This window comes from Polaromonas sp. P5_D5, from assembly GCF_054049435.1.
Genome location: NZ_JBFUMJ010000001.1, coordinates 166,876 through 392,206, shown reverse-complemented (window position 1 = coordinate 392,206; position 225,331 = coordinate 166,876). Strand labels below are relative to the sequence as shown.

Here is a 225,331-nt window from a genome sequence, read left to right as displayed (position 1 = left end):
TGTCATGTCGCTTAGTACAGGACCACACCGCGGATGGACTCACCGGACTTCATCAAATCAAAACCTTTGTTGATGTCCTCCAGCGGCATGGTGTGCGTGATCAGGTCGTCGATATTGATCTTGCCTTCCATGTACCAGTCGACGATTTTGGGTACATCAGTGCGGCCGCGCGCGCCGCCGAAGGCCGAGCCTTCCCATTTGCGGCCGGTTACCAGCTGGAAGGGGCGGGTGCTGATCTCGGCGCCGGCTTCGGCCACGCCGATGATGATGCTGCGGCCCCAGCCCTTGTGTGTGCATTCCAGCGCCTGGCGCATCACCTTGGTGTTGCCTATGCATTCAAAGCTGTAGTCGGCGCCGCCGTCGGTGAGTTGCACGATGGCGTCGACGACGTTTTCGGTGTCCTTGGGGTTGATGAAATGCGTCATGCCGAACTTGCGCGCCATCTCCTGCCGCGCGGGGTTAATGTCCACACCGATGATCTTGTCGGCACCCACCATCTTCGCACCCTGGATCACATTGAGGCCAATGCCGCCCAGGCCGAACACGACGACGTTGGCGCCGGCTTCCACCTTGGCAGTAAAGAGCACTGCGCCTATGCCGGTGGTGACGCCGCAGCCGATGTAGCAGACCTTGTCAAAGGGAGCGTCTTCGCGGATTTTGGCCAGCGAAATTTCAGGGGCGACGGTGTAGTTGCTGAAGGTGCTGGTGCCCATGTAGTGAAAGATGGGTTTGCCGTCCAGGCTGAAGCGGCTTGTGGCGTCGGGCATCAGGCCCTTGCCCTGCGTGCCGCGAATCAGCTGGCACAGGTTGGTTTTGCGCGAAAGACAGAACTTGCATTGCCGGCACTCGGGCGTGTAGAGCGGGATGACGTGGTCGCCTTTTTTGAGCGTTGTCACGCCGGGGCCGACGTCAACCACAATGCCCGCGCCTTCGTGGCCGAGGATGGCTGGGAAGATGCCTTCCGGGTCGGCGCCCGAGAGCGTGTAGTAATCGGTATGGCAGATGCCGGTGGCCTTGATCTCGACGAGCACCTCTCCGAACTTCGGGCCTTGCAGGTCCACGGTTTCAATGGTCAGGGGCTGGCCTGATTTCCAGGCAACGGCGGCTTTGGTTTTCATGGTGTGTTGGCTTGCGCTTGAAGTGAGTGGGGATGAGGTTCCGTGCGTAGGTCACTATAAGCCAGTCACCGTCGCTGAGTCTCCCCTGAAGCCGTATCTTCATGGGCCCGATGTTTCATTTTGAGAAAAGCTGGGCCATGCACCCGGGCTGTGTCGCCGACCCTAAGGCTGGAATATGCCGCGCATCGTGGGAGCAGAGCCTTCATGGCCTTCTCTGTAAATGAAAAAGCTGCCTGGCCCATTAAACATGAGCGCAAGCAGCTATTAATTTCATAGCATTGAGGTCTGGCGAGTGATACCCGCCACGGCTTGCTCAGCGGCCGGCTTCTTTCAGATACTGCGTCCGGGCGGCGATGGCAGTGTCGGTGAAGTCGGTGAACACGCCGTCAACGCCTGTGCGGTAAAAGGCCAGGTACTCGGCCTTGGCATCGCCCTGGTAGTCGCTGGCCAGGCGGCGCGACTCGTTACGGAAGGTGAAGGGATGAACGAACAGGCCTGCTTTGTGCGCATCGGCGACGAAGCTGGTGGCTGGCTGCGAGGTGGAGTCCGCGTCGTTGAGCTTGCCGTCGCGGTTGATGTCGACCTGCTTGCCGTCGGCGCCGAAGGTGCCCTTGGTGCTGATGATGTAGCGCTTCCAGGGGCCGATGCCATCGGCGTAGGTCTTGATCTCGGCCAGGCCCGCTGGTGTGACCATGGCGCTGAAGAAACGCTTGTCGCCGGCCTTGGTCCAGTCGTAAGGGCGGTCGCTCGGCACGGCAAAGGTCACGCGGCCGGTTTTCGGGTCAATGCCGTCGCCGTCGACGAGCTGGATCAGTTTCGTATTGAGGCCCTTGCTCTTCATGTACTTCAGGCTGCCGGGTTCAAACGACTGCACATAGATGGGCGCGGTCTTGCTGTTCCATCCGGCGGCGTTGATGATGGCAATCAGCTTGTCTTCCATCGGCAGGCCGAGTTCCCGGAAGTAGGTCGGGTTCTTGGTTTCCGGGTAGATCGCAATCGTGCGGCCGGTTTTCGCGGACTGGGCTTTGGCCATGTCCACCACTTCCTGGAGGGTGGGGATTTTGTACTGGCCATTGAACTGCTGCGGGCGCTCGGCGTCGGTCGAGATCGCCCCCAGGGTGCGAATCTCGGCCAGTGTGAAGTCGTTGCTGAACCAGCCGGTCTGCGTTTCGCCGTCGACCTGGATGGTCTTCTTGCGTGAAGCGAACTCCGGATGTTTGGCCACGTCGGTGCTGATGGCCAGGTTGGGGTCGTGGCGGGTGATCAGCACGCCGTCCTTGGTCACGACCAGGTCCATCTCGATCACGTCGGCGCCGAGTTCGATCGCCCGCACATAGGCTTCCATCGTTTCTTCCGGCACATAACCGGAAGCGCCGCGGTGGGCGATGACCAGTGGCGCCTTGCCGTCAAGGGTGGGCAGGCCTGCTTGTGATGTTGTGCCTGAGGAGGAGCAAGCGGTGAGTAGTACGCTGCTGCAAATAAGGGCGAGCAGGCTACCTTGCTTCACGGCCTGGCGGGTCGATACGGTCATGGGTGTTTCCGGAGTTAAAGGGCTGATCGTATGTGTCTGATCACGACAGGCGTGTGACAGTGTGTAGCGCCCGGCCATAAAAAATGCCGGAGCAGGTCCGGCATTTTCTGGGGCGCGGGGATCAGGCGCTGAAGAAGCTCTTGAGCTTGTCGGCCCAGCCTTCTTCGCTGGGTGAATGCTTGGCTCCGCCTTTTTTCAGCGACTCGTCCAGCTCCTTGAGCAGCTTGCGCTGGTGCTCGGTCAGTTTGACCGGTGTCTCGACCGTGATGTGGCAATACAGGTCACCCGGGTAGCTGGAGCGCACGCCCTTGATGCCCTTGCCGCGCAGACGGAACTGTTTGCTCGCCTGGGTGCCTTCGGGAATGTCGATGGCCGCTTTGCCGGCGAGTGTCGGCACTTCAATTTCGCCGCCCAGTGCGGCAGTGGTGAAGCTGATGGGCACGGCGCAGTGCAGGTCGTCACCGTCGCGCTCGAAGATGTCGTGCTTCTTCAGGCGGATCTCGATGTAGAGGTCGCCGGGCGGGCCGCCGTTGGTACCCGGCTCGCCATTCCCAGTGGAACGGATGCGCATGCCGTCGTCGATGCCCGCGGGGATTTTGACTTCGAGTGTCTTGTTGTTCTTGGTCTTACCCACACCGTGGCAGGTCACGCAAGGTTCGGGAATCAGCTTGCCGGTGCCTTTGCACTGCGGACAGGTCTGCTGCACGCTGAAGAAACCCTGGCGCATCTGCACCACGCCGTGGCCATGGCAAGTGGTGCAGGTCACCACCTTGGTGCCGGGCTTGGCGCCGCTGCCGTGGCAGGTATTGCAGTCGTCCCAGCTCGGAATGCGAATCTGTGCGTCCTTGCCGTTAGCGGCTTCTTCGAGCGTGACTTCCATGGCGTAGCTCAAGTCGCCGCCACGGTAAACCTGCCGGCCACCGCCACGTTGTGCCCCGCCGCGCTGGCCGCCGAACACGTCGCCGAAGATATCGCCAAAGGCTTCGGCAAAGCCGCCAAAGCCTTCCGCACCCGGGCCACCGCGCATGTTGGGGTCTACACCGGCGTGGCCGTACTGGTCATAGGCCGCGCGCTTGTTCTCGTCGGAAAGCATCTCGTAGGCTTCTTTGGCCTCCTTGAATTTTTCTTCGGCAACCTTGGACGCATCCCCCTGGTTGCGGTCGGGGTGGTGCTTCATCGCGAGTTTGCGATATGCCTTCTTGATGTCTTCATCGCTGGCGTTTTTGGCAACGCCCAGCGTGTCGTAATAGTCTTTTTTGGTGGCCATGGCAGGTCAGTCAGGAATCGTTGTTGTGAGGGTCAGCGGGAAACGCAAAAGCGGAAATCCTGGATTGCTCCCGGTTTTCCGCCTTTGCTGGCTGCCTTTGCCGTCTGCTTTTGCATGCAGTTATCGCGCCAATGCAGGGGTGCTTTGTAAAAAAGCGCTTAGCCCTTTTTGACTTCCTTGACTTCAGCGTCCACGACATTGTCGTCGACCGGTTTGGCTTCAGCCTGGGCGGCGCCCGCTGCGCCTGCGTCACCACCGGCTGCCGCCTGCGATGCCTGCATGTCGGCGTACATTTTTTCGCCGAGCTTCTGGCTGGCTTCCATCAGGGCCGTGTTCTTGGCGTCGATGGCGGCCTTGTCGTCGCCAGTGAGCGCTTCTTCCATGTCCTTGATGGCGGCTTCAATCTTTTCCTTCTCGCCGGCTTCGAGCTTGTCGCCGTATTCACCCAGCGATTTCTTCACGCTGTGCACCATGGCTTCAGCGTTGTTCTTGGCGGTGACGAACTCGACTTTTTTCTTGTCTTCTTCGGCGTTCAGCTCGGCGTCTTTCACCATCTGCTGGATTTCAGCTTCAGACAAACCTGAGTTGGCCTTGATGGTGATCTTGTTTTCCTTGCCGGTGCCCTTGTCTTTGGCGCCGACGTGCAGGATGCCGTTGGCGTCGATGTCGAAGGACACTTCGATCTGCGGCGTGCCGCGTGCTGCGGGCGGAATCCCCTCGAGATTGAACTCGCCCAGGCCCTTGTTGCCCGAAGCGATTTCGCGCTCGCCCTGGAACACCTTGATCGTCACGGCCGGCTGGTTGTCTTCAGCGGTCGAGAAGGTCTGTGCGAACTTGGTCGGGATGGTCGTGTTCTTCTTGATCATCTTGGTCATCACGCCGCCCATGGTTTCGATACCGAGGGACAGCGGGGTGACGTCCAGCAGCAGCACGTCGGTGCGGTCGCCGGAGAGGACCTGGCCTTGAATCGCTGCGCCCACGGCAACGGCTTCATCGGGGTTCACGTCCTTGCGGGGTTCCTTGCCGAAGAGCTCCTTGACCTTTTCCTGCACCTTGGGCATGCGGGTTTGGCCGCCGACCAAAATCACGTCATGGATGTCGGCCGCGCTGACGCCGGCATCCTTCATGGCGATGCGGCAAGGCGCAATCGTGCGCTCGATCAGTTCGTCGACCAGGCTTTCAAGCTTGGCGCGGGTCAGCTTGACCAGCAAGTGCTTGGGGCCGGTAGCGGGGTCGTGCGCGATGTAGGGAATGTTGACTTCGGTGGCTGGGCTGTTGGACAGCTCGATCTTGGCCTTTTCAGCCGAGTCTTTCAGGCGCTGCAGGGCCACGACGTCCTTCGACAGGTCGATGCCGCTGTCTTTCTTGAACTCGGCCACGATGTAGTCGATCACGCGCTGGTCGAAGTCTTCGCCGCCCAGGAAGGTGTCGCCGTTGGTAGACAGCACTTCAAACTGCTTTTCACCGTCGACGTCGGCGATTTCGATGATGGAGATGTCGAAGGTGCCGCCGCCCAGGTCATACACGGCGATCTTGCGGTCGCCCTTTTCCTGCTTGTCCAGGCCAAAGGCGAGAGCCGCTGCGGTGGGTTCGTTGATGATGCGCTTGACTTCAAGGCCGGCAATGCGGCCAGCGTCTTTGGTGGCCTGGCGCTGTGCGTCATTGAAGTACGCAGGCACCGTGATCACGGCCTCGGTGACCGGCTCGCCGAGGTAGTCTTCGGCGGTTTTCTTCATTTTGCGCAGGATGTCGGCGCTGACTTGCTGGGCCGACAGCTTCTTGCCGCGCACTTCCACCCAGGCGTCGCCATTGTCGGCGGCCACGATGGAATAAGGCATCAGCGCGATGTCCTTCTGGACTTCTTTCTCGCTGAACTTGCGGCCGATCAAACGCTTGACGGCGTACAGGGTGTTCTTGGGGTTGGTCACGGCCTGGCGCTTGGCAGATGCGCCAACCAGCACTTCGCCGTCTTCCTGGTAGGCGACGATGGAAGGGGTGGTGCGCACGCCTTCCGAGTTCTCGATCACGCGGGGGGTGTTGCCCTCCATGACGGACACGCAGCTGTTGGTGGTGCCGAGGTCAATGCCGATGATTCTTCCCATGATGATTTACTCCTGCTTTTTTGATTCGTTAAAGATTGAAGGTGGGGTGGCCGGGGCGTTTGAGGCCGCAGCCGCTGTGTGGATTAACTATGTTGATAACTTGTGGGTAAGTTGTGCGGCTTCAAGGGCTTCAACAAAGTTTTCAAGGTTTTTAAAGGGGGTTTTACTTGGGGGCTGCCACCGTGACCAAAGCGGGGCGCAGCACGCGCTCGGCGATCAGGTAGCCTTTTTGCAGCACGTTGACCACGGTGTTGGCTTCCTGGTCCGCCGGGACCATGCTGATGGCCTGGTGCTGGGTCGGGTCGAATTTGGTGCGAGGAGCCGGGTCGATGGCGACCACCTTGTTGCGCTCGAGTGCACTTTTCAGCTGCTTGAGTGTGGCTTCGGCGCCTTCGCGGATCTGCTCCGGCGTGACGTCCTTGATGGCGAGCCCGGCTTCCAGGCTGTCTGCTACCGGCAGCAGGCTTTCGGCGAAGCTTTCCAGGGCGTATTTGCGCGCCTTGGCCACTTCTTCATCCGCGCGGCGGCGGGCGTTTTCGGTCTCGGCCTTGGCGCGCAGGTAGCTGTCGGCCAGCTCGGTGTTTTTGGCCTGCAGCGTGGCGACTTCGGCTTGTGCGACCGTCAGCGCGTCAAACTCGTTGGCGGCCTGTGCCGCTTCCAGTTCTTCAGGGCTGGGCTCACCGCTAAGTGGTTGATTTTGTTCGGGTTGTGTATTGTCAGACATGCTCGAAGACAGGGTTGAAGCTGGTAATGTTTCCAGCTGGGGATGGCAAAGCCCTTTTCAAGACAGGGGCTTCGTTTTTGGTCCAGATAGTTTGGCTGCGGGTGCGCGGCCTGGGGCCCAGCGCGGTTGGGGGCCCTGCCGTCCCTATGTGGACCGGTGTGCCCCAGCCGTAGGAACTGGTTCGTGGCCTGAATTGTAGTGGCTGGCCACCCATGTTCCCGGCTAGCGGGGCTGGTTCTGGCTGTCCATCGAATGGCGCCCGAATGCAGGCCTTATGCTATGTTATTGATAGCTGCTTGCGCACGCCCACATTGAGCTGGAGGCCAAATCGTCGAAAACTCTGGTGAGGCGGTAAAAAAGGCCTCAAGGCGCTGCCGGTTTCTGCATGCGCGTCATGAGTTCGCGCTTGTTGTCACGGCTGCGGTGGGCATGCTCGCGCATCAGGGCTTCGGCGCGCGCCCCTTCACCGGCCAGCAGTGCGGCCAGCACATCTTCGTGGTCGGTTTGTGCGCGCTGGATGAACCCGTATTCGAGCAGAGGCAGGGCGCCGTTCAGGCTGAGCGCACCGGCGCCGGCCATCGGGGTTTTGCTGACATGGGCCAGTGCGGAGGTCAATGTGCTGTTGCCTGCGGCGTGCGCCAGGGCGCCATGAAAACGGGCGTTCATCGGTACCCAGCGGGCCGCGTCAATCACGTGACAGGCGGCCTGTGCTTGCTCCAGTAGCAGCCTGCCTTCTTCGACGCAGGCCTGCAGGGCCTCCCGGGTTTCGGGCGTAATGCCGCGCTCGGCCGCCTGCCGGGCCGCCATGCCTTCCAGTACGCCCCGCACGTCGACTGCATTGGCAATTTCGTCAACGCTGAATTGCCTGACGCGAAAGCCGCGTGTCGGCAGGCGTTCCAGCAGGCCTTCCTTTTCCAGCTCGCCGAGCGCAATACGGATCGGTGTGCGCGAAACCGCCAATTGGGCGGACAGCTCAAGCTCCACCATTCGTTCGCCCGGGGCCGCCTGGCCGCTGAGGATTCTTTGTCTCAACGTCTGCGTGGTGTATTCAATCTGGGAAGACATAGGCCCTGGGGGTAAATGGACGAACGACGAAAGTGGTTGAATTATTGCATGCAGTATCTTGATTTATTAGGGTTTATGAGGGTGATACGCCCATTATTGCGTGCAATAAAATAAGGGTACTAAGTATTTTTCGCCTGCATGAACCATTCAATGCGCCGGTGACGGCGGCGAGCCTCAGGAGACACCCATGAAGAACCTGCCCCGCTTCAATCGCTTGCGTAAGTTTGCCCGCACGGCAGTCCAGCTGACTGCGGCTTGTGCGGCCTCACTTGTCTTCAACGGCTTGACAGTGGCATATGCCCAGCCGGCTGCAGCGTATCCCGGCAAGCCCGTCAAGCTCATCGTTCCTTTTCCGGCAGGCGGTGGTGGCGACACGTTGGCCCGACTGGTCATGCTGCGCGCGGCCAAAGAGCTCGGTCAGCCCATCGTGGTCGAAAACCTGGGCGGCGCCGGCGGAAACGTGGGCAGTGCAACAGCGGCCAAGGCGCCGGCCGATGGCTACACCTTGCTATACGGCACCAACGGCACACATGCCATCAACCATGCGATCTACAGGTCACCCGGCTTCAACCCGTCTCGCGACTTCGAGCCCGTGACCCAGCTCACCCGCATCGCCGCCATGGTGGTGGTGCGGCCCACGCTGCAGGTCAACTCCATGGCGGAACTCACCAAGCTGCTCAAGGCCAATCCGGGAAAATACACCTTTGGCTCCGCCGGCAATGGCACCACGTCCCACCTGGCCGGAGAAATCTACAAATCGCGCGCGGGCCTGGCGGTGGTGCACATACCTTACCGCGGCGGCGCACAGGCCATGACGGACCTGATGGGCGGGCAGGTCGACATGATGATCGAGGTCATGCCGAATGCCGCACCCCAGGTGAAAAGCGGACGTGTCAAACCATTGGCGGTGACGACAGCCACACGCGTGGCGGGCTGGCCGGATCTACCCACCATCGCGGAGTCGGGCTTGCCCGGATTTGATGTGAGCGCGTGGGACGCGATTTTTGTTCCGGCCGGAACGCCCAGGCCCATCATCAATCGTCTCAACGAAGCGATCCACAAAGCCCTGGCGGATCCGGAGTTGCGCGCACAGCTACAGTCGCGTGGTGCCGAGGTGGCGCCGGGCACCCCCGAGGAACTGGCCAGGCATATTGCTGGCAGCATGACCTTGTGGGGTGACGCGGTGAAGCGTTCCGGCGCTGCAGTGGATTAGGGCGCCGGGAAGTGCATGGATGAATACCTGATGAATGCCTGTTGATCGGTAAAACAGCGCAACAAAAAAGCGACCTTGAAGGTCGCTTTTTTTCGGGCCAGGCTGGCCAGGTAATTTACTTTTTCTTGGTCTGGCTGACGGCCCACTTGCCGGCAAATGCCTGCAGGTCGTTCAGGCGCTTGAGCAGGTCGGCGCCCAGCGTGGTGACCGTGTAGCCATCGCTGCCATGGCCAAGCAGGCCGGCTGCGCGCAATTCCTTGATGCGGGTATTGAGGGTGTTGGGTGTGATGCTGCCGATGCTGTCTTGCAGGAGGCGGAATGTCTGGGGATGGCCGTCTTTCAGGGCCCACAGCACGCGCAGTGCGTAGCGTGCTTCCAGCAGTTCAAGCAATTGGCCTACCGCTGCATTTTCTTTGGCACTCATCAGGTTATCTCCTCGGGTCACAGTTTGGTCACAGGGGGTTGTTAAGCAGAAAGCTTCGAAAGCTTGGGGCCAAATATAACGCAAATTGCTGACTGCTACGAGTTTTATAGCTGTCCACGCCCGCTGCAGTTGGACTGGGGCATGTTTGTGCCTTGGAAAACCCTGATGTGGCGAACACCGCAATGCGCTGGCAGGATCACCGGGTGGTGTCAAAGCACATTATTTTTACCTACATCACGGGGATCCGTGTTGCCGGATGAAGTGCTACAGCGCTGCCTGTTCTGGAGGACTCCATGATCGCTTCAATCACCTGTTGCACCCCAAGTGCGGAGCGCCCCGTCACGGCGGGTGCGCATCCATTCTGGACAGAGCGAATGAAATCCTGCAGCACGGCGCGATGAGCGGCATGGTCGAAGGCCATGGGGTTGGCGCCACCGCCGGAGGCCTGGCGTGCACCGGCGGTCAGCGTCTTTCCGCTGGAAAAAACCGCCTGCATTTCACCGCCTTCCAGCGTCACGGTGCCCTGGGTGAAGTTGAGTTCAACGCGCTCGGGAAAACCGGGGTAGGCCGCCGTAGTGGCCTGAACCACAGCGACCGCACCACTGCCGTAGTGCAGCAATGCGGCAGCCATGTCTTCGGCCTCCATGCTATGCACTGCGCTGGTGCTGGCAACTCCTGTGACGCGCTCCGGCATGCCGGTGAAGCTGAGCAGCAGGTCGAGCGTATGAATGGCCTGCGTGATCAACACGCCGCCGCCGTCCCGCGCCAGGGTGCCGCGGCCGGGTTCATCGTAATAACTTTGCGGCCGCCACCACCGGATCGACGCGGCGGCGCTGACCAGCGGGCCCATAACGTCGTCACGCAGCAGTGCCGCCACGGCAAGGGCCGCGTCGCGCATGCGGTGCTGCAGCATCACCGCCAGCATGACCCCCGCAGTTTCGCAAGCCTCAACCAATGCATTGGCCCGGTTCAAATCAATTTCGAGCGGCTTTTCGACCAGCACATGCTTGCCCGCGCGCGCTGCCTGCTGCACGAGGTCCAGATGGGTATTGGGCGGCGTAAGAACCAGCACGGCTTTCACGCTGGCATCTTCCAGAATATCTTCCAGGCGTGTGGTTCGGCGCGCCCCTTGAGGCACTTCTACAGCGGCCAGCCGTTCGGCGTTCCGCCCATAAACCCATGCGACGTCTGCTTCACTGGCCAGGTCTTCAAGACTTCGGAAGTGAGGTGCAGAGCCCAGCCCTGCACCAATGACGGCGAGGCGCAGCCGCGCAGGGCTGGGTACGAACGGCATGTTCAGTCAAGCTTGACGTTGGCCGCCTTGATGACTTGCGCCCATTTCTCGACCTCGGCCTTCTGGAAGGCGGAGACCTGCTCGATCGTCATGCTGGACGGTTGCATGCCCAGCCCTTTGAGGCGTTCCTGCATCTCGGGCTGCGCGGTGATTTTCATGATTTCATCGTGCAGCCTGTCAATGATGGGCTTGGGGGTGCCGGTGGGCACAAAAATGGCTTGCCACGAGGCAACCTCAAATCCGGGAACGGATTCGGCCACCGTTGGCACATTCGGCATGGACTCCAGGCGCTTGGCGGAGGTGACCGCCAGCGCACGCACCTTGCCGCTCTGGATATGCGGACCTGCTACGACCGTGGTGTCGAACATCATGTCCACCTGTCCGCCGATCACGTCCTGGATGGCGGGGCCGCTGCCTTTGTAGGGCACATGGATGAACTGGGTGCCCGACTTGAAGCCCAGCAGTTCCAGCGAGAGATGCTGCGACGTGCCGCTGCCGGCCGATGCGGACGAAATGGTTTTGGGTTTGGCCTTCGCGGCGGCCAGCACGTCCTGCAGCGTTTTGTAAGGGCTGTTGGCTCCCACCACCAGCACAACCGGGTTGGTGCCGATGAGCGCCACCGGAGAGAAAGACTTGATCGGGTCGTAGCCCAGTTTCGGGTAAAGGCTCACATTGATAGCGTGCGAGCTGACGGTGCCGCCCAGCATCGTGTAGCCATCTGCCGGTGCGCGGGACGCGACTTCCGAGCCGACGCTACCGCCAGCACCGCCCTTGTTGTCAATCACGATGGTGGTGCCGAGTACCGGCCCGAGTTTTTGGCCAATCAGCCGGCCCAGGATGTCGGTGGTCCCGCCCGCAGGAAAAGGCACGATGAAGGTGATGGGCTTGCTGGGCCACTTGTCTTGCGCCCACACGGGGAGCGCAAGCGCCGGCAGGATGGCGCCGGCAATGGCAGAGTGAAGAAGGGAACGGCGTTTCATGATGTCTCCTGTGTGTTGTCTGGTGGTGTTGGCTGGAACTTACTTGATGGCCTGAATGCGCTCGTACAGGCTCTTGGGCCAGGGGGCATCGGCTGCGGTCAGCGAGGGCAAGACCGCTGCGGCAAAAGGCGCACGGTCTACCTTGTTGACGGTTTTGCCTTTCTTCTCAAACTCGGCGACCAGGCGGTTTTCGGCATCGACGATGTCCTGGCTGGCGCGGCTTGATGCTTCCCAGAGCACCTGGTCAAAGATTTTCCTGTCGGCCTCATTGAGTTTGGTCCAGACCGAGCCCGACACGGCCGTGATCAGCGATTCGGTGATGTGGCCGGTCAGGGTGATGTATTTCTGGACTTCGTAAAACCTTTTGGCCTCGATCGTGGGAAGCGGGTTTTCCTGTGCATCGACCGTGCCGTTTTGCAGCGCCAGGTAGACCTCGGCAAAGGCGATGGGCGTCGGGTTCGCGCCCACGGCCCTTGGGAACATCACAAAAAGTGGTGCGTCGGGCACGCGCAGCTTGAGGCCCTTCATGTCGTCGGGTTTGTTGATGACCTTGTTGGAAGTCATGTGGCGCAGGCCGTAGTAGGTGTAGCCTGCAATATGCTGGCCACCGGTTTTGCTGGCATAACCCTGAGCCAGCTCCTGAAAGATCGGGCCGTTACGGAATGCCTGGAAGTGCGCGTAATCGCGAAACACAAAAGGCGCGGCGGCGATCGACAACGGCGGGTGTGCACGCCCGGCAAAGGCCGCGCCGGTGTAGATGATGTCGACGGTACCCAGTGTCAGGCCCTGGTTGATGTCGGTTTCCTTGCCCAGGGATGAGGCCGGAAAGACCTCCACCACATAGCGGCCGTTGGTCTTCTTCCTGATTTCGTCGGCGGCCCAGACGGCTTGCTTGTGAAAGGTCTCCGAGGTCTCGTAGACGTGAGCCCATTTGAGTTTGGTCTGGGCTGCGGCGGCGCCTGCGCCCAGCGTGCCGGCCAGTGCCAGCAGTGTCGCACCCGCAATGCTGCAAAGGGTTCTGCGTTTCATGTCTTGTCTCCTGATTGTTTTTGTGGCTCAGTGGGTATCGTTGGTGGGGAAAGGGCGCCGCGGTATACCGCCCCCGGCGCCTGGCGGGCAACAAATGTCCCGTGCAATGGGCATGACAGATTTCCGGAACCCTCTAAATTCCGGCGACCTGCTGGATTTATCGAACCATGCAGGGCATCTTGTTGTTGAATTTCCAGTCGGGGATCAGGTACTGCATGGCTACGGCATCGTCGCGCGCACCGAGGCCGTGCTTGAGATAAAGCTGGTGCGCTTTTTCCACTTCGGCCATGTCCAGTTCCACGCCGAGGCCCGGTGTTTGCGGCACCGCAACCTGGCCGCCCACAATTTGCAAGGGGGCCTTGGTCAGGCGCTGGCCATCCTGCCATATCCAGTGCGTGTCAATGGCGGTGACCTTGCCCGGCGCGGCCGCAGCCACATGGGTGAACATGGCCAGGGAAATGTCGAAGTGGTTGTTGGAGTGCGAGCCCCATGTGAGCCCCCAGGTCTGGCAGACCTGCGCGACGCGAACGGAGCCTTGCATGGTCCAGAAATGCGGGTCGGCCAGCGGGATGTCAACCGACTGCAGGTGAATGGTGTGCGACAGCTCGCGCCAGTCGGTGGCGATCATGTTGGTGGCGGTCGGCAGGCCGGTGGCCCGGCGAAACTCCGCCATCACTTCGCGGCCGGAGAACACGCCTTCGGCGCCGCAGGGGTCTTCTGCGTAGGCCAACACATCGCCGCGGCCCTGGCAGATGCGGATGGCATCCTTGAGCAGCCAGCCGCCGTTCGGGTCCAGCGTGATGCGTGCCTCGGGAAACCGCTCTGACAGGGCAATGATGGCCTCCATCTCTTCCTCGCCCCGCAGCACGCCGCCTTTGAGCTTGAAATCCTTGAAGCCGTAACGCTTGTAGGCCGCTTCGGCCAATGCCACGATGGCGTCGGCATCCATGGCGGCCTCGTGGCGCAGGCGCAGCCAGTCGTCCTCTGCATCCGGCGCACTGGAATAGGCCAGGTCCGTCTGCTTGCGATCGGCCACATAAAAAAGGTAGCCCAGCATGGCCACTGAATCCCGCTGCTGGCCTTCGCCCAACAGGGCGGCCACAGGTACACCCAGGAATTGACCCAGCAGGTCGAGCAGGGCGCTTTCCACGGCAGTGACGGCATGAATCGCCACGCGAAGGTCAAAGGTCTGGTTGCCGCGGCCGCCGCTGTCGCGGTCCGCAAAACGTGTGCGCAGGGTGTTGAGAATCTGGTTCCACGCGCCTACCGATTGCCCTTCGATCAGTTCACGGGCGTCTTCCAGGGTGTTGCGGATCTTCTCGCCGCCCGGTACTTCACCTACGCCGGTGCGGCCTGAACTATCGGTCAAGATCAGCAGGTTCCGGGTAAAAAATGGGCCGTGGGCACCGCTGAGGTTTAACAGCATGCTGTCCTGGCCGGCCACGGGAATCACCTGCACGCGAGTGATTCGGGGAGTTTGGGAAAGGGCGTGAGGGGCTGTTGCGGGAGCGTTTGAAGCGGGCATACCGGACTTGCTTGTAGGATGGTTGATAAAACAATTTATCAGTTATCGTACAACTCACCGATTATTTATGCAACCAGATTTGTACCCAGGGTGCGAGGTGCCTGAGGTTCGGAAGGCTCTTCGGGTGGCTGCATGGTATGCGCGTTATTGCCCCGGCGAAGCCGTTCACGGCTATTGGACAGGTGCGTCCGCATGGCGGCGCGTGCGGCCTCCGCATCCTGATTGCGGATGGCGTTGTAGATGCTCTCGTGCTCGCTGTTGACCCGCTGCAGGTAGTTGAAGCGGCCTTCGGGTGCACTGTGCGCCGTGTTGACGCGAGTGCGCGGAATGATCATGGTGCCCAGGTAGGTCATCAGGTCGGCGAAGTGCCGGTTGCCCGTGGCGCGGGCTACTTCCATATGGAACTGGAAGTCCGGTGGCACGGCGTCGGAGTCCAGGCTGATGGAGTCGTGAAAGGCGCGCAATGCATTTTCCAGGGCCTTGAGGTTTTCTGGCGTTCTCCTCTGGGCGGCAAGGCCGGCGGCTTCGGTTTCCAGGCTGATACGCAGCTCCAGCACCGAGATCACATCGGCCACGGTGGCAAAGTCCTCGGCGGTGATCTTGAAGTTGCCGGCGTCCTGCGGTTGCAGGACAAAGGTGCCGATGCCGTGCCGGGTTTCGACCAGCCCCGAGGCCTGGAGCTTGGACAGCGACTCACGCACCACGGTCCGGCTCACGTCAAAACGAGCCATGATTTCGGCTTCTGTGGGCAGTTTTTCGCCCGGCTGCAGGTGACCTGAACGGATGCTGGTGGCCAGATTTTCGACGATCTCACCCACCAGTCCGCGGGGGCGGCGCATGCGTAACGGCTCTTCGTGAAAGCCAACCGTAAGGCCTGCCTCGGAGCGACTAGGGGTTTTCCTTGAGTCCATTAAAAAACCATTGACAAGCTAGGGGGCGAACTGGAGAATTCCAAGTCATCAGACAACCTATGACTGCGATGTTCTTGGGTTGACTTTAACAAACTTCATAAAAAAGTCCAGTGTTTGCAATCGCACCGGGCACAGATGTAAAAAATGACCATCAAAGTTCACGAAAAGCTCTTGTTGACCGGCGCGGCTGGTGGCTTGGGCAAGGCCTTGCGCGAGCGCCTGAAAGCCAATTGCTCGGTACTCCGGCTGTCCGACGTGCAGCCTTTCGGTGCTGCCGCGGTCAACGAGGAGGTGATTCTGGCCGACCTGGCCGATTCCGCTGCCGTCCACACCATGGTTCAGGGTGTTGATGCGATTGTTCATCTGGGCGGTGTCTCGGTAGAAGGGCCCTTTGGCCCCATCCTGCAGGCCAATATCCTGGGCGCCTATAACTTGTATGAGGCCGCGCGCAAGAACGGCGTCAAACGCATCGTCTTTGCCAGCTCCAATCACGTCACCGGTTTTTACCGCCAGGACCAGACCATCAATGCCGACCATCCGCCGCGGCCCGACGGTTTGTACGGCCTGAGCAAAGCCTTCGGTGAAGATCTCTCGCGCCTGTACTTTGACCGCTACGGCATTGAAACCGCTTGCGTGCGCATCGGCTCTTCGTTTGCCGAGCCCAAAGACCGCCGCATGCTGGCGACCTGGCTGAGCTTTGACGACCTGCACCGCTTGATTACCGCCTGCCTGACCACGCCGGTGCTGGGCCACAGCATTGTGTTTGGCATGTCCGACAACGCCGTCACCTGGTGGGACAACAGCCGCGCACGCCACATCGGTTATGTGCCGAAAGACAGCTCGGACATCTTTCGCGAGGCCGTCTACGCCCGAACCGCTGCACCTGACCTGAAAGACCCGGTCGCCCAGTACCAGGGTGGTGGCTTTGTCGTGGCCGGCCCTTTCGGCGACTGAGTGGCCAGGATGAACACGAGTGAATCTCACGTTGAGCTGATTCTGGATGCGCGCAATGGCACGGGGGAAAGCCCTGTCTGGCAGGCCGCCGAACAAGCGCTCTATTGGGTTGATATTCCGGCGCGCAGGCTGTGCCGCTGGAGCGTGGCCGAAGGCGTTCTCACTGAATGGGCCGCTCCTGAAATGCTGGCCTGCGTTGCTTCGATAGGCGGCACGCAGGACTGGGTTGCAGGCGCTGAAAGCGGCGTGTTCCGCCTGAGTCCACGGGCGGATGGCCAGCTTGGGTTCAAGCAGCTTGCCGCCGTTACGCATGCCATGCCCGGCATGCGCTTCAACGATGGCCGTTGTGACCGTCAGGGGCGCTTTCTTGCCGGTACCATGTTGATGAATATGGCTGCCGGCGCACGTGTGGGTTGTATCTATAGCTATAAAAAAGATAGCGAACTGAAAAAACTCCTGGACGGTTTCATCACGCCGAACGGTATGGCCTTCAGCCCCGACGGCCGTACCATGTACCTGTCGGACTCGCATCCGTCGGTACAGGCCATCTGGGCCTTTGACTACGACACCGACACTGGCACGCCATCAAACCGGCGCGTCTTTGTCGACATGAACCCGCTGCCCGGCCGTCCGGATGGCGCGGCTGTCGATGCCGACGGCTGCTACTGGATTTGCGGCAACGATGCCGGCCTGATCCATCGTTTCACCCCCGCCGGCAAGCTGGACCGCTCGCTGGCCGTGCCGGTGAAAAAACCTGCCATGTGCGCCTTTGGCGGCGCCGGGCTTGACACCCTGTTCGTGACGTCGATACGCCCTGAAGGTGTCGACTTATCTGACCAGCCGCTGGCCGGCGGTGTGTTCGCGTTGCGCCCCGGCGTGCGCGGGCTGCCCGAGCCGCAGTTTTCCCGCTAGTTATTTATAAACCGGTCCTTCAAGGAGACAACCATGACCTTCCGCAGAAACTTTATCGCCGCAGCCGTTGCGGCAGTCGCATTGGCCACATCGTTTACTGCCTCGGCGCAGAACATCGTGCTCAAGGCATCTGACACGCACCCGGCGGGTTATCCGACGGTTGTCGCCGTCGAGAACATGGGCAAGAAGCTTGAAGCCCAGACCAATGGCCGCATCAAGATGCAGATGTTCCCCGGCGCCGTGCTGGGTCAGGAAAAGGAAACCGTCGAGCAGACCCAGCTCGGCGCCTTGCAAATCAACCGCATCTCGCTGGGCGTGATCGGCCCCATCGTGCCGGAAGTTGACGTGTTCAACATGCCTTTCGTTTTCCGCGACATCCCGCACATGCGCAAAGTGATCGACGGCCCGATCGGCGACGAACTGCTGGCCAAGGTCACTGCCAGCCCGGCGCGCCTGGTTGCCCTCGGCTGGATGGACGGCGGCGCACGCAGCCTGTACACCAAGAAGCTGGTCAAATCCCCCGCCGACCTCAAGGGCGTGAAGGTCCGCATGATGGGCAATCCGCTGTTTGTCGACACCATGAACGCCATGGGCGGCAACGGCATTTCCATGGCTTACGGCGAAGTGTTCAGCGCACTGCAGACCGGCGTGATCGACGGTGCGGAAAACAACCCGCCCAGCATGTTCACTTCCAACCATTACACCGCCGGTGCCAAGTACTACGCCCAAACCAATCACCTGATCATTCCAGAACTGCTGGTGATGTCCAAGGTGACATGGGACAAACTCACGCCAGCCGACCAGGCCTTGGTCAAGAAGCTGGGCCGTGAGGCACAGCTGGAACAGCGCGTACTGTGGGACAAGAGCGTCGAGGAATACTCGGCCAAACTGAAGGCCGCGGGTGTCGAGTTTGTGCCGGTGGACCAGAAGCTGTTCTTTGATGCCACGGCGCCCGTGCGCGCCAAGTACGGCGTGAAGTTTGCTGACCTGATGAAGCGTATCGACGCAACCAAATAAGCGTTGCTCCCGGGCCCAGGTGCGCTGCCGACGCGGCGCGCCCGGGCCGTCTTGCCGTATTGCGGAAATACCATGAAACACCATACCCTTCGCTTCAACGACTGGCTGTACCTTGCGTGCATCTGGATCTCGGGCCTGTCCATCTTTCTCATGTCGCTGATCATTCCATGGGGCATCTTCACACGTTACGTGCTGGGCACCGGTTCGCAGTGGCCGGAGCCCATTTCAATTTTGTTGATGGTGATCTTTACCTTCTTCGGCGCCGCTGCCGGCTACCGCGCCAACGCTCATATTTCTGTAGCCATGGTTACAGACCGTATGCCCGAACAAATGCGCAGCGTCGTTGCCTGGCTGATGGACATCTTGATGGCGGTGGTATCCGTCTTCATGGCCTATTACGGCGCCAAGCTCTGCATGCAGACCTGGGGCCAGTACATCGGCGAAATCCCCTGGATGCCGGTGGGTGCGACCTATCTCCCGCTGCCCCTGGGTGGCCTGATTACGCTTATCTTTGTACTTGAACGCATGGCGCTGGGCCATCAGGGTGACCGCGAAGTTGTCACCTACGACCACGAAAAAATTGAAGGCGAGGCCCTCTGATGGATGCATTTGTTCTGCTGGGGTCTTTTCTCCTGCTCATGGTTCTGGGCCTGCCGGTGGCTTATGCGCTGGGCTTGTCCGCGCTGATTGGCGCCTGGTGGATAGACATCCCGCTGGACGCGGTGATGATCGCGATCTCCAGCGGCGTCAACAAGTTTTCGCTTCTGGCGATTCCCTTTTTCGTACTGGCCGGCGCCATCATGGCCGAGGGCGGCATGTCCCGCCGATTGGTGGCGTTTGCCAGTGTGCTGGTCGGTTTTGTGCGCGGCGGCCTGTCGCTGGTCAATATCCTGGCCTCAACTTTCTTCGGCGCCATTTCCGGCTCGTCGATGGCAGACACGGCCTCCATCGGTTCGGTGTTGATTCCCGAGATGGAGAAAAAGGGCTACCCGCGCGACTTCGCTACGGCGGTCACCGTCAGCGGCTCGGTGCAGGCCATCCTGATCCCGCCCAGCCACAACGCAGTGATTTATTCGCTGGCCGCCGGCGGCGGCGTGTCGATCGCGGCGCTGTTTCTCGCGGGTGTGCTGCCTGGCTTGCTGCTGGGTCTGACCCTGGCTGTCATGTGTCTGTTCATCGCGAAGAAACGCGACTTTCCCAAGGGCCGCGTCATCCCCATGCGCGAGGCGCTGAAGATTTGCGCCGATGCGCTTTGGGGCCTGATGACCATGGTCATCATCCTGGGCGGCATTCTGTCGGGCATTTTCACGGCCACCGAATCGGCCGCCATTGCCGTGATCTGGGCCTTCTTTGTGACCATGTGCATTTACCGCGACTACAAGTGGCGCGACCTGCCCAAGCTGGTACACCGCACGGTCAAGACCCTGTCCATCGTCATGATCCTGATCGCGTTTGCCGCGAGCTTCGGCTACATCATGACGTTGATGCAGATTCCGCAGCAGATCACCGGCATGTTTACCAGCGTCTCGAACAACAAGTATGTGGTGCTGCTGATGATCAACGTGCTGCTGCTGATTCTGGGCACGCTGATGGACATGGCGCCGCTGATCCTGATCATGACGCCCATCCTGTTGCCCGTGGTTACCCAGCTCGGCGTGGACCCGGTGCATTTCGGCATGATCATGATGGTCAACCTCGGCATGGGCCTGATCACGCCACCCGTGGGCGGCGTGCTGTTTGTCGGCGCGGCGGTAGCCAAACTTCCCATCGAAAAAGTGGTGCGGGCGCTGTACCCCTTCTTTGGCGCGCTGTTGCTGGTGCTGTTCATGGTGACCTACGTGCCGGCGCTGTCGCTGTGGTTGCCCAACCTGCTGCTCAAGTAATTCATGTCCGTATTGAAGATCACCGCGGTTCGCATCACGCCCATTGCCTTTCGCGACCCGCCGCTCCTGAACGCGGCCGGTATTCACGAGCCCTGGGCGTTGCGGTCCATCATCGAGCTGGAAACCGACTCCGGCCTGGTCGGCATTAACGAAAGTTACGGTGACTTGCCGATGCTCGAGGCGCTGGCCAAGGTCGCGCCCACGCTCGTTGGCCTGTCGCCCTGGGCTCTCAGCGAGATGGAGTCGCGCGTTGCCGGTCAGGTCACGCCGCCGGTGCAGACCGCATCGGAGTTTCTCGGCCAGCAGGTGTCCCTGGCGCCGGGCACTCACGTCTCCAAGACGGTGGCTAAGGTCGTCAGCGCCTTTGAGGTCGCCATGCTGGACCTGCAGGGACAACTGGCTGGCGCACCGGTGGTGGACCTGCTGGGCGGTGCGGCGCGCGACCGCGTACCGTTTTCGGCCTACCTGTTCTACAAGTATGCGCAGCACATCGACAAGCCTGCTTCTTCCGGATATCCGGCCGACCCTTGGGGTGAAGCGCTCACACCACCCCAACTGGTGGCCCAGGCGCGCCGGATGATTGCAGAGTACGGCTTCAAGAGCATCAAGCTCAAGGCCGGTGCGCTTGCGCCGGATCAGGAAGCTGCGGGCCTGCTGGCGCTTGCCGAGGCTTTCCCCGGGGTGCCCCTGCGCATCGACCCCAATGCCAACTGGAGCGTGGCGACCAGCCTGAAGATTGTGGAAAAGCTGCGCGGCGTGCTCGAGTACTACGAAGACCCTGCCCCCGGCCTGGAGGGCATGGCGGCCGTGGCGCGCGACTGCGAGGTGCCGCTGGCCACCAACATGGTGGTGACTGATTTCGCCGAGTTCCGCCGCAACGCCGAGATGGGCTGCCCGGTCAAGATCGTGCTGAGCGACCACCACTACTGGGGCGGCCTGCGCGTCACGCAGCAGTTGTCGCGGCTGTGCAGCACCTTTGGCCTGGGCCTGTCGATGCACAGCAACTCGCACCTTGGCATCAGCCTGATGGCGATGACCCACCTGTGCGCCAGCGTGCCGCTGCTGACTTACGCCTGTGACACCCACTATCCCTGGCAGGACGAGGAAGTGGTGGAGGGCGGCCGCCTGCGCTTCGAGGACGGTAGCCTGCGCGTGACGACCACCCCCGGCCTGGGTGTGACGCTGGACCGCACGGCTTTGGCGCGCCTGCACGACAACTACCTGAACTGCGGCATCCGCAACCGCGACGACCTGGCGCAAATGCGCAAATACGACCCCGCATTCACCGGCGCGCAACCCCGCTATTGAACGGCGCCCATCCGCAGGACAACTTCAACCATGAAACAAGGACTTGCCATGATTCCAGCCTCGTTGCGCACTTCGTTTCTGCTGCTCGCCGGCGCGGGCCTGATCGCCGCCACCGGTGCCGCCAGCGCGGCCACCTGGGTGTACGTTGCCAATGCCGACAGCCAGGACATCTCGGTGATGCAGCTGGACCGCGCGGCAGGTGCCCTCAAGCCGGTGGCCAGCGTGCCCGTGGGCGGCACAGCCATGCCGATGGTGGTGAGCCGCGACAAAAAATTCCTCTACGTGGCACTGCGCTCGCAGCCGTTTCGTGTCGTGACTTTCGCCATCGACGGGGCCACGGGCGGCTTGAAGAAACTGGGCGAGTCCACGCTGGCTGACAGCATGGCCAACATCGACCTCGATGCGACCGGCAAGTGGCTGTTCGCCGCCTCGTACGGTGGCAACAAGATCACCGTGAACAGCATGGGCGCCGACGGCGTCGTGGGTGCGGTGCAGCAAATCGTCAGGACCGCGCCCAATGCGCATGCCATCCATGCCGACGCTTCGGGCAAGTACGTTTTCGCCACCAGCCTGGGCGGTGACAACCTCTCGAGCTGGAAATTCGACCCGGCAACCGGTGTGCTTTCGGCCAACGACCCCGCGCTCATCAACGTTGCCCCGGCCAAGACCGGCCCGCGCCATTTCCTGTGGGACAAACCGCAGAAATACGCCTACCTTCTCAACGAGCTGGACGGCGGCGTGGACGTGTTCAGTTACGACGCGGGTAGGGGCGCGATGAGCCATTTGCAGCGCAGCACCGTCGTGCCGCCCGGCTTCACCGGCAAGGTGTGGGCCGCCGATCTGCAGATTTCGCCGGACGGAAAGTTCCTGTACGGCTCCGAGCGCACCTCCAGCACGCTGACCACCTTCAAGGTCGACCCTGTCACGGGCCGGATCGCAGTGGTCGGCCAGACGCCGACCGAAAAGACACCGCGCGGCTTCGCGGTGGACTCGACCGGCCGCTTCCTGATCGCTACCGGCCAGGACTCGCACGGCGTGTCGCTGCATGCCATCGATCCCGTCACCGGCCTGCCGGGCGCGGGCAAGAGCCAGCCTGGCGGCAAGAACCCGAACTGGGTCGAGATCGTGGACTTCTGATGAACGCACTCGCCCCCCGTCCACCGCTGTACATCCGCATGCACGATGCGGACAACGTCGCCATCGTCTCCAACGACGGCGGACTGCCGGCTGGCGCAGTGTTTGCCGATGGGTTGACGCTGGTCGAGCGGGTCCCGCAAGGGCACAAGGTGGCGCTGATTGACTTGCCCAAGGGCACGGCAGTTCTGCGCTACAACGTGCCGATTGGCTACGCACTGAAAGATATTCCCGCCGGTAGCTGGGTGCACGAGCGCCTGCTCGCCATGCCCGACGCGCGCGGCCTGGACGGCCTGCCGATCGCCACCGTCAAGCCGCCGGCACAGGTCCCGCTGGAGGGCTACACCTTCGAGGGTTACCGCAATGCCGACGGCTCGGTCGGCACCCGCAACATCCTGGCCATCACCACCACGGTGCAGTGTGTGGCCGGCGTGGTCGACTTCGCTGTCAAACGCATCAAGGATGAATTGCTGCCGAAGTTTCCCAACGTCGACGACGTGGTCGGCCTGGAACACACCTACGGCTGCGGTGTAGCCATCGACGCCCCCGACGCCATCATCCCGATACGCACGCTGCGCAACATCAGCCTGAACCCCAACTTCGGCGGCGAGGTGATGGTGGTCAGCCTGGGCTGCGAAAAGCTCCAGCCCGAGCGCCTGATGCCGCCCGGCACCATCCAGATCGTCGACGAACGCAGCGTGGCCGACGTCGGCATCAGCGCCGAAGCGCCGCTTGATGTGGTGTGCCTGCAGTCCGAGAACCATGTCGGCTTCATGTCCATGATCGATTCCATCATGCAGGCGGCCGTGCTGCACCTGGAAAAGCTCGATGCGCGCCGCCGTGAAACCGTGCCCGCCAGCGAACTGGTGGTTGGTGTGCAGTGCGGCGGCAGCGATGCCTTCTCCGGCGTCACCGCCAACCCGGCGGTCGGTTTTTGCACCGACCTGCTGGTGCGCGCCGGTGCCAGCGTGATGTTTTCCGAGACCACCGAGGTCCGCGACGGCATCGACCAGCTCACCTCGCGCGCGGCCACGCCGGAAGTGGCACAGGCCATGATTCGCGAGATGGCCTGGTACGACGCCTACCTGCAAAAAGGCCTGGTCGACCGCAGCGCCAACACCACGCCCGGCAACAAGAAGGGCGGCCTGTCCAACATCGTCGAAAAAGCCATGGGCTCCATCGTCAAGTCCGGCAGCTCGCCCATCAGCGGCGTGTTGGCGCCCGGTGAAAAGCTCAAGCGCAAGGGACTGACCTACACCGCCACGCCGGCCAGCGACTTCATCTGCGGCACCTTGCAGCTCGCCGCCGGCATGAATTTGCATGTGTTCACCACCGGCCGCGGCACACCTTACGGCCTGGCCGAATGCCCGGTGATCAAGGTCGCCACCCGCAGCGATCTGGCGCGCCGCTGGCACGACCTGATGGACATCAACGCCGGCCGCATTGCCGACGGCGACGCCAGCATCGAAGACGTGGGCTGGGAGATGTTCCACCTCATGCTCGAAGTGGCCAGCGGCCGCAAGAAGACCTGGGCTGAACACTGGAAGCTGCATAACGCGCTGGTGCTGTTCAACCCCGCACCCGTGACCTGATTTTTCGTTCAAAAACACGCAAGGAGACATCATCATGCAACGCCGTACCCTGATCCACACTGCCATCGCCGCAGCTGCCGGCGGCCTGTCGGCCCTCTCTGCATTTGCGCAAGGCGCCTGGCCCACTGGCAAGACCATCATCTATGTTGTGCCGTTCCCGCCCGGCGGCAACACCGACACGCTGGCCCGCCTGATCGCGCAGCCGCTGTCCACCGCGCTCGGCACGCCCATCGTCATCGACAACAAGGGCGGCGCCGGTGGCAGCGTGGGTTCGGCCATCGCGTCGCGCGCACCGGCCGACGGCTACACGCTGCTGGGCGGCACCATCAGCTCGCACTCGATCAACGTCAGCCTCTACAGCACGCCCATCGGCTACGACCCGGTGAAATCCTTCGCGCCCGTCGCCATGCTGGGCGTGAGCCCGCTGCTGCTGGTGGTGCCGGCCAGCAGCCCGCTGCGCACCCTGGACGACGTGCTCAAGGCCGCCCGCGCCAAGAACGGCGGCCTGAGCTCGGGCTCGCCGGGCATCGGCACCTCGCCGCACATGGCGCTGGAGCTGTTGGCCAGCCAGTCGGGCGTCAAGTTCACCCATGCGCCGTACAAGGGCTCGGCGCCCGCGGTGCAGGACCTGATAGGGGGCCAGCTCGACATGATGTTCGACACCAGCCTGATCGTCGGCCCACACATCCAGAGCGGCAAGCTGCGCCCGATTGCCGTCACCGGCGGCCAGCGCGTGCCCAGCTACCCGAATGTGCCGACCATCGCCGAGAGCGGCCAGAAGGGCTTCGACATGGTGTCCTGGCAGGCCTTGTTTGTCCCCGCGAACACACCACAAGCCGTGGTCGACCGTCTGCACGCCGAAGTGATGAAGGTGCTGGCCCAGCCCGAGGTTCAGGCCAAGCTCAAGGTGTTCGGCATGGAGCCCTCCAGCATGACGCCCGCGCAGTTGCTCGAGTATCAGAAAACCGAGGTCGACAAGTGGGCCAAGGTCATCAAGGCCGCCAACATCAAGGCCGAATAAGCCCGTACCCCTTTCAGAGAGCAACAGCAAACCACCATGACACAACCCACGCCTTACCAATCCTTTCCCAACAGCTTCAAGCGCGACCTGCTGGCCGGCAAAAAACTGATCGGCTGCTGGTCCTCGCTGTCCAACGCCATCACCACCGAGGTGCTGGGCGTGGCCGGCTTCGACTGGATCCTGCTTGACGGTGAACATTCGCCCAACGACATGGCCACTTACATCCCGCAGCTGATGGCGCTGAAGGACAGTGTCAGCGCACCCGTGGTGCGCCCGACCAGCAATAACTCGGTTGAGCTCAAGCGCCTGCTCGACGCCGGCTTCTACAACTTCCTGATTCCCTTTGTCGAAAGCGCCGAGCAGGCTGTCAGCGCCGTTGCCGCCACGCGTTATCCGCCCCAGGGCATTCGAGGTGTCTCGGTATCCCAGCGCAGCAACAAGTACGGCACGGTGCCGGACTACCTCAAGTCCATCAACGACCACATCTGCGTGATGGTGCAGATCGAAAGCATCGCCGGCACGGCGGCTGCTGACGAGATCGCCGCCACCCCGGGTGTCGACTGCATGTTTGTCGGCCCGTCCGACCTGGCCGCCGGACTGGGCCACCTCGGCAATGCCGGGCACCCGGAGGTGCAGGCCGCCATGGTGAAAATTTTTGCCGCCGCCAAGGCGCACGGCAAGCCGGTCGGCATCCTGGCGCCGGTGGAAGCCGACGCACGCCGCTACATGGAGATGGGCGCAACTTTTGTCGGCGTCGGCAGCGATCTCGGCGTGTTCCGTGGCGCCACGCAGGCCCTGCGCGACAAATACCTCGCCTGATTTTTCTGTCATCCCGGACCGCGCGGCCGGGGCTACCGCTATTTTTTACGAACAAGGAACATTTTTATGAGCAAGCTTGGTTTTATCGGCCTGGGCATCATGGGCGCGCCGATGGCTGCGCACCTGATTGCGGCGGGACACGAGGTTTTCATGAACACGCGGAGCAAAGTGCCTGCGGCTCTCTTGACGGGCAAGGGCAAGGCCTGCGATTCCATCGCCGACGTAGTAAAGCAGGCGGACATCATTTTCCTGATGTTGCCCGACACCCCCGACGTGGAGAACGTGCTGTTTGGCGAGGGCGGAGTGGCCTCGGCGCTGACCAAAGGCAAGACAGTGGTCGACATGAGCTCCGTCTCGCCGATGGACACCAAAGAGTTCGCCAAAAGGATCAATGCCCTGGGTTGCGACTACCTGGACGCCCCGGTGTCGGGCGGTGAAGTCGGCGCCAAAGCTGCGAGCCTGACCATCATGGTGGGCGGTCCGCAGGCCGCGTTTGACCTCGTCAAGCCGTTGTTCGAGCTGATGGGCAAGAACATCACCCTGGTGGGCGGCAACGGCGACGGCCAGACCTGCAAGGTGGCGAACCAGATCATCGTGGCGCTGAACATTGCGGCCGTGGGCGAAGCCCTGCTGTTTGCCAGCAAGGCTGGCGCCGATCCAGCCAAAGTGCGCCAGGCGCTGATGGGCGGTTTTGCCTCGTCGCGCATTCTGGAAGTTCATGGCGAACGCATGATCAAGCGCACCTTTGCGCCGGGCTTCCGTATCGGCTTGCACCAGAAAGATTTGAACCTCGCGCTCAGCGGTGCACGTACGCTGGGTCTGGCTTTACCGCAAACGGCGGGCGCCGCCCAGCTGATGCAGGCCTGTGCCGCCAACGGCATGCAGGACCTGGACCATTCCGCTCTGGTGCGTGCGCTTGAACTTCTGGGCAACCACGAAGTCGCGTAACTCATCCGCATGAAGAGCCCACAGAGGCTCACGGCGCAGCTGGTGGAGGACACCGCTTTTTCATACATCCGGAGACGAACATGCCGATCAATCGACGAGAGCTTATGGCTGCTTCACTGGCTTTGGGGACTGGCGCTGCGAGCGCGCAGGCTTCATGGCCGTCCAAACCTATACGCCTGGTGGTGCCGTACCCACCCGGCGGTTCTTCAGACATCATCGCGCGCGCCATTGCGCAGCCTCTGTCCGAGGCGCTCAAGCAGTCGGTCATCGTGGACAACAAGGCCGGCGCCAACGGTAACCTGGGCGCCGACATCGTGGCCAAGTCAGCACCCGACGGCTACACGCTGCTGCTGTGCGACACCGGCGCTCTGGCCATCAGCCCTTCGGTCTATCCCAAGCTGGGTTTCGACCCGACCAAGGACTTGCGTGGCGTCACGATGCTGGCCTATTCGCCGCACCTGCTGGTGGTTCATCCCTCGGTGCCCGCCAGCAATCTCAAGGAGCTCGTAGCGCTCTCGCACAAGACCGACCTGAACTTTGCGGTAACGGCCATGGGCAGCGCGCCGCACCTGGCTGGTGTCGCGGTCGAGCGGGCGAGCAAGGCGAAGTGGCAGTACATCCCCTACAAGGGCGGTTCGCAGGCCGTCAGCGATACGATCGCCGGCCAGACCCAGGTGTTGATGAACGGCATGCTGGCCACCTTGCCGCATGTGCAAAGCGGGAAGCTGAAGATCCTGGGTGTTTCCAAGAGCACGCGCATGCCGCTGATTGGCAATGTGCCGACGCTGGCGGAGCAGGGTCTTGCCAACTTCGAGTCGGGCACCTGGCAGGGCTTGCTGGTGGCCAACGGTACGCCGGCAGCCGTCATCAATCGCCTCAACACCGAGCTCATCAAGATCATCCGCAGCCCGGACATCCGCGCCAAGCTGGCGGGGCAGGGCGCCGAGGTCGTGACCATGACACCGGCACAGCAGGATGTTTTTTTCAACCAGGAGCGCAGCCGATGGGCCAAAGTTGTTGCAGAAGCAAACATCAAACTGGACTGAAAAATCGTTGCGTGACTTAGTGGTGATATTGCCTGATATCTTTGGGTTGTGAGCGCGCATCCGTGGGAATATCGAGCAAGGGATTCAATTTTGAAAAGAAACGAGTCGGCCCATCAGAGGCTGGCCGTTATTAGCCACGCCAGGAGACAAAAACATGCGGACTTCATTCAAGGGGCTTTTGTGCCTCTCTTTTGCCCTATGCGCGAGCGCCACTGTGGCTCAGACCAAGCTGCGGGCATGGAACATTCATCCCGATGGCTATCCGGTATCGGAGGCCATGAAGAGTTTCGTGGAGCAGGTGGCCAAGAGCACCAGTGGCCGCTATAACATCGAGCTCTTCAACAGCGGCACACTTGGCGACCAGCCCAAGGCCGTGCAGATGCTCAAGAGCGGCGAGATTGACGTGGCTGAGTTCAGTTCCGGTCCGCTGTCGGACGCCGTGCCGGGCATCAAGGTGCTGAACCTGCCCTTCCTGTTCACTGATTCCGCGCACATGTTTCGCCATCTGGACGGCAAGCTGGGTGAGCGTTTTGCCGCCAACCTGAAGGCCGCCGGCTTCGTTGTGCTGGGCTGGTATGACGGCGGTGGCCGTTCTTTTTACTGCGTCAAGCCCGTCAACAATATCAGGGACCTGGCCGGCATGAATATTCGTGTCCAGCAGTCCGAAATTTACATCGAGATGGTGAAGCTGATGGACGCCAAGCCGGTGGCCTTGCCCTTCAAGGACGTATTGGCCGCCCTGGAGCAGGGCAAGGTGGATTGCGCCGAGAACAACTTGCCTTCGTATGAGTCCACCGGACACTTCAAGGTGGCCAAAAACGTTTACGTCACCAACCATGTGATCTCGCCCGAGGCCCTGGTCGTCTCGACCAAGCTGTGGGAAAAACTCAGCAAAGAAGACAAAGCCGCGTTCACCGAGGCCGGCGTCAAGTCCGCCATCCTGATGCGCGAGCTGTGGAACAAACGGGTGGCCGCGGCCCTGGAGACCACGACCAAGCAGGGTTCGCAGTTCGTCAAGGTCAGGGATGCATCGCCCATGGTCAGGCGCATGGGGCCTTTGTATGGAAAATACATGGCGGACCCGACCACACGCGAAGAGTTGCTGACGATTATTTCGAAGTGAGCGTCCCAGACACCGTGCATTGCCATGCTGCTTGACCCCACACGATTTGTACGAGAGCTCGGTGGCAAGCCCACCGCGTTGTTCACGTTGCGCAACGGTCAAGGCATGACTGTGTGCGTGACAAACTACGGCGCAAAGATCGAGCAAGTACTGGTGCCGGGCCGGGATGGCCGCTTTGACGACGTGGTGCTGGGCTACGACAGCATCGACGGCGTGATCGGCGGAGCGCCCTCGGTGGGGGCCTTCATCGGGCGCTATGCAGGCCGTATTGGCCATGCGCGCTTCACGCTGGGTGGCAAGGAGCATGTGCTGGCCGCCAACAACGGCCTGCACTGCTTGCACGGCGGCGTGAAAGGCTCGCGTTTTCGGGTATTCGATACGGTGCAGTGCAGCGATTCCAGCGTTGAAATGCGTTATGTGTTTGCCGACGGGGAAGAGGGCTTTCCGGGCGCGATGGCACTGCGCCTGACCTACAGCGTGACCGAGGCGAACGAGCTGGTGCTCGACTACGAGGCGCTCGCGCTGGATACACCCACGGTGGCCAATCTCACCACGCATGCTTTTTTCAATCTCGAAGGCGCGGGAAGTCGTAACGCGCTGGAGCATGAGGTCACGATTTGCGCCAGCCGCTATTTCGAGATGGCGCCTGACCTCATCGCGACAGGCAGGTTGCTGCCGGTGGAAGGAACGCCGTTTGATTTGCGCAAGCCGGTCGTGCTGAGCAAGCGGGTGCGCGGCTTGCAAGCCGAGGCTGGTATTGGCCTCGTCGCCGGGTATGACGACTGTTTTGAGATTGACCGCTCTGCCGCCAGTGATGAAGATCTGGCGCTATGCGCGCGCGTGAGTGCACCCATTAGCGGGCGGGTGATGGAAGTCTGGTCGACCGAGCCCACCATGCAGTTCTACACCGGTCTTGTGGCAGGCGAGCCGCTGGCCGGCGGGCCGGGCAAGGGCGGCAGGCAATACGCGCAGCAGCAAAGCCTGTGCTTTGAGCCGCAAGGGTACCCCAACGCACCCAATGTGCCGGCATTTCCTTCCGCCGTACATGAGCCGGGACAGCGCCGCCAGGGCCGCACGCTCTACCGCTTCAGCACTTCTTAGGCGAGTGCGTTCCGCATGTCAAAATGCTCCGGCGACAAGCAAGGAGCTGAGCATGCGATGGTGGAAACTGGCGTGGATGTTTGGGATGGTGTGGGCGGCGCAAACGACCGGCATGCCCGCATGGGCGCAGCAGCCCGAGCGCGTGCCGCCGCAGATCGTCAAACTGCCTCTGCTGATCGACGGTAAACAGTATGAGGTTGTCACCCATCTCTACAAGCCCGCGGGCGAAGGTCCGTTTCCGCTGGTGATCTTTTCCCACGGGCGAGCGCCGTCGCGCGTTGACAGGGCCAAGCTTGAGTATCCGGTGCTGGTCGGGCACGCCAACTACTGGCTTCGCAAGGGTGTTGCCGTGGTTGCCCCGGTACGGCCGGGATACGGGGATACCGGGGGCTCCGACAGGGAGGACTCCGGCATCCGGTGGAGCGGCAAGGTTTGCACCGGCGATGCCGACTTCATGCGTGTGGCTAGCCACGCGGGCCAGACAGTAGTCGCGTTGCACCAATGGGCGCTGCAGCAGCCCTGGGTGCGCAAGGACAGGGTGCTGCTCGAAGGGCAGTCGGTGGGCGGCATGACGACGGTGTCGGTCGCGGCGCTCAATCTGCCGGGCGTCGTCGGCGCCGTCAATTTCGCGGGCGGCTCGGGCGGTAATCCGGAAGACTCCCCGGCCAGGAGTTGCAAGCCCGAGAACATGGGTAAAACCTATGGTGAACTCGGCAAGCTGGTCAAGGTGCCCAACCTGTGGCTCTACGCCGAGAACGACCAGTTCTGGGGAGCCGAGGCGCCCCGCGGATGGCACGAGGCCTTCAGGGCAGGCGGCAGCGACACGCAGTTCGTCCAGACGGGCCCGGTGCCAGGGCATGATGGGCATTCGCTGCTGACCTACGGTGGCAATATGTGGTCGGTGCCGCTCGATGCGTTCGTGCGCAAGGTAGGGCTGACGGCACCTTGAATTTCAAACGGGCATAAAAAAGCCCGGCACCTTCCGGGGCCGGGCTCTCAAGAGGCTTTGAGGAAAAAGCAGCTTACAGCGTATCGATAAAGCTGCGCAGCTTGTCCGAACGCGAAGGGTGCTTGAGCTTGCGCAGTGCCTTGGCTTCGATCTGGCGGATGCGTTCGCGCGTCACGTCGAACTGCTTGCCGACTTCTTCGAGCGTGTGGTCGGTCGACATTTCGATACCGAAGCGCATGCGCAGCACCTTGGCTTCGCGCGGTGTCAGGCTGTCGAGAATGTCTTTGACCACATCGCGCAGGCCGGCCTGCATCGCGGCTTCCAGCGGTGCGGTGTTGGCGCTGTCTTCGATGAAGTCGCCCAGGTGCGAATCATCATCGTCACCGATCGGTGTTTCCATCGAGATCGGCTCTTTGGCGATCTTCATGATCTTGCGGATCTTGTCTTCAGGAATCTCCATCTTGGCGGCCAGGATGCTGGCGTCCGGCTCAAAGCCGAATTCCTGCAAGTGCTGGCGTGACAGGCGGTTCATCTTGTTGATGGTTTCGATCATGTGCACCGGGATGCGGATGGTGCGGGCCTGGTCGGCAATGGAGCGGGTGATCGCCTGGCGAATCCACCAGGTGGCGTAGGTCGAGAACTTGTAGCCGCGGCGGTATTCGAACTTGTCGACGGCTTTCATCAGGCCGATGTTGCCTTCCTGGATCAAGTCGAGGAACTGCAGGCCGCGGTTGGTGTACTTCTTCGCGATCGAAATCACCAAACGCAAGTTGGCCTCGATCATTTCTTTCTTGGCGTCGCGCGAGTTGGACTCGCCTTCGTTCATGCGCTTGTTGATGTCCTTGAGCTGGGCCAGCGGCACCACCACGCGGGCTTGCAACTCAGCTAGCTTGGTTTGCAGTTCCTGGATGGGCGGCACGTTACGCGCCATCACCACCGACCACGGCTTGCCGGAGGCAACCTGCTTTTCAACCCATTTCAGGTTGAGCAGGTTGGGCGGGAAGTCCTTGATGAAGACTTCCTGCGGCATGCCGCATTTCTCGACGATGATGCGGCGCAGCTCGCGCTCTTTCTTGCGCACGTCCAGCACCTGGCCGCGCAGCATGTCGCACAACTTTTCAATGGTCTTGGCGGTAAAGCGCACGGTCATCAGCTCGTCGCTCAGGGCTTTTTGCGACTTCACATAAGTAGGCGTGCCGTAGCCTTCCTTGTCGTAGGTCTTGTGAACCTTCTCGAACAGGGTGGCGATCTTGTCGAAGCGGCTGAGCGCTTCCTTCTTGAGCTCTTCGAGCTTTTTGGTCAGGGCCTTGGAACCGCCCTTGCCGTCGTCATCATCTTCTTCGTCGAATTCGTCGAAGTCTTCTTCGGCCACATAGTCGTCGGCCTCGTTGGGGTTGGAAAAGCCGTCGACCACGGTGGAGATGACGATCTTGCCTTCGCGGATTTCTTCGCCCAGACGCATGATTTCTGCGATGGTGGCGGGGCTTTCCGAGATGGCTTCCATCATCTTCATGAGGCCGCCCTCGATGCGCTTGGCGATTTCGATTTCGCCTTCGCGCGTCAAGAGCTCAACCGTGCCCATTTCACGCATGTACATGCGCACGGGGTCGGTGGTGCGGCCGAATTCGCTGTCGACGGTGGACAGCGCGGCTTCGGCTTCTTCTTCGGCTTCTTCTTCAGTGGCGACCGTAGGGCCGGTGTTGTTCAGCAGCAGGGTCTCGGCGTCGGGCGCCTGCTCGTACACGGCCACGCCCATGTCGTTGAGCATGTTGACCACGACTTCCAGCGTTTCAGCATCGACCAGCTTGTCGGGAAGGTGGTCGGAGATTTCGCCATGCGTGAGGTAGCCGCGCGTTTTACCCAGCTTGATCAGGGTTTTCAGGCGCAGGCGGCGCTTGAGCATGTCTTCTTCGGAGAGGACGGTTTCATCCAGGCCGAATTCCTTCATCAGGGCGCGTTCCTTCGCCTTGCTGATTTTCATGCGCAGCGGTTTGACCTTCTCGGTCGTTTCCGCGATGGGTTCCCCGACGAGATCGTCTTCAATGTCGGACATGTCGAGGTCTTCCCCTGTCTTGACCGGGCCGGCCGCACTCTTCGGCTTGCGGCCGCGCTTGGCGCCGGTGGTGGTGGCAGGCGCGCTGCCTTCGGCCGCCGGATTCTTGGGCGGGCGGCCGGGTTTCTTCTTCACGGGCACGTCGGCGGAGACGGCGAGGGGCTTGGCTTCAGGACTGGACTTGGTCGGCACGGCGGGGGCTTTCTTCAGGGGCAAATCGGAAATCGCGGATTTCGCGGTTTTCAGGGGGGCTTTGCTCACCAGAGCATTGGGTTTGCTGGGTTTAACAGATATGGCGTGTTTTCCCGGCTTTTCAACCTTGCCGCTTTTGGCGGCAGGCTTTGCAGCAGCTTTAGTTGCTGCTTTGACTGGAGGCTTGCCTGCGGGCCGGGCCGCAGCTTTGGGTGCTGCTTTGGCTTTGGGCTTTGCGGCAGCTTTGGACTGCGCACTTTGCGGCTTCTTGGACGTGCTCGGCTTCTTCGGCTTGGCAGTAGGCATGGGACCTCCAGTTGTCGGGAATTGTTTTAAATATCGATCAGCTACCAGTAAACAAAAATGCGCCTTGGCGCCTGCACAAAGCACAGGCACGGTGACAAAGATTCAGAGTCAAAACGAGAAGGCGGAAAAACAGGCCGGGCAGTGCCAAAGGCACATGGCGGTTTATTTTCCCGGGCAAGCTGTTTGGGCGAACATTTGGTGTGCAGTCCTTGCGGAAATTCCCTGGGGGAAGTGGCCGTCTCATCTGTGAGTTCCCCGAAGTTTCAGGGTGGCCGGGCCGGAGGTGCTGCTGTCGCGCTTGCCGTCGAAAATCGGATTATACCCTGTTGCCTGTTTTTTGGGCGATTTATATGACCCAGAAACAGGGATTTTCCCGGAGGCCGGGCCCGCTCAGCGGGCCGGGTCGGTGGCGGCGGTTTTGAGGCTGGCGGCCAGCTCCAGATAGCGCTGCCGGGCGGCCGGGTCGGTGGCGGCCCGGGCGGCCAACTCGCTCATCTCGCGCTGGCGGTGCAGGCGCAGGAGCTGGTCCAGGATGCTCCGAACCTCATCCCAGTCACTTTCGATGCCTTCAGGAATCTGTGCGATTTGCGCTGTGGCATGTCTTTCGTGGGGGTGGCCGCGCAGCCCTTCACGCAAGGCGGCCCACGGCTGGGGCCCATGCTCATGCAACTGGCTCTCCAGCCAGATGAAAAGCGGGCCGTGGGGCTCAGGCAACTCGACCAGCAAATGATGCTCTTCAGTGGTGAGCCGGTCCCAGGTCTGGGCCTCGGTCAGCAGCAACCTGAGCACACGGTCTTCACGGCTGGCCGGCAAGATACGGCCAGCCACGCGGCGTGGAGCCCGGGCGCCGAAGCTGCGTCCCGTCGTTGACGATGCCGGGAAGTAGCCGCCAGAGGGCTCGGACGAGGTGTAATCGGGCTCCTCGCGAAAATCCGGCAGATAGTCCGCAGGGCCAGACATGTCCTGGGAAGCGCCTGATGTTGAGGACGATTCCGGCTTCTGACCCTTATTGGACGTGCGCAAGCTGCTATTATTTTTATAGCTACCCTTGGAGGTCGCAGGTTGCCAAAGCTGCGTCAGTTCGCGGCTGTCAATCAGTACCCTGTCGGCAATTTCGGCCAACAGCTGGCGTTTCAATGCGCCATCAGGCATCAGGTTCCACAGCGGGCGGGCATTGCTGGCCATATGGGCGCGGCCCTCGGCGGTGTCAAGGTCACAGCCCTCGGCGGCGGCTTCCAGCAGAAAGCGGCTGAGCGGCACGGCCTTGCTGACATAGGCCGCGAAACCTTCCTGACCGTGCTCGCGGATGTAACTGTCGGGGTCGTGCTCGGCCGGCAGGAACAGGAACTTGACGGTGCGCACGTCGGTGGCAAAGGGCAGGGCGGCGTCCAGCGCTTTGCGGGCGGCGCGGCGGCCGGCGCTGTCGCCGTCAAAGCTGAAGACGACTGAGTCGGTGAAGCGGAACAGCTTTTGCACGTGATCAGCCGTGCAGGCGGTGCCCAGGGTGGCCACCGCATTGGCAAACCCCAGTTGCGCCAGAGCCACCACGTCCATATAGCCTTCTGTGACGAGGGCATAGCCGTGTTCGCGCAGGGCAGCGCGGGCCTCGAACAGGCCATAAAGCTCGCGCCCCTTGCTGAACACAGGGGTTTCCGGCGAATTGAGGTATTTGGGCTTTTCGTCGCTGAGCACGCGGCCGCCGAAGCCTATACATTCACCCTTGACGTTGCGGATGGGGAACATGACCCGGTCGCGAAAGCGGTCATAGCGCTTGGCTTCGCCTGCCTGGTTTTCCTCGCCGGGCTCGCCTGTGATGACCAAGCCGCTTTCGACCAGCAGCGGGTCGTTGTAATCGGGAAAGACACTGGCCAGGCTGCGCCAGCCTTCAGGTGCGTAGCCCAAGCCGAAGGTCCTGGCGACTTCGCCCGAGACACCGCGGCCCTTGAAGTAGTCGATGGCGCGCTCGGAGTTGCGCAGGGCCTGGATGTAGGCGACGCCGGCCTTTTCCAGCACGCTGGTAAGCGTGGCCTGCTGCTCTCGCATCTGGGCGGCCCGGGCCCGGTCTTGCGGCGAGACATCGTCTTCAGGCACCTGCAGGCCGTATTGCTGGGCAAGGTCCTTGACGGCTTCGACAAAGGTCATGCCGCCGTGGTCCATCAGAAAGCTGATGGCGTTGCCGTTTTTGCCGCAGCCGAAGCAGTGATAGAACTGCTTGGAAGGGCTGACACTGAAGGAAGGGGACTTTTCGCCGTGAAAGGGACACAGGCCCATGAAGTTGGCGCCGCCCTTTTTGAGCTGCACGTAGCGGCCCACTATGTCCACCACGTCGGCGCGCGCGAGCAGCTCCTGGATGAACGATTGGGGGATGGCCATAAAGCAATTATCGCCCCCACGGTCGCTCACTGCGTGTAGCTCCCTGCCCCCCGAGGGGGCCGCCCGCCTGCGGTCTGGCAAAGCCAGTCCCGCGGCTCATGCTGGCTTGAAGAGTCAGTGGCACAAGCAGTGGGGCATTTCACAAGCGGGCAGCCGCGGAAGCGGCTTTGCCGGGCCGCAGGCGCCGCCCCCTGCAAGGGGCTATACGCAGTGAGCCTGGACGGGGGTGTGCCGAGATCAGTCGCCCAGCACCAGGCCTTCCCGTCGCGGATCGGCGCCGCCGAAGAATCCGTCGGGTGTTCTCTGAATGGCTTGCAGGCCGCTGGTCATGGTTTGTTCGCGTACCTCGGCGCCGCGGCTTCTCAGCGCCTCGACGGTGGCCGGCGAGAAACGTTTTTCTTCCAGGATGCTCGGGCCGTTGAGCGAGGCGAAGTTGGGCAGGTCAATCGCCTGCTGGGCGTTGAGGCCCCAGTTCAGTGTGGCGTAGAGGGTTTTGGCGGTGAAATGGATGATGAGTGCGCCGCCGGGGCTGCCGCCGCTCATGACGAGCTGCCCCGAGGTTTTGTCAAACACCAGCGTGGGGGCCATCGACGAGCGCGGGCGTTTGCCGGCTTGCACGCGGTTGGCCACGGGCTTGCCTTCGGCGTCTGTCGGGGCGAAGCTGAAGTCGGTCAGTTCGTTGTTCAGCAAAAAGCCGCCAGCTTTTCCGGTGCCGCCGTCGGTCATCAGGCGCGAGCCGAATTGGTCTTCAATCGTCGTGGTCATGGCGATGGCATTGCCGTAGCCATCGATGATGCTGATGTGCGAGGTACCGTACTCGGGCTGGTCGGGCATGGGCGCGTAGGCGGTTGTGACGGCGCCCGGCACGCCAGGTTTTGCGGTTTTCATGCTCGGGCCTGTGGACTGAATCAGCCTGGCGCGCTCACTGAGATAAGCGGGGGCCAGCAGGCTCATCCAGTTGCCGCCCGGCGGCTGCACAAAGTCAGGGTCACCCAGGTATTGCGCACGGTCGGCAAAGGCCAGGCGCGAGGCCTCGGTGTAGAGGTGCAGCCAGTCGGCCGAAGGCGTGGGCGACACCGAGCCGGGAACACCGCCGGTGCCGGCGACCAGGCCCAGCGTGGCGGCCGGCGTGTTGTTCAGGATGCCGAGGATTTGGCCGACTGCAATCGCGCCCGAGCTGGGCGGCGGCATGCCGCAGAGGCGGTAGGCCTTGCCGGCCGCGCTGTAGTCCGAGCAGATCGGGTCGCGTTTTTTGGGCTGGTAGCCGGCCAGGTCGCCCAGGGTCAGCTTGCCGGGATTGGTGGCGTGGCCCTGCACTTTGGTGACGATGGCTTGCGCGACCTTGCCTTCGAGCAGCGCGTTGGAACCTCTCGCCGCGATTTGCCGCAGCACGTCGGCCAGCGCCGGGTTGCGCAAGACAGAACCCACATCGACGGGGGTACCGTCGGCTTTATAGAAATAGGCTGCGGCGGTGACATCCTTCTTCAGGTGCACTTCACCCTTGAGCAAGGTGTTGAGCCGCGGGCTGACCTTGAAGCCGCCTTCGGCGAGCTGGATGGCGGGCACGAAGAGCTGGGCCCAGGGCAGGCGGCCGTATTGCTTGTGGGCCATCTCCAGCATGCGCACCGTGCCGGGCGTACCGACGGAACGCCCGCCAACCACGCCGTCGTAAAACGGCATCGGTTTGCCGTCGGCGCCGATAAACAGTTTTTCGTCCGCCGCAGCGGGCGCGGTTTCGCGGCCGTCAAAGGCCTCGACCTTGCCGCCATTGGCGTGCAGCAGGAAGGCGCCGCCGCCTATGCCGCTGGACTGCGGCTCTACCAGCGTGAGCACCATTTGCACTGCAATTGCAGCGTCGATGGCCGAACCACCGGCTTTGAGTACCTGGTAACCCGCATCGGTGGCCAGCGGGTTGGCGGCGGCCACGGCGAAGGTCTTGGTGGCCCAGCCTGGCTTGGGGGTGAAGCCCGAAGAGCCTTCGGGCTGCATGTATTTGGTGCCGCGCGCGACTTCATCGGCGGGGACCTGGTAGGTAAATGCGGTGGGGCTGCTGGCGCAGGCGGCAAGCAGCGCGGTGGCTGCCAGCGCCGAGAAGGCGTGTCTCATGCGATATCCTTGAATGTAGTTGTAGCTTGTGGCAGGACCCTGTGCCTGCGCTGTTGAATATATCGAGCGGCCCCGCGCCTCACAATGGCGTTTCAGAGAAATCACTCTTCCATGGAATTTGACAATCTCGATGCCTTGCGCGTGCTGCTGGCTACGGCGGAAACTGGCAGCCTTACAGCAGCGGGCAAGCGCTGCCGGCTGTCTACAGCGGCCGTCAGTGCGGCGATCAAGCGGCTGGAAACCTCGCTGGGTGTACGTCTGTTTGAGCGAACCACACGCGCCGTGCGGCCCACGGCCGAGGGTGCTGTCATGGTCGACCATGCCCGCCGCGCGCTCGAGCTGGTGTCCGAAGGCCAGGCCAAAGTCCGTGCCGGCACCTTCGGCTTGACGGGCAGCATCCGCATCACCGCCACAGCCATGCTGGCCCGCGAGATGCTGGCCTACTGGCTGGCCGAATTTGCCAACACTCACCCGGGTATTGAAATCGACCTGCAGATCAGCGATGCGCGTGTGGACCTGGTGCGCGAGGGCATCGACATCGCCCTGCGCAACGGGCCGCTGATGGATTCGACCCATTCGGCGCGCCTGCTGGCGCCGGCCCGGCGCGTGGCTTGTGCGGCCCCGGACTATCTGGCGCGCCGCGGCACGCCGCTGGAGCCATGCGAGCTTGTGCAGCACGACTGCCTGGTTTGCCATGTGCGCGAGCGCCGGCAGGATCAGTGGCAGTTCGAATTGCAGGGAGAGGCCAGCGCGCCTTTTCAGGTGCGCGTGGCTGGGCCGCTGGCCTGTAACGACGCATCCATTGCGCTGCAGTGGGCGCTGGAGGGGCGGGGCATCGTCTACCAGTCCGAGATCGACCTCATGGCCTCTTTGGCCAGCGGCAAGCTGGTGCGCCTCTTTGCGGGTCACCTGGGTGAGCCGGCGCCGCTTTATGCGGTGGTGCCCAGCCGGCGCTATGTGCCGGCCCGCGTCAACGAGGTGATTGAACGGCTTTCAGCGCTGCTGACCGAACGGCTGGCAGCGCTGCACCCGCCTGCGGCCTAGGCTCAACGTGGTGCGAGGCGAATCGCGCCGTCCAGGCGAATCACTTCACCATTGAGCATGTCGTTTTCGATGATGTGTTTGGCCAGGCGCGCATAGTCTTGCGGTGTGCCCAAGCGCGAGGGGAAGGGCACGCCGGCAGCCAGCGAGTCCTGCACTTCCTGCGGCATGCCAAAAAGCATGGGCGTGCCGAAAATGCCGGGCGCGATGGTCATGTTGCGGATGCCGTTGCGGGCCAGGTCGCGGGCGATCGGGAGGGTCATGCCGACGATGCCGCCCTTGGAGGCGCTGTAGGCCGCCTGGCCGATCTGGCCGTCGTAGGCTGCCACAGAGGCGGTGGAGATCAGCACACCGCGTTCGCCGGTGGCTTCCGGGTCGTTCTTGCACATGGCGTCGGCCGCCAGGCGGATCATGTTGAAGCTGCCCACGAGGTTGACGGTGATGGTTTTGCTGAAGGCGCCCAGGCTGTGCGCGCCGTTCTTGCCCACGGTTTTTTCGGCGGGCGCAATGCCGGCGCAGTTCACCAGGCCCATCAGTTTGCCCATGGCAACCGCCTTGGCCACCACGGCCTGGCCGTCGGCTTCCTGGCTCACGTCGCATTTGACGAAAGTGGCTTTGCCTTCGCCCAACTCTTTGGCGATGGCCTCGCCTTTATCTGCCTGCATGTCGGCGATGACGACTTTGGCGCCGTTGGCCACCAGCATGCGTGCCGTGCCTTCACCCAGGCCCGATGCGCCGCCGGTGACGATAAATACTTTGCCTGCGATTTCCATGGTGGTTCCTTGATGAAGATGGAGAGATTTTGAAGAGCTTGCGTGAACGTTTTGGGTGACGTTAACGTAAACGTCAATTATGGCGCATGAAAAAAGCCCGGCGCCTTTCGGCGGCCGGGCTTTTCGCAAAAGTGGGGCGCTGGCTTATTTGTAGCCGACACGGTCCAGCATCTGCTGCACCTTGAGCTGGTTGTTGCCCACAGCGCTGATCGGGATGGTTTCAGACTTGAAGCTGCCATTGCCCGACGGTGTCATGGCCTTGAGCGCGGGATTGCTCACGCCCAGCCCCGGTACGGCGGCCCACTCGTTGTTGCCGTTGGCAAAGTACTCCTGTGCGCTCGGGCTGGCCAGATATTCCATGAACTTGACGGCGTTGGCCGTGTTCTTGGCGTTTTTGGCAACCGCCGCGCCGGCGATATTCACGTGCGTGCCCCAGCTGTCCTGGTTGGGGAAGACCACGCCCACGCGGTCGGCCACGACTTTGTCTTCAGGCGCGTTGGAACGCATGATGCGCGCCAGGTAGTAGGTGTTGGTCAGCGCAATGCCGCACTCGCCGCTGGCCACGGCCTTGATCTGGTCGCTGTCGCCGCCCTTGGGGTCACGCGCCATGTTCGCCACCAGGCCCTTGAGCCATTGCTCGGCCTTGGCTTCGCCCAGATGCTCGGTCACCGCGCCGAAGAGCGACAGGTTGTAGGGGTGCGCGCCCGAACGGGTGCACAGCAGGCCCTTGTTCTTCGGGTCAGCCAGCTCCTCATAGGTATCCACGTCGGCTTTTTTGACCTTGAGCTTGTCAAACACCACAACGCGGGCGCGCGTCGAAAAGCCGAACCAGGTCGTGCCTTCGGCAGTTTCCTTGGCGCGCAGCTTGGCCGGGATGGCAGCTTCGAGGGCGGTCGATTTGATGGGCTTGAAGAGACCGTCTATATCGCCCTTGTGCAGGCGCGCGGCATCGACCAGCAAAATCACGTCGGCAGGAGAGGCCGTGCCTTCCGCCTTCAGGCGCGCCAAAATGCCGGCGTCATCCGCGTCCACGCGGTTGACCTTGATCCCGGTGGCTTTAGTGAAGTCGCTGTAGAGCTTTTCGTCGGTCTGGTAATGGCGGGCAGAATACAAGTTGACCACCTGTTCCTGCGCCGAAGCCAAGCCTGCCAGCAGCATCAGCGACGAGAGAACCACTTTTTTGTACATAACTTTCCACTTCCTTACTGGTATTTTTAAAGCCCGGCCATGATAAAGCAAATAAGAATCATTCTTGGTAGTCCCCCTACGTTGCGCAAGCCTTCGCTAGGGCCAGACTGGCTGGCGGGCATCTGCCTGGCTGCGGGTTTATCGCTGTTTGCCGGCTGCACTACAGCGCCGCCCGGTCCGGGCGCACCCGTGGCACCACTGCCGGTAGAGGCCGCCAGAAAGCCGCCGCGCATCGGCCTGGCGCTGGGCGGGGGCGCCGCACGCGGCTTTGCCCACGTGGGCGTGATCGCCGTGCTGGAGGAGGCCGGGCTCAAGCCGCAGCTGGTGGTCGGCACGTCGGCCGGCAGCCTGGTGGCGGCGCTGTATGCCAGCGGCAAGACCAGCGCGCAGCTGCAGCAGACCGCGCTGAACATGGAGGAAGTTGCCATCACCGACTGGATGCTGCCGATCATCGGCCGCGGCATGTTCCGCGGTGACGCGTTGGCCCGCTATGTCAACGACCTGGTGGCCAACCGGCTGATGGAGAACATGGTCATTCCGCTGGGCATCGTCGCCACCGACCTCAACAGCGGTCAGGCCGTGTTGTTCCAGCGCGGCGATACCGGCACAGCAGTGCGCGCATCCAGTGCAGTGCCGGCCGTGTTCGTGCCCGTCAAGATCAACGGCCGCGAGTATGTCGACGGCGGCCTGGTCTCACCGGTGCCTGTGCGCTTTGCCAGGCAGATGGGCGCCGACGTCGTGATTGCCGTCGACATCTCCAGCCCGCCCGAAGCCAACCTTGCCGGCGACACGTTGCAAATCCTGCTGCAGACCTTTGCCATCATGGGCAAAAGCATCAACCAGTACGAGCTCAAGGATGCTGACATTGTGGTCCGTCCGTCGCTTACGGGCCTGAAAAGCGCCGACTTCTCTGCACGGCAGCGCGCCATCGACTCAGGCCGTGCCGCCATGCTGGCCGCGCTGCCCCAGCTGAAGGCCAAACTGGCCGCGGCGGGTGTGGCGGTGGCCAGGTAGTTGCTATTCTTTTGATAGCTGCTTGCGCTCGTCCCTATTGGGTAGAACGCTTAAATGGCCTAAATCTGGATACGCCAGGCAAAAAAAAGCCCAATCTTGCGATTGGGCTTAACTGGATCCGTGAAAATGAATTTCGAATGGATCCGAGGAGACAAGCGGTCTGGAATCGTGCTGTTACGCAAGGTTCCGGGATCAGGCTCCGGTCGTTCCCGCAGAAGGTGCGGGAACAATGAATAACAATTAACGCTTCTTGGAAGCGGTTTTCGTGGCGCTCACTGCGGACGCAGCCACGGTGTTGAAGTTGGCTTCAGCCATTTCGCTGGCTTGCTTGACAGCCTTTTGCATGGATTCGAATGCGTTGTTCGCGGCAGCAACAGCGCTCTTCATCACGGCAACGGCGGTTTCGGAACCGGCTGGCGCGTTTTTGGCAGCGTTGTCGACCAGGCCGACAAACTTCTTCTGTGCATCAGCGGTTTGGCCTTCCAGGGTCTTGCCCAGTTCAGCACCAGCAGCCGAAGCGATGTCATACAGGTGACGGCTGTAAGCGGCGGTCTTTTCAGCCAGGGGCTGGACCAGGCCGGCTTGCAGGGCCATCAGTTCTTGCGCGTCTTTCACGCCCATCACGGCTTGTGCGTGGTTGGCGGTTTCAGCAAGGGCAGCCTTGGTGGCTTGCACGTTCAGTTCGACCAGTTTTTCAACGCCTTCGAAGGCTTTGTGGGTCAGACCAAACAGGGTTTCGATGTTGGCTTTGTGGGAGGCCATGATTTGTTCAGCGGTCAGCATAATTAATCTCCAGATATAAGTTAATGAGTCGTCGGGTCAATAGTTGCTTTGCGCTGAATTGCTGCACTGCAACATGACCCCAAGTATAGGCATTGGCCGAGGCATTGCAAGCGGTTTTTGTTGCACTGCACCATTTTAGATGTCGAGCCCTATTTGTACTCCGAAAACAGAGTGCAAAAGTATCCAAAAGTCCATGCTTTCCCGCGCTCGGTACTACATGACGGTTGTTGCCCCTTCAGGCCACAATCGTTGAAACCCTTCCTCGCATCTCATCTTGCAAGCTTTTTACGCCGACAACTTCGTATTGCCGCTGCCGCTTGGGCACCGTTTTCCCATGGCCAAGTACCGGCTGTTGCGCGACCGCCTGGTCAACGAACTGTCGGCCGTTCGAATGGCACAGGCACCGGCCGCCACCGATGGTGAGCTCGCCCTTGTTCACACGCCCGCTTATATAGACGCCATCACCCACGGAACCTTGCCGGCGCCTGCCCAGCGCGAGATCGGCTTTCCCTGGAGCCTGGGCATGGCCGAGCGCGCGCGCCGCTCTGCCGGCGCCACCGTTGCAGCGGCCCGCATGGCGATGGGGCCTGGAGGCAAACAGGGCGAAGGCGTTGCAGCCAACCTGGCCGGAGGCACGCATCACTCGTATGCGCACAAAGGCGGCGGCTTCTGCGTTTTCAACGATGCGGCGGTGGCCGCCAGGCTCATGCAGGCAGAGTGGGCGCGGCTGCACCGCCACGAGCGCAAACCGCTGCAGGTCGCCATCGTCGATCTGGATGTGCACCAGGGTAACGGCACTGCCAGCATCTTTGCCGCGGACACCAGCGTGTTCACGCTGTCGTTGCATGGGCAAAAGAATTTCCCGTTTCGAAAAGAAGCCAGCGACCTCGATGTGGACTTGCCGGACGGCTGCGGCGATGCAGCCTATCTGCAGGCGCTGGAGCACGCGCTTGACGAACTGGAGCGGCGCTTTGAGCCGGGGCTGGTGCTGTTCCTGGCGGGCGCCGATCCGTACGTGGGCGACCGGCTGGGGCGGCTGGCCCTGAGTTTTGACGGTCTGGAGGCGCGCGACCGGCGCGTCTTCGACTGGGCCTGGCAGCGCCGCATCCCGCTCGCGTTTTCCATGGCGGGTGGCTATGGCATCAACATCGACGAAACCGTGCAGGTGCAGATGAACACCTACCGGGTGGCGCTTGAATACTGGAAGCGCTGGAATCCGTAGCGAGGCTGATCCAACGGGGATTGCTGCTACATTGCCAAGGCCATCCCAGGTGGCCACGAAATAAAACAAGCTAATAGCAACAAGAACATGCAGCCACACCCGAGGGATTCCCAGAAAGATAGCGCAGCCCATGCTGCCCACGCCCTCCGCGTACTCGTGTTGGGCGGCACCGGCTTTATCGGCCGCCATGCCGTCGCGGCGCTGCACACGTCGGGCGCGCAGGTTTCGATCGGCAGCCGCCATCCTTCGCGCCACGAAGAGGCCTATCCTTTTGCTGTCTTGCGCCCTGTGCGCTTTGAGCAGCTGTTGCAGCCCGATGCGTGGACAACCCTGCTGAAGGATGTGGATGTGGTCGTCAATTGCGTGGGCATCCTGCGCCAGCGGCCGAATGAGTCGTATGACCATGTGCATCACCGCGCACCGGCGGCGCTGGCCGTCGCTTGCGCCGGCGCCGGCATTCGACTGATTCATACCTCGGCCCTGGGCTTGCACGCAGGCGCCAAAAGCCGGTTTTTGTCGAGCAAGCTGCTGGGTGAGCACGCCATCGCGGCGTCGGGCAGCGACTACGCCATCGTGCGGCCTTCCTTGCTCGACGGCGAGGGCGGCTTTGGCGCCCGCTGGCTGCGCGGCTTGTCGCGCTCGCCGGTGCAATTTATTCCGCGCGGTGCGCGCGGCGGTATTGCGGCGATGGCTGCCACCGATCTTGGGAAAGCATTTGCTGCGCTTGCGGCTCTTTCTTCCCTGGCGGGCCACCGCGAGGTTGAACTCGGCGGAATTCGCCGTTACGGTTACGCGGAGTACCTGCGTGAACTTCGCGCCGACTATACGGCCACCCCTGCGCTGCAGATTCCAACGCCCAACTGGGCGGCACGCCTGGGCGCGCATGTGTGCGACGTCCTGCACTTTTCGCCTTTCTCGTATGGGCACTGGATTTTGCTACAGCGGGACAATGTGCCTTCACCCAATCGCTTGCCGGAACTGCTGGGGCGCGAGCCACTTCCGATCAGACCCGCCGTTAGCCCGGCCGTCCATCCAGAAGCCCGCCTTGAGCCTGGCCAGGTGCACGCTGGCAAAATAGGTTCTCATGACCTCCCCGACACGCCCGCAGGCTGAAGCCCGCAGCGCCTATAAAGCCTTTCGCGACATCGGCACCCGCTGGTCCGACAACGATGTTTACGGTCACGTCAACAACGTCGTCTATTACAGCTGGTTCGATACCGCCGTCAACGGCCTCCTGATTGAGCGCGGCGCCATCGACATCCACGCCGGCAGCGTGATCGGCCTGGTGATCGAAACCCAATGCAATTACTTCGCGCCGCTGGCCTTTCCGGATCCGGTGGTCGCAGGCATCCGTGTGGCACACGTCGGCTCGTCCAGCGTGCGCTACGAAGTGGCCCTGTTCCCCGGCGATGAGGGTGCGCTGTGCGCTGCCCGGGGCCATTTCATCCATGTGTATGTCGACCGCGCCACGCGCAGGCCTGCGTCGCTGCCCCCCGAACTGCTTTCTGTACTGGAGACCCTCCGATGACCCAGGCACCGCCCGTGCTTCCCTATATCACCCCGCGCCGCGCAGGCGACGCACGCAATGCGGTGGACGAAGCCATCGTCAGCCGCCAGTCAATACGCCAGTTTTTGCCCAGGCCGGTGCCACGCGAGACCATCGCCCATCTGCTGGAAGTTGCCAGCCGCGCGCCTTCTGGCACCAACACCCAGCCCTGGAAGGTCTATGTGCTGCAGGGCGCCAGCCGGGACATGCTGGTGGAAAAAGTCTGTCAGGCCCATGATGCGATATACGCCAACCCCGTGCTGGCCACCGAATACAAAGAAGAATACGACTACTACCCCGAGAAATGGGTGTCGCCCTACATCGACCGCCGCCGCGAAAACGGATGGGGCCTCTACGGCCTGCTGGGCATCACCAAGGGTGACAAGGACAAGATGCATGCACAGCATCACCGCAACTTCCAGCTGTTCGATGCACCCGTGGGCCTGATGTTCACGCTGGACCGCGTGATGGGTCGGGGCTCGCTGGTCGACTACGGCATGTTCATGCAAAACCTCATGGTGGCCGCGCGTGGCCTGGGTTTGCACACCTGCCCGCAAGCAGCCTGGAACGGTTTTTCCCGGATCATCCTCCCGCACATCGGCGCGGGTAGCGACGAAATGCTGGTGTGCGGCATGGCGTTGGGTTATGCCGATGAAACGGCGCGCGTCAACACCTTCCGTACACCGCGGGTCCCGGCTTCGGAATTCACCACCTGGCTCGACTAGAAGCCAGAAGCGGCGCTACTGCATCCCCGCACGCGCCGGCTGGTTTAGGTGTTGCGGGTAAAGTCAGGGATTCGCGAAAAGACGCGATTTCTTTTTGCCTGTTTGGGCTCTATTTTTTTGTTTTCACCTGTTTTAGAAGGACCGCACCATGAATCTCACCACCACACCTTCCGGCCTGCAATACGAAGACACCGTGCTGGGCACCGGTGCCATCGCCAAGGCGGGGCAACATGTCAAGGTTCACTACACCGGCTGGCTCTATAACAACGGCGTCCAGGGCGCCAAGTTCGACTCCAGCAAGGACCGCGGCCAGCCTTTCGAATTTTCCCTTGGCGCGGGGCAAGTGATCCGCGGCTGGGATGAAGGCGTGCAAGGCATGTCGGTGGGTGGTACGCGCCGCCTCGTCATTCCGGCGGAGCTGGGCTATGGTGCGCGCGGCGCCGGCGGTGTGATTCCACCGAACGCCACCTTGCTGTTTGAAGTGGATTTTCTCGGTACCTGAGCTGGCGCGAGTTGAAGAAGGCCCCGGTGCGGCATTGGCGCCGGGCCTGTTCACCTGATTAACCGCCAAGGCGCCCTGGCGCCGCGGCCCTCAAGCGATCCCCATGATCATCACCAGCCTGCTCGACACCGATCTGTACAAGTTCACCATGATGCAGGTGGTCTTGCACCAGTTTCCGGGCGCCGAGGTGGAATACCGCTTCAAGTGCCGCAACGCCGGCGCTCCGGGTATTGGTGATCTGGCGCCCTATGTGACCGAGATACGGGAAGAAATCCGTGGCCTGTGCAGCTTGCGTTTCCAGGACGCTGAGCTGGCTTACCTCAAGGCCATGCGCTTCATCAAGAGCGATTTTGTCGACTTCCTCGGCATCTTCCGGCTCAATGAAAAATACGTCAGCGTCACGGCCTTGCCTTCGGGCGAGATCGACGTGTCCATCAAGGGCCCCTGGCTGCACACCATCCTCTTTGAGATTCCGGTGCTGGCCATCATCAATGAGGTCTACTTTCGCAACACGCAAAAGAAGGCGGACCTGGCCGAGGGGCGCAAGCGCCTGGAGACCAAAATTGGCGAGCTGCAGACGCAAGGCCTGCGAACGCTCAAGATCGCCGATTACGGTACACGCCGCCGGTTTGGCAAAGCCTGGCACGAAGAAGTGCTGCGCACCCTGGTGACGCGGCTGGGCACGGGGGTGGGTGGCCAATTCGCCGGCACCAGCAATGTGCTGTTTGCCATGAAGCTCGGCCTGACGCCGCTAGGCACCATGGCGCATGAATACCTGCAGGCCTGCCAGGCGCTGGGGCCGCGTCTGCGTGACAGCCAGGTCTTTGGCTTCGAGTCATGGGCCAAGGAATACCGGGGCGACCTCGGGATCGCGTTGTCGGATGTTTACGGCATGAGTGCCTTCCTGCGCGATTTCGACATGTACTTCTGCAAGCTGTTTGACGGCGCCCGCCACGACAGCGGCGACCCGTTCCAGTGGGGCGAGCGCATGCTTGCGCACTACACCAAGAACCGGGTCGACCCGCAGACCAAGACGCTGATTTTCAGCGACGGCCTGACGGTGCCGCGCACCATCGAGCTGTACCAGCAGTTCAGGGGCCGCTGCCAGCTGGCCTTCGGCATCGGCACCAACCTCACCAATGACCTGGGCTACGAGCCGCTGCAGATCGTGATCAAGATGATCCGCTGCAACGGCCAACCCGTGGCCAAGCTGTCTGACACACCTTCCAAGAACATGTGCGACGACGAAAAATACCTGGCGTATTTGCGGCAGGTGTTTGAGATTGCATGACTTTCATCCGTCCGATTGGCATGTCTAGCATGGATGCGTAACGATAAAAAAGAACCGGAACATCATGAAACCTCCACAACAGCTGGTGGCGCTGGCGCTGCTTTTGTTATTGCCAAGCCTCTCGTTTGCCGCTGAACTTGACGGTAGCCGGCTGTCAGCCTTGTGGGCGGTGCCGTTCGCTGGAATTTTGCTGTCGATTGCAGTCATGCCGCTGCTGGCGCCTTCTTTCTGGCACCACCACTATGGCAAGGTTGCTGTAGCGTGGACGCTGGCCTTTTTTGTGCCGTTTGCCGCGCTGTACGGTGGCTCTGCTGCTTTTTCCGGCTTGGTGCACGCGCTGCTGGCCGAATACATCCCCTTTATTGTGCTGTTGGTTGCGCTGTTCACGGTGGCTGGCGGGATCCATATTCGCGGCAACCTGCACGGCAGTCCGGCCTTGAACGTTGCGATCCTGGCCATTGGCGCCGTGCTGGCGAGCTTTATGGGCACCACCGGTGCATCGATGCTGATGCTGAGGCCCCTTATCCGGGCCAATGACAATCGCGTGCACAGAGCCCATGTGATTGTGTTTTTTATTTTCATTGTGTCCAATGCAGGCGGTTCACTCACGCCATTGGGCGATCCACCCCTGTTCCTTGGCTTCTTGAAGGGCGTTGATTTTTTCTGGACGGTCAAACAGATATTTCCGGAGACGCTTTTTCTGGTGGGCAGCCTGCTGGCCATCTTCTACGCGCTGGATGGCTGGTTCTTTCGCCGTGAAGGTGTGCTGAAAGTAGACCCTACGCCGGACACCCGGCAGTTTGGGTTTGACGGTGCGGCCAACTTCGCGCTTCTGGCGGCGATCGTGGCCCTGGTGCTGCTCAGCGGCTTCTGGAAGTCACCCGCCTCCTTTCATCTCATGGGGACGGAAGTCGGCTTGCCGGGCCTCGTGCGCGATGTTGGCCTTGTGCTGGTGACGTTCCTGTCGCTCAAGATCACTGCGGAAAAAGTACATGCGGACAACCAGTTTTCCTGGGGGCCGATGGTGGAAGTCGCCAAATTATTTGCCGGCATTTTCCTCACCATCATCCCGGTGATCGCCATGCTCAAAGCAGGCGTCAATGGTCCTTTTGGTTCCGTGGTTTCGGCTGTGACGCGACCGGACGGCCAGCCCGATCCGGCGATGTATTTCTGGGCCGCTGGCTTTCTCAGCTCATTCCTGGACAACGCGCCCACCTACCTGGTGTTCTTCAACACCGCAGGGGGTGATCCGGCCACGCTGATGACCACACTGGCACCGACGCTGGCTGCGATCTCGGCAGGCGCGGTTTTTATGGGCGCGAACACCTATATCGGCAATGCGCCCAACCTCATGGTCAAGGCCATCGCGGAAGACCGCGGCATCAAGATGCCCGGTTTCTTCGGTTACATGGCCTGGTCCTGCTCTATCCTGGTGCCGCTCTTCGTCATCATGACCTTTATCTGGTTCAAGTAAGGAAGTAATTTTTCATGAGCAAGCCCAAAATCCTCGTTGCACGCGCTGTGTTCCCCGAAGTCATCGCCCGCCTGGAGCAGTATTTCGAGGTTGAATCCAACCAGGCCGACGAGACCTGGTCCAAGGCCCAGCTCACCGAGCGCCTCAAGGGAAAGGACGGCGCCTTCACCACCGGCGGCGACAAAATCGACGCGGAGGTGCTGGCCGCCTGCCCGGGGCTCAAAATTTGCGCCAACATGGCGGTGGGCTACAACAACTTCGACATCGACGCCATGACCGCTGCCGGCGTGCTGGCCACCAATGCCCCGGATGTCCTGACCGAAACCACCGCTGATTTCGGTTTTGCCCTGCTGATGGCCACGGCCCGTCGCGTGACCGAAAGCGAGCATTACCTGCGCGCCGGCAAATGGACCAAATGGAGCTACGACATGTTTGCGGGCTCCGACATCCACGGCGCGACGCTGGGCATCCTGGGCATGGGACGCATAGGGCAGGGCATTGCCAAACGCGGTGCCCATGGATTTGACATGAAGGTGATTTACCACAACCGCTCGCGCCTGGATGCAACGCTGGAGGCAGAATGCAAAGCCAGCTACGTCGGCAAGGAAGAACTGCTCAAGACCGCAGATCACCTGGTGCTGGTACTGCCGTATTCGCCTTCATCCCACCACACCATTGGCGCCGCAGAACTGGCATTGATGAAACCCACTGCCAACCTGATCAACATCGCGCGCGGCGGTATCGTCGACGATGCCGCACTCGCTGCGGCCTTGAAGAGCAAGCGCATCGCAGCGGCCGGGCTCGATGTGTTCGAGGGCGAGCCCAAGGTGCATCCTGATTTGTTGACCGTGCCCAATGTGGTGTTGACGCCGCATATCGCCAGCGCCACCATTCCCACGCGCCTTGCCATGGCCGGGCTGGCTGCCGACAACCTGATCGCATATTTCGGCGGCAAGAAGCCGCTGACCCCGCTCAACCCCGCGGTACTTGCCGGCAAATAAGCAAGAAGAAGGCAGCAAGCGGACAATGAACACATGATGGAATCCTGGCTGATGATTGCCTTGTTGGTGGCCAACCTGCTGTTGCTGGTCTGGCTGCTGGTGCGCAAGCCCGCCGAACCAGCGGATACGGGCCGCATCGAGCTGCTGGCGAACATCGCGGCAGGCCACGACAAGCTCGAGCGCGAATTGCGGCGCGAAATCGGTGACAACTCGCGCAGCAGCCGGCAGGAATTGGCGACTACCTTCGCCACCTTCCAGCAAACGCTGGTGCAGCAAAGCGCCGAAGCGATCCGCACGCAGAACACGCAGATCGACGCGTTTTCGCAGCAACTCACCCTGCTGCAAAAAACGCTGTCGGATACCCTGACCACTCAGCTGCAGTCCGTCAGCGAGTCCAACGCCAGGCGCATGGGTGAAGTGCGCGAGACCCTGGAAAAACAGCTGGCGCAACTGCAGCAAACCAATTCGGCCAAGCTCGATGAGATGCGCAAGACGGTCGACGAGAAACTGCAGACGACGCTGGAGACGCGCCTGGGCGAAAGTTTCAAGCAGGTGGCCGACCGGCTCGAGCAGGTGCACAAGGGCCTGGGTGAAATGCAGACGCTGGCGCAGGGCGTGGGCGACCTCAAGCATTTGCTCACCAATGTGAAAACACGCGGCATCTTCGGCGAAGCGCAACTGTCGGCCTTGCTGGAACAGGTGTTCACCGTCGACCAGTACGCGGCCCAGGTCATTACCCGCCGCGGCGGCAAGAATCCGGTCGACTTCGCCATCAAGCTGCCGGGCCGGTCTGATTCGGGTGAACCCCTGTGGCTGCCCATCGACGCGAAATTCCCCAACGAAGACTACGAGCGACTGCTGGATGCGCAGCAGCGCGCCGACGTGCTGGGTGCTGAAATCGCCGGCAAAGCGCTGGAGACGCGCATACGCCTGGAGGCCAAGTCGATCTCCGAGAAATACATAGACCCGCCTTACACCACCGATTTTGCGATTCTTTTTTTGCCGACTGAGGGCCTCTATGCCGAAGTGCTGCGCCGGCCCGGCCTGATGGAATTCCTGCAGCGCGACCACCGTGTCACGCTGGCCGGCCCGACAACGCTGCTGGCCATGCTCAATTCACTGCAGATGGGCTTTCGCACGCTGGCGCTGGAAAAGCGTTCCAGCGAAGTCTGGCAGGTGCTGGGTGCGGTGAAGACAGAGTTCGGCAAGTTCGGCGACGTGCTGGCCAAGGTCAAGTCGCAGACCGAAACCGTGCTCAACACACTGAGCAGTGCCGAGCAGCGCAGCCGTGTCATGGGCAAGGCCCTGCGCAATGTCGAAGCGCTCCCGGAAATCGATTCTGCCCGCCTGCTTCCATTGGACCCGCTTGACAAAGACCTGGACAACATCTGATGCGCACCGCATGAGCTGTGCGTCATGACGCCTGAACTCGCACGCCTGATCGTGGCGCAGATTTGCCTGCACGCCTGCATGGCCGGCACGCGCATGGCGGCGCCGCTGCTGGCGTTGCGCGAGGGCTACAGCCCCGCGGCGGTGGGAGTGCTGCTTGCATTGTTTGCCCTGACGCAAGTCTTCCTGGCGTTGCCGGCCGGCCGTTTCGCCGACCGGCATGGCCTCAGGCGCCCGATCCGGTATAGCGTCTTCGCTGCGGTGCTGGGAGCTGGGGCTGCGGTGGCCTTTCCGGTGTTCCCGGTGCTGTGTCTGGCGGCGCTGCTCACGGGCGGCGCCACCGGCGCAGCAGTGATTTCCCTGCAGCGCCACGTGGGCCGCGCGGCGGTCGGCGCACTGGAGTTGCGCCAGGTGTTCAGCTGGCTGGCCATTGGTCCGGCGGTATCCAATTTCATTGGACCGTTTTCCGCCGGCCTGCTGATCGACCATGTGGGTGCCGTGCCGGGAAGCACTTCCGGCTACCGCGCGGCGTTTTTGCTGATGGCGATCCTGCCGCTGGCCTGCTGGTTCCTGGTACGCAAGACGCGCGAGCTCCCGCCGGTGATTGCCGCCAGCGGCGGGGTGCAGCCCAAGGCCTGGGATTTGCTGCGCCAGGCCAACTTTCGCCGCCTCATGCTGGTGAACTGGTTTTTGTCGTCCTGCTGGGACGTCCACACCTTTGTGGTGCCGGTGCTGGGTTTTGAGCGCGGCATCAGTGCTTCGGTCATAGGCACCATCCTGGGATCGTTTGCGGTGGCCGCGGCTTTGATCCGCATGGTGATGCCGCTGGTGGCGGCCCATCTGCGCGAGTGGAAGGTGCTGGCGGTCTCCATGCTGGCGACAGCCGCACTGTTCGGCATCTACCCGTTGATGCATTCGGCGATCGGCATGGGCCTGTGCTCCATCCTGTTGGGCCTTGCGCTGGGCATGGTGCAACCCATGGTGATGAGCATGCTGCACCAGATCACACCGGAAGCACGCCACGGCGAAGCGCTGGGGCTGCGCCTGATGGCGATCAATGCGTCCAGCGTGGTGATGCCCATGTTGTTTGGCTCCGCCGGTGCGTTGATGGGAATTGGCGGGGTCTTCTGGGTCACCGGGGCCATGGTAGGCGCGGGTTCACGCGCGGCGTGGCTGCTCAAGGACAGCATGTCTGCCCATGGCGGGCACCATCCCGAAACCGGGTCTACAGACGGTAAAAATCCTTGATCAGGTCCCAGGCTACCTGTGCGTCGTCCACGTACTGAAAGAGCTTGAGGTCGTTGGGCGAGATCACGCCTTCTTCCACCAGCATGTCGGTGTTGAGCAGGCGCTTCCAGTAGCTGCTGCCAAAAAGGATGATGGGCACCGGCTTGGCCTTGCGGGTCTGCACCAGCGTGATGACTTCGAACAGTTCGTCGAGCGTGCCGAAACCACCCGGAAACACCACAAGCGCCTTGGCACGCATCATGAAGTGCATCTTGCGCAGCGCGAAGTAGTGAAACTTGAATGACAGCTCGGGCGGCACGTAAGGGTTGGCCGCTTCTTCCATGGGCAGGGCAATCGCCAGGCCCACACTCAACCCGCCGGCCTCGTGCGCGCCCCGGTTGGCTGCCTGCATGATGCCCGGGCCGCCGCCGGTGCAGATGAAGAGCTTGGTCTCGGGCGGTTTTGTCTCGCTGTACTGTGCCACCAGCTTGCCGAAGGCGCGGGCTTTTTCGTAATAGTGGGCATTGCGCGCCAGTTTTCGCGCGCGGTCTATGGTTTCGGCATCACCACCTGCCTCGGCTTCGGCCACCATGGTGACGGAATCTTCCTCGCTGCGAAACCTGGCGCTGCCGAAAACGACCACTGTGTTTTCAATGCCATGGGCCTGCTGTTCCAGGTCGGGTTTAAGCAGTTCCAGCTGGAAGCGGATCCCGCGTGTTTCACGCCGCAGCAAAAACTCCGGGTCGGCAAATGCCAGCCGCGAGGCGTCGGCTTCCAGCGGTGTGCCTTCCCGTGCGTGGGCCTGCAGTTCGGCCCAGGCGTTGGCCAGGCGGCTGACGGATAAGTCTTGTTTTTGTTCCATGAGCTTATTGTGAACGATCAGGCGGGGCGGCTGCTTTTCGGGAACTGGGGCCCGCACAAGCAAAAAAAGGCTCCGTGAGGAGCCTTTTTGCGGAGGGCAGAAGCGGGATTACACGCGCTTGCGGTATTCACCGGTGCGGGTGTCAATTTCAACCAGGTCGCCCTGGGCCACAAAAATCGGCACGCCGATTTCAAAGCCGGTAGCGAGCTTGGCGGGTTTCAGAACCTTGCCGGAGGTATCGCCCTTGACGGCGGGTTCAGTCCAGGTGATTTCGCGCTGAACGCTGGTGGGCAGTTCGACCGAGATCGCCTTGCCGTCGTAGAACACCACTTCCAGTTCCATACCGTCCTGCAGGTAGTTGAGCGAATCGCCCATGTTTTCCGCTTCGACTTCGTACTGGTTGTACTCGGAGTCCATGCAGACATACAGCGGATCGGCGAAGTAAGAGTAGGTGCAATCCTTTTTGTCCAGAATGACCTGATCAATCTTGTCGTCGGCCTTGAACACGACTTCGGTGTTGAAGTTGGCGACCAGGCTTTTGAGCTTCATCCGCACGGTGGCGGAATTGCGCCCGCCGCGGCTGTATTCGGTCTTGAGCACCACCATCGGGTCTTTGCCGTTCATGATGACGTTGCCGGCGCGGATTTCTTGAGCGATTTTCATAGCAGTTTCACTGAGTAGGCCGCTAAACGCATGCACCGGTGTGCAGGTTCCGCGGCGGGTTGTGCAGGACGCCAAAGTCTGGTCGACCTTCAGGCTGTTCTGCAAAGCCTATGATTTTAACGTTTTTTTGTCACGAAACCGAGCAGCCGGGTGCCCAGGTCGTCCTGGGCCATCAGGCGGGAGCGGGCCGTCTGGGCTGTTGCTTGCCAGGCCGGCAGGTCAATGGGGAAGGGCGCCGGGCCGCCGGCGGTGGGTGGCGGCGCTGTTTTGCCGTTCCAGGCGGCGTGAAAAGCCCGTAGGGAGGGCGGCGCCTGGAGCATGTCCAGGAAGGCCTGCAGTTTGGCCAGGTGGGCGTTGTCATGCTGCGGATAGATGTGCCAGACGAAAGGCTTGCCTGCCCAAAGCGCCCGCACCACCGAGTCCTCGCCGCGCACGAAGTTCAGGTCCGAGGCCCAGAGCAGGTGGTCAAACCCGGTTTGCGTCAGCAGGGGGAGGTATGAAATTGATAGCTGCTCGCGCCCGCCCTTATTGGGTTGCAGCCGATTCTTATCATCACACAGGGCACGAACGGCGTTGGCGGCACGCCCCGCGGCCACCAGCAGATGCACCGGTTTGCCTTGCAAGCCGTGTTCCGTAAATTGCGCCAGCAGGCCTTCGAGCGCGGGGGGCTCATAGCAAAACAGGGACACCAGGGTTTCGCCACCCCAGTGGATTCCGTGGGTTTTCAGCCAGCCGGCGCGGTCAAAGCCTGCCTGCCTGTCCTGCAGGCCTGACTCACGCAGCAGCCCGCCGGTATCAGCCGTGAAGCCCGGGTAGAAAAACCACTTGGTCCAGCCGGCAGCCGGTCCGCCTTGTACCGGCGAAGGCATGGCGTGGGAGCGCCCCACGTAGTCCTCGGCAGACAGGTATTCGAGATTGATCCAGACGGGTTTTTGGCCTCCAGCCCAATGCAGACGAGCGCAAGCAGCTATGAAATCAGGAGCAACTTCACAGCCGAAGGCCTCGATCAGCACATCGCAGGGTTGCCCGGCGAGCCCTGCGGCGTCCAGGTTCAGGGGCTGTTCACCGGATGGCCAGGGAAATACCTGTACGCCTTTACAGCCCCCGGGGGCCATCCATGTCAGCGCGGATGCGTCATCCACCCAGAGCCGCACCTTGTGCCCGCGCGAGGCCAGGTCGGCGGCCAGACGCCAGCACACACCAATGTCCCCGAAGTTGTCGATGACTTTGCAAAAAATGTCCCAAACGCGTGCTGCAGCCATGGCGGGTATTGTGATGCAGCCGCGATGCCGGCCCTCATGCTGCGGCGTGGCGTGCTCCCCCTGTCACAGCCATGTCACCCAGGCTGGGTACAAGCCGTCATCAATTTGAAATGGAGTTCATCGTGGTTTTATCTAAATCGGTGATGCGTGCGCGGGCCATGGCCGCTATTCTGGGGCTGGCCTTGTGCGCCGGCGGTAGCGCTTCATCGTGGGCGCAGGCAAGCCTGGAAAAGGCGGAAACGTCTGTCGTTGAGGGTGTGGTCCTGACCAGGCATGTGCTGCAGGTTGCGACCCGCTTTTACGTGCCTTACACCGGTGCGGACGTGGGCATCAGACAGCGTTTTCCTCAAGGTTTTCCCATAGCGCCCGGCTCGGGGCTGACATTGCGCAACAAGGATGCCGACGGCACTTTGTGGTTTTATGCGCTGACTGATCGCGGCCCCAACGGCGACTCGCCCGACCTTGACAGCAGCGGTGCGACTTCGGCCAACAAGACCAAGGCCTTTCCCGCACCCGATTACGCGCCCAAGTTTGGCCTGATCCGCGTCAGGAATGGGGTGGCTGAACTGGTGTCGGTGACTGACATCAAAACTGCAGAGGGTGTGAATGTGAGCGGCCGCCCGGTGCAGGGCGGTATTGGCTCTTCGGGTGAAACGCCCTTGACCGAAACGCTGCAAGCCAGCCTGGCCTTCGACGCCCATGGCATTGACCCGGAAGCCATCGCCATGGACCCGGATGGCAAACACGTCTGGATTTGTGATGAATACGGCCCGTATCTGATCAAGGTGGCGGTTGAGAGCGGCCGTATTGCGGCCAAATTCGCGCCGGCCAACGGCTTGCCTGCCGTGATTCAATTCCGCCAGCCGAATCGCGGCTGCGAAGGCCTGGCCATCACGCCCGGCGGCAAGCTGGTCATGGCCATTCAAAGCATTCTGGAAATGCCAGATATGGGGAGTGGTTTGTCGGCCCGGCATACCAGCAAGGCGCTCTTTACCCGTCTGGTGGAATTCAATCCCGCCAATGGGGCTACCCGCATGTTTGCCTATCCGCACGACGTGACCCGGTACGGTAAGAGCAAGGACGCCAAGATTGGCGACATCGTCGCCTTGAGTGACACGCGCTTTGTGCTGATCGAGCAAGGCAAATTCAAGGCCGATGGTGAGGTGCACAACCTGCTGGTGGCGGTGGATGTGGCCCAGGCCACGGATTTAAGCGGCAAGAAACTGGCGGGTGGATTGGAGCTGGAATATGCCGGCGCTTTGAGCGAACTGTCGGCCATCGGGGTTTCCCCTGCGAAGCGGCTGGAAATCCTCGATTTGCGCAAGAAGGATGCAAGCGGAAAGCTCCAGTTCGGCTGGCTTCCAGAGAAGGCCGAAGGCCTGGCCCTGGTGAACGACGATACGCTGGCGCTGATCAACGACAACGACTTTGGTGTGTCCGCGCGAATCGTCGATGCGGCCGGCAAGGCCGTCAAGATCGATGACTGCAGCGTGAATGCCGCCGGTGTCCTGGAGGGCAAAAAATGCAAAGGTGCAGCGCCGCTCAAGTATGAAATCGTCAATGGCAGTGATGACGAGAAGCCAACCCGCCTGTGGCTGATCAGGTTCCCGAAAAAGCTCCTGGACTATCGGCCGGACTGAATCCCTTTGTTGGGTCGGCTCCAAAAGGGTATCGGTCCTGTCAGGGTTTTCTTCTGAAGCGCCGGTACGCGGCAAAATAGGGGTATGCCTGAACGTTCCCCCGCTGAAAAGTTACCCGCCGGACATACGCCCGAGTTGCTGGCCGAAGTGGCTGCGCTGCCCGCCTTGCCGGGCGTCTACCGTTACTTCGATGCGGAAGGCGGCGTGCTGTATGTCGGCAAGGCGCGCAACCTGAAGAAGCGGGTCTCCAACTACTTCCAGAAGAACCACGGCGGCACGCGCATCGGCCACATGGTGACCAAGATCGCCCGCATGGAAACCACGGTGGTGCGCTCGGAAGCTGAAGCGCTGCTGCTCGAAAACAACCTGATCAAGACGCTCAACCCGAAATTCAACATCCTGTTTCGGGACGACAAGAGCTACCCCTACCTCAAGCTGACAGGCGCGCGTCCGGCCGAAGAAGGCGCTGCGCCCACGGCTGCCGTCTTTCCGCGCATTGCCTATTACCGCGGCGCGGTCGAGAAAAAGCACCGCTACTTCGGCCCGTACCCCAGCGCCTGGGCGGTGAAAGACACCATCTTGCTGTTGCAAAAGGTGTTCCGGCTGCGGACCTGCGAAGACACGGTGTTCAACAACCRCACCCGGCCCTGCCTGCTGTACCAGATCAAGCGCTGCTCCGCACCCTGTGTGGGCCATGTGTCACCCGAGCAGTACGCGCTGGACACTGCCAATGCCGAGCGCTTTTTGCAAGGCCAGGCCCAGGACATCCTGACCGAGCTCGAGAGAAAAATGCTGGTGCATGCCGAGAAGCTGGAGTTTGAGCAGGCCGCAGAGTTGCGCAACCAGATGTCGGCGCTGTCCAAGGTGCTGCACCAGCAGTCGATGGAAATCGGCGGCGACAAGGACGTCGACATCCTGGCGGTGAAAGTTCAGGGCGGCAAGGCCTGCGTCAACCTGGCCATGGTGCGCGGCGGCCGCCACCTGGGTGACAGGGCGTACTTCCCCAGCCATGTGGAGAACGCGACCGACGTCGCGGCGCTGGATGCCGAGATCGATGCGGACGCCAGGCAGGCTGCGCAAGCCGAGGCAGCCGGTGAAAGTGCTGCGCCTGTGCCTGCACCTGTGGGCAAGTCACTTGAGGCCCTGGTGCTGGAAGCCTTCATCGCGCAGCATTACATTGATGTGCCGGTTCCACCCACCCTGGTGTGCAGCGAGCCGGTGGACAAGGAACTGATGGAGGCACTAACAGCGCAGACCGGTACCAAGGTCACGGCCATCCACCAGCCGCGTGAGCAGCGCCGCATCTGGCTGGAAATGGCACAGAAGAACGCCGGCCTGCAGCTGGCCCGGTTGCTGGCCGAACAGGGCTCCCAGCAGGCGCGTACGCGCGCGCTGGCCGAGGCGCTTGATTTGCCGCTCGACAACCTCGATACGCTGCGCATCGAATGTTTTGACATCTCGCACACGGCCGGTGAGTCGACACAGGCCTCCTGTGTCGTGTTCCAGGAGCACAAGATGGTCAACAGCGAATACCGCCGCTACAACATCGAAGGCATCACGCCAGGCGACGACTACGCCGCCATGCGGCAGGTGCTGATGCGCCGCTATACCCGGCTGGCTGAAGCCGCACGCAATGGGGAGGCCAAACTGCCCGACCTGGTGCTGGTCGACGGCGGGAAGGGGCAGGTGTCGATGGCACGTGAGGTGTTCGGGGAACTGGGCCTGGACCTGGGCCTGATTGCCGGCGTTGAAAAAGGGGAGGGCCGCAAGGTTGGCCTCGAAGAGCTCGTGTTTGCGGACGGCCGCGACAAGGTCTATTTGGGGCGGGATTCAGCAGCGTTGATGCTGATCGCGCAGATCCGCGACGAAGCCCACCGTTTCGCCATCACGGGCATGCGGGCCAAGCGCGCCAAGGTGCGGGTGGGCGGCAGCAAGCTTGAGGACATTGCCGGCATTGGCCCCAAGCGGCGCGCCAGCTTGTTGCAGCGCTTCGGCGGCATTCGCGGCATCGCTTCGGCCAGCGCGGAAGACATTGCCACGGTGGATGGCATTTCGAAGGACCTGGCCGAGGAAATCTACCGCGCCCTGCATTGAGGCAGCATCGGTTGCGTGCCCTGTTTCGGGCAGCAGTTCCTTGAAATTTGCTCAGATGTATTTGTGCAACGGAACGCACTGTTTTGGCGTGCTTTGCACCGCTATCCGGCACCACCGCACGGCTCATGCCAAAATCGGGGCATGTTTCTGACCATCCCTACGTTGATGACCTGGACCCGCATCGTTGCGATTCCGTTGATCGTGGGGGTGTTCTACCTGAACCTGGCGCCCACGGAGCGCAACCTGATTGCCACCGTGATGTTCGTCGTGTTTGCCGCAACCGACTGGCTGGACGGCTTTCTGGCGCGCAAGCTGAACCAGACTTCTTCCTTCGGCGCCTTCCTTGATCCGGTGGCCGACAAGTTCCTGGTCTGCGCCTCTTTGCTGGTGCTGGTGCACCTGCAGCGTGCCGACGTGTTCGTGGCGCTCATTATCATCGGCCGCGAGATCGCCATCTCGGCGCTGCGCGAGTGGATGGCCCTGATTGGCGCGACCAAAAGCGTGGCCGTGCACATGCTCGGCAAGGTCAAGACCACGGTGCAGATGATTGCCATCCCTTTCCTGCTGTTCGACGGCGTGCTGTTCGGCGTGATCAACACGCACGTATGGGGCACCTGGTTGATCTGGATCTCCGCCATCCTGACGGTCTGGTCCATGATTTATTACCTGAAAAAAGCCATCCCGGAAATCCGCGCGCGCGCCAAGTAGTCCTGCCCTTGGTGTTGCCGTTCTAAGGCTTCTGTCCTTGAGTTCTTCCTCTTCTTCATCCTCTTCCGATGCGCTGATCCGGGCCATGCCCGCCGTGTTTGTGCTGATCTGGAGCACCGGCTTTATCGTCGCCAAATATGGCTTGCCGTATGCGCCGCCGCTGACTTTCCTGGCGATCCGTTATTTCCTGTCGATTGTTTGCTTCCTTGTCTGGATCGTGCTGGCCCGGGCCGCGTGGCCGCAAGGCCGGGCGCAATGGCTGCATCTGGCCATGGCCGGCGTGTTGATGCATGCCGGTTATCTGGGTGGCGTCTGGATTGCCGTGAAGTCGGGCATGGGTTCGGGCTTGACCGCACTCATTGTCGGACTTCAGCCGGTGTTGACGGCGCTCTGGGTTTCGTGGGTTGCCTCGCCCGAGACAAACGGCGGCGAGGCCAAGGTCACTTCACGCCAGTGGACCGGTCTGGCGCTTGGGCTAGGCGGGCTGTTACTGGTGGTTTCGCGCAAATTCGGCACGGGCCATGAAGTGACGGCGCTGACGCTGGCCTGCACGGTCTTTGCGTTGTTCAGCATCACTGCGGGAACGCTTTACCAGAAACGTTTTGTCAAACCTGCCGATGTGCGCAGTGCCAATGCCATTCAGCTGGCCGCTGCTTTCGTGGTGACCCTGCCGCTTGCGCTGTTTGAAACTGAAGCGATCACGTGGAACCACCAGGTTCTGGGCGCCATGGCGTGGTCGGTGCTGGTGCTCACGCTGGGAGGAAGCTCCCTGCTTTACCTTTTGATTCAGCGTGGCGCAGCTACAGCCGTGACCAGCCTGCTGTATCTGGTTCCGCCAACGACCGCCCTGATGGCATGGCTGTTGTTTGAGGAGCCCATTACGCTCAGCACGATTGCCGGCACTGCGCTCACGGCGTTGGGCGTGAGCCTCGTGGTGCGGGCCGCGAAGCCGGCGGCAGCGTAGTTTTCCAGGGCGCTTCCTGAAACTGTGCGACCAGGTGGTCAATCAGCAGGCGAATACGGCGTGGCTGGTCTGGGCGGTAGGGGGCCAGCCAGTGAATGTCGGCGTCTGGCATTGAATAGGCCGGTAAAACGCGTACGAGCCGGCCCGATGCGATATGCGGTGCAATATCCCAAAGGCTGCGCAGCATGATGCCGCGGCCTTCCATGCACCAGTCGCGTACCAGCTCCCCTGAATTGCTGGCCAGCGGGCCGTGCACGCGAACGCGCACCGCGGTCTTCTCGCGTTCCCTGTGCAGCGGCCAGACATCAAAACGCTGTCCCGGGGCATTGCCGTTTTCGCGCACGATCAGGCAGGCATGGTCCTGCAAGGCCTCCAGGCTGGCGGGTGAACCGTGTTGTTTTATGTAGCGGGGCGAGGCCACCATGATGCGCTGGTTGCGCGCAAGACGGCGTGACACCCACTGGGCCGCCTGCCGACCCTGTATCGACCAGAGCCAGATGGCGCCGTCGTAACCCTCCAGCGCGAGGTCGGGCAAATGCTCGGTGAGCTCCAGCTGTATCTCGACACGCGGATAACGCTCCTGGAATTCCGCCAGCGCAGGCCCCAGCCACCGGCGGCCGAACCCAAAAGTTGCAGCCAGCCGGATAAGCCCGGTGGGCTCCGCTTTTCGTTCCTGCAACTCTGCCTCAAGCGCATGGAAGCCCTGCAGGAGAATGATGGCCCGTTCGCAGACTGTTTCGCCTTCGGCGGTGGGGCTGACGCGCCGGGTCGTGCGCTGGAACAGGCGTTGGCCCAGCCTGGCCTCCAGTGCGGCAAGCCGCTTGGTGACGACCGGCGGCGCCACGTCCAGGCTTTGCGCTGCGGCCGCCAGGCTCCCGTGGTCGCGAACGGCAAGCACCAGTTCAAGGTCGCTGCGTTCCATTGATTAATTCCTTTTTGGAAATAATTGATTGCCTGATTATTGCTTGTATTGGATGCCACTCTTCTACAAAATCAGGCAAAGATCTAAAAATCGTTCAAGGCATTCAACACCGGAGCACCGGGAAATTGATTACCCGAAGATGAACCAAGGCAACTGATTGATGTTTGAGAATTTCGTTTCGTGCGATGTCGACGGCCCGGCCGGCAGCTTGCACACCCTGCGGGGCGGCGCAGGGGCGCCACTTCTGTTGCTCCACGGGCACCCGCAAACCCACGCGATGTGGCACTTGGTCGCGGGAACGCTTGCGAAAAAATTCACCGTCGTGATGATGGACCTGCGCGGTTACGGTGACTCCGCACGGGTTGCCGGTGATTCGGCGCACGAGGCCTATTCCAAACGCGCGATGGCGCTGGATGCCGTCGCAGTCATGCGTCACCATGGGTTCGAACGGTTCCAGGTGCTGGCGCACGACCGCGGCGCGCGCGTGGCCCATCGCCTTGCGTCGGATCATCCCGGGGCGGTTCAGCGGTTGATGCTGCTTGACATTGCGCCCACGCTGGCCATGTATGACAACACGACGAATGCCTTTGCGCGCGCTTACTGGCACTGGTTCTTCCTGATCCAGCCGCCGCCGCTGCCCGAAGCGTTGATCGAGTCCGATCCGGTACGGTATGTACGCAGCGTAATGGGCAAGCGCCATGCGGGCCTTGCGGCTTTTGCGCCAGCCGCACTGGCCGAGTACGAACGCTGCGCGCAAATCCCCGGCACCGCTCAAAGTATCTGCGAAGACTACCGGGCCTCTGCCACGATCGACCTGGAGCACGACCGCGCGGACGTTACTGCCGGCCTGCGCCTGGCGCAGCCGCTGCGCGTGTTGTGGGGCGAGCATGGCGCGGTGGGCCAATGCTTTGATGTACTGAATCTCTGGCGGGACCGTGCGAAAGATGTCTCGGGCCGAAGCTTGCCTTGCGGTCACTACATTGCAGAAGAAGCGCCGGCGTTGCTGCTGGCAGAAGCACTGGATTTTTTCAAACCTGAATCAGCGGCTCTCAACGGGTCAAATTAACGCCAACTACATTCAAAAAGGAACACCATGAGCAAAAGCATCGGAAAAAAACGCATCGCCGTCATCGCAGGCGACGGTATCGGCAAAGAGGTTATGCCAGAAGGTGTGCGTGTGATGGAGGCTGCGGCCGTCAAGTACGGCATCGACCTGCAGTTCGACCATTTCGATTTTTCAAGCTGGGACTACTTTGAAAAGCACGGCAAGATGATGCCGGACAACTGGAAGGACCAGGTGGGCGGCCATGACGCGATCTACTTCGGCGCTGTGGGATGGCCCGCGAAAATTCCCGATCATGTTTCACTGTGGGGTTCGTTGCTGCTGTTCAGGCGTGAGTTTGACCAGTACATCAACCTGCGGCCTGCACGGCTGATGCCCGGCATCATTGCGCCGGTGGTCCGGCGTGACGGGAGCGCGCGTCAACCTGGTGAAATAGATTTTTACATCGTCCGTGAAAACACCGAGGGCGAATATTCCAGTATTGGCGGGCGGGCGTTTCCCGGTACGGAGCGCGAGTTTGTCCTGCAGGAGTCGGTATTCACCCGCATCGGCGTGGACCGCGTCCTGAAGTTCGCCTTTGAACTCGCCCAGTCCCGTCCCAAGAAGCACCTGACCAGTGCGACGAAGTCCAACGGCATTTCCATCTCCATGCCTTACTGGGATGAGCGCGTGGCCGAGATGGCAAAAAACTATTCGGGTGTCCGCCTGGATCAATTCCATATCGACATCCTGACCGCGCATTTTGTGCAGCGCCCGGACTTCTTCGATGTGGTGGTGGCCAGCAATCTCTTCGGCGACATCCTGAGTGACCTGGGGCCGGCCTGCACGGGCACCATAGGCATTGCGCCCAGCGCCAACCTGAACCCTGATCGGAAGTTTCCTTCGCTGTTCGAACCGGTGCACGGCTCGGCGCCCGACATTGCGGGCCGCAACATTGCCAACCCTATCGGGCAGATCTGGTGTGGTGCCATGATGCTGGAGTTCCTCGGGCACAAGGATGCGCATGACGGCATCCTCGCTGCAATTGAAAAGGTGTTGAGCCCTGGAAGCGGTGCGCCGCGCACCCCGGACCTGGGTGGAAAAGCCGGGACGACAGACCTTGGCAAGGCCGTCGCCGAGGCCCTGTCCGCTTCCTGAAACCGTCATAAAGACGGCTTTTGTCAAGCATGAAAATTACACATCATGCTTACGATTAAGCCGTGAAAGCGCTGAAAAACCGTCTAGAATCCGCCTCCGCACGTTGTAAAAACTTGCTGCTGTATTGACAGGTCAAGAGTCCATGGCTCTAATTGGAATCAGCAGAAAACTGCACATGCCGCTCCCGCTGACACACTCAACACAGTGTCCCGGGAGATATTTTTTAGAGACAACCAGATTAACTTTTTATCAACGAGGGGCTCCTTGTGAACAAGACTGAACTGATCGAGCACATTGCCAAGCATGCTGATATTTCCAAAGCTGCCGCCACGCGCGCGCTGGAGTCAACCATTGGCGCTGTGAAAACAACCCTGAAAAAAGGAGGCTCCGTGTCTCTGGTGGGTTTCGGCACTTTTGCCGTGGGAAAACGTGCTGCGCGCACCGGCCGCAATCCGCGTACCGGCGATGCGATTAAAATCAAGGCTGCCAAGGTTCCAAAGTTCCGTCCAGGCAAAGCTCTCAAGGATGCTTTGAACTGAAACGGAAACTCAACGTGGGGTGCTTAGCTCAGTTGGTAGAGCAGCGCCCTTACACGGCGTAGGTCGGCGGTTCGAGCCCGTCAGCACCCACCACCCACGAAAAAAGGCGAACATGGTTCGCCTTTTTTGTTGTTGGCTCCCGGTTTGTTCGTAAAGCTGTTGCAGCACAGGAAGTTCGAGATGTTTGATTTCATTCGCAAGCACACCAAAGTCACCATGGCGTTGCTGTTTTTGCTGATTGTTCCGTCCTTTATATTGGTGGGCATGAACAGCAATGGTCCCTCCGGGAACAACAGCGGGGTCGTTGCCGTTGTCGACGGAAAAGACATCACGCAGCCCGAATGGGACCAGGCCCACCAGAACGAAGTCCAGCGTATACGCGCCTCCATGCCGTCGATTGACGTCAAGCTGCTCGATACRCCGCAGGCACGCTACGCGACGCTGGAGCGCCTGGTGCGCGACCGTGTGGTTGCTGCTGCTGCCCATGTCACCGACGACTATCTGGCCCGCGAGCTGCAGAAAATTCCGGAAATCGCCGCCCTGAAAGGCCCGGACGGCAAGCTCGATATGGAGCGCTATCGCCAGTTGCTGGCATCGCAGGGCATGACGCCGGAAATCTTTGAGGCCAATGTCAAGGCCGGGCTGCCGAGCCGACAGGTGCTGGGCGGTATTGGTGCAAGCGGCTTCGCCACGAATGCTGCGGCTGATCTGTCGCTCAATGCCTATTTCGAGAAGCGCGAAATCCAGCTGGCCCGTTTTGATGCTGCTGATATGGCAGCCAAACTGGCACCGACCGATGCCGACCTTGAGCAGTTCTACAAAGCCAACGAGAAACTCTTTCAGGCACCGGAACAGGCCAACATTGAATACGTGGTGCTCGACATCGAGACTGTTAAAAAGACGGTCACGGTCAACGAGGCCGATCTCAAGACCTACTATGAGCAGAATATCCAGCGCCTGGGCGGCACCGAAGAGCGCAGGGCAAGCCACATCCTGATTGCAGCGCCCAAGACTGCCTCGGCAGCCGATCGCGAAAAAGCGAAAGCCAAAGCAGAGGAATTGCTGGCGCAGGTCAGGAAGGCGCCCGATACTTTTGCCGATGCGGCACGCAAAAACTCGCAGGACACTGGTTCGGCACCTTCCGGCGGCGATCTCGATTTCTTTGCGCGCGGCTCGATGGTCAAGCCATTTGAGGACGCCGCCTTTGCGATGAAAAAAGGCGACATCAGCAATGTCGTGGAGTCGGAGTTCGGTTACCACATCATCAAGCTGACGGACATCAAGGCACCGAAGCGGCCCGCGTTCGAAGAAATGAAACCGCAGCTGGAAGCCGACCTCCGCAAGCAGGAAGCCCAGAAGAAATTTGCTGAAGTTGCCGATGTCTTCACCAATGGTGTCTATGAGCAGCCCGACAGCCTCAAGCCCGTGGCGGACAAGCTGAAGCTTGAAGTCAAGGCGGCCAGCAATGTGGCCCGGCAGCCCAAAACCGGTGCGGCTGGCGTGCTGTCCAATCCGAAATTCCTGGGCGCACTTTTTTCGCCGGATGCGATCGAAAAGAAGCGCAATACCGAAGCCATAGAGACAGCGCCCAGCCAGCTGGTTTCAGGCCGGATCACCCAGTACACCCCGGCACGCACCCAACCCTTTGCCGAAGTGAAAGATGTCGTGCGCCAGCGCTGGATTGCCCAGCGCAGCGCCGAAGAAGCGCGCAAGGAGGGCGAGGCCAAGCTGGCTGCCTGGAAGGCCGCCCCGGCGTCTGCAACCGCTTTGGCCGCACCGGTGGTCGTGTCGCGTGAGCAAACCCAGAAGCTTCCCAATCCGGTGATCGATGCGGCGCTCCGTGCCGACGCGGCTGCCTTGCCGGCATTTGCCGGGGTTAGCCTCGGCGCACAAGGTTACGTCGTGATCAAGGTCAACAAGGTGGTTCCGCGCGAGGCGCCGCTTGAAGCGGCCGCCAAGCAGGAACGCAACCAGTACACGCAGTGGTGGACCGCCGCAGAAAATCTGGCGTATTACAACGGCCTGAAAGAACGCTTCAAGACGAAAATCCTGGCGGCAAAGCCTCCTGTCGCCAAGGCTGGCGCAGAAGAAGTCGTCACCCAGTAAATTGCAGCGGCTTTGCCGCTATAATGCAGGGCTCCGGTGGCTGTAGCTCAGTTGGTAGAGTCCAGGATTGTGATTCCTGTTGTCGTGGGTTCGAGCCCCATCAGCCACCCCACTATTTGAAGTCCCGCTTGCCGCAAGGCTCGCGGGACTTTTTCATTTGGGGGCCTGGCGCGGCTGCCTTGCACAGGCGGGCCAGGCCCTAGTTCACCATGACCAGCTTGCCCTTCACTCCACGTGAGCCCATGTGGGCATAGGCAGCTTTCAGTTCGGCCATGGGCATGGTGCGGTCGATGACCGGCTTGATCTTGCCTTGGGCATACCAGCCGGCCAGCTCGGCCATCATGGCCGCATTGGCCTTGGGTTCGCGCTTGGCGAAGTCGCCCCAGAACACGCCGACGATGGATGCGCCCTTGAGCAGCGTGAGATTGAGCGGCAGGGACGGGATGGGTCCCGAAGCAAAGCCCACCACCAGGTAACGGCCCCGCCACGCGATGGAGCGAAAAGCCGGCTCGCTAAACTCGCCGCCGACCGGGTCATAAATCACGTCAGGTCCCTTGCCTTCGGTCAGTGCCTTGATTTCGTCACGCAGGTTTTTCGTGGTGTAGTTGATGGTGGCGTCCGCGCCAATGGACGCGCAAAGGGCGCATTTCTCATCGGTCGATGCGGCTGCGATTACGCGGGCTCCGGCGGCTTTGGCAATCTGTATGGCTGCGGTGCCGACACCGCCTGCAGCACCCAGCACCAGGACGGTTTCACCGGCCTTGAGTTGTGCGCGGTCCATCAGGGCGTGCCACGAAGTTGCGTAAATCATGATGAAAGCGGCCGCGTCCACGAAGGGAAATCCTTTGGGCAAGGGCATGCACAGGGCCGCCGGTGCAAGGGTGTGCGTGCCGAACCCCCCGGTGCCGGAGAGGCAGGCCACGTTGTGACCTACCTGGAGGTGCGTGACGCCTTCGCCCACCGCCTGGACCACGCCGGCGTATTCGGAGCCGGGCACAAAGGGCAGGGGTGGTTTCATCTGGTACTTGTTCTGCACGATCAGCAGGTCGGGAAAGTTCAGGCTGGCTGCCTTGATCTCAATCAGCACTTCGCCTGCCTTGGGTTGCGGTGTGGGCAATTCTTTCCAGGTCAGGGCGTCTACGCCGGTGGGGTTTTCACAAAGCCAGGCTTGCATGGAATGTCTCCGATAGAAGGAATGCTGCGACAGGTACAGAAGAAACAGAAGAAGAAAGGCGGGCCGCCAGCGGAAAGAGACGTCGCCTTGCCTGCATCATAGGCAAAGCGGCAGGTTTTGCGATGTCCGGCAGGGCTCAGGCTGTCGCAGCCGTGACCGTAAAATCAGTCCATGAAAATCCTCATTTGCAACGACGACGGTTACCAGGCCTCCGGCATCATTGCCCTCTATGAAGCGCTTAAAACCGTTGCCGATGTCGAGGTGGTGGCCCCCGAGCACAACAACAGCGCCAAATCAAACGCGCTGACCCTGCACTCGCCGATGTACGTGCAGACCGCGGCCAACGGCTTTCGCTACATCAACGGCACACCGGCAGACTGCGTCCATATCGCGCTGACGGGTTTGCTGGGCTACCGGCCGGACCTGGTGGTTTCAGGCATCAATAACGGCGCCAACATGGGCGACGACACGATTTACTCCGGAACCGTGGGCGCCGCCATGGAAGGCTACCTGTTCGGAATTCCTTCCATCGCGTTTTCCCAGACTGAAAAGGGTTGGGCGCACATTGATGTGGCAGCCCGGCGTGCGGCCGAGCTGGTGCAGCAACTGATGCCCACGCTGGAGGCCGTGGCGGAAGGCGCTGAGCCGACGGTGCCGCCCTGGCTGCTCAATGTGAACATTCCCAACCTGCCCGACAACGAGATCCAGGGCGTGAAGGTGGCCCGCCTGGGACGCCGCCATGCGGCCGAACGCGTCATCGTGCAGACCAGCCCGCGCGGCGAAACCATGTACTGGATTGGCGGCGCAGGGCCTGCGAAAGAGGCTGGTGAAGGAACCGATTTTTATGCCACCAGCCAGAAGTTTGTGTCCATCACCCCGCTGCAGGTGGATTTGACCGATCATGAGCGTCTGCCTTATTGGGCTCAAACCGCTGCCCGGCTGGCCGAGTTGCACAAAAAATCGTCATGAAATCCAGCCTCAAACCGCCATTCAATCCCACTGCCAAAGCGCCGGCTGCAGCAGGCCGCCCGGCATTTCCGGTTCGCCTGAAGCCCGACGCGGGTGTCCCATCTGCTACAAAATCAATAGCTGGTAGCGCAAGACCAGAACGCGCTGCAAGCCAAAATAGCTTGAAGAAACCGGCACCGACCGCAGCCTCCGCGTTGCCGGGCGGTGTCGGCCTCGATTCGCACACCGTGCGCGCGCGCATGGTGAGCAAGCTTGCTGCGCAGGGTGTTGCCGATGCGTTGGTACTCGCCGCCATGGGGGCTGTCGAACGCCACCGTTTTGTTGACACCGCGCTGGTCAACCAGGCCTATGAAGACACCAGCCTGCCGATTGGCCTGGGGCAAACCATTTCCAAACCCAATGTGGTGGCCCGCATGCTGGAACTGCTGCGCCACGGCGCGGCCGGAAAGCTGGGGCGGGTGCTTGAAATCGGCACTGGCTGCGGCTACCAGGCCGCGGTGCTCAGCCATCTGGCGACGGAGGTCTACAGCATCGAAAGGCTGCGTGGCCTGCACGACAAAGCCAGGGAGAATCTGCGGACTTTACGCCTGCCCAATGTGCACCTGCTGTTTGGTGATGGCATGATGGGCTACGCCAAGGGCGCACCTTATGCGGCCATCATTGCTGCTGCCGGCGGGGAGGCCATTCCGCCTGCCTGGATTGATCAGTTGGCTGTGGGCGGCAGGCTGGTGGCGCCCATGCAAACCGCCGGCGGTGCCCAGGCGCTGGTGGTGGTCGACAAAACCCCCCAGGGCGTCAGGCAGACCCTGCTGGAGGCCGTTCATTTTGTGCCTTTAAAATCGGGGACAAGCTGACGATCCGGCCACCTGCAGGACCCAGGCCGGTTATCGATATAGCAGTGACGGCATTGAACCATCCGATCATCCAGTTAACCAATACGCCATACCCGTCAGATTGACGACGAAAGAACCAATGAATCAAACCGTACGGCCGAACCGGGCAGTGTCTGTGGATGCCGCAGACGCAAGTCATGGCGCCCGCTCAACGCTCGGCAGGCTGGCCCTGCCATGCGCCCTGGCGGCAGCGCTGCTGCTTGCCGCTGGCTGCGGCACGCGTTCTACCACCCATGCCCCGGTTGAAGACCGCGGCACCGGGTTGTCGCGTCCCACGCCGGGCGCGGTGGACGCAGGCAATGTCAAACAGTTGCCCGGCTTTGAAAATGCCGGAAAACCTGGTTACTACACCGTTAAACCCGGTGACACCATGATTCGAATCGGCCTGGAAAATGGCCAGAACTGGCGCGACATCGTGCGCTGGAACAACCTTGAAAACCCCAACATCATCGAAGTGGGGCAGGTGCTGCGTGTGGTGCCGCCGACCAGTGAAAATCCACTGGTGGTGACCCGTCCCGTGACGTCCGGCTCGGTCACCACGTCCACCGCATCCACCACGCCCACCCAGGCTGCCAGCACGGCGCGTCCTGCGTCAGCACCGGCTGGCACCAGCCCGGCATCCGCTGCAACGGGCGATGAAGACATTGCCTGGATCTGGCCCGCGCAGGGCACGATGCTGGCCGGTTTCGACGAAGCCAAAAACAAGGGTCTGGATATTTCCGGCAAGGCCGGTGATCCCGTCATTGCTTCGGCCGACGGCCGCGTGGTGTACGCCGGCGCCGGCCTGCGCGGCTATGGCAACCTGATCATCCTCAAGCACAACAACACCTTCCTGACAGCCTATGCCCACAACCAGACTTTGCTGGTCAAGGAAGACCAGAGCGTGCGAAAGGGCCAGAAGATTGCCGAGATGGGCAACAGCGACGCGGACCGCGTGAAACTGCATTTCGAGATTCGCCGCCAGGGCAAGCCTGTCGACCCTTCCAGATACCTGCCCGCCAAGTAAGCGGTATTTCCATCCGCAGAAAGGAGCCCCGCGTTTGCTGGGCTCCTTTTTTGTTTCTGGTGTCTTGACGCTGCTTGCGTCAGGGCAAAGCTATCGAAAAATTTAAGAAAAGAAAGCCCGCAGACCAGTCTGGACGAGCGCAAGCAGCTATCTATTTTGTAGCAATTGGTTGCTGGGAAGTGCGGCCGGCTGCCCATGTTCGTGATCAGTTCGGCTGCAAAATCTCGTCGTAGCCACGGCCCTTGAACTCCAGCAGGTCAATGCCGTGGCCAAAGGGGTCGGCCAGCCCCGCGATGCGTCCCCAGACCCGTTCAGCCACGGGCATTTCCAGAACGGCGCCGTGGCGCTGCAGCCGGTCAACTGCCGCATCAATGTCTTCCACCACAAAATCAAGGTGAACAGGCGTCCAGTGGCGCTGGTAGGTGCGAACACTCTCGCTGCCCTGACCGCTGGCGATCGGCCGGGTACCCGGCGCATTGAAGAGCAGATCGATCGGGCTGCCTGCACCGAGAATTTCCACGAAATCGCTCTTGAAACGGCGGCCTGTGCGCAGCCCGAGTGCCTCTGTGTAGAACTCGACAGCACGTTCCATGTTGTCAACATCGATGCAAATACGAAGCTCCATGGCGCCTTCCTTTCACGGGTTCAGAAAATGGTACCGCAGCCTGAGACAATTGGTGCATGACAGAAGAAAGCCAGAACAAGCAGCCAGCGACGGCGGCCGACTACCCGCCCGACGTGCTCGAGGTCGAGTCGCTCGACATTGAAGCCCAGGGAATTGCCCACAGGGCTGACGGCAAAGTGGTTTTTATCGAGGGCGCTCTGCCTTTCGAACGGGTAACTGCCAACGTCTACCGCAAGAAAAGCAGCTTTGAAAAAGCCATGGTGATGGCGATTCACCGTGAATCGTCCCAGCGTGTGCGGCCGGCATGTCCGCATTTCGGCATGCACACCGGCGCATGCGGCGGCTGCAAGATGCAGCATTTGCATGTGGGGGCGCAGGTGGCCGTGAAGCAGCGTGTGCTCGAAGACAATCTCTGGCACATCGGCAAGGTCAAGGCGGACAACCTGCTGCGGCCCATTGAAGGGCCGGCCTGGGGATACCGCTATCGCGCGCGGCTGTCGGTGCGCTATGTCCGCAAAAAGGGTGTCGTGCTGGTGGGGTTTCACGAGCGTAAAAGCGGCTACGTGGCCGATATGACCGAATGTCACGTGGTGCCCCGGCACGTCAGCGACATGCTCGTGCCGCTACGCGAGCTGATCGGCAGCATGGATGCGAAGGAAACCTTGCCGCAGATCGAACTGGCCTGTGGCGATGAAGTCACGGCCATGGTGCTGCGCCATATGGAGCCCCTAAGCCCCGGAGACTTGAACCGCCTGCGCGATTTCGCTGCGCAAAACCGCGGCCTGCAATGGTGGCTGCAACCGGGGGGCCTCGAGACGGTCAAGCTGCTGGACGACGCTGTGCAGGAGCTGAGCTACGGCCTGCCGGAGTTCGATGTGGTCATGCCGTTCAAGCCGACCGATTTCACGCAGGTCAATCCCCACATCAACCAGGTGCTGGTGTCGCGTGCACTGCGCATGCTGGCGGTGCAGCCGGATGAGCGGGTGATCGACTGGTTTTGCGGCCTGGGCAATTTCACCTTGCCGCTGGCCACGCGCGCCAGCGAGGTGCTGGGCATCGAGGGCAGTGAAGTCCTGGTCGCCCGTTCACGCGAGAATTTTGAAAGAAACAGGCCTGCATCCAGCGTCCGACGGGCGCTGGCAGCTACAAAATTTGTAGCGCGCAACCTGTTTGAAATGACGCCGGCGATGCTGGTGAAAGACGGCCGGGCCGACAAATGGCTGGTGGACCCTCCGCGTGAAGGCGCTTTTGAGCTCTTCAAGTCCCTGGCAGCGCTGCACCAGCAGATCGTCAGCGGCGTCCCCTGTGACGACGGTGAGCACCAGCAGAGCCTGGCCCTGAACGGCTGGGCGCCGCCGCAGCGCATTGTCTATGTAAGCTGCAACCCGGCCACCCTGGCGCGGGATGCGGGCGTGCTGGTGGACAGCGGCGCATACCGCTGCACGGCGGCCGGTGTGGTCAACATGTTCCCGCATACGGCCCATGTGGAGTCCATTGCGGTGTTTGATTTGGCCCCCACGGTCTCTCACTACGTGTAGCTCCCTGCCCCCGAGGGGGCCGCTGCGCCTGAGACTGGCAGAGCCTGATCCGCGGCCCTGGCTCGAATTGGAGAAGCCCCAAGCTCACCCTGCGGAGAATGACACGAGGTGCGCATGAAAAAAGGGCCCTGAGGCCCTTTTTTTATTCTGTAGCGAAGCGGATGGATCAGTCCCGGTCGCCGCCGAAGATGCCCAGCAGGGCCAGCAGGCTCTGGAAGATGTTGAACAGGTCCAGGTAAATGGCCAGGGTGGCGCTGATGTAGTTGGTTTCGCCGCCGTCGATCACCTGCTTCAGGTCATACAGCAGGTAGGCGCTGAAAACCGCGATCGCCAGCGTGCTGATGACTGCCATCATCATGGTCGAGCCGACGAACACGTTGATGACGGCTGCCACCATGATGACCAGCGCACCGGCAAACAGCCACTTGCTCATGCCGCTCAGGTCCCGCTTGATGACGGTGGCCAGGCTGGCCATCACGAACATCACGCCGGCCGTACCGGCAAAAGCCGTCATGACCAGTGATGCGCCGTTGCTGAAACCCAGCACCATGGCGATCATGCGCGAGAGCATCAGGCCCATGAAAAAGGTAAAACCGAGCAGCACAGGCACGCCCGCGGCCGAGTTCTTGGTCTTTTCAATGGCGAAAATAAAGCCGAAGGCGCCTCCGAGGAACACGATCAGGCCCAATCCGCCCGTCAGGGAGCGGGTAATGCCCGTCGCCACACCCAGCCAGGCGCCCAGCACGGTGGGCAGCAGGCTCAGGGCCAGCAGCCAATAGGTGTTGCGCAAGACCTTGTTGCGTTGCTCGACGCTGGAAGCAACGCCGTAGTCGAGGGTTTGAACATTGTCAGTCATGAAAGTCGTCTCCGAGGCGCCAGCAAATGCGGGCAAGATTATTTTAGGGTGCATTGCCGTTTTTCCAGCCCTCACTCCCTACTTTTTGTAAGGGTTCTATAAGCTAATTTGGCGGCAATGCGGGTGAGGGGTGGCCTCAAATTTGCGTATGCTCAGTGTCTTTGCCAATAAACTCCGGAAATCCTGAAGACCATGAAATCAAAAGCAGTGCTTGAACTCGCCGACGTCAAAACCATCGCCGCCGCCGCCGAGGCCGAAGCCCTCAAGAACAACTGGGCCGTCACCATTGCCATCGTCGACGACGGCGGCCACCTGCTGCACCTGCAGCGCCTGGACGGCGCGCCGCCCATTTCCTCGCACATTGCACCCTCCAAGGCCAACACGGCCGCCATGGGCCGCCGTGAGAGCAAGGTTTACGAAGACGTCATCAACGGCGGCCGTACGTCCTTTCTGTCGGCGCCCTACATCCACGGCATGCTCGAGGGCGGCGTACCCATCGTGAAAGACGGGCATTGCATTGGCGCTGTGGGTGTGAGCGGCGTGAAGTCCAGCGAAGACGCGCAAATCGCACGTGCGGGCATTGCCGCCATCGGCCTGTAAACCGCGTCGCAGCGGGAATAAAAAAGCCGGCCACAAGGTCGGCTTTTTTGTTGGCGCGAGCAGAACAACATCAAGGAAAAAAAGCCTGGCTAAACAACTCCAAAAGAGTCTGTGGCTGGCTAAAAACGACCTTGGAGGCTTGGTAGCCCCGGATCGCCCCACGATGAAACTGTGCTGGTGAAGAGGGTGATGAAACGGTGAAGGCGGCTTACTTGGTCAAAATCAGTTTGCCCAGGCGAGTGGCCTGAAGGCGATAAGTCGAGCCATTGTGGTTGATTTCCACCGCCTTTTGCCCGCGCAGGATTTCGGTGCTGTTGACGCAGGCGGCAGAAGCGCCCGACGCATGGCCGCCAGAAGCGGTATCTGTGTGCGCGGGGGCGCGGGCAGGAAGGCTCAAGGTATGGGAGGCGGGCATTGCGATGGACATGATGGTTAAACCTGTTTGGGTTTTGTTAAGTTAATGATAACCATTCTCATTTGAAAGTCAAGCGAATCCAGGCTGCGGTTTTGTTTCTTTCTGTGTGAAAAACCTGGAGTGCCTGTCCAGCAGGCATGCATCCAGGACTCGATGAGTCCTGCAGGCCCTGGTCAGTTCTTGGGTTCAGTGATGAAACCGATCTTGCGCAGCCCGGCCTGTTGGGCTGCTGCCATGGCTTGGGCCACGCGCTCGTAGCGCACTGATTTGTCGCCGCGGATATGCAGGTCTGGCTGCGGGTTCTGCGCCGCCGACGCCTTGAGTTGGGTGACCAGGTCTTCGTCGGAAATTTTGGTTTCGTTCAGGAAGTAGCTGCCTTCCGCATCCACGCTCAGGCGAACCGTTTCCGGCTTGATGTTTTGCGCTTCGTTGGAGGCGCGCGGCAGGTCGATGTTGACGGAATGCTTCATCACGGGGACCGTGATGATGAAGATGATGAGCAGCACCAGCATGATGTCCACCATGGGCGTCATGTTGATCTCGTTCATCACCTCATCGCTGTCGTCTTGGGTTCCAAAGGCCATGGTGCTTCTCGGTCACTGAATGAGGGAGCTCCGCGGCTGTTGGGCGGCAGAGCAGGATAAAGGGTTGGCTTTCAGGCTTTTTTCATTGGCACAACATTGGCTTGTTGGCCGCTGGCGCTCACGCGGGCGCCGGTCACGAAGTAGGCGTGCAGGTCATGCGCGAAGCGGCTGAGTTTTTGCAGAACGCCCTTGTTGCCGCGCACCAGCGCGTTGTAGCCCAGCACCGCCGGGATGGCAACCGCGAGACCCAGCGCCGTCATGATGAGCGACTCGCCGATCGGGCCGGCCACCTTGTCGATGGTTGCCTGGCCGGCCGCGCCGATGGACAGCAGCGCATGGTAGATGCCCCACACGGTGCCGAAGAGGCCGACGAAGGGGGCGGTGGAGCCGACCGAGGCCAGGATGGCCAGGCCCGACTGCAGCTTGCCGGTGAATTCGTCGATGGTGTTGCGCAGCGTGCGCGTGACCCAGTCGCTCACGTCCAGGGCGTCGTGCAGGTGTGCTTTGGTGTTACGGTGATGCAGCGTGGCTTCGCGGCCTTCCAGGGCCAGTTGGCGGAACGGGTTGGCGGGGTCCGAGCCCAGCTTGGTGAGGCCTGCGGCAAAGTCTTCGCTGTGCCAGAAGTCTTCAGAGGCGCGGGCGATCTTTTTGTACTTGATGAGGTCCAGCGTCTTGATGATGATGACCATCCATGACGCGAGCGACATGACCAGCAGCAGCACGGCCACCGATTTGGTAACGATATCGCCCTGGCTCCAGACGTTGGCAAGGCCGAATTGGGAATTCATGAATCAATACTCCACGGGTTTCAAAAAGATTACTCCAGGACGAAGTTGATGGGTACGTTAAACCACATCTCTTCGGCCACGCCGCCACGCTTGCCGGGCACGTAGCGCCAGCGCATGACGGTGGTGACCGCTGCCTGGTCAAGCCGGTCAAAGCCGCTTGACTGGCGGATTTCGGTTTTCTTCGCCTGGCCGTCTGCGCCGATCAGCACACGCACGATCACTTTGCCCTGCTCGCCAAGGCGCCGGCTGATGGGCGGATAGGCGGGCTTGGGGTTTTGCAGGTAGTCGGCATCGCTCGACGGCAGCTGCACTGCCGGTGGCGCGGGCGGCGTAACGGGTGCCACGGCCACAGGCGCTGGTGGCAGCGGCGGTGTGACAACGCCTGTCGGGGCATTGGGCGAGGGTGTTGGGTCTGCGATGGCCAGCGGCTGGGGCGCGGGTTTGTCGGGTGCCCTGGCAACCGCTTTTTTCTGCACGGTCGGCGTGGGTGGGGTAGGAGGGACGGGCTCCACCTTGGGGGCGGGCGGGTCCACGAATTGCGTGAGGATTTCTGCAGGAATCACGATTTCGGCGGCGCGCATCAACAAGCCGCTTTGCAGCGCCCAGATGAACCCCACGTGCAGGCCCACTACCACGAGCGCGATAACAGCATTGCGGCTGAGGGGCTGGCGCGGCGGGGCGGGGCGTGGCGCGGTGGAGAAAGTGGCGTTCATCGAGAGGGGGATAGGTGGGCGAATGGCCACATGAGGCGCGGTTTCGGTCAAAAAGGCAACCAGGAAACTAGCGGCGGAAGATCCACCACGCGGAACCTATCACCAGCACAAGGCTGACAGGAAGGGCCGAAATCAGTATTGGGGAGAAGGTTGCAAGGTGTTCCATGGGCTGCCTTCCAGCGTGTGGGCGGCGAGCTTGATGTTGGCCGTCGGGCAGCTGGCGCTGCACTGCGCCACCACGTCGCGGGCGCAGCCTTCGCACTGGCCGCACTGGGTGGCCACGCCGAGTTCGAACTGGATCTCGTCAAAGCCCAAGCCTGCTCGGGCATGGCGGGCAATTTCGCGGTCGGAGATTCGGCGGCAGACGCAAACGATCATGGATGGGCTTGGCTGGTGATTGATTCAATCGGTGCGTTGATTATAAATGCGAATCTATCGCATTTGCAATCATGGCACGCAGATTTCAGGAGGTGCGAGCCATTTGGAGCGGATTTTTGGCCTCATTTTTGAAGCCAAATTCAGCAGTAATCCTTGCTGGATGTGCGCAAGGTGCTATAAATTAGATAGCGAAAAGGCAATTCCTTGAGGCGAGCGAGGCATCCTGGGGGTGATGGGTTGCCAAGACCCTTCACGATGCAGGATAAACGCAGTCCAGCCGTCTAAACCTCAGCCCACATCCGCAGCAGGTTGTGATAGCAGCCTGTAAGCCGTACCACTTCGGCGCCTTCGGCCGCACCTGGGGTCGAGCGTTCCAGTTCCTTTTGGCGCAGAGAGGTAATGGCCATGTCCATCTCATACAAAAGCCGGCGTTGGGCATCGGAGCGCACCATGCTTTCAATCCAGAAGAAGCAGGCCAGCCGCTCACCGCGCGTGACAGGCTCCACGCGGTGCACCGATGTGCCAGGGTACATCACCAGGTCACCTGCCTCGAACTTGATGCGTTGCTCGCCGTAAGTGTCTTGCACGACCAGTTCGCCGCCGTCGTAGCTGGCCGGATCGCTCAGGAACAGCGTACAGGAAATGTCGGTTCGCACGTGCCGTGCTGTGGCGGCATGCGTGCGTACCGCGTTGTCAATGTGGTTGCCGAAATTGTTGGCGTCGCCGCCGTAGCGGTTAAAGAGCGGCGGATAGACCGATTTGGGCAGCGCCCCGGTCACGAACATCGGATTACGGGCCAGCGCCACCGACACGATGTGCCGCGCCTGCTGGGCGGCGGGCAGCTCTTCAGGCAGCTGCAGGTTGTTCTTGACGGCGCCGCTCTGGCTGCCGGCCGTGATGCGGCCGTCGGCCCAGTCGGCGGCCAGGATCAGCTGGCGGATTTGCGCGAGCTCGTCCGGCTTGAGGGCTTGTTGAATGCGAAGCAGCATGGTGGGGCTTCCCGAAAAGCGACTGAAAAAAAATGGGCACCCGGAGTATCCCCCAGGTGCCCAACCTTGAAAACGTTCTTTTAAATCAGAACTTGCTGGTGAGCGTCACACGCACGCTGCGTGCGTCGCCGGGCGCCACAAAGCCGCGGTACAGCGTGTTGTAGTAGACCTTGTCAAACAGGTTGTCGATGTTCAGCTTGACGGTGTTTTTTTCATTGATGCGGTATTCCACCAGCGCGTCGGCCTTCACGTAGCCCGGCACCCGGTTGGTGGCCGTGACGGCATTGGCCGGCTTGTTGGTGCTGACGGCGGTGAAGCCGCCGCCGATACGCCACTTGTCGCCGATGCGGTAGGTGGTGAACAGGTTGGCCTGGCGGCTTGGGCTCAGCCCCGGGTTCTGCCCGATCTCGGCAGTGGCGCCGGTCTTGTCGATCCTCGCCGTCAGGAAGCCGATGCCCGCAAAGACATCCCACTGCGGCGTGATGCGGCCGGCGACCTCAAATTCCAGCGCATCGGTGTGCCGCTTGCCGGACAACAGGTAGGAGTTGGTGCTCGTGTCGATGTCGGTGTTGCGCTCGTTGTACTTCTCTGTGCGGGCCAGGGCTGCGCGCAGTGACAGGTCACCGCCGTAGAGCTCCCACTTGGCGCCAATTTCCATGTTGCGGCTGCTCTCGGGCGGCGTGTTGGCAGAGTTCGGGTCGAATTGGTACAGGTCGCCGGAGGTATTGAACGACGTGCCATAGGCGGCGTAGTAGCTGACCTCATCGGTCGGCTGATATATCACGCCCAGCCGTTTGCTCAGCAGGCTGTCGGATCTGGCGAGTGTCCCGTTGTTGGGCGGCGTGCCGGTGGGTCGCTGGTAGTCGGCCTTGAAGTTATCAACGCGCAGGCCGGCAACCAGCTTCCAGTACTGTGTGAGGTCGATCGTGTCCTGCATGTACAGGCCCAGCGTAGTGGCCTTGAATGCCGTTTCCAGTCTCTGCGTGTAATTGCCCCCGATACCGGTGCTGATGGGATTGCCCACAGTGGTGGTCGGCTTGGCCCCCGTCAGGAGGGGGTAGCTAAGGCGGTCGGAATTTTCCACGGCGTACTCGGCGCCGATCAGCAGGCTGTTCTTGCGGCCGAACCACTGGGTGGTCGTGAGGTAGTCGGTTTGCAGGAATGTGTGGTGTTCGTTGCCCGCCTTGGCATTGCCGGCGCTGGTGGCGCCGCGGCTCACCACCGTGTTGGCGCTCAGGTTGGCCAGGGTCGTGCCGGCGGCAAAGCTGGCCTGCGTGGCGCGCAGCGTGCGTGAGTAGTAGCCGTCGCGCACCGTGGTTTTCAGGCTGCTGCCGTCGGTCCATCGGTGGGTATGGCTCAGGGTGACAGCGTCGGCCTTGTCGTTCTGGAAATCGGTGTTGAGGCCATACCAGTATTTCTCGGTGCCAGGCGCGGGGCGGCTGTTGAACCAAGCAAAGCCCCAGTCGGGCTTGTCGTTGTAGTGCAGGTGGTAGTAGCTGATTTCAAATTCGTTCGCTGTGCCGATGCCGAAGCGGTAGTCCAGGGCCAGGCCGCGGCGATGGGTGGAGGCGCTGGCGTTTTCGCCGCGGCCGTCGCCGTCTGTCGCCATGGCGTTGATGCGGAGAGCCGCGTCGTCGTCGAGTTTGAAGTTGAAGTCGCCCTGGTAGCGTTGGTAGCCTTTGGTGCCGACGGTGGCGTTCACTTCGTGCTCGGTGATCAGGCGTGGCTGCTTGCTGACCTGGTTAATCACCCCGCCGGTGGAGCCGCGGCCGAACAGCATGGAAGCAGCACCACGCAAGACTTCCACGCGCTCGGTGTTGAAGTTGTCGCGGTTGTACTGCGCGATGTCGCGCATCCCGTCCATGTAAATGTCGCCCGCCGCGCTGAAGCCGCGAATGCGGATGTTGTCGCCGACCCGTCCGCCTTCGCCCGCTTCAAAGGTGATGCCGACGACGTTTTCGAGTGCGCTCTTGAAGCTGTCCTTGCCCTGGTCGTGCATCAGCTTTTCGTTGACGACCGTCAGCGACTGGGGAACGTCCTTGGCCGGCACGGGCATCTTGCCGACACTGGTAATGCCGCTCTGGTAGGTCTGGCTGGCGCGATCGCGTGTGCCTGTCACTGTGACGGGGGCCAGGCTTCTGCCTTCAACAGGTGTTGCAGAGGTGGACGACGTAGCGGTCGTGGTGCCGGTGCTGGGCGTCGGGGTGATGCTCTGGGCCCAGCCCGACACCGAAACAGCCAGCATGAGCGCACCAAGCGGGAGCAGTGTTTTGTCGGAAGATGCGGCAGGATTGGCAACCGGGCTGGCAAACGGCGTGAAGTTGTCGGCGCCCATGGTGCGGTTTTTTTTGTTGCGCGCAGGGCGTGCGGCGCGAGCGGAAGGGTGTGCCAAGATGGCCTCCAAGCAGGGTCCTGCCTTGCAGGCGGTGGACCGGGTTCAGGAAAAAGCTTGGCTGGCTCAGAATGCCCGGGGGCGCGAGTTGGCTGGCTCGTAAAGTTCGCTCGAAGTGTATATCAAATGATAATGATTCGTAATCTGTTGTGTCTGAATGTTGCGGGAATAAGGGCGAAAACGGTGGTTGTGTGGCAAAAAGGCCAAATTCAGTAGGCGACAAAAAGAGCTTCTGAAAACCAGGAGCGGTCAGCGTTGGCGCAAACAAAAAAACGGGGCCTGTGCCCCGTCTTTTTTGTGCCAGGTATGTCACCGGGCTATTTCAAGACCACATTCAGCTCAGCTCGCCCATCTGGCTTTGCAGGTAGTTTTGCAGGCCAACCTTGCCAAGCAGTTCAATCTGCGTTTCCAGGAAGTCGATGTGCTCTTCGGTGTCATCGAGGATCTCCTGTAGGAGGTCGCGCGAGACATAGTCGCGTACGCTTTCGCAGTGGGCAATGCCGTCCTTGATGGTGGCCTGTGCACCGGTTTCGGCTTTCAGGTCGCAGTTCAGGGCTTCTGGAACATCCTCGCCGATCATCAGCTTGCCCAGGTCCTGCAGGTTGGGCAGGCCATCGAGCATGAAGATGCGGTCCATCAACTTGTCGGCGTGCTTCATTTCGCCGATGGACTCTTCGTATTCCTTCTTGGCCAGCTTGTCCAGGCCCCAGTGCTTGTACATGCGGTAGTGCAGGAAGTACTGGTTGATGGCCGTGAGCTCGTTCTTCAGCTGCGCCTGCAGGTGAGCGATGACTTTTGCGTCGCCTTTCATGGGAATTCCTTATCGTTGTGTAGTGCGGATCGCCCATTGTCACTGGCCGCGTGCCGTAACTCAAGCATTCCCCTGCTGGGGCGGTCTGGTTGCGTTTGATTGTGAGAAACGTTCGCATTGCAAACGTTTCCCGTTGTCAGTCAGCGCTCGGCAAATGCGCGTTCCACCACGAAGTGGCCGGCTCGCTGCATGTTGCCTTCCTCAAAGCCGCGCTCTTCCAGCATGGCCTTGATGTCGCGCAGCATGTCGGGGCTGCCGCACAGCATCAGGCGGTCGTTCCCGATAGAGATCGCGGGCAAGCCCAGGTCGCTGTACAGCTTGCCCGACTGCATGAGCTCGGTGATGCGGCCTTCGTTGCGAAAGCGCTCGCGCGTCACGGTGGGGTAATACAGCAGGCGTCCGCGCACCAGCTCGCCGAGGAACTCATGCTCGTGCAGCTCGTGCTCGATCAGCTCGCGGTAGGCCAGCTCGGCGCTGGTACGGCAACCGTGCACCACCACCACACGCTCAAATCGCTCGTAAGTGTCTGGGTCCTTGATCAGAGAGAGAAAGGGCGCCAGACCGGTGCCGGTGGCCAGCAACCACAGCGTCTTGCCAGGTAGCAGGTTTTGCAGCAATAGCGTGCCGGTGGGTTTGCGTCCGACCAGGATGTCGTCGCCCGGCTTCAAGTGCTGCAGCCGCGAGGTCAGCGGGCCGTCGGGCACCTTGATGCTGAAAAATTCCAGCTGGTCTTCATGGTTGGCGCTGGCCACACTGTAGGCGCGCAGCAGCGGTTTGCCGTCCACGGGCAGGCCGATCATGGTGAACTGGCCGTTGACGAAGCGAAAGCCCGAATCGCGCGTGGCGGTGAAGCTAAATAGTGAGTCGGTCCAGTGGTGGACGGAAATAATGCGTTCTGTGTTGAAGGCGCTCATGAGAGAAAAAGAAGAGAAGGGGAAAGAAATGGGGGGACGAGAAAGGGCTTTGGGTGATGCAAGGGACTCACCGCGCATCCCTTCAGGTCGTGCCCTCAGATCGTGCGTGAGCAAGCCTGAATTTTATAGCCTGGGCGGGCCTGCCGCCGGTGATGGCTATAGACGCCACACCGGCGCCAAGGTCAGGCACATCACCATCGCATTTCGCGCGGCGACAGAACTCAAGCGCCAGGCAGCCGCCCCTGGGCAAGTATGGCCCGTGAAGGCTTTATTGGGGTTGCTATCAAATCAGGAGCTGTCTGCGCTTGTTTTATAAGGGTTTCAGGCACTTTTCCCATGAGATTTTGGTGTTTTTGTGCTTCGCTTCAAAGTGCTGCCACGTTAACTTTACCTATCGCACCAGAACAAAAAAACCGGTCACCCACCCATTCAGCGTTTGCGAGGCCCGCCGGGCACCCACGAGAACCAGGCCATCACGGCCACGGGCACGCCCAACCCCAGCCAGCACCACCAGTCGCCCCAGCCGTCAGACACCAGTGCGGTCAGCAGGCCGGTGATGCTGAGCATGCCCAGCACGAGGGGCCAGCGCCACAGGCGCCAGAAAGCGGAGTCCTTCGCGGGATCGGCCTTTGCGCTCACACGGCACCGCCAGTCGTTTCATGGCGTGCGGCATGCGGCGCTGATGCTTGCCCTGCTGTTTTTTCCGGCTTCGCTGCTTTGGCCGGATTACGCCGTCCAAGCCACAGGTAAAGGCCGCTGCCCAGCACGATGATGGTTGCGATGTCCAGCAGGGCCCAGAGGATTTGCATCGGCATGCCGCCGTAGTCGCCGAAGTGCAGCGGCTGCGACACCAGTAGCGCGGTGAGATACCAGGGCAGCGGCGGGCTGGCGGTGAGCGCATTGGTGCCGGCGTCCACCAGCACCGGCTTGAGCAGCCGCGAGTTGAAGGGCTCATTGCCGCGCAGGAACACGGTGTAGTGGTGCGGGCTTGAAAACGATGTACCCGGAAAAGCGATAAAGGCCATCTTCATCTCAGGCGCCAGAGCGGTCGCTGATGAAGCTGCCTGCTGCACCGAGGCCAGGCGGGCTGGCGGTTTTTGCCCCTGGTAGGGCGCCAGCAGAGAGCTTAGCTGGTCGTACTGCCAGTACTTGATCAACAGGTCGGCCCAGGTGTTGATCATGCCCGTGGCGCCCACGGTGAAGGCCCACACCAGCGTCACGATGCCCAGCAGGTTATGCAGGTCCAGCCATTTGGCGCGCGGGCGGGTTTGCCGCACTGTGCCGAAGTCCAGCTTGCGCATGAAGGGCGCATACAGCACCACACCCGAGACAATCGCCACCAGCAGCAAGAGTCCCATGAAGCCCAGAAAGAGCTTGCCCGCGAGTCCGGCAAAGAGGTCAACGTGCAGCTTGAACATTACATACATAAAGCCTTCGTCGAACCTGGGCTGGGCCAGCACAGCTGCGGTGCGTGCATCGACGGCGACGGTCTTGTTACCCACCTCGGACAGCGGCGTGTCACCCAGCGTGACGTACCAGAAGCGGTCGTCGTCGATCTCATGGGACGCGAACATGGGCACCTTGCCCGGGTGCAGTGCCTGTGCGATTTCCATGACCTTGTCCAGGCTGGCGCGCGGTGTGCCCTTCGGTAAATCGGGCGCCTCAACTTCGGTGCCCAGCAGGTGGCCGATCTCATGGTGAAAAATCAGCGGCAGCCCGGTCAGGCACAGCAGCAGCATGAAGACAGTGCAAACCAGGCTGCTCCATTTATGCACCCAGGTCCAGGTCTTGATGCGCCGGCTGTCCATTTTTGCGGTCGTCGTCATCGGGATTTTCCATTTTGTGGCCTGAACCCTGGAGTCGTCAGGCGGCGCGTGGCGTGCGGCAGGTGCATGGTGAGCAAGGTCAAAACTCCTGGGAAGGACCACCAGAAAACTGGCGTGCAGACGACAACCCGAACGCCACAGCAGGTAGCGAAATTCGAGGGGCAGGTGAGCGGGTTGTTGGCTTGCTACGCCCTGCGGCGCGAGCAGGCTGCAGGGCTGTTGGCTAGCGAAAGAGGATGCTGGGAACTATACATCAGATGAGAGTAATTCTCATCTGATGAACCCTTCGAAATGTCTGGTTTTAGAGGGGGATTCGCATTCTGCGTGCGAAAAAAAAGCCGCCCCGATTGAGGGCGGCTTTTGAGCTTCAGCGGTTCAGCCCATGGCCGGACCGTCACCCATGTATTACGCAGCAATAGGGCTACGGATCAGGTAGTCAAACGCGCTGAGCGCCGCCTTGGCGCCTTCACCGGCCGCGATGATGATCTGCTTGAAGGGCACGGTTGTCACGTCGCCCGCCGCGAACACGCCCGGCACCGAAGTCTGGCCCTTGGCGTCGACGATGATCTCGCCGTGTTTGGACAGGTCCACCACGCCCTTGAGCCAGTCGGTGTTGGGCACCAGGCCGATCTGGATGAACACACCTTCAAGCTCAACGGTTTTCAGCTCGCCGCTGGCGCGGTCTTTGTAGATCAGGCCGTTGACCTTCTGGTCGCCGGTGATTTCGGTCGTTTGCGCGTTGGTGAACACCGTCACGTTCTGCAGGCTGTTCAGCTTGCGCTGCAGCACGGCGTCGGCGCGCAGCGCAGTGTCGAACTCGATCAGCGTCACATGGCCGACGATGCCGGCCAGGTCAATCGCCGCCTCGACGCCCGAGTTGCCGCCGCCGATCACCGCCACGCGCTTGCCCTTGAAGAGCGGGCCGTCGCAGTGCGGGCAGTAGGCCACGCCCTTGTTCTTGAACTCGTGTTCGCCGGGCACGTTGATGTTGCGCCAGCGTGCGCCGGTCGAGATCACGATGGACTTGCTCCTGAGCGAGGCGCCGCTTTCAAGCTGCACTTCAATCAGGTTTTTGTCCGGCCCGCTGTTCGGCACCAGCGCCTTGGCGCGCTGCAGGTTCATGATGTCAACGTCGTAGTTGCGCACGTGCTCTTCCAGCGCGTGGGCAAACTTGGGGCCTTCGGTTTCCTTGATGGAGATGAAGTTCTCGATGCCCAGTGTGTCCAGTACCTGGCCGCCAAAGCGCTCGGACGCCACGCCGGTGCGGATGCCCTTGCGTGCGGCATACACAGCCGCAGCTGCGCCGGCCGGGCCGCCGCCGACGATCAGCACGTCGAAGGCTTCCTTTTTGTCGATGATTTTGGCTTCACGTTCCACGCCGCTGGTGTCGATCTTGGCCAGGATTTCTTCCAGGCTCATGCGGCCGTTTCCGAACATGGTTCCGTTGAGGAAGACCGTGGGCACGCCCATGATCTCGCGCTCCTTCACTTCATCCTGGAAGGTACCGCCCTCGATCATGGTGGTCTTGATGCGCGGGTTTTGCACTGCCATCAGGTTCAGCGCCTGGACCACATCCGGGCAGTTGTGGCAGGTCAGCGAGACATACACCTCGAAATCGAAATCGCCGTCGAGCGCGCGGATCTGCTCCAGCACGGGTTGCTCGACTTTGGGCGGGTAGCCGCCGATCTGCAGCAGCGCCAGGATCAGCGAGGTGAATTCATGGCCCATGGGCAGGCCGGCGAAACGCGGGCCGTGGTTTTCACCGGGGCGGTTGATCGAAAACGAGGGCTTGCGGTGCGGGTCGTCGCGGCTTTCGGTCAGTTTGACCAACGGCGAGGACTCAGCCACGTCTTTCAGCAGCGACAGCACTTCGCCCGAAGCCTCGCTACCGTCGAGCGAGGCGACGATTTCGATGGGCGCAGTGGCGCGTTCGAGATAGCTTTTCAGTTGGGCTTTGGTGGCGTCGTCGAGCATGAGGGACTCACTTTCAATTTCAATGGGGAACAAAAAAGCCCGGGACGGCACACGCGCGTGTGCCGGGGCCCGGGCCTTCGTCAGGAAGGCAGCAGGGCGTTAGAACCTGTTCTTAGATCTTGCCAACCAGGTCGATGGACGGAGCGATCGTCTTGGCGCCTTCGTTCCACTTGGCAGGGCAGACCTGGCCGGGGTGTGCGGCGGTGTATTGGGCCGCCTTCAGCTTGCGCAGGGTTTCCTTGACGTCGCGGGCGATCTCGTTGGAGTGCACTTCAGCCGTCTTGATGACGCCTTCGGGGTTAATCACGAAGGTACCGCGCAGTGCCAGGCCTTCTTCAGGGATGAACACGTCAAACGCCTTGGTCAGCGTGTGGGTAGGGTCGCCCACCAAGGGGAACTTGGCCTTGCCGACAGCAGGGGAGGTTTCGTGCCAGACCTTGTGCGAGAAGTGCGTGTCGGTGGTGACGATGTAAACCTCTGCACCGGCCTTCTGGAATTCGGCGTAGTTGTCAGCAGCATCTTCAACTTCCGTGGGGCAGTTGAAAGTGAATGCAGCTGGCATGAAGATCAGGACCGACCATTTGCCCTTCAGCGATTCGTCTGAAACGTCGATGAACTTGCCATTGAGGAAAGCTTGGGTTTTGAAAGGCTGGACTTGGGTATTGATCAGGGACATCTAGATGGCTTCCTATGCTGGGTTAAAGAACTGGTAAAAATGCTTTCGAGACGATAGTATAACTCTTTTATATTTCATGTATCGATAGATATTAACTATTTATCGAATAGGCGTGGTGCGGCGATTTTTGCCTGTCCATTCTTGTTATTCGCTGTGACCAGGTGGTGACTGACGGAGGGGAACACAGAGCGGGAGACGCACGAAGGGTGTTATCACCCAGACTATTTTGCATCTAATTGTTGCGAATGAGAATAATTCGCATATACTTCGATCTCCTCAGAGCCAGCCACAAGTAACGCAAGCCTTCAGGCTTCACCGTTACGGCAGCAAGCCCTCCAAATGTTTCACTTTTTGGGCTTGCACGTGACGTCGATCCATCCATCTTCCCGCTTCGCCTTGCGCGAAATTTCCTTGTTGGCCGGTCTGGCCTGTAGCGCCGGCTTTGCCGCGCATGCACAGCCGGTGGCAAACGCTCCGGTGCAGGTTGCAGCCCTGAAAGAGATCGTGGTCAGCGGCTCCCGCACAGAGCAGGCGATTGAAGACCTTCCGATGACCATCGACGTCCTCAATGCAACCGACATTGAGCAGGGCCAGATCCGCGACATTCGTGATGCGGTCAAAAACATTCCCAATGTCTCAGTGCGGCGTGCGCCCGTGCGTTTTGGTTTTGCCACCGGCGGTGATACGGGCCGGGACGGCAATGCGGGTTTCAATATCCGGGGGCTGGATGGCAACCGCGTACTGATGCTGGTCGATGGCATTCGCATACCGCGCAGCTACAGCTTCAACGTCAATTCTTTCGGCCGCGACACCTTGTCGATTGACCTGGTCAAGCGGATTGAGCTTGTCAAAGGTCCGGCCTCGGTGCTTTACGGGTCTGACGGCATCGCGGGCCTGGTGAATTTCATCACCTACGAGCCCGAAGATTTTCTGAAGGACGGCAAAACCATTGGCGGCCGCGCTTCCACCACTTACAGCGGCGACGACAAGGGCTTCGGCGTGTCCGCGACCATTGCTGCGCGTGCCAATGAAGTGCTGGATGTTCAGCTGACAGTAGCGAGCAATCACAGTCAGGAGCTGGACAACAAGGGAAGCAACAACACCCTGGGTGTTGCCAGGACAACGCCGAACCCGCAAACCGACACCGGCAATTCGTTGCTGGCCAAGGCGGTGCTGCGTCCCGCGGCAGGGCAAAAGCATGTGTTGACTTTTGAGCATGTCGACAAGAAATCGGTTTATGACCTGCTGACGGCTGCGCGTTCCGCGACGGTACTGAGTACCGACGGCTTCAGCAATATGGACCGCAACCGGCTCACCTGGGACGCAAAGTACAAACTTGATGCCGCCCTGGCCGACAACCTGCAAACCGTGCTGAGCTACCAGGACGCCAAGTCGCGCGAGTTCGCCAAAGAGACCCGCACCGGTGCCACACCCCTGCGGACACGCGACACCTACTACCAGGAGCGCACGCTACAGGCCAGCATGCAGGCAGACAAGGTCATCCGGCCTGTGGGCCAATGGGCGCAAAAACTCACCTACGGCGTTGACTACACCCGCGCGAAAATCAGCAACCTTCAAACCGGCATTGCACCGACGGCGCCTGAGACTTTTCCGGTCAAGCGTTTTCCCGACACCACGGAATCCAGCGCAGCACTGTATTTGCAGGATGAGCTGATCAGCGGCGACTGGAGCCTCACGCCGGGCGTGCGGATCGACCGCTTCAGCATCGACGCCAGCCAGGCGGGTTTTGCGGCCACTCCCGTGTCTTTGTCCGGTTCGGCGGTTTCGCCCAAGTTCGGTGTTCTCTATCGCGCAACGCCGCAGTGGAGCGTTTTCGGCAACTATGCGAGCGGCTTCCGGGCGCCTAACGCCGGGCAGGTCAATGCGTTTTTTGAAAACGTGGCGCAGAACTACAGGACCATTCCCAACCCCAACCTCAAGCCCGAGAAAAGCAAAAACCTGGAATTCGGCGTGCGCGGCAATCTCGAACGGCTGACCCTCGATGCCGCCGTGTTCTATGGCCGCTTCAACAACCTGATCCAGGACAACGCAACAGTCTCGATCAGTCCGACGACGGTCTTCCAGTCCATCAACATCGACAATGCGACGATCAGCGGCTTTGAAGTCAAGGGCAGCATGGATTGGGGTCGGCTGGGTGACGGCCGTCTGAGCACGCCGTTTTCCTATGGCGAAACCCGCGGCACCGTCAAGAACACCGGCCTGCCGCTGGACACCATCGACCCGGCCAAGCTCACGCTGGGTGTGAAGTATGAAACCGCAGGCTGGGATGTCCGGCTTGACGCCAGCCACCATTCGGCCAAGAAATTCAGCGACATTGGCACGCAGCAGATCGGTACGGCCCCGGCCACGACACCACAGTTCGCGGTACCGGCGGCCACCACGGTTGACCTGAGCGGGCAGTGGCGCATCAGCAAGACCCTGCGCGTCAACGCGGCCATTGTCAACCTCACCAACAAGAAGTACTGGAACTGGTCCGACGTGCGCGGTGTCGCCGCCAATTCATTGGCGCTGGACTCGTACACCCAGCCCGGTCGCCACTTCAACGTGTCGCTGGTGGCCGATTTCTGATTCAACCCCTGATCGTCTTCATGAAGGAATGCGCATGAGCCAGTTTCCCGACCACGGCATCAACGACCCCGACGTCGGGACGGCTGACACGCCCGGACTTCCCACGGCTGAAGCCTTGCTGGCCGGCACGCTGGCCCTGATGACCGGCCACGCCCAGGCCTGCTGCGAAGGGCAGCGCGCATTGATGGCGGAAAAAATCATCGCCAACCTGTTCATGCTTTCGCATCATCCCGGCGCGCCGCCCAGTTTCAGAGCCATTGCCACCAACCTGCATGTCCTGTGGGTGCGCCTGCTGCCGCAGGGCCAGGATTTGCAGCAGGGCGCCATGCCGGCAGAAATAAACGACACCCCCATCCACCGCGTGCTTTGGCACACAACCCCGGAGACCCTTCAATGAGTGCAGTCCTTCAAACCCAGACGCGGCCAGTGGCCGCAACCCAGGCGCCGGCCGTCACGCCGGTCATGAGCGATGCCAGTGTGCGAGAACGTTTCGTGGCCGCGCGCAGCAGCGGCAAGCGCGCCAAAGATGCCGCTGAAAGCCTGGGGCTCAGCGAAGGCCGGGCGATAGCAGCCCATGCGGGCGCGCACGGCCAGCCCCTCAAAGCCGTTCCGCTCAAAGGTCCCTGGGTTGAAATCCTCCAGGCCCTGGAGTTGTGCGGCCCGGTCATGGCGCTGACGCGCAATGAATCCACCGTGCATGAGAAAACCGGCATCTACCAGAACATCAATGCGACCGGCCACATGGGCCTGGCATTGGGCGAGGACATCGACCTGCGTCTTTTCTTCAGCCGCTGGCATGCGTGCTTTGCGGTGCTCGAGCCCGCCAACGATACGAAGAACCCACCGTCGCAAAGCCTGCAATTCTTTGACGCGCACGGCGTAGCGGTGCACAAGGTGTTTGTGCGCGCTGAAACTGACCGCGATGCCTTCAACGACATCATCGAGCAGTTCACCGACGTGGAAAAGGACTACACCTTCACACCGGCTCCCCCCAAGGCGGCGCCCAAACCCGACACCGAGATCGACACGGCCGGCCTGTTGCAGGGCTGGAGTGAAATGACGGACACGCACCAGTTCTTCGGCCTGATCAGCAAGTTCGGCGCGGAACGCCAGCAGGCCTTCAGGCTGGTGCAGGGGCACTTCACCGAACGCGCCGACTTGGGCATCGTGCGCAGGCTGCTGGACGAGTCGGCGATGGACGGCGCGTCCATCATGGTGTTTGTCAGCAGCAGCGGATGCATCCAGATCCACAGCGGCCCCGTCAAGCGCATCGAGCCCATGGTCACATCCACGGCGCATTGGATCAACGTGCTGGACGCCGGTTTCAACCTGCACCTGCGCGAAGACATGATCAAAACCGCTTGGATCGTGAAAAAGCCCACGGTAGACGGAATCGTCACGTCGGTGGAAGTGTTTGACGGCGCGGGCGAATTGATGGCCATGTTCTTTGGCAGCCGCAAACCTGGTGTGCCGGAGCAGCAAGCCTGGCGCGACATTGCAGCGCGGCTGCCCCGGCTCTCGTCTCTTGCCAGCCCGGCCCTGAACCCAGAGCACGCTTGAGTCATGACTTTCCGAAAGAATGCCCATGAAAAATCACCCCGACACACTTCAGCTGGCGCTTCCGCGCACGCCCTCGCGGCGGGACGCCCTGCGGTATTTTTCACTCCCGGCGGTTACCGCCGTCTCAAGCGTTTGCGGCCTGTCTGCGACTGCTGTGCTGGCCCAAGTGCCGGCGAAGATGCCGCGCATCGTCTCGGTGAGCGGCGCGACCACGGAAATCGTGTACGCGCTGGGCGCTGAAAAACAGCTGGTTGGCACCGACACCACCAGCCTGTTTCCTGCCGCTGCATTGCAAACCCCCAAGGTTGGCTATATGCGCCAGCTCTCGGCCGAAGGGCTGCTCTCGCTCAAGCCGGATGCGGTGATCGGCACCACGGAAGCTGGCCCGAATGTGGTGATGGACCAGATCCGAAGTGCCGGCGTCAAGGTGGAACTCGTTGATGCCGACCACAGCTGGGCGGAAGTCCAGCGCAAGGTCGCGGCCGTCGGGCGCGCGACTTCGCGTGTCGCGCAAGCCGCCGCGTTGCAGGCAAAGCTCGATACCCAGTGGGCCGAAGTGATCGCCGCGGTGGCCCGTAAAACCGGCCGCAAACCCCGTGCCGTTTTTATTCTCAGCCATTCAGGCAGCCCCCAGGTCGCCGGCGACAAGACCGCCGCGCACGCCATGTTTCGCTACGCGGGCCTGGACAACGCCTTGATCACGCCCGGCAGTTCCGCCAACTTCAGCGGCTACCGCCCGATGACACCCGAGGCCTTGGTGACGGCCGCGCCGGATGTGATCGTCACGACCACACAGGGCATTGAAGCCATCGGCGGGATTGAGAAATTCTGGCAGCGCCCGGGCCTCGAGCTCACACCCGCCTACAAGCGCCGTGCGCTGGTGGCGCTTGATGCGCTTTACCTGATAGGTTTTGGCCCGCGCCTGCCGCAGGCCGTGGCCGAGTTGCACCGGGCCAGCCTGAAAGCGCTGGCATGAGCGGGCCCCTGAAACCCGTCATGACGGAAGTCCTGTGCGCACGCACACCAGCCGTTCTGCACTGCGCCGACTTGCGCCGGACACAGGCGTTTTATTGCAGCAACTGGGGCTTTTCCGTGCAGCACAGCGTGCCCGGTGTGATCGCGGTGCTCACGCGCGAGTCGGTGACGGTCCAGCTTTGGCAGCGCCGCGCCGACATGGCGCCGCAGCGTTTCGCCTGCCGCCTGCTGGTGGACAGCATCGAACAATGGCACATGGCCTTGCAGTCGGCGCCCGGCCAGGCGCTGCACAGCCTGGTGGAGCAGGAGTGGGGAACCGAGTGGGGCGTCAGCGACTGCGAAGGCAACCGGCTGTTGTTAGTGCAGTCGGCTCCGCATGCGGCCAGGCGCAAGGCGCGCGCATGAAGGCAACCCTGCTGCACGGCGATCACCGGCGCTGGCATGCCGCGGCAGTACTAGGTATGGGTTTTCTGTTGCTTGCTATCAGTTTTATAGCTGGTAGCGCACGGGGCGCCTACGCTATCAGCCCTTTTCAGTTGTGGACTGTCCTGGTGGACATGCTGGCAGGCAATAGCCAGCCCACACCCGAGCACCTGGTTTTCATGAACATCCGCCTGCCGCGCCTGCTGCTGGGCGTGGCGGCCGGCGCGGCGCTGGGCATGTCGGGCGCGCTGATGCAGGGCCTGTTTCGCAACCCGCTGGCCGACCCCGGCCTGATCGGTGTCAGCAGCGGTGCGGCGCTGGCTGCGGGCATGACCATCGTGCTGGGCAGCCTGTGGTTCCCCGACATGCCGCGTACGCTGGGCAGCTGGACGCTGGTGCTCATGGCTTTTATGGGCAGCTTGCTGGTCACGGTGCTGGTGTATGCGCTGTCGCAGCAGGACGGCGCCACACGCGTCGGCATCATGCTGCTGGCCGGCATTGCCGTGAATGCGCTGGCCGGTGCGGGCCTGGGTTACCTCACTTTCCTTGCCACCGATGAGCAGTTGCGCAACATCCAGTTCTGGCTGCTCGGCAGCCTGGGCGGCGCGCGCTGGAGCGCGGTGGCGCTGGTGTTTTCCGTGGTGCTGGCCGCGGTATGCGCCGGCCTGACATTGGCCAAACCCCTCAATGCCATCGCACTGGGCGAAGCCCAGGCAGCCTTGCTGGGCGTGCCGGTCGAGCGCGTCAAGCGTTTCGCCGTGCTCGTGACGGCGCTGGCCGTTGGCGCGGTCACGGCCACCACCGGCATCATCGGCTTCATTGGGCTGGTGGCCCCGCATTGCGTGCGCCTGGTGGCCGGGCCCGACCACCGCATTGTGTTGCCGGGCTCGGCCCTGTTGGGTGCGGCGCTGGTGCTGGTGGCCGACAGCGTGGCCCGCACCGTGGTCAAGCCGGCCGAGCTGCCGCTGGGTGTGCTGACGGCCTTTGTCGGCGTGCCTTTCTTTTTACTGCTGCTGCGTCACTTCCGGAGCCGGCTATGAGGGCATGCCAGTGAACGCACGTAATCAGACAGATTTTTCGCCACTGGCCGGCATGCTGGAGGTGGTGGGTGTGGGCGTCGAGGTACCCGGCCGCTCGCTGCTGCAGGCGGCTTCGGCGCAATTCATCGCAGGGCAGGTTACGGCGGTGCTGGGACCCAACGGCGCAGGCAAGTCCACTTTGATGTCGCTGCTGACCGGGCAGCGCCAGCCCACAGGCGGCCATGTCTACCTGGCCGGCAGGGCGCTGCCGGCCTATGCGTCGGCTGATCTTGCGCGAGTACGTGCCTCGGTGGCGCAGGAAACACAGGTAGCGTTTGAGTTCACTGTGCGTGAAGTGGTCGAGCTGGGCCGCTACCCGCACCGCCGCCATCCCGGCAAGCGTGATGTGGATGTGGTGCTGCAGGCCATGCAGGCCACCGCGGTCGAGCATCTGCAGCACCGTTCGCTCAACACGCTCTCGGGTGGTGAGAAGGCGCGCGTTCACCTGGCGCGCGCGCTGGCGCAGGTGTGGGAGCCTGTTGCCGGCATCGCTGGCGATGGCCCGGTGCGTTGGTTGCTGCTGGATGAACCTACTGCCGCGCTGGATTTACAACACCAGCACCGCATGCTGCAGCTGGTGCGCGCCTGGGCCACAGCTCAGGGCGTGGGCGTGGTGGCTGTGCTGCATGACTTGAATCTGGCGTTGCGTTATAGCGACCGCTGCGTGGTGCTGCAGGGCGGGCTGGTTGTCGGCAGCGGGGCGACCGCCGATGTGCTCACGCCGGTATGCATCGAGAAAGTCTGGGGAGTGGTGGCACACCCGGTGGCCACGCAGGGCAGGGCGCCTGGGCCGTGCCAGTATTTGTTCGACGCGCTCATCTAGAACTACAGATACTCAGGTCGACAGAGCAATCACCATAGCGGATTCGTCGATCAAGGCCTGGACAAGGGCCTTGGTCTTCAGTCCGCTGCCGGCCGCTGCGAAACCCACCAGCTGCAAACCACCATCAAGTTGTAGCGACACTTCATCGCCTGTAGCACCCCGGCTGATGCGAACGGCCTGGCCATTGAGGCCTTGCACACCTTGCACCGCGGCGGCCGCAGGTGACTGCGCCGTCACGGTCACCGCCGTGGCCTTGCACAGCGCCAACACGGTTTGGCCTTTTTGCAGGCCCAGCAATTCGGCACTGGCTTTGGTAATGCGCGATACCAGCATCGCCCCGCCGGCCAGCGTCAGATGCACGCGTGCCATCTGGCCGCGCACCTCCAGCTTGTCGACCTGGCAAGGTAGCTGGTTGCGCATGCTGGTGCGCACGCTCATGCTGGACAGTACCGGCAGCGCGCGGGGCAGCAGCAGTTCATTGGCTTTGAAGCCCGCCAGCACCTGGCTACGTGTTTCGCTCAAGAGGCCCGCTACTGCCAGCAGCTTCTGGCCCGCCGGCGTCAGGGTGGCGCCGCCACCGCCAGAGCCGCCCACGGCGCGCTCCACCAGCGCCACGCCGGCCAGGTTGGTAAGGGTGTCGATGGCCTGCCAGGCGGCCTTGTAGCTGACCTTGGCCTGCCGCGCCGCCTGCGAGATCGAGCCGCTTTCGCCGACCAGGCGCAGGATTTCGATGCGCTTGTCGGCCGGCTCGTGGCTGAAGGCGCTTGCGAAGGAGGGAGCGGCGGGCGAGGAATTGGCGGCTTTTTTCATGGGAGCCTCGAGACGGGTACCGCTATTCTAAAATAGAATAGCGAATCGGCAGGAGTGGCTTCTTTCAAACGCATCTTCGCCTCCCTCACTGTCGTCTCCCATCCTTCATCGTCGGAGTTTCATCATGTTCAAAACTGCGTCGCGCTGGCTGCCGGGTCTGTGTCTCGTGCTGGCATCGGCCGCTGCGCTGGCCGATGATGTCCAGGTTGCCGTGGCAGCCAATTTCACCGCGCCCATGAAACTGATTGCTGCGGACTTTGAAAAAGACACCGGCCACAAAGCCGTGCTGACCTTTGGCGCTACCGGCAAGTTTTATGCGCAGATCATCCATGGCGCGCCGTTTGAAGTGTTTCTTGCGGCTGACGACGAAACCCCCGCGAAGCTGGAGAAAGAGGGCGCGGCCGTGAACGGCAGCCGCTTTACCTATGCCACCGGCAAGCTGGTGCTCTGGTCGGCCCAGCCCGGCGTGGTCGATGCGCAGGGCGAGGTCCTGAAAAAGGGCGACTTCAAAAAGATCGCCATTGCCGCACCCAAGCTCGCGCCCTACGGCGCTGCCGCGGTTGAGACGATGAACAAGCTCGGCCTGCAAGTCGCCCTGGAGCCCAAACTGGTGCAGGGTGAAAGCATCGGCCAGGCCTTCAGCTTTGTCTCCACCGGCAATGCGGAGCTGGGTTTTATCGCGCTCTCGCAGGTCTACGAAGGCGGAAAAATCAGGTCGGGCTCGGCCTGGATTGTTCCCGAGAGCCTGCACAGTCCGATCCGCCAGGACGCGGTGCTGCTGGCCAAGGCCAAAGACAGCAAGGCCGCGGCGCGGCTGATGGTTTTTCTGAAAACAGAGAAGGCCAGGGCGGTGATTCGCTCCTTCGGCTACGAGCCCTGAACGCGGCATAGAAGCGGCATAGAGGCGACACTGAACCATGCTCGACGATGCAAGCCTTCAGGCGCTGGCGCTGACCTTGCGGCTGGCCGCCACCACCACCGTGGTGCTGCTGCTGGCCGGAACGCCCTTGGCCTGGTGGCTGGCGCGCACGCGTTCGTGGCTCAAAGGGCCGGTGGGTGCGCTGGTGGCCTTGCAGCTGGTCTTGCCTCCGGTGGTGCTGGGCTTTTATCTGCTGGTACTGATGGGGCCGAACGGCCCGGTTGGTCAGCTCACGCAATCGCTAGGTTGGGGTGTGCTGCCGTTTACCTTTGCCGGGCTCGTGGTGGGTTCGGTGCTGTATTCCATGCCCTTCGTCGTGCAGCCGCTGCAAAACGCCTTTGAGGCGATTGGCGAACGGCCGCTGGAAGCCGCCGCCACCTTGCGCGCCTCGCCGCTGGACACTTTTTTCAGCGTGGTGCTGCCGCTGGCACGGCCCGCCTACTTGACGGCCGCCGTCATGGGCTTTGCTCACACGGTGGGCGAGTTCGGCATCGTGCTCATGATGGGGGGCAACATTCCCGGCAAGACACGCGTGATGTCGGTGCAGATCTACGACCATGTGGAGGCGCTTGAATACCGCCAGGCGCACTGGCTGGCCGGCGGCCTGCTGGTGTTTTCCTTTCTGGTACTGCTGGCGCTCTATACCTTCAATGCCCTGCAGCCGGGCCGGCGCAAAGGGCAGGGCGCATGAAGCCAGCCAGCCTTGTCGAAGGCGGCATCACCGCCTCGTTTCATCGTGTCTTCACCGATTTCTCGCTCGACGTGTCGCTGGCCTTGCCGGGGCGCGGCGTCACGGCCATCTTCGGTCCCTCGGGTTCGGGCAAAACCAGCCTGCTGCGCAGCATTGCCGGACTGGAGCGGGCAGCGGCCGGCCATCTCTCGGTCAATGGCGAAGTCTGGCAAGACGACAAGGCCGGCGTCTTCTTGCCGGTGCATCAGCGGCCGCTGGGCTATGTGTTCCAGGAAGCGAGCCTGTTCGCCCACCTGGACGTGCACCGCAACCTCGATTTCGGCCAGCGGCGCGTGCCGGCTGGCCAGCGCCGCATCTCGCTGGAACATGCCATTGAATTGCTGGGCTTGCAAAAACTGATGCGGCGCATGCCCGGCACGCTTTCGGGCGGCGAGCGCCAGCGCGTGGCCATCGCGCGCGCGCTGGCCACCAGCCCGCGGCTTTTGTTGATGGACGAGCCCCTGGCCTCGCTGGACATCGCCCGCAAGGCCGAAATCCTGCCCTACCTGGAGCGCCTGCATGACGAACTCGACATGCCCGTGCTCTACGTCAGCCACGCGCCCGATGAGGTCGCCCGGCTGGCCGACCACCTGGTGCTGCTGGATGCCGGCCGCGTCACGGCCTCAGGCCCCACGCGCGAGCTGATGACGCGGCTGGACCTGCCGCTGGCGCACGGCGACGCCGCGGCCGCGGTGATGGATGCAGTGATCAGCGCCGTCGAGCCTGAATGGCACATGAGCCATGCCGAGTTTCCAGGCGGACGCATCAGCCTGCTCAACCCTTCGCTGCAGGTCGGCCAGCGCGTGCGCGTGCGCATCCAGGCGCGTGATGTGAGCCTGACGCTGGAGCGCCAGGAGGGCACCAGCGTGCAGAACATCTTTGCGGTCACCGTCACCGGCCTTTCAGCCGACAGCCCGGGACAGGTGATGGTCGGTCTGGACGCCGGCGGCAGCGCGCTGCTGGCACGGCTCACCCAAAAATCAGCGGAATCCTTGCAATTGCAGCCCGGCAGCCGTGTGTACGCGCAGGTCAAGGGGGTGGCGGTGCTGGGCTGACCCGGTGCTGCTATAAAAAAGATAGCTGCTCGCGCACGTCGGGATTGGGTTAACGGCTGATTTCATGCGAAATTTTTAACCAGGCCCAGGGCTCTATTTTTCGCTAAAAAATGTTTCCTGGCCAATAGGGGCGGGTGCAAGCAGCTATCAAATCAGTAGCAACTCACCCGATCCCCGGGAAAAAACGGGCTCACCTTGTGCATCGCGTGCAGAGGCATGGGATGTACCGGGCCCCGCCTCAGTACTCCAGCCGCTCGGGCCGGATTTCCTGCAGGATGGTGGTGGCGATCTCTTCAATCGATTTGGTGGTGGTTGACAGCCAGCGTATGCCTTCGCGCCGCATCATGGCCTCGGCCTCATGGATTTCGTCGCGGCAGTTCTCCAGGCTGGCGTATTTGGAGTTGGGCCGGCGTTCATTGCGGATCTGCGCCAGGCGCTCGGGCGCGATGGTCAGCCCGAAGATCTTCTTGCGGTGTGGCACCAGCGCCGGCGGTAGCTGGCGGCGCTCGAAATCTTCGGGGATCAATGGGTAGTTGGAGGCCTTCAGGCCGTACTGCATGGCCAGATAGAGCGAGGTCGGCGTCTTGCCGCTGCGGCTCACGCCCACCAGGATCACGTCCGAACCGGCCAGGTCGCGGTTGCTCTGGCCGTCGTCATGCGCCAGCGAGAAATTGATCGCCTCGATGCGGTCGTCGTATTCCTTGCTCTTGGAGGCATCTGAAAACCGGCCAACCCGGTGGTTGGACTTGATGCCCAGCTCACCCTCCAGCGGCGCCACAAACATGCCGAACATGTCCAGCAGCATGCCGTTGCAGTGGGCCTTGATGACGGCGAGGATCTCCATGTTCACCAGCGTCGTGAAGACGATGGGGCGTTTGCCCTCGACTTCGGCGGTGTGATTGATCTGCCGGATCGCCTGGTGGGCCTTGTCCACGCTGTCGATAAAAGGCAGGCGCACGTGGCGCGGCTTGAATTCAAACTGCGCCAGGATGGCGTTACCAAAGGTTTCAGCGGTGATGCCGGTGCCGTCGGAGATGAAAAAAACGGTGCGTTGGGACATGGGAAGGGGATAAATGAGGGACAGGGAAGGGAAATAAGGGTTTCGCTGGTTGAAAGCCGGGTGAAAGCCTGACACGGCACGCCGGGCCCGAGGCCCCTACAATCGTGGCAATTATCCAGTTTGTCACATCATGCCCCGCCACAACCCCTTCCAACAACAACAAGGTTGCTTGCCGCGCATGGTGAATTCCACGGTTTTTAAACCTCCCGGAGTATTTTCATGTCCAAGCTGTTTGAGGCGACCGCCCTGGTCGTACCGTTTGAAAACCTGAGGATGACAGACGTCGAGTCTGTCGGCGGCAAGAACGCCAGCCTCGGCGAAATGATTTCGCAACTGCCGACCGGCCCCAACGGGGTTCGTGTTCCCACCGGATTTGCCACTACGGCCCACGCCTTTCGCGTGTTCCTGGCGCATGACGGCCTCGACAAAAAAATCAACGGCGTGCTGGACACGCTCAACACCGATGATGTGCGCGCGCTGGCCGAAGCCGGCGCCAAAATCCGCAAGCTGGTTGAAGCCCAGCCTTTCCCGGCCGATCTGGAAAAAGCCGTTCGCGACAGTTTTGCCGCCCTCAGCGCCGGCAATGCCCAGGCCAGCTTTGCGGTGCGCTCATCCGCCACGGCAGAGGACTTGCCGGACGCGTCGTTTGCCGGCCAGCAGGAAACCTTCCTGAACGTCGTCGGCATCGAGGACGTGCTGCACAAGATGAAAGAGGTGTTCGCCTCGCTGTACAACGACCGCGCCATCAGCTACCGGGTGCATCAGGGCTTTGCCCATTCCGACGTGGCGCTGTCCGCTGGCATCCAGCGCATGGTGCGTAGCGACAAGGGCGCAGCCGGCGTGATGTTCACCATCGACACCGAAAGCGGCTTTGAAGACGTGGTGTTCATCACCTCCAGCTACGGCCTCGGTGAAACGGTGGTGCAGGGCGCCGTCAACCCCGACGAGTTTTACGTGCACAAGCCCATACTCAAAGCGGGCAAACGCGCCGTCATTCGCCGCAACCTGGGCAGCAAGCTGCTGCAGATGGAGTTCACCAGCGCCGACGAGAAAAAAGCCGGCGGCAAGCTGGTCAAGACCACTGATGTGCCGACCGAGCTGCGTAACCGCTATTCACTGACCGACACCGACGTTGAGCAGCTCGCCCGCTATGCGCTGATCATCGAAGCGCATTACGGCCGCCCGATGGACATCGAGTGGGGCAAGGACGGCATCGACGGCGAGCTCTACATCCTGCAGGCGCGTCCCGAGACCGTCAAGAGCCAGTCCAAGGGCAAGGCAGAGCAGCGCTACAAGCTCAAGGGCACCGGTACCGTGCTGGCGGAAGGCCGGGCGATTGGCCAGAAGATCGGTACAGGCGCGGTCCGTATCGTCCACGACATCAAGGACATGGACCAGGTGCAGGCCGGCGACATCCTGGTGACCGACATGACTGACCCGAACTGGGAACCGGTGATGAAGCGCGCCAGTGCCATCGTGACCAATCGCGGCGGGCGCACCTGCCACGCCGCCATCATAGCGCGCGAGCTGGGTATCCCGGCCGTGGTCGGCTGCGGCGACGCCACCGAAACGCTGAAGGACGGCATGCTCGTCACCGTGAGCTGCGCTGAGGGCGATACCGGCAACATTTATGACGGCCTGCTGGAGACCGAAGTGACGGAAGTGCAGCGCGGTGAGATGCCGCCTATCGACCTGAAGATCACGATGAATGTCGGCAACCCGCAGCTGGCGTTTGATTTCTGCCAGATCCCCAATCACGGCGTTGGCCTGGCACGGCTGGAATTTGTCATCAACAACAACATCGGGGTGCACCCCAAGGCGATTCTTGATTACCCCAACGTGGATGCCGACCTGAAAAAGGCGGTGGAAAGCGTGGCACGCGGCCATGCCTCGCCGCGTGCCTTCTATGTCGACAAGGTGACCGAAGGCGTGGCCACCATCGCGGCGGCCTTCTGGCCCAAGCCGGTGATCGTGCGTCTGTCGGACTTCAAGTCCAACGAATACCGCAAGCTGATCGGCGGCTCACGCTACGAGCCCGAAGAAGAAAATCCGATGCTTGGTTTTCGCGGCGCATCGCGTTACCTCAGCCCTGATTTCGGTGAAGCTTTTGCGATGGAGTGCGAAGCGCTCAGGCGCGTGCGCGACGACATGGGCCTGGTCAACGTTGAGGTCATGGTGCCGTTTGTCCGCACCCTGGGCCAGGCGAAGAAGGTCACGGACCTGCTGGCGCAGCACGGCCTCAAGCGCGGCGAAAAAGACCTTCGCGTGATCATGATGTGCGAAGTGCCGAGCAACGCCATCCTGGCCGATGAGTTCCTTGAATTCTTCGATGGTTTCTCGATTGGCTCGAACGACCTGACCCAGCTCACGCTGGGCCTGGACCGCGATTCGGGCCTGGACATCCTGGCCCAGGACTTCGACGAGCGCGACCCTGCTGTCAAGGCCATGCTGAGCCGGGCCATCCAGGCCTGCCGCAAGCAAGGCAAATACGTCGGCATCTGCGGCCAGGGCCCCAGCGACCACCCGGACTTTGCGCAGTGGCTGAAGGACGAGGGCATTGGCTCCATCTCGCTGAACCCTGATACGGTGATCGCCACCTGGAAGCAACTGGCCAACTGAAGACGGCTGACATGAATTGAAACGGTGCGCTGTGGAGAGATCCGCAGCGCATTTTTTTCGCGCGCTTCAACTGGATGACCACGGGAAAACCCCCGGTGGCAGAAGGTTTACCGGTAAGCCAATTGGCAAGGCCTCCGATGACAATCGGAATTGTTGCCTTCATCCCTTAATCCCTTCATCTGTTTGCCATGAGCCATGCTTGCCGTCGCCACTACCGTCAAACTGCTCACTGAAATCGCTCTGCTTGCATTGGCCGGCCAATGGGCGGTAGGCCTGCTGGCAGGCGCAGCCAAGGGCAGCAATCCGTTTTATCGTGTGCTCCAGCTGGTGGGCTTGCCTTGGGTCAAGGCAGCACGCTGGATATCTCCGCAGGTGGTGATGGACCGTCACCTGCCGCTGGTGGCTTTTTTGGTGCTGCTGCTGGTGTGGGCTGCCGCTGCCATTGCCAAAATCCGCATCTGCCTGGAGATCGGAGTGGCGCTGTGCAAATAGGGCAAATAAGGAACACCCTCCAATATGGTTTTCTGAAAACACGCGCACTGCTTTTGCTCGCCTGCGCCAAACGGTCTGCCGCGCTGGCCGTCTTTGATCAGATGCTGCAATTGCGCCCCGCAGACCCTTATGCGCTGGCCAGCCGCGGCCATGTGGCGGCGCAGCTCCAGCTCACGCAGGAATCCATTGCCAGCCTTCGGCAACTGACCGCTGTCAGGCCCGGGCAGGCGGCAGGCTGGTTCAACCTGGGTTACGTGTTGCAGCAGGCGGAGCGCCATGACGAGGCCGGGCCGGCCTTTGAACGGGCGGTGGTGCTGGACGCGCGCCTGGACCAGGCCTGGTATGGCCTGGCGCTGGTGCACATTCACGCGCACCGGTTTGAGGAAGCCGCCGAGGCCCTGAAAAAGAACACAGCCCTGCAGCCTTTGAGCCCTTACGGCTGGTATCGGCTCGCGCAGGTGTGGGTGGCGCTGGGCCAGCCCGCCAAGGCGCGCAAGGTGATTGCACACCTGAGTCGCTTTGAGCCGCGTGTGGCGGCCCAGTTCGAGCGCGAGAACGAGGCCGTTTTTGCGGTCACCGGCGAGGCAGCCCATGCAGCCCACTGAGAGTCACCGCCGTTACTGGCGCAAGAACCTGGTTGTGACGGCTGCGCTGCTCCTGATCTGGTTCAGTGTCACGTTCGGCGTGAGCTACTTCGCGCGGGCGCTGAATTTCACTTTTTTTGGCTGGCCTTTCAGCTTCTGGATGGGCGCGCAGGGCGCCCTGGTGGTGTATTGCCTCATTGTCGGGTTTTATGCCTGGTACATGAACCGGCTCGACATCGAGCATGACGTGGCGGACGAGGACTGAATGGGCGGCTTTTTTGGTTCGCGCGACGGGGTCATGCTCTCGAGCCAGCAGTTCAAAAAGCAGCTGGACCGCATCTACCGCTGGTACACGCTGGGCCTGGTGGTGTTTGTGGTCGTCCTGGCGCTTCTGGAACGTGCGGGCCTGCCGCGCCTCTGGATAGGTACGGCCTTTTTGCTGGCCACCATCGGCCTTTATGCGGGCATAGGCGTCATGAGCCGCACCACCGACGCCTCCGAATACTATGTCGCGGGGCGGCGCGTGCCGGCGGTCTACAACGGCATGGCCACCGGCGCCGACTGGATGTCGGCGGCCTCCTTCATTGGCCTGGCGGGAACGCTTTACCTCACGGGTTACAGCGGGCTGGCCTTCATCATGGGCTGGACAGGCGGCTACTGCCTGGTGGCGCTGGTGCTGGCGCCTTACCTGCGCAAGTTCGGTCAGTTCACCATTCCGGATTTTCTGGGAGAGCGCTACGGCGGGCGACTGCCGCGGCTCATCGGCGTGGCGGCGGCCATTCTGTGTTCCTTCACCTATCTGGTGGCGCAGATTTACGGCGTCGGCCTGATCACCTCTTACCTGACCGGCATCGCGTTCGAGCTGGGTATCTTCCTGGGGCTGGGCGGCATTCTGGTGTGCTCGTTCCTGGGCGGCATGCGCGCGGTGACCTGGACGCAGGTGGCCCAGTACATCATCCTGGTGGTGGCCTATCTCATTCCGGTGATCTGGCTGTCGGTCAAGCAGACTGGCGTGCCGGTACCGCAACTGGTTTATGGCTTTCAGCTTGAAAAGGTCACGGCCAAGGAGAAAGAGCTGACGGCCGACCCCAAAGAGTTGCAGGTGCGCGAGCTGTTCCGGCAGCGCTCGGAAGCGCTGTCGGGCAGGCTGGAGCACCCCGCCGAGTCGCTGGCCGCCGACAAGCTGGCCGCCGCCAAACGAATGGAGCAGCTCAAAAGCGGCAATGCATCCGTGGCTGAAATTTCATCGGCCGCCAGGGCGATGGCCGGTATGCCCCGGGACGAGGCCGCAGCCGTCAAGGCCTGGACGGCGGCCAGGGCCGCTGCGGACGTCAAAACCCAGCCGCTTAACGGCATGCCCGCCCACGCGGCCCAGTTCTCCGGCAACCCGGACGGGACCCCGAAAGAGCAGGAGACCTACGACACTTCGCGCCGCAATTTTCTGGCGCTGGTTTTTTGCCTCATGGTGGGCACGGCGGCCTTGCCGCACATCCTCATGCGCTATTACACCGTGCCCAGTGTGCGGGAAGCGCGGCAATCAGTCACCTGGTCGCTGGTGTGTATCTTCCTGCTTTATTTCACCGCACCGGCACTGGCCGTGCTGGTGAAGTACGAGATATTCACCGTGCTGGTGGGCATGCCGTTTGACCAGCTGCCCGCCTGGGTGCATTCCTGGACGAGGGTGGACCCTTCGTTGCTGTCGGTCACCGATATCAACAAGGACAACATCCTGCAGCTCAATGAGATGAACATAGGCGGCGATATTGTGGTGCTGCTGACGCCCGAGCTGGCAGGCTTGCCGTATGTGATTTCAGGCCTGGTGGCGGCGGGTGGGCTGGCTGCCGCGCTTTCCACCGCCGACGGCCTGCTGCTGACGATTGCCAATGCGCTGGGCCACGACCTTTATTACAAGATGATCGACCCCAATGCATCAACGGTGAGCCGGGTGACGGTGTCCAAGATATTGCTGCTGATCGTGGCCTTGCTGGCGGCCTATGTGGCGGCGCAAAAGCCGGCGGACATCCTGTTTCTGGTGTCGGCCGCGTTCTCGTTTGCCGCCGCCTCGTTCTTCCCGGCGCTCAGCCTGGGGATCTTCTGGAAGCGCGCCAACGGCATCGGGGCCGTGCTGGGCATGGTGTCGGGCCTGGGCGTAACCTCGTATTACATGTTCACCAACCAGGCCTGGCTGCGCGCCACCTTCGGCATTACCTCGCCGGTGCAGCTGTGGTGGGGCATAGACCCGATTTCGGCCGGGCTTTTCGGTGTTCCGGTCGGTTTTGCGGTGATTGTGCTGGTGAGCCTGCTCACCCCGCCACCCAGCCAGAAAGTCCAGGAACTGGTGGAATACATTCGCTATCCGGACCTGAAACGTCTCTGAAAAAGCTCAAGCCACCTGGTTTGGCTGCCTGGATTGTCGGGGCGCCGTGCGCCAACGCCAAAGCGTAGCAACCAGCCATCCCAGCATGAGCAGCCCAAACGAGACCCAGGCGATATACGACAGCCGGTTGGCCATTTCCTGGCGTGCCGAGAAATTGAAAGCAAATGGCTTGTAGTTTGCGAATTTCTGGGCTTCCTCGCGTTGATCTGCACGGAAAAGATCGCCTGGTTTGCAGTTGTTTTCTTTTGGGTAGACGTAGCAGGCCGGGTTTTTCAGGTTCAGGAAACCGTTGTGCTCGGCAAGAACTGGCCCTGTTGTCAGGCCTTCTGCTGAGAATTTCTCCAGGCTGTAGCCGAAAACGGGGTTATAGCAAAATAGCGCCGACTTGCCTGCAGCCAGGAGGTTGTTGGATGTCACTCGCAGAATGCCCGTCTCGGTCTGCATGTCTGCACGGCTTCCGAGTTCCCGGATTCCTGCGGCAAATGTGCCGTCCCGTAATTTTTTTTCAGCGATTAGCACACTGCGGGGGTCATATCCCTGCCATGAATAGAACTCCCGGCCTTCAAGCGCTGACTGCGCCACTGTTGCTGTGAGGCAGGCTGCCACGGCCAGGCTTTTCCAGCGTTTCCAGGTCGCGCGTTGCAGCAGCAAGCCCATACCGACGGCGAAAATGGTGATGTACACCACCAGCCAGCGTACCAGTGTGCTGGCCGAGTTGACGATGGGCAGCGTCTTCAGGAAGGCATTCCACCGCGGATCAAAGTAGTTAAGTGCCAAAGGCACGGCCAGGCTCAGCAGCAAGGCAGAGCCCAACAGAAATTGACGCCAGCCCGGAAGCCGAAATGCCGTTGTTGCTCGGCGAATCCTGTCAACCATAAGGCAAACCAGTAAAACGGCGCTTGCCATCCCGAAGTTGAAGGCCCACTCGTGCGGCGATTGCGTGGCCTGCAGGTTGGTCATGGAAGCCTTGCCGATCTGGTAGGCCTGCTGGGACTCCAGAAAAAGTGCTGCGACGGTCATTCCCGCCGCTTCATGCCATGAAGGTGCGCCCGGCAGCGGATAAAAAGTACGAGGAAAAAGGGCAAGAAAGGAAAAGGTTGCCATCAGCTTGGACGCCGAAAGCGCCAAGCCGACGACGCTGGCAATCAATCCCCTCGCCATAAACTGCCGGAGGTCACCGCCGTTCATGCAATGCAGCAGACCGATCACGAAAACAGCGAGGCCCCCCGCGAGCATCAGAGTGCTGAGGCCGGAATGCACCCAATAGGCAAGCACAACCCCCGCCAGCACTGATATCCCGGCCTGATCGAGTCGCGAGCGGATAGGCAGCAGGAGCAGTAAGGCCAGCCAAGGCACCAGGGCAAGCCCATGGAAGCCGACATGCCCGATGATGATCCGATGTGGAAGAAACCCGTTGAACATCAGCAAGCCGCCCACCAATACTGCCGCCAGGGGCCCGGTTAAAAAGACCTTGCGCGCCAGCAGATAACCGCCCCAGAACATCAGGCTCGCGCTCAGGCACAGCAACAGATATGCGGCGTTGATCGGTCCGGCCAATATGGCCAGTAACTGTGGAAACGAATAAAAAGCGGACTGCGGATCAGGAAAAAAGGGCTGACCGGCACAGAATGACGGTGTAAACCATGGGGTGCTCAATCCGTTCGTGGAAAACCAGATGTGCCCATCCAGCCAGTTGGGCAACATCAGCGAGTAGTCATGACCCAGCCATCCTCTGTCCAGAGGGAAAAAGGGCTTGAAAATCAGGCCAAGGCAGAGCAACAGGAGGCCGTATACCAGCCAGACCGCATAGGTCGCATGCCGGCCTGAAAGGCTTGCTGGCGCGTGAGGCAGTTGCATGTCGACGGCGTAGGTAGGCGGGTGCGGGATGGTTGTAGTCCAGCGCATCCGGATCTGGCGGGAGATTAACACGCAGTAACAATCAGCCAAAGAGCTTCATTGCATGGGTCATTGCGTGGGTTCTACCCGGCTGTGCCCGGTGCTGGTGCCAGCGCTTTGAAGCAGGGGGAAACTACCCCAAAAGCTGCGATTTCTTGGGTTTGCAGGTCGCTGGCCAGGCCAAACTGGCATCCGAACAAGTCTTCAGGCTATAATCATGGGCTTCGCCTTGCTGCACCCTTAACGACGCTGGGGCAGCTTCAATTAACCACAAGGAGAGTTTATGCGTCACTATGAGATCGTCTTGCTGATCCATCCGGATCAAAGCGAGCAAGTCCCAGCCATGCTGGAACGTTACAAGGGCATGATCACCGCCGGCGGTGGCAAAGTGCACCGTGTCGAAGATTGGGGCCGCCGCCAGCTGGTGTACCTGATCCAGAAACTGGCCAAGGCCCACTACCTCTGCATCAACATCGAAGCCAGCCAGGCCGTGATGGAAGAAATTGAACACGCGTTCAAGTTCAACGATGCCGTGCTGCGCCACCTGACCGTGGTGAAGAAGAAAGCCGAAACCGGCCCGTCCCTCATGATGCGCAACGTCGAGAGGGAAGAAGCCCGTAAGGCCCAACAGCAGGAGTATGCGGCTTAATAGCCACCATGCTGTTGAACGCCTCGCTGCTGCGCATCTGCTTTTGAGCAAGAGCCCGCAGTGAACCACGTTGAACTGACCGCCTGTATCGCCGAGGCAAGTCCTCTTCGCTACACGCCCGCTGGAATCCCCGCCGCCAATTTCGTCCTCGAACACGAGTCCGAAATCGTCGAAGCCGGAGTCACCAGACAGGTCAAGTTGACGGTAAGGGCGGTGGCCTTCGGAGCGCTGGCTGAGCAATCAGCCAAATCCCCGCTAGGCAAACCCTTCAGGTTCACCGGTTTTCTCATCAATGCGCGCACCAGCAAAGGTGTTGTTTTTCATATCCAGGCTCTGCACAAGGTAGAGCAAATACCGAACCCCATTTAAGGAGTCCATCATGCCCGGACCAAAACGTTTCAACAAAGACAAGCGCCCCAAGCGCAATACCCAATCACTGCTGTTCAAGCGCAAGCGTTTTTGCCGCTTCACAGCCGCTGGCGTTGAAGAAATCGACTACAAAGACATCGACACCCTGCGCGATTTCGTAGCCGAAAACGGAAAAATCATCCCCGCTCGCCTGACCGGCACGCGCGCGATTTTCCAGCGCCAGATCAACACCGCCGTCAAGCGCGCTCGCTTCCTCGCGATGCTGCCTTACAGCGACCAGCACCGTAGCCTGTAAGGAGCACGACCATGCAAATTATTCTGCTCGACAAAGTCGTGAACCTCGGTAACCTCGGCGAAATCGTCAAGGTCAAAGACGGCTATGCACGCAACTTCCTGATCCCTTCGGGCCGCGCACGCCGCGCCACGGAAGCCAACAAGGCCGAATTCGAAGCCAAACGCGCCGAACTCGAAAAAGCTGCAGCAGCCAAGCTGGCCGAAATGCAGGCCCAGGGCGCAAAGCTCGGCGGCACCACCGTCAAGCTCACGCAAAAAGCCGGTGTTGACGGCCGCCTGTTCGGCTCCGTCACCAACCATGACATCTCGGCCGAGCTGACCAAGCAGGGCTTCCCTGTGCTGAAGTCGCAAATCCGCATGCCTAACGGTCCGCTGAAGATTGTTGGCGACCACGCCGTGACCGTTGCCCTGCACACCGACGTGGCAGTGGACATCACCGTCACCGTGTACGGCGAAACCGCTTAAGCGTTTTCGCCCTCCGCAAAAAAGCCGCTCGCCGAGCGGCTTTTTTCATGGCTGTTCATATCGATTGGCTATACACAAGCTCCGGGTGTATTTACACCGAATTTCCAACGCTTATTCACAACTTTGTCCACAGCGGTTTTTCGTAGCGGGCTTAGTATTTCAGTCTCTCAAGGAAACCCATGTCCGCCGTACTTTCCACCTATGACGATCCCGGCTACAGCCCCGACCGCCAGATCGCCCAGCTGCGCATTCCGCCGCACTCAATCGAGGGTGAATCCAGCGTGCTGGGCGGCCTGCTGCTCGACAACGGCGCGTGGGACCGTGTGGGCGACCTGCTGACCGACCAGGACTTCTACCGCTCCGAACACAAGCTGATCTATGCCGCCGTGGGCGCGCTCATCAACGCCTCCAAGCCGGCCGACATCATTACGGTGTACGAGCACCTGCAAAACCAGGGCAAGGCCGACGAAGTAGGGGGCCTGAGCTACCTCAATTCCCTTGCGCAATACGTTCCTAGCGCGTCCAACATTCGCCGCTACGCAGAAATCGTGCGCGAGCGCTCCATCCTGCGCAAACTGGTGTCCGCCTCGGACGAGATTTCCACCAACGCCTTTAACCCGCAGGGCAAAGACGTCGCGACCATCCTCGACGAAGCAGAGCAGAAGATCTTCAAGATCGGCGAGCAGGGCTCGCGCATGAAAGAAGGCTTCCAGAGCATGGATACGCTGGTCGTGAGCCTGCTCGATCGCGTCACCGAGATGGCCGAGAACCCGCAGGATGTCACCGGCGTGCCCACGGGCTTCTACGACCTGGACCGCATGACGTCCGGCTTCCAGGCTGGTGACCTGGTGATTCTGGCGGCGCGCCCCTCCATGGGCAAAACTGCACTGGCCATCAACATCGCCGAAAACGTTGCCTTGCTCGAAGGTCTGCCCGTTGCCGTGTTCTCCATGGAAATGGGCGCCTCGCAGCTTGCCGTGCGTATTGTCGGCTCCATCGGCCGCATCGACCAGACCCATCTGCGCACCGGTGCCCTGACGGACGAAGAATGGCCGCGCCTGACCGAGGCCATTGAAAAGCTGCGCACCGTCTCTTTGCACATCGATGAGACTCCCGGCCTCACGGTGAGCGAGCTGCGCGCCAACGCCCGCCGCCTGGCCCGCCAGTGCGGCAAGCTCGGCCTGATCGTGGTCGACTATTTGCAGCTCATGAGCGTATCCGGCGGCATGGCAGACGAGAACCGCGCCACGGCCGTCGGCGAAATCTCACGTGGCCTGAAAATGCTGGCCAAAGAGCTGCAGTGCCCCGTGATCGCGTTGTCGCAGCTCAGCCGCGGCGTCGAGTCCCGCACCGACAAACGCCCCATGATGAGCGACCTGCGCGAGTCCGGCGCCATCGAGCAGGACGCCGACATCATCATGTTCATTTACCGTGACGAGTACTACACCAAAGAGGCCTGCAAGGAGCCCGGTGTCGCCGAGGTCATCATCAGCAAACAGCGTAACGGCCCGACGGGCACGGTCAAGCTGGCCTTCCTGAATCGCATTACCAAGTTCGAAAGCCTGGCCAGTGGCGGCAGTGGGGATTTTTAAGGCCTGAAGAAGCTCGCAAGCCTTCCGGTCATATCGAGTGGCCACGGCGCAGTGGTCTCCTAGGGTTTTCCGGCGGCCGTTTTCGGGGAAACGGTGATTTAATGGCAGAAAACAGCTGCAGGCCAATCAAGCCGGGCGCAAGCAGCTATCAATACAATAGCTAAAGGAGGAGGTTCCATGCCGATGCCCCTGCGGATTCTTACCGTCACCTCACTGTAGGTCCGGGAATCCATGCCTGTTTCCTCCGTCATTTCCGCTGCCATCCCCGACGCCGACATCCTGGCGCTTTTGCGTGGCGACGCGCTGTTCGCCGACCTGTCCGGCAGCCAGCTTGCACGCCTGCTCGGCAGCCTGCACACGCTCGAATTCGCCGCCGGCGACACGCTATACGAGAAAGGCGCGCCGGCCGAATATCTATACGTGATCGAAGCCGGCGAGCTGCAGCTGACCACGCCGGCCGGCCGTACTGTGGTGCTGCCCGGTATGCGCTGCGGTGAAGAAGCCGCCTGCGACACGGCCAATTATCTGTGCAGCGTCACGGCCGCCACGCGGGTCAGGGCGGTGCAGGTTCCGCGCGACGCCCTGGCCGAGCTGGTTGCAAAATCGCCCGCCTTGCGCAACAAGGCCTGGCTGACGCTGATGGGTTATGTGGGCGGCGAATCCTTTCTTGCGCCGGCCCCCGGCAAGCCCGCCGCCAAAAAGCCGGCCAAACCCATTTCCCGGCGCGAGCTTGTCGGCTGGCTGGGTGTGGTGCTGGTGCCGCCCGCGATTTATTTCCTTTCCGGCATGGCCGGGCTGGTGGTGGAGGCCTCGTTGTTCCTGGCCATCCTGTCGGCCACGGTGCTGATGTGGCTGTTCAACCTGGCCGATGAGTTCGTGCCGCCGCTGGTGGCCATTACCGCGGTGTTGATCGTGGGTCTTGTGCCCTACGAAGTCGCTCTGGCCGGGTTCTCGTCAAGAACACTCACCACGCTGGTCGGTGTCTATGCGCTGGCCGCCGTGATTTCCGCCTCGGGCCTGAGCTATCGCTTCATGCTGTGGTTGTTGATACGCCTGCCCGACACGCCGTTCTGGCACCAGGCGGCGCTGCTGCTGTCGGGTTACCTGCTGTCGCCCATCATGCCTTCTGGCAATGCGCGGCTGTCGCTGGTGCTGCCGTTTTACCGCGACATGATCGAAGGCCTCAACCTGCCGGCGCACAGCAAGTCCGCCACGGCCTTGATGGCCGCCACGTTTTCCGGCGCCATGCTGTTCTCGCCGATGCTGCTGACCAGCAAGTCGTCCAACCTGACGGCTTTCGGCATGCTGCCCGTGCAACTGCAGGACCAGTTCCAGGGCCTGTTCTGGTTTGCCGCTGCCGGCGTGGCCGCGCTCACTGTCACGGCCATGCACCTGGTGGTGGTGCGCCTGTGTTTTGGGCGCACGGCCCAGGCCGCTTTGCCCAAGGAAAGGCTCAAGCGCCAGCTGGCCTTGCTGGGCGACGTCACCCGGTCCGAAAAAGCTGCACTCACCGGTTTCCTGTTTTTCCTGCTGGGCGCCGGCACCGCCGGCTGGCACCAGATTTCTCCTGCGTGGCTGGCGGCCTTTTTGCTGGTGGGCCTGCTGCTCATGGGCTTGCTGAGCAAGAAAGACTTCCAGCAGAAGATCGACTGGCCGATGATTTTCTTTCTGCTCAGCCTCGACGGCCTGAGCCGCGCCATCAGCTACCTGGGGCTGGACACCGCACTGGCCCATTCGGCGGGCAACATGTTTGATTTCGTCGGCGGCAAAATGGTCTGGTTCATTCCGGTCGCGCTGGTGGTCACGCTGCTGCTGCGCCTGGTGCTGCCGATCACCGCCGGCATGATCGTGGCTGCGGTCATCCTTCTGCCGATCGGGCAGGCGCAGTTCATCAACCCCTGGGTCGTGGTCTTCCTGACTGCGATGTTCAGCGACATCTGGTTCATGCCCTACCAAAGCTCGCAGTACCTGCAGGTCATGGGCAGCGGGCTGGACCGCTACTACAAACACACCGATTTCCTGCGCTATAACCACTGGATGAACCTGGCGCGCCTGCTGGCGGCCTATCTCTCGATCCCTTACTGGGAATGGCTGGGCCTGGTATGAAAAATGGAACCCTCGCCGTCCTGACGGGTGCGGCCCTTCTTGTCGCGTTGCTGCTGCTGGGCATGTTCAACCTGTCCAAGCCGCGGGTGCTGGTGCTGCACAGCTCGGACCGAAGCTCCACCACCGTCGGCAAGATGGACGAAGGCATACGCCATGTCCTGGACAAAAACAGGCAGCCCTTGACTGTTCGCTGGCATTACCTCGGCATAGACCGCCTTCCCGATGAAGACCATCGCCAGGACGCCGCAAAAGAAGGCCTGCGCGCCATTGAGCAGTTCAACCCCGACCTGGTGATTGCCGTAGACGACGAAGCCCAGCAATACGTGATGCGCCGCTTCGCCGGGCAGGGCCGTCCCAGGGTGGTGTTCGCCGCCATAGACCATGAGCCCGCAGAGTACGGCTACGTGGGCGCAGCCAACGTCACCGGTGTCGCCGAGCGCCTGCCGCTGGCCGCCATGCGCGACTTGCTGCAGCACGTCAAAAAGGGCCAGCCCGTACGTGTGGCGGTGCTGGGCGACGCCGGCCCCACCAGCCAGGGTCAGCTCAGGCAGGTCGAGGCTTTCAACTGGGCGCCGCACAGCGTGGTGGCTACCCACACACTGGGCGATTTCCCCGCCTGGCAGGCTGCCACCAAGGCCATGGACGGCAAGGCCGATGTGGTGTTGGTGCTCTCGCACGGCAGTTTGCGTGCCGGGCCCGCAGCGGCCGGCGTGGTGCCCGATGCCGAGGTGATCAAGTGGCTCGAAGCCAATGCCGCGCCCTTGCCGCTGGGGGTCGATATTGAATACGTTCAGCAGGGCGGGGGGCTCAGTGTGGCGCCGTCCGCCAAGTCGATGGGGGAAATCGCTGCCGCCGACGCCCTGGCCTGGCTGAAGGCAAAACCCGCCAGTGCACCACCGCTTCCGGGCCAGGACGCGCGCTACAGCGTGGGTTTGCGCGCTGCCGCCCTGCGTGCCCGCAACATCACGCTGCCGTCGATCTACACCGAGGCCGCGCGGCTGGAGCAACTCTACTACCCCTGATACCCGCTATTACCGAGGCGTAATGGGTTCCAGCCCGGTTTTCCGGATGACGGGCGCGGCCGCCGCAGTGGTAAAGAAACGAATCAATGCACGTGCGGCATCCTGCTCGACAGCACCGGTGGCAATGCCCGCTGAAAACACGGTGACGCGCTGTACTTCATCCGGCAGTGGCCCCACGTAGTCGATGCCCGGAACCGGAAGCAGTTCGCTGACCTGCTGGAAGCCCAGTTCGGCATCGCCGCGGGCCACCACGGTGCCCACCCGCTCGCTGAGTATTTTGGTGCTCTTGCCCGCAACCTGCGCGGAAATTCCCAGGCGCTGGAACAGCTCGGTCGAGATATAGACACCGCTCGCGCTGGCCGAGTAGGCAATGGACCGGGCGTCCAACAGCGTGCGCCTGAGCGCGTCGACCGTGCTGATGTCAGGCTTGGGCGCACCTGCGCGTACAACCATGCCGATCAGGGAGCGCACCAGGTCCACCCGGCTGCCGGCTTGCACCTTGCCCTGGCTGATGAGCGCATCCAGCGCCGGCGCCGCCAGGATCACGATGTCGGCCCGCTCCTTGCGCGCCAGCCTGTTCGGAATGGCATCCGGTGCGTCGCCCATGGAAGCGCCATACGCCGTGATGACTTTGTGCCCGGTTGCACGCTCAAAGGCCGGCACCAGCTCGTTGTAGGCGGCGGTAAAGCCGCCCGAGGTCATCACATGAATGTCGGCCGCCCACGCGGCGCCGCCGGGCCATACCAGCACGGGCAGCAGCAGCCAAAAGATCCTGCAGAACTTCAGAAGTTGTTGCATGCCATCTCCTCGTTTTCTTCGATCTGATGCGTGGATGCCTGACTCAGCGCACGCACTCAAACCCGTACTGCTCGGGGGTCGGCTTTGTCACCAGCCGGGCGTGCAGGCCGCGCTTCTGACATTCCATTTCAGCGATGTCGGTGGCTTCGCCCAGTTTCGACGGGCGGGCTTTGACCACAATCAGTTTGTCATTGACGCTGACCAGTTCGGCGGCGCAGCCGGACATCAGGACGCAGGCGAGCAGGGGGAGCAGTGTTTTCATGGTTGTTTCCTTCTAAAGATAAAGACAATTTTGGCCGTCAGGGTTTTTAAGTAAAAAGCGGTTGAAACCCTTTGTGGATAAGCGCAGCCAGCTATCAATTTGGTAGCGTATTGCGGCCGCGCTTACCCCAGCCCCAGCGCTTTGTACACCCGCAGCGCGCCATAGGCATCGTTGGCCGCATAAATGATCTGCGCTTCCGTTAGCCTTTCATTGGCCCAGTTGGAGGTGGCGGCCTTCTTGGACTTGAGGAAGCGCTTGTTGAACATCACGGCCACGGCGCCGCGCACACCCATGTCCTTGCGGTAGCCGCGCTCGCGGAACACCACGTTCAGGTCCAGCACGCCCTGCAGGTCTGTGCCCAGCTTGCGGATGATGCGGCGCTGGTCGTCCCCCAGGCCGAAGCCTGCCTTGATGATGGCAGGCGAGCTCAGCAGCAGCCCGACCACGCGGCGGCATTCGGCGTCTTCGAGCTGGAAGATCCAGGCCTTGTCGAGCGCCGAAAGCTGCACGATGTGCGGCCCTTCAGAGGCCTCGTTTTTGGCAAAGGTCGGTTTCGACTCGGTGTCAAAGCCCAGCACCGTGGCGCCAGCCAGGGCCTGCAGCGCTGCGGCGGCCTGGGCCGGTGTCGCCACCACCTGGATCTGTCCCAGGCTCAACCGGTCGAACGGCTCCAGCAGGGCAATTTCTTCTTTTCCGGGGGTTGGGTGACGCTCTGTCATGGGTATTGGGGCATAAGTGGGCAAAAAACAGGGCCGCGGCAAGGTCTGTGCAAGGCTAGAGCTTACAGTCAGGGTTAACGCATTACACCGGACAGCCCCCGACCGCCCTCACTCACCCACACCATGGCAGCAGCACAAAGCATCACCACCGAGCAATACAAGCTCTTTCCGTCGCCGCGCAACCGGCACCGTACGATTTTTCTGCACCAGGTGTTTGTGCCGCACTCCTTCATGCTGATCGACATGGAAAGCTACGGGCTCAAGGGCAAATACAGCCTGTTCGGCGCCTGCCGCCTCGCCGACATGCGCATGGGGCAACTGGTGACGCTGGAGCTGCCCGAAGACGAGGCGACCTTCAACGCGAAGTTTGTGCCGGACTGACACGAGCCGTGCGTTCAACCCGATTTACCGGATGCCGCTGACGCCGCGCAGCATTTCATGCACGTCATGCGTCATTACCGCCAGAAACGCCGCCAGGGCCAGGTAATAAAAGCCGTATTCAAAGCGCGTGGCCGCACTGGTGGCGTAATAGGTTTTCGCCTCTTCGCTGTCTGATTTGTAGCGTATGGCCTTCAGCAGCTGCGGCCCGGCCAGCAGCGCCATCAGGATAAGCATGGGGCTGGGCCGCCAGAAGAACAGGCCCACCAGCACCGGCACCCCCAGAAACCAGATGCGCGGCGACAGCACCGCGGTGATGCGGCCTCCGTCAAACGGCGACAGCGGAATCAGGTTGAAGAGGTTCAGGAAAAAGCCGGAATAGGCAATCGCCAGCAGCAGATTGCTGTCCTGGTCGCGCGCCAGAAAATAGCAGGCCAGCGCGCCTATCGTGCCCAGCAGCGGGCCGCCCAGGCCTACATACGCTTCGGTTTCGGCGTCATGCGGCATGTCCTTGAGCTCTACCCAGGCGCCCACAAACGGAATGAATGTGGGCGCGCCCACATTGAGGCCGCGCTGCCGCGCCGCAATGTAGTGGCCCATTTCATGCACAAACAGCAACGCCACAAAACCCACCGCGTAGCGCCAGCCGAACAACAGCGCGTAGGCAAACACCGAAATCAGCATGCTGCCGCCCGTGAGCAGCAACTTGCCGAACTTGGCGCCGGTGAAAAGCAGCAGCAGGAGTTTCGTCACGCGAAGGTGCTTTTCAGGCGGTGGGCGGTGCGGGGGGTTTTGCCGGGGTGGTTGGCGCGTTTGCCGCACTGCCGAATGCGGCAGGAACCGTCTCCTGCTCGGCGGCCGCGACCGGCATGGGCGCTGCAGCCGGTTTGCGCTTGAAGTATTTCAGGAACACCGCGCCAAACCCCGCCACGGCCAGAAAGATCACCTTGGCAAATTTGGCAAAAAAGAGCGCGGCGACGGCGAAGAAGCCGAGTTTTTTCGCGGCCACGCCCAGCACCAGCGCGGCCAGGCCGTATTCGGCCACCTTGTCGGTTTTGGAATTGAAATCGGCGTAGCGTTTGCCGTCGTTGTATTGCAGGGCCGACAGCAGCTCCGCGGCGACGGGTTTGTCTTTCGGCAAATCATTCAGCGCCGTCACCAGGTTCAGGCTGAAGTAACCTTCACGCCCCAGCGCATAGGTGTTGTAGTTCACCCCTTGCGTGGCATCGGGCGCTGCGCCGCGGTCCTTGCTGGACATGGCCCACGCCAGCCGGTGGGTGGCGGCGTTGTAGGCCGGTTTTTCGGCCCAGCCGACAATTTCCATTTCAGGAAAACCCATCTTCTTGCGTTCGCTGTTCGAGGCCTCTGTGCCTTCGCGGTAGCTTTTGAGAAGGTCGTCGGCGTTCCAGTCCTTGGCGTCGTCGTCTTTCACGTAGCCTGCGGACTCAAAGCGCACCGTGACAAACCAGGAGTCGTTGGCCGCCGGAAACACCAGGCCCTGCAGCCGCGAATCCTTGCCGGGGTTGCCCATGGCATTGAGAAGCCTGGCGGCCTGCGGCTGCGGCACAAAAATGCGGCCGGCCGGCAGCTTCAGCACCGCCTGGTCGGCCAGGGAAATGTCCTGCGGGCCTTCCTTGGCTGCTGTACGGGCTTCTGCCCAGATTTTTTCGGCTTCGTCTTTTGTCATCGGCTGCGCCAGGGCAGCACCGCAAGACAGCACAACCGCCAGCGCACAGATGCGCGTCCACAAATGGTTCATCAAGTCCTCCCTGTTGGAATAAATTTCCGGATATTCTGACACGGGCTTTGGGGGAACCGGCGGCTGTTTGATCTGGATCAACAGCGCCCCTGATCGCCTCCCTATAGTCAAACTGGCTGCACGGTGTCCGGTTGGCTCTTCCCGGCGCTTCCTGGCTGTTGTCCGGCTGTTGCCGGGTTGGCTGGCCGGCAGGGTGCATCCGTTAACCAGGGGAAAGATCCATGAGCATCCATCACGTCAGCTACCACAGTGGGGAATTGCCCGCGCCTCCCGCCGCTGCGGGCCTGGTTGACCTCGCCATGCCGCTGGCCGGCTTCTCGCAATGCCACTTCGGTATCGTGTCCCAGCTGCAGGCTTTCGCCGAACTGCCGGCCTTGCTGGCCGCGGCGGCGCAAGCGCGCAACGTCGCTTCGCACACGCTCAGCCTCTTCAAGTACGCGGTGGCAGGCCACCATGCCGACGAAGAAAATGAGTTGTTCCCGGCGGTGTTGCGCAGTGCCGCCAAGGGGGAAGAGGCCGACAAAGTCAGCGCGATGATCAAGCGCCTGGTGGCCGAGCACCGCAAGATCGAATCGATCTGGAAAGACCTCGAACCCGCAGTGAAAGCGGCGGCAAAAAACCAGCCGGCAGAGCTGGACCTGCAAGCGGCGGAGGCGCTGGTGCAGGCCTACCTGAAACACGCGCGCTTTGAAGAGGAAGAATTCCTTCCGCTGGCCGAAACCATCCTCGGACGCAACGGCAACCACATGGCGGCACTGGGCCTGTCGCTTCACCTCAGGCATGCGCCCATGGTGGTGGGGCATGTCTAGGCGCTTGCGTGGCTGAAATGTGTTGCACCGGAATATTCAAGCAAAACAGGCTGTAGCCCAATAGGGTAAAGCGCAAGCAGCTATTAAAAGTATAGCGTTCCGGGTGCTGAAAACATGCCGCGTGGCGGCCGCCCTCAGCCCCGCAGCTGCTGCGCCAGCAGTACCGCGACGTGAATCGCCTCGCGCTGCGCGCCGTCCCTGATCTGGTGGCGGCAGCTGGTGCCGTCGGCCACCACAATGGCGTCGGGCTGCTTGCGCACCGCTGGCAGCAGGCTGAGTTCGGCCATCCGCATCGACACCTCGTAGTGGTTGGCCTCGTAGCCAAAGCTTCCTGCCATGCCGCAGCAGCTTGACTCGATCAGCTCAGGTTTTGCGCCGGGAATCAGCTTGAGCACATCCATGATGGGGCTGACCGCGCCAAAAGCTTTCTGGTGGCAGTGGCCGTGCAGCAAGATGGGTTGGGCCGTCGCTTTCAGCCGGCCCTTGAGCTTGTCGAGTTTGCCGTCGGCTGCCTCGCGCGCCAGAAATTCCTCCAGCAGCAATGCATGGCGGCTGATGGTGTGCGCTGCTTCGCCCAGGCCCATCACCAGCATCTCGTCGCGCAGCGTCAGCAGGCAGGAGGGCTCCAGGCCGACGATGGCGATGCCCTTTTCGGCAAAGGGCAGCAGGGCTTCCACCACCTCGCGCGCCTTGGCTCTGGCCTTGCCTACCATGCCGCTGGCCAGGTAAGTGCGGCCGCAGCACAGGCTCTTGCCGTCGGCCTCGGTTTTCGCAGCCACATGCACCGTGTAGCCGGCGGCCTGCAGCACCTTCAGTGCAGCCAGTGCGTTTTCTGACTCAAAGTAGCCGTTGAAAGTGTCCACAAACAGCACGACCGGCCGTGCGGCGGCCAGCACTTCTTCGCGGCTGGCGGTCGTGATGCTTCCTTTCGACGCCGCGCCGGGTTTGTTCAGGCGCTTCCAGAATGTCTGGCGCGTCCATTGCGGCAGTGTGCGGCGGGCCGACAGGCCCATCAGTTTTTCGCTCCAGGCCGCCAGCACCGGCACCTTGTCGCGCAGGTTCAGCAGCGGCGCCAGGCGGCTGGCCCAGTGGGCATAGTCGGGCAGGTACGCCACCATCTTGTCTTTGAGCGTGTAGCCGTGCTTGTGCTTGTAGTGGTGCAAAAACTCCACCTTCATTTTGGCCATGTCCACACCGGTGGGGCAGTCGCGCTTGCAACCCTTGCAGCCCACGCACAGGTCCATGGCTTCCTTTACAGCTTCGCTGGTGAAGGCGTCTTCGGCCTTCATCCCGTCGAGCTGCCCGCTCAATGCCAGGCGCAGTGTGTTGGCGCGTCCGCGCGTCAGGTGCTGCTCGTCGCGTGTCACGCGGTAACTGGGGCACATGGTGCCGGCATCAAACTTCCGGCAATGGCCGTTGTTGTTGCACATCTCCACGGCCTTGGCAAAGCCGCGGGCCGGGTCGCCGCCGCTGCCGGGTGCGCTGGTCCTTTCGGTGGCCGGGTCGTTCTGCACGTCCCAGGCGCGCCAGTCCAGCGCAGTCTTCAGGGGAATGACACGGTAGCCCGGCGGAAACCGCATCAGCCGCGTGTCGTCCATCTTGGGCGGGTTGATCATGCGTCCGGGGCTCAGCAGGCCCGCCGGGTCCATGTATTGCTTGATGTCGGCGAAGGCCTGGCTGATCTCCGGGCCAAACTGCCACTTGATCCATTCCCCGCGGCACAGGCCGTCGCCGTGTTCGCCGCTGTAGGCACCCTTGAACTTGCGCACCAGCACGGAGGCTTCTTCGGCAATCGCGCGCATCTTGGGTGCGCCTTCACGCCGCATGTCCAGGATGGGCCGCACGTGCAGCGTGCCGACGGAGGCATGGGCATACCACGTGCCCTTGCTGCCGTACTTCCTGAAGATCTCGGTCAAGGCGTCGGTGTAGGCGGCCAGATGCTCCAGCGGCACGGCGCAGTCTTCGATAAAACTCACCGGCTTGCCGTCGCCCTTGAGGCTCATCATGATGTTGAGGCCGGCCTTGCGCACCTCCCACAGGTTTTTTTGCGGTGCGTCCTCGGTCATCTCCACCACCGAATCGGGCAGCAGCAGGTCGCCCATCAACTCGCCCAGGCGCTTGAGCTTGGGCAAGAGATCGGCCTTGCTGGCACCCGAAAACTCCACCAGCAAAATGGCCGCCGGATCGCCGATCAGCGCGCTGCGGATCGTCGGCGCAAAGGCCGGGTTTTGCAGCGACAGGTCAATCATCGTGCGGTCGACCAGCTCTACCGCAGTGAGCGTGCCTTCGCCGATTTTGACGATGAATTGCGCCGCATCCATGGCGCGGTAAAAGGTCGGGAAATTCACCACACCCAGCACCTTGGCCCGGGGCAGCTCGCTCAGTTGCAGCGTCAGCGACCGGGTCAGCGCCAGCGTGCCTTCGCTGCCTATGAGCAGATGCGCCAGGTTGACCGAGCCGTCGCTGGTGTAGGGCCGCTCGCTCTGCGGGTCGAAGATGTCCAGGTTGTAGCCGCCCACGCGCCGCATGACTTTGGGCCAGCGCCGCTTGATGAGGGGGTGCAGCTCCTCGGCCAGCGCACGCACGTGGCTGCCCAGCTCGCGTGCCTTGCCGCTGCTGCCGGCGTAAGCGCCCAGCTGCAGCAGGCTGCCGTCGGATGTCCAGGCTTTGGCACCCAGCACGTTGTGCACCATGTTGCCGTAGGCAATGCTGCGGCTGCCGCAGGAGTTATTGCCCGCCATGCCGCCCAGCGTGGCCTGCGCGCTGGTCGAAACATCCACCGGGTACCACAGGCCGTGTTTTTTCAGGGCTGCGTTCAGGTGGTCCAGCACAATGCCGGGCTCTACCTCGGCGGTACGCTCTTGCGGGTTCACCGCCAGGATGTTGCGCACATGCTTGGCGTAGTCGATGACCAGGCCGGTGCCCACGGTTTGCCCGCACTGGCTGGTGCCGCCGCCGCGCGGCACGATGGGCACCTGCATGTCGCGGCAGATGTCCAGCGCGGCCTTCACGTCGTCTGCCGTGCGCGGCACAAACACGCCCACAGGCATGACCTGGTAGATGGAGGCGTCGGTGGCGTAACGGCCCCGGTCGGCCGGCGAAAACAGCACTTCGCCCTGTGTTTCGGCGGCCAGCCGTGCCGCAAGCCTGCCGGCAACTTCATTGCTGATGCGGGCCACGTTGTCGTAGGCGTGGGCCGCGGCCTGCCGGGATATCTTGAGTGGAAGGGGGGCGTTCATCGCGGGCGATCCGGGTTTTGTGTGGGTGTTGAGGCCCGGCCCTGAAGCCAGGCAAAGGTCACGTTGCAGGTCACGCCCTGGAAGGCGTGCTGGCGGGCGCCGCCGCGGCGCGCAGTTGCTGGACCACGACTTCGCGCTTGCTGGCCAGGTGGCCCAGCAGCACCTTGCGCATGGCGGCGGTGTCGCGCGCAGCCAGTGCGTCAATCATCAGCTCGTGTTCATTCACGGCTGACTTCCATTTTTCTTCGTCCTGGTTGGAGCGAAAGCGCAGCGCCTGCAGGCGCGCGTTGACCTGCCGGTAGGTGGTGGTGAGCACCGGGTTCTTCGCGGCCGCGTTGATGGCGCTGTGAATGGCAGAGTTGAGCCGGTAGTAGTTGGGCAGGTCGCGGCGCGTGTAGGCGGCCATCATTTCAAAGTGCATGGCCTTGATTTCGGCCAGCTCATCGTCGGTGATGCGCTGGGCGGCCAGTTCGCCCGATTGCGCCTCCAGCCCGGCCATGACCTCAAAGGTATTCAGCACGTCGGCTTCGGTGAGTTCCACCGCTATCGCACCGCGGTTGGGCAAGAGCTCGACCAGGCCCTCTGCGGCAAGCATCTTGATGGCCTCGCGCAGCGGTGTGCGCGAGACGTTCAAAACTTCGCTGAGTTCGCGCTCATTGAGCTTGGCGCCCGGGTGGATGCGGTTTTCAACCAGCATCTGGCGCAGGCGGTGCGCCACCTGTTCGTGAAGGGCAGCGCGGGGGATGGGAATGATTTCGGCGGCCATAAGCAAATTTTGTATGCAAAAAACAGGGGTGTCAAATCAATTTGTAACCCTTTGCTCTATTGACAAATGAATTTTGTATGCAAAAAATAGCGTCCTACTTCTGGAGTTTTTCGCCATGTTGACGCTTGACTTTCACCCCACCGGACGTCATTTTCTGCAAATTCCCGGCCCTTCGCCGGTGCCTGACCGCGTCCTGCGGGCCATGAGCCTGCCCACCATTGACCACCGCGGCCCCGAATTCGCGGCGCTGGGCCTCAAAGTGCTGGCCGACATCAAGAAGATCTTCCAGACCCAACAACCCGTCATCATTTACCCGGCCTCCGGTACCGGCGCCTGGGAGGCCGCGCTTTCCAACACGCTGAACGCGGGTGACCATGTGCTGATGTACGAAACCGGCCATTTTGCTGCGCTGTGGCAAAAACTGGCCGCGCGCCTGGGCCTCAAAACCGAAGTCATCGGCTACCCCGGCGCCGACGTCTGGCGCCATGGTGTCCAGGCCCACCTGATTGAAGAACGCCTCAAAGCCGACACCCAGCACAGCATCAAGGCCGTCTGCGTGGTGCACAACGAAACTTCCACCGGCGTGACCAGCAACATTGCCGCCGTGCGCAAGGCGATTGACGCCGCCAGACATCCGGCCCTGCTGTTGGTTGACACCATTTCGGGCCTGGCCTCGGCCGACTACCGCCACGACGAGTGGGGCGTCGACGTCAGCATCAGCGGCTCGCAAAAAGGCCTGATGCTGCCGCCCGGCATCAGCTTTAACGCCGTGTCGGCCAAAGCCATCGAAGCCAGCAAAAAGGCCACGCTTCCCAAGGCCTTCTGGGCCTGGGACGAAATCATCGAGATGAACAAGACCGGCTACTGGCCGTCTACCCCCAACACCAACCTGCTGTACGCCCTCAGCGAAGCCTGCGACATGCTGCTGGAGCACGGCCTGGAAACCGTGTTTGCGCGCCACCAGCGCTGGGCTGCCGGCGTGCGCGCCGCGGTCAAGGCCTGGGGCCTGCAGATCCAGTGCGCCGATGCGGCCGTGTATTCGCCGGTGCTGACCGGCGTGATGACACCTGAAGGCATCGACGCCGACGCAGTGCGCAAGATCATTTACGAACGCTTTGACTGCTCACTGGGCACCGGCCTGGGCAAGGTCAAAGGCAAGATGTTCCGCATCGGCCACCTGGGCGACTGCAACGACCTCACGCTGATGGCGGCGCTGAGCGGCTGTGAAATGGGCCTCAAACTTGCGGGCGTCAAGCTCGCGGGATCGGGTGTGCAAGCCGCCATGGACCACTTTTCCAGCCATGCGGCTGTGGTGCCGCAGCGCAAGGCAGCCTGATCACCCGCTGCGCACGACCGCAGGGTGTTACGTCAAACGGTCATCAAAATTCCATAAATTACCGAATCAAAAAGGGAAACCATGCAACGCAGAACCTTTATCAGCGCGACGGCGGCCACAGCCGCCATGGTGGCGTCACCCATGCTCAGGGCGCAAACGCTGCCCAGTGGGCCGGTGCGCATTGTGGTGGGTTTCCCGCCCGGCGGCGGCACCGACGCGCTGGCGCGCGTGGTGGGCCAGAAGCTGTCCACCATGTGGAACACCTCGGTCATCATTGAAAACAAGAGTGGCGCGGCCGGCGTGATTGCCGCCGACTACGTGGCCAAGCAGGCCGGTGACGGCAACACCTTGCTGATGGCCCACATCAACAGCCACGCGCTGGCGCCAGCACTGGGCATCAAGCTCGGCTACGACGCTGATCGCGACTTCGTGCCCATCAGCATGGTCGGCGTCACGCCCAACATGCTCATCTGCAATGCCGACCAGCCCGCCAAAACCGTGAAGGACCTGGTGGCCTTGTGCAAGGCCAAACCCGGCCAGATCAGCTTTGCTTCTGCGGGCGGTGGTTCGGCCCAGCACTTTGCACTGGAAATGTTCAAGCTTCAGGCAAAGATTTTTGCGCTGCACATTCCTTATCGCGGCTCCGGCCCGGCGCTGGTCGATCTGATCGGCGGGCAGGTCAACTACTGCTTTGAAACCATGACCTCGGCCACGCCGCATGTCAAAAGCGGCAAGGCCATCGCGCTGGCGCAAACGCGCCTCAAGCGCGCCAAAGGCCATCCCAATGTGCCCACCATGGCCGAGTCCGGTTTCCCGGGTTTCGAAGCCACCGTGTGGTACGGCCTCATGGGCCCTTCAAAGATGCCGCCGGCCATGGTCCAACGCATGAACGAAGACGTCAACAAGGTACTGGCCATGTCTGACGTGCAGGAAAAGATGGACCAGTATGGCGCCGAAGACGGCGGCGGCAGCACCGAAAAATTTGCGGCCTTCATCAAGATGGAGCAAAAGAAGTGGGCGCAGGTGGCCCAGCAGGCCAAGGTCAGGGTCGACGCCTGACATACACCGCGCACCGGAAGCACAAGCCGGCCTTGGGCCGGCTTTTTTATTGACACCAATTTTTTCACAAGAGGGTAGGGATTCGTTTCATGAAAGTTGTTAATTTTTCAAAGGGCGGCCGTTTTCTGGCCGCTTTTTTTCTGGGTCTGGCCGCCTCGGCCGCTTCGGCCGACATCGTGCTCGGCCACTCGGGTGACCTCTCTGGCAATAGCGCCGCACTGACGACCGACTATGTGCGCGGCATGAATGCGTACTTTGATGACATCAACAAAAAAGGCGGCGTTCGCGGCGAGAAGATCAAACTCGTCAGCCTGGACGACGGCTTTAATCCCGACAAGACGGCCGAGAACACCAAGGCCCTGATCGAAACCCAGAACGCCGTAGCGCTGGTGGGCTATCGCGGCACGGCCAACATGCTGAAGATTGTGCCCCTGGTGCAGGCGGCCGGCATTGCAGAGATCGGCAACACCAGCGGCGCAAAGTCGCTGCGTGAACCGTATGTGTCCAACCTGTTCCACGTGCGCGCCAGCACCACCGACGAGATCGAAGCGGCGGTCAACCACGCGTGGACCATCGGCATCAAGAAAATCGGCGTGATGTACCAGGACGACGCTTTCGGCAAGGAAGGCCTGGAAGCCCTGAACGCCGCCATGCAAAAGCGCGGCGCAACGGCTGCTGCCGTGGCCCCGGTGCCGCGCGGCACGGTTGACGTTGCCAAAGCTGCCGAGGTGATTGCCGCGGCGCAGCCGCAAGCCGTGATTTTGATCGGGCAGGCCAAGCCCAATGCGGCGTTCATCCAGGCTTTTCGCGCCAAGGGCGTGACCGCCCAGTTCATGGTGCTCAGCGTGTCGTCCGGGCTGCATGCCGAGCTCAAGGATGCGGCAGCCGGCGTGATTGCCTCGCAGGTCGTGCCTTACCCGTTTACCGAGCTGGGCAACGCCGTCGTGCGTGAATACCAGACCGTCATCTCGTCCAACGGCGACAAGAAATTCAGCTACAACAGCATGGAAGGTTTCCTGAACGCCAAGCTGGTGGTGCGCGCGCTGCAAAAGACGCCGGCGCCGGTTACGCGCGCCAAACTCATCAGCACGCTCGAAACATTCACCAATGAAGACCTGGGCGGCTTTGCATTGACTTACAGCAAGCAAAGCAATCTGGGTTCGCGCTTCGTGAATCTGACAATGATTCGCGCCGACGGCACCTTCGCCCGTTAGGCGCTTTCTTTACGCCGCCGGCGGCGGCGTCTTCGGTTCAAAGTCGCACCACGGTGCCACCGCGCATTGCCAGCACTGGGGCTTGCGCGCAATGCACACATAGCGTCCGTGCAGTATCAGCCAGTGGTGCGCATCCACCATGTATTCGGCAGGCACACGCTTGAGCAGGCCCAGCTCGACTTCCAGCGGGTTTTTGCCGGGCGCCAGGCCTGTGCGGTTGCTCACGCGAAAGATGTGCGTGTCCACCGCCATCGTGGCCTCGCCAAATGCCGAGTTCAGCACCACGTTGGCCGTCTTGCGGCCTACGCCGGGCAGGGCCTGCAGTGCTTCGCGGCTGCGCGGTACTTTGCCGCCATGCTGCTCTACCAGAATCTGGCACGCTGCCAGCAGGTTTTTGGCCTTGGTCCGGTACAGCCCGATGGTGCGGATGTAAGACTCCAGGCGTTCCAGCCCCAGGTCAATGATGGCCTGCGGCGCGTTGGCCACCGGAAAAAGCTTGCGCGTCGCCTTGTTCACACCCACGTCGGTGGCCTGCGCGCTCAACAGCACGGCGGCCAGCAGCTCAAACACGCTGGTGTATTCCAGCTCGGTCACAGGCATCGGGTTGGCCGCCTTCAGCGTGGCAAAAAATGGGGCGATGTCTTCTTTTTTCATGCCTCGCAGTGTATCGGCGCGCGCAGGCCGGCGCGCGCAAACACCTGTCCGTGCAGCAAGATGCCGATAAACAAAAACGGGGAAATGGGGAAATGGGGCAGGGCGCTCAGGCCGCCATGCGCGGCACGTCCCACACCGAGCTGGACGGCGCACCGGCCCGGTCCAGCTGGTCGCGCATCGTCTGCCATATGGCGTTGCAGTTGTCGGGCGTGGCAACGCCCCCGACGACATACTCCAGCTGCGCAGCCTTTGCCATCTCCTGCATGCGCTGGTGGGTCGCGGTGTCGCGGGCAACCCCCACCAGCACCGGCTTCGCAGGCAGGCCGTCGCAGGCGGCGATCATGCGGTCCATCAGCGCATCGTCAAACTTGGCCGCGCCGCAAAAGAGCATCACAAAATGCGGCCACTCCGGAAGGAAAGCCCGGCGAAGCCCGTGCGTCAGGCCGTTGCGCGCCACGGCAATCAGCCGGCATGGGTAGCCGCCTTCCATGAAGTCGACATACTCGCTGCTGCCGTCAAAGTCTGTCTCGCCGGCAAAGCGCCGTTTGGCGACCACCCCGCCCGTCTTTTGGGCCAGCCAGCCCACCATGTCGAAAGCCTCGGTGCCGCTGGCCGAGCAGATGCCCATGCGGTGAAAGGCTTCGGGGTCTGCGAGTGCCTGCGCCTGGGCAAGTTGCATGGGTGCCGACAGGCGGCGAAGCACCGAGGAGGGCGAATACTGTTTGCCCTTTTCAAGTTGCTCCCGCAGGGCCATGACCCGGCGGCCGAAATAAACCGCCGACTCGGTGGCCTGCGACATCGCCATGGACCACGGTGTCGGCAAAAGCCGCCGCCCCTTGCTGGTGTGCAATGTATGGGGTGAATGGTGGCGCGGGTCGTGTTGCACAACATGCTGCAGCAAGTCCCGCACTGCCGCCGAAGGCCCTTCGACCCAATGCACAAACCAGCCGCTTTGGTAATGCAGCACTACGTGCAGACCGAGGGGCGTGTTGTGGCGCAGCGACTCCGTGCGGATGTTTTCCATCTGCGCGAAGATGCCTTCCCGCATGTTGCACATGCTCGCCGTCACCACGCGATCAACCTCCGTCTCTCCTGGAGCGGCGACATATGGCGCTACGTTGGGCGCCGTGTCCGGCGCTGCGTTGTTGGTCATGAATGCATCCTGCCTTACAACCGAAACGCACGTCAATCCTTTGGCATTGAAACCAAATGTGAACGAGACAGAAGTAGTAGTCCGGAGAGCCATGGTCCTACACAGGGGACCCAAATGGGTACGTGGTGACGCAGTTACCATGCAAGCCTTCCCGGCAACAGGCCGTGACAGCCAGGCCTGCTACGGGTGACTACTGTTGCCCGCAAACCATGAACTCACCTAGCATCACCCGCATGATCCCAATGAAACTTCACACACCTTTGCGTATTCTGGTTGCCGCGTTCACGGCAGTATTGCTGGCCAGTTGTGCCGCAGCGCCCGGCGCTACCGCGCCATCGCAAGCCGCTGCACCGCGGCCCAAACTCGTTGTCTTCCTGGTGGTGGACGGGCTGCCGCAGCGCCAGGTGCTGGACTATCGCGACCAGCTCGCGCCCGATGGCCTGGCACGCTTCCTTGACCGCGGCGCCTGGTTCGCCAACGCGCATTACGGCCATGCTTTCACCGTCACCGCGGCCGGCCACGCAACCATGCTCACAGGCGCTTATCCGCATCGCACCGGCATCATCGGCAACGACTGGCGCGACCCCATCACCGCAGAGCCGGTGTATTGCACGGGCGACACCACGGCCACTTACATCGGCCACCAGACCAATGCGCTCGACGGCACCAGCCCGAAGAACCTCAAGGTGGAAACGGTGGGCGACGTGCTGCGGCGGGTAGACAGCCGCTCAAAAGTGATCGGCATCTCCGGCAAAGACCGCGGCGCCATCCTGCCCGCCGGCAAAACCGGCACGGCCTATATGTACATGGGCGCCACAGGGCAGTTTGCGTCCAGCACGCACTACATGGCCGCGCATCCGGGCTGGGTCAATGCCTTTAACGGCCAGAAGCTGGCCGACCGTTACTTCAAGACCGAATGGAAAGCCCTGCTGCCCGAGGCCGCCTATGCGCGCTCTGTGCCCGACCAGCAAAAATGGTTTGGCCCCGCCGGCGGCGGTTTGCCAGCCATGTACGGCGCGCCCGACGACACGGCGCCCGGACCGCGGTTTTACAGCTCGCTGCTGCGTGGTCCTTTTGTCGATGCCATGTCGCTGGAGTTTGCCCGCGCGGCCATTGCCGGCGAGCAGCTGGGGCAGGACGACATTCCCGACATCCTGTCGGTCAGCCTGTCGGGCCACGACTACGTGAACCACGCCTACAGCGCCGAGTCACGGCTGTCGCACGACCACCTGCTGCAACTCGACCGCATGCTGCAGGCCTTCTTCCAGGACCTGGACGCCCGCGTCGGCAAAGACAACTACCTCGTCATGCTGACGGCCGACCACGGCTTCATGCCGTCACCTGACTACCTCGCCAGCCAGGGCCGTGAGGCCGGTCGCGTCAACAGCAGTCAGGTGCTGTGGCGCGTCAACACCGGCCTGGAAAAACGGTTTGGCGAAGGCAAATGGACGGCGGGATTCTCCGGCTCCAGCTTGCTGTTCGACAAAAAACTCATCGCGCAAAAGCAGGCAGACCCGAATGCCCTGGCAGAAGAAGCCCGCACCCTGCTGCTGGCAGAGCCCGGCTTTGCCGCGGCCTATACCCGTCGCGAACTGGCAAGCGCAAGCCGTGCCGGTGCGCCATTTTTCGATCAGATCCGAAAATCCTGGCACGCCGATGTGTCGGGCGACGTGCAGTATTCACTCAAGCCCGGCTGGATGTTCGGCAACACGGTCGCCACGCATGGTTCCCCGCATCCATATGACACGCAAGTGCCCATCCTGATGTACGGCCCGGCCTGGACAAAGCCCGGCCGCATCGATGCGCGGGTGGAAGTGGTGGACATCGCGCCCACGCTGTCGCGCCTGCTGCGCATTGCGCCGCCTTCCGCGGCCGAGGGCAAGTTGTTGCCGCTACAGGGGCTGTAGGGCCCCAGGCCCGGCTTTAAAGACCAGTCGCCGGCGCTACAGCGCCCGCACGGGCACGCAGAGCCAGCAACTGAAGGTGCCGGTCTTCGGGTCCATCACGAAGTCTTCTTCATACAGCTCCAGGGCCGGCTTGTTCTCCGGCTGGTAGCCGCTTTGCGGCAGCCACTCGGCGAACATGTGCGTCCAGGCTTCGTGCACTTCGTTGCCCGGCTTGCCGGTAAAACGGCCGCAGGCATAACGCCCGCCGCCAAAGTTTTGCACGCCTGTCTCGCCTTGCGGTTTGAAAGCCTCGTTCACCTCAATGCAGGCGTCGTAGCGGCATTTTTCGGCCGGCGTGATCTCGGGGTTGTCCTGGCTGATGCCGTACATCCTGGGGCGCGGGTTCATGTGGCCGTGCTGGCCGCACCAGGCGACAAAGCGTTGCCACAGCTGCGCCACGCCGTCGCCGTAAGGGCCGGTGTTGCGCATGTAAGCCAGGCGCATGGCAGGAATGGTCTTCAGTTCAATGTGCATGCTCAAACCTCTTTCAGATAAAACCGGCCCCACGGGCCAGAGGGTTCTATCTTTAAACAATGCCATGAGGGAGTCTTGATTCATCTTGTGATTGCCTTGATGAATCTTGCTAAGTTCACGCTGCTGGCGCGCTGCCCAGTCGCGCCAGCCGCCGCGCCGCCAGGCCGTGGGCGTTGTGCCGAAATGGGCGCGAAAGGCACGGCTGAAAACCTCGGCCGACGCAAAGCCCGTGTCGAGCGCGATTTGTAGCGCGGTCTGCGGTGTAAAAATGAGTTGCTGGGCTGCCGACTCCAGCCGCAGGCGGCGCACGCAGTCAGCCAGGGTTTCACCCGTGACCGCCTGAAACACGCGGTGAAAGTGCCAGGGCGAAAAGTGAGCCACATCGGCCAGCGCTTGCAAGTCCAGCGTGCCGGCCAGGTTGGCGCTGACGTGGTCTACCACCCGGTTGATGCGGGCGATATACGTGCGGCGGGCCGCGGGGTCAAGGCCGGGCTCCGTCATGGAAGTTCAGCCACGAATTTTTCAGCCTGCGCCAACATGCCGCGGCGTATGGCGGTGAACACCGCCTTGGGGAAATCTGCCGGCAGCTGCGCGGCCACGCGCTCCAGCGCGTACGGCACCTGCAGCACCAGCGCCACCATCTGGTCGAAGGCGCCCGGCACACCGCTTTGCCGCGCCAGCGCTTCCCAGTGGCGGGTGCGGATTTCGTGCAAATGGTAGTGCGCGTTTTTGCTGCGCAAGGCCATGGCCAGTTTGGCGCGGCGTGGGCTGATCTGGTTGGGCCCGTTGCCGATGATGGGCCAGGCCGACAGCACGTCGTACAGCGGCGTCATGCGAAAGCTGCCGCCGCGTTCCAGGAAGATGGAGAAATTCTTGGCATGGCCGTCAGTGGCGGCCATGATCCAGAAGGCCAGCTGGACCTGCGCGAAATGCAGAAGATCGGCGCGGGCATTGCTGCTTCCGCTCAGCAAGTCCAGCCCTGTGCGAATGCCTGGGCCGCCGTCGCTTTCATACTTGAGGTCACCGGGCGTCCCGGTGGCTTGGCAGAAATCCTCTTGCGGCAGGCGGGCGATCCATTGGCCGCCGTCCATCCAGCGCCTGTCAAAGCGCTCCACGATCAGCACCTTGCGCCGGCCGAAGCGGCCCATTTGTGTGGGCGCGACCTCAAACCCCAGTTCACCCAGCAGGGCGGCGCAGAGCCATTCGTTTTCCACCGAGTCCGACATGTCGGCGCGCATATTGCCGACCAGGCCCAGCGGTAGTTTGAAGATGTGCGTGGTGGGTGTAGAGCCCGACGGCAGGTGCCAACGCTGGCCAATGCGCAGCAGCGCTGTCTTTTCCTGAGCGCCGGCAATGGATATCCGGAAATCGTCCGCCAGCGAGGCGCCTTCCACACCGTCCCCGGTAACGTCACCCAGCAGCGTCTCCACCTGGCTGTCGGTCAGTGCCGTGCTGTCGATGCGGTCGTGCGGCGATGGCTGCTGGCCCTGTGGCAGCAGCTGCAGCGCGCCCACGCAATCCCGGCCGATGGCTGCCAGCAGGTCGGCCGCGCGGATTGAAGAAGTCCCAAAGCGGCGGCGCAGCCGTTCGCGGATGCGGCTGCTGTCGGGTAACAGGTTGTCAAAGTAGTGCTCTACCTTGGGGCCCATCACATCGCCGCCCCCGGCCGGCATGGGCAGTGAAACCGACAGCGGCCGCGCATGGGGCGACTGCGGCCAGCTTTGGTCATAACGAAAACCCGGCGTGCCGGTTCGCGTCCAGAACCACAGGCCCACATGCTGGCCGTTCATCCACACGTCAAGATCGGCAAATGCCATGGGCCACCTTTTTAAACTGTTTCGTCATGCTTTCCCAAGCGCTTTCCCCGGTTACCAATCGGCTGTGGGGCTGTTCGCGGTGGGGGCGGGTGGGGTGTCAGTCTCGGCATACCGCCGCAAGTCTGCCAGCAGCAGTCGCGCGTCCAGCGCATGCAGCACCTGAAGCAACTGGTCGAGGCTCACCGCACCGGGGTTTTTTTCAATATCGGCCATGCGGACCTGCTTGACGCCTATGCGCTCACCCAACGCGGTCTGCGTCAGCCCGCGTGCCTTGCGCAGCGATTTCAAATGCACTGACAGCTGTGCTGATGTCTGAACGGGAAAGGTTTGAAGCGTGCTCATGGATACCGCCTTTGAGTGATATTTGCACAATATCGTTGTTAGACAATATTGTCAAGATATCGCTCAAGGGCGATCAGATGGCCAGACTTGTACCGTCCCCGCCAGCATCCCGTGTTTTGCGAAGCCTGTGGCCTGTCAACAGTCCCTAGGCCGCCTTGCGTATGGTGCCCTGCGCCGCCGCGCACAAGGTACGCTCTTGCCCGCGCAGCACAAAAATATCGCATCGGCATACCGCCTGGGTCTTGCCACTGCCCACCACCGTGGCTACGGCCAGCAGGCGGTCGGCATCTTTGGCCGGCCGCAGGTAGTTGATCTTGAACTCTGACGTGACAGAGTCGCCCAGTACCGAGCCGCCCGCAAACGTCAGTGCGTTGTCCGCCAAATAGGACAATACACCGCCATGCACAAAGCCGTGCTGTTGCAAGAGGCCGGGCACCACAGGCACCGACAGCTCCGCGCCGCCGGGCGCAAAGGCATCCAGCTGCGCGTTCAGCATCGCGCTGAAGGGCTGTTGGCCCAGCACCTGACGGCCCCAGGCCAGCAAGTCAGCGGGCATGCTGGCTGCGCGAAAACGGCGGGGTCAAGCGCCTGCCGCCCGACACCAGCCAGCGCAGCAGGCGTATGTAGGCCGGCCAGGGCACCTGCCGTGGCTCGTTGCCCAGCGAGAGCTGCGCCTGCGACAGCACGTCTTCCACGCAAACATCGTGCAGGGGGCCAATCACCAGCGGCCACAAGAGCAGGCCAGTGCCGCGTGTGTTCATCTCAATGCGGTGCTCCAGCACGCAATGCGCAGGCGTGGCGTCCAGCACCTCAAAGCCGTGCCAGCCGTCAAACCCCGCCGGTGCGGTCAGGCGAAACCGCACAGACTGCCCCGGTGTGTAGGCCTCCACCACATAGCGGATGGGCCCGTGCCCACCGATGGCGCCCACGGCCAGCGGCCTGTCGAACTTCAGGCGCGGCCAGACCTTGCCGGGCCACAAGGCATCGGCCGGCGAGCCCAGCGAATCAATCAGCGCGCCCACCTGCTCCGGGCTGGCGTGCAGCAGACGTTGATGAACATTGACGACTTTCATGCAGCTACTCCTTGTTGAAATCGGGAAGGTGTTTCAGGGGGCCATGGCCATCCAGGCCGCGTGTTCCAGTGCGGCCCGCACCTTGGGCGCAACGGCCGGGGTGGGCTGGCTGACCCAGCCCTGCGTAAGCGACATCGCGGGCGAAAACATCAGCGCCATCCACAGGTGAAAAGGCATGGCCCGCATCTCGCCGGCCTCCACCTGCTGCGCCACCCAGGCCCTCAGCGTGGCAAAGGCCTGCTCATTGGCCGCGTCGATCTCGGCGCCGCCTGCCATGTCGCCGCCGCGCCGCAGCGTGTGCAGCAGCCGTGCCTGGTCGGGGTGTTGCAGCACCCACTGGATGTACGCGCGCATCAGGCCCTTGACGCCGGCCTGGGCAGAGGCCTTGCCGCTGATGGGCTGCATCAGCGCCGCATGGAAATCGCGCAGCGTGTGCGCATACAGCGCATCGGCCAGTTGTGCCTTGGTGGGAAAGTGGTGGTACAGGCTGCCGTTGCTCACGCCCGCCTCCTGGCGAACCATGTCCATCGACGCGGCCGTGAAGCCGTGCGCCAGGAACACCTTGGTGGCGGCGTCCAGCAGGCGCTCCCGGGTGGAGAGGGCGGCAGCGGCAGGGGGTGTGGCAGAACTCATGACTAGAGTATTACTCTAGATTGATACTCTGTCAACTTCCCTGCGACCGCAGGGCAACCGGCGGTCCAGGCCGCAGGAAACCTGCGCGCAAATTGGCGACAATACAAAACAGAAAGCGAGACCCCCATGCCACTGCAATTTGCCGACCGCCTCAACAACGTTGAAACCTCCGCCATCCGCGAACTCTTTAAATTGCTGGGCAAGCCCGGCATTGTCAGCTTTGCCGGCGGTTTTCCGGACCCCGCCATGTTCGACGTGGCCGGCATCCAGGAGGCCAGCAACAAGGCCCTGAACGAAGAACCCGGCGGTACGCTGCAATATGGCGCCACCGAAGGCTACGGCCCGCTGCGCGAACAGCTGGCCGCGTTCATGGCCACCAAGGGCGCCAAAGACGTCGCCCCCGAAAACCTCATCGTCACCACCGGCAGCCAGCAGGCGCTAGATTTGCTCGGCAAAACCATGATCTCCCCCGGCGACAAGGTCATCGTCGAAGGCCCCACCTTCCTCGCCACCATCCAGTGCTTTCGCCTCTACGGCGCAGAGCTCATCAGCGCGCCCATCGACGCCCATGGCGTCAAGACCGACGAGCTCGAACAACTCATCGCCCAGCACAAGCCCAAGTTCGTCTACCTGATTCCCACTTTCGGCAACCCCAGCGGCGCGCTGCTCAGCCTCGAGCGCCGCAAGAAAGTGCTCGAGATGGCCGTCAAATACCAGACCCTGATCGTCGAAGACGACCCGTACGGCGACCTTTACTTTGGCGAGGCGCCACCGCCATCGCTGCTGGCCCTGAGTGCCGGCGTGCCCGGCAGCCGCGAGCTGCTGGCGCACTGCGGCTCACTCAGCAAGGTGCTGAGCCCCGGCCTGCGAGTGGGCTGGATGATCGCCCCCGCCGAGTTGCTGGCCAAAGCCACCATGTGCAAGCAGTTCAGCGACGCCCACACCAGCACCTTCGCCCAGGCCACCGCTGCCCAATACCTCAAGGCCGGCCGCATGCCCGCCACGCTGACGCATGTGCGCAAGGTGTACGGCGAGCGCGCCAACGCCATGGGCGCAGCGCTCAAGCGCGAGCTCGGCGACGCGATTGAATTCACCCAGCCGCAAGGCGGCTTGTTCTTCTGGGCACGCCTGACGGGCGCGGGCGGCAAAAGCAAAGACGCCGGCGAGTTCGCCAAAAAAGCCATTGAGCAGCTCGTGGCCTTTGTGCCCGGCGCGCCGTTCTACGCCAGCAACCCGGACCTGGCCACGCTGCGGCTGAGCTTTGCCACCGCGGATGTGGCGAAGATTGAAGAGGGTGTGGGGCGGTTGGGCAAGGCGCTTTGATGAGATAGCCTGAGGTCAGCTGGGTGGGTTGGGCGGGGTAGATAAGCAAAAAATAGATAAGCGGTGGAGGGGGAAAATGCGCTTCGTTAAAACATGGGCTTTGGTTTTTTTGCTTGCGAGCCAAAGCGGCTTCGTATGGGCGGGGGATGCGGTTCGGGCTTTCGCTTCGGAACTGATGCTTCATGAAAGCAAGCAGGTGATGCAGCCAGACCGCCCGCTGAAATATTCAGATCCGGAGGGTGGTACCGCGTTGCGCGCATTGCTGGCGCCGGCAAGGGCCAAAGTCGTCATGGACGACTATTTTGTGGAATTTCCAAAAAGTATTGGCCAGCCGGACATTCCGAAACTGATCGGGCCTCTCGTCAAGCGCTATGAGAAAGCTTTCAATGCAGACCCCCGCGCGTATGAAGAGGAATACCTCGATGCCTTGAACTGGATGGTCATTCCTATCGAAGGCGCCAGCAAGGCAGCCTCCACAAACATGAAAGAAAACGCGGCAGCAGGCGGACCCGATGCGGAAGCCGCGCAAAAAATTCTTGAGACATTGCAAGGTCTTTCAGACAGCATGATGAAACTTGTTGCGCAAAGCATCAGGGACAAGGCCAACAGCGGCGTCTATAGCCCAGCGGGCAAAGCGCGTGCACTTTCCATGGCTGACCGTGTGGTTGCCACCCTGCGACCTGCGCCGCCAGCGCAAGCCCGATTCGCCCAGCAGGCACCCGCCGCGGCAGTGAGCCCCCGCGAGATCGAAGAACGCTTTTCGCGCCAGTCGCTCTTGGCCCCAGATGCGCTGGAACAGTTGCAGCGCTGCAATGCTGGTGTTCCGCGGCAACGCTATGAGGAACTCGTTGAAAACACCCAAAAGGGCAAAACCGTCACCGGCTTTATGGGGCAGGCGGGCGCCTCTAAGCTGGTGGGAATCGCGGACCAGTTCTGGACCTGCATCGGCTTCAGCCCCGCCGGGCATGCCATCTTGCCGGTGGAAGTCTTGCGCAACACGGTCGTGACGGTCGGCGCCACCCGCGCCGGCCTTGTCAATTGGCGGCGCCAGTTGTTGGCGGAACTGGCCACTTACGGAAAAGCCCAGGGCCTGATTGAGCTGCGCAGCGGCAACGCCTACGCGGTGTCCTATACGCTGACTCGCGATGGCGGGGTGACCTTGTCCTACGACTCCTCGCTGTTGAAGCCAGGCAGCTACAACAGGGCCGACTACAGGGCCGTGATTTCAGAGCCGCCCATTAGCAACGTGATGACCCGCTACGTCGGGGAAAGCAAGACAAAAAGCGGCGCCACGCTTCTGGCTCCGCTGGCGCGTGCGCCGCTCACCAGCGACGGCTACATCCCGATCGTCGGAACCGCGGCTACCGCAGCGGCCAACTTTGCAGGCAGCGTATGGAAGTCGGAGGCGTTGCAGGTGCCGGGAAACATACTTCGCCTGAACCCGGACGGCGTTGCCATTTACCAGATGCCCAGGTCGTCAGACACCGGCCAGTGGAAGGTGGCTGGCAACGTCTTGCAGGTGTCTTTGAAATCGGATGTTCATTACTCGCTTGCACTCACCGAAGACGGCCGGTTTTTGCAAGGAGAGCTTCGCCGGCAAGAGCTCCCACGGCCCGTCCACATACCCGGTGTCCCTGTGATTCCCCAGGATGATGATTTCGATCCCGAACTGCGCTTCAAGATATCGCGGCTGTACCGCGAGTCTGATACCGAACAAGAAAAAGTCGTTACCGCCAGGCGAGATGCGGCAAAGCAATCTGCCGGCCTTGCTGTGCAAAAGCTGGTTGCCAGGGCCGAAGAGCAAAAGACGCAGATACTGGCCGAAACCTCCGAGCAAGAGGCCAAAGAGCAGGCCTTCGAAACCGCCCGCAGTGGCAAGCCAGAAAACACATGGCGAGTGTGTTCTGGCTCTCTGTATTCCGACCTCCTGACTGCGAAGTTCACCTCCGCGGCGACGGCTGCAGAATTTTCCGGCAAAAGCGTCGGTGAGATTTGCTATGCATGGCTGGGCACGCGCAAAGAGTGGAAGGCCACCATTCTTCAGCAGGGGTGCAACGGCCGTTGCGCGATGCAGTGAGGGGTGCATGACGTACAACTGGCACAGTACAGCTCGCAGTACAACCAGTGCGCGCCGCGCCCGCATAGGCGTAACACACACGCGCTTTCGCACTTTGGCCGAGTCCTTTGCGAGTACCTGTATCCGCGGGCGGTGTCGCACGATAGATCGACTAATTAAAAAAGGCGCTTATGAGTGACTACCAGCCGGATCCTTTCACCAACCCCGGGCCACCAGGCGGCGGTATGAACGCAGACGCTTACCCCGCGCCACCCCAATTGCATTGGGCTTTGGTGCTGCTGTTTACGCTCCTCACGCTTGGGGTCTTCATGATCGTCTGGATGTTCATCCAATCCACCTGGGTGCGAAAAATCAATCCGGCGTCGAATGCGACGACCCAATTCGTCATTTATGTCCCGCTGGCCATCTTTGCCCAGATACTGTTTGAAGGCTCAGACAACCTCAAGGGGGTTGGTTTTCTCTTGATGCTCGTGTCGTATGTGATCTTCTATTTCGGGGCTTATTCCATCCGAAGGTCCATGCTGAACCACTACAACAGCGTTGAACCCATGCAGCTTGAGCTTTCAGCGGCCATGACTTTCCTCTTCAGCACCTTCTATTTGCAGTACCACATGACCCGTATTGCGCAATGGAAAGCCGCTTCCAGGTTGGCCATATAGCAGCTCCCGGGCCTGTTTACCTTCATGACTCCTGCCGACGCGCACAGCGCTTCCCACGCCAGCATTTCCCCCGCCGTCCGGCGCTCCATCCTTCTTCTTTCATTTGGCACCTTTGCCAGCATGGTGGCCCAGCGCATTTGCGACGCCATGCTGCCTGAGTTGTCGCGCGTGTTTGCCGTCAGCCTGGCCCAGGCCGCGCAGGTCGTGTCGATATTTGCCATGACGTATGGCGCGTCGCAGCTTTTTTACGGACCGCTGGGCGACAGGCTGGGCAAGTTTCGTGTGGTCACCTTTGCCACGCTGGGCTGCAGCGTCGGAAGCCTGCTGGCCGTGTTTGCGCACAGCCTTGATGCGCTGCTGTTTGCCCGCCTGCTGATGGCGCTGGGCGCAGCGGCGTTGATTCCGCTGGGCATGGCCTGGGTGGGCGACAACGTGCCCGCCGACCAGCTGCAGGAAATGCTCACGCGCACCGGCCTGGGCAGCACGCTGGGCATTGTGTGCGGCCAGTTAATTGGCGGCCTGCTGACCGATGCTTTGGGCTGGCGCTGGTCTTTTGTTTTCATGACGGTGCTGTTTACCGTGGTCGGTACGCTGATGTACCTTGACCTGCGCCGCCAGAATGCCGCACAGCGCGCCGAGGGCAAAGACCCGGCCGCCGTACCCCGCCAGCCCGTGCAGCGTACCCATTTCGTCACGCAAGCGCTGGAGATCATTACCGGCCGCTGGTCACGCGTCGTGCTGATCATGGCGGTGGTAGAGGGCGCCGCCGGCTTTGGTGTGCTGGCCATCTGGGCCTCGCACCTGCACCATGCCCTGGGCCTGTCGCTCTCGGTGTCAGGCGCCATCGTGGCGCTGTTCGGCCTGGGCGGCGTCGGCTACATGGCCGCAGGCCGCCCGCTGATACGCCGCTTTGGCCAGCACGGCCTGGTGATTCTGGGTGGCGCGATGCTCGGCGTCAGCGCCCTGGTGCTGGCCTACACCCCGCACTGGGCCCCGGCCATTCCGGCCAGCCTGGTGGGCGGGTTTGGTTTTTTCATGTTCCACAACGTCATGCAGGCCAACGCAACGCAGATGGCCCCTCATGCGCGCGGCACCGCCGTTTCGATGTTTGCCTCTTTCCTGTTCCTGGGCCAGTCGATCGGCGTGGTGCTGGCCGCCAGTTTGATCGCCCGCATTGGGAGCAGTGCGGTGGTGGCGCTGGGTGGGGCGGTGATGGCGGCGGAGGGGGTTTACTTTGCCTGGGTGTTGAGAGGGCGACACAGTAAGGCATCTTTGCAAGTCAAATAGACTGTGGAGAATTTCAATTGAAAGTATCGAATATGACCCACTCGTTTTTCAGTGCTGGAATCATCACACTCATGGTGCTCGGTTTTACCCCTGCGGCTCATGCCCAATTTGGGACTGCTTCAGGAAACTATGAGAACGATCTCGGTCAGTTGTTTGGCGCAGCTCAAACGTTGGGAGCTATCAAAGACCTGTGCGCGGAAGAATTTCCGGAGCACAAAGCCAAAAATGAAGCCGCTTACGCCGCCTGGCGGGCAAGGTCGGCGCCCCTTCTGCAAGAAGTGGAAAGCAATATGTCGGCCATGATTGAGCGGGAGACCAAAGGTGATCAGGCAAAGGCCGACGCGTTTCGTGCGCTACTCGATCAAAAGCTTGTTGACTTCAAGGCTAATCAGAGGCGCACTGTGTTTGTGGGTGACCCCGCGCGCGCCCGAGAGCGTTGCGCCGCCTATCCCGCACTTATTGGTTCTCCAGCCTGGAACTTTGAGAAATCCATGGCAGGGCATGTTGCCGTCATGCGCAAAGGCCCAGTGAAGCCTTAGCAAGCGGGCTAAGAAAGCGGCATGGGCTACATGGCCATCGCCGCCCGCTGATACGCCGCTTCGGCCAGCACGGCCTGGTGATTCTGGGCGGCGCCATGGTGAGCGTCAGCGCATTGGTGCTGGCCTGCACCCCGCACTGGGGCCCGGCCATCCCAGCCAGTCTGGTGGGCGGGGGTTTTTTTTTATGTTCCACAACGTCATGCAGGCCAACGCGACGCAGACGGCGCCCATGCGCGCGGCACGGCCGTCTCGATGTTTGCTTCTTTCCTGTTCCTGGGCCAGTCCATCGGCGTGGTGCTGGCTGCCAGTTTGATTGACCGTATTGGGAGCAGCGCGGTGGTGGCGCTGGGTGGGGCGGTGATGGCGATGGAGGGGGTTTACTTTCCTGGGTGTTGAGGCGGCGACTTGGTAGCGTGACTGGGGCGATTTGATCCCTCGAGCCGGATATTCCAGTGCTCGACAGTTTCAATGTTGAGTGATTCGCCTCATAAAAATGAAATTTGGTCCAGGGAAATAAAACCAAAATTTTCAATCAACCCCAAGGGGAAAGGCTGATGCAACTTGTAACTAGCCGCTATATAACTCTCTACAGATTAGAAAAAGAAGAGGCAATATGGGATTACCAAGAGCTTTCGTAGGCTTTAGCAGCACGGACATTCAGAGTTACTGGCTCATGCAGGCATGGAAAGCGCATGAGCACATCGAATTCAACTTTACCGATTGTCAATTGACCTCAAGCATCAACTCTGAAAACGAGCAATACATAAAGAGCCTCTGCCGCGAACGAATCAATATGGCGGGAATATTTGTGCAGCTTATTGGTGCTGACACTAGAAGTAAACACAAATACGTTCGATGGGAATTGGAGGTCGCAATAGAGAAGGGCTGCACAATAATCGGCGTAAATCTTGATAAGTCCCGCGTCATCGTCCCGGAGACTTGCCCGCCACTAATGAATGATATTGGCGCAATCTTTGTTCCATTCTCACCAAAAATCATTGCTTATGCGCTTGAGCATGCAACGATGGAGAAAAAAGGAAACTGGAGATACAAGGACGAGATATATAAACAGCTCGGCTACCAATAATTAGGCCGCATGATGGAAAACACCGAATTCCCAGCGCTGTACAGGTCTGCTGGCAAGTTATCCGATGATTCGCAGAGGAGATTTTTTCGTGCCCTGGTTGTTCATCTATTTCTTCTTGCCATAGCCGCGGCATTGTCCGTGCTAAACCATCCATCATCTTGTGCTGCTCTTGTGCAAGCAGCAGTGATGCTATCGGCGTTGGGGCTCTCTATCTACCTGTTTAGCACGAGGCCGGAGAAGATTTGGTACTCTGCCAGAGCTCTGGCTGAATCGGTGAAAACATTGTCGTGGCGGTATGTTTGTAGGGCAGAACCATTTCAGACAGCAGATGATGTGGCGCGAGATGCATTTGTCAAAAAATTAAAACAAATACTCCAACAAAACATAGATATTGCAGCGAAATTTACAGATCACCTAGACGAGTCGCAACTCACCGCTGCGATGGAAACATATAGAGCACAGCCCCTAGAAGATAGAAAAAAACTTTATAAAGATAAACGGATAGCAGACCAGCTTAGTTGGTACAAGAACAAATCAAAAGCMAATGGAAATAAGGCGACAGCTTTTTTTATAGCTCTAATTTCTTTGAATGCGCTTGCGATTGCTTTTGCGCTTGGAAAAATAAGCTACCCAACCGCTCCATATTGGCCTACCGAAATTTTTATTACTGTAGGTGCATGCGTGTTGACCTGGATGCAGGCCAAGCGTTTTTCTGAGCTATCCGCTGCGTACGCGCTGGCAGCAGTCGAAATAAATCTGGTCAGTGTGGATGCGCTTAAGCCGCAAACTCCAGAGAATTTCTCTCTCTTTGTTGGTGATGCCGAAAATGCTTTTTCGCGAGAGCATACCCAGTGGGTTGCTCGCAAGGATCGATGATGGTTGAGGCTGTGAGCGGTGATAAAAGTGCTCAGTCGCCAAGTCGGCGACGTACCCTGAGTTTGGGAAAAAAGGAGATCGCGCTACCGATTTTCTTTCCTTCAATATCATCAGTTAAGACTCAGAGCTCACCGATTTCTTATTTTCAAGTCATCAATTCTGTATTCAAGGGAAAGCAATTTCTGATTTCTGCCTATGACCTAATTAGAACTGATCCGGACGCACGATTACAACTATTGCAGGAAAGAGAAACTGCCGCGGATGATGAGACTCTAGTGCTGATGGACTCCGGAAACTACGAATCGTTCTGGAGAGGTCCTGCAGAGCCGTGGACCGTTGGCGAGTATCACGAGGCGCTTGCCGCGTTCAAGCCTGATGTCGCGTTTGGTTTTGATGATCAATCTCCGCCTGAGAATGAATCTGAGCATTTGCGACTTTGGATTGAGCAATTTCGAGCCGATCAGCATGCTGCAGGAACTACTCTGGTGATTCCAATTATTCATGGAGATGCTCGGGTTATAGCTGGTATCTGTGCCCGCTTTGTAAAAGCCAGCTCCATAAAGTATGTTGCAGTCCCAGAGCGCTGCTTGGGTTCAGATCTCTTTGAGCGAGTCCGCACCGTAGCAAGCATTCGGCGCTCGCTCAACGAACTGGGCTCATATGTTTTTTTACATCTGCTAGGGACGGGGAATCCTCTGTCATTGGCCCTTTTCTCTGAAGCTGGAGCTGATACCTTCGATGGATTGGAGTGGTGCCAGACGGCAGTCGACTATCAAACAAATTTACTTCATCATTTTCCGCAGGGAGTGCTGTTTTTACAGCAGGGACGATGGGCTGCATCAGCCTTGCCCTATGAAATTCGGATTCTTGCGCACAATTTGGATTTTTTAGCCAATTGGAATGAGTTAGTTCGCAAGAGTGTTATTGAGGGCTCTGTCGACGACCTAATTGATCAGTCATTCTCTTCTCATATCTATCGACAGTGTCAAGCGGAGGGAGTTTGGAGATGAGAGAGACATCAACTGTTGTTCTCGCATCTGGTGGTCTTGACTCCACTTTGATATCCGTGATGTGTCGAGAGTCGAATATAGAGACGTTTCCGTTGTTTATTGATTATGGTCAGCGGGCTGCTGTGACCGAGTTGACCGCTTGCAAAGCTGTGTATGCCCAATTGGGTCTACCAGCTCCGACCTATATGAACTTACAAGGCTTCGGTAAGGTGATCGAATCTGGGTTGACATCTGTCGATAAGCACGTTCGACTCGATGCATTCACACCTGGTCGAAATTTGCTGTTCCTGGTTTGTGGGGCAGCATTTGCATTTCAAAAAGGAGCCACATCAGTATCAATTGGGCTGCTCTCAGAGGAGTTCAGCCTTTTTCCGGATCAGCGAAAAAGTTTTCTTGCGGATGCGAATCTTGCGGTGCGATCTGCACTTGGCCGAGAAATCCCCGTGATCGCTCCACTGAGTGAGTTTTCAAAGGCAGACGTTGTGAGTTTGGCCAATGAAAAAGGGATAGTAGGAACTTATTCCTGTCACATGGGAGGAAACCTGCCATGTGGTAGCTGCATTTCTTGTCTTGAGTTTTCTAACACTTAACTTGTGGAGGTACTTATGGGAGGCAATGGCGGGAAAAGTAGGGGAGGGCTTTCGCTGAGCGCTCGTATGCAATTAGAGGCGGAAGCAAAGAGAAAAATTTCTCAACCCGGCGATGGCGTCAAACATGTTTTTATAAGTTTTGCGCACGAGGACTTAAATGAGATTAATTTATTGCGCGGGCAGGCAAGAAACGAAAAAACGGAGTTGGAGTTTGACGACCATTCTGTAAAAGAGGCATACAACAGTTCGAACGCTGAGTACATAAAAGGCCAAATTCGCGAAAAAATTGATCGTGTCTCAGTGACATTGGTCTTTCTTTCTCCTCATGCCGCGGCCAGTGAATGGGTTAATTGGGAAATTCAAGAAAGCGTTAGACGCGGAAAAGGCGTGGTCGGCGTCTACAAAGGGGACTCCATGCCGCCAGTTCTTCCATCAGCTTTTCGGGATGGTGGCTACCGTGCTGTGCCTTGGTCTCATGAGAGTCTTACCAAAGCTGTCAACGATGCAAGTCGCGCTCGATGATTATGTAGATTAGTGTGCAGTTTCGGTCTCTCACCCCGTCTTAACCACCGTCACAAACTCCGTCCCACTCTCAGGCAACCAAACCTCCCCAGGCCTGCCTAATATCTGCCGCACGCTCGCCGCAGAACGCGGCATGGTGATCACCTCAAACTTCTCCGTCGCCGGGTCAAAGCGCAAGAGGGCGTTGCTGCTCCACTCTGAGGCCCAGACGATGTCTTTGTGGTCAACGTAAACGGCGTAGATATGCGGTTCGGTGCCGGGGGCTTTCCAGGCGCGCCAGCTGCTGGGGCCTGTGCCCAGTGCGGGGTCGTGCACCGAGAGGTTGCCGCTGTTCCATTCCGACACCCAGATACGGCCTCTGCTGTCTGACCAGACGCGGCGGGCGCCCTGGCGCGGGGTGGGGGGCTCGACGATGCGTGATTCGCCTGTCTTGCGGTCTAGTTGCGCGATGAAGGAGCCGGCCAGCGAGCACCACCACACATCGCCTTTGGGTGTGGCGCAGATGCCGTAAGGGCCGCGTCCGCGGGGAGATTCTTTTACGGTCACGGTGCCACTGCGTACTTCTACCTTGCCGACGTAGCCGCTTTGCCCGGTGAACCAGAGGTTGCCTTCGCCGTCGAAGGCGCATGTGTTGAGGTTGGCGTACGGTGTGCCGGCGGGCAGGGGGTAGACCTTGACTTCGCGCGAAGGCCAGGCCACGCGGGCAATCGCGTTTTGCCCGCCGTCGGTCAGCCAGGCTGCGCCGTCGGGCCCGGCGATCACGCCGTGGGGAGATGAGCCACTGCCCAAAGCCACGAGGTCTGACTTGCCGGTGCGTGGGTCAAACCAGCCGAGGTGGCCGCTGCGCTGGGCCGAGAACCACACGCCGCCATCCGGTGCGGGTGCGATGTCGTGAATGCCTGTGAAGGTGCGGGCGTTGAGCGGCCACGATTGCAAACGGACGGTGCCGGGTGTTTGCGCATGTGTGGCGGCCGGCAAACTCAAACCGGCCAGGGCCGCCAAACTGGGTAAAGCCGCCAGCGCGGTGCGCCGGTTGATCTGGGTTGGGTCTGATTGTTGAGGAGCGTGGGATGAAGCGCGTGTCTGCAATGCCATGGCAAAACCTCCTGCGCATCTTGCTGCATGCGCTGAACACGATGAACGGCGGTGAAGGGTGGTGTCTCTGGCATTTTGGCGGCAATGCGCGCCGCCATCAAGCTCACTTGTGTGTACTCAACTCGCGCACGCGGTCTGCGTTGGTGGTGCTGCGGGCGCCCTTGAGGTGCATCTCTACGTTGGTGGCCTTGTCGCCCACGGCGGCTACTGCTTCGCGTAGCTGTTCCTGAGTCACGTCCAGCTTCCTGAGCCACTCCGCGGTGGTGGCTTTGTCATTCAGGTTGATGCGCGCAGGCTGTTCGCCTGCATGCGATTGGGGTTTATCGGTATTAGCCATGGTCATTTACTCCTTGCCTGCTAAGGTAAAAGACCACATTAGCGCGCCTGGCCCACCATGTTTGTAGGCCATTGCCGACTTGATGGGTTTCAGCCGGGGAATAGCGCGCATTGACGCAAGTCGGGGGTATGGCCTACGCCCTGCRCGCCCTATGTTCCCGCCGAACCGGGACTCCGCCTTACTTGCCGGCCTGTGACACCAGCACGGGCTTTTCGCGGTAGACCTCGGGCATCACGGTTTTCAGATTGGCAATCTTGGGCAGGTCAAACCTTGCGATGTAGGGCTGGTTCGGGTGCAGGGTGGCGTAGTCCTGGTGGTAGGCCTCGGCGGGGTAGAAGGCGGCCAGCGGCGCGAGCTGCGTCACGATCTTGTTCGGGAAGGCCTTGGCGGCGTCGAGCTGGGCGATGTAGCCTTCGGTCACCTTCTTTTGCTCGGCGTCTTTGTAGAACACGGCAGAGCGGTATTGCGTGCCGCTGTCGGGGCCCTGGCGGTTGAGCGTGGTGGGGTCGTGCGCCACCGAAAAGTAAATCTGCAGCAGCTTGCCGTAGCTGATCTTTTTCGGGTCGTAGGTGATTTGCACGGCCTCGGCGTGGCCGGTGCGGCCTGAGCCGATTTGCTCGTAGGTGGCAGTGGCTTTGTCGCCGCCTGAATAGCCCGAGACGGCGTTGAGCACACCGTCGGTGTGCTGAAACACGGCCTGCACGCCCCAGAAGCAGCCGCCGGCAAACACGGCGGTGGCGGTGCCTGCCTGTGCGGTGGCTGTGGCGTCCACCGCAGGCGCGGGCAGCTTCACGGCTTTTTCTTCCGCGGCGCGGGCGCTGGTGCCCATGCCGCTGCCAATGAATGCCCACGCGGCCAATGCCACAGCACCCAGGGTGAAAAGGTATTTGTTCATTTCTTATGCTGCCTTGAAGTTAAGGGCCACGCCGTTCATGCAATAACGCAGGCCGGTGGGTTTGGGGCCGTCGTCAAACACATGGCCCAGGTGCCCGCCGCAGCGGCGGCACAGCACTTCGGTGCGTTTCATGAAGAGGGTGGTGTCGGTTTCTTCGACCACGGCGTTGTTCATGGCCTGCCAGAAGCTGGGCCAGCCGGTGCCGCTGTCGAATTTGGTGGTTGACGCGAAAAGGGGCAGGTCGCAACCGGCGCAGCTGAAAACGCCGGCTCGCTTTTCTTTATTCAGCGGGCTGGTGAAGGGCGTTTCAGTGCCGGCCTTGCGCAGCACGCGGTACTGGTCGGGCCGCAGCAGCTTTTGCCATTCGGCTTCGGTGCGGGTGACTTCATAAGCGCGCGCGGCCGCGTGGGCGGGTGTGGACGCCAGCAGCCCGCGCAGGCCGGCGGCCATGGCGGCGGAGAGGGCGCCCAGTTTGAGCAGGGAGTTTCTGCGGGTCATCATGCGTTGGCCTCTTTCGGTTGGTTGTTGTATTGCTTGCCGTGAACAGGCGGCATGAAGGTTGGTCGGTGTGGCGCGGCGTTTCTTACGAGTGACGACGCCCCTGGTGCGAAAGATTGGATGACGCTGTGCTGGTTCAGTTCCGTGCGGCGAAATGGCGGGCAGCCTGAAATTGCTATCAATACAGTAGCTGCTCGCGCAGACTCCTATTGGGTTGGAGGCCGATTTGATGCTTGAAAATGGCACTGCAGGTGGCGAAATTGGCCCCAAAAGCGCCCGCAGGGCCCACGACGGCTGAAAACAGGCAAAAACAGGCGAAAAAGAGGCAAAAAAGAGGCAAAAAAGAGGCCCAAATACCACCAAAACTGCCCCGCAGGACGCTATTAAAACAGTAGCTGCTCGCGCCCGTTCTGATTGGTCTTGAGGCCAATTTGGTGCTTAAAAATGGCCTCCTGCAAGCCGCTGAAGCGGCGTTTTCCGATGGCGTGCATTTTCCGCAGCGCCGCAGTCCTACAGGCCCGTTTACGCCTCCCATTTAGACTTGCAGGCAATGATGAAACAGCTCCTGACCCAACTTCGCGACTTTGCGGCCACCATTCCTGACCGCTTGCGCCACCCCACCAAACGCGGCGTGCTGCTGACACTGGCGGCCATTCCGGCGCTGGTGCTGCTGTATGTGCTGATCCTGATTCCGTTCACGCCCAGCATCAACGACCTGCTGAAAGCCAAAACCGCCAAACCCTCGGTGGTGATGTCGTCTGACGGCCAGGTGCTGGCGGTGTTCAAGCGGGCCAACCGCGACTGGGTGAAGCTCGAAGACATTTCGCCCAGCGTGGTGGACGCGCTCATCGCCACCGAAGACCACCGGTTTTACGACCACCACGGCCTGGACATCAAGCGCACGGTGTCGGCCGTGCTGCACACGGCCGCCGGCAAGACGCAGGGCGGCTCGACCATCACGCAGCAGCTGGCGCGCAACCTCTACCCGGAAGAAATCGGCCGTTCGTTGTCGATCACGCGCAAGCTGAAAGAAGCCATCACGGCTTTCAAGATAGAGGCGGTTTATTCCAAGGACGAAATCCTGGAGAGCTACCTTAACACCGTGCCCTTTTTGTACAACGCCTACGGCATTGAAATGGCGGCGCGCACCTACTTCGACAAATCCGCCAACGAGCTGGACGTGCTGCAAAGCGCCACGCTGGTGGGCATGCTCAAGGGCACGGCCTACTACAACCCGGTGAACAACCCCGAGCGCGCCATGCAGCGCCGCAACACGGTGCTGGCGCAGATGGTCAAGCACGAGAAGCTGCCCGTAGCCCAGCTGGAGGCACTGAAAAAGAAGCCGCTGCGCATCGACTTCGAGCGCCAGGACGAAGAGCTGGGCTCGGCGCCGCACCTGGCGCAGCAGCTGCGCCGCTGGTTGATTGAATGGGCCGACCGCAACGACTACAACATTTATGCCGACGGCCTGGTGCTGCGCAGCACCATTGATTCACGCCTGCAGGACATGGCCAACAAGGCGCTGGCGGTGCAGGTAGACCGCTTGCAAAAGACGGTCGCCGGTGATTGGCGCTTTAACTCGGGCTGGAAGGCCAAGAGCGGCGCGCCGCGCGAGCTGGCCCTGGCCTTCATACGCGACACCGCCGAATACAAGGCCCTGCGCACCAAGGGGCAGGCCGACGACCAGGCCACCAAGGCGCTGCTGGCGGACGCGGAGTTCATGCAAAACCTGAAGGACGACAAGACGCGCCTGCAGGCCGGCTTCATGGCGCTGGACCCGACCAACGGCCAGGTCAGGGCCTGGGTGGGCAGCCGCGACTTTGCGCGCGACCAGTTCGACCACGTGCAGCAGGCGCGCCGCCAGCCGGGCTCGACCTTCAAGCCCTTTGTGTACGGCGCGGCGTTTGAAAACGGCGCCAAGCCGTCCGACGTGTACCTGGACGGTGAGGTGGAAATCCCGCTGGGGAACGGCGCTTTCTGGCGGCCGACCGACGGCGGCGGCCCCAGCGGCGAGATGATGACGCTGCGCCAGGGCCTGATGTTTTCCAAGAACACGATCACCGCACAGGTCATGCACGCGGTGGGCCCGGCCAATGTGGCCAGGCTGGCCAAAGCCATGGGCGTGCGCCAGAGCAAGCTGGAAGAAGTGCCCTCACTTGCGCTGGGCACCAGCCCTGTCACGCTGAGGGAAATGGTGGCGGCCTACGGCACGTTGGCCAATGACGGCCGTTATATAGAGCCCGTGATCGTCACGCGGGTAGAAGACCGCAACGGCAAGGTGCTGGAAGCGTTTGAGCCCAAGCTGCCCGAAACCGTGATGCCGGCCACCGTGGCGCAGACGCTGCTGGACGTGATGCGCGGCGTGATCGACCAGGGCACGGGCGCCGCCATTCGCAGCCGTTACGGCATCCAGGCCGACGTGGCCGGCAAGACCGGCACGACACAGGGCAACACCGACGGCTGGTTCATCATGATGCACCCGCAGCTGGTGGCCGGCGCGTGGGTGGGCTTTAACGACAACCGCGTGACCATGGCTGACAGCTATGGGCAGGGCGCCCGCAGCGCGCTGCCGATGGTGGGTGAGTTTTTCCAGGGCGCGATCAAGGCAAAAGTGGTCGACGTAGCCCTGCGCTTCCCCGCGCCGGAAGGCGCAGGCGTGACGGACCAGGAGCGGCAGCGCATTGAAGCGCTGCTCAATGGCGCCGAGCCGCCGCAGGAAAGCCAGCCAGGCCAGACCGGTGACGGCGGCATGCCCCAGCCTTTGGGGCAACAGAGCGTGTCGGGCGCTGTGGGAGGGCAGGCCACCGAGGGTGGCCCGCCGCGCGTGTGGCAGCCGGCGCCGGTGATCAAGTACATCACCGTGAACGGGCCTGCCGCAGACGGCACGCCGGGCGTGGTGCTGCCACCCGAGCAGCCGCGGCGTGTGCAGCCCGATGCTGCGGCGGAAAACACCGCCGTGCCGGGCGTGGTGGTGGGTGCGCCCATCGCTCCGCGCTAGCGCTGTGCGCGGTGCGTGAGACTGCTATTAAATAGATAGCTGCTTGCGCTGTTACTGATTGGGTTTCAGGCCTTTTTCTCTTGAATTGTTGCAACGCAGCGCGCGGCGTCAGCGTTTCGTTTTGCGCACCGCGTGCGGGCCGGCGTTGACAAAGCTGGCGTTGCCCAACCCGGTGCCCACCGTCAGCACGGCCCAGCGCTTCACGCCCTGCATGAAGGGCAGCTCAGACAGGCCCTGCACCACCGCATCGTTGTGCAGCCGCACCTGGGTGGTCTGGCCGTCCTGGCGCGGCAGCAGTTCGCTGAGGTCATGCGCCAGGTTAAAGCGCGGGCTTTCCCAGTTGCCGGGCAGGTTCTGCGCGCCGGTGGCGATGGAGCCGTCGTCGCAGATCATGCCGGGGCAGGCCACGCCGACAAACGGCGCCAGGGTGATGCCTTTTCTGTCGGCCAGGCGTTTGAGTTTTTTGAGCATGGCGGCAATGCCCTGCACCAGGTGTTCGCGGCGGGTCACGTCGTCGTCGCCGCGATGGCCCCACTTTTCCAGGCCCGCCACGCGCACGTCCGACAGGTCGGGCGACTTGCTCAGGCGTGGCCGCACAATGCCGCAGCGCACATTGGTGCCGCCAATGTCTACCGCCAGGAAGCCGCTGTATTGCGACAACAGCTCAGGCGGCGCCAGGTGCACCCAGCCGATCAGCCCGCCTTCGTCGGGGTGGTGGCGCAGCGTCATCAAATGCACGCGGGCGTTTTGCTGGTAGAGCAATTCGGCCGCGCGGTCGATGGCCAGTTCGCCCACCAGGCTTTGCTGAAAGCCGCCGCCCACCACAATGCGCTGCACGCCGTGCCATGTGGGATGCGCCAGAAAACGCCGCACCACACGCACCAGTTGCCAGGCGTAGTCTTCCGATGCCGCGGAAATCACGGCGGCGGCCTTGCCGTCGCGTTGAAGGAGCAGGTCGAGCCGCTTTTTGCTGATGGTGGGTGTGGGCTTGGTGCCCAGCACGTCTTCGCCGCTGATGCGGCGAAAAAGCCGGCGCCATACGTCCAGCATTTCGCTGTAGGCGACGCGGCTGACGGTGTCGCCCAGAAAGCGCTCGCCGTCGTGCAGTTCCAGGCTGTAGCCGTTGATCGTCACGGCGGGCAGCTTCAGCTGGCCGTGCAAAAGGTCATGAGGCAGGGAAGCGGGGGAGGCTTTGCGCGGCATGTGGGGGCGTGTTGTGCTGTGGTGAAAGGTTTCATCATGCGGGCGCGGCAGGCCGCCGGCTATCAGCCAACACGCCTGAACGCGTCAGCCAATGGCGGGTGTACGCGGCGATTTGCGCGCAAAAAAACGGCCGGGAAGAGCCGGCCGATGGTGGGTTTGCAGCGTTCAGTGCTGCTTAGCGACCCAGGGGGTCGCGGTCTTTGTCCAGATCCTTCTGGATGTCTTCTGCGTTCTCACGTGCGTCGCCGGCGGCCTTTTGTGCCTTGCCCTGGAATTCACGGGCATGGCCCTTGGCCTGCTGCTCGGCATTGCCGACCAGCTTGCCGGTGTGTTCCTGCACTTCACCGGCAACTTCCTTGATCTTGCCTTTGACCTGGTCCTTGTTCATGGGATGTACCTTTCAGAGAGTTGCGTCATGGAAAATTCCATGCAGTTCAAGATAGCCCGCCGGCCCAGGCCGCGCCGAAGGCATCGGGCCCATAGCCGTGTGGGTGTGTGCCTACAGGGCCTTTCGACGCGCGCCTGCTACGGGTCGGGAAACAGTTGCAACAGAACGTTCGTTGCGTCAGGATTAAACTGGCATTGCAGACAATGGACTGTGCTTTGAAGTGACCGTGCAGTGGAGGAAGGAAGAAAAAAGTCATATGAAGAAATTAGCCATCGTTTTAGGGGCCCTGGTGTCCGGGGCTTCCCTGTGGGGCGCGCCAGCCGCCCCCACCACATGGTTTACCGTGATGGGTGACCCGGCTGACCCGGCCGTCAACACCATTGAGGTAGACCCGACCCCCATTGCCGCCAACGGCGACATGCGGGCCATGCAGGTACGCGTAAGCCGCGCGCTGCAACGCACCAGCTGGGACGGCGTGCCTTACCGTTCGTATGTTTCCACCGTGTTGTTTGACTGCGCTGACAAGAGCGCCAAGTACGTCACGCTGGCGTTTTACGTGCAGCCCCTGTGGAAGGGCGAGCCGTACAAAACAGTGACTTACCCCAACGAAGTGGTGCGCCCCATGGAGTTCCGCGACGTGACGCCCAACCCGACCCAGCGCATCATTCGCGCTGCATGCGAAACCGGCAAAATTACCACCAATTAGCGGCCATGCTGCGGCGCTGGCGGGTTGTGCCCCGCTTGTGCCTTTAGGGCGCTCGGGCTACGATGGTTTGTCGCTTACGCATGGGGCTCCGGCGACTATCTTGAAGAAGGGTCTTGCATGCCGCAACTCATTGCAACGGTCGAAGGCGTCGAAATCAAGCACGTGTACTTGACGAACGACCGCACCACGCTGGGCCGCAGGCCCTACAACGACATCATCTTCGACAACCTGGTGGTCAGCGGTGAGCACTGCGTGTTCCTGCTGAAAGGCCTTGCGGACGTGTACCTTGAAGACCTGGGCAGCACCAACGGCACCTACCTCAACGGCCACATGGTCAAGTCGCGTGAGCTGCTGCACGACAACGACATCATCAATATCGGCAACTTCCGCATCCAGTACCTGGCCACCTCGCGACACGAAGAAGAGGCTCCGCGCGAACATCAAACCACCGCCATGGCGCTGGACGCGATGGGCCTGCCCGGCACCAGCGGCACGATGCACGCGAGCCTGAAGGTGCTGTCGGGTTCGTCAGCGGGGCTGGAGGTGCCGGTGGTCAAGGCCGTTACCACCTTCGGGCAGCCCGGTGTGGCCGTGGTGTCGATATCGCACCGGCGCGACGGCTACTACGTGGCGCACATGGACGGCGAAAAGCCGCCGACCTGCAACGGCAAACCGATCGGCATGAAAGCGATTCCGCTGGCCCACCACGACATATTGAACCTGGCCGGAACCGAGATGGAGTTTTTGCTCAAGAGCGCCGAAGCCTGAGCGGGCCGGGGGGCGTGCAGGTTCGCTCAGATGGTGGAGCTGCTGATGCTGGTGGTGGGAAAGCCCATGGGCCTGCGGGAACTCCGTGGCCTGTAAGAAGGCGGCTCACCGGCCAGGCGCCAGGCAAAGGCCCGTGCCAGTGCCTTCAGCTTGAGCGTGGACTTCAGATGCAGCGGCGTCATGCCGGTGCGGGTCAGGTCCGATGCGTTGTTGGACACGCGTGACAGGCGGCGCTGCTCCAGCGCGGTGACGGGTTTGCGGGGCATGGCTGAGCGTGGCGTCTTTTTGATCGCCGCCTGCTCGGCGGCAGCACCGGTGAACTTTTCACGCAGCAGCGTGGCCTCGGGCCGCCGCTGGCTGTCCACAATCCAGTAGGGAATGCCGGCGCGGCCCAGCAGCTCGCGCTTGAAAGCATGCTTGCGGTCTGCCTGCTCGCCGCGCCCCAGCACATCGACGCAACCCAGCACAGCGCCTTTGCGGTCGGCCACGGCGCAGGCAAAGCTCACGGTGCTCAGTAGCGCCTGCCAGTGCGCGTCGCCGCCGCGGCTGTTGGGTTCAATAAAGCCGGTAAAGGGCACCTTGATCAATACATGGTGGTCCGGAAAAATGTCTGCCAGCCAGCGCCACACCGCGAGCTCGTCGCGACTGGTGAGCGGCTTGCGGCGCAGCGCGTGGTTGCGCGCCACCTTCTTGCGGGCCGACACCACATGCGACAGCCAGCGTTCATAGCCCAGCGCCCCCAGGGCCACGCTGCCCACAAAGATAAAGAAGCCGATCAAAAAAGAGGTGCCGGTCATGGTGCTGTCCTGGTGCTGGTACTGCGTTGATGTGCCGGGCCGATGCGCTGCCTGTTGTGATATGGGTGTATGACCCTGAGCGGCTGCGCGGCGCTGGCTGAAAATCCCAGCCGTGTTTATAAGGTACATTTTTCATTTTTCGGCAATATGGCCCAGAACATTTGTGAACGTTCGTATTAGGCCGTGCTGACCCGGCCGTGGTGACCACACTGCGGTGTTACCCGGCCAGAGCCGCTTTCCACGCATCCCCTCCTTAAACTCCATGAAGAAACTCCCCACCAGCGGCGGCCTCGTGTATTCCACCGACGCGGGACGCATGTGCCCTGGCTGCCGCCAGCCGGTGTCCGCGTGCACGTGCAAGCAGCAGGCCGCGCCCAAGGGCGACGGTGTGGTGCGCGTCATGCGTGAAAGCAAAGGCCGCGGCGGAAAAACTGTCACCGTCATCAAGGGCTTGCCGCTGGACGCGCTGGCCCTGGCGCAATTGGGCAAACAGCTCAAAGCCGCCTGTGGTTCGGGGGGCACGGCCAAAGACGGCATCATTGAAGTGCAGGGCGACCATTGCGACACCGTCATGCAGGCCCTGCAAAAACAGGGCTACGCGCCCAAGCGGGCAGGCGGTTAGGCATGAACCCCGAAGACCTCCAGCTGCTGGTGACCCGCGAAATACCTTTCGGCAAACACAAGGGCACCCTGATCGCCGACCTGCCTGGCAACTACCTTAACTGGTTCGCCCGCGAAGGTTTTCCCAAAGGCGAAATCGGCCGCCTGCTGCAGTTGATGCAGGAGATCGACCACAACGGGTTGAAGCCGCTGCTGGATCCGTTACGGCGGTAGTCAATAAGCAAGTGGTAGTCAGACAGGCGCAAGAATTGCGGCTGAGTCGTGAGCATGCGGTACGGCGTGAGTCGCGTCAGACTTTTAAAACCTGGTGGCCCTTATTTCGGTAACGCCGCCTCGAAGCGTTGCAGCTCTTCATCGACTGTTCCACGGCTGTGGAAGTTGCGGTTCGCCTGGCCGTACCAGTACTCGGCATTTTCCAGGTCACCTTCCTGGATATGCAAGATGCCGTGTAGCCAGGCAGCCAGTTGCGATTCATCGCTTTGCACAATGCCGTGTGCGTCGTTCCATTGCCCCGAACGTATATGAATCAGAGCTTGGCGAAGAGTGGCCGTCATCGAAATCTCCTTGAATGGGATATGGATGCATTGCTCATCTATCGAGATTTGAATGAGTGTTGCATTGCGTGGATGGAGTGGTCAGAAATCACAAATTTTTTGACCTCGATAGATCTTCCTATCGTGTAGCTTAGAACTAAATTGTTCAAGGCGTTGTGGGCGCGTCGGTGTTTACCCGATCACCCTGTTATATGTGACAGGGGTGTCACTTCATATTGTCATTTGATTCGCGTAGATTGATTTGCAGATTGGTCGCGCTTCTGTGACGAGCCGTCATGGATGGCTTACAAATTCACAACATCTGGTTCAAATTGTTCGCCTAGAGTCGCCGAGCGTCGAACAAGACATGTCAGTTGGATTGCAGGCGTTGGGTGACATTTTTTTATCGCTGTGTTCAAGCGTGAGTATTGGTCAAGTTCGATTTGGAGGGAGACGTAAGCATGATTGATGAGACCGAAAACTTAGGGGTATTTATGAGGGACTTACTACACCGCAGGGACGGAGTAGTGCTGGTAGCGTCGTCATCGATCTGCGTTGTATTTCTCCTGACAAATTTATGGGTTGCCTCTTTATTTACTGCTCAAGATGGTTTGGTAGTTGGTAAGTGGGTAATCCTTTGGATTTTTCTACCTTTAATACTATTTTTTATTCACGTCCGTATGAGGCAGTTGATCGGCGCCGACAGCTTCTTCTCGGTTTTTTTTCATGCATGTGTGCAGTTTGGATTGGTTGCTTTTTTTGCGTTTAAAAATGGAGGTATCTTGTGAGCTTACTTAAAGATTTAGTGACGTGGACGGAAAGAATCGATGGCCTCAATGGGTTGGCAGAGGGGATAAAAAAACTTGATGAAGCAGACAACGGAATCGACGTAGCGGCAGCAAGCTCCCAGATTGTGGCTGAGCTCGCAGTTGCCGCGGCTCTGACCGCCACTGTTCGTACTGCTATGTCACTTACACGTTTGGGTTTAGCCATTTCCGGCAATATCTGGAAGTGGGAAGCGCTTTCGAAAGTAGCCGGGATATCTGGAGGATTGACCGCAGGGGCAATTATCGATGGGGTAAATGCGCTGGGGATTGGAGGAAAAATATATGACTGGACCCACGTTGACCCTCTTGCCAACACCCGATTCTTTGATGCTCGTAACATAGTCGTCCGTCGTGACCCTTTAGTTATGGACCTGGACGGCGACGGCCTGGAACTGACAGGTGCCAGCGGATCCATTCTCTTCGACCACAACGGCGACGGCATCAAGACAGGCACCGGATGGGCCAGACCCGATGACGGCTTCTTGGTGCGGGACCTCAACGGCAACGGCACCATAGATACCGGCCGGGAACTCTTTGGTGTAGACACCATTAAGAGCAACAGCACACTGGCCACTGACGGCTTCGACGCCTTGCGTGACCTGGACGCCAACGGCGATGGTTTCATTAACAGCGCAGATGCAGCATTCGGTGAACTCAGGATCTGGCAAGACGCCAATCAGGACGGTATTACCCAGAGCGGCGAGCTCAAGACCTTGACCGAGCTCAGTATCACCAGCATTGGCGTCAACGGCACCAGCACGGGCCCGCAAGCGGGTCAGGTGATCAACAACAATACCGTGGCTCTGAGCACGACGTTCACTCAGAACGGTCAGACGCACACCGTCGGTGCGATCGACCTCGAGACCAATAACTTCTTTACCGAGTTCCCACCCGAAGTGGTGGATGAAGCCGGCAACCCTGTTCCTATCACCGAGCAAGCCCAGGCACTTCCGCAGATGGATGGTTCCGGCATGGTGCGAAATATGCGGGCCGCAGCTAGCCTGGACAGCGACTTCGCCAATGCCCTGCAGACCTTTGCAACTACCCCTACCCGTGATGGCCAGCGCAGCCAGCTTGATAACCTTGTCAATCTGTGGGCTAACACCTCTACCTATTCGCATGGCGTGCTTTACGGCCTCAATGCCAACGTGACCTACAACTTGCCGACCGGCGTGACTGAAGCCGAGTACAAGAACCTTATCTATGTGCTCGAGGCGTTCAATGGCAGCCGTTTTTACGGCGATGAAAATGGTGGGCCTCGCCCAGCGGGGTTTGCCATCAGCAGCAACACCGATCCGAATACTGGAAACGTGGTGTACCACTACATCGTCAGTCCGCCGGCCGCACAGGTAGACCTGTTGCAGCAAGCCTATAGCGCGCTCAAGGAAAGTGTTTATGGCGCATTGGTAGTGCAGACGAGGCTTAAGCCCTATTTGGACGGCATTGGATTGTCTATTAGTGGGACTGGAATTTCGTTTAACACGACTGGACTAACTACTGCGCTTACAAACCATAGAGCCGCAGATGAACGCAACGCACTTATCGACCTGGTTGAGCTTCACCACTATACGGCCGGAGCACTATCTGCTGTCGGGTTTGGCGGAATATCAATGTTGCGCAACTGGATTGATGCTTTGGCCGTGGACTCACCGTTAAGGGGGGAGCTCGCATCGTTGGATGTGTATTCGGGGCTGGCAACCAGCGGAAGCAGCCGTTCCGATATTTATTTGGGAGATGCCTCTGCAAATACTTTCAGTGCCGGCGCCGACGGTGACTGGCTGGACGGCGGTGCAGGAAGTGATCTATTGCAAGGTGGATCCGGCGACGACGTGCTCGAAGGGGGCGCCGGCAACGACATCCTGGCCGGGGGCGTGTACGACACCTGGAACGGCAACTACAACGGCGCGGGCAGCGATACCTATCTGTTTGGCCTGGGTGATGGGCAGGACACAATTGTTGACCAGGACACCACCGCCGGAGCCATCGACACGATTGTTTTCAAGTCAGGCATCCTGCCTGCCAGCGTGCTGATCTCCCGCTCGGGCGACAGCCTGGTGCTGAAGATTCAGGGCACCAGCGACCAGATAACGATTAACGGCTATTTCAGCGGGGACGGTGCTGGAGGTTGGGCGATTGAGCAGATTCAGTTTGTCGACGATCCGGCGACGATTTGGGACATCGCCACCGTGAAGGCGCAAGCCTTGCTTGGAACGGTCAACAACGACACGCTTCAGGGTTATGCCACCGACGACACGATCAATGCCGGGGACGGCAACGACACCGTGACCGGCAATGACGGCAATGACGTATTGAACGGAGAAGTCGGAGCCGACTCGCTCAGTGGCGGCAACGGCAACGACGTGCTGGAGGGCGGCGTCGGTGCTGATTCCCTGATCGGCGGCAATGGCAATGACACCCTCAATGGTGGCGCCGACGGGGACACCTTGCAGGGCGGAGCGGGTGACGATGTTCTGGATGGAGGCGCCGGCAACGACGTGTTGGGTGGAGGGGTATACGACACCTGGAACGGCAACTACGACGGTGCGGGCAGCGACACCTACCTGTTCGGCCTGGGCGATGGTCAGGACACGATCGCCGACAACGACACCACCGTTGGCGCCGTCGACAAGATCGTCTTCAAGACTGGAATATTGCCGGGCAGTGTGTTGGTTTCGCGCTCCGGCGACAGCCTGATCCTGGCAATCCAGGGCACCAGTGACCAGGTAACGGTCAACGGCTATTTCAATGGAGACGGTGCGGGCGGTTGGGCCATCGAAGAGATTCGCTTCGCCGATGATCTGAACACGGTTTGGACAGTGACAGACGTCAAGAATATGGCACTGGTCGGTAGTGCCGGCAACGATGCCCTGACCGGCTACGCCACCGATGACGTGATCGTGGGCAATGACGGCAACGACACCATCAGCGCCCGGGCAGGCAATGACACACTGTATGGCGGCAATGGCGCTGACACTCTCAGCGGTGAAGATGGCAACGACCTGATCCTGGGCGATGCCGGTGCGGATTCCCTGATCGGAGGCAACGGTGTTGACACCCTGTTGGGTGGGGCTGACAACGATACGCTGCAAGGTGGCGCCGGCGACGACATCCTGGAAGGCGGAGCCGGCAACGACCTGCTGGGCGGCGGGGTGTACGACACCTGGAACGGCAACTACAACGGAGCGGGAAGCGACACCTATATGTTCGGCTTGGGCGACGGCCAGGACACGATCGCCGACAACGACACGACGGCCGGTGCCGTCGACAAGATCGTCTTCAAGGCTGGCATCTTGCCAGGCAGCGTGTTGATCTCGCGCTCGGGTGACAGCCTGGTTCTGAAGATCCAGGGTACCAGCGACCAGGTAACAATTAACGGTTATTTCAATGGAGACGGTACTGGCGGCTGGGCCGTGGAAGAAATCCGTTTTGCGGACGACCTGAATACGGTATGGACGGTTTCCGACGTCAGGACAATGGCCCTTGTCGGCAGTGCCGGCAACGATGCACTGGTCGGCTACGGCACAGATGACGTGATCGTGGGCAATGATGGCAACGACACCATCAGCGGCCGGGCTGGCAACGACACGTTGTACGGCGGTAATGGCGCCGACACCCTCAGCGGGGAAGATGGCGACGACCTGCTTCTGGGTGACGCCGGCGGTGATTCCCTGAGCGGTGGCAACGGCAATGACACGCTGAGCGGAGGCGCCGATGGCGACACATTGCAGGGTGGAGCGGGTAACGACATCCTGGAAGGCGGGGCCGGTAATGATCTGCTGGGCGGCGGGGTGTACGACACCTGGAACGGTGTCTACACCGGCACAGGCAGCGACACCTACCTGTTTGGGCGCGGAGACGGGCAGGACACGATCGCCGACAACGACACGACCGCAGGTGTCATTGACAAGATCATTTTCAAAGCCGGAGTTCTCCCGGGGGATGTCCTGGTTTCCCGCTCTGGCGATACCCTGGTGCTCAAAATCATCGGCACCGGCGATCAGATATCGGTGAGCGGCTATTTCAATGGGGATGGCGCCGGCGGCTGGGCCATCGAAGAGATTCGCTTCACTGATGACGTCAATGCGGTCTGGTCTGTGGCCAACGTCAAGAACATGGCGGCGCTTGTGGGCGGCGCTGGCAATGACACGCTGATTGGCTATGCCACCGACGACGTGATGGCGGGCAACGATGGCAATGACACCATGAGTGGTCGTGGCGGCAACGACACGCTGTACGGCGGCAATGGCGCGGACACGCTTAACGGAGAAGACGGCAACGACCTGCTTCTGGGTGAGGCAGGCGGCGACTCCCTGAACGGAGGCAACGGCAACGATACCTTGAACGGCGGTGCCGATGTCGACACACTGCAAGGAGGTGCCGGGAACGACACCCTGGATGGCGGGTCGGGTAACGACATTCTGGCCGGCGGGGTGTACGACACCTGGAATGGTGTTTACACCGGAACCGGCAGCGACACCTATCTGTTCGGGCGAGGTGATGGACAGGACACGATCTCCGACAACGACTCCACTGCTGGCGTCATTGACAAGATCATCTTCAAAGCCGGGGTGCTCCCCGGAGATGTCCTGGTTTCCCGTTCCGGCGATATTCTTGTGCTCAAAATCATCGGCACCAGCGACCAGATATCGGTCAATGGCTATTTCAATGGGGACGGCACCGGCGGCTGGGCGGTGGAAGAGATCCGTTTCGCCGATGATGTCAACACGGTCTGGTCGATTGCCAATGTGAAGGTGATGGCTCTGGTCGGTACGGCCGGTAATGACACCCTGACGGGCTACGCCACCGACGACGTGCTCGTGGGCAATGACGGCAATGACACCATCAGCGCCCGGGCCGGAAACGACACGCTGTACGGCGGTAATGGCGCCGACACCCTCAACGGGGAGGACGGCAACGACGTGCTCCTGGGCGAGGCCGGTGGTGATTCCCTGAGCGGCGGTAACGGTAACGACACGCTCAATGGCGGAGCCGATGTGGACACCTTGCAAGGCGGATCAGGCAATGACACCATGGAGGGTGGTGCCGGCAATGACATCCTGGCCGGAGGGGTGTACGACACCTGGAACGGCAATTACAACGGCGCGGGCAGCGACACCTACCTGTTCGGCTTGGGCGATGGCCAGGACACGATCTACGACAACGACGGCACCGCTGGCGTTGTCGACAAGATCGTCTTCAAGGCTGGAATCCTGCCCGCCAGCGTGCTGGCTTCGCGATCGGGCGACAGCCTGGTCCTGAAGATTCAAGGCACCGCCGACCAGATTACGGTTAACGGCTATTTCAGCGGGGATGGAGCCGGAGGCTGGGCCGTTGAAGAGATCCGCTTCACTGATGATGTCAACACGGTCTGGTCAGTTGCAAATGTGAAGCTGATGGCGCTGACGGGCGGCTCAGGCAATGACACCCTGACCGGCTATGCCTCCGATGATGTGCTCGTGGGGAATGACGGCAATGACACCATCAGCGCCCGGGCCGGCAACGACACGTTGTACGGCGGCAATGGCGTCGACACCCTCAACGGGGAAGACGGCAACGACATGCTGCTGGGCGAGGCCGGCGGCGACTCCCTGAGTGGAGGCAACGGCAACGACACACTCAATGGTGGTGCCGATGGTGACACCTTGCAAGGCGGCGCCGGTAACGACATTCTGGTGGGCGGATCGGGCAACGACATCCTGGCGGGCGGAATCTATGACACCTGGAACGGCGTCTACACCGGCACGGGCAACGACATCTATCGCTTCGGAGTGGGCGGCGGCCAGGACACCATTTATGACAACGATGGGACCGCGGGAAACATTGATCGGATTGAATTTGACGCGGGTATTACACCTACCGGTATCACGGTAACTCGCAGCGGGAACAATCTCGTTTTGAGAATCACGGGGACGACCGACACCCTGACGGTGAGCAACTACCTGGCCAACAACTCGGTGACACCCTGGTCCGTTGAGGAAATCGCGTTCGGCGATGGCACGGTGTGGAGGCCTGCAGACATCGATGCCATTTTGTTGAACGGGGGCATCCTCGGGACAGCTACGACCGGCGCGGACAGCCTGATTGGCAACAATACCTCGGCAGATACGCTCAATGGGTTGGCCGGCAACGATATTCTCCGCGGCCTGGGGGGCAACGACACCTTGACGGGGGGCACTGGAAATGACCAGCTTTTTGGTGGCTCAGGCGCTGATACCTACCTGTTTGCGCGGGGTGACGGCGCTGACGTCCTCACAGACACAGATGCCACTGCGGGTGTGACCGACACCTTGAGGTTTGACGCCAGCGTTGCTGCCGACCAGCTCTGGTTTCAGCAGGTAGGGCTCAATCTGGAGGTCTCTGTCATAGGCACAACGGACAAAGTGGCTGTCACCAACTGGTACCAGGGCGCCGGCAACCATGTGGAAATATTTGAGCTGGCCAACGGGACTCGTTTGCTGGACAGTCAGGTGCAAAACCTGGTTGATGCAATGGCGGCGTTCTCGCCACCGGCGGCAGGTGAGACCACATTGCCGGCTGGCTATCAAACAAACTTGTCACCGGTCATTGCTGCAAACTGGCAGTAGAAGATGCCTGTTTGAATCCAGGGAGTACTGTCGCCCGGCCGCCGTACGCGGTGGATGATGGCGACAGGCTTCTCTTTGTGTTTGGGCAGCAAATATTCTCGCCACAGGCTTGATGCTTGACGGGGAAGTGCCCCAGACCGGGCGGGTCTTCGTCAGCTATTTTCCAGCGTCGCCGCCACCTTAAACTCCGGTCATGTCATCGATCATCTCCAGCCAGTTTGCCAGCCGCGTCACGCTGGTGCGCGACAAGGTGGAGTCTTTCGCGGCCTACCCGTTTCACCTGCCGGCCATCCGCACGCTGGAGTATATTGACCTGCACCCGAAAGTGACGTTCTTTGTGGGTGAAAACGGCTCGGGAAAGTCGACGCTGCTGGAGGCGATTGCAGTTTCGCTGGGGTTTAACGCAGAAGGCGGTACCAAAAATTTCCGTTTCGGTACACGCGTTTCCCATTCGGTGCTAAACGAATACATTCGCGTTGCCAAAGGCTTCAAGCGGCCGAAGACCGGCTTTTTTCTGCGTGCAGAGAGCTTCTTCAATGTGGCGACGGAGATCGAGAACCTGGACGCAGAACCTTCCATGGGGCCGCCGGTGATCACTTTCTATGGCTCGCGCTCGTTGCATGAGCAGTCTCACGGCGAGTCATTTCTGTCGCTGCTCAACCACCGGTTCGGCCCGGAAGGGATGTACATCCTTGACGAGCCGGAAGCGGCCCTGTCGCCGCAACGCCAGCTGGCGGTGTTGTCGCGCATGCATGACCTGGTGCTGGAGCGGTCGCAGTTTTTGATCGCGACGCATTCGCCCATCCTGATGGCTTACCCGGACGCCTGGATTTATGCGTGCTCGGAGTCCGGCCTGGAGCGCATTCAGTACGCCGAGACTGAGCACTACCGGGTTACGCGCGATTTTTTGCAAAACCCGGAGCGCATGCTTCGCCTGCTGCTGGAGCGCAAGGACGAACCTGACGCATCTGCGTGAGTGGGGCCTGGATCAAACCATCGCCGCCAGCCGCGTCCCCTGGTCAATCGCGCGTTTGGCGTCGAGTTCGCTGGCTTCATCTGCGCCGCCAATCAGGTGCGTCTTGACGCCGGCCGCGCGCAGCGGCTCCAGCAGTTCGCGGAGGGGTTCCTGCCCGGCGCACAGCACGATGTTGTCGACTGACAGCACGGTGCCGTCCAGCCGCTTTTCGCCGAAGGTGATGAAGAGGCTGAGGCCTGAGCCTCCTTCGTTTTCACCAATGCGTTCATAGTTGACGCCTGAAAGCATTTCGACGTTTTTCATTTTCAGCGCGGCACGGTGGATCCAGCCGGTGGTCTTGCCCAGGCCCGCGCCCAGCTTGCCGGGCTTGCGCTGCAGCAGGGTGACATGGCGCGCCGGCGGCGTGACCTGCGGGCGCACGACGCCGCCGCGCACTTCGCCGGGATCGGCCACACCCCATTCGGCGAGCCAGGCGGGCAGGTCGAGTGCGGTGGAGTGACCGGTGGGTGTGACGAGGAATTCGGCGACATCAAAGCCGATGCCGCCTGCGCCTATGAGCGCGACGCGCTCGCCCACGGGTTGGCGGCCCAGCAGCACATCGATGTAGCTGAGCACCTTGGGATGGTCTTGCCCGGGAATGCGCGGGTTGCGCGGCGTGACGCCGGTGGCCAGCACGACTTCGTCAAACTTTTGCGCAATGAGGTCGGCCGCCGAGACGCGGGTGTTCAGGTGCAGCTTCACGCCGGTGCCGGTGATGCGCTGGCCGAAGTAGCGCAGGGTTTCTTCGAACTCTTCCTTGCCGGGCACGCGCTTGGCCAGGTTGAACTGGCCGCCGATTTTGTCGGCAGCGTCATACAGGTCAACGCTGTGGCCGCGCAGGGCCAAAGTGGTGGCGGCGGCCAGACCCGCGGGGCCTGAACCTATAACGGCAACGCGTTTTTGGGCGGGAGCGATGCGGATGACAAGTTCGGTTTCATGCCCGGCGCGGGGGTTGACGAGGCAGCTTGCCAGCTTGGCCTGGAAGGCGTGGTCCAGGCAGGCCTGGTTGCAGGCGATGCAGGTGTTGATTTCATCGCGGCGGCCTTGCGCGGCCTTGTTGACGAACTCGGGGTCTGCCAGGAAGGGGCGGGCCATGCTGACCATGTCGGCGCTGCCGTCGGCCAGCACCTGTTCGGCCACTTCGGGCATGTTCAGGCGGTTGCTGGTGATGACAGGAATCGTGAGGCCGGCGGCACGCAGGTCGCCTCGCAGCTTTTTGGTGACCCAGGTGAAGGCGCCGCGTGGTACTGACGTCGCGATTGTCGGCACACGCGCCTCATGCCAGCCGATGCCGCTGTTGATGAGCGTGGCACCGGCGGCTTCAACGGCTTTGGCCAGCAGCACGACTTCTTCCCAGCTGCTGCCGCCGGGAATCAGGTCGATCATCGAGAGGCGGTAGATGATGATGAAGTCGCGGCCGACGGCTTCGCGCGTGCGGCGCACGATCTCCACGGCCACACGCATGCGGTTGCCATAGCTGCCGCCCCACTCGTCGGTGCGCTGGTTGGTGTGGGTAACGAGGAACTGGTTGATAAAGTAGCCTTCGCTGCCCATGATCTCGACGCCGTCGTAGCCGCCATCGCGGGCCAGCATGGCGCAGCGGATGAAGGCGCGAATCTGCCGCTCGACGCCGCCGGAGCTAAGCTCGCGCGGGGTGAATGGCGAGATCGGGCTCTGGATGCGCGAGGGCGCGACGCACAGCGGGTGGTAGCCGTAGCGGCCGGTGTGCAAAATTTGCAGGGCAATCTTGCCGCCTTCGGTGTGCACGGCGTCGGTGACCTGTTTGTGGCGACGCGCAGCGCCTGAGCTGGCGAGCATGCCGGCGAAAGGTTTGGTCCAGCCGGCGATGTTGGGCGCAAAGCCCCCGGTAACCATGAGGCCCACGCCGCCGCGTGCGCGCTCGGCAAAGTAGGCGGCCATGGCGGGGAAGTGTTTGCGGCCGTCTTCCAGGCCGGTGTGCATGCTGCCCATCAGCACGCGGTTCTTCAGCGTGGTGAAGCCCAGGTCCAGCGGCGCGAGCAGGTGGGGGTAGGGGGAAGCGGGGTCCAGGGAAAAAGAGGAAGACGCAAGGGAAGGGGGCGTCGTCGCCGAAGTGGGGGTCGCGGCCAAGGCAGGTCTCCTGTCAAAACTGCCTGCATGGTAGTCGCTGCAGGGCCAACGGCACAGCGCGCCGGGTACTCTAGGGGACAGGCTCTACGCCGCCTTCGGGCTAACCCGGGCCCCCACGGTCGCTCACTTCGTGTAGCTCCCTGCCCCCCAAGGGGGCCGCTGCGCCTGCGGCCCGGCGAAGCCGGTTCCGCGGCCCCTGCTTGCATGAAGAGTTCAGCGGCGTAACCAGTGGGCGTATTTCACCAGTGGGGGCCGCGGGACTGGCTTTGCCAGACCGCAGGCGCCGCCCCCTCGAGGGGGAACAGGCTACACGCAGTGAGCCTGGACGGGGGTGGCTTATAGATCGCCCGGCGAAGCCGGTTCCGCGGCTCATGCTGGCCTGGCCGGCTCGCTTTGCATCGCCTTTTCTGGTGCCCTCAGGGTATCGGGGCAGCGGCCTTGCGGTGTTGTCCGACACCCGCCCGCAGCCTGTGCTGGTACTTTGAAGCTTCGATTTCTGGAGCACTCATGGCAAAAACCAACACCAGCCCGACACGCGCCAAAACCGGCGAAGGCGCGACGGTGCCGCATCCTCCGCACAGCGAGCCGGACGATGAAGCGGATGGCAACGATGCCAGCACCTTGATTGAAAACCCGGTGAAGCCCGGAAAGGCCGGCAAGCTCAAGCAGCACAGCTTTCCTGACGGCGGCGGTAGCGGCGGTGCCGAGGCTTTCCGGCGCGGGCCGGGCCGGGGTAAGCCTTCGCCCGGCGTTTGATTGGGGTTTGGCCAGCGTTTGATCGGGGTCTGATGAAACTCGCGACCTTTAACGTCAACGGCATCAAGACGCGGCTTCCGCAGTTACTTGACTGGCTGGCCAAAGAATCGCCCGACGCGGTCTGCCTGCAGGAGCTCAAGGCGCTGGACAGTGTGTTTCCCCAGGCCGACCTGCGGGAAGCGGGTTACAGCGCTTTATGGAAAGGCCAGCGTTCATGGAACGGTGTGGCGATTCTGGCCAGGGGTGAGGCGCCGGTTGAAATACGGCGTGAGCTGCCCGGCGATGCGTCAGATGACCACAGCCGCTATCTGGAGGCGGCAGTGGACGGCATCGTCGTGGCCTGCCTGTACCTGCCCAACGGCAACCCGCAGCCCGGCCCCAAGTTTGACTACAAGCTGGCCTGGTTTGAGCGGCTGCAGAAGCACGCGGCGGGGCTTTATGCGTCCGGGCACCCGGTGGCGCTGGCGGGTGACTTCAACGTGGTGCCGACGGACTTTGATATCTACAACCCCAAGTCCTGGCGCAAGGACGCCCTGTTGCAGCCCGAAAGCCGGGCGGCCTATGAAAAGCTGTTGGGGCAAGGCTGGGTAGACAGCCTTCGGCATTTGCACCCGGATGAACGCGTCTACACCTTCTGGGACTATTTTCGCCAGCATTGGCAGCGCAACGCGGGCTTGCGCATCGACCACATCCTGCTGAACGCTGAACTGGCGCCGCGCCTGAAAGCTGCCGGGGTAGACAGCTGGGTGCGCGGGCAGGAGCACGCCAGCGACCATGCGCCGGTGTGGGTGGAGCTGGGTGTGGCGCGTAAAGCTGCGGGCGCGGTGAAGAAGAAGGTGGCCAAAGTGGCGAGGCCGCGAGCGGCAGCGATGCCGCGCAAAAAAGCTCCGTAAGCCAATGCCGTGCCTTGCGGATTCGTTGCTATTAATTCAATAGCTGCCTGCGCAAGTCCCTATTGGTCTAGCGGCTGTTTTTGATCGCAGTCGCGGCGTCAGTCACCAGTTCAGGGCCCTTGTAGATGAGGCCGGTATAGATCTGCACGACGTCGGCGCCGGCCTTGATCTTGGAGACGGCGTCCGCACCGCTCATGATGCCGCCCACGCCGATGATGGGAAAGCCTTTGCCGAGTGCCGTGCGCAACTGGCCGATGACGCGGTTGCTGGCTTCCAGCACCGGGGCGCCGCTCAGGCCGCCGGCCTCTTCGGCATGGCGCGTGCCTTTCACCGCGTCGCGGCTCAGCGTGGTGTTGGTGGCGACGACGCCGTCCATGGCGTGGCGCTTGAGCGTGGCGGCAATCACATCGACCTGGGCTTCATCGAGGTCGGGTGCGATCTTCACAAAAATCGGCACACGCTTGCCGTGCTGTTTGGCCAGGGTCTCGCGGCGTTCGGCAATGCGGCCGAGCAGGGCGTCCAGGGCTTCGTCGCTTTGCAGGGCGCGCAGGTTTTTGGTGTTGGGGCTGGAGATATTGACGGTGACGTAGTCCGCGTGCGGGTAGACACCGTCCAGGCAGGTCAGGTAATCGTCCACCGCGTTTTCAATCGGCGTGGCGGCGTTTTTGCCGATGTTCAGGCCCAGCAGCAGGCTGTTTGGCGCGCCTTGCTTGCGCACGCTGGATCGCTGCACATTGGCCAGAAAAGCGGCCAGCCCTTCATTGTTAAAGCCCAGGCGGTTGATGAGCGCGTTGGCTTCGGTGAGGCGGAACATGCGCGGCTTGGGGTTGCCCGGTTGGCCCAGAGGGGTGACGGTGCCGACTTCGACAAAACCAAAACCCATGGCGGCCAGGCCGTCGATGCAACGGGCGTTTTTATCGAGCCCGGCGGCCAGACCCACGCGGTTGACGAATTTCAGGCCGGCCAGCTCGACGGGATCGCTCACGCGGTTGCCGCAATACGCCAGCGACAGCGGCGTGCCCTGGGTACGCGCGAGCGAAGCCATGGTCAGCTCGTGGGCGGTTTCGGGGTCAAGCCCAAATAAAAAAGGGCGGGCCAGGGCGTAGGGGAGCAGGGACATTGGATAATTCGGCTTTTGGCGATGAGGCGATGAACCACCCGGGCAGGCCGGGCATGAAGCCTGATTGTCGCAAAACCCGTTTCGCCCCGGCCCCCCAAACACTCTTCAACACTTCCATGACTCAAGCCATGACCCAAGACGAACTCAAAACCCTGGTCGGCCAGGCAGCCCTGCACTATGTCGAGGAAGGCAGCATTGTGGGAGTCGGCACCGGCTCGACTGTGAACAAATTCATTGACGCGCTGGGCACCATGAAGGGACGTATTGCCGGTGCGGTGTCGAGCTCGGTGGCCTCGACGGAACGCCTGCAGGCGCTGGGCATCAAGGTGTTTGACGCGACGGAGGTGGACGAACTGGCGGTGTACATCGACGGCGCCGACGAGATCGACAACGCGGGTTATATGGTCAAGGGCGGCGGTGCGGCGCTGACGCGTGAAAAGATCGTGGCGGCCCAGTCGCGCAAGTTTGTCTGCATTGCCGACGAGTCCAAGCTGGTGCAGGCGCTGGGCAACTTTCCGCTGCCCGTTGAGGTGATTCCGATGGCGGCCAGGCGCATCGCGCAGCAGTTTGCAGCCATGGGCGGCACGGCCAACCTGCGGCTCAAGGACGGTAAACCGCTGGTCACCGACAACGGCCAGCACATCCTGGACGTGACCGGCCTGAAGATCGCCGACCCACTGGGTTTTGAGTCGCAGGTCAACCAGTGGCCGGGCGTGGTGACGGTGGGGGTGTTCGCCCACCAGAAGGCGCATGTCTGCCTGCTGGGTGCGCCGGGCGGGGTGAAGACGCTGGTGTTCTAGGCTGCTCTAGCCCCAGAAAGCAAAACGCCGGGCTGGTACCCGGCATTTTGCATTTTCAGAGCCCGCTCAGAATTTGATGCCGGCAGGGTTGTTGGCCGTGGCGGCGGGTGGTGCCGCCGGAGCAGCCTGTTGGGATGGTGCGGCAGGAGCGGCTGGGGCGGTGCCCGCTGCTGGAGATTTGCTCACGGCGACCAGGGGTGTAGGCGCGGGGCGCTGGTAGGTGGCTGGCAATATGGACGCAGCAGGGTAGCCCGCTGCATTCAGGTACTGCGTCCACTCTGCGTCCGAATAGCCTTTGAGTTGCTGGGCGGCTATGGTCAGAAAGGGTAGCGATGCATCGCCGCTCACCCGCTGCAGGGCCGCAATATCTTCATTGGTGCTAACGGTTTTCTCGCTGAAGGGAATGCCACGGCTTATCAGCATGGCACGAGCGGAACCGCAGGGAATACATTTTTCGTTGGTGTACAACGTGACCGGGTATTTGCTGACAACCTGTCGCAATTCGAAAGGAAGACCTCCGGATGCTGCTCCACCACTTGACGCTGCGTTGGCAGCGCTAACCTTGCCGCTACTTGCCGCCGGCGGTGGCTGGTCGGAAAAGGTGACCTTGCCGTCGGGTCCCACGATGCGGTAGACCTGCTGCGCGTGTGACGGCAGCGCCATAAAAATTAAGCTTCCCCCAAGCAGCAGCATGGCCAGCAGGGCGTTAGGAGAGAAGGATCTAACAGCGTTTGATTTCATGGTTTCCCCAGTCAGTCTTGAATTTGAATTGAAGTGGCTTGGCTCAGGTGTTTCAAGCCATACCCTGGTGGCGCATCAGCGCGTCCAGCGTTGGCTCCCGGCCCCGGAAGGCCTTGAATGATTCCATGGCCGGACGGCTGCCCCCTGCTTCCAGGATGGCTTGCCGGTATTTTCGGCCTGTTTCTACATTAACGGTACCCGATCCTGTGCCGGCGTCAGTGTTTGTACCCGGATCGGCTGCAGGATGGGCGGACTCTTCAAACGCGGCATAAGCGTCGGCAGACAGGACTTCGGCCCATTTGTAGCTGTAATACCCGGCCGCATAACCACCGGAAAAAATGTGACTGAATGTATGCGCAGTACGGCTGTAGGCCGGGGCCGCAATGACAGCGACTTCGCGGCGCACCTCGTTCAGGAGATCCATCAGGTCGTCGGCTGGGTTGTGAGAGGTGTGCAGCAGCATGTCGAATAGTGAAAACTCGACCTGGCGCAGCGTCTGCATGCCGCTCTGGAAGTTTTTGGCGGCCAGCATCTTGTCGAACAGCTCGCGCGGCAGGGCAGCGCCGGTGTCCACGTGGGCGGTCATGTGCTTGAGCACGTCCCACTCCCAGCAAAAGTTTTCCATGAACTGGCTGGGAAGCTCGACGGCGTCCCATTCGACGCCGCTGATGCCGGAAACGTCCCGTTCGTTGACCTGGGTGAGCATGTGGTGCAGCCCGTGGCCGAATTCGTGGAACAGCGTGGTCACGTCGTCGTGCGTGAGCAGGGCTGGCTTGCCGCCCACGCCCTCGGCGAAATTGCAGACGAGATGCGCCACCGGGGTTTGTAGCTTGCCGTTGTCGGGGCGCAGCCAGCGGGTGCGCACATCATCCATCCAGGCGCCGCCGCGTTTGCCGTTGCGGGCGGGCTGGTCCAGGTAGAACTGGCCCACGAGCTGGCCGTTGCGCTCGATACGGAAAAACTCTACGCCAGGCTTCCACACGGGTGCCGAGTCCTTGCGGATGGCGACTTCAAACAGTGTTTCCACGATCCTGAAGAGGCCTGCCAGCACTTTGGGGGCAGTGAAGTACTGTTTGACTTCCTGTTCACTGAAGGCGTAGCGCGCTTCCTTGAGTTTTTCGCCGATGTAGGCGTAGTCCCAGGCTTGCAGGTCGGCCAGGCCCAACTGGGTGGTGGCAAAGGCGCGCAGGTCGGTAACATCCTTTTCGGCATAGGGTCGGGCGCGCCGGGCAAGGTCACGCAAAAACGTGATGACCTCGTCGGGGGACTTGGCCATCTTGGCGACCACCGAGACCTCGCCGAAATTACGGTAGCCCAGCAGCTTCGCCTCTTCGAGGCGCAGCGCAAGGATTTCCTTCATGATGGCGCTGTTGTCGAATTTGCTGAACTCGGGTGCGGCCTGGTCGCTGGCGCGGGTGGTGTAGGCCTTGTAAAAGGTTTCGCGCAGTTTGCTGCTTTTGGCAAACTGCATGACAGGCAGGTAGCTTGGCATTTTCAGGCTGAGGCGGTAGCCGGTCTTGCCTTCGGACTGGGCCTGGTTGCGTGCTGTTTCAAGCACGTCTGCAGGAATGCCCTCAACCTCGGCTTCTGTCGCGTAATAGGCAAATGCGTCGGTGGCGTCCAGGGCGTTCTCGCTGAATTTCTGGTTCAGCTCGGCCTGGCGTTCCTGAATCTCGGCAAAACGGTCGCGGTCGGCGCCCTTCAGTTCCGCACCCGACAGCACAAAGTTGCGAATGGCGTTTTTATGGGCCTGGCGCTGCTCGGTGTTCAGGGTGGCCACGTCGATGGCTTTGTATTTGGCGTAAAGGCGCTCATCGGCGCCCAGGCGGGTCCAGAACTCAGTCACGCGCGGCAGGGCGGCGTTGTAGGCCGCGCGCAGCTCCGGCGTGTCGGCCACGCTGTTGAGGTGGCTCACGGCGCCCCAAGCGCGGCCCAGGTTCTCGGTGGCCACGTCCAGCACGCCGGCGATACCGCTCCATGAGGCCGGAAAATCCGCTGCCGTGACATGCTCAAGGGCGCTTTCAGCCTTGGCCAGCAGCTCGTCGAGGGCTGGCGCCACATGCTCGGGCTGAATCCGGTCAAACAGGGGAAGGTCGGAGAAGTCGAGAAGGGGATTGGTCATGACGTACAGCTGTGGGCGAAAGTCTCGAATCTAAAGGCCTGGGGCTACCGGGCCAGGAAGAATGTGCCTGTCGGGGCGCTATCGGGGCAATTACCCCGTGCCTTGCGGGCGGGGAACTCAGCCCTGTGCACTCTTCTTGACGCTTTTCAATTGGGGTTTTTTGGCGCGTTTGACGGTGCCGCCGGGCGTGAGGCGCTGGTTGCCGAGCACGCGCAGGGTTTTGACTTCGGGGCGCTGGCCGTAGCGGGAGCTGTTTTTCAGTACCTTGACATCACGGGGGCCGGGCATGCGGTCTTCATTGACCTTCTTTTCCTTTTCCGGCATTGGGCGCCACAGGACCAGCAGCTTGCCGATATGCTGGATGGGGGCGGCGTTGAGTTCATCTGCCAGGTTCTGGAAAATCGCTTCTCGGCCGGCGCGGTCGTCTGATTGAACCCGCACCTTGATGAGGCCGTGCGCGTTCAGGGCCGCGTCGGTTTCTTTCTTGACGGCAGCGGTCAGGCCATCGGAGCCGATCATCACCACTGCGTTCAGGTGATGGGCATCGGCGCGGTGATCCTTGCGCTGGGCGGGGGTAAGTTGTATTTGAGCCATGACCCAATTATCGGGGGAGTCGGGAAGAGGACAATAGACCCCATGAAAGTAAATGCCAAGACCGACTTCAAACCCGGCACCCAGACCGACGCGAAGGCCGCTGCCAAAGCCGTATCGAAAGCCAGTGCGAAAGGGAAAAAGGTCAACAAGGCGTGGTTGCACGACCACATCAACGACCCCTACGTCAAATTGGCCCAAAAAGAGGGCTACCGGGCCAGGGCCGCTTACAAATTGAAGGAAATTGACGAAACCTTCGGCCTGATCCGGCCGGGGGACTGTGTGGTCGACCTGGGTAGCACGCCCGGGGCCTGGAGTCAGTACGTGAGGCGCAAGCTGTCACCCACCGGCGCGGCGGCGGGGGAGCTCAACGGCCGCATCATCGGGCTGGACCTGCTGCCCATGGAGCCGATCGAGGGGGTGACTTTTATCCAGGGCGACTTCCGGGAGGCGGAGGTGCTGCAGAAGCTGGAGCAGGCGCTGGCCTCGTCCGAAGGGCAGATCCGGGTCGATCTTGTGATCTCGGACATGGCGCCCAACCTGTCGGGTATTGAATCGGCCGATGCGGCCCGGATTGCCCACCTCATAGAGCTGGCCGTGGAATTTGCCCAGAACCGGATGAAACCGGATGGCACGCTGGTGGTGAAGCTTTTTCACGGCAGTGGATACGATCAGCTCGTGAAGCTTTTCAAGGACACCTTCAAGACGGTCAAGCCCCTCAAACCCAAGGCCTCGCGCCCCGGGTCGTCGGAGATTTTCCTGATTGGCAGAGGACTTAAAAGGCGCGCTGACGCTGCACAATGAGTGCGATACGGTGGCAAAAATCACCTAAACCCGCTTCAAACATGGGGCTGGCAGGGGATTACGCGGTTTTTGCCCTTGAAACGCCTAAAATCAGGCGCATGTGACTTTTGTTCTTATACCGGAGTAGTCCTTGAACAATCAGTGGTTTTCCAAAATTGCAATCTGGCTGGTTATCGCCATGGTGCTGTTTACCGTATTCAAGCAATTTGATCCACGCGGTAGCGCCGGCTCAAACTACCTGGGTTACTCCGAGTTCCTGGAAGAGGTGCGCGGCAAGCGCATCAAGCAGGCCACCATCGCCGAAGGCCAGGGCGGCACCGAGATTTCCGCAACCACGGTGGATGATCGCAAGGTTCGCACCACCGCAACCTACCTTGACCGCGGCCTCGTCGGCGACCTGATCGCCAACGACGTGAAGTTTGACGTCAAGCCCCGCGAAGAAACCTCCCTGCTCACGTCCCTGCTGATCAGCTGGGGCCCCATGCTGCTGCTGATCGGCGTGTGGATTTATTTCATGCGGCAGATGCAGGGCGGCGGCAAGGGCGGGGCTTTCAGCTTCGGTAAATCCAAGGCGCGCCTGCTCGATGAATCCACCAATCCAGTGACTTTTGCCGACGTGGCGGGCTGCGACGAAGCCAAGGAAGAAGTCAAGGAAGTGGTCGACTTCCTGAAAGACCCCGCCAAATTCCAGAAACTGGGTGGCCGTATTCCGCGTGGCTTGCTGCTGGTTGGCCCTCCGGGCACCGGTAAAACCCTGCTGGCCAAGAGCATTGCCGGCGAAGCAAAAGTTCCGTTTTTCTCGATTTCCGGCTCTGACTTCGTTGAAATGTTCGTCGGTGTGGGTGCGTCGCGTGTGCGCGACATGTTCGACAACGCCAAGAAAAACGCGCCTTGCATCATCTTTATCGATGAAATCGACGCAGTCGGCCGCCAGCGCGGCGCGGGCCTGGGCGGCGGCAATGACGAACGCGAGCAGACCCTGAACCAGATGCTGGTCGAGATGGATGGTTTTGAAACCAATGTCGGCGTGATCGTGGTGGCTGCCACCAACCGTCCCGACATCCTGGACGCCGCCTTGCTTCGTCCCGGCCGTTTTGACCGCCAGGTCTATGTGACGCTGCCCGATATCCGCGGCCGCGAGCAGATCCTGAATGTGCACATGCGCAAGGTTCCGCTCGGCCAGGATGTGAGCCCCGGGGTCATCGCCCGCGGCACGCCCGGCATGTCGGGCGCTGACCTGGCCAACCTGTGCAACGAAGCCGCCCTGATGGCTGCACGCCGCAACGCGCGCACCGTCGAGATGCAGGACTTCGAAAAAGCCAAAGACAAGATACTGATGGGCCCCGAGCGCAAGAGCATGGTCATGCCCGAAGAAGAGCGCCGCAACACGGCCTACCATGAGTCCGGTCACGCGCTGCTCGGCAAGATGCTGCCGAAGTGCGATCCGGTTCACAAGGTCACCATTATTCCGCGCGGCCGTGCACTGGGCGTGACCATGAGCCTGCCGGCGCAAGACCGCTACAGCTATGACCGCGAGTACATGCTGAGCCAGATCAGCATGCTGTTTGGCGGCCGTATCGCCGAAGAAGTCTTCATGAACCAGATGACCACGGGCGCCAGCAACGACTTTGAACGTGCCACAGCGCTGGCCCGCGACATGGTCACCCGTTACGGCATGACCGAGGCCCTGGGCCCCATGGTGTACGCGGAAAATGAAGGCGAAGTGTTTTTGGGCCGTTCAGTCACCAAGACCAACAACATGAGCGAGTCGACCCTGCAAAAGGTGGACGGCGAAGTACGCCGCATCATCGACCAGCAGTACGCCCAGGCGCGCAAGCTGATCGAGGACAACCAGGACAAGATGCATGCCATGGCCAAGGCCTTGCTCGAATGGGAAACCATTGACGGCGACCAGCTGGACGACATCATGGCCGGCAAGGAACCCCGGCCGCCCAAGGACTGGACGCCGCGCAATTCGTCGGTAGGCGGCGGTAGCGGTCCCAGCGGCGGTACACCTGCTGTCAGTACCGATCCGGCACCTACGGTAGCCTGATTCCTCCACAAGCATGAAGACGACTGCCAGGCAGTCATCACAACCGGGGCCAGTCCCCGGTTTTTTCATGGTGGAGAACATGGCTCCTGGGCTTGCCACTTTGTATGGCTTCGGCAACGCACCGTTCGTTGCGCGGTATTGCATTGCTTACCGGCCTGTGGTTTAACCCTTCATTCGTTTCGGGACATCCATCCATGATCTGGCAAACCTCCCGCTTTCAGATTGATCTGTCCAAGCCGCGCGTCATGGGTATCGTCAATGTCACGCCCGACTCATTTTCGGATGGGGGCAGGTATTTCACCCTCGGTGGTGGTTTTTCAGGCGTCTTTGCTCATTGTGAGAAATTGATCCGGGATGGCGCCGACATGCTGGACATTGGCGGTGAATCAAGCCGGCCTGGCGCACCGCCCGTACCACTGGAGGAAGAGCTTGAACGGGTGCTGCCTGTGGTTCGCCATGCGGTCAGCCTCGGTGTGCCGCTGTCGGTTGACACGTACAAACCTGAAGTGATGCAGGCTGTGCTCGACCTGGGCGCCGATGTCATCAACGACATCTGGGCCCTGCGCAAACCGGGTGCGGTGCAGGTGGTGGCGCAGCACCCGAATTGCGGTGTCTGTCTGATGCACATGCATCGCGAACCCCAGACCATGCAGGTTGCCCCCATGGAGGGCGATGTGGTACCGCAGGTGATGGCTTTTCTGGAAAGCGCCGCATCTGGCCTGCAGGCCGCTGGCGTTGATAAATCCCGCATCGTGCTGGATGTGGGTGTGGGCTTTGGTAAAACCGTGGCGCAGAATTTCGCGTTGCTCGCGCGGCAGCAGGAGTTCCTCGCCACCGGTTATCCGTTGCTGGCCGCCTGGTCGCGCAAATCGTCTTTGGCCGCCGTAACCAGCACCTCGCTCGCGACTGTCGCCCAGCTCGACGTGACCGACCGCATGGTACCCAGCGTAGCGGCCGCCTTGCTGGCGGTGGACCGAGGCGCCCGTATCGTGCGTGTGCATGATGTGCGTGAGACTGTGCAGGCCCTGAAGGTATGGATGGCAGCGCGCTAGCAGTTTTGTCGCTATCCGGCAAAGATGGCGGCTTTGGCCGACAAAGGGCTGTACGGGGCACCTAAAATAGGCCCCTGTTTCAAGAACAACAAGCTCCACAGGGACAAAACTCCATGACCAGAAAATACTTCGGCACCGACGGCATTCGCGGAACGGTGGGCCAGCCGCCCATCACGCCCGACTTCGTCTTACGGCTTGCGCACGCGGTCGGCCGGGTCCTTCGCAAGACCGAATCCCGCCCTACGGTGCTGATCGGCAAGGACACCCGCATTTCCGGCTACATGCTGGAAAGCGCGCTGGAGTCCGGCTTCAACTCCGCCGGCGTCGATGTAGTGCTGCTCGGCCCCTTGCCTACGCCGGGTGTGGCCTACCTCACGCGGGCCCAACGCGCCAGCCTGGGGGTCGTCATCAGTGCGAGCCACAACGCCTACCCCGACAACGGCATCAAGTTTTTCAGCGCGCAGGGCACCAAGCTCGATGATGCGTGGGAACTGGCCGTGGAAGCTGCGCTCGACGAGCCACCCGTCTGGGCCGATTCTGCGACTTTGGGCAAAGCCCGCCGTCTTGATGATGCGGCAGGGCGGTATACCGAATTTTGCAAAAGCACCTTTGCCAATGACCTGACGCTTCGCGGTCTGAAGATCGTGGTGGACGGTGCCCACGGTGCGGCTTATCACATCGCCCCCATGGTCTTTCATGAACTGGGCGCTGAAGTCATTGCCATCGGCTGCGCACCCGACGGCCTCAACATCAACCACGAAGTCGGTGCGACGCACCCCGAGGCGCTGATAGCCAAGGTCAAGGCCAGCAAGGCGGACTACGGCATTGCGCTGGACGGCGACGCCGACCGGCTGCAGATCGTGGACGCCGAAGGCCGGCTTTTCAACGGCGACGAGGTGTTGTACCTGATGGTCAACGAGCGGCTGGCGCGTGGCGAGAAAGTACCCGGCACCGTGGGCACCCTGATGACCAATATGGCCGTGGAAGTCGCGTTGAAAGCCAAAGGCGTGGAATTTGTACGCGCCAAGGTTGGCGACCGCTATGTGCTCGAAGAGCTTGAAAAACGTGGCTGGCTGCTGGGCGGTGAGGGTTCGGGCCATCTGCTGGCGCTCGACAAGCACACCACCGGTGACGGCCTCATCAGCGCGCTGCAGGTGTTGCAGGCCTGTGTGCGCAGCAAGAAAACTCTGGCCCAGCTGCTCAGCGATGTGGTGTTGTTCCCGCAGACGCTGGTCAACGTGCGCCTCAAGCCCGACCAGGACTGGCAGAGCAGCAAACCCTTGGCCGACATGACCAAAACGGTGGAAGCCGAGCTGGGCAACACGGGCCGCCTGCTGATTCGTGCCAGTGGCACCGAACCGCTGCTGCGTGTGATGGTCGAAGCGCGCGATGCGGCCCAGGCGAAAAGTTGCGCCGAGCGGGTGGCGAATACGGTGCGGTCCTGAGCGATTTATTCAGGAAGATAGCGGCTGCAACTCTTTAAGGGCGGGCGCAAGCAGCTATTAAATCGATAGCGATCCGTCGAACAGGCTAGGAAGCCTCTACGGCCTCCATCAAGCGAGCCCGCTCATCCGGCGTGAGCACCTTGGGTGATACGCGTGGCATCCCATCATCCGGGTTAAAGAAGGGCGTGATCTTGTAGCCGCCATTGAGCCTCGTGCGTATCAGTGTCGCCATGAACCGGAGAATGGACACGCTGGTGCTGACCGGCATGGCTTTGGGGTTACCTTTGGCGCTCTTCATGCCGACTTTCATGCGCACAAGGCCGAAGGCGGCGTCGAGACTTGTTGACGGATCTTTCAGGCAGTTGTGCAGCAGGCCGACATGCGAGACCTTGAAGTCACGCGAGGTGTTGCCGATCGGTGTGTTGCAACAGCTGGCATACCAGCGCAACATGCCCTTGTCACTGAGCGACATGCAGGTGAGCGCCTCCTGGCCGTGGGTGAAGGTGACGTGTTGGGGCAGCGTGGCGACCACGTCCGATCCGCCCATTTCATCCAGAATCTCGTCGGCTTTGCCCAGAAAGTGGGCGTAGGCCTGGCAGTCTTTGCAGTAGCAGATACCCCGGCATACCGATTCGGTGTGACTGACATGGCCGCGGAGTGTGCCGCATTGGCAGCGCAAGGGGTGATTCATGTGAGAGCCCTGTTTGATGGGTGAGCCATTTAACACTCAGACGCGCGGAACCCCGAGTTCTTGTCTGGCAGGGCAGTCCGGTCAGTGCGCGTACGGTGTTTCCTGATGCCGATGAGTGCAATAGCTCCCGCGGTCTGCGTCGTAACCATGACCAGTGGATAAAGCAGTCCGATACCGAGTGTCGCCACGATAAAACCGGTGCTGGCGTAAAGCGTGGATTCACGTTTGTATTCTGAGCAAAGCGCCAGGACAAGGCCAAGCCCGGCAAGAATGAACGTAAGGCAGGTCAACCAGATAACAGCGTTGGCGTCATTCAGCGCAAAGACGCTGCTTGGCTGGAGTTCGGCAATATAGCTGCGTTCTTGCCGCACCATGCCCAGCCGGTTCAGCGCGTTCAATAGCTTGCCCCCGAAGAGCACACCGCCGGCGCGATGAACGCACCACAACGCAAGAAACAATGAGAAGGCGACGAGGGCCGAGGCAAACGACAGTTTCCCCAAAGACACTCTTTCGCCGGCACCGAGCAATCGCTTAAGCATTCTCAGCCTGCGAAGGGTAGAGATGTTTGCAGAATCGCCACTCATGCACCGGCTGGTCATCAATGTAGGCTGTAGGCTTTGGCAGATAAGCTTCAAAACACTCGCTGATCCCTAGTTCGATGGCTGTGGTTCGGCAGTATTCAGCACCTCCCGAGCTCCAGAGAAACAAGGTTGCGCCTTCGGATTTCAGCCGCCTGACCTGGGCAATTACCGCAGGCATGGGAATACGCTTCGCACCAACGGACCTGACCATGGTGTCGTCGACATCGATAAAAACGACTTGTGGGGTCATGGGTGTTGAACCTTTGTTTGACCCCGGAATATGTGTGACGCCAGCAGCCACAAGGCTACCGGCAGCAAAAGTGCGGCGGCAAGTACCTCCGAAAGAATTGTGACGTTGGCGATCAGAGGATGAAACTCGATGGGGGCCAACGCATAGTGGCCCAGGCCGTCAAAACCTAACGCCGCGTAAACAGCCATCAGCAGCAGGCCCATAGCCACGAATTTTTTGCGCATGAGCAGCAAGCCAACGGCACCCACCGAAGTGATGGCAGCCCACACCCCATAAACCTGCGCACGTGTTAGCCAGGCCGGCAGGTTCGGATATTCGCAGATGAACTCGGCGTTGTGGCTGAAATGGCCGAGACTGGCGAGGAAGTAGGCTGCTGTCAGGGCGAGCAGCAGTTTGGGAAAGTCGTTGAAGCTGCGAAAGAAACGCATCGTTCAGGCCTGTGGTTAGAGGGGTGGACCCGCAGGCATCTGGCCTGTGGGTTACCAGTCTAACCAACCGGGCAGCCGCGCCGCTCGACGGCCTATTGTTCGCTAACTCAAGCCAGCGTATATGCCGTCTTCACCGTCGTGAAAAACTCCTGCGCATACTTGCCCTGCTCACGCGGGCCGTAGCTGGAGCCCTTGCGGCCGCCAAACGGCACGTGGTAGTCCACACCGGCGGTTGGGAGGTTCACCATGACCATGCCGGCCTGGCTGTGGCGCTTGAAGTGGGTCGCGTATTTGAGGCTGGTGGTGGCGATGCCAGCTGACAGGCCGAATGGCGTGTCATTGGCAGCGGCGAGTGCGGCCTCGTAGTCCTTCACCCGGATGATGCTGGCAACGGGACCGAAAATTTCTTCGCGGTTGATGCGCATGCCGGCGGTGCTTTCGCTGAAAAGCGCTGGTGTCATGAAGTAGCCTTCGGCGCCGCTGCCGGTGTGACAACGTACGCGGTCACCGCCAAATGACAAGGTCGCGCCTTCCTGCTGGCCGATGGCGATGTAGCTTAAGTCCTGCTCCAGCTGGGCTTGTGAAGAAACCGGGCCGATGTCGGTTCCGGCAGTCAGGGCGTCGCCCACCTTGATGCGGGCCATGCGTTCCTGAAGCGCCTTGACGAAAGCAGGGTAAATGCCTTCGGTCACGATGAGGCGGCTTGATGCTGTGCAGCGTTGCCCAGTGGAGTAAAAAGCGCTCTGTGCGCTGAGTTCCACGGCCTGGGTCAGGTCGGCGTCGTCCAGGATGACCTGCGGGTTCTTGCCGCCCATTTCGAGCTGCACCTTCTTGAGGTTTTTCGCGCAAACCTCAGCAATGCGGCTGCCCACGCCGACCGAGCCGGTAAAGCTGATGGCATTGACGCCCGGATGGTTGACCAGCGCATCGCCGATGACGCGGCCGGGCCCCATCACCAGGTTGAACACGCCCGCCGGAATACCTGAGCGCGAGATGATTTCGGCCAGGGCCCAGGCACTGCCTGGAACCAGGTCTGCCGGCTTGAGCACCACGCAATTGCCGAAGGCCAGCGCCGGCGCAATCTTCCAGGCCGGGATGGCGATGGGGAAATTCCACGGCGTGATCAGGCCGACGACGCCCACGGGTTCACGCGTGATTTCCACGCCGATGCCCGGGCGAACCGACGGCATGGTTTCACCGCCCAGGCGCAGGCATTCGCCGGCAAAGAATTTGAAGATGTGGCCAGCGCGGGTGGCTTCGCCAATGCCTTCAGGTTTGGTCTTGCCTTCTTCGCGCGAGAGCAGGGTGCCCAGCTCTTCGCGGCGTGCCAGGATTTCAGTGCCGATCTTGTCGAGCGCATCGGAACGGGCCTGGATGCCCGAGGTAGACCAGGCCGGGAAGGCGGCCTGTGCGGCCTGCACGGCGGCATCCAGCCCTGCGGCGTCGGCCTGTGTGTACTCGCCGATCACGTCGGCGAGATTACTGGGGTTCAGGTTCGGGCTGTAGCTGCTGCCGGCCAGCCATTGGCCGGCGATGAGGTTGTCGTGTTTGGTGGACATGAGGTGGCTCCAGAAGAAATCAGGGTTGATCAGGGGCGAGAGGGCGCGCAGGTTGCGGGAATGCCACAGGCGGCGCCACATCAATCGCGTAGAAACGCAAGGCGTTATCGCACATCATCGCATGTTGCTGGTTTGCCGGCAGGTGGTCCAGCATGCCGGCCACACTGCCAACCAGGTCCGGATAGTTTATGCGCAGGCCCGCCACCGGAAAGTTGCTGGCAAACATGCAGCGCTGCCAGCCGAAAATGGCCACCGTCTCGCGCACGATGCGCGCGTTTTCGTGCCAGTCCCAAGGCTGGCCGCGCAGGCCGAACTCGGAAAGCTTGACGTGTACGTTTTCCTGCCGGGCCAGCGTTTCCATCCAGCCGCGCCAGCGTTTGAGGCCTTCTTCGCTGCGGTCCCAGGCAAAGCCGTGGTGGTTCAGGGCGATGGGCACTTTCGGAAACATCGCTGCCACGGTAGCCGCTTCGGGCAAGTGCCAGGCGGGCACGCGCAGGTCCCACCGCAGGCCGAATTTCTCCAGCAATGAAAAGCCGCGCAGCCAGTTTTCGTGTTGCATGGTGCCCGCTTGCCCTTTGACGCTTTGGTCCGCTGCGGCAGATGTGACGGGTTTGCTGCGGATGCCGCGCACCAGTTCAAACTGCGACTGCGCGAGCAGGCATTCCCCGCTATCAGGCCGGTCAAACCAGGCGTGCGCCACGATGGCGTTCGGAAACCCGTGCCTGGCGTGAACCTCATGCAGCCAAGCAGTTTCGGCAACCTGCTCAAGGCGGCTGCGTTCGGCTTCCACATGCACGGTTGCCACCACGTCGCAAGGCCCTACAGCGGCCCGGTAGTCCGTTGCGAGGAAATCCCGGCAAATCGGCCGGTAGTCGCCGAGGAAGAAGGCGCCAGGATCGTACGCTTCCTGCAACCAGGGGTAGTGGCCTTTCGACAGGTCCCACAGGTGGTGGTGTGCGTCGACGACGGGCCCTGTAAACGCCTTCACAGGTGCGGGCAGTGAGGTGGGCGATGTGCCTGTGCTCTTCATGAACCGGGAGTGGATACAGACCTTGCTGAATCAATGCCGCCAGACGTAGGACGAATCAGGTTCACGCAGCGTCCTGATTTCCTGCTCGAACGCAAAGCTGTCCAGATTGAGGCGGCGCACCGTCTCGTCCTGAAACGAGATGTAGACCGCCCGGTCCACCGGGTGAAACGACAAGGCCAGCGGGTTGCTGGGCAAGGAAAAGCAGCGCTGCTCCTGCAGGTCCAGGCCGAATATCGACAGCGAATGCTCGCCCGAGTTAGTGGTGAGCAGCAGGTCCTGGCCTTGCACGCCCTGGAAGCGGTAGACCCGGTTGGGGTCGCGCCGTGTCTTGCCTGAGGCTACGACTTTCATGCTGGCCGTGTCGACCGCGACGATGGTGTCGTCGCCGCGGTTGGCCACGTACAGCAGTGATTCGTCGGCCGACAGCACATTGCCCTCGGGCACCGGGCCGGGCATCATCGCGACCGGTGTGAAGGTCGGGTCGTTCGGCCTGATTTTGGTGACGGTGTTCGACAGCAGGTTCAGCGCATAAGCTGTCTGTGCATCTTGCGTCAGCGCAAACAGGTGGGTTTTGTAGCCGCCCGAAGACACAGCCAGGTCCGGTACATGCACCTTTGCCGGATCCGAGAAGCGCAGCAACACGTTGTGTGCCTCAGACATCACAAACAGGCGGCCCTGGCCGTCCACTGTCAAGCCATGCGGCCGGTAATACGGCCAGAGGTTCAGCGTGGCCACATGCTCGCGTTTGTCCAGGTCAATCACAAAGACCGAATGCCCACCTGCGTCTCCCAGATGGCTGGCGGTTTCGATGCCATAGTGGCCTACGTATGCAAGCCGGCGCACCGGGTCTATCGTGAACTCGTGCGGAAAGTTGGGCAAGACGATGTGTTCTTCCGCCAGGCCGGTGGCCAGGTCGTAAAAGCTGAAGGTATGGGCGCATTTCTGCACCAGCAAGAGTGTTTCCCGAAGGGGCATGGGTGTCCTGAAGATGGGGGAGCCTGAAAGGAAACAGAGAGAGAAAAAGAGAGAGAACGCGTGAAGGGGCCAGCCAAAGCCGTTTACCTGCCCCAGCGTAGCACCAGCGGGTCCAGCCGCTGCGCGGTGGCGATCAACCCCTTGCGAACCTCAGGGTGCATGGCGGGAAATGGATGGCGCGGCGCTTCACAGGCGATCACGCTTCCTTCCTTCATCAAGGCCTTGGCCGTCAAGATGCCGCCCTGGCGGTTTTCATAGTTGATCAGCGGCAACCAGCGGGTGTATTCGGTAATGGCTTCATCCCGCTTGCCGGCGACCCATGCATCCATGATCTTGCGAATGCCGTCCGGGTAGCCGCCACCTGTCATTGCACCGGTGGCGCCGGCTTCCAGGTCGGGTAGCAGGGTAATGGCTTCTTCGCCGTCCCACGGGCCTTCAATCGCGTCGCCGCCCAGCCGAATCAACTCGCGCAGCTTGGAGGCCGCACCCGGCGTTTCGATCTTGAAGTAGGCCACATTGCGGATCTCTTTGGCCATGCGTGCCAGGAAGGTTGCCGACAGGGTGGTGCCGCTGACAGGTGCGTCCTGGACCATGATGGGAATGTCAATGGCGGCCGACAGCGTGGCGAAGAACTCATAAGTCTTTTCTTCCGCCACGCGGATGGTGGCACCGTGGTACGGCGGCATCACCATGACCATGGCCGCGCCCAGGTCCTGCGCGCGGCGGCTGCGTTCGGCGCACACCCGGGTGCCGAAATGCGTGGTCGTCACAATCACCGGCACGCGGCCCGCTACGTGCTTGAGGATGGCCGCGGTGAGGACTTCCCGCTCGTCATCGGACAGTACAAACTGTTCCGAGAAATTGGCCAGGATGCACAGGCCCGTCGATCCCGCATCGATCATGAAATCAACACAGCGCTTCTGGCTTTCCAGATCGAGCTCGCCCGCATCAGTGAAAGTGGTGGGAACCACCGGGAACACGCCCGTGTATCTTGCTTTCATGCCGATCATTCGACGATGTTGAAGTCTTTGAGGAACTCGGTCTTCATCGTCAGGCCCAGGCCGGGCTTGTTGTCATCGAGCTGCAGGAAGCCGTTCTCCGCCACCGGTTCTCCGTCAAAGATGTAATAGAACAGCTCGTTGCCAACTTCCACGTCGAACATCGGAAAGTACTCGCTCATGGGCGAGGCGAGGGTGCTCATGGTCAGGTGGTAGTTGTGCATCTGCCCGGCGTGCGGAATCACCGGCACGCTGTACGCCTCGCACAACGCGTTGATCTTGTGCGCCGCCGTGATGCCGCCCACACGGTTGGTGTCGTACTGCACGACCGACACGGCTTTCTTGTCCAGCAGCTGTTTGAAGCCATAAAGGCTGAATTCATGCTCGCCGCCCGAGATCGGGATGCTGGTGAGCTGATTGAGCTCGGCATAACCGTCGATGTCGTCAGCAATGACAGGTTCTTCCACCCAGCGCGGCTGAAATTTTTCCAGCTTGGGCAGCATGCGCTTGGCGTACTCCAGGTTCCAGCCCATGTAGCACTCCATCATCAGGTCGTTGTCGTAACCAATGACTTCGCGGATCGCCTCGACGGCTTTCAGGTTTTCAGCTACGCCCTTGGTGCCGTGCGCCGGGCCGTAGCCAAAGCGCGACTTGAACATGGTGAAACCCTGGTCCAGGTATTTCTGCGCTTCGTCCTGCATGGCCTTGATGTCGGTACGGTAGAGCTTGGAGTAGTAGCAGGGAATCTTTTCCTTGGTGCGGCCGCCCAGCAGCTTGAACACCGGCTTGTTGACCGACTTGCCCAGGATGTCCCAGATCGCCAGGTCCACCGCGGAGATGGCAGCCATGGTCACACCCTTGCGGCCCCAGGCGTGGGTGCTGCGGTACATGCGCTGCCACAGGTATTCGTAGTCCCAGGGGTCCTGGCCCAGCACCAGCGGCGTGAGGTACTGGTCGATGATGGCTTTGGCGATGTGCGGCGCCAGCGCGACGTTGCCTAGGCCGACGATGCCGTCGTCGGTTTCGATCTCGACCACCGTCCACGAATGGAAGCGGAAGGTGCTCATGGACTCTGTCTTTGAGTAGACGAGGTCCATGGCGTTGGAGCAGAAATTGCCTTGCGGTGGAACGGTCTTGCCTTTCCACTCGAATACACGTGCGCGGACTGATTTGATCTTCATTTAAAGGTCCTGTGTGAGATGAATCTTTCGAGCCCTCCCCTGGAAGGGGAGGGTTGGGGTGGGGTGAGCCGTATTACTCCCTTTGGGGAGGCGCCGCCAGGCGTCCTCCCATGCGGCAGGCGATGCGAAAAGCGTTGAGCGTGGCGTTGACATCGGCCACGCCCTGGCCGGCGATGTCATACGCTGTGCCATGCGCCGGCGTGGTGATGGGCACCGGCAGGCCACCCTGCACGGTGACGCCCTTGCTGAAGCCCATGAGCTTGATGGCGATCTGGCCCTGGTCGTGGTACATGGTGACGATGGCCTGGTACTGGCCGGCCTGCGCTTTCAGGAAGATGGTGTCGGCCGGGAAGGGGCCGTCTACCGGCACGCCGCCGGCTCGCAGTTCGGCCACCGCCGGTTCGATGATGTCGATTTCTTCGCGGCCGCAGACACCGCCGTCGCCACCATGTGGGTTGAACGCCGCCACCGCTACTTTTGGGCTGTTGTTGCCGCTGGCCTTGAGCGATGCGTAAATCAAGCGGGTCGCGTCGACGATGCGCTCCTTGCTGAGCATGGCCGCTGCGTCTTTCAGCGGAATGTGCGAAGACACACGCGCGGTCCACAAGTCGCCCAGGGTATTGAACTCGCAGAAGTAGCCGGTCACGCCCAGGTATTCGGCAAAGTGGTGCAGCTCGTCTTCATGCTTCAGGCCGCCCAGCTTCATGGCCTGCTTGTTCAGCGGGGCAAAGCAGATGGCGTCGACTTCGCCGCGTTTGGCGCCGTCCATGCAGAGGTTGAGTACCTGCAGCACTGCGGCGCCGCAGGCGGCTTGCGCCTGGCTGCGCTGTACTTGCGCTGGCTGAATCGTGTCTGTGGCCAGGAAGGCGGGCAGGCTGCTGTCGGCACGGTTGCGCACTTCGGCCAAGCTGCTCACGGCTTGCGTTGCCACCGCCTGTTGGGCCGTGGCCTGGCCTTGTTGCCAGAGCCAGGCGTCGCCCACCAGCACGATGTTGGCGCCCGCCGTGATGCCGGGCTGACTCAGCAGCCGGGCAATCAGCTCGGGGCCTATGCCGGCCGCGTCGCCCAGTGTCAGTGCGACGACAGGCACCGGTTCTGTTGTCTGCTGCTTGCTCATGTCATCTTTTCCTTGTTCAGGATCATCAAAATCAGTCCAGCTTGATGTTTTTCTTGGCGATCAGGTCACCATAGCGCTTGTTCTCGTCATTATGAAATTGCGCGAACTGCGCCTGCGTCATGGGCGTCAGGTCCGCGCCGATCGCACCCAGCCGGGCTTGTGTTTCCGGCATCGCCAGGACCTTGGTGACCTCGGCGTAGACACGTTCCTGCACCGCCTTGGGCGTGGCTGCCGGCATGTAGATGCCGTACCAGGCGCTCATCTCGACACCCTTCACGCCGGCTTCGGCCATGGTGGGCACATTGGGAAGCTGCGGGTTGCGTTTCGCGCTGGCCACCGCCAATGGTTTGATGCGTCCGTTCTTGATCTGGCCGATCACCGAGGGCATGGTGTCAAAGCTCAGCTGCACCTGGCCGCCGACGAGGTCGATCAGCGCCGGGCCGCTGCCGCGATAGGGGATGTGCGTGATGAAAACGCCGGCCTGGTCCTTGAAGAGCTCGGCCGCGATGTGTTGCGTGCTGCCCGAGCCGCTGGTGGCGTAGTTGAGCTGGCCGGGTTTTGATTTGGCCAGCTTGATGAGCGACTGCACCGAATCTACCGGCAGGGCGTTGTTGACCACCAGCACATTGGGCACCGCGCCGACAAACACCACGGGCACCAGGTCCTTGTTGTTGTCATAGCCGAGTTTCAGCAGGTGCGGGGCAATCGCATGCGCGGTCGAAACACCCATCAGCAGGGTATGGCCGTCGGTCGCCTTGGCCGTCAGGTCGGCCGCCAGCGTGTTGGAGGCGCCGGGGCGGTTCTCGACCACCACCGGCTGCTTGAGCAGGGGCCCCAGCCGGTCTGCGACCGCGCGGGCCATGGCGTCGGTGCCGCCGCCGGGGGCCGATCCCACCAGGATGCGTACCGGCTTGCTGGGCCAGTCTTGCGCCAGCGCGGGGAAGGCGGCGGCCATCGCGGCAGCCGCCAGCAGCGCCGGGAGGAATGTAAAGGGTTTCAGGCGGGGCATTGTCTTTGTCTCCGGGTCTTTGTGCGGGAAAGCTTGAACGAATGCCTCGATGGTAGGGATGGCAACACTTAACGTAAATTGAAAATACCTGATTATTTGATAACCTATGGTGATCAATTGAATTGACCCCCTGAAAGACCGCCGATGCCCGACACTTCACCTGGCTCCTCCATTCCCCAGCTGCTCAACCGTCTGCGCATGCGCCAGGTCGCACTCATCCTGGCCGTGGGTGAACACGGTACCTTGCGCAAAGCTTCTGCGGAACTGGGCATGACCCAGCCGGCCGCCACCAAGATGATCCAGGAGCTGGAGTCCGCGCTGGGCCAGCGCCTGTTCGAGCGGGTGGGGCGCGGGCAAAAGCTCACGCCGGCCGGCGCCAGCGCATTGCGCTATTTCCGCGGCATGCGCGGTTCCATCGAGTCCATGACCCGTGAGCTGGCCGAGCTGCAGCTGGGCAGCTCCGGTCGGGTGTCGGTCGGCAGCATCATGGCGCCGTCGCCAAACTTGTTGACACACGCGATCATCGCGCTCAAAAAAGCTTACCCGCTGCTGTCGGTCGATGTCATGCTGGACACCAGCGACCGGCTGTTCGAGCTGCTGCGCGAAGGCGTGCTTGACGTTGCCATCGGGCGCATTCGCGACGAGCACCGGGCTGACTACGCCTTCACCCCGCTTGAAAATGAGGCGCTGGCCGTGGTGGCTGGCGTGCACCATCCGCTGGGGCAAAAAAAGGCGGTGAAGTTTGCCAGCCTGCTGGACTACCCATGGATATTGCAGCCCAAAGGCAGCCCGATGCGTGAGGTGCTGGAGCAGGAGTTCCGCATGTTGCAGGCGCCCACGCCCAAGGGCCTGATCGAAACCGCGTCCATCCTCACGACGACCAACCTGATTGCCGAAACCGACATGGTGGGCGTCATGCCGCAGTCGATTGCCGAGAACTACGCCCGGCATGGCCTGCTCAAGATCCTGCCCTGCTTCATCCAGCACAAGATGGAAGCGTTTGGCTCCATCACCCGCAAGGACAGGCCGATGAGCGACGCGGCACGGTTTTTCCTGGCGGCGCTGCACCAGAAATAGCCGCCGGAGGCCGATGGCAATCCGCTGCGGAGAAATTTCCTGAAAATTGCGGGCCTTGGTCCACGGAGTGAGCGCCGGCCGCTATGAGATATGCGTCAATGCCGGCGAAGAACAGAAATTGAAATCGGCGTGTGTGGTCATGGATGAACACTCCATGACCTGGATCAAGCTTTTGCCCCGTGCCATTGCTTACGCTTGGCGTATTGCCAACATTGGAAGCACACATGCCGAATCTTCAATGGTCAGACGCCCTCGTGCTCGGACTCCCCCTGATGGATGACACTCACCGGGAGTTTGTCGAGTTGCTTGCGCTGGCAGAAAACGCGGCGGACGATGCGTTGCCGGGCCACTGGCGAGCGCTGGTGGACCACACCGATGAGCACTTCAGCCGCGAAGACCGGTGGATGCTGGACACGCGGTTTTCATCCTCCAATTGCCACACTGTGCAGCACAAGGTGGTGCTGCAGGTCATGCGAGAAGGCTTGCTCATGGCCCAGGCCGGGGATTTCACGTCTTTGCGCCATATGGCAAGGGAGCTCGCTCTGTGGTTTCCGCAGCATGCGCAGACCATGGATGCCGCGCTGGCCCTGCATCTGCGCGGTATTGGCTACGACCCGCTAACGGGAGTGGTGAGCATGCCGCAAGCTTTGCCCAGGGACACCATACACGGTTGCGGTGGCCTGAGCTGTTCTGATGGCCAGGCGCTTTAACACACCGCATAAACGCGGCACGCTGTTGGGTCCGCTGGGTCATGCAATTTATTGCCCCGTTTGCCAACCCCCGCCCAGCGACTGAATCAGCGCCACCGCCGTGGTCTGGCGGTCGGCCATGGCTTGCACCAGTGCGCGGCGCGCGCTCAGCGCGGTGGCCTGGGCGGTGATGACTTCGGTGTAGCTCACCTGGCCGCTACGGTAGCGGTTGAGCACCTGCTGCTCGACCTGGTCGGCGGCCTGTGACGCCTGGCGGCGCAGTTCCTGCTGGGTCAGCAGCACGCGTGTAGCCGACAGCTGGTCTTCCACGTCCTGGAAGGCGGCCAGCACGGCCTGGCGGTAGCGCGCCACTGCCTGCTGGTGGGATGCCTCGGCGCCTTCCACGCGTGCGCCGGTGGCTCCCGCATTGAAGAGGACTTGCGCGGCCGAGATGCCGATGGACCAGACGCTGCTGGAAGCCTTGAAGAGGTCCGCCACCCGGCTGGCGCCCTGGCCGGCCGATGCGCTCAGCGACAGGCTGGGGTAATAAGCACTCTTGGCGATGCCGATCTGTTCATTGGCAGAGGCCACGCGGCGTTCGGCGGCGGCAATGTCGGGGCGGCGCTGCAGCAGCTCGGACGGTATGCCGACCGGCACGTCAGGCACTGAAGGGTTCCAGGCCACAGGGGCAATCGAAAAATTGCCAGGTGCTTCGCCGACCAGCACCGCGATGGCGTGCTCCAGCTGGGCGCGCTGGCGCACCAGGCCGGCGTCGTCGGCCTGCGCGTTGGCCAGCTGTGTTTGCGCCTGCAGCACATCGGTTTTGGCGGCAATGCCGGCGTTGTAGCGGTTCTGCGTGATGTCCAGCGCGCGCTTGTAGCCGTCAATCGTGTCCTTGAGCAGCGCCTTTTGTGCGTCTGTCTGGCGCAAGGACAAATAATTGGTCGCCAGTTCACCCTGCGCCGACAGTTTGGCCGAAGCCAGGTCGGCGGCGCTTGCCTGTTCGCTGGCTTTCGCGCCGTCCACGGTGCGGCCCAGGCGGCCCCATACATCGGGTTCCCAGCTGCCGCCAATGCTGAGCTGGTAGTTGTTGCCCACGCGGCCACCGACATTGTTGCCCGTCGTGCTGCTGCTACTGCTGCCCGAGCGGCTGGCGCTGCCATCCAGCGAAACCGTCGGGAACAGCGATGCCCGTTGCTCGCGCACCAGGGCGCGCGCCTGCGCGTAGGCGGCAACAGCCACCGCCACGTTCTGGTTGGACACTTCCACACGCGATGCCAGCTGGTCCAGTACCGGGTCCTTGAAGAGTGACCACCACGGGCCGCGCTCCAACGTATCGGCGGGCATTGCCGCGACCCAGCCTTGCGCTTCCTTGTAGGTGCTCACGTCGACCGTGGCCGGGCGCTGGTAGTCGGGGCCGACCGCGCAGCCGCCAACGGCAAGCACCAGCGCAGCGCACAGCAGGCGAAGCTGAAAGCGTGAACGGTATGCGGGGTGAGTGTCGGAAAAGTGTTTCATGGCGTTGTCAGTCATTGCAGTTGGAGCGGGGCGCCGGGCGGCGGCGCATCGGACTCGTCCGGGTGACGGCTGAGTTGGCGCTCGGAAGGACTGCGCCGGCGCAGCTTGTCCATCAGCACATAGACCACCGGTGTGGTGAGCAATGTCAGCAGCTGGCTGGCGATCAGGCCGCCGATGATGGCGATGCCCAGCGGTCGGCGCAGCTCGGCGCCTTCGCCGAAGCCGATGGCCAGCGGCAGCGCGCCCAGAATGGCGGCCAGCGTGGTCATCAGGATGGGGCGAAAGCGCAGCAGGCAGGCTTCGCGCACAGCCTCAATCGCGGAAAGGCCACGAGCCCGCTCGGCTTCCAGGGCGAAGTCGATGATCAGGATGGCGTTCTTCTTGACGATGCCGATCAGCAGGAACAGCCCGATCAGCGCGATGATGGAAAAATCCAGCTTGAACAGCAGCAAGGCCAGCACAGCGCCCACACCGGCCGAGGGCAGGGTGGACAACACCGTGATGGGGTGCACCAGGCTTTCGTACAGGATGCCCAGCACAATGTAGATCACCACCAGCGCCGCGAGGATCAGGAGGGGCTGCTCGTTTTGCGATTGCTGCGCATTGAGCGCCGTGCCGGAAAAACTGCCGCGCACGTTGTTGGGCAGCCGGATGTCGGCTTCCGCCTGGTGCACCGCGGCCTGGCCGTCGCTCAGCGTGCTGCCATCGGCGAGGTTGTAGGAAACCGTAGTGGAAAGCTCGCCGTCTTCGTGGCTGACCGAAGCGGCGGTGGGGTTTTCGCTGAAGGTGGCGATGGCCGACAGGGGCACCATCGTGCTGGCCGAGGCGCTCAGGACCTGGCCCGACGAAGAGTCACGCAGGGATGGATTGGCCACAGAGGTGGCGGTGGCCACCGTGGTTGCAGCCTGGGTGCCGGTGCTGTTGGCTGTGCTGCCTCCAGCCCCCTTGGCCGGTACGTAAATATCTTTCAGCGACTCGGGGCTGCGGGTGTAGCGCGGCGCCACTTCCATGATCACGTGGTACTGGTTGAGCTCGGCGTATATCGTGGCCACCTGGCGCTGGCCGAAGCCGTCATAGAGTGCGTTGTCCACATCGCGTGAGCTGATGCCCAGGCGTGCCGCGCTTTCCTTGTCCACGGTGACCATGGTTTCCACGCCGTTTTCCTGCTGGTCGGTGTCCACGTCGGTCAGGGCGGGCTGCAGTTTCATCTGGTCTGCCAGGCGTGTGGCCCATACGCGCAAGTCGGCCGCGTTGTCGCTTTTGAGCGTGTACTGGTAGGTCGAGTTGGTCTGGCGGCCACCTCCGCGCAGGTCCTGCACGGGGTTCAGGAAAAGGCTGACCCCGGTCACCCGTGCCAGCTGCGGGCGCAGCCTCGCAATCACGGCCTGGCCGGCTACGTCGCGTTGCCCCACCGGCTTGAGGTTGATGAACATGAAGCCTCCGCCCGCACGGGAACCACCGGTAAAGCCCACCACCGTGTCCACGGCCGGGTCGGCGCGGATGATGTCGACCAGCTGCTTGAGCTTGCCCTGCAGCGCCTGGAACGAAATGCTGCGGTCGGCGCGCAGGCCGCCGTTGATCTGCCCGGTGTCCTGTTGCGGAAAGAAGCCCTTGGGCGCTTTGACGAAGAGAAACCCGTTGAGCCCGACCACCGCCAGCAAAATCAGCATCACCAGCAGTTTGCTGTGCAGGGCCCAGTCCAGACTCACTTCGTAGCTGCGGTGCACGCGGTTGAAGGCACGCTCGAACCAGCGCGCCATAAAAGCAAAACGTCCGGTCTTCTTCTCGTGCGCGTCGGGCCTCAGAAGCCAGGCGCACATCATGGGTGTGGTGGTCAGCGAGATGACCAGCGAAATCATCACCGCAGCAGACAGCGTGACTGCGAATTCGCGGAACAGCCGGCCTACCTGCCCGCCCATGAAGAGCAGCGGGATAAAGACGGCCACCAGCGACAGGCTGATCGACAGCACGGTGAAGCCGACCTCGCGCGCACCCAGCAACGCGGCCTTGAAGCGGTCCATGCCGGCCTCGATGTGTCGGCTGGTGTTTTCCAGAACCACGATGGCGTCGTCCACCACGAAGCCGGTGGCCACGGTGAGTGCCATCAGGCTCAGGTTGTTGAGTGAAAAGCCCAGCAGGTACATCACGCCGAAGGTGCCCAGCAAGGAGACGACAGTGGCCACGGCCGGGATGATGGTGGCACGGGCGCTGCGCAGGAATGCACTGACCACCAGCACCACCAGCACGATGGAAATCAGCAGCGTGACTTCGATCTCGTGCAGCGAGGCACGGATGGAGTTGGTGCTATCGGATGCCACCTGCAACTGCACGTCCTGCGGCAGGGCGGCCTGCAGCTCGGGAATCAGGGCGCGCACGCCGTCGACAGTGGCAATCACATTGGCATCGGGCTGGCGCGTGACCAGCACGATCACCGCCGGCTCGCCGTTGAAAAGGCCGAGCGTGTTGATGTTTTCCACGCCGTCCTGTACCTCGGCCACGTCCTGCAGCCGGATGGCGGCGTTGTTGCGCCAGGCTACGACGAGATTGCGGTAGTCGGCGGCCTTGAGCCCGCCGCTGGCGGTGTTGGAGCCTGAGTAAATCTGGAAGCGCTGGCCGTTGCCTTCGATCGCACCCTTGGGCCGGTTGGCGTTCGATGCCTGCAGGGCTGCACGCACGTCTTCCATGGCGACACCATAGCGGTTGAGTGCAAACGGCAGCAGTTCCACGCGCACCGCCGGCAACGAGCCGCCGCCAAGCTCCACGTCGCCGACCCCGGGTACCTGGGCGATTTTTTGCTGCACGAGGTTGGAGACCTCGTCATAGATCTGGCCCGGTGAGCGAGTCTTTGACGTGAGCGCCAGGATGATGACCGGCGCCGAAGCCGGGTTGGCTTTGCGGTAGGTCGGGTTGCTGCGCAGTGTGGCAGGGAGGTCGGCGCGCGAGGCGTTGATGGCGGCCTGCACCTCGCGCGCTGCCGCGTCGATCTTGCGGTTCAGGTCAAACTGCAGGCTGACACGGGTTGAGCCGTTGCTGCTGTTGGACGTCATCTCATTGACGCCCGCGATCACGCCGAGGCGCCGCTCCAGCGGCGTCGCCACACTGCTGGCCATGGTGGAGGGACTGGCCCCCGGCAACGAGGCGCTGACCGAGATCACCGGGAAATCGACTTGCGGCAGCGGTGAGACCGGCAAGACGAAGAATGCGGCGATGCCCGCCAAGGCCAGGCCTATGGTGAGGAGGACTGTGGCTACCGGGCGGCGGACGAACGGTTCGGAGAGGTTCATGGCGTGGCTCCCACGCTGGCCGTGACGAAGGTGACTTTTGTTCGAACGGCGGGAATTTTTGCTGAGGGTAGCTGGCCGGGGGTAGCCCGGCGGCTACTCACTTTTCTTTTGCTTCGCCAAAAGAAAAGTAAGCAAAAGAAAAGGCGACCCTGCTGTCTGCGTCCCTCCGCTTCGCTACGGGCAACCTGCGGTGCTCGGTCCAGGCGGGGTCTCGCTCGAACTCGCCTTCGGCTCAGACAATCGCGATCCCTGATCCGCCTGACCCTGCGCTCCTCGGCGCATACAGAAGGGGCGATCGGGAACGGGGACCGAAGACAAATACCAACAAGGACACGCCATGGCGTGTCCTTGTTTCTTCTGGTGTTCGGATTCCGGCATTCGGCAGTGGGCTGTTCGGTATTTCTGTTTCCACCCCCTTGTGGATGCGCCGAGGAGCGCAGGGCCAGACGGATCAGGGCAAAAACTTGTTTGAGCCGAAGGCGAGTTGTTTTTGACCCCGGCTGGACCGAGTACCGCAGGTTGCCCCGGAGCGAAGCGCAGGGGACGCAGGAACCAGGGTCGCCTTTTCTTTGCTTACTTTCTTTTGGCGAAGCAAAAGAAAGTGAGTTGCCGCCGGCAACCCCGGCCCCGGGACAAAGCACACCCCGAAAGAACGAAAGAGCAACAGGCCTCACGCGGAAACCTCCTTCTCTTTCCCTTTCCCCCGAAACCTCCGCCCCAACCGGTCAAACGCCAAATAAATCACCGGCGTCGTAAACAGCGTGAGCACCTGACTCACAATCAGCCCGCCAAAAATCGCCAACCCCAGAGGCCTCCGCAATTCAGCGCCTTCGCCGAAGCCCAGCATCAAGGGCACGGCAGCAAACAGCGCCGCCAGCGTCGTCATCAGGATGGGCCGAAAGCGCAGCAGCGCGGCCTGGTGGATGGCGTCCTGCGGTGACTTGTCCTGGTTGCGTTCGGCGTCGATCGCGAAGTCAATCATCATGATGGCGTTCTTCTTCACGATGCCGATCAGCAGGATGATGCCGATGATGCCGATCACCCCGAGGCCTGACCCGCTGATCATCAGCGCCAGCAGCGCGCCCACGCCGGCGGAGGGCAGGGTCGAGAGGATCGTCAGCGGGTGGATGTAGCTTTCATACAGCACACCCAGCACGATGTAGACGCAGATCACGGCCGCCAGGATGAGCCAGAGCTGGTTGGACAGCGAGGCCTGGTAGGCGCCCGCCGCGCCCAGAAAGGTCATGGTCACGCTGGCTGGCATGGCGATGTCTTTGGCGGCCTCCCGGATCTCGTCGACCGCCTTGCCCAGCGAGACGCCGGGCGCCGTGTCAAAACCCAGTGTGGTGGCCGGGTACTGGGCCACGCGGGTAACCTGCAGCGGGGCCGCTTGCTCCGTGATGGTGGCAATGGCCGACAGCGGTGTTGGCGTGCCGGAGCCGGTTTTGAGTTGCAGGCTGCCCAGCGATGCGGGCGTGCGCAAGGAGTCGGGCATGGCTTCGAGGATCACGCGGTACTGGTTGGTCTCGGTGAAGATGGTCGAGACAATGCGCTGGCCGAATGCGCTGTAAAGCGCGTCGTCAATGGACGAGGTCGTGACGGCCAGGCGCGACGCGGTATCGCGGTCTACCGTGATGTAGGCCCCTGCGCCGCTGGAGCCTGCATCGGACGACACGTTGCGCAGGCTTTCGAGCTGCCGCATGCGCTGCGTGAGTTTGTTGGCCCATTCCACTACGGTGGCGTTGTTCGAGCCTTCGAGCGATACGCGGAACTGCGTGGGCCCGGTTTCAGCGTCGATGGTCAGGTCTTGCGTGGGTTGAAGGTACAGAGTAACCCCGGCTACCGCGGCGGCTCGCCGCTGCAGCCGGTCCATGGTTTCCTGCTGGCTGCCGGTGCGCTCTTTTTTCAGGTTGATCAGCATGCGGCCGGTATGCAGCATGGTGTTGTTGGCCGCATCCACACCAATGAAGGAGCTCAGCGTCTCGACGTCGGGGTCTTCCAGGATGGCCTTGGCCGTGGCCTGCTGCAGCGCGGCCATGCGGTCGTAGGACACCGACTGTGCGGTTTCCACGCGAGCCTGCAGCTGGCCGGTGTCCTGCGTCGGGAACAGGCCCTTGGGGATCAGTACATACAGCAACACCGTGAGCAGCAGGGTGGCCAGCGCCACCAGCAGCGTGGCGCCCTGGCGTTTGAGCACCCAGGTGAGCCACACGTCGTAGCGTGCGATCACGTCGTCAAAAAAAAGCTGGAGCCGCGCGCCCGCCTGGGCCATGCGGCCTTCGCCCGCCGTTTCCGGCACGTGCTTGAGCCATCTCGCCGACATCATGGGAACGAGGGTGAGCGACACCACGGCCGAGATCAGGATGGTGATGGCCAGCGTCACGGCAAACTCGCGGAACAGCCGGCCGACCACGTCACCCATGAACAGCAGCGGAATCAAAACCGCGATCAGCGACACCGTCAGCGAAATGATGGTGAACCCGATCTGCGTTGCGCCCTTGAGGGCTGCAGCCATCGGCTCTTCACCTTCCTCGATGTAGCGCGAGATGTTTTCGATCATCACGATTGCGTCGTCCACCACAAAGCCGGTGGCGATCGTCAGCGCCATCAGGCTCAGGTTGTTGAGGCTGTAGCCCAGCAGGTACATCAGGCCGCAGGTGCCGACGAGTGAAATCGGCACGGCCAGACTGGCGATCACGGTGGCGCGCAGGCTGTGCAGGAAAGCAAAGATCACCAGCACGACCAGCAGCACGGCCAGCAGCAGTTCAATTTCCACATGCATCACCGAAGCGCGTATGCCGGTCGTGCGATCGCTCAGAACATCGACCCTGAGGGAGGTGGGCAGGCCGGCCTGCAGTTCGGGCAGGCGTGCCTTGATGGCATCCACCGTGGCAATGACGTTGGCGCCGGGCTGGCGCTGCACATTGAGGATGATGGCTGGTTTCAGACCAGACCATGCGCCCAGCTTGATGTTCTCGGCGCTGTCCACCACCTGTGCCACGTCGGACACGCGTACCGCCGCGCCGTTGCGAAAGGCAATGATGAGGTTTTTGTAGTCGGCCGCGGCGACCAGCTGGTCGTTGGAATTGATCGAATAGGACCGTGTGGGGCCGTCGATGCTGCCCTTGGCGCCGTTGGCATTGGCTGCGGAGATCGCAGTGCGCAGTGAATCAAGCCCGAGGCCGTAGGAAGCCAGCGCCCGCGTGTCGGCCTGGATGCGCACTGCGGGACGCTGCCCGCCACTGAGTGACACCAGCCCCACGCCATTGACCTGGCTGATCTTCAGGGCCAGCCGGGTGTTGACGATGTTCTGCACCTCCGTTAGCGGCATGGTGTCGGAGGTGATGGCCAGTGTCAGCACCGGGGCATCGGCCGGGTTGACCTTGGCATAGACGGGCGGGGCGGGCAGGTCAGCCGGCAACAAGGAACCGCCGGCGTTGATGGCGGCCTGCACCTGCTGCTCGGCGACGTCCAGCGCCAGGCCCAGGCCGAACTGCAACGTGACGATGGAGACACCAGCGGCGCTGGTGGAGCTCATGCGCGAGAGGCCGGCCATCTGGCCGAACTGGCGTTCCAGCGGCGCTGTCACGGTCTGCGCCATCACTTCCGGGCTCGCGCCGGGATACAGCGTCTGCACCTGGATGGTGGGGTAGTCGACCTGCGGCAACGCCGACAGCGGCAAAAACTTGAAACCCACCAGGCCGGCCAGCACGATGGCCACCATCAGCAGCGAAGTGGCTACCGGGCGCAGGATAAAGGGGCGTGAGGGGCTCATTCAATAACCTTCGTGCTTCGCACTGCGATGCTATTTGCCTTGGGAACGGCCCGGCGGCTCATTCGTGAGAGTCCCGGGTCATTGCACCGGCCGTTCGCCCTGGCGGCGGTCCTTCATGCCTTGCCAGCGCGCCAGGGCTTCCGGGTCGCCCTTGTCGATCTGCTCCAGGAAGCGCTTGCGGCGTTCCAGCGCGACCGGGTCGTCCTTGACCTGGTCGAGCATGCGCTGGCGCTGCTCGGCCGTGGGGCCGGCGATGGAAGGCGGCGCAGCGCCGGGCTGCAGTGCTGCTGCCGGCGGCGTGGAAGGTGCCGCTGCCGGTGCGCTGCCTGCGGTGTCGGGTGCGGGGCGCTGGCGCCCGGCCGCGGAAGCGCCGCCGCCCGGTGCACTGGCGCCGCGGCGCTTGCCGCCCATGCCGGCGCCGGGTGTGTCGCCTGGCAGCACCACACTGGCGCCGTCCTTCAGGCGGTCGGCGCCTTCGGTGATCACGCGCTCGCCGGCCTTCAGCCCGGAGGTGATCACGATTTTTTCGGCTGTGGCCTGGCCGCGCTGCACCGGCCGCAGGGATACCGTACGGTCGGCGGCGTTCAGCACATAAACGTAGTCGCCGGTGCTGCCCAGGCGTACGGCGGTGACGGGCACCACCACCGCGTCTTCCAGTGTCTTGACCTGCAGCTGCACGTTCACGAACTGGCTGGGGAACAGCGTGAGCTTGCTGTTGGCAAAGCGCGCTTTGGCCCGTACAGTGCCGGTGGTGGTGTCCACCTGGTTATCGAGCGAGGCAAAAACGCCGGTATCGAGTGTGGCGGTGCGCGTGCGATCCAGCGCAACGACTTTCATGGCAGTGCTTCCAGCGGCGTTTTGCTGCAGCTCGCCCGCCCGGTCCTGCGGGACGGAGAAGACCACGTCAATCGGGCTGACCTGGGTAATCAGGGCAATGCCGTTGGCGTCGCTGTTACTCACCACATTGCCGACGTCCACAGTGCGCAGGCCCACGCGCCCACTGACGGGTGCCACCACGCGGGTGTAGCCCAGGTTGAGCCGCGCTGTGCCTTCGTTGGCCTTGTCGATGACGACTGTGCCTTCCAGCTGCTTGACCAGTGCGGCCTGCGTGTCGACTTCCTGCCGTGCAATCGAGTCCTGCTCGAGCAGGGTCTTGAAGCGCTGCAGGGTGACGCGGGCGCTGTCCAGCTGGGCCTCGTCGCGCTGGCGCTGGCCCACGGCCTGCATCAGCGCCATCTCAAACTGGCGCGGGTCGATGGTGGCCAGTAGTTCACCAGCCTTGACCATCTGGCCTTCCTTGAACAAAACCTTTTCCATCACGCCGGAAACCTGTGGCCGCACCCTGACCGTGGCCTGGGGAGTGACGGTGCCCAGGGCTTCCAGGACGATCGGGATGCTGGCCTTCTCGGCGGTGGCGACGCCTACCGTGGTGGCCGGTGCGCCGCGCCTGAAGGCTCCGCCAGGACCGCCTGGGCCGCCGCCGGTTGGAGTGTCTGTGGAGGGATGGGTGAGGTGCCAGGCCAGCCAGCCGGTGCCGGCCAGTGCCAGCACGGCGATCACGCTGCCGATGATGGACGCGCGGCGGCTCAGTCGTTTACGGGATGGGGTAGGGGCGCCGCTTTCCGGCGTCTCGGCTTTCGGGTCCATCAGCTGTCCTTGGTGCCCGCTACGCCAGACGGGCCGGCGCAGCATTTTTTTGTGTTTGATGGTGATTCATGCGCCGGCAGCCAAAGCCCTCGGGTCCACCTGACGGCGCACAATAATTATCACTGCAAGCCCTGGGGGCGCAGATAAAGCGCCTGAAAGAGGCGCGTAAATATCCGGTAAAGCGGCGATTGGCCTACACGGTTGCGGGCAACAACAGGAAGTCGAGCTGAATTGGCCTGTCGCTATTGTTTTAATAGCTGCTTGCGCCCGTTTTCATTGGGCTACAGCCATTTTTTTAATAACAACGACTACGCAAGCAACGCCGCGGTTTCTGCGGAGGACGGCATGCCGTCGATGGCGCCGTGCCGCGTAACGGACAACGCGGCAGCCGCGTTGCCCCACTGCATGGCAACAGACAGCGGTTCTCCGCGCGCCAGCGCAGCGGCCAGCGCGCCGGTGAAGGTATCGCCCGCGCCTATGGTGTCGCGCACTGCCATGGGGCGGCCCGGCAGTGAAACGGGCGGCTTGCCGGCCTGGAAGAGCCGGCAGCCGTCAGCGCCCAGCGTGACGAGCACGGCGCGTGTACCGCGGTTGAGCAACCGCAGGGCAGCGTCGTCCACCGAACCGGCAGGCGCTGCACCGGCCAGCAGGTAGAGTTCATGTTCATTGGGCGTGAGCACATCGACCAGCGCCAGAAGCTCGTCTGACAGGGGGCGAGCAGGTGCGGGGTTCAGTATGGTGATGGCGCCTGCCCCGCGGGCCAGGCGAAACGCCTCCAGCGTGGCGTCTGCAGGCACCTCGCACGAAGCCATCACGACGCGGCAAGCGCCCAGCACCTGCTGCGCGGCCTGCGCATGCCGCGCGGCCAGGCCTTTGCCGGCACCGGGATACACCGCAATGCTGTTGTCGCCGTCCTCGTAGACGAGGATTTGCGCAACGCCGCTGCGCTCACCGGCTACTTGCTCGACGTGTGTGGTGGCTATGCCTTCGTCCTGCCAAAGCTTCATCCCCATGCGCCCGAAGTCGTCGTCCCCGATACGTGCAATCAGTGCCACGTGCGCGCCCTGGCGGGCAGCGGCCACCGCCGCATTGCTGCCCTTGCCGCCCGGGCTGATGCTGAAATCGGTGGCCATCAGCGTTTCACCGCGCGCGATGGGCCGCTCGACGCGGGAGATAAGGTCAGCGTTCCAGCTGGCAACGCAAACGACCTCGGCATTCAATTCGTCATTCATATTGCAATATCAGAGGTGAAGAGAATCCCAAAAACCGAGAGACGCCGCGGAACCGGCTTTGCCGGGCCGCTAGCGTCGCCCCTCGAGGGGAAGGCGCCGCAGGTGCCTCGGGGGGAGTCATTTTCTCCGGGCCGCTGGCGTCGCCCCCTTGAGGGTGGAGGCGCCGCAGGCGCTTCGGGGGTGGATCATTTTCCGCCATAGCCCATGGTTTGTGGCAGCCAGAGAACGATCTGCGGGAAGCAAGTCATGGCCAGCAACAGCAACAACAGCATGACGAGGAAAGGCCAGCCTTCCTTCATCATTTCGCCGATGGGAATGCCGGTAAGGGCTTTCGTCACGAACAGCAGCATGCCGAAAGGTGGGTGGATCAGCCCGATCATCATGTTGAGCACGACCAGCACGCCGAAGTGCACCAGGTCGACGCCCAGCAGCTTGGCCGCCGGCAGCAGCATGGGCACAAACACCAGCAGCAGCACTGACACATCAAGGAAGCAGCCCAGCACCAGGAACATGACGTTCACCATCAGCAAAAAGCCGATCTGTGAAAAATGCATGCTGTCGACCCACGCGGCCATGGCCTGCGGCACGCCTTCGGCGGTGAAGGCGTAGTTGAGCATGAAGGAGCCGGCCAGGATCATGGTGATCACCGCGCTGGCGCGTGTGGATTCCATGACCACGACCCAGAAGCTGCGCCACGTCAATGCGCGGAACACCAGCGCCGCCAGGATCAATGCATGCAGCGCGGCCACGGCGGCGGCTTCGGTCGGCGTGAAGATGCCGGAGTAAATGCCGCCCAGCAGCACGATGGGCATGGACAACGGCAGCGCACCACGGAAGATCAGGCCGGCCCATTCCGAGCGTGGCACAGGTTCGTCGCGTGGCATGTTGCGCTTTTTCGCGATGACCGCGACCACGCCCATCATCAGCCCGGCCATCAGGAAGCCCGGCACCACGCCGCCCAGGAAGAGCGCGCCGACCGAAGCGCCCGACACCAGCGCGTAAATCACCATGGGGATCGACGGCGGGATGATGGGGCCCAGCGTGGCGCTGGCCACCACCACCGCGCCGGCAAAGCCGCGCGTGTATTCCGGTTTTTTCAGCATCTGGCGAATCGTGACCAGGCCGGGACCGGCCGCGTCGGCGATTGCACTGCCGCTCATGCCCGAGAAAATCACGCTGACCAAAATGTCCACCTGCGCCAGGCCGCCGCGAAAGCGGCCCACCAGGATGCGGCAGAAGTCAAAAATCCGTTCACTGACCGTGCCCGCGTTCATGATGTTGGCGGCGAACACAAAAAGCGGCACCGCCAGCAGCACGTAGCTGTTGTAAAGGCCGTTGCCGATCTGCTCGGCCACCAGGCCGATGTCCTGGCCCTTGACCACGAGGTAGCCGATGCCCGCCGCGATCATCGAAAAACCGATGGGCATGCGCAGCAGCATGCCGCCCGCCAGCACCCCAACCAATACCCAGATAGCGCTTGTCATATCCGCAGCTCCGCTTCAAGACCCTTGCCCCGGATCGCGTTCCAGATCGCCCAGGCCGAGCGCACCGCCAAAGCGGCGAGCAGCAGCACAAAAGGCATGAAGACCCATTGGAAAGACACACCCAGAACGGGCGTTCCTTCGCGAGCCATGAAATGCACATAGTCCCAGCAGCCCGGAATGCCCCAGGCCGCCAGGCCACCCACGATCAGGTTGCCGGTAATCGCCATGGCCTGGCGGCCGCGGTAGGGCATGTTGTTCCAGACCAGGTCGAACACCACATGCTCGCGCTCAGGCACCACCACGGCGGCGGCCCACAGGATGACCCAGACATAGAGGATCACGGCTGCCTCATCCGTCCAGGCCAGCGGCTTGTTGAAGAAAAACCGCGCCGTGATCTGGATCACGAACACGATGAACAGGGTCAGGAAGAGTCCGCCGCCAATCAGATTGGCGGTTTTTTGGAGCCAGCTTTTCATGGTTGTTTTCAGGGAACTCTGCAGGAATTACTTCGTGCTGTTGATGCGCTCAAGCAGGCCTTTGGGCCACGCCTTGGCGTACTCGGAGTTCTGGTAAGTCGTCTGCACCGTCTTGCGGAAAGCGTCCACATCGGGTGTCGTAACGGTCAGGCCTTCCTTCTTGAAGAATTCGACGAGCTGGCCTTCTTCCTTGATGCGGTTTTCATTGTTGTAGGTGGAAGCAGCCTGTGCAGCGGCCTTGACCTTGGTTTTTTGCGTCGCGTTCATGGCGTTGTAAGCCTTGTTCGAAATCGCAATGAAGATGCCGTCCACCAGATGGCTGGTCAGCACGATCTGCTTGGTCACTTCATAGAATTTCGCCGCGCGCACGGAGGGCAGGGGGTTGTCCTGGCCGTCGATGGTGCCGGTCTTCAGGCCCAGGTAAACCTCGCCAAAGGCCAGCGGTGTGGGCGTGGCGCCCAGTGCTTCGCCCAGGAACAGCCATTCCTTGGAGCCGGGCATGCGCAGCTTCACGCCTTTGAGGTCAGCCGGAACCTTGACGTTGCGAGCTTCGCGCAGGTTGACCTGGCGTGTGCCGAGGTACACGGTGGACAGCGGCGTCACTTCCATTTTTTCGGAGACCAGCTTGAACATCTCGGTGCCGATGGGGCCGTTGAACACCTTTTGCTGGTGGTCCGGGTCGCGCACGATATAACCGGCCGTGAAGATCGAGAACTCGGGAATCAGCTTGGCGATGTCAAAAGCGGAAATCGACGACAGCTCAAGGTTGCCGCGCGCCATGGCGGCTGGCTCTGTGCCCTGCTTGAAGAGCGATGCATTCAGGTTGATCTGCACGTCGAACTCGCCGGGCGCGCTTTTTTCAAGGTTCTCCTTGAAGACCGTCCACATCTTGGCGTGCCAGTCATCCGGCACGGCCGGCGTGGAAACGCGCAGCACGACCTTGTTCTGTGCCTGTGCGGCGGGCAGCAGGGCGCCCATCAGCAGCACGGCGGAAGCGGTGCCCAGCAGGCTGCGGCGGAAAATACCTTTGAGGGAAGCTGTCATGTTGTCTCCTTACTTTGTCGTTAAGTCGCGTGAAATTATTGAAACCGTACCGGGCCCAGCCCGGCGTGGCGTCACTCGGATTTTGTATTAATCCCGAAGGCGCTGATGGTTTTTTCCAGTGCCGTGTATTCATCGGGTGTCAAAGCTACCAGCGGTGCGCGCACGCGCAGCCAGGTCTTGTCGCCGCTCAGCATGGCCATGATCCCTTTGAGCGCGGGCATCAGTGAATAGGGTCCCAGCATGCCGATGAGCTCGACAACGCGTTCGCGTTCAGCGGGGGTAGTGGGGGCGTCGGGCTCCGTGACCAGCCGCTTGACCAGGCGCGGCATGAAATTGGCCAGGCCGCTGATGGCGCCGGTGCTGCCGCGGCGGCCCATCTCCGGCAGGTCGGGCTCGAACCCGACATACACCGTCATCTCCTTCATGAACGCATCGGACAGGCCGACCGAATGTGCGGTGGTGCAGGCGCTGTCCTTGATGCCGACGATGGTGTCCGGGTACTGCTTCTTGAGCGTGCTGATCACATGGTGCGACAGCGGAACGCCTGTGACCTGTGGGATGTGATACAGGTATAGCTTGAAGGGTGTGCCGGCCATGCCGTCGATCACAAAGCGGTAGCTGTCGATGATGCCCTGGTCGGACACGCCCTTGAGGAAAAACGGCGGCAGCATCAGGCAGCCGTGCACCCCCGCCTTGACGGCGTGGCGCGTCAGCTCCAGCGTTTCGGGCAGGGCGGCGCAGCTGGTTGACACCATGATCTGCGCGGCCGGGATGCCGTTCTTGATGAGCTGGTCAATGGCTTCCTTGCGCTCTGCCAGGGAAAAAGACGGTCCTTCGCCAGTGGTACCGAAAGCGGTCACACCGGGGCAACCGCTGGCGATCAGCGCCTTGCAATGGGCTGCGAATTTTGCGTGGTCAATGTTCAGGTCGGCCGTGAGTGGCGTCAGCAGGGCGGGCCAGATACCGCGAAACGATTTTTCGGCGGCGGGGAAAGAACTCGTCATTCAGGGGTCTCCAAAGACCACGGCATATCGGGCCGCGGCAGTCCTAGCACACGTCGGTGCGCGCTTTCAATGTGGTGGCTCAGGCGTTCGATCACGGCAGGCGCGTCGCGCCGCTTGAGGGCGTCGATAAACCAGAGGTGCTCTTCCATCGCTGGAATCAGCACGTCGGGTGAAAGGGTCGAGCCTTCGAGCTTGATCAGCCGCACCCGCAGGCTGTTGATGCGGTAGACCTCGGAGATCAGCTCATTGCCCAGTGCGTCGATCATCAGGTCGTGCAGGCCCCAATCCACCGCGGTGGCGTCCTTGAGCAGGCTGTCGTCAATGGCCTTTTTCCGCGCACGCTTGACGATGTTCAGGTGTGCCTGCTCGATGGCTGCGAGGTCGGCGTCCGACACGGTGGTGACAAAGCGGGTGGCGGCCTCGCGCTCCAGCAGGCGGCGCAGCTGAAATGCGTTGTTGATCAGTTTGAGGTCCACGTGGGCGACCTGCAGGCCGCGCTGCGGCACGGTCTTGAGCAGGCCCTCAGCCTCCAGGCGGGGAATCAGCTCACGCACGGCGCCCAGCGGCATGCCCAGCAGCTGCATCAGCTCACGTTGCGAAACAAACTGCCCGGGGCGAATGTTGGCATCGACGATCTGCTGCTGAAAGCTCTCATAGGCCTGCGCACGCAGGCTGATGGGCGGGGCGTGAGGCGCTTGCGCCGTACTGCTCATGGGTCAGCCCGCGTCGCTGGATATGACGCCCTTGCGCAGCAGGATGTTGCCGTACTTGCGCTGCTCGCCCGTCTGCAGGATCAGGAAGGCCGCTTCGGTGCGCGCATAAAACTCAAACCGTTCCAGCGTGGCGGCTGGCCGCTCGGCCGCCTGGGCCAGCAGCGCGGAAAATTCGGCGACAGGGGCGGGCACAGCGCCGGCATCACCCACCACCTGCATTGTCCAGGCAGCGTCGCGCACGTAGTTGTCCAGCGGCAGAAGTTGCAGCACGGCCTGCAGCGCCTGCGGCGACGTGACGCCCGCCAACTGCACTAGCCGGGCGCCCCCCCGGGCCGCCACGGCAGCGGCTGGAAAGTTGGCGTCCACGATGGCGACGTCATCCCCATGGCCCATGCTGCAGAGTCCATGCAGTGCGTCAGGGATCAACAGTGGCGGAATATTCTTGAGCATGCGTTGGGGGCGAGGTAGTGATAGGCAATAGCCCAGATCCGCCCGGCTTTTCAGGCTGCGGGTTTCTCCGGGTTGGATGACTGACATGTTAGCTATAACATTGCTGAACTTTTATTGGTGTTTACCCGGAACTGCGGTTTGCCGGCATGTTGAAATGACTTCCACCTTTTCCAGTCTCACATCCCTTCGGCTCGGGCTCGGCGGCGCGCCGCTGGGGAACCTGTTTTCGGCCGTCAGCAACGAAGAGGCGAAGGCATTGGTGGATGCCGCCTGGGCCGGCGGCTGCCGCAGTTTTGACACGGCACCGCACTACGGCCATGGGCTGTCGGAGCGGCGGATGGGCGACGCACTGCGCTCGCGGCCACGGGACAGCTTCACCCTGTCCAGCAAGGTCGGCCGCATCCTGACACCTGACGGGCGTGCCGCGACCGCCCAGCACGGCTATGTCGACATCCTGCCTTTTAACCAGCATTGGGACTTCAGCGCTGGGGGCACGCGCCGCAGCGTGGAAGACAGCCTCCAGCGGCTGGGCATGTCCCGGCTCGACAGCGTCTACATTCACGACCCGGATGCACAGACCCATGGCACCAATGCGAATGCTGTGCTGCGTCAGCTGATTGACGAAACGTTGCCGGCACTGCAGCAACTGAAACGCGAAGGCCTAGTACGCGCCATCGGGCTGGGCACCAATGATGTCGGCGTCGTACTGGACGTATTGCGCGAAGCCGAGCTGGATGTGCTGATGCTGGCCGGCCGCTACAGCCTGCTGGACCACAGTGCGCTGCCCGTTTTGCTGCCGCAGTGCCTGGCGCGCGGCGTGCGCATCGCACTGGGTGGTGCATTTAACTCGGGCATTCTTGCTACCGGGACGCGCGGCGGTGCTGCAACTTTCAACTACGCGCCGGCCGCGCACGAATGGCTGGAGCGGACCGCGAAAATTGAAGGGGTTTGTGAAGCGCACGGTGTTCCACTGCGCGCCGCTGCGCTGCAGTTTCCGCTGGCACACCCGGCCGTGCACAGCCTCATGCTGGGTGCCCGCAAAGCCGGCGAATGGACGGACGCCGTGGCCATGATGGCGCACCCCATCCCGCCGGAGTTCTGGACAGCGCTGCGCACGCAGTGCCTGCTGCCCGCCGAGGTGCTGACGCCATGACATCGTTTCCGGTGATTGACGCGCACTTTCATTGCTGGCAGCTGGCGCGTGATGACTACGGCTGGCTGACACCGGAGCTGGCGCCGATCTACCGCGATGTGGCCGTGAAGGACTGGCAGGCGCAGTCTGCGCCATTGGGTGTGCGGGGCGGCGTGCTGGTGCAGGCCGCAGCCACTGAAGCCGAAACACATTTTTTGCTGACGCAGGCCGATGCGAGCCCCGGTGTGCTGGGTGTGGTCGGCTGGGTGGACATGCTGGCGCCCGACGCGCCTGCCCGCATAGCGGCGCTGGCCCGCCACCCCCGGCTCAAGGGACTGCGCCCGATGCTGCAGGACATTGCCGATGCGCAATGGATACTGCAGCCTGCGCTGGCGCCGGCCCTGCATGCGATGGTGGAATGCGGCCTGGTGTTCGATGCGCTGGTCAAGCCTGTGCACCTGCCGCATATCGTGACACTGGCGCGCCGGCACCCGGATTTGCGCATGGTGATAGACCATGCCGCCAAACCTGACATCGCTGCGGGCCAGTGGCAGCCTTGGGCCGACGACATGCTGCGCGTTGCCGGCGAGACACAGGCCTATTGCAAACTGTCGGGCCTGATGACCGAGGCCGGGCCGAAGCCGGCTGCCGGCGCTGTCACGCGCTGGGGCAAGCGCGTGCTCAAAAGTTTTGGTGAGCAGCGTGTGGTGTGGGGCAGTGACTGGCCCGTGCTGGAACTGGCCGGCAGCTACGCGCAGTGGTGGGGCGAGACGCAACAATTGCTTGCGCCGCTCGACGTAGCGAGCCAGGCGGCCGTCATGGGTGGCAACGCCAGAGAGTTGTACTGGCTTTAAATCCCGGTTTGCGCTCTGCTTTGCGCGCCGTCTTTAGAATCATCCGATTGTCTGCACTGAAAGCGCATCGCGTGACCGAATCCTCCAACCCTTCCGAAAGCCCGCTGCAGGTTTGCCGCGCCGATTATCACAACCCCGTGCATGCCGCCGCTGTCGTGCAATTGCTCGACGCCTATGCGCAAGACCCGGCCGGCGGCGCCAAGCCGCTCAGCGATTTCGCCAAAGACAACCTCGTCAGTGAACTCGCCAAACGCCCGCATGCCTTCAGCGTGCTGGCCTTTAGCGGCGACAAGGCTGTCGGCCTCATCAACTGCATTGAAGGTTTTTCCACCTTCGCCTGCCGCCCGCTCGTCAACATCCACGACGTGGCCGTGCTGCCAGGCCACCGTGGCCAGCGTATCGGCGAGAAGATGCTCACGCTGGTGGACGAGATTTCACGCGAACGCGGCGCCTGCAAACTGACGCTCGAAGTGCTGCAGGGCAACCGCAGCGCCATCAAGCTTTATGAACGCATCGGCTTTGCCGGCTACCAGCTGGATCCGGCCATGGGCCAGGCGCAGTTTTTCCAGAAGTGGCTGGAGTGAATATTTCAGGCGCCTTGGTCGCCCGCATCGGACGGATCCCGCGGCAACATCAGCACCGCAAAAGCCACCAGACCCAGCGCCGTTGAAAATCTGATCGTGTCCTCACTTGGGCGGGTCTGCGGCCGCCTTCCTGGGGCCAACCTGCCACAGCACGCCGAACGAAATCAGTCCCCCAAGCACCGGCAACAGAAGAGGCAGAAGACCGAACACGGCCCAACTGCGACCAAACGATGCAGCTGCGTGGCCCAACTGAACGTGAAAGACGGCGAAGAGCACCAGCATCGCAGTTAAGCGATAGGACGCGTACTCTTTGCCCACCGACTCAGGGAATAGGAAAACGCAAGCCAGCATCAGCATGAAGGTCCAACGTGCCCATTGGAGACTGTGCCCCGTCGTGGCGCCAGGAACCAGCGCAGCGGCGGGATCAGTTGCCGCATCGGAGGAAGCCATTCGGGTGGGCCCGGCTCCATCCGTCAGCTTGTCGCGCCGCTCTTTCATGTAACTGTGGATGAACACCGTCCCGATGAACGCCAGCAGCAGGCCCCACGTAATTCCGCCTACACCACCGATAGCGGTCGCCAAGGCCGCAAAGAGGACGATGAAAACAAGGGTACGCGCAAGCATGTTCATAAGAGTCGCTTCGGTCAATAGAGTGATCGTGAAGCCGCTACCAGTGTGTGAGGCCTCTGCCGGCTTTTGGCCGATAGCCGCCATCTTACTGAGGTCCGGCTCGGGCCCAAAGCGGGCTTCTCGCTCGCTGATTACAGACTCGGCTTTGGCGCGACGAGTCTTCGCTCGCGCCAAAGCCGACTGAATTTCGCCTAACAATCAGGTATGACTTCATTCGTCTTTGCGACAAATTCGTAGACGAATTGAGAGCCGCTTGTGGCGGTCCTCAATCTCAGTCTTGCTGTCGTCAGTGCCGGAAGGACATCGGTTGCCGGATCAGTGTGGGTCTGGCGGTTCTTACGCAAGACGACCCGAATCTTCGGAGCGTCGGCAGGGACCTCTTGAATCGGGAGGTCTCTGCCGTGACTCAATCCATACCAAAACTGCGACTTGGACGGTTCGCTTTCCACCGATACCGGTGGCAACCAGTTAGAGAACTTATCGGCGGAAACGATTGACGGTAGCCTGAACCAAAAGGTGGGCGCGCTGGCCCCGGGCTCAATATCCGCATTTAGCAAAGCGACTCTAATCGCCACGTAGTTTCTGGCCGGGTATCCGTAGCCCTTCTCATACACAGGCTGCCCACTGATTGTGGAGTCCTCGACGGGGACGAATCCAGCGCCAAAACTGAATCCCCCGTCCCTGTTCAGTGCCTCTCCGAAGCTAATTCCGTAACTTCTAACCGATCGCGGATCATTTACCACCCTGGGGTCGTCGAAGGGCGCGGCACGTCGAATTGTCTTTGGTGCGAGCTCCAGTTGCTGCTTCGAATACCTTGTGAACATTGGATGATTCTCAAGTTGATCGAGCTCAAGATCGTTGAAGTAGATTCGCTTGCCCGGAACGCACACCTGAACTCTGACTTCTGGCTCTGCCTGAGGGGTAGTTCCCTGCGATTGAGCGTTCGTGGCGCACCCCAGTGTCATGCTGAGCACCAGCACTCCTGCATGGTGAGCCCAATTTTTGGGCGCGAAGGTCATGCGATCCGCGAATCCCTGATCGAATTTTTCTTTGCCTCGCATGCGTTTGCCCTTGGTGAATGTCCGCTTCTGAGTGATCGTGGACATGCTAGCTCAATCTCTGTGCCGGGCTGTTGCAGAGGAAGGGTCTTGCAGCGCCATCAGCGCCGCAAACGCCACCAGCCCCAGCGCCGCTGAGAACCACAGCGCGCCGCTGCCAAAACGGTCAATCCCCAGGCCAAACAGCCAGGGTGCTGTGGCCTGCGCAAAGCGGGCTGGCACCATCAGCAATCCCTGGCGCGCGCCGTAATCCCGCACGCCGAACAGCACCAGCGGCAGCGTGCCCTTGGCAATCGTCAGCACGCCATTGCCGGCGCCGTGCAGCAGGGTGAACACCGCCCCTGCCGGAATTCCAAAAAACAGGAACACCATCGCGCCCAGCGTGTGCAGGCTGCCGGCCACCCGCGCCGACACCAGCGGGTGGATGTTGCGCAACAGGCCGTATTCGAGCAGCCTGCCCGCAACTTGCGCGGGACCGACCAGTCCGGCAAATACCAGCGCGGTGGCCAGCGGTACGCCATGGGCTTGCAACAGCCGTGGCAGGTGTGCGGCCATGGCCGTGCTGATGAACCAGGTGACGGCAAACACCAGCGCCAGCAGGACTGCGGTGCGGGTGCTGCTGGAGACGGAGGAGGTGAGAGAAGAAGTGGATGTGGATGGTGCGGACGCAGCGGCGGGCGCCAGGGCATCGGGCGGGCTTGCGCCTGAATGAGACTCGGTGGGAATGCCTGACGCGGGCGAAGCCGGAAGCCGCCAGTTCAGCGGCAGCCCCACCAGCAAGTGCAATGCGGCCCAGACCAGACAGGTCGCACGCCAGCCCCATTCAAGCTCCAGCCAGGTCGACAAGGGCCAGCCCACCGTGCTGGCAAAACCGGCAAACAGGGTGATTCCGGTGATGGCGCCGCGAGCGTCTTTGCCGTACAAATGCACCAGCGCGGCAAAGGCCGCTTCGTACAGGCCCGCGGCCATGGCCACACCCAGGATCACCCAGCCGGCAAACAGGCCCACCGGCCCCTGTGCCAGGGCCAGCACCAGCAGGCCGGCGGCAAAAATCAGGCTGTTCGCGGCCAGCACCGGCCTTCCGCCGTGCTGGTCAATGGCCTTGCCCGCAGCCGGGCCCAGCAATGCGGAGACCACCAGCGCAGCAGAAAAAGCAGCAAATACGTTGGGCGTGCCGACGCCGAGGTCGCGCGCCATGGGCACCGCCAGAATTGCCGGCAGGTAGTAGCTGGAGGCCCACGCCAGCGTCTGTGCGATGCCCAGCTGGACGACGGTGGCAGAACGGCTTTTCGGTGTCACAGCCACAAGGGTACCAAGGACGGACGCGGTGCCTTGATTCGCCGCCTGCGTTTCAGCCTTGGCTCACCGCCTGCTGCCGGCCGAGCGCATGGTGCAGGGCGACGCCCGCCAACGCACCGGCAGCCTGGGCAGCCACAAAGCCCGCTGCACTGGCGGGCGCGATGCCGGCAAAACTGTCTGACAACATGCGTCCCAGCACGGCGGCCGGGTTGGCAAACGAGGTGCTGGCGGTGAACCAGTACGCTGCGCCGATGTAGCAGGCGACCAGCGCCGGCGCCTTGGCCGCAGGGGCGCGCAGCACGACAAAAATCAACCCGCCCGTGGCGACCGCTTCGGCTAGCCACTGACCCCAGCTGCTGCGCAGTTTGGTACTGAACTGCAGCACGCTCATGTCAAACATGGCATGGGCCAGCCAGGCTCCGGCTACAGCGCCCAGTAGCTGGAATGCTATAAAAAGAATAGCTGCTTGCGCCCGTCTCTTATGGGTTGCAGGGCCTTTTGACCACATAACAAGGGTGACCAGCGGGTTGAAGTGCGCGCCACTGACGGGCCCGAGCAGCTCGATCAGCACGTACAGCGCCCACACGGTGGCCAGTGTGTTGGCCAGCAGGGCCACACCCATGTTGCCGCCGCTCAGGCGTTCGGCCATGATGCCCGAGCCGATGACTGCGCAGAGCAGGGCGGCGGTGCCGATGAATTCCGCCAGTGCCTGACGCGCGAGCGAGGGCGCGTCAGGGGGGCGCGGTGCCTCCGCTACGGCAGGGCTTAACAGCACGCCGCTTTTGTGCTGGAAGCTGCGCCAGCGGGCGCGGCGCAGCAGGCCTTGCCGGCGGCGGGCTTGGCTTCGCTGAACACTGGAATGCTGTCCAGCGTATGGAACTGCTCCCAGGCGATGCCTTGCGGGTCAGTCAGCCAGTATTTGTCGCTGCGGGCGTAGCAGCAGGTGGTGGGGCCTTCGTCGAGCAGTGTCATGTCGGCGCGGGTGGCGCTGGCTTTCAGGGCGGCCAGTTCCTCGGGTTTGTCCACCTGAATGCCCAGGTGATCCACCCCCGGCGCACTTCCCCGGGTAGAGATGGCAAAGTTGACCGGCGGGTCGTTGAGCATCCACTTGGCATAGTCGGCCTCGGTGCGGGCAGGCTGCTGGTCAAACATGGCCGAGTAAAAGGCGATGTTCTGCTCGAGATCTTTCACGTGGACGTGGACATGGAAGCGTTTCATGGGGCTCTCCTTGGGTGGTTGTGTTGGATTGGCTCTGTGCGTGATGGAGGTGGTGGCGTGCAATCGCGTAGTGGCGTTCAGCAGTTGCTGCAATCGGCCTTGGTGGCTACCTCGCAAGTGCCGCCTTCGCAGCAGTGCTCTGTCAGGTAGCCGAGCAGCGCATTCATTTGCCCGAAGTTGGCGCGGTAGATCAGGTTGCGCCCGCGTGCCTCGCTGTTGACGAGGCCGGCGTGTGAGAGCTCTTTGAGATGGAAAGACAGGGCACTCGGTGCGACGCCCAGTTGTTCGGCCATCGCGCCCGGCGTCAATCCCTCAGGCCCGGCGACGACGAGGGCGCGGAACGCGCGCAGGCGCTGGGCTTGCGCCAGCGCTGCCAGGGCCTTCACAGCAGAACCTTCCTCAAGCGGGGGAAAATCAAGGTTTAGGATTAATGCTTCCATAATTCAAATATAATTGAATTATTGAATCGATGCAACCGATCCTTTTTCAGGAGTGAAACTTATGCCTTCCGCCGTCACGATTTACCACAACCCCCAATGCGGCACGTCGCGCAATGTGCTGGCGCTGATCCGCAATGCCGGCATCGAACCCGAGGTCATCGAATACCTGAAAACCCCGCCAACGCGGGAGACGCTGCGGGAGCTGGTCGCGCAGATGGCGGTGCCGGTGCGGGAGGTGGTCCGGCAAAAGGAGGCCGTCTACAAGGATCTGGGCCTGGACGACGCCACGCTGGCCGACGAAGCCCTGATCGACGCGATGCTGGCCCATCCCATCCTGATAAACCGGCCCATCGTCGTCACGCCGTTGGGCACGCGCCTGTGCAGGCCTTCGGAAGCCGTGCTGGACATCCTGCCCATGCCGCAGCGGGGTGCGTTCAGCAAGGAAGACGGTGAACAGGTCGTCAATGACAAAGGGGAGCGTGTGGCGGGCCGCTGAGCTTCCCAGCCTCAACGCAATGCAGTCCGGGCCGTTCGACTGCCCGGCCGGTAGCACGGTCTGTCCATGGTCATGCATAGGCGGCAATGTCGTCTTTTCGGTCATTTCCGCTGTTTAACCGGGGGAATGGGCACCTGATTTGACAAATGCTGTGCTTATAGGCCCAAGAATGCTGGTGCCCCCGCGTTTCCTCACGCATAATCGGGAGGTGCGGCTGCCATTGCATTCGCACAGGTTAGGTGATCGGTCAGTTTCGCGCGCTACGGCGGTACTTTTTAGGTTTGTTGTGCTTTCGGGACCCCATCGCTTTTGTTTTATGTATTTTTGAGGAGTCCCCATGGGCAATAAACTTTACGTCGGCAATCTGCCATACACGGTCCGCGACGAAGACCTGCAACAATCTTTCGGCCAATACGGCTCTGTCTCCAGCGCCAAAGTCATGATGGAACGTGACACCGGCCGCTCCAAAGGTTTCGGCTTTGTCGAAATGGGCAACGATGCCGAAGCACAAGCTGCAATTTCCGGCATGAACGGCCAGTCGCTCGGCGGCCGCAGCATCACCGTGAATGAAGCCCGTCCAATGGAAGCACGTCCTCCACGTAGCGGCGGCTTCGGCGGCGGCGGTGGTGGCGGCTACGGTGGTGGCGATCGTTCCGGCGGTGGCGGCTACGGCGGCGGCGGCGGTGGTGGTCGCGGCGGCTACTAAGCCCTGCAAACCCCGTCAACGGCAGAGATGCCGTTGCCAACCCGCTCTCTCGGCGTTACGTTGAGAACAGCATAAAAGGCTTCAGAACTTCGGTTTTGAGGCCTTTTTTCTTTGGGGCTGGGTAATATTTACCTGCGGGCACTTTGCCGGGCGGTCACAACGTTTGCACTTCAGTGTGCAGGGTGTTTCGTGGCCTAATGCCCCTCTATGAAGGTTCACAAGGTGCACGACGCGACCATCCTCATGCTTGGTGACAGTCCTCCACCGGGCGACTTCGATCTATGCATCTATGAGGCAGAAGACGGCGACGGATGGCAAGGCTTTGTTGCCGGGCGCGCCGGGTCAGCCAGTGCGGAATTTCGGCTTGCAAGTGCCTCGGCTACCTATGAAGCCGCACTGGCCAGCTGGATGGAGTCCAACCGGGGTCATGGCCGATGACCATCTGGACGGCATCTGGCACGACGGTGATGAGCCTCCGGCAGCATCTCCCGGCGCCACAAGCGCTGCCGATCTTGATGGCAAAAAACTTTATGGAACAGGCGGCGACAGGGCCTCGCGAAGACATCTTTCCAGGGCCTGCGTGACGCGCCGGCGGGAACTCATGCCTTTGCGCAGGATGCCGATCTCGCGGTAAAAAGTCTTTTCACCCAGGGAGATTGCGCGCACACCCGGTGGCATGGGCAGGTAGGCCTCCACCATCGGCACTAGCGCAACTCCCAGGCCTTCGGCGACAAGGTTCATCAGACCCGTGATCTCGTCAAGCTCGATGGAGTCCTGCACCGCCAGTTTGTTCTCGCGCAGGAACCGGGTCACCAGACGCCCACCGAAAGACGTGCGCTCGTAGCGCAAAAAAGGCTGCGACTGGAGCAATGCGCGCCAGTCCCGCCCTTTGATTTCCTTGTGCACGAGCAACTTGAAGGGTTCGTACATCAAGGTTTGCCAGGTCATTTCCGGCAGGATGCCGAACGGAGGCCGGATCATCACCGCCGCGTCGATCTCAGCACTGTCGAGCTGGTCCATCAGCTTCATGGACACGCCGGGGGCGATATGGACGGGCAGTTTCGGGTTTTCCTTCCTCAGTGCCGCCAGCGCACGGGGAAGCACCGAAGACTGAACAGATGCAATGGCGCCGATCCGCAAGGTGCTGGCAAGCTCGTCATCGGTGCCCGCATCGCCCAGCTTTGAGAACAGCAGAACAATCTCTTCGGCACGCGCGAGCACCCTGGCACCCTCTTCGTTGAGCACTGCGGAACGCCGTGTCCGGTCAAAGAGCGCCAGCCCGAGGGATTCTTCCAGCCGCTGGATCTGGCTGCTCACGGCGGACTGGGTCAGTCCAATCTGGCCGCCGGCGGCAGAAAAGCCTCCGTAACGCACCACCGCGATCAGGGTTTTCAATTCGGTAATCACACGGGTTTCTCGTTAATTCATCGAAATTATTGATTCTCAGATTGAATATATATCGTTTTTCAAAGTGCATCAATCGACCTAAAGTGCGGCTTCCACGACTCAAAGAGGCTTTCGATGACCCCGCAAAACGCAACCACTCCCGCCAAAGCGCTCCCGCCGTTTCATCTGGCATTCCCTGTCCACGACCTCGCCGTCGCACGCCGGTTTTACGGTGAATTACTGGGCTGCCCCGAAGGCCGCAGCTCCAGCGAATGGGTCGACTTCAACTTCTACGGCCACCAGATCGTGGCGCACCTGGCGCCCGACGAATGCGGCCACCGCCAGACCAGCGCCGTTGACGGCCACAACGTTCCCGTTCGCCACTTCGGCGCGATCCTGTCCCTCCCCGAGTGGGATGTCCTGGCGGCCCGATTGAAAGCGGCGGGCACGCAGTTCGTCATCGAACCCTACGTCCGCTTCAAGGGTGAGCCCGGTGAACAGGCCACCATGTTCTTCCTCGACCCGTCCGGAAACGCAATCGAGTTCAAAGCCTTCGCCACGCTCGACAGCCTGTTTGCCAAGTGAAGGAGGCATGATGATGAAATTGGTAGCCTGTTCGGGCATTGCCGCAGCGTTCACCCTGGCGGGAGCTGCGGCCACCGCGCAGCCAATCGACACGCTCAAGAAGATCAAGGAGACGGCAGCCGTCACCATGGGCGTCCGTGAAGCCTCCGGCGCCATGTCCTATACGCTGGGGGCCGGCGAATACACAGGGTTTCATGTGGACATCTGCAAAAGGGTGATCGCGGATATCCAGAAACAGCTGGGCCTGGCGAAGCTGGACGTGCGCTTTCAGTCTGTCACCGCGCAAAACCGGATCCCTCTGGTTCAAAACGGTACGGTAGACCTGGAGTGCGGGACAACGACGAACAACGCCGCACGCCAAAAGGATGTTGCCTTCGCACCGACGCTCTATATTGAAGAAGTCCGGGTCGCCACCAAAACCAGGACCGGAATCACCAGCCTGTCCCAGCTTGCCAACAGGACTGTGTCGGCCACATCTGGCGCCACGGCCGTTCAGCTTATCCGCAAGCACGAACGCGCGGCGGGCGTCGACTTCAAGGAGGTTTATGGCAAGGACAACAGCGAAGGTTTCCTGCTTCTTGAAAATGACCGGGCCGAAGCGTTCGTGGCGGACGGCCAGATCCTGGCCACCATGATTTCCCAGTCAAAACAGCCGAAAAACTATGTGGTGCTGAAAGAAGTCCTGAGCGTCGAGCCGATTGCCATCATGCTGCCCAAAGGGGATGCATCCTTTAAACAGGCGGTGGACGCCAGCATCGCCAGAATGGCGAAAAGCGGGGAGGTGGCGAAGCTCTATGAAAAATGGTTTGTCCAGCCGATACCGCCGAACAACACGCGGGTAGGCATGCCCGCATCGGAGCTGACCAGGGCGGCATGGGCCAACCTGAGCGACAAGCCGCTGGAAGACTACACGAAGAAGTAGTGAGGAAGAGGGCGAGGGGAGCAGCCCGCCCTGAAACGCATCGGCCCCAACATAATCGGCAGCATCGAAACGCACCGGGAAGAAATGACATGACACACTTCAAGGAAGTCGCCCTCGCACACGCCAGCCGCCTGATCAATCACGGCCCAACGGTTTTGGTGACGAGCGCGCACGGCACGGCGCGCAACGTGATGGCCGCCGCCTGGTCGATGCCCGTGGAGTTCACGCCGCCTCGCATTGCCATCGTGATCGACAAGAAAACCTATACGCGTGAACTCATCACCGCCAGCGGCGGCTTCGGCATATGCCTTCCATGCACGGCCCTGGCCGGCTTGACGCATGCGGTCGGCAGTCAGTCCGGCCGCACGGGCGACAAGTTTGCGCAATACGGCTTGAAGGCCCGCACGGGGCCGGTGCTCGGCATGCCCTTGCTGGAGGAGGGCTGCGCGGCATGGCTGGAGTGCCGCCTGATCCGCGAGCCGCATACCGAAGACGCGTACGACACCTGCTTTGCGGAGGTGGTCGCTGCCGCTGCCGATGAGCGTGTGTTCCAGCAGGGGCACTGGCGCTTCGGCGATGACAACCTCGATCTGCAGACGATTCATCATCTGGGGGGCGGGAATTTCGTCAGACCGGCGGGAATGTTTCGTGCCGGTGACGTGGCGACAAAAATACCCTGAGGCCATCGTCAATCAGGAGTTGGTTTCGCCCCACAACCTTCCTCGCACGGCATCCTGGGCCAGGCGAAGGCTTTACCATTGCGGGCATGAAAACAACCTACATCCTCGGCGCCATCCTGGCTTGCAGCATCATCGGCGCATTGGTCGGTGCCCGTTCGGTGAAAACCGGACTTCTGGTGACATCGGGACTTCTCTCTCTCTATGGCTTGTTTCGCCTGCTGGGCTGAGCGAGCCGGCACTTCCTGACCGGCGCGAGCCCATCGATTCCATGGCGACCACAAGCCGAAACCAGGGCAACCTGATCACTCGCCTCTTGCAGCGTGGCCGGGAAGAACGCATCGCCCAGGCGGCGGGCGGCCTCACGTTCACGATGGTGATGTCCATGGTGCCGATGCTGGCGGTGAGCTTCGCGCTGTTCGCGCGCACGCCAGCCTTGCACGCCACCGGTGACGCGATTCGCGAGCACCTGCTGCGCGGCCTGTTGCCGGAGGGTATCGCCAAGACGGTGCTGAAGCACCTGGCGCAGTTTGCTGGCAATGCCAACGGCCTCACGCTGGTGGGCTTTGCACTGCTGCTGGTGTCGGCCCTGACGCTGCTGCTGAGCATGGAAAACACGCTGAACCGCATATGGCAGGTGAAGAAGTCACGCCCCGTGCTGCGCCGACTGGCTTTGTACGCAGGCATGCTGCTCACGGGGCCGGTGCTCATCGGCGCCAGCCTGTGGGCTGCGTCTTATCTGGTGGCGGCTTCCAGCGGGCTGGTGGGGGCGCGGCCCGCCTGGGTGCCGCATGCCATTAACCTGGGGCCCGCCATTCTGAGCGCCATCGGTTTCACCTGCCTGTTCCGCTTTGTACCGAACACCGTCGTGCGGTGGAGTCATGCGATCGCTGGCGGCCTGCTCGCGGGTATTGCCTTTGAGCTGGGCAAGTACGGCTTCGCGATTTACCTGGCCAACGTGCCCACCTACCGCACGATCTACGGCGCCTTCGCGCCGCTGCTGGCTTTTCTGGTGTGGGTGTATTACTCGTGGCTGGTCACGTTGGCCGCGGCGCTGGTCAGCGCCAGCCTGCCGCGTGCCGGAGCGCAGCCGGCGCGTCGGTTGTCACGGGCCTGAGCTGGCTTGCGTCGGCCAGGCCGTGTAGCCTCTTGCCATGGATTCTCTGATTGCCGCTTCCGCACGCGCGCTGGCCGCCGGCGATGCGCTGGGCGCGCTCAAGCACGTCGCCCTGCGCGACGACCCGCCGGCTCTGGCTCTGCGCGGCATCGCCATGGCCCAGTTGGGCGAGCACCCGCGTGCCCGCGAACTCCTTCGCCGCGCGGCCCGCGGTTTCGGTGCCCATGAAGAACTGGCGCGTGCACGCTGCGTTGTTGCGGAAGCCGAGGTGGCGATGGCCATGCGCGACTTCGCCGGCTCACCACGCGCACTTGCGGCTGCGGCAGCCACGCTGGAGGCGCACGCCGATACGGCCAACGCGCTGCAGGCGTGGCTCATCACGGCACGGCGGCTGTTGCTGCTAGGCCGGCTTGATGAGGCCGCAGCGGCGCTGGCGAAGCTGGATGCGCGCGGCCTGCCGCCTTCGCTGCGGGCCGTGGCCGAACTCACATCCGCCGAGCTGGCATTGCGATCGCTCCGCGTCGGTGAGGCGCGCATGGCGCTGGCGCGCGCGCACGCGGCGGCAGAGCGGGCGCAGGTTCCCGCGCTGATGGCCGAAGTCACTGAAGCGCGCACTGCACTTGACAGGCCCGCCGCCCGGCGCCTCACCGCCGGGGGCGAGCAGGCGCTGCGCCTCGACGAGGTCTCGGCGCTCCTGGCCTCGGACGCGCTGGTGGTCGACGCCTGCCGCCGCGGGCTGGGCGCGGGAGACCAGTGGCGGCCGCTGGCGCGCCGGCCGGTGTTGTTCTCCCTGGCGCGTTCACTCGCCGAAGCATGGCCTGGTGATGTGAGCCGCGAAGCGCTGATCGAATTCGCCTTTCGCACCAGGCGCCCCGACGAGACGCACAGGGCGCGCCTGCGGGTGGAGATCAGCCGCCTGCGCGCGCTCGTCAAAACACTCGCAAGCATCGAGGCTACCGAGCGGGGCTTCATCCTGAAGCCGCTGGCGGGGCGCGACGTGGCTGTGCTGGCACCGCCCATTGACGGCGAGCAGGCCTCGCTGGTGGCGCTGCTGTCGGACGGCGCGGCCTGGTCCACCTCGGCCCTGGCGCTGGCCGTGGGGGCAAGCCAGCGCACCGTGCAGCGGGCGCTGGCTGATCTGGAAGCCGGCGGGCGGGTGCGTTCCATCGGGCGGGCACGGGCACAGCGCTGGCTGGCGCCGCCGCTGGCGGGATTCACGACGATCTTGTTACTCCCTGCTTCGCTGCCGATTGGATAGAGTTGACTCCATGGCGCTGATTGATGGCGCGACAAGGAGCAACGATGACCCGCAAGACCCTCACCGCAAAACCCGAACCCAAGGCGCGCCCCGCCGAAATCGTGCGCGAGTACAGCTTCCCCGGTGTCAACGACGTCGCCGGCGTCACGCATGACGGCCAGCGTGTCTGGGCCGCCACCGGCGCCAGGATCGTCGCCTTCGACCCCGCCAGCGGTGAGCAGACGCGCACGCTGGAGTGCGCCGGTGACGCCGGTACCGCCTTCGACGGCAAACACCTCTACCAGATTGCTGAGACGCGTATCGACAAGATTGACCCCGCCACCGGCAAGGTGGTGGCGTCCATACCGGCGCCCGGCAGCGGCAGCGACTCGGGCCTGACCTGGGCCGAAGGCAGCCTGTGGGTGGGCCAGTACCGCGACCGCAAGATCCACCAGGTTGACCCGAAGACAGGCGCCATCCAGCGCACGATTGAATCGAACCGCTTCGTCACCGGCGTGACCTGGGTGGACGGCGAGCTCTGGCACGGCACCTGGGAGGGCGACGACAGCGAGATCCGCCGCATCGACCCGAAAAGCGGCGCCGTGATCGAACGGCTGGAAATGCCGAAGGGCACCGGCGTCAGCGGCCTGGAGTCCGACGGCGCGGATCTCTTTTATGCGGGCGGCGGCAAGAGCGGAAAAGTCCGTGCCGTGCGACGACCGAAAGCCGCGAAGGCCGCGTAGCCCGCCTGGCCGCATAACCCCATTCGGTCACCAGGACCGATAACGAGCGCACCTGTTACCAGCACGGGTCGGGCAGCGCATTGACCCACGCAACACAAACCCAAGCAAACGGCTCACCGAGCCAAGGAGAAAACCATGAAGCTTTACTACAGCCCGTCCGCCTGTTCTTTGTCGCCGCACATCGTGGCCAATGAGTTGGGCCTTGCCATCGAACTCGTGAAGGTCGACGTGGTCGCGAAACGCACCGAGCACGGCGAAGACTTTCTCGCCATCAACCCCAAAGGTCTGGTGCCTGTTCTCCAGCTGGACGACGGCACCCTGCTGACGGAAGGCCCCGCCGTTGTGCAATACCTTGCCGACCTGAAGCCTGAGGCGAAGCTGGCGCCCGCCAGCGGCAGCATGGCGCGTTATCGCCTGCAGGAGATGCTGGGGTACATCAACTCAGAGCTGCACCAAGGCTACATGCCGCTGTTCAACCCGGCTTGCAGCGATGAGGTTCGCAGCGCACGCATGGCCCACCTGCACAAACACTACCGCCTGCTGGAAGCCGCGCTGGGCCGCACGCCGTTCCTGCTGGGCGACCGTTTCACGGTGACCGATGCCTATCTGTTTGTGGTCACGCGCTGGGCGGAGTTCGTCAAGCTGGACCTGTCGGCCTTCCCGAACCTGCTGGCGTTCCAGGCACGTATCGCGGCCCGGCCTGCCGTGCAGACGGCGATGCGCCGTGAACAACCGGCCGTTGCCTGATCCCGACCACCTGCCTTTCATTCACTGAATCACCCACTCGTTTAACCCAGGAGAACACCATGAATACCACCGTGACCGAAACATCCCCCATGAAGCACTCCGTCGTGTCCAGAGACAAATGGCTGGCCGAGCGCAAGACGCTGCTGGCGCAGGAGAAAGAACTGACACGCCTGCGCGACCGGATCGCCGGCGAGCGCCGTGCGCTCCCCTGGGTCCGCGTCGAAAAAAACTACGTCTTTGACACGCCCGAAGGCAAACGCTCGCTTGCCGACCTGTTTGAAGGGCGCCGCCAGCTGATGGTGCAGCACTTCATGTTCGGGCCGGGCTGGGAGCAGGGCTGCCCGAGCTGCTCTTACATGGCCGACCACACTGAAGGCATGAAGATCCACCTGGCGCACCGCGACGTGAGTTTTGTGGCCGTCTCGCGCGCAACGCTGCCTGAGATCGAGCGTTTTCGCCGCCGCATGGGCTGGGCCTTCAAGTGGGTCTCTTCAAACAGCAGCGACTTCAACTACGACTTCCACGTGAGCTTCAAGCCCGAGGAAAGGGTCAACGGCACCGTCAACTACAACTACGGCATGACCGAATTCCCGGCCGAAGAAGCGCCCGGCATCAGCCTGTTCTACAAGGACGACGCGGGCGAAGTCTTCCACACCTACTCGACCTACGGTCGCGGTGTGGAAGTGATGATGGGCACCTACAACATGCTGGACCTCACGCCCAAGGGCCGGGACGAGCATGACGGGTTTTACAAGATGGACTGGGTGCGCCACCACGACCGCTACGAAACCGCGTCCGCATTCACGCCCGCGCCCGAAGCCGATTCGTGCTGCAGCACGAAGGCCTGAGCAGTCCGCGAACGGTGCGCCCATCATGTCAAGCCTTTGGCCGTGGCTTGTGGTGGCAGGGGTCGGCGCCCTTCATGGGCTGAACCCCGCCACCGGCTGGGCGCTCGCCGCCGCGTGGGGCGTGCGCGCACGCGACCGGTCGCAGGCGCTGTGGGCGCTGCTGCCGATTGCGGCCGGGCACACCGCTTCGGTCGCGCTGGTGGCCGGCGCGGTGGCAGGGGGCCTGACGCTGGATCGCTTCACGCTGCAGGTCCTGGCAGGCGGCCTGCTGGCCGCCTTCGCCGTGGTTCACCTGTCGGGCCGCGCACCCAGGGCGGCGCGCGCACCAGCGGGGCACGCCGGGCTGGCGCTCTGGTCTTTCATGATGTCCACCGCGCACGGCGCCGGCTTGATGCTGGTGCCGGCCCTGATCCCGTTGTGCGCAGGGGAGGCGCGGGCTGCGGAGCTGGCAGGGTCAGGACCGCTGGCGCTGGCCCTCGCGGCGGTAGGCGTTCATACCGCCGCGATGCTTGCCGTTACCGGTCTGGTCGCCACCGGGGTTTGCCGTGGTCTGGATGCCGGAGTCCGTGTGATCAACGCTCGCATGCGGGTACGGCCTCCGGCGCAGCGCTGATGGTGATGTGGCTGCGCGAAGCGCTGGCCAGGCTCCGCAGGCTGCCATGGCCGAGGTAGTTGCTGCTTCCACTGTCTGGGTGCTGTTTGATTTGCTATCTTTTCTATAGCTGCTTGCGCATATCCCTATTGGGCTTGAGCGCGATTTGATGCCCGAAACAGGCAAAAAAACGGCAGTTTTTGAGCATTTCGATGTTTTTTCCTCTGCCTAAGCGCCTTTTTGGGTGCCTTGAGGGCCCGTTTTTAGGGGTAATTTAGCCCTTCGAGGCAATATGGACGGGCGCGAGCAGCTATCAAAACAATAGCGATTTCGCCGCGCCGTGCGCAGCCATTTCGACCGCCTGCAGCTGGAACACACCCGGCGGGGCTATTTCCTGGCCGCATTCCGCTTGCGGGTGGCTGCGGCTTTTTTGGCGGAGGCTGACCGCTCTTGCGCCGTGCGGGAAGCTGCGGCTGCGCCGCCAAGGCGCCCGCCTTTTCGGGACGGTGCATGGTTTTCTGCCTTGCCGCGGCCCGATCCGGACTTCTTGCCGCCGCCGGTTTCCTTGTTGACGGTGGCCCAGGCGCGGCGCTCGGCTTCTTCCTTGCCGACGCCGCGGTCTTCGTAGCCTTCTTCAATGTGTTCAGCCTTGCGCTTTTGCTTGTCGGTGTAGGCAGATTTGTCGCCTCTGGGCATGTCGGTTCTCCTTGGCTGGATTTTCTTCGCCGTGATCGCTGTGATGGCCGCTGTGATGGCGAGAGCTTGAAAATACTGCGCCGGGGCAGGGCGCTTCGCGCGCGACATTCCCGAAAAAAGGTCGGTGATCTCCTACGTCGCGACGTTGCCGCAGGCGCTTCGCCGCCACGCGCATCGCAACCCCGAGTTCCATGGCGGCAGGGGGCTGCCGCCGCGGCCGATCTCAATCTTCCGCCGAAGGCGTGGCGTTCAGTTCATCCATCAGCCACTGCACAAACTGCTGCGTCTCCGGGGCGGCATTGGGCGCAAGGCCAAAATAGTGGCGACCCAGCGCCATCCGCAATTCCGGCAAAGGGCTCATCAACCGCCCCGCCGCCATGTCATGGGTAATTTGCGATACCGGCGCCAAGGCAAAACCCAGCCCGTCGACGGCGGCCTGAAGCACAAAGTGCAAATGGTCAAATTGCAGGCAACTGGCTGGATTGAGCTCTGGTGCGTTCACCTGCTTTTTCCAGTTTTCCCAATCATGGTTGCGCGATTTGGATAGCAGCAGGACATGGGATGCCAAAGAGTGCGGGCCGGTGACGGGGCGGCTGGCAAACAGTGCAGGCGACCCCACAACAAGAACTTCGTCTTCCAGAAATGGATGAATCTGCATCGCCGGTGGCCACCCCTTGGTGCTCCGCCGGATGGCCAGATCGAATTCATCCACCGCTTTGTCCGGCGGCAAGGTGCTGGTCATCACCTGCGGTTCGATGTCCGGGTGTTTCGCCACGAACGCTGACAACCTGGGAATCAGCCAGCGCACCGCGAACGTGGGCCGGACGTTGATCTTGACGGCGCGCAATGGTGTACCACCCCTGAGTGATTCGGCGGCTGCGCCAATCTGCCCGAGTGCGGGCCCCACCTGCGTATGGAACTGATGGCCGGCTGCCGTCAGAAGAACTTGCCGGGTTTTCCGCTCGAATAGGTCCACGCCAAGATAGGTTTCCAGCGCCTTGATCTGGCGGCTGATGGCACCGTGCGTCACATGTAATTCCAGGGCGGCCCGGCTAAAACTCTGATGGCGCGCCGCCGCAGCGAAAGCGCGGACCGCGTTCAACGGAGGTAGGCGAGGCAACATGTGTGCAATTTTCTCACACGTGCCGCGCACTAATATCGTTTGTCGGGAGAGGCGGCCCTGCGCACCATACAAGCCATGCAACAGATCACGGCTTCTACTTCCGACCGCAACT

217 protein-coding genes and 2 tRNA genes (2 of these 219 running past the window's edge) are annotated in these 225,331 nt (G+C 61.7%); 118 read left to right on the top strand and 101 right to left on the bottom strand.

Annotated elements, in window-relative coordinates; all coding sequences use genetic code 11:
* From fghA to ACXJKE_RS01875, 7 genes are all read right to left on the bottom strand, one after another.
* Positions 1-6: the 5' end (the start) of an S-formylglutathione hydrolase gene (gene fghA / locus ACXJKE_RS01905; RefSeq protein ID WP_457278875.1), read on the bottom strand. Its footprint begins 867 nt before the window's first position; the window shows 6 of its 873 coding nt (coding positions 1-6); its start codon is at positions 4-6; its stop codon lies beyond the left edge, outside the window.
* Between the two features lie 5 nt (positions 7-11).
* A complete protein-coding gene (locus tag ACXJKE_RS01900) occupies positions 12-1,118 on the bottom strand; it encodes an S-(hydroxymethyl)glutathione dehydrogenase/class III alcohol dehydrogenase (protein ID WP_007868626.1) in 1,107 nt (368 codons plus the stop codon).
* Positions 1,119-1,431: 313 nt separating this feature from the next.
* Complete coding sequence (locus tag ACXJKE_RS01895; RefSeq protein ID WP_457278874.1) at positions 1,432-2,649, bottom strand: glycerophosphodiester phosphodiesterase; 1,218 nt, start codon at positions 2,647-2,649, stop codon at positions 1,432-1,434.
* Positions 2,650-2,770: 121 nt separating this feature from the next.
* Positions 2,771-3,916 carry a molecular chaperone DnaJ gene (gene dnaJ, locus ACXJKE_RS01890; RefSeq protein WP_457278873.1) on the bottom strand — a complete coding sequence of 382 codons (1,146 nt, stop codon included), beginning with the start codon at positions 3,914-3,916 and terminating at the stop codon, positions 2,771-2,773.
* 158 nt (positions 3,917-4,074) lie between these two features.
* Positions 4,075-6,018: a molecular chaperone DnaK gene (gene dnaK, locus ACXJKE_RS01885; protein WP_457278872.1), complete on the bottom strand. Its 1,944-nt coding sequence runs from the start codon at positions 6,016-6,018 to the stop codon at positions 4,075-4,077.
* A 163-nt stretch (positions 6,019-6,181) separates the two neighbouring features.
* Complete coding sequence (grpE, locus tag ACXJKE_RS01880) at positions 6,182-6,742, bottom strand: nucleotide exchange factor GrpE (RefSeq protein WP_457278871.1); 561 nt, start codon at positions 6,740-6,742, stop codon at positions 6,182-6,184.
* Positions 6,743-7,105: 363 nt separating this feature from the next.
* Positions 7,106-7,807, bottom strand: coding sequence for a GntR family transcriptional regulator (locus ACXJKE_RS01875; RefSeq protein WP_457278870.1), 702 nt, complete (start codon positions 7,805-7,807; stop codon positions 7,106-7,108).
* A gap of 187 nt (positions 7,808-7,994) precedes the next feature.
* On the opposite strand from ACXJKE_RS01875, the gene ACXJKE_RS01870 reads away from it, so the two are divergent.
* Complete coding sequence (locus ACXJKE_RS01870; RefSeq protein WP_457278869.1) at positions 7,995-9,020, top strand: Bug family tripartite tricarboxylate transporter substrate binding protein; 1,026 nt, start codon at positions 7,995-7,997, stop codon at positions 9,018-9,020.
* A gap of 115 nt (positions 9,021-9,135) precedes the next feature.
* Here ACXJKE_RS01870 and ACXJKE_RS01865 read toward each other — a convergent pair whose 3' ends face one another.
* From ACXJKE_RS01865 to ACXJKE_RS01840, 6 genes are all read right to left on the bottom strand, one after another.
* A complete protein-coding gene (locus ACXJKE_RS01865) occupies positions 9,136-9,444 on the bottom strand; it encodes a winged helix-turn-helix transcriptional regulator (RefSeq protein ID WP_457278868.1) in 309 nt (102 codons plus the stop codon).
* A gap of 229 nt (positions 9,445-9,673) precedes the next feature.
* The gene (locus ACXJKE_RS01860) at positions 9,674-10,738 is read right to left on the bottom strand and encodes a Gfo/Idh/MocA family protein (protein ID WP_457278867.1); all 1,065 of its coding nucleotides are present in this window, start codon (positions 10,736-10,738) and stop codon (positions 9,674-9,676) included.
* A 2-nt stretch (positions 10,739-10,740) separates the two neighbouring features.
* On the bottom strand, positions 10,741-11,718 hold the full coding sequence (locus ACXJKE_RS01855; protein WP_457278866.1) for a Bug family tripartite tricarboxylate transporter substrate binding protein: 978 nt from the start codon (positions 11,716-11,718) through the stop codon (positions 10,741-10,743).
* Between the two features lie 39 nt (positions 11,719-11,757).
* Entirely contained in the window at positions 11,758-12,747 is a 990-nt protein-coding gene (locus tag ACXJKE_RS01850; RefSeq protein ID WP_457278865.1) for a sialic acid TRAP transporter substrate-binding protein SiaP, read from the bottom strand.
* Positions 12,748-12,904: 157 nt separating this feature from the next.
* Positions 12,905-14,272 (bottom strand): glucarate dehydratase, encoded by a 1,368-nt coding sequence (gudD, locus tag ACXJKE_RS01845; RefSeq protein ID WP_457278864.1) that lies wholly within the window; start codon positions 14,270-14,272, stop codon positions 12,905-12,907.
* 65 nt (positions 14,273-14,337) lie between these two features.
* On the bottom strand, positions 14,338-15,111 hold the full coding sequence (locus tag ACXJKE_RS01840) for a FadR/GntR family transcriptional regulator (RefSeq protein ID WP_457278863.1): 774 nt from the start codon (positions 15,109-15,111) through the stop codon (positions 14,338-14,340).
* Positions 15,112-15,327: 216 nt separating this feature from the next.
* Between ACXJKE_RS01840 and ACXJKE_RS01835 the strand changes: the two genes are divergently transcribed.
* The 15 genes from ACXJKE_RS01835 (at position 15,328) to ACXJKE_RS01765 (ending at position 30,990) form a co-directional block, all read left to right on the top strand.
* Entirely contained in the window at positions 15,328-16,137 is an 810-nt protein-coding gene (locus ACXJKE_RS01835) for an NAD-dependent epimerase/dehydratase family protein (protein WP_457278862.1), read from the top strand.
* Positions 16,138-16,146: 9 nt separating this feature from the next.
* Entirely contained in the window at positions 16,147-17,049 is a 903-nt protein-coding gene (locus ACXJKE_RS01830) for an SMP-30/gluconolactonase/LRE family protein (protein WP_457278861.1), read from the top strand.
* 33 nt (positions 17,050-17,082) lie between these two features.
* A complete protein-coding gene (locus ACXJKE_RS01825; protein ID WP_457278860.1) occupies positions 17,083-18,066 on the top strand; it encodes a TRAP transporter substrate-binding protein in 984 nt (327 codons plus the stop codon).
* Positions 18,067-18,138: 72 nt separating this feature from the next.
* A complete protein-coding gene (locus tag ACXJKE_RS01820; protein ID WP_457278859.1) occupies positions 18,139-18,666 on the top strand; it encodes a TRAP transporter small permease in 528 nt (175 codons plus the stop codon).
* Entirely contained in the window at positions 18,666-19,949 is a 1,284-nt protein-coding gene (locus ACXJKE_RS01815; RefSeq protein ID WP_457278858.1) for a TRAP transporter large permease, read from the top strand. Before ACXJKE_RS01820 ends, ACXJKE_RS01815 begins: the two co-directional genes overlap by 1 nt.
* 3 nt (positions 19,950-19,952) lie before the next feature.
* Positions 19,953-21,257: a glucarate dehydratase family protein gene (locus ACXJKE_RS01810; RefSeq protein ID WP_457278857.1), complete on the top strand. Its 1,305-nt coding sequence runs from the start codon at positions 19,953-19,955 to the stop codon at positions 21,255-21,257.
* A gap of 30 nt (positions 21,258-21,287) precedes the next feature.
* A complete protein-coding gene (locus tag ACXJKE_RS01805) occupies positions 21,288-22,394 on the top strand; it encodes a lactonase family protein (protein WP_457278856.1) in 1,107 nt (368 codons plus the stop codon).
* Positions 22,394-23,983, top strand: coding sequence for a galactarate dehydratase (gene garD, locus ACXJKE_RS01800; RefSeq protein WP_457278855.1), 1,590 nt, complete (start codon positions 22,394-22,396; stop codon positions 23,981-23,983). The genes ACXJKE_RS01805 and garD overlap by 1 nt, the downstream gene beginning before the upstream one ends.
* A 34-nt stretch (positions 23,984-24,017) precedes the next feature.
* Positions 24,018-25,004 carry a Bug family tripartite tricarboxylate transporter substrate binding protein gene (locus ACXJKE_RS01795; protein ID WP_457278854.1) on the top strand — a complete coding sequence of 329 codons (987 nt, stop codon included), beginning with the start codon at positions 24,018-24,020 and terminating at the stop codon, positions 25,002-25,004.
* Between the two features lie 36 nt (positions 25,005-25,040).
* On the top strand, positions 25,041-25,823 hold the full coding sequence (gene garL / locus ACXJKE_RS01790) for a 2-dehydro-3-deoxyglucarate aldolase (RefSeq protein ID WP_457278853.1): 783 nt from the start codon (positions 25,041-25,043) through the stop codon (positions 25,821-25,823).
* Between the two features lie 66 nt (positions 25,824-25,889).
* Entirely contained in the window at positions 25,890-26,771 is an 882-nt protein-coding gene (glxR, locus tag ACXJKE_RS01785; RefSeq protein ID WP_457278852.1) for a 2-hydroxy-3-oxopropionate reductase, read from the top strand.
* An 80-nt stretch (positions 26,772-26,851) separates the two neighbouring features.
* A complete protein-coding gene (locus tag ACXJKE_RS01780; RefSeq protein WP_457278851.1) occupies positions 26,852-27,817 on the top strand; it encodes a Bug family tripartite tricarboxylate transporter substrate binding protein in 966 nt (321 codons plus the stop codon).
* A 154-nt stretch (positions 27,818-27,971) separates the two neighbouring features.
* Positions 27,972-28,940 (top strand): TRAP transporter substrate-binding protein, encoded by a 969-nt coding sequence (locus tag ACXJKE_RS01775; RefSeq protein ID WP_457278850.1) that lies wholly within the window; start codon positions 27,972-27,974, stop codon positions 28,938-28,940.
* A gap of 24 nt (positions 28,941-28,964) precedes the next feature.
* Entirely contained in the window at positions 28,965-30,041 is a 1,077-nt protein-coding gene (locus ACXJKE_RS01770) for an aldose epimerase family protein (RefSeq protein ID WP_457278849.1), read from the top strand.
* Positions 30,042-30,093: 52 nt separating this feature from the next.
* Complete coding sequence (locus tag ACXJKE_RS01765; RefSeq protein ID WP_457278848.1) at positions 30,094-30,990, top strand: dienelactone hydrolase family protein; 897 nt, start codon at positions 30,094-30,096, stop codon at positions 30,988-30,990.
* 73 nt (positions 30,991-31,063) lie between these two features.
* On the opposite strand, the gene rpoD is transcribed toward ACXJKE_RS01765, so the two are convergent.
* Entirely contained in the window at positions 31,064-33,235 is a 2,172-nt protein-coding gene (rpoD, locus tag ACXJKE_RS01760; RefSeq protein WP_457278847.1) for an RNA polymerase sigma factor RpoD, read from the bottom strand.
* On the opposite strand from rpoD, the gene ACXJKE_RS01755 reads away from it, so the two are divergent.
* Positions 33,207-33,791, top strand: a complete 585-nt coding sequence (locus tag ACXJKE_RS01755) for a hypothetical protein (protein ID WP_457278846.1) — start codon at positions 33,207-33,209, stop codon at positions 33,789-33,791. The genes rpoD and ACXJKE_RS01755 overlap by 29 nt on opposite strands.
* Before the next feature lie 140 nt (positions 33,792-33,931).
* Here the strand turns inward: ACXJKE_RS01755 and dnaG are convergent, their stop codons facing one another.
* A complete protein-coding gene (gene dnaG / locus ACXJKE_RS01750) occupies positions 33,932-35,914 on the bottom strand; it encodes a DNA primase (RefSeq protein WP_457278845.1) in 1,983 nt (660 codons plus the stop codon).
* Between the two features lie 237 nt (positions 35,915-36,151).
* Positions 36,152-38,020, bottom strand: a complete 1,869-nt coding sequence (locus ACXJKE_RS01745) for a gamma-glutamyltransferase family protein (RefSeq protein ID WP_457278844.1) — start codon at positions 38,018-38,020, stop codon at positions 36,152-36,154.
* Positions 38,021-38,131: 111 nt separating this feature from the next.
* On the opposite strand from ACXJKE_RS01745, the gene ACXJKE_RS01740 reads away from it, so the two are divergent.
* Positions 38,132-39,064 (top strand): LysR family transcriptional regulator, encoded by a 933-nt coding sequence (locus ACXJKE_RS01740; RefSeq protein WP_457278843.1) that lies wholly within the window; start codon positions 38,132-38,134, stop codon positions 39,062-39,064.
* Between the two features lie 2 nt (positions 39,065-39,066).
* Here the strand turns inward: ACXJKE_RS01740 and ACXJKE_RS01735 are convergent, their stop codons facing one another.
* Positions 39,067-39,834 carry a 3-hydroxyacyl-CoA dehydrogenase gene (locus ACXJKE_RS01735; protein WP_457278842.1) on the bottom strand — a complete coding sequence of 256 codons (768 nt, stop codon included), beginning with the start codon at positions 39,832-39,834 and terminating at the stop codon, positions 39,067-39,069.
* 144 nt (positions 39,835-39,978) lie between these two features.
* Positions 39,979-41,022 carry an extracellular solute-binding protein gene (locus ACXJKE_RS01730; protein WP_457278841.1) on the bottom strand — a complete coding sequence of 348 codons (1,044 nt, stop codon included), beginning with the start codon at positions 41,020-41,022 and terminating at the stop codon, positions 39,979-39,981.
* A 120-nt stretch (positions 41,023-41,142) separates the two neighbouring features.
* Between ACXJKE_RS01730 and ACXJKE_RS01725 the strand changes: the two genes are divergently transcribed.
* The gene (locus ACXJKE_RS01725; protein ID WP_457279776.1) at positions 41,143-42,036 is read left to right on the top strand and encodes a patatin-like phospholipase family protein; all 894 of its coding nucleotides are present in this window, start codon (positions 41,143-41,145) and stop codon (positions 42,034-42,036) included.
* A 240-nt stretch (positions 42,037-42,276) separates the two neighbouring features.
* On the opposite strand, the gene ACXJKE_RS01720 is transcribed toward ACXJKE_RS01725, so the two are convergent.
* Positions 42,277-42,822: a phasin family protein gene (locus tag ACXJKE_RS01720; protein WP_457279775.1), complete on the bottom strand. Its 546-nt coding sequence runs from the start codon at positions 42,820-42,822 to the stop codon at positions 42,277-42,279.
* A gap of 271 nt (positions 42,823-43,093) precedes the next feature.
* Here ACXJKE_RS01720 and ACXJKE_RS01715 point away from each other — a divergent pair, with 271 nt between their 5' ends.
* The 10 genes from ACXJKE_RS01715 (at position 43,094) to ACXJKE_RS01670 (ending at position 53,217) form a co-directional block, all read left to right on the top strand.
* Positions 43,094-44,041, top strand: coding sequence for a histone deacetylase family protein (locus ACXJKE_RS01715; RefSeq protein WP_457278840.1), 948 nt, complete (start codon positions 43,094-43,096; stop codon positions 44,039-44,041).
* A gap of 87 nt (positions 44,042-44,128) precedes the next feature.
* On the top strand, positions 44,129-45,154 hold the full coding sequence (locus ACXJKE_RS01710; protein ID WP_457278839.1) for an NAD(P)H-binding protein: 1,026 nt from the start codon (positions 44,129-44,131) through the stop codon (positions 45,152-45,154).
* On the top strand, positions 45,126-45,569 hold the full coding sequence (locus ACXJKE_RS01705; protein WP_457278838.1) for an acyl-CoA thioesterase: 444 nt from the start codon (positions 45,126-45,128) through the stop codon (positions 45,567-45,569). The genes ACXJKE_RS01710 and ACXJKE_RS01705 overlap by 29 nt, the downstream gene beginning before the upstream one ends.
* Positions 45,566-46,312 (top strand): nitroreductase, encoded by a 747-nt coding sequence (locus ACXJKE_RS01700; protein ID WP_457278837.1) that lies wholly within the window; start codon positions 45,566-45,568, stop codon positions 46,310-46,312. Before ACXJKE_RS01705 ends, ACXJKE_RS01700 begins: the two co-directional genes overlap by 4 nt.
* A 148-nt stretch (positions 46,313-46,460) precedes the next feature.
* A complete protein-coding gene (locus ACXJKE_RS01695) occupies positions 46,461-46,814 on the top strand; it encodes an FKBP-type peptidyl-prolyl cis-trans isomerase (protein WP_457278836.1) in 354 nt (117 codons plus the stop codon).
* Positions 46,815-46,917: 103 nt separating this feature from the next.
* On the top strand, positions 46,918-48,105 hold the full coding sequence (pncB, locus tag ACXJKE_RS01690; protein WP_457278835.1) for a nicotinate phosphoribosyltransferase: 1,188 nt from the start codon (positions 46,918-46,920) through the stop codon (positions 48,103-48,105).
* Positions 48,106-48,169: 64 nt separating this feature from the next.
* Positions 48,170-49,579, top strand: coding sequence for a sodium:proton antiporter (locus tag ACXJKE_RS01685; protein WP_457278834.1), 1,410 nt, complete (start codon positions 48,170-48,172; stop codon positions 49,577-49,579).
* A 14-nt stretch (positions 49,580-49,593) separates the two neighbouring features.
* Complete coding sequence (locus tag ACXJKE_RS01680; RefSeq protein ID WP_457278833.1) at positions 49,594-50,580, top strand: 2-hydroxyacid dehydrogenase; 987 nt, start codon at positions 49,594-49,596, stop codon at positions 50,578-50,580.
* Positions 50,581-50,616: 36 nt separating this feature from the next.
* Complete coding sequence (gene rmuC, locus ACXJKE_RS01675) at positions 50,617-51,972, top strand: DNA recombination protein RmuC (RefSeq protein ID WP_457279774.1); 1,356 nt, start codon at positions 50,617-50,619, stop codon at positions 51,970-51,972.
* Between the two features lie 24 nt (positions 51,973-51,996).
* Complete coding sequence (locus ACXJKE_RS01670) at positions 51,997-53,217, top strand: MFS transporter (RefSeq protein ID WP_457278832.1); 1,221 nt, start codon at positions 51,997-51,999, stop codon at positions 53,215-53,217.
* Here the strand turns inward: ACXJKE_RS01670 and ACXJKE_RS01665 are convergent.
* From ACXJKE_RS01665 to earP, 3 genes are all read right to left on the bottom strand, one after another.
* The gene (locus ACXJKE_RS01665; protein WP_457278831.1) at positions 53,195-54,058 is read right to left on the bottom strand and encodes an LOG family protein; all 864 of its coding nucleotides are present in this window, start codon (positions 54,056-54,058) and stop codon (positions 53,195-53,197) included. The genes ACXJKE_RS01670 and ACXJKE_RS01665 overlap by 23 nt on opposite strands.
* 108 nt (positions 54,059-54,166) lie before the next feature.
* Positions 54,167-54,721, bottom strand: coding sequence for an elongation factor P (gene efp, locus ACXJKE_RS01660; RefSeq protein ID WP_457278830.1), 555 nt, complete (start codon positions 54,719-54,721; stop codon positions 54,167-54,169).
* Positions 54,722-54,837: 116 nt separating this feature from the next.
* Positions 54,838-55,983: an elongation factor P maturation arginine rhamnosyltransferase EarP gene (gene earP / locus ACXJKE_RS01655; RefSeq protein ID WP_457278829.1), complete on the bottom strand. Its 1,146-nt coding sequence runs from the start codon at positions 55,981-55,983 to the stop codon at positions 54,838-54,840.
* Positions 55,984-56,105: 122 nt separating this feature from the next.
* Here earP and ACXJKE_RS01650 point away from each other — a divergent pair, with 122 nt between their 5' ends.
* The 4 genes from ACXJKE_RS01650 (at position 56,106) to ACXJKE_RS01635 (ending at position 61,389) form a co-directional block, all read left to right on the top strand.
* Entirely contained in the window at positions 56,106-57,623 is a 1,518-nt protein-coding gene (locus tag ACXJKE_RS01650) for an esterase-like activity of phytase family protein (RefSeq protein WP_457278828.1), read from the top strand.
* A gap of 84 nt (positions 57,624-57,707) precedes the next feature.
* On the top strand, positions 57,708-59,717 hold the full coding sequence (gene uvrC / locus ACXJKE_RS01645; RefSeq protein WP_457278827.1) for an excinuclease ABC subunit UvrC: 2,010 nt from the start codon (positions 57,708-57,710) through the stop codon (positions 59,715-59,717).
* A gap of 141 nt (positions 59,718-59,858) precedes the next feature.
* Positions 59,859-60,425, top strand: a complete 567-nt coding sequence (gene pgsA / locus ACXJKE_RS01640) for a CDP-diacylglycerol--glycerol-3-phosphate 3-phosphatidyltransferase (protein ID WP_457278826.1) — start codon at positions 59,859-59,861, stop codon at positions 60,423-60,425.
* Positions 60,426-60,510: 85 nt separating this feature from the next.
* Positions 60,511-61,389, top strand: a complete 879-nt coding sequence (locus ACXJKE_RS01635; RefSeq protein WP_457279773.1) for a DMT family transporter — start codon at positions 60,511-60,513, stop codon at positions 61,387-61,389.
* On the opposite strand, the gene ACXJKE_RS01630 is transcribed toward ACXJKE_RS01635, so the two are convergent.
* The gene (locus ACXJKE_RS01630) at positions 61,334-62,311 is read right to left on the bottom strand and encodes a LysR family transcriptional regulator (protein WP_457278825.1); all 978 of its coding nucleotides are present in this window, start codon (positions 62,309-62,311) and stop codon (positions 61,334-61,336) included. The genes ACXJKE_RS01635 and ACXJKE_RS01630 overlap by 56 nt on opposite strands.
* Positions 62,312-62,471: 160 nt before the next feature.
* Here ACXJKE_RS01630 and ACXJKE_RS01625 point away from each other — a divergent pair, with 160 nt between their 5' ends.
* From ACXJKE_RS01625 to ACXJKE_RS01600, 6 genes are all read left to right on the top strand, one after another.
* Entirely contained in the window at positions 62,472-63,377 is a 906-nt protein-coding gene (locus tag ACXJKE_RS01625; protein WP_457278824.1) for an alpha/beta fold hydrolase, read from the top strand.
* Positions 63,378-63,416: 39 nt separating this feature from the next.
* On the top strand, positions 63,417-64,511 hold the full coding sequence (locus tag ACXJKE_RS01620) for a tartrate dehydrogenase (protein WP_457279772.1): 1,095 nt from the start codon (positions 63,417-63,419) through the stop codon (positions 64,509-64,511).
* 266 nt (positions 64,512-64,777) lie between these two features.
* Entirely contained in the window at positions 64,778-65,050 is a 273-nt protein-coding gene (locus ACXJKE_RS01615; protein ID WP_007874140.1) for an HU family DNA-binding protein, read from the top strand.
* Positions 65,051-65,067: 17 nt separating this feature from the next.
* Positions 65,068-65,143, top strand: a tRNA-Val gene (locus tag ACXJKE_RS01610).
* An 87-nt stretch (positions 65,144-65,230) separates the two neighbouring features.
* Complete coding sequence (locus tag ACXJKE_RS01605) at positions 65,231-67,156, top strand: SurA N-terminal domain-containing protein (protein WP_457278823.1); 1,926 nt, start codon at positions 65,231-65,233, stop codon at positions 67,154-67,156.
* A 36-nt stretch (positions 67,157-67,192) separates the two neighbouring features.
* Positions 67,193-67,268 (top strand) — tRNA-His (locus ACXJKE_RS01600).
* A gap of 87 nt (positions 67,269-67,355) precedes the next feature.
* Here the strand turns inward: ACXJKE_RS01600 and ACXJKE_RS01595 are convergent.
* Positions 67,356-68,330, bottom strand: a complete 975-nt coding sequence (locus tag ACXJKE_RS01595; protein ID WP_457278822.1) for an NADPH:quinone oxidoreductase family protein — start codon at positions 68,328-68,330, stop codon at positions 67,356-67,358.
* Positions 68,331-68,501: 171 nt separating this feature from the next.
* On the opposite strand from ACXJKE_RS01595, the gene surE reads away from it, so the two are divergent.
* The 3 genes from surE (at position 68,502) to ACXJKE_RS01580 (ending at position 71,198) form a co-directional block, all read left to right on the top strand.
* Positions 68,502-69,299, top strand: a complete 798-nt coding sequence (gene surE, locus ACXJKE_RS01590; protein WP_457278821.1) for a 5'/3'-nucleotidase SurE — start codon at positions 68,502-68,504, stop codon at positions 69,297-69,299.
* Positions 69,296-70,153 carry a protein-L-isoaspartate(D-aspartate) O-methyltransferase gene (locus ACXJKE_RS01585; RefSeq protein ID WP_457278820.1) on the top strand — a complete coding sequence of 286 codons (858 nt, stop codon included), beginning with the start codon at positions 69,296-69,298 and terminating at the stop codon, positions 70,151-70,153. Before surE ends, ACXJKE_RS01585 begins: the two co-directional genes overlap by 4 nt.
* 118 nt (positions 70,154-70,271) lie before the next feature.
* On the top strand, positions 70,272-71,198 hold the full coding sequence (locus ACXJKE_RS01580; protein WP_457278819.1) for a peptidoglycan DD-metalloendopeptidase family protein: 927 nt from the start codon (positions 70,272-70,274) through the stop codon (positions 71,196-71,198).
* Between the two features lie 205 nt (positions 71,199-71,403).
* On the opposite strand, the gene ACXJKE_RS01575 is transcribed toward ACXJKE_RS01580, so the two are convergent.
* Entirely contained in the window at positions 71,404-71,823 is a 420-nt protein-coding gene (locus tag ACXJKE_RS01575; protein WP_457278818.1) for a VOC family protein, read from the bottom strand.
* Between the two features lie 56 nt (positions 71,824-71,879).
* On the opposite strand from ACXJKE_RS01575, the gene rlmD reads away from it, so the two are divergent.
* Entirely contained in the window at positions 71,880-73,361 is a 1,482-nt protein-coding gene (gene rlmD / locus ACXJKE_RS01570) for a 23S rRNA (uracil(1939)-C(5))-methyltransferase RlmD (RefSeq protein WP_457278817.1), read from the top strand.
* A 166-nt stretch (positions 73,362-73,527) separates the two neighbouring features.
* On the opposite strand, the gene ACXJKE_RS01565 is transcribed toward rlmD, so the two are convergent.
* Positions 73,528-74,217 (bottom strand): Bax inhibitor-1/YccA family protein, encoded by a 690-nt coding sequence (locus ACXJKE_RS01565; RefSeq protein ID WP_457278816.1) that lies wholly within the window; start codon positions 74,215-74,217, stop codon positions 73,528-73,530.
* Between the two features lie 192 nt (positions 74,218-74,409).
* Between ACXJKE_RS01565 and ACXJKE_RS01560 the strand changes: the two genes are divergently transcribed.
* Positions 74,410-74,817 (top strand): GlcG/HbpS family heme-binding protein, encoded by a 408-nt coding sequence (locus ACXJKE_RS01560; RefSeq protein WP_457278815.1) that lies wholly within the window; start codon positions 74,410-74,412, stop codon positions 74,815-74,817.
* 208 nt (positions 74,818-75,025) lie between these two features.
* Here the strand turns inward: ACXJKE_RS01560 and hemP are convergent, their stop codons facing one another.
* From hemP to ACXJKE_RS01515, 9 genes are all read right to left on the bottom strand, one after another.
* Positions 75,026-75,244, bottom strand: coding sequence for a hemin uptake protein HemP (gene hemP, locus ACXJKE_RS01555; protein WP_457278814.1), 219 nt, complete (start codon positions 75,242-75,244; stop codon positions 75,026-75,028).
* 161 nt (positions 75,245-75,405) lie between these two features.
* The gene (locus tag ACXJKE_RS01550; RefSeq protein ID WP_457278813.1) at positions 75,406-75,816 is read right to left on the bottom strand and encodes an ExbD/TolR family protein; all 411 of its coding nucleotides are present in this window, start codon (positions 75,814-75,816) and stop codon (positions 75,406-75,408) included.
* A gap of 71 nt (positions 75,817-75,887) precedes the next feature.
* Positions 75,888-76,604, bottom strand: a complete 717-nt coding sequence (locus ACXJKE_RS01545) for a MotA/TolQ/ExbB proton channel family protein (RefSeq protein ID WP_457278812.1) — start codon at positions 76,602-76,604, stop codon at positions 75,888-75,890.
* Between the two features lie 29 nt (positions 76,605-76,633).
* The gene (locus ACXJKE_RS01540; protein ID WP_457278811.1) at positions 76,634-77,317 is read right to left on the bottom strand and encodes an energy transducer TonB; all 684 of its coding nucleotides are present in this window, start codon (positions 77,315-77,317) and stop codon (positions 76,634-76,636) included.
* A 132-nt stretch (positions 77,318-77,449) separates the two neighbouring features.
* The gene (locus ACXJKE_RS01535; protein ID WP_457278810.1) at positions 77,450-77,695 is read right to left on the bottom strand and encodes a (2Fe-2S)-binding protein; all 246 of its coding nucleotides are present in this window, start codon (positions 77,693-77,695) and stop codon (positions 77,450-77,452) included.
* A 281-nt stretch (positions 77,696-77,976) separates the two neighbouring features.
* Positions 77,977-78,684, bottom strand: a complete 708-nt coding sequence (locus ACXJKE_RS01530) for a Fe2+-dependent dioxygenase (protein ID WP_457278809.1) — start codon at positions 78,682-78,684, stop codon at positions 77,977-77,979.
* Positions 78,685-78,769: 85 nt separating this feature from the next.
* Complete coding sequence (locus ACXJKE_RS01525; RefSeq protein WP_457278808.1) at positions 78,770-81,076, bottom strand: TonB-dependent receptor; 2,307 nt, start codon at positions 81,074-81,076, stop codon at positions 78,770-78,772.
* Positions 81,077-81,410: 334 nt separating this feature from the next.
* On the bottom strand, positions 81,411-81,887 hold the full coding sequence (gene bfr, locus ACXJKE_RS01520) for a bacterioferritin (protein WP_457278807.1): 477 nt from the start codon (positions 81,885-81,887) through the stop codon (positions 81,411-81,413).
* A 140-nt stretch (positions 81,888-82,027) separates the two neighbouring features.
* Positions 82,028-82,801, bottom strand: coding sequence for a ferredoxin--NADP reductase (locus ACXJKE_RS01515; RefSeq protein WP_457278806.1), 774 nt, complete (start codon positions 82,799-82,801; stop codon positions 82,028-82,030).
* Between ACXJKE_RS01515 and ACXJKE_RS01510 the strand changes: the two genes are divergently transcribed.
* The gene (locus ACXJKE_RS01510) at positions 82,800-83,117 is read left to right on the top strand and encodes a hypothetical protein (RefSeq protein WP_457278805.1); all 318 of its coding nucleotides are present in this window, start codon (positions 82,800-82,802) and stop codon (positions 83,115-83,117) included. The two genes, ACXJKE_RS01515 and ACXJKE_RS01510, sit on opposite strands and share 2 nt — an antisense overlap.
* Before the next feature lie 113 nt (positions 83,118-83,230).
* Here ACXJKE_RS01510 and ACXJKE_RS01505 read toward each other — a convergent pair whose 3' ends face one another.
* From ACXJKE_RS01505 to ahpC, 4 genes are all read right to left on the bottom strand, one after another.
* Positions 83,231-83,440, bottom strand: coding sequence for a hypothetical protein (locus tag ACXJKE_RS01505; protein ID WP_457278804.1), 210 nt, complete (start codon positions 83,438-83,440; stop codon positions 83,231-83,233).
* Positions 83,437-84,609 (bottom strand): PepSY-associated TM helix domain-containing protein, encoded by a 1,173-nt coding sequence (locus ACXJKE_RS01500; RefSeq protein WP_457279771.1) that lies wholly within the window; start codon positions 84,607-84,609, stop codon positions 83,437-83,439. Before ACXJKE_RS01500 ends, ACXJKE_RS01505 begins: the two co-directional genes overlap by 4 nt.
* A gap of 423 nt (positions 84,610-85,032) precedes the next feature.
* Positions 85,033-86,601, bottom strand: a complete 1,569-nt coding sequence (ahpF, locus tag ACXJKE_RS01495; RefSeq protein ID WP_457278803.1) for an alkyl hydroperoxide reductase subunit F — start codon at positions 86,599-86,601, stop codon at positions 85,033-85,035.
* A 112-nt stretch (positions 86,602-86,713) separates the two neighbouring features.
* Entirely contained in the window at positions 86,714-87,277 is a 564-nt protein-coding gene (ahpC, locus tag ACXJKE_RS01490) for an alkyl hydroperoxide reductase subunit C (protein ID WP_007874200.1), read from the bottom strand.
* Between the two features lie 339 nt (positions 87,278-87,616).
* Between ahpC and ACXJKE_RS01485 the strand changes: the two genes are divergently transcribed.
* The 7 genes from ACXJKE_RS01485 to ACXJKE_RS01455 are packed head-to-tail and all read left to right on the top strand — an operon-like array spanning position 87,617 to position 94,726.
* The gene (locus tag ACXJKE_RS01485; protein ID WP_457278802.1) at positions 87,617-89,866 is read left to right on the top strand and encodes a TonB-dependent hemoglobin/transferrin/lactoferrin family receptor; all 2,250 of its coding nucleotides are present in this window, start codon (positions 87,617-87,619) and stop codon (positions 89,864-89,866) included.
* Between the two features lie 34 nt (positions 89,867-89,900).
* Positions 89,901-90,263, top strand: coding sequence for a hypothetical protein (locus ACXJKE_RS01480; protein ID WP_457278801.1), 363 nt, complete (start codon positions 89,901-89,903; stop codon positions 90,261-90,263).
* Complete coding sequence (locus tag ACXJKE_RS01475) at positions 90,260-91,426, top strand: hemin-degrading factor (protein WP_457278800.1); 1,167 nt, start codon at positions 90,260-90,262, stop codon at positions 91,424-91,426. Before ACXJKE_RS01480 ends, ACXJKE_RS01475 begins: the two co-directional genes overlap by 4 nt.
* Positions 91,427-91,451: 25 nt before the next feature.
* Positions 91,452-92,402, top strand: coding sequence for a heme/hemin ABC transporter substrate-binding protein (locus ACXJKE_RS01470; protein ID WP_457278799.1), 951 nt, complete (start codon positions 91,452-91,454; stop codon positions 92,400-92,402).
* A complete protein-coding gene (locus ACXJKE_RS01465; RefSeq protein WP_457278798.1) occupies positions 92,399-92,806 on the top strand; it encodes a hypothetical protein in 408 nt (135 codons plus the stop codon). The genes ACXJKE_RS01470 and ACXJKE_RS01465 overlap by 4 nt, the downstream gene beginning before the upstream one ends.
* Positions 92,803-93,864 carry a FecCD family ABC transporter permease gene (locus ACXJKE_RS01460; protein WP_457278797.1) on the top strand — a complete coding sequence of 354 codons (1,062 nt, stop codon included), beginning with the start codon at positions 92,803-92,805 and terminating at the stop codon, positions 93,862-93,864. The genes ACXJKE_RS01465 and ACXJKE_RS01460 overlap by 4 nt, the downstream gene beginning before the upstream one ends.
* 10 nt (positions 93,865-93,874) lie before the next feature.
* A complete protein-coding gene (locus tag ACXJKE_RS01455) occupies positions 93,875-94,726 on the top strand; it encodes a heme ABC transporter ATP-binding protein (protein ID WP_457278796.1) in 852 nt (283 codons plus the stop codon).
* Between the two features lie 12 nt (positions 94,727-94,738).
* Here the strand turns inward: ACXJKE_RS01455 and ACXJKE_RS01450 are convergent, their stop codons facing one another.
* A complete protein-coding gene (locus tag ACXJKE_RS01450; RefSeq protein WP_457278795.1) occupies positions 94,739-95,536 on the bottom strand; it encodes a TOBE domain-containing protein in 798 nt (265 codons plus the stop codon).
* Positions 95,537-95,660: 124 nt separating this feature from the next.
* On the opposite strand from ACXJKE_RS01450, the gene modA reads away from it, so the two are divergent.
* From modA to modC, 3 genes are read left to right on the top strand one after another with little or no spacing between them, the layout of a single operon-like run.
* A complete protein-coding gene (gene modA / locus ACXJKE_RS01445; RefSeq protein ID WP_457278794.1) occupies positions 95,661-96,416 on the top strand; it encodes a molybdate ABC transporter substrate-binding protein in 756 nt (251 codons plus the stop codon).
* Between the two features lie 37 nt (positions 96,417-96,453).
* On the top strand, positions 96,454-97,146 hold the full coding sequence (gene modB / locus ACXJKE_RS01440; RefSeq protein ID WP_457278793.1) for a molybdate ABC transporter permease subunit: 693 nt from the start codon (positions 96,454-96,456) through the stop codon (positions 97,144-97,146).
* On the top strand, positions 97,143-98,240 hold the full coding sequence (modC, locus tag ACXJKE_RS01435) for a molybdenum ABC transporter ATP-binding protein (RefSeq protein ID WP_457278792.1): 1,098 nt from the start codon (positions 97,143-97,145) through the stop codon (positions 98,238-98,240). The genes modB and modC overlap by 4 nt, the downstream gene beginning before the upstream one ends.
* Positions 98,241-98,478: 238 nt before the next feature.
* Here modC and ppsR read toward each other — a convergent pair whose 3' ends face one another.
* Positions 98,479-99,300, bottom strand: coding sequence for a posphoenolpyruvate synthetase regulatory kinase/phosphorylase PpsR (ppsR, locus tag ACXJKE_RS01430; RefSeq protein ID WP_457278791.1), 822 nt, complete (start codon positions 99,298-99,300; stop codon positions 98,479-98,481).
* A gap of 219 nt (positions 99,301-99,519) precedes the next feature.
* On the opposite strand from ppsR, the gene ppsA reads away from it, so the two are divergent.
* The 5 genes from ppsA (at position 99,520) to ACXJKE_RS01405 (ending at position 105,372) form a co-directional block, all read left to right on the top strand.
* Complete coding sequence (gene ppsA / locus ACXJKE_RS01425) at positions 99,520-101,919, top strand: phosphoenolpyruvate synthase (protein WP_457278790.1); 2,400 nt, start codon at positions 99,520-99,522, stop codon at positions 101,917-101,919.
* A 195-nt stretch (positions 101,920-102,114) separates the two neighbouring features.
* The gene (locus tag ACXJKE_RS01420; RefSeq protein ID WP_457278789.1) at positions 102,115-102,411 is read left to right on the top strand and encodes a hypothetical protein; all 297 of its coding nucleotides are present in this window, start codon (positions 102,115-102,117) and stop codon (positions 102,409-102,411) included.
* Entirely contained in the window at positions 102,402-103,016 is a 615-nt protein-coding gene (locus ACXJKE_RS01415) for a tetratricopeptide repeat protein (protein WP_457278788.1), read from the top strand. Before ACXJKE_RS01420 ends, ACXJKE_RS01415 begins: the two co-directional genes overlap by 10 nt.
* The gene (locus ACXJKE_RS01410) at positions 103,003-103,260 is read left to right on the top strand and encodes a DUF4212 domain-containing protein (protein WP_457278787.1); all 258 of its coding nucleotides are present in this window, start codon (positions 103,003-103,005) and stop codon (positions 103,258-103,260) included. The genes ACXJKE_RS01415 and ACXJKE_RS01410 overlap by 14 nt, the downstream gene beginning before the upstream one ends.
* On the top strand, positions 103,261-105,372 hold the full coding sequence (locus ACXJKE_RS01405) for a sodium:solute symporter family protein (protein WP_457278786.1): 2,112 nt from the start codon (positions 103,261-103,263) through the stop codon (positions 105,370-105,372).
* 6 nt (positions 105,373-105,378) lie between these two features.
* Here the strand turns inward: ACXJKE_RS01405 and ACXJKE_RS01400 are convergent, their stop codons facing one another.
* Positions 105,379-107,229: a hypothetical protein gene (locus ACXJKE_RS01400; protein WP_457278785.1), complete on the bottom strand. Its 1,851-nt coding sequence runs from the start codon at positions 107,227-107,229 to the stop codon at positions 105,379-105,381.
* Between the two features lie 322 nt (positions 107,230-107,551).
* On the opposite strand from ACXJKE_RS01400, the gene rpsF reads away from it, so the two are divergent.
* The 7 genes from rpsF to ACXJKE_RS01365 all read left to right on the top strand — a co-directional run bounded on the left by rpsF (position 107,552) and on the right by ACXJKE_RS01365 (position 113,765).
* On the top strand, positions 107,552-107,917 hold the full coding sequence (gene rpsF, locus ACXJKE_RS01395) for a 30S ribosomal protein S6 (RefSeq protein ID WP_007871089.1): 366 nt from the start codon (positions 107,552-107,554) through the stop codon (positions 107,915-107,917).
* Between the two features lie 60 nt (positions 107,918-107,977).
* A complete protein-coding gene (priB, locus tag ACXJKE_RS01390; RefSeq protein WP_457278784.1) occupies positions 107,978-108,286 on the top strand; it encodes a primosomal replication protein N in 309 nt (102 codons plus the stop codon).
* A 10-nt stretch (positions 108,287-108,296) separates the two neighbouring features.
* A complete protein-coding gene (rpsR, locus tag ACXJKE_RS01385; protein ID WP_077592883.1) occupies positions 108,297-108,581 on the top strand; it encodes a 30S ribosomal protein S18 in 285 nt (94 codons plus the stop codon).
* Positions 108,582-108,592: 11 nt separating this feature from the next.
* A complete protein-coding gene (rplI, locus tag ACXJKE_RS01380) occupies positions 108,593-109,045 on the top strand; it encodes a 50S ribosomal protein L9 (RefSeq protein ID WP_457278783.1) in 453 nt (150 codons plus the stop codon).
* 179 nt (positions 109,046-109,224) lie between these two features.
* Positions 109,225-110,637 (top strand): replicative DNA helicase, encoded by a 1,413-nt coding sequence (gene dnaB, locus ACXJKE_RS01375; protein ID WP_457278782.1) that lies wholly within the window; start codon positions 109,225-109,227, stop codon positions 110,635-110,637.
* 231 nt (positions 110,638-110,868) lie between these two features.
* Positions 110,869-112,743, top strand: coding sequence for an SLC13 family permease (locus tag ACXJKE_RS01370; RefSeq protein ID WP_457278781.1), 1,875 nt, complete (start codon positions 110,869-110,871; stop codon positions 112,741-112,743).
* Positions 112,740-113,765, top strand: a complete 1,026-nt coding sequence (locus tag ACXJKE_RS01365) for an ABC transporter substrate-binding protein (protein WP_457278780.1) — start codon at positions 112,740-112,742, stop codon at positions 113,763-113,765. Before ACXJKE_RS01370 ends, ACXJKE_RS01365 begins: the two co-directional genes overlap by 4 nt.
* A gap of 9 nt (positions 113,766-113,774) precedes the next feature.
* Here the strand turns inward: ACXJKE_RS01365 and ACXJKE_RS01360 are convergent, their stop codons facing one another.
* The 3 genes from ACXJKE_RS01360 to ACXJKE_RS01350 all read right to left on the bottom strand — a co-directional run bounded on the left by ACXJKE_RS01360 (position 113,775) and on the right by ACXJKE_RS01350 (position 115,544).
* A complete protein-coding gene (locus ACXJKE_RS01360; RefSeq protein WP_457278779.1) occupies positions 113,775-114,563 on the bottom strand; it encodes a substrate-binding domain-containing protein in 789 nt (262 codons plus the stop codon).
* A gap of 43 nt (positions 114,564-114,606) precedes the next feature.
* Positions 114,607-114,825: a hypothetical protein gene (locus ACXJKE_RS01355; RefSeq protein ID WP_457278778.1), complete on the bottom strand. Its 219-nt coding sequence runs from the start codon at positions 114,823-114,825 to the stop codon at positions 114,607-114,609.
* 122 nt (positions 114,826-114,947) lie between these two features.
* The gene (locus ACXJKE_RS01350; RefSeq protein ID WP_457278777.1) at positions 114,948-115,544 is read right to left on the bottom strand and encodes a 3'-5' exonuclease; all 597 of its coding nucleotides are present in this window, start codon (positions 115,542-115,544) and stop codon (positions 114,948-114,950) included.
* Positions 115,545-115,667: 123 nt separating this feature from the next.
* Between ACXJKE_RS01350 and ACXJKE_RS01345 the strand changes: the two genes are divergently transcribed.
* Positions 115,668-115,925 (top strand): hypothetical protein, encoded by a 258-nt coding sequence (locus ACXJKE_RS01345; RefSeq protein ID WP_457278776.1) that lies wholly within the window; start codon positions 115,668-115,670, stop codon positions 115,923-115,925.
* A 24-nt stretch (positions 115,926-115,949) separates the two neighbouring features.
* Here ACXJKE_RS01345 and ACXJKE_RS01340 read toward each other — a convergent pair whose 3' ends face one another.
* Both ACXJKE_RS01340 and ACXJKE_RS01335 read right to left on the bottom strand, forming a co-directional pair.
* Positions 115,950-116,675 (bottom strand): site-2 protease family protein, encoded by a 726-nt coding sequence (locus tag ACXJKE_RS01340; RefSeq protein ID WP_457278775.1) that lies wholly within the window; start codon positions 116,673-116,675, stop codon positions 115,950-115,952.
* A 13-nt stretch (positions 116,676-116,688) separates the two neighbouring features.
* Entirely contained in the window at positions 116,689-117,681 is a 993-nt protein-coding gene (locus ACXJKE_RS01335) for a DUF2167 domain-containing protein (RefSeq protein ID WP_457278774.1), read from the bottom strand.
* 221 nt (positions 117,682-117,902) lie between these two features.
* Between ACXJKE_RS01335 and ACXJKE_RS01330 the strand changes: the two genes are divergently transcribed.
* On the top strand, positions 117,903-118,490 hold the full coding sequence (locus ACXJKE_RS01330) for a hemerythrin domain-containing protein (protein ID WP_457278773.1): 588 nt from the start codon (positions 117,903-117,905) through the stop codon (positions 118,488-118,490).
* 134 nt (positions 118,491-118,624) lie between these two features.
* Here the strand turns inward: ACXJKE_RS01330 and ACXJKE_RS01325 are convergent, their stop codons facing one another.
* Both ACXJKE_RS01325 and ACXJKE_RS01320 read right to left on the bottom strand, forming a co-directional pair.
* Positions 118,625-121,729, bottom strand: coding sequence for an FAD-binding and (Fe-S)-binding domain-containing protein (locus tag ACXJKE_RS01325; RefSeq protein WP_457278772.1), 3,105 nt, complete (start codon positions 121,727-121,729; stop codon positions 118,625-118,627).
* 70 nt (positions 121,730-121,799) lie between these two features.
* Positions 121,800-122,495: a GntR family transcriptional regulator gene (locus ACXJKE_RS01320; protein ID WP_457278771.1), complete on the bottom strand. Its 696-nt coding sequence runs from the start codon at positions 122,493-122,495 to the stop codon at positions 121,800-121,802.
* A gap of 115 nt (positions 122,496-122,610) precedes the next feature.
* Between ACXJKE_RS01320 and ACXJKE_RS01315 the strand changes: the two genes are divergently transcribed.
* The 3 genes from ACXJKE_RS01315 to ACXJKE_RS01305 all read left to right on the top strand — a co-directional run bounded on the left by ACXJKE_RS01315 (position 122,611) and on the right by ACXJKE_RS01305 (position 126,104).
* Positions 122,611-123,831 carry a pyridoxal-phosphate-dependent aminotransferase family protein gene (locus tag ACXJKE_RS01315; protein WP_457278770.1) on the top strand — a complete coding sequence of 407 codons (1,221 nt, stop codon included), beginning with the start codon at positions 122,611-122,613 and terminating at the stop codon, positions 123,829-123,831.
* 81 nt (positions 123,832-123,912) lie between these two features.
* Positions 123,913-124,890, top strand: coding sequence for a Bug family tripartite tricarboxylate transporter substrate binding protein (locus ACXJKE_RS01310; protein ID WP_457278769.1), 978 nt, complete (start codon positions 123,913-123,915; stop codon positions 124,888-124,890).
* Positions 124,891-124,979: 89 nt separating this feature from the next.
* Positions 124,980-126,104, top strand: a complete 1,125-nt coding sequence (locus tag ACXJKE_RS01305) for an ABC transporter substrate-binding protein (RefSeq protein WP_457278768.1) — start codon at positions 124,980-124,982, stop codon at positions 126,102-126,104.
* 9 nt (positions 126,105-126,113) lie between these two features.
* On the opposite strand, the gene nth is transcribed toward ACXJKE_RS01305, so the two are convergent.
* Together nth and ACXJKE_RS01295 are read right to left on the bottom strand one after the other, a co-directional pair.
* Positions 126,114-126,758 carry an endonuclease III gene (nth, locus tag ACXJKE_RS01300; protein ID WP_457278767.1) on the bottom strand — a complete coding sequence of 215 codons (645 nt, stop codon included), beginning with the start codon at positions 126,756-126,758 and terminating at the stop codon, positions 126,114-126,116.
* A 106-nt stretch (positions 126,759-126,864) separates the two neighbouring features.
* A complete protein-coding gene (locus tag ACXJKE_RS01295; RefSeq protein ID WP_457278766.1) occupies positions 126,865-127,911 on the bottom strand; it encodes a BLUF domain-containing protein in 1,047 nt (348 codons plus the stop codon).
* Between the two features lie 242 nt (positions 127,912-128,153).
* Here ACXJKE_RS01295 and ACXJKE_RS01290 point away from each other — a divergent pair, with 242 nt between their 5' ends.
* Complete coding sequence (locus tag ACXJKE_RS01290; RefSeq protein ID WP_457278765.1) at positions 128,154-129,818, top strand: alkaline phosphatase family protein; 1,665 nt, start codon at positions 128,154-128,156, stop codon at positions 129,816-129,818.
* A 36-nt stretch (positions 129,819-129,854) separates the two neighbouring features.
* On the opposite strand, the gene ACXJKE_RS01285 is transcribed toward ACXJKE_RS01290, so the two are convergent.
* The 6 genes from ACXJKE_RS01285 to ACXJKE_RS01260 all read right to left on the bottom strand — a co-directional run bounded on the left by ACXJKE_RS01285 (position 129,855) and on the right by ACXJKE_RS01260 (position 134,196).
* Positions 129,855-130,832, bottom strand: a complete 978-nt coding sequence (locus ACXJKE_RS01285) for an AraC family transcriptional regulator (protein ID WP_457278764.1) — start codon at positions 130,830-130,832, stop codon at positions 129,855-129,857.
* Positions 130,829-132,148, bottom strand: a complete 1,320-nt coding sequence (locus ACXJKE_RS01280; protein ID WP_457278763.1) for a type II toxin-antitoxin system HipA family toxin — start codon at positions 132,146-132,148, stop codon at positions 130,829-130,831. Before ACXJKE_RS01280 ends, ACXJKE_RS01285 begins: the two co-directional genes overlap by 4 nt.
* 51 nt (positions 132,149-132,199) lie before the next feature.
* The gene (locus tag ACXJKE_RS01275; RefSeq protein ID WP_457278762.1) at positions 132,200-132,490 is read right to left on the bottom strand and encodes a helix-turn-helix domain-containing protein; all 291 of its coding nucleotides are present in this window, start codon (positions 132,488-132,490) and stop codon (positions 132,200-132,202) included.
* A gap of 145 nt (positions 132,491-132,635) precedes the next feature.
* A complete protein-coding gene (locus tag ACXJKE_RS01270; protein ID WP_457278761.1) occupies positions 132,636-133,046 on the bottom strand; it encodes a PaaI family thioesterase in 411 nt (136 codons plus the stop codon).
* Entirely contained in the window at positions 133,036-133,563 is a 528-nt protein-coding gene (locus tag ACXJKE_RS01265) for an SRPBCC family protein (protein WP_457278760.1), read from the bottom strand. Before ACXJKE_RS01265 ends, ACXJKE_RS01270 begins: the two co-directional genes overlap by 11 nt.
* Before the next feature lie 33 nt (positions 133,564-133,596).
* Positions 133,597-134,196, bottom strand: a complete 600-nt coding sequence (locus ACXJKE_RS01260; protein WP_457278759.1) for a TetR/AcrR family transcriptional regulator — start codon at positions 134,194-134,196, stop codon at positions 133,597-133,599.
* A gap of 132 nt (positions 134,197-134,328) precedes the next feature.
* Here ACXJKE_RS01260 and ACXJKE_RS01255 point away from each other — a divergent pair, with 132 nt between their 5' ends.
* The 11 genes from ACXJKE_RS01255 to ACXJKE_RS01205 all read left to right on the top strand — a co-directional run bounded on the left by ACXJKE_RS01255 (position 134,329) and on the right by ACXJKE_RS01205 (position 144,166).
* A complete protein-coding gene (locus tag ACXJKE_RS01255; RefSeq protein ID WP_457279770.1) occupies positions 134,329-135,519 on the top strand; it encodes an aminotransferase-like domain-containing protein in 1,191 nt (396 codons plus the stop codon).
* Between the two features lie 199 nt (positions 135,520-135,718).
* On the top strand, positions 135,719-137,596 hold the full coding sequence (locus ACXJKE_RS01250; protein ID WP_457278758.1) for a hypothetical protein: 1,878 nt from the start codon (positions 135,719-135,721) through the stop codon (positions 137,594-137,596).
* Positions 137,597-137,766: 170 nt separating this feature from the next.
* On the top strand, positions 137,767-138,255 hold the full coding sequence (locus tag ACXJKE_RS01245; RefSeq protein ID WP_457278757.1) for a hypothetical protein: 489 nt from the start codon (positions 137,767-137,769) through the stop codon (positions 138,253-138,255).
* Positions 138,256-138,279: 24 nt separating this feature from the next.
* A complete protein-coding gene (locus ACXJKE_RS01240; protein WP_457278756.1) occupies positions 138,280-139,542 on the top strand; it encodes an MFS transporter in 1,263 nt (420 codons plus the stop codon).
* 32 nt (positions 139,543-139,574) lie between these two features.
* Complete coding sequence (locus tag ACXJKE_RS01235; protein WP_457278755.1) at positions 139,575-140,081, top strand: hypothetical protein; 507 nt, start codon at positions 139,575-139,577, stop codon at positions 140,079-140,081.
* Positions 140,082-140,333: 252 nt separating this feature from the next.
* Positions 140,334-140,477 carry a hypothetical protein gene (locus tag ACXJKE_RS01230; protein WP_457278754.1) on the top strand — a complete coding sequence of 48 codons (144 nt, stop codon included), beginning with the start codon at positions 140,334-140,336 and terminating at the stop codon, positions 140,475-140,477.
* Positions 140,478-140,694: 217 nt separating this feature from the next.
* Positions 140,695-141,168 carry a TIR domain-containing protein gene (locus tag ACXJKE_RS01225; RefSeq protein ID WP_457278753.1) on the top strand — a complete coding sequence of 158 codons (474 nt, stop codon included), beginning with the start codon at positions 140,695-140,697 and terminating at the stop codon, positions 141,166-141,168.
* A gap of 9 nt (positions 141,169-141,177) precedes the next feature.
* Positions 141,178-142,044, top strand: coding sequence for a DUF4231 domain-containing protein (locus tag ACXJKE_RS01220; RefSeq protein WP_457278752.1), 867 nt, complete (start codon positions 141,178-141,180; stop codon positions 142,042-142,044).
* Complete coding sequence (locus tag ACXJKE_RS01215; RefSeq protein WP_457278751.1) at positions 142,044-143,054, top strand: hypothetical protein; 1,011 nt, start codon at positions 142,044-142,046, stop codon at positions 143,052-143,054. The genes ACXJKE_RS01220 and ACXJKE_RS01215 overlap by 1 nt, the downstream gene beginning before the upstream one ends.
* Entirely contained in the window at positions 143,051-143,644 is a 594-nt protein-coding gene (locus ACXJKE_RS01210; protein ID WP_457278750.1) for a 7-cyano-7-deazaguanine synthase, read from the top strand. Before ACXJKE_RS01215 ends, ACXJKE_RS01210 begins: the two co-directional genes overlap by 4 nt.
* A gap of 15 nt (positions 143,645-143,659) precedes the next feature.
* On the top strand, positions 143,660-144,166 hold the full coding sequence (locus tag ACXJKE_RS01205; protein WP_457278749.1) for a TIR domain-containing protein: 507 nt from the start codon (positions 143,660-143,662) through the stop codon (positions 144,164-144,166).
* 30 nt (positions 144,167-144,196) lie between these two features.
* Here ACXJKE_RS01205 and ACXJKE_RS01200 read toward each other — a convergent pair whose 3' ends face one another.
* The 4 genes from ACXJKE_RS01200 to msrB form a co-directional block, all read right to left on the bottom strand.
* The gene (locus ACXJKE_RS01200; RefSeq protein ID WP_457278748.1) at positions 144,197-145,261 is read right to left on the bottom strand and encodes a Vgb family protein; all 1,065 of its coding nucleotides are present in this window, start codon (positions 145,259-145,261) and stop codon (positions 144,197-144,199) included.
* Between the two features lie 103 nt (positions 145,262-145,364).
* The gene (locus ACXJKE_RS01195; protein WP_457278747.1) at positions 145,365-145,598 is read right to left on the bottom strand and encodes a DUF3606 domain-containing protein; all 234 of its coding nucleotides are present in this window, start codon (positions 145,596-145,598) and stop codon (positions 145,365-145,367) included.
* Between the two features lie 178 nt (positions 145,599-145,776).
* Positions 145,777-146,493 carry a peptide-methionine (S)-S-oxide reductase MsrA gene (msrA, locus tag ACXJKE_RS01190; RefSeq protein ID WP_457278746.1) on the bottom strand — a complete coding sequence of 239 codons (717 nt, stop codon included), beginning with the start codon at positions 146,491-146,493 and terminating at the stop codon, positions 145,777-145,779.
* A gap of 3 nt (positions 146,494-146,496) precedes the next feature.
* A complete protein-coding gene (gene msrB / locus ACXJKE_RS01185) occupies positions 146,497-146,994 on the bottom strand; it encodes a peptide-methionine (R)-S-oxide reductase MsrB (RefSeq protein WP_457278745.1) in 498 nt (165 codons plus the stop codon).
* A 550-nt stretch (positions 146,995-147,544) separates the two neighbouring features.
* Here msrB and ACXJKE_RS01180 point away from each other — a divergent pair.
* Positions 147,545-149,989 carry a penicillin-binding protein 1A gene (locus ACXJKE_RS01180; RefSeq protein WP_457279769.1) on the top strand — a complete coding sequence of 815 codons (2,445 nt, stop codon included), beginning with the start codon at positions 147,545-147,547 and terminating at the stop codon, positions 149,987-149,989.
* A 108-nt stretch (positions 149,990-150,097) separates the two neighbouring features.
* Here ACXJKE_RS01180 and ACXJKE_RS01175 read toward each other — a convergent pair whose 3' ends face one another.
* Both ACXJKE_RS01175 and ACXJKE_RS01170 read right to left on the bottom strand, forming a co-directional pair.
* Entirely contained in the window at positions 150,098-151,192 is a 1,095-nt protein-coding gene (locus ACXJKE_RS01175) for an ROK family protein (protein WP_457278744.1), read from the bottom strand.
* 175 nt (positions 151,193-151,367) lie between these two features.
* Positions 151,368-151,580, bottom strand: a complete 213-nt coding sequence (locus tag ACXJKE_RS01170) for a CsbD family protein (RefSeq protein ID WP_457278743.1) — start codon at positions 151,578-151,580, stop codon at positions 151,368-151,370.
* Positions 151,581-151,836: 256 nt separating this feature from the next.
* Here ACXJKE_RS01170 and ACXJKE_RS01165 point away from each other — a divergent pair, with 256 nt between their 5' ends.
* On the top strand, positions 151,837-152,286 hold the full coding sequence (locus ACXJKE_RS01165; RefSeq protein WP_457278742.1) for a surface-adhesin E family protein: 450 nt from the start codon (positions 151,837-151,839) through the stop codon (positions 152,284-152,286).
* Positions 152,287-152,403: 117 nt separating this feature from the next.
* On the top strand, positions 152,404-153,054 hold the full coding sequence (locus tag ACXJKE_RS01160; RefSeq protein WP_457278741.1) for an FHA domain-containing protein: 651 nt from the start codon (positions 152,404-152,406) through the stop codon (positions 153,052-153,054).
* Between the two features lie 26 nt (positions 153,055-153,080).
* On the opposite strand, the gene ACXJKE_RS01155 is transcribed toward ACXJKE_RS01160, so the two are convergent.
* Entirely contained in the window at positions 153,081-153,851 is a 771-nt protein-coding gene (locus ACXJKE_RS01155) for a DUF2726 domain-containing protein (RefSeq protein WP_457278740.1), read from the bottom strand.
* A gap of 262 nt (positions 153,852-154,113) precedes the next feature.
* Here ACXJKE_RS01155 and ACXJKE_RS01150 point away from each other — a divergent pair, with 262 nt between their 5' ends.
* On the top strand, positions 154,114-154,473 hold the full coding sequence (locus tag ACXJKE_RS01150; RefSeq protein ID WP_457278739.1) for a translation initiation factor Sui1: 360 nt from the start codon (positions 154,114-154,116) through the stop codon (positions 154,471-154,473).
* Positions 154,474-154,475: 2 nt separating this feature from the next.
* Positions 154,476-154,685, top strand: a complete 210-nt coding sequence (locus ACXJKE_RS01145; protein ID WP_457278738.1) for a DUF3820 family protein — start codon at positions 154,476-154,478, stop codon at positions 154,683-154,685.
* A 101-nt stretch (positions 154,686-154,786) separates the two neighbouring features.
* On the opposite strand, the gene ACXJKE_RS01140 is transcribed toward ACXJKE_RS01145, so the two are convergent.
* Positions 154,787-155,026, bottom strand: coding sequence for a hypothetical protein (locus ACXJKE_RS01140; protein ID WP_457278737.1), 240 nt, complete (start codon positions 155,024-155,026; stop codon positions 154,787-154,789).
* A 440-nt stretch (positions 155,027-155,466) separates the two neighbouring features.
* Between ACXJKE_RS01140 and ACXJKE_RS01135 the strand changes: the two genes are divergently transcribed.
* The 3 genes from ACXJKE_RS01135 (at position 155,467) to ACXJKE_RS01125 (ending at position 163,392) form a co-directional block, all read left to right on the top strand.
* Complete coding sequence (locus tag ACXJKE_RS01135) at positions 155,467-155,793, top strand: hypothetical protein (RefSeq protein ID WP_457278736.1); 327 nt, start codon at positions 155,467-155,469, stop codon at positions 155,791-155,793.
* On the top strand, positions 155,790-162,416 hold the full coding sequence (locus ACXJKE_RS01130; protein ID WP_457278735.1) for a calcium-binding protein: 6,627 nt from the start codon (positions 155,790-155,792) through the stop codon (positions 162,414-162,416). The genes ACXJKE_RS01135 and ACXJKE_RS01130 overlap by 4 nt, the downstream gene beginning before the upstream one ends.
* 202 nt (positions 162,417-162,618) lie before the next feature.
* Positions 162,619-163,392, top strand: coding sequence for an AAA family ATPase (locus ACXJKE_RS01125; RefSeq protein ID WP_457279768.1), 774 nt, complete (start codon positions 162,619-162,621; stop codon positions 163,390-163,392).
* Between the two features lie 12 nt (positions 163,393-163,404).
* On the opposite strand, the gene ACXJKE_RS01120 is transcribed toward ACXJKE_RS01125, so the two are convergent.
* Positions 163,405-165,480 (bottom strand): oxidoreductase, encoded by a 2,076-nt coding sequence (locus ACXJKE_RS01120; protein WP_457279767.1) that lies wholly within the window; start codon positions 165,478-165,480, stop codon positions 163,405-163,407.
* Between the two features lie 567 nt (positions 165,481-166,047).
* Between ACXJKE_RS01120 and ACXJKE_RS01115 the strand changes: the two genes are divergently transcribed.
* The gene (locus tag ACXJKE_RS01115; RefSeq protein WP_457278734.1) at positions 166,048-166,296 is read left to right on the top strand and encodes a hypothetical protein; all 249 of its coding nucleotides are present in this window, start codon (positions 166,048-166,050) and stop codon (positions 166,294-166,296) included.
* A gap of 32 nt (positions 166,297-166,328) precedes the next feature.
* Entirely contained in the window at positions 166,329-167,189 is an 861-nt protein-coding gene (gene xth, locus ACXJKE_RS01110; protein ID WP_457278733.1) for an exodeoxyribonuclease III, read from the top strand.
* Positions 167,190-167,256: 67 nt separating this feature from the next.
* Here the strand turns inward: xth and ACXJKE_RS01105 are convergent, their stop codons facing one another.
* Positions 167,257-168,309: a quinone-dependent dihydroorotate dehydrogenase gene (locus tag ACXJKE_RS01105; protein ID WP_457278732.1), complete on the bottom strand. Its 1,053-nt coding sequence runs from the start codon at positions 168,307-168,309 to the stop codon at positions 167,257-167,259.
* Between the two features lie 128 nt (positions 168,310-168,437).
* Here ACXJKE_RS01105 and rpiA point away from each other — a divergent pair, with 128 nt between their 5' ends.
* Positions 168,438-169,109, top strand: coding sequence for a ribose-5-phosphate isomerase RpiA (gene rpiA, locus ACXJKE_RS01100; RefSeq protein WP_457279766.1), 672 nt, complete (start codon positions 168,438-168,440; stop codon positions 169,107-169,109).
* 66 nt (positions 169,110-169,175) lie between these two features.
* On the opposite strand, the gene ACXJKE_RS01095 is transcribed toward rpiA, so the two are convergent.
* The 3 genes from ACXJKE_RS01095 to ACXJKE_RS01085 form a co-directional block, all read right to left on the bottom strand.
* A complete protein-coding gene (locus ACXJKE_RS01095) occupies positions 169,176-169,850 on the bottom strand; it encodes a glutaredoxin family protein (protein WP_457278731.1) in 675 nt (224 codons plus the stop codon).
* 52 nt (positions 169,851-169,902) lie between these two features.
* Positions 169,903-171,972, bottom strand: coding sequence for a M3 family metallopeptidase (locus tag ACXJKE_RS01090; protein WP_457278730.1), 2,070 nt, complete (start codon positions 171,970-171,972; stop codon positions 169,903-169,905).
* A 117-nt stretch (positions 171,973-172,089) separates the two neighbouring features.
* Positions 172,090-172,566, bottom strand: a complete 477-nt coding sequence (locus tag ACXJKE_RS01085) for a YhbY family RNA-binding protein (RefSeq protein WP_457278729.1) — start codon at positions 172,564-172,566, stop codon at positions 172,090-172,092.
* A 42-nt stretch (positions 172,567-172,608) separates the two neighbouring features.
* Between ACXJKE_RS01085 and ACXJKE_RS01080 the strand changes: the two genes are divergently transcribed.
* From ACXJKE_RS01080 to glmM, 4 genes are all read left to right on the top strand, one after another.
* On the top strand, positions 172,609-173,367 hold the full coding sequence (locus tag ACXJKE_RS01080; protein ID WP_457278728.1) for an RlmE family RNA methyltransferase: 759 nt from the start codon (positions 172,609-172,611) through the stop codon (positions 173,365-173,367).
* 130 nt (positions 173,368-173,497) lie between these two features.
* Positions 173,498-175,420 carry an ATP-dependent zinc metalloprotease FtsH gene (ftsH, locus tag ACXJKE_RS01075; protein ID WP_457278727.1) on the top strand — a complete coding sequence of 641 codons (1,923 nt, stop codon included), beginning with the start codon at positions 173,498-173,500 and terminating at the stop codon, positions 175,418-175,420.
* 194 nt (positions 175,421-175,614) lie between these two features.
* Positions 175,615-176,472: a dihydropteroate synthase gene (gene folP, locus ACXJKE_RS01070; protein ID WP_457278726.1), complete on the top strand. Its 858-nt coding sequence runs from the start codon at positions 175,615-175,617 to the stop codon at positions 176,470-176,472.
* 113 nt (positions 176,473-176,585) lie between these two features.
* A complete protein-coding gene (gene glmM, locus ACXJKE_RS01065; protein WP_457278725.1) occupies positions 176,586-177,917 on the top strand; it encodes a phosphoglucosamine mutase in 1,332 nt (443 codons plus the stop codon).
* An 85-nt stretch (positions 177,918-178,002) separates the two neighbouring features.
* On the opposite strand, the gene ACXJKE_RS01060 is transcribed toward glmM, so the two are convergent.
* The 11 genes from ACXJKE_RS01060 to ACXJKE_RS01010 all read right to left on the bottom strand — a co-directional run bounded on the left by ACXJKE_RS01060 (position 178,003) and on the right by ACXJKE_RS01010 (position 187,736).
* Positions 178,003-178,608 (bottom strand): DUF6151 family protein, encoded by a 606-nt coding sequence (locus ACXJKE_RS01060; RefSeq protein ID WP_457278724.1) that lies wholly within the window; start codon positions 178,606-178,608, stop codon positions 178,003-178,005.
* A gap of 29 nt (positions 178,609-178,637) precedes the next feature.
* Positions 178,638-179,147: a hypothetical protein gene (locus ACXJKE_RS01055; RefSeq protein WP_457278723.1), complete on the bottom strand. Its 510-nt coding sequence runs from the start codon at positions 179,145-179,147 to the stop codon at positions 178,638-178,640.
* A complete protein-coding gene (locus ACXJKE_RS01050) occupies positions 179,140-179,439 on the bottom strand; it encodes a DUF705 domain-containing protein (protein WP_457278722.1) in 300 nt (99 codons plus the stop codon). The genes ACXJKE_RS01055 and ACXJKE_RS01050 overlap by 8 nt, the downstream gene beginning before the upstream one ends.
* A complete protein-coding gene (locus ACXJKE_RS01045; RefSeq protein ID WP_457278721.1) occupies positions 179,436-179,867 on the bottom strand; it encodes a hypothetical protein in 432 nt (143 codons plus the stop codon). The genes ACXJKE_RS01050 and ACXJKE_RS01045 overlap by 4 nt, the downstream gene beginning before the upstream one ends.
* A gap of 107 nt (positions 179,868-179,974) precedes the next feature.
* A complete protein-coding gene (locus ACXJKE_RS01040; protein ID WP_457278720.1) occupies positions 179,975-181,426 on the bottom strand; it encodes an aldehyde dehydrogenase family protein in 1,452 nt (483 codons plus the stop codon).
* A 19-nt stretch (positions 181,427-181,445) separates the two neighbouring features.
* Positions 181,446-182,456 carry an amidohydrolase family protein gene (locus tag ACXJKE_RS01035; protein WP_457278719.1) on the bottom strand — a complete coding sequence of 337 codons (1,011 nt, stop codon included), beginning with the start codon at positions 182,454-182,456 and terminating at the stop codon, positions 181,446-181,448.
* Positions 182,457-182,486: 30 nt separating this feature from the next.
* Positions 182,487-183,431 (bottom strand): YncE family protein, encoded by a 945-nt coding sequence (locus ACXJKE_RS01030; protein WP_457278718.1) that lies wholly within the window; start codon positions 183,429-183,431, stop codon positions 182,487-182,489.
* Between the two features lie 83 nt (positions 183,432-183,514).
* The gene (locus ACXJKE_RS01025) at positions 183,515-184,432 is read right to left on the bottom strand and encodes a dihydrodipicolinate synthase family protein (protein WP_457278717.1); all 918 of its coding nucleotides are present in this window, start codon (positions 184,430-184,432) and stop codon (positions 183,515-183,517) included.
* A 5-nt stretch (positions 184,433-184,437) separates the two neighbouring features.
* Complete coding sequence (locus ACXJKE_RS01020) at positions 184,438-185,610, bottom strand: L-rhamnonate dehydratase (RefSeq protein ID WP_457278716.1); 1,173 nt, start codon at positions 185,608-185,610, stop codon at positions 184,438-184,440.
* Between the two features lie 73 nt (positions 185,611-185,683).
* A complete protein-coding gene (locus tag ACXJKE_RS01015; protein ID WP_457278715.1) occupies positions 185,684-186,727 on the bottom strand; it encodes a 4-hydroxythreonine-4-phosphate dehydrogenase PdxA in 1,044 nt (347 codons plus the stop codon).
* 31 nt (positions 186,728-186,758) lie between these two features.
* The gene (locus ACXJKE_RS01010) at positions 186,759-187,736 is read right to left on the bottom strand and encodes a Bug family tripartite tricarboxylate transporter substrate binding protein (protein ID WP_457278714.1); all 978 of its coding nucleotides are present in this window, start codon (positions 187,734-187,736) and stop codon (positions 186,759-186,761) included.
* Between the two features lie 144 nt (positions 187,737-187,880).
* On the opposite strand from ACXJKE_RS01010, the gene ACXJKE_RS01005 reads away from it, so the two are divergent.
* Both ACXJKE_RS01005 and ACXJKE_RS01000 read left to right on the top strand, forming a co-directional pair.
* Positions 187,881-188,813: a LysR family transcriptional regulator gene (locus tag ACXJKE_RS01005; protein ID WP_457278713.1), complete on the top strand. Its 933-nt coding sequence runs from the start codon at positions 187,881-187,883 to the stop codon at positions 188,811-188,813.
* 224 nt (positions 188,814-189,037) lie between these two features.
* The gene (locus ACXJKE_RS01000; protein ID WP_457278712.1) at positions 189,038-189,523 is read left to right on the top strand and encodes a hemerythrin domain-containing protein; all 486 of its coding nucleotides are present in this window, start codon (positions 189,038-189,040) and stop codon (positions 189,521-189,523) included.
* A 48-nt stretch (positions 189,524-189,571) separates the two neighbouring features.
* Here the strand turns inward: ACXJKE_RS01000 and ACXJKE_RS00995 are convergent, their stop codons facing one another.
* From ACXJKE_RS00995 to ACXJKE_RS00945, 11 genes are all read right to left on the bottom strand, one after another.
* Positions 189,572-191,020 (bottom strand): efflux transporter outer membrane subunit, encoded by a 1,449-nt coding sequence (locus ACXJKE_RS00995; RefSeq protein ID WP_457278711.1) that lies wholly within the window; start codon positions 191,018-191,020, stop codon positions 189,572-189,574.
* Positions 191,021-191,031: 11 nt separating this feature from the next.
* Positions 191,032-194,304: an efflux RND transporter permease subunit gene (locus tag ACXJKE_RS00990; protein WP_457278710.1), complete on the bottom strand. Its 3,273-nt coding sequence runs from the start codon at positions 194,302-194,304 to the stop codon at positions 191,032-191,034.
* Positions 194,305-194,974: 670 nt separating this feature from the next.
* Positions 194,975-198,079, bottom strand: coding sequence for an efflux RND transporter permease subunit (locus tag ACXJKE_RS00985; RefSeq protein WP_457278709.1), 3,105 nt, complete (start codon positions 198,077-198,079; stop codon positions 194,975-194,977).
* A 78-nt stretch (positions 198,080-198,157) separates the two neighbouring features.
* Complete coding sequence (locus ACXJKE_RS00980; protein ID WP_457278708.1) at positions 198,158-199,726, bottom strand: efflux RND transporter periplasmic adaptor subunit; 1,569 nt, start codon at positions 199,724-199,726, stop codon at positions 198,158-198,160.
* Between the two features lie 308 nt (positions 199,727-200,034).
* The gene (locus ACXJKE_RS00975; protein WP_457278707.1) at positions 200,035-200,958 is read right to left on the bottom strand and encodes a ribokinase; all 924 of its coding nucleotides are present in this window, start codon (positions 200,956-200,958) and stop codon (positions 200,035-200,037) included.
* 185 nt (positions 200,959-201,143) lie between these two features.
* Positions 201,144-202,442, bottom strand: a complete 1,299-nt coding sequence (locus ACXJKE_RS00970; protein WP_457278706.1) for a TRAP transporter large permease — start codon at positions 202,440-202,442, stop codon at positions 201,144-201,146.
* Positions 202,439-202,918 (bottom strand): TRAP transporter small permease, encoded by a 480-nt coding sequence (locus ACXJKE_RS00965; RefSeq protein WP_457278705.1) that lies wholly within the window; start codon positions 202,916-202,918, stop codon positions 202,439-202,441. Before ACXJKE_RS00965 ends, ACXJKE_RS00970 begins: the two co-directional genes overlap by 4 nt.
* Positions 202,919-202,945: 27 nt before the next feature.
* Positions 202,946-203,962 carry a sialic acid TRAP transporter substrate-binding protein SiaP gene (locus tag ACXJKE_RS00960; RefSeq protein ID WP_457278704.1) on the bottom strand — a complete coding sequence of 339 codons (1,017 nt, stop codon included), beginning with the start codon at positions 203,960-203,962 and terminating at the stop codon, positions 202,946-202,948.
* A gap of 71 nt (positions 203,963-204,033) precedes the next feature.
* Positions 204,034-204,966 carry a dihydrodipicolinate synthase family protein gene (locus tag ACXJKE_RS00955; protein WP_457278703.1) on the bottom strand — a complete coding sequence of 311 codons (933 nt, stop codon included), beginning with the start codon at positions 204,964-204,966 and terminating at the stop codon, positions 204,034-204,036.
* Positions 204,963-205,679 (bottom strand): GntR family transcriptional regulator, encoded by a 717-nt coding sequence (locus tag ACXJKE_RS00950; protein WP_457278702.1) that lies wholly within the window; start codon positions 205,677-205,679, stop codon positions 204,963-204,965. The genes ACXJKE_RS00955 and ACXJKE_RS00950 overlap by 4 nt, the downstream gene beginning before the upstream one ends.
* Positions 205,680-205,682: 3 nt before the next feature.
* The gene (locus ACXJKE_RS00945; RefSeq protein ID WP_457278701.1) at positions 205,683-206,129 is read right to left on the bottom strand and encodes an RbsD/FucU family protein; all 447 of its coding nucleotides are present in this window, start codon (positions 206,127-206,129) and stop codon (positions 205,683-205,685) included.
* A gap of 154 nt (positions 206,130-206,283) precedes the next feature.
* Here ACXJKE_RS00945 and ACXJKE_RS00940 point away from each other — a divergent pair, with 154 nt between their 5' ends.
* Genes ACXJKE_RS00940 through ACXJKE_RS00930 form a run of 3 tightly spaced genes read left to right on the top strand, consistent with a single transcriptional unit; the run spans position 206,284 to position 208,699 of the window.
* A complete protein-coding gene (locus ACXJKE_RS00940) occupies positions 206,284-207,282 on the top strand; it encodes an aldo/keto reductase (protein WP_457278700.1) in 999 nt (332 codons plus the stop codon).
* Complete coding sequence (locus ACXJKE_RS00935; RefSeq protein ID WP_457278699.1) at positions 207,279-208,115, top strand: amidohydrolase family protein; 837 nt, start codon at positions 207,279-207,281, stop codon at positions 208,113-208,115. Before ACXJKE_RS00940 ends, ACXJKE_RS00935 begins: the two co-directional genes overlap by 4 nt.
* 56 nt (positions 208,116-208,171) lie before the next feature.
* Positions 208,172-208,699 carry a GNAT family N-acetyltransferase gene (locus tag ACXJKE_RS00930; protein WP_457279765.1) on the top strand — a complete coding sequence of 176 codons (528 nt, stop codon included), beginning with the start codon at positions 208,172-208,174 and terminating at the stop codon, positions 208,697-208,699.
* Positions 208,700-208,801: 102 nt separating this feature from the next.
* Here the strand turns inward: ACXJKE_RS00930 and ACXJKE_RS00925 are convergent, their stop codons facing one another.
* From ACXJKE_RS00925 to ACXJKE_RS00900, 6 genes are all read right to left on the bottom strand, one after another.
* On the bottom strand, positions 208,802-209,323 hold the full coding sequence (locus ACXJKE_RS00925) for a hypothetical protein (protein ID WP_457278698.1): 522 nt from the start codon (positions 209,321-209,323) through the stop codon (positions 208,802-208,804).
* 197 nt (positions 209,324-209,520) lie between these two features.
* Positions 209,521-210,435 (bottom strand): hypothetical protein, encoded by a 915-nt coding sequence (locus tag ACXJKE_RS00920; protein WP_457278697.1) that lies wholly within the window; start codon positions 210,433-210,435, stop codon positions 209,521-209,523.
* 6 nt (positions 210,436-210,441) lie between these two features.
* Entirely contained in the window at positions 210,442-211,686 is a 1,245-nt protein-coding gene (locus tag ACXJKE_RS00915; protein WP_457278696.1) for an MFS transporter, read from the bottom strand.
* A gap of 52 nt (positions 211,687-211,738) precedes the next feature.
* The gene (locus ACXJKE_RS00910) at positions 211,739-212,461 is read right to left on the bottom strand and encodes an aquaporin (RefSeq protein WP_457278695.1); all 723 of its coding nucleotides are present in this window, start codon (positions 212,459-212,461) and stop codon (positions 211,739-211,741) included.
* Positions 212,452-212,904 carry an ArsI/CadI family heavy metal resistance metalloenzyme gene (locus ACXJKE_RS00905; protein ID WP_457278694.1) on the bottom strand — a complete coding sequence of 151 codons (453 nt, stop codon included), beginning with the start codon at positions 212,902-212,904 and terminating at the stop codon, positions 212,452-212,454. The genes ACXJKE_RS00910 and ACXJKE_RS00905 overlap by 10 nt, the downstream gene beginning before the upstream one ends.
* 77 nt (positions 212,905-212,981) lie before the next feature.
* Positions 212,982-213,344 (bottom strand): ArsR/SmtB family transcription factor, encoded by a 363-nt coding sequence (locus ACXJKE_RS00900; RefSeq protein WP_457278693.1) that lies wholly within the window; start codon positions 213,342-213,344, stop codon positions 212,982-212,984.
* A 61-nt stretch (positions 213,345-213,405) separates the two neighbouring features.
* Here ACXJKE_RS00900 and arsC point away from each other — a divergent pair, with 61 nt between their 5' ends.
* The 3 genes from arsC (at position 213,406) to ACXJKE_RS00885 (ending at position 214,984) form a co-directional block, all read left to right on the top strand.
* On the top strand, positions 213,406-213,840 hold the full coding sequence (gene arsC, locus ACXJKE_RS00895) for an arsenate reductase (glutaredoxin) (protein ID WP_457278692.1): 435 nt from the start codon (positions 213,406-213,408) through the stop codon (positions 213,838-213,840).
* Between the two features lie 337 nt (positions 213,841-214,177).
* Positions 214,178-214,546 carry an RNA recognition motif domain-containing protein gene (locus tag ACXJKE_RS00890; protein WP_457278691.1) on the top strand — a complete coding sequence of 123 codons (369 nt, stop codon included), beginning with the start codon at positions 214,178-214,180 and terminating at the stop codon, positions 214,544-214,546.
* A gap of 207 nt (positions 214,547-214,753) precedes the next feature.
* Complete coding sequence (locus tag ACXJKE_RS00885) at positions 214,754-214,984, top strand: hypothetical protein (protein WP_457278690.1); 231 nt, start codon at positions 214,754-214,756, stop codon at positions 214,982-214,984.
* 90 nt (positions 214,985-215,074) lie between these two features.
* On the opposite strand, the gene ACXJKE_RS00880 is transcribed toward ACXJKE_RS00885, so the two are convergent.
* The gene (locus tag ACXJKE_RS00880) at positions 215,075-215,953 is read right to left on the bottom strand and encodes a LysR family transcriptional regulator (RefSeq protein WP_457278689.1); all 879 of its coding nucleotides are present in this window, start codon (positions 215,951-215,953) and stop codon (positions 215,075-215,077) included.
* Between the two features lie 114 nt (positions 215,954-216,067).
* On the opposite strand from ACXJKE_RS00880, the gene ACXJKE_RS00875 reads away from it, so the two are divergent.
* From ACXJKE_RS00875 to ACXJKE_RS00830, 10 genes are all read left to right on the top strand, one after another.
* Positions 216,068-216,517 carry a VOC family protein gene (locus tag ACXJKE_RS00875; RefSeq protein ID WP_457278688.1) on the top strand — a complete coding sequence of 150 codons (450 nt, stop codon included), beginning with the start codon at positions 216,068-216,070 and terminating at the stop codon, positions 216,515-216,517.
* Positions 216,518-216,524: 7 nt separating this feature from the next.
* Complete coding sequence (locus tag ACXJKE_RS00870) at positions 216,525-217,439, top strand: amino acid ABC transporter substrate-binding protein (RefSeq protein WP_457279764.1); 915 nt, start codon at positions 216,525-216,527, stop codon at positions 217,437-217,439.
* A gap of 89 nt (positions 217,440-217,528) precedes the next feature.
* Positions 217,529-218,119: a flavin reductase family protein gene (locus ACXJKE_RS00865; protein WP_457278687.1), complete on the top strand. Its 591-nt coding sequence runs from the start codon at positions 217,529-217,531 to the stop codon at positions 218,117-218,119.
* An 86-nt stretch (positions 218,120-218,205) separates the two neighbouring features.
* The gene (locus tag ACXJKE_RS00860) at positions 218,206-218,346 is read left to right on the top strand and encodes a hypothetical protein (protein WP_457278686.1); all 141 of its coding nucleotides are present in this window, start codon (positions 218,206-218,208) and stop codon (positions 218,344-218,346) included.
* Between the two features lie 41 nt (positions 218,347-218,387).
* Complete coding sequence (locus tag ACXJKE_RS00855; RefSeq protein ID WP_457278685.1) at positions 218,388-219,233, top strand: YhjD/YihY/BrkB family envelope integrity protein; 846 nt, start codon at positions 218,388-218,390, stop codon at positions 219,231-219,233.
* 37 nt (positions 219,234-219,270) lie between these two features.
* A complete protein-coding gene (locus tag ACXJKE_RS00850) occupies positions 219,271-220,491 on the top strand; it encodes a helix-turn-helix domain-containing protein (RefSeq protein ID WP_457278684.1) in 1,221 nt (406 codons plus the stop codon).
* Between the two features lie 44 nt (positions 220,492-220,535).
* Positions 220,536-221,213 carry a Vgb family protein gene (locus tag ACXJKE_RS00845; RefSeq protein ID WP_457278683.1) on the top strand — a complete coding sequence of 226 codons (678 nt, stop codon included), beginning with the start codon at positions 220,536-220,538 and terminating at the stop codon, positions 221,211-221,213.
* A 135-nt stretch (positions 221,214-221,348) separates the two neighbouring features.
* Complete coding sequence (gene gstA / locus ACXJKE_RS00840) at positions 221,349-221,960, top strand: glutathione transferase GstA (RefSeq protein ID WP_457278682.1); 612 nt, start codon at positions 221,349-221,351, stop codon at positions 221,958-221,960.
* A gap of 59 nt (positions 221,961-222,019) precedes the next feature.
* Complete coding sequence (locus tag ACXJKE_RS00835) at positions 222,020-222,808, top strand: DUF899 domain-containing protein (RefSeq protein WP_457278681.1); 789 nt, start codon at positions 222,020-222,022, stop codon at positions 222,806-222,808.
* Between the two features lie 25 nt (positions 222,809-222,833).
* Complete coding sequence (locus tag ACXJKE_RS00830; protein WP_457278680.1) at positions 222,834-223,421, top strand: hypothetical protein; 588 nt, start codon at positions 222,834-222,836, stop codon at positions 223,419-223,421.
* Positions 223,422-223,787: 366 nt separating this feature from the next.
* Here ACXJKE_RS00830 and ACXJKE_RS00825 read toward each other — a convergent pair whose 3' ends face one another.
* Complete coding sequence (locus ACXJKE_RS00825) at positions 223,788-224,096, bottom strand: plasmid stabilization protein (protein WP_457278679.1); 309 nt, start codon at positions 224,094-224,096, stop codon at positions 223,788-223,790.
* Between the two features lie 223 nt (positions 224,097-224,319).
* A complete protein-coding gene (locus ACXJKE_RS00820) occupies positions 224,320-225,219 on the bottom strand; it encodes a LysR substrate-binding domain-containing protein (RefSeq protein ID WP_457278678.1) in 900 nt (299 codons plus the stop codon).
* Between the two features lie 75 nt (positions 225,220-225,294).
* On the opposite strand from ACXJKE_RS00820, the gene ACXJKE_RS00815 reads away from it, so the two are divergent.
* Positions 225,295-225,331, top strand: the start of a protein-coding gene (locus ACXJKE_RS00815) for an MFS transporter (RefSeq protein WP_457278677.1). Its footprint extends 1,091 nt past the window's final position; only the first 37 of its 1,128 coding nucleotides appear in the window; it begins with the start codon at positions 225,295-225,297; the stop codon falls past the right edge of the window.

Bases quoted from the DNA above. Each gene is read 5' to 3' on its own strand.
- ACXJKE_RS01900 (WP_007868626.1), bottom strand. From the start codon at position 1,118: ATGAAAACCAAAGCCGCCGTTGCCTGGAAATCAGGCCAGCCCCTGACC.
- ACXJKE_RS01895 (WP_457278874.1), bottom strand. From the start codon at position 2,649: ATGACCGTATCGACCCGCCAGGCCGTGAAGCAAGGTAGCCTGCTCGCC.
- dnaJ (WP_457278873.1), bottom strand. From the start codon at position 3,916: ATGGCCACCAAAAAAGACTATTACGACACGCTGGGCGTTGCCAAAAAC.
- dnaK (WP_457278872.1), bottom strand. From the start codon at position 6,018: ATGGGAAGAATCATCGGCATTGACCTCGGCACCACCAACAGCTGCGTG.
- grpE (WP_457278871.1), bottom strand. From the start codon at position 6,742: ATGTCTGACAATACACAACCCGAACAAAATCAACCACTTAGCGGTGAG.
- ACXJKE_RS01875 (WP_457278870.1), bottom strand. From the start codon at position 7,807: ATGTCTTCCCAGATTGAATACACCACGCAGACGTTGAGACAAAGAATC.
- ACXJKE_RS01870 (WP_457278869.1), top strand. From the start codon at position 7,995: ATGAAGAACCTGCCCCGCTTCAATCGCTTGCGTAAGTTTGCCCGCACG.
- ACXJKE_RS01865 (WP_457278868.1), bottom strand. From the start codon at position 9,444: ATGAGTGCCAAAGAAAATGCAGCGGTAGGCCAATTGCTTGAACTGCTG.
- ACXJKE_RS01860 (WP_457278867.1), bottom strand. From the start codon at position 10,738: ATGCCGTTCGTACCCAGCCCTGCGCGGCTGCGCCTCGCCGTCATTGGT.
- ACXJKE_RS01855 (WP_457278866.1), bottom strand. From the start codon at position 11,718: ATGAAACGCCGTTCCCTTCTTCACTCTGCCATTGCCGGCGCCATCCTG.
- ACXJKE_RS01850 (WP_457278865.1), bottom strand. From the start codon at position 12,747: ATGAAACGCAGAACCCTTTGCAGCATTGCGGGTGCGACACTGCTGGCA.
- gudD (WP_457278864.1), bottom strand. From the start codon at position 14,272: ATGCCCGCTTCAAACGCTCCCGCAACAGCCCCTCACGCCCTTTCCCAA.
- ACXJKE_RS01840 (WP_457278863.1), bottom strand. From the start codon at position 15,111: ATGCGCCGCCCCCGCGGACTGGTGGGTGAGATCGTCGAAAATCTGGCC.
- ACXJKE_RS01835 (WP_457278862.1), top strand. From the start codon at position 15,328: ATGACCATCAAAGTTCACGAAAAGCTCTTGTTGACCGGCGCGGCTGGT.
- ACXJKE_RS01830 (WP_457278861.1), top strand. From the start codon at position 16,147: ATGAACACGAGTGAATCTCACGTTGAGCTGATTCTGGATGCGCGCAAT.
- ACXJKE_RS01825 (WP_457278860.1), top strand. From the start codon at position 17,083: ATGACCTTCCGCAGAAACTTTATCGCCGCAGCCGTTGCGGCAGTCGCA.
- ACXJKE_RS01820 (WP_457278859.1), top strand. From the start codon at position 18,139: ATGAAACACCATACCCTTCGCTTCAACGACTGGCTGTACCTTGCGTGC.
- ACXJKE_RS01815 (WP_457278858.1), top strand. From the start codon at position 18,666: ATGGATGCATTTGTTCTGCTGGGGTCTTTTCTCCTGCTCATGGTTCTG.
- ACXJKE_RS01810 (WP_457278857.1), top strand. From the start codon at position 19,953: ATGTCCGTATTGAAGATCACCGCGGTTCGCATCACGCCCATTGCCTTT.
- ACXJKE_RS01805 (WP_457278856.1), top strand. From the start codon at position 21,288: ATGAAACAAGGACTTGCCATGATTCCAGCCTCGTTGCGCACTTCGTTT.
- garD (WP_457278855.1), top strand. From the start codon at position 22,394: ATGAACGCACTCGCCCCCCGTCCACCGCTGTACATCCGCATGCACGAT.
- ACXJKE_RS01795 (WP_457278854.1), top strand. From the start codon at position 24,018: ATGCAACGCCGTACCCTGATCCACACTGCCATCGCCGCAGCTGCCGGC.
- garL (WP_457278853.1), top strand. From the start codon at position 25,041: ATGACACAACCCACGCCTTACCAATCCTTTCCCAACAGCTTCAAGCGC.
- glxR (WP_457278852.1), top strand. From the start codon at position 25,890: ATGAGCAAGCTTGGTTTTATCGGCCTGGGCATCATGGGCGCGCCGATG.
- ACXJKE_RS01780 (WP_457278851.1), top strand. From the start codon at position 26,852: ATGCCGATCAATCGACGAGAGCTTATGGCTGCTTCACTGGCTTTGGGG.
- ACXJKE_RS01775 (WP_457278850.1), top strand. From the start codon at position 27,972: ATGCGGACTTCATTCAAGGGGCTTTTGTGCCTCTCTTTTGCCCTATGC.
- ACXJKE_RS01770 (WP_457278849.1), top strand. From the start codon at position 28,965: ATGCTGCTTGACCCCACACGATTTGTACGAGAGCTCGGTGGCAAGCCC.
- ACXJKE_RS01765 (WP_457278848.1), top strand. From the start codon at position 30,094: ATGCGATGGTGGAAACTGGCGTGGATGTTTGGGATGGTGTGGGCGGCG.
- dnaG (WP_457278845.1), bottom strand. From the start codon at position 35,914: ATGGCCATCCCCCAATCGTTCATCCAGGAGCTGCTCGCGCGCGCCGAC.
- ACXJKE_RS01745 (WP_457278844.1), bottom strand. From the start codon at position 38,020: ATGAGACACGCCTTCTCGGCGCTGGCAGCCACCGCGCTGCTTGCCGCC.
- ACXJKE_RS01740 (WP_457278843.1), top strand. From the start codon at position 38,132: ATGGAATTTGACAATCTCGATGCCTTGCGCGTGCTGCTGGCTACGGCG.
- ACXJKE_RS01735 (WP_457278842.1), bottom strand. From the start codon at position 39,834: ATGGAAATCGCAGGCAAAGTATTTATCGTCACCGGCGGCGCATCGGGC.
- ACXJKE_RS01730 (WP_457278841.1), bottom strand. From the start codon at position 41,022: ATGTACAAAAAAGTGGTTCTCTCGTCGCTGATGCTGCTGGCAGGCTTG.
- ACXJKE_RS01710 (WP_457278839.1), top strand. From the start codon at position 44,129: ATGCAGCCACACCCGAGGGATTCCCAGAAAGATAGCGCAGCCCATGCT.
- ACXJKE_RS01705 (WP_457278838.1), top strand. From the start codon at position 45,126: ATGACCTCCCCGACACGCCCGCAGGCTGAAGCCCGCAGCGCCTATAAA.
- ACXJKE_RS01700 (WP_457278837.1), top strand. From the start codon at position 45,566: ATGACCCAGGCACCGCCCGTGCTTCCCTATATCACCCCGCGCCGCGCA.
- ACXJKE_RS01695 (WP_457278836.1), top strand. From the start codon at position 46,461: ATGAATCTCACCACCACACCTTCCGGCCTGCAATACGAAGACACCGTG.
- pncB (WP_457278835.1), top strand. From the start codon at position 46,918: ATGATCATCACCAGCCTGCTCGACACCGATCTGTACAAGTTCACCATG.
- ACXJKE_RS01685 (WP_457278834.1), top strand. From the start codon at position 48,170: ATGAAACCTCCACAACAGCTGGTGGCGCTGGCGCTGCTTTTGTTATTG.
- ACXJKE_RS01680 (WP_457278833.1), top strand. From the start codon at position 49,594: ATGAGCAAGCCCAAAATCCTCGTTGCACGCGCTGTGTTCCCCGAAGTC.
- rmuC (WP_457279774.1), top strand. From the start codon at position 50,617: ATGGAATCCTGGCTGATGATTGCCTTGTTGGTGGCCAACCTGCTGTTG.
- ACXJKE_RS01670 (WP_457278832.1), top strand. From the start codon at position 51,997: ATGACGCCTGAACTCGCACGCCTGATCGTGGCGCAGATTTGCCTGCAC.
- ACXJKE_RS01665 (WP_457278831.1), bottom strand. From the start codon at position 54,058: ATGGAACAAAAACAAGACTTATCCGTCAGCCGCCTGGCCAACGCCTGG.
- efp (WP_457278830.1), bottom strand. From the start codon at position 54,721: ATGAAAATCGCTCAAGAAATCCGCGCCGGCAACGTCATCATGAACGGC.
- earP (WP_457278829.1), bottom strand. From the start codon at position 55,983: ATGGCTGCAGCACGCGTTTGGGACATTTTTTGCAAAGTCATCGACAAC.
- pgsA (WP_457278826.1), top strand. From the start codon at position 59,859: ATGTTTCTGACCATCCCTACGTTGATGACCTGGACCCGCATCGTTGCG.
- ACXJKE_RS01635 (WP_457279773.1), top strand. From the start codon at position 60,511: ATGCCCGCCGTGTTTGTGCTGATCTGGAGCACCGGCTTTATCGTCGCC.
- ACXJKE_RS01630 (WP_457278825.1), bottom strand. From the start codon at position 62,311: ATGGAACGCAGCGACCTTGAACTGGTGCTTGCCGTTCGCGACCACGGG.
- ACXJKE_RS01625 (WP_457278824.1), top strand. From the start codon at position 62,472: ATGTTTGAGAATTTCGTTTCGTGCGATGTCGACGGCCCGGCCGGCAGC.
- ACXJKE_RS01595 (WP_457278822.1), bottom strand. From the start codon at position 68,330: ATGCAAGCCTGGCTTTGTGAAAACCCCACCGGCGTAGACGCCCTGACC.
- surE (WP_457278821.1), top strand. From the start codon at position 68,502: ATGAAAATCCTCATTTGCAACGACGACGGTTACCAGGCCTCCGGCATC.
- ACXJKE_RS01585 (WP_457278820.1), top strand. From the start codon at position 69,296: ATGAAATCCAGCCTCAAACCGCCATTCAATCCCACTGCCAAAGCGCCG.
- ACXJKE_RS01580 (WP_457278819.1), top strand. From the start codon at position 70,272: ATGAATCAAACCGTACGGCCGAACCGGGCAGTGTCTGTGGATGCCGCA.
- ACXJKE_RS01575 (WP_457278818.1), bottom strand. From the start codon at position 71,823: ATGGAGCTTCGTATTTGCATCGATGTTGACAACATGGAACGTGCTGTC.
- rlmD (WP_457278817.1), top strand. From the start codon at position 71,880: ATGACAGAAGAAAGCCAGAACAAGCAGCCAGCGACGGCGGCCGACTAC.
- ACXJKE_RS01565 (WP_457278816.1), bottom strand. From the start codon at position 74,217: ATGACTGACAATGTTCAAACCCTCGACTACGGCGTTGCTTCCAGCGTC.
- ACXJKE_RS01560 (WP_457278815.1), top strand. From the start codon at position 74,410: ATGAAATCAAAAGCAGTGCTTGAACTCGCCGACGTCAAAACCATCGCC.
- hemP (WP_457278814.1), bottom strand. From the start codon at position 75,244: ATGTCCATCGCAATGCCCGCCTCCCATACCTTGAGCCTTCCTGCCCGC.
- ACXJKE_RS01550 (WP_457278813.1), bottom strand. From the start codon at position 75,816: ATGGCCTTTGGAACCCAAGACGACAGCGATGAGGTGATGAACGAGATC.
- ACXJKE_RS01545 (WP_457278812.1), bottom strand. From the start codon at position 76,604: ATGAATTCCCAATTCGGCCTTGCCAACGTCTGGAGCCAGGGCGATATC.
- ACXJKE_RS01540 (WP_457278811.1), bottom strand. From the start codon at position 77,317: ATGAACGCCACTTTCTCCACCGCGCCACGCCCCGCCCCGCCGCGCCAG.
- ACXJKE_RS01535 (WP_457278810.1), bottom strand. From the start codon at position 77,695: ATGATCGTTTGCGTCTGCCGCCGAATCTCCGACCGCGAAATTGCCCGC.
- ACXJKE_RS01530 (WP_457278809.1), bottom strand. From the start codon at position 78,684: ATGCTGCTTCGCATTCAACAAGCCCTCAAGCCGGACGAGCTCGCGCAA.
- bfr (WP_457278807.1), bottom strand. From the start codon at position 81,887: ATGAAAGGCGACGCAAAAGTCATCGCTCACCTGCAGGCGCAGCTGAAG.
- ACXJKE_RS01510 (WP_457278805.1), top strand. From the start codon at position 82,800: ATGAGAGAAAAAGAAGAGAAGGGGAAAGAAATGGGGGGACGAGAAAGG.
- ACXJKE_RS01515 (WP_457278806.1), bottom strand. From the start codon at position 82,801: ATGAGCGCCTTCAACACAGAACGCATTATTTCCGTCCACCACTGGACC.
- ACXJKE_RS01500 (WP_457279771.1), bottom strand. From the start codon at position 84,609: ATGGACAGCCGGCGCATCAAGACCTGGACCTGGGTGCATAAATGGAGC.
- ahpF (WP_457278803.1), bottom strand. From the start codon at position 86,601: ATGCTCGACGACGCCACCAAAGCCCAACTGAAAAGCTATCTCGAACGC.
- ahpC (WP_007874200.1), bottom strand. From the start codon at position 87,277: ATGTCCCTGATCAATACCCAAGTCCAGCCTTTCAAAACCCAAGCTTTC.
- ACXJKE_RS01485 (WP_457278802.1), top strand. From the start codon at position 87,617: ATGTTTCACTTTTTGGGCTTGCACGTGACGTCGATCCATCCATCTTCC.
- ACXJKE_RS01480 (WP_457278801.1), top strand. From the start codon at position 89,901: ATGAGCCAGTTTCCCGACCACGGCATCAACGACCCCGACGTCGGGACG.
- ACXJKE_RS01475 (WP_457278800.1), top strand. From the start codon at position 90,260: ATGAGTGCAGTCCTTCAAACCCAGACGCGGCCAGTGGCCGCAACCCAG.
- ACXJKE_RS01470 (WP_457278799.1), top strand. From the start codon at position 91,452: ATGAAAAATCACCCCGACACACTTCAGCTGGCGCTTCCGCGCACGCCC.
- ACXJKE_RS01465 (WP_457278798.1), top strand. From the start codon at position 92,399: ATGAGCGGGCCCCTGAAACCCGTCATGACGGAAGTCCTGTGCGCACGC.
- ACXJKE_RS01460 (WP_457278797.1), top strand. From the start codon at position 92,803: ATGAAGGCAACCCTGCTGCACGGCGATCACCGGCGCTGGCATGCCGCG.
- ACXJKE_RS01450 (WP_457278795.1), bottom strand. From the start codon at position 95,536: ATGAAAAAAGCCGCCAATTCCTCGCCCGCCGCTCCCTCCTTCGCAAGC.
- modA (WP_457278794.1), top strand. From the start codon at position 95,661: ATGTTCAAAACTGCGTCGCGCTGGCTGCCGGGTCTGTGTCTCGTGCTG.
- modB (WP_457278793.1), top strand. From the start codon at position 96,454: ATGCTCGACGATGCAAGCCTTCAGGCGCTGGCGCTGACCTTGCGGCTG.
- modC (WP_457278792.1), top strand. From the start codon at position 97,143: ATGAAGCCAGCCAGCCTTGTCGAAGGCGGCATCACCGCCTCGTTTCAT.
- ppsR (WP_457278791.1), bottom strand. From the start codon at position 99,300: ATGTCCCAACGCACCGTTTTTTTCATCTCCGACGGCACCGGCATCACC.
- ppsA (WP_457278790.1), top strand. From the start codon at position 99,520: ATGTCCAAGCTGTTTGAGGCGACCGCCCTGGTCGTACCGTTTGAAAAC.
- ACXJKE_RS01420 (WP_457278789.1), top strand. From the start codon at position 102,115: ATGCTTGCCGTCGCCACTACCGTCAAACTGCTCACTGAAATCGCTCTG.
- ACXJKE_RS01410 (WP_457278787.1), top strand. From the start codon at position 103,003: ATGCAGCCCACTGAGAGTCACCGCCGTTACTGGCGCAAGAACCTGGTT.
- ACXJKE_RS01405 (WP_457278786.1), top strand. From the start codon at position 103,261: ATGGGCGGCTTTTTTGGTTCGCGCGACGGGGTCATGCTCTCGAGCCAG.
- ACXJKE_RS01400 (WP_457278785.1), bottom strand. From the start codon at position 107,229: ATGCAACTGCCTCACGCGCCAGCAAGCCTTTCAGGCCGGCATGCGACC.
- rpsF (WP_007871089.1), top strand. From the start codon at position 107,552: ATGCGTCACTATGAGATCGTCTTGCTGATCCATCCGGATCAAAGCGAG.
- rpsR (WP_077592883.1), top strand. From the start codon at position 108,297: ATGCCCGGACCAAAACGTTTCAACAAAGACAAGCGCCCCAAGCGCAAT.
- rplI (WP_457278783.1), top strand. From the start codon at position 108,593: ATGCAAATTATTCTGCTCGACAAAGTCGTGAACCTCGGTAACCTCGGC.
- dnaB (WP_457278782.1), top strand. From the start codon at position 109,225: ATGTCCGCCGTACTTTCCACCTATGACGATCCCGGCTACAGCCCCGAC.
- ACXJKE_RS01370 (WP_457278781.1), top strand. From the start codon at position 110,869: ATGCCTGTTTCCTCCGTCATTTCCGCTGCCATCCCCGACGCCGACATC.
- ACXJKE_RS01365 (WP_457278780.1), top strand. From the start codon at position 112,740: ATGAAAAATGGAACCCTCGCCGTCCTGACGGGTGCGGCCCTTCTTGTC.
- ACXJKE_RS01360 (WP_457278779.1), bottom strand. From the start codon at position 114,563: ATGCAACAACTTCTGAAGTTCTGCAGGATCTTTTGGCTGCTGCTGCCC.
- ACXJKE_RS01355 (WP_457278778.1), bottom strand. From the start codon at position 114,825: ATGAAAACACTGCTCCCCCTGCTCGCCTGCGTCCTGATGTCCGGCTGC.
- ACXJKE_RS01350 (WP_457278777.1), bottom strand. From the start codon at position 115,544: ATGACAGAGCGTCACCCAACCCCCGGAAAAGAAGAAATTGCCCTGCTG.
- ACXJKE_RS01345 (WP_457278776.1), top strand. From the start codon at position 115,668: ATGGCAGCAGCACAAAGCATCACCACCGAGCAATACAAGCTCTTTCCG.
- ACXJKE_RS01335 (WP_457278774.1), bottom strand. From the start codon at position 117,681: ATGAACCATTTGTGGACGCGCATCTGTGCGCTGGCGGTTGTGCTGTCT.
- ACXJKE_RS01330 (WP_457278773.1), top strand. From the start codon at position 117,903: ATGAGCATCCATCACGTCAGCTACCACAGTGGGGAATTGCCCGCGCCT.
- ACXJKE_RS01325 (WP_457278772.1), bottom strand. From the start codon at position 121,729: ATGAACGCCCCCCTTCCACTCAAGATATCCCGGCAGGCCGCGGCCCAC.
- ACXJKE_RS01320 (WP_457278771.1), bottom strand. From the start codon at position 122,495: ATGGCCGCCGAAATCATTCCCATCCCCCGCGCTGCCCTTCACGAACAG.
- ACXJKE_RS01315 (WP_457278770.1), top strand. From the start codon at position 122,611: ATGTTGACGCTTGACTTTCACCCCACCGGACGTCATTTTCTGCAAATT.
- ACXJKE_RS01310 (WP_457278769.1), top strand. From the start codon at position 123,913: ATGCAACGCAGAACCTTTATCAGCGCGACGGCGGCCACAGCCGCCATG.
- ACXJKE_RS01305 (WP_457278768.1), top strand. From the start codon at position 124,980: ATGAAAGTTGTTAATTTTTCAAAGGGCGGCCGTTTTCTGGCCGCTTTT.
- nth (WP_457278767.1), bottom strand. From the start codon at position 126,758: ATGAAAAAAGAAGACATCGCCCCATTTTTTGCCACGCTGAAGGCGGCC.
- ACXJKE_RS01295 (WP_457278766.1), bottom strand. From the start codon at position 127,911: ATGACCAACAACGCAGCGCCGGACACGGCGCCCAACGTAGCGCCATAT.
- ACXJKE_RS01290 (WP_457278765.1), top strand. From the start codon at position 128,154: ATGAAACTTCACACACCTTTGCGTATTCTGGTTGCCGCGTTCACGGCA.
- ACXJKE_RS01285 (WP_457278764.1), bottom strand. From the start codon at position 130,832: ATGACGGAGCCCGGCCTTGACCCCGCGGCCCGCCGCACGTATATCGCC.
- ACXJKE_RS01280 (WP_457278763.1), bottom strand. From the start codon at position 132,148: ATGGCATTTGCCGATCTTGACGTGTGGATGAACGGCCAGCATGTGGGC.
- ACXJKE_RS01275 (WP_457278762.1), bottom strand. From the start codon at position 132,490: ATGAGCACGCTTCAAACCTTTCCCGTTCAGACATCAGCACAGCTGTCA.
- ACXJKE_RS01270 (WP_457278761.1), bottom strand. From the start codon at position 133,046: ATGCCCGCTGACTTGCTGGCCTGGGGCCGTCAGGTGCTGGGCCAACAG.
- ACXJKE_RS01265 (WP_457278760.1), bottom strand. From the start codon at position 133,563: ATGAAAGTCGTCAATGTTCATCAACGTCTGCTGCACGCCAGCCCGGAG.
- ACXJKE_RS01260 (WP_457278759.1), bottom strand. From the start codon at position 134,196: ATGAGTTCTGCCACACCCCCTGCCGCTGCCGCCCTCTCCACCCGGGAG.
- ACXJKE_RS01250 (WP_457278758.1), top strand. From the start codon at position 135,719: ATGCAGCCAGACCGCCCGCTGAAATATTCAGATCCGGAGGGTGGTACC.
- ACXJKE_RS01245 (WP_457278757.1), top strand. From the start codon at position 137,767: ATGAGTGACTACCAGCCGGATCCTTTCACCAACCCCGGGCCACCAGGC.
- ACXJKE_RS01240 (WP_457278756.1), top strand. From the start codon at position 138,280: ATGACTCCTGCCGACGCGCACAGCGCTTCCCACGCCAGCATTTCCCCC.
- ACXJKE_RS01235 (WP_457278755.1), top strand. From the start codon at position 139,575: ATGACCCACTCGTTTTTCAGTGCTGGAATCATCACACTCATGGTGCTC.
- ACXJKE_RS01230 (WP_457278754.1), top strand. From the start codon at position 140,334: ATGTTTGCTTCTTTCCTGTTCCTGGGCCAGTCCATCGGCGTGGTGCTG.
- ACXJKE_RS01225 (WP_457278753.1), top strand. From the start codon at position 140,695: ATGGGATTACCAAGAGCTTTCGTAGGCTTTAGCAGCACGGACATTCAG.
- ACXJKE_RS01215 (WP_457278751.1), top strand. From the start codon at position 142,044: ATGGTTGAGGCTGTGAGCGGTGATAAAAGTGCTCAGTCGCCAAGTCGG.
- ACXJKE_RS01210 (WP_457278750.1), top strand. From the start codon at position 143,051: ATGAGAGAGACATCAACTGTTGTTCTCGCATCTGGTGGTCTTGACTCC.
- ACXJKE_RS01205 (WP_457278749.1), top strand. From the start codon at position 143,660: ATGGGAGGCAATGGCGGGAAAAGTAGGGGAGGGCTTTCGCTGAGCGCT.
- ACXJKE_RS01200 (WP_457278748.1), bottom strand. From the start codon at position 145,261: ATGGCATTGCAGACACGCGCTTCATCCCACGCTCCTCAACAATCAGAC.
- ACXJKE_RS01195 (WP_457278747.1), bottom strand. From the start codon at position 145,598: ATGGCTAATACCGATAAACCCCAATCGCATGCAGGCGAACAGCCTGCG.
- msrA (WP_457278746.1), bottom strand. From the start codon at position 146,493: ATGAACAAATACCTTTTCACCCTGGGTGCTGTGGCATTGGCCGCGTGG.
- msrB (WP_457278745.1), bottom strand. From the start codon at position 146,994: ATGATGACCCGCAGAAACTCCCTGCTCAAACTGGGCGCCCTCTCCGCC.
- ACXJKE_RS01180 (WP_457279769.1), top strand. From the start codon at position 147,545: ATGAAACAGCTCCTGACCCAACTTCGCGACTTTGCGGCCACCATTCCT.
- ACXJKE_RS01175 (WP_457278744.1), bottom strand. From the start codon at position 151,192: ATGCCGCGCAAAGCCTCCCCCGCTTCCCTGCCTCATGACCTTTTGCAC.
- ACXJKE_RS01170 (WP_457278743.1), bottom strand. From the start codon at position 151,580: ATGAACAAGGACCAGGTCAAAGGCAAGATCAAGGAAGTTGCCGGTGAA.
- ACXJKE_RS01165 (WP_457278742.1), top strand. From the start codon at position 151,837: ATGAAGAAATTAGCCATCGTTTTAGGGGCCCTGGTGTCCGGGGCTTCC.
- ACXJKE_RS01160 (WP_457278741.1), top strand. From the start codon at position 152,404: ATGCCGCAACTCATTGCAACGGTCGAAGGCGTCGAAATCAAGCACGTG.
- ACXJKE_RS01155 (WP_457278740.1), bottom strand. From the start codon at position 153,851: ATGACCGGCACCTCTTTTTTGATCGGCTTCTTTATCTTTGTGGGCAGC.
- ACXJKE_RS01150 (WP_457278739.1), top strand. From the start codon at position 154,114: ATGAAGAAACTCCCCACCAGCGGCGGCCTCGTGTATTCCACCGACGCG.
- ACXJKE_RS01145 (WP_457278738.1), top strand. From the start codon at position 154,476: ATGAACCCCGAAGACCTCCAGCTGCTGGTGACCCGCGAAATACCTTTC.
- ACXJKE_RS01140 (WP_457278737.1), bottom strand. From the start codon at position 155,026: ATGACGGCCACTCTTCGCCAAGCTCTGATTCATATACGTTCGGGGCAA.
- ACXJKE_RS01135 (WP_457278736.1), top strand. From the start codon at position 155,467: ATGATTGATGAGACCGAAAACTTAGGGGTATTTATGAGGGACTTACTA.
- ACXJKE_RS01115 (WP_457278734.1), top strand. From the start codon at position 166,048: ATGGCAAAAACCAACACCAGCCCGACACGCGCCAAAACCGGCGAAGGC.
- xth (WP_457278733.1), top strand. From the start codon at position 166,329: ATGAAACTCGCGACCTTTAACGTCAACGGCATCAAGACGCGGCTTCCG.
- ACXJKE_RS01105 (WP_457278732.1), bottom strand. From the start codon at position 168,309: ATGTCCCTGCTCCCCTACGCCCTGGCCCGCCCTTTTTTATTTGGGCTT.
- rpiA (WP_457279766.1), top strand. From the start codon at position 168,438: ATGACCCAAGACGAACTCAAAACCCTGGTCGGCCAGGCAGCCCTGCAC.
- ACXJKE_RS01095 (WP_457278731.1), bottom strand. From the start codon at position 169,850: ATGAAATCAAACGCTGTTAGATCCTTCTCTCCTAACGCCCTGCTGGCC.
- ACXJKE_RS01090 (WP_457278730.1), bottom strand. From the start codon at position 171,972: ATGACCAATCCCCTTCTCGACTTCTCCGACCTTCCCCTGTTTGACCGG.
- ACXJKE_RS01085 (WP_457278729.1), bottom strand. From the start codon at position 172,566: ATGGCTCAAATACAACTTACCCCCGCCCAGCGCAAGGATCACCGCGCC.
- ACXJKE_RS01080 (WP_457278728.1), top strand. From the start codon at position 172,609: ATGAAAGTAAATGCCAAGACCGACTTCAAACCCGGCACCCAGACCGAC.
- folP (WP_457278726.1), top strand. From the start codon at position 175,615: ATGATCTGGCAAACCTCCCGCTTTCAGATTGATCTGTCCAAGCCGCGC.
- glmM (WP_457278725.1), top strand. From the start codon at position 176,586: ATGACCAGAAAATACTTCGGCACCGACGGCATTCGCGGAACGGTGGGC.
- ACXJKE_RS01060 (WP_457278724.1), bottom strand. From the start codon at position 178,608: ATGAATCACCCCTTGCGCTGCCAATGCGGCACACTCCGCGGCCATGTC.
- ACXJKE_RS01055 (WP_457278723.1), bottom strand. From the start codon at position 179,147: ATGCTTAAGCGATTGCTCGGTGCCGGCGAAAGAGTGTCTTTGGGGAAA.
- ACXJKE_RS01050 (WP_457278722.1), bottom strand. From the start codon at position 179,439: ATGACCCCACAAGTCGTTTTTATCGATGTCGACGACACCATGGTCAGG.
- ACXJKE_RS01045 (WP_457278721.1), bottom strand. From the start codon at position 179,867: ATGCGTTTCTTTCGCAGCTTCAACGACTTTCCCAAACTGCTGCTCGCC.
- ACXJKE_RS01040 (WP_457278720.1), bottom strand. From the start codon at position 181,426: ATGTCCACCAAACACGACAACCTCATCGCCGGCCAATGGCTGGCCGGC.
- ACXJKE_RS01035 (WP_457278719.1), bottom strand. From the start codon at position 182,456: ATGAAGAGCACAGGCACATCGCCCACCTCACTGCCCGCACCTGTGAAG.
- ACXJKE_RS01030 (WP_457278718.1), bottom strand. From the start codon at position 183,431: ATGCCCCTTCGGGAAACACTCTTGCTGGTGCAGAAATGCGCCCATACC.
- ACXJKE_RS01025 (WP_457278717.1), bottom strand. From the start codon at position 184,432: ATGAAAGCAAGATACACGGGCGTGTTCCCGGTGGTTCCCACCACTTTC.
- ACXJKE_RS01020 (WP_457278716.1), bottom strand. From the start codon at position 185,610: ATGAAGATCAAATCAGTCCGCGCACGTGTATTCGAGTGGAAAGGCAAG.
- ACXJKE_RS01015 (WP_457278715.1), bottom strand. From the start codon at position 186,727: ATGAGCAAGCAGCAGACAACAGAACCGGTGCCTGTCGTCGCACTGACA.
- ACXJKE_RS01010 (WP_457278714.1), bottom strand. From the start codon at position 187,736: ATGCCCCGCCTGAAACCCTTTACATTCCTCCCGGCGCTGCTGGCGGCT.
- ACXJKE_RS01005 (WP_457278713.1), top strand. From the start codon at position 187,881: ATGCCCGACACTTCACCTGGCTCCTCCATTCCCCAGCTGCTCAACCGT.
- ACXJKE_RS01000 (WP_457278712.1), top strand. From the start codon at position 189,038: ATGCCGAATCTTCAATGGTCAGACGCCCTCGTGCTCGGACTCCCCCTG.
- ACXJKE_RS00995 (WP_457278711.1), bottom strand. From the start codon at position 191,020: ATGAAACACTTTTCCGACACTCACCCCGCATACCGTTCACGCTTTCAG.
- ACXJKE_RS00990 (WP_457278710.1), bottom strand. From the start codon at position 194,304: ATGAACCTCTCCGAACCGTTCGTCCGCCGCCCGGTAGCCACAGTCCTC.
- ACXJKE_RS00985 (WP_457278709.1), bottom strand. From the start codon at position 198,079: ATGAGCCCCTCACGCCCCTTTATCCTGCGCCCGGTAGCCACTTCGCTG.
- ACXJKE_RS00980 (WP_457278708.1), bottom strand. From the start codon at position 199,726: ATGGACCCGAAAGCCGAGACGCCGGAAAGCGGCGCCCCTACCCCATCC.
- ACXJKE_RS00975 (WP_457278707.1), bottom strand. From the start codon at position 200,958: ATGAATGACGAATTGAATGCCGAGGTCGTTTGCGTTGCCAGCTGGAAC.
- ACXJKE_RS00970 (WP_457278706.1), bottom strand. From the start codon at position 202,442: ATGACAAGCGCTATCTGGGTATTGGTTGGGGTGCTGGCGGGCGGCATG.
- ACXJKE_RS00965 (WP_457278705.1), bottom strand. From the start codon at position 202,918: ATGAAAAGCTGGCTCCAAAAAACCGCCAATCTGATTGGCGGCGGACTC.
- ACXJKE_RS00960 (WP_457278704.1), bottom strand. From the start codon at position 203,962: ATGACAGCTTCCCTCAAAGGTATTTTCCGCCGCAGCCTGCTGGGCACC.
- ACXJKE_RS00955 (WP_457278703.1), bottom strand. From the start codon at position 204,966: ATGACGAGTTCTTTCCCCGCCGCCGAAAAATCGTTTCGCGGTATCTGG.
- ACXJKE_RS00950 (WP_457278702.1), bottom strand. From the start codon at position 205,679: ATGAGCAGTACGGCGCAAGCGCCTCACGCCCCGCCCATCAGCCTGCGT.
- ACXJKE_RS00945 (WP_457278701.1), bottom strand. From the start codon at position 206,129: ATGCTCAAGAATATTCCGCCACTGTTGATCCCTGACGCACTGCATGGA.
- ACXJKE_RS00940 (WP_457278700.1), top strand. From the start codon at position 206,284: ATGACTTCCACCTTTTCCAGTCTCACATCCCTTCGGCTCGGGCTCGGC.
- ACXJKE_RS00935 (WP_457278699.1), top strand. From the start codon at position 207,279: ATGACATCGTTTCCGGTGATTGACGCGCACTTTCATTGCTGGCAGCTG.
- ACXJKE_RS00925 (WP_457278698.1), bottom strand. From the start codon at position 209,323: ATGCTTGCGCGTACCCTTGTTTTCATCGTCCTCTTTGCGGCCTTGGCG.
- ACXJKE_RS00920 (WP_457278697.1), bottom strand. From the start codon at position 210,435: ATGTCCACGATCACTCAGAAGCGGACATTCACCAAGGGCAAACGCATG.
- ACXJKE_RS00905 (WP_457278694.1), bottom strand. From the start codon at position 212,904: ATGAAACGCTTCCATGTCCACGTCCACGTGAAAGATCTCGAGCAGAAC.
- ACXJKE_RS00900 (WP_457278693.1), bottom strand. From the start codon at position 213,344: ATGGAAGCATTAATCCTAAACCTTGATTTTCCCCCGCTTGAGGAAGGT.
- arsC (WP_457278692.1), top strand. From the start codon at position 213,406: ATGCCTTCCGCCGTCACGATTTACCACAACCCCCAATGCGGCACGTCG.
- ACXJKE_RS00890 (WP_457278691.1), top strand. From the start codon at position 214,178: ATGGGCAATAAACTTTACGTCGGCAATCTGCCATACACGGTCCGCGAC.
- ACXJKE_RS00885 (WP_457278690.1), top strand. From the start codon at position 214,754: ATGAAGGTTCACAAGGTGCACGACGCGACCATCCTCATGCTTGGTGAC.
- ACXJKE_RS00875 (WP_457278688.1), top strand. From the start codon at position 216,068: ATGACCCCGCAAAACGCAACCACTCCCGCCAAAGCGCTCCCGCCGTTT.
- ACXJKE_RS00870 (WP_457279764.1), top strand. From the start codon at position 216,525: ATGATGATGAAATTGGTAGCCTGTTCGGGCATTGCCGCAGCGTTCACC.
- ACXJKE_RS00865 (WP_457278687.1), top strand. From the start codon at position 217,529: ATGACACACTTCAAGGAAGTCGCCCTCGCACACGCCAGCCGCCTGATC.
- ACXJKE_RS00860 (WP_457278686.1), top strand. From the start codon at position 218,206: ATGAAAACAACCTACATCCTCGGCGCCATCCTGGCTTGCAGCATCATC.
- ACXJKE_RS00855 (WP_457278685.1), top strand. From the start codon at position 218,388: ATGGCGACCACAAGCCGAAACCAGGGCAACCTGATCACTCGCCTCTTG.
- ACXJKE_RS00850 (WP_457278684.1), top strand. From the start codon at position 219,271: ATGGATTCTCTGATTGCCGCTTCCGCACGCGCGCTGGCCGCCGGCGAT.
- ACXJKE_RS00845 (WP_457278683.1), top strand. From the start codon at position 220,536: ATGACCCGCAAGACCCTCACCGCAAAACCCGAACCCAAGGCGCGCCCC.
- gstA (WP_457278682.1), top strand. From the start codon at position 221,349: ATGAAGCTTTACTACAGCCCGTCCGCCTGTTCTTTGTCGCCGCACATC.
- ACXJKE_RS00835 (WP_457278681.1), top strand. From the start codon at position 222,020: ATGAATACCACCGTGACCGAAACATCCCCCATGAAGCACTCCGTCGTG.
- ACXJKE_RS00830 (WP_457278680.1), top strand. From the start codon at position 222,834: ATGTCAAGCCTTTGGCCGTGGCTTGTGGTGGCAGGGGTCGGCGCCCTT.
- ACXJKE_RS00825 (WP_457278679.1), bottom strand. From the start codon at position 224,096: ATGCCCAGAGGCGACAAATCTGCCTACACCGACAAGCAAAAGCGCAAG.
- ACXJKE_RS00820 (WP_457278678.1), bottom strand. From the start codon at position 225,219: ATGTTGCCTCGCCTACCTCCGTTGAACGCGGTCCGCGCTTTCGCTGCG.